The sequence below is a fragment of the Xanthobacter lutulentifluminis genome (assembly GCF_043194675.2).
Classification (GTDB): Bacteria; Pseudomonadota; Alphaproteobacteria; order Rhizobiales; family Xanthobacteraceae; genus Xanthobacter.
Genome location: NZ_CM195525.1, coordinates 3,070,361 through 3,291,900, shown reverse-complemented (window position 1 = coordinate 3,291,900; position 221,540 = coordinate 3,070,361). Strand labels below are relative to the sequence as shown.

Annotated in this window: 226 protein-coding genes, 2 tRNA genes and 3 pseudogenes (2 of these 231 running past the window's edge); 98 read left to right on the top strand and 133 right to left on the bottom strand. The window is 70.4% G+C overall.

From position 1 onward, the window contains the following. From V5F49_RS15215 to V5F49_RS15170, 10 genes are all read right to left on the bottom strand, one after another. Positions 1-651 carry the beginning of a GTPase gene (locus tag V5F49_RS15215; RefSeq protein WP_394117110.1) on the bottom strand. 987 nt of this gene lie to the left of the window's left edge, so only the first 651 of its 1,638 coding nucleotides appear in the window; it begins with the start codon at positions 649-651; its stop codon lies beyond the left edge, outside the window. Continuing rightward, positions 648-1,859 carry a GTPase gene (locus tag V5F49_RS15210; protein ID WP_394117109.1) on the bottom strand — a complete coding sequence of 404 codons (1,212 nt, stop codon included), beginning with the start codon at positions 1,857-1,859 and terminating at the stop codon, positions 648-650. The genes V5F49_RS15215 and V5F49_RS15210 overlap by 4 nt, the downstream gene beginning before the upstream one ends. Before the next feature lie 49 nt (positions 1,860-1,908). Next, positions 1,909-2,703: a 3-oxoadipate enol-lactonase gene (gene pcaD / locus V5F49_RS15205; protein WP_394117108.1), complete on the bottom strand. Its 795-nt coding sequence runs from the start codon at positions 2,701-2,703 to the stop codon at positions 1,909-1,911. 120 nt (positions 2,704-2,823) lie between these two features. Then, a complete protein-coding gene (catA, locus tag V5F49_RS15200) occupies positions 2,824-3,753 on the bottom strand; it encodes a catechol 1,2-dioxygenase (RefSeq protein WP_394117107.1) in 930 nt (309 codons plus the stop codon). 68 nt (positions 3,754-3,821) lie between these two features. Next, positions 3,822-4,112 carry a muconolactone Delta-isomerase gene (gene catC / locus V5F49_RS15195; protein WP_394117168.1) on the bottom strand — a complete coding sequence of 97 codons (291 nt, stop codon included), beginning with the start codon at positions 4,110-4,112 and terminating at the stop codon, positions 3,822-3,824. Positions 4,113-4,208: 96 nt separating this feature from the next. Continuing rightward, positions 4,209-5,543 (bottom strand): MFS transporter, encoded by a 1,335-nt coding sequence (locus V5F49_RS15190; protein WP_394117106.1) that lies wholly within the window; start codon positions 5,541-5,543, stop codon positions 4,209-4,211. A gap of 72 nt (positions 5,544-5,615) precedes the next feature. Next, positions 5,616-6,641, bottom strand: coding sequence for a benzoate 1,2-dioxygenase electron transfer component BenC (gene benC, locus V5F49_RS15185; protein WP_394117105.1), 1,026 nt, complete (start codon positions 6,639-6,641; stop codon positions 5,616-5,618). A gap of 32 nt (positions 6,642-6,673) precedes the next feature. Beyond that, positions 6,674-7,162 carry a benzoate 1,2-dioxygenase small subunit gene (gene benB, locus V5F49_RS15180; protein WP_394117104.1) on the bottom strand — a complete coding sequence of 163 codons (489 nt, stop codon included), beginning with the start codon at positions 7,160-7,162 and terminating at the stop codon, positions 6,674-6,676. Beyond that, positions 7,159-8,517, bottom strand: coding sequence for a Rieske 2Fe-2S domain-containing protein (locus tag V5F49_RS15175; protein ID WP_394117103.1), 1,359 nt, complete (start codon positions 8,515-8,517; stop codon positions 7,159-7,161). The genes benB and V5F49_RS15175 overlap by 4 nt, the downstream gene beginning before the upstream one ends. Before the next feature lie 105 nt (positions 8,518-8,622). After that, positions 8,623-9,807: a muconate/chloromuconate family cycloisomerase gene (locus V5F49_RS15170; RefSeq protein ID WP_394117102.1), complete on the bottom strand. Its 1,185-nt coding sequence runs from the start codon at positions 9,805-9,807 to the stop codon at positions 8,623-8,625. Between the two features lie 163 nt (positions 9,808-9,970). On the opposite strand from V5F49_RS15170, the gene V5F49_RS15165 reads away from it, so the two are divergent. After that, positions 9,971-10,912 carry a LysR family transcriptional regulator gene (locus V5F49_RS15165; RefSeq protein ID WP_394117101.1) on the top strand — a complete coding sequence of 314 codons (942 nt, stop codon included), beginning with the start codon at positions 9,971-9,973 and terminating at the stop codon, positions 10,910-10,912. A gap of 50 nt (positions 10,913-10,962) precedes the next feature. On the opposite strand, the gene benD is transcribed toward V5F49_RS15165, so the two are convergent. The 3 genes from benD to V5F49_RS15150 all read right to left on the bottom strand — a co-directional run bounded on the left by benD (position 10,963) and on the right by V5F49_RS15150 (position 14,518). Continuing rightward, on the bottom strand, positions 10,963-11,766 hold the full coding sequence (benD, locus tag V5F49_RS15160; protein ID WP_394117100.1) for a benzoate diol dehydrogenase BenD: 804 nt from the start codon (positions 11,764-11,766) through the stop codon (positions 10,963-10,965). 84 nt (positions 11,767-11,850) lie between these two features. Continuing rightward, positions 11,851-13,203 (bottom strand): MFS transporter, encoded by a 1,353-nt coding sequence (locus tag V5F49_RS15155; protein WP_394117099.1) that lies wholly within the window; start codon positions 13,201-13,203, stop codon positions 11,851-11,853. Positions 13,204-13,756: 553 nt separating this feature from the next. Then, positions 13,757-14,518, bottom strand: coding sequence for an IclR family transcriptional regulator domain-containing protein (locus tag V5F49_RS15150; RefSeq protein ID WP_394117098.1), 762 nt, complete (start codon positions 14,516-14,518; stop codon positions 13,757-13,759). A gap of 140 nt (positions 14,519-14,658) precedes the next feature. Between V5F49_RS15150 and V5F49_RS15145 the strand changes: the two genes are divergently transcribed. Genes V5F49_RS15145 through pcaF form a run of 3 tightly spaced genes read left to right on the top strand, consistent with a single transcriptional unit; the run spans position 14,659 to position 17,273 of the window. Then, positions 14,659-15,381, top strand: coding sequence for a 3-oxoacid CoA-transferase subunit A (locus tag V5F49_RS15145; protein ID WP_394117097.1), 723 nt, complete (start codon positions 14,659-14,661; stop codon positions 15,379-15,381). Then, positions 15,378-16,061, top strand: a complete 684-nt coding sequence (locus V5F49_RS15140) for a CoA transferase subunit B (RefSeq protein WP_394117096.1) — start codon at positions 15,378-15,380, stop codon at positions 16,059-16,061. Before V5F49_RS15145 ends, V5F49_RS15140 begins: the two co-directional genes overlap by 4 nt. 9 nt (positions 16,062-16,070) lie before the next feature. Then, the gene (gene pcaF / locus V5F49_RS15135) at positions 16,071-17,273 is read left to right on the top strand and encodes a 3-oxoadipyl-CoA thiolase (RefSeq protein WP_394117095.1); all 1,203 of its coding nucleotides are present in this window, start codon (positions 16,071-16,073) and stop codon (positions 17,271-17,273) included. Positions 17,274-17,347: 74 nt separating this feature from the next. Here the strand turns inward: pcaF and V5F49_RS15130 are convergent, their stop codons facing one another. The 12 genes and pseudogenes from V5F49_RS15130 to V5F49_RS15075 all read right to left on the bottom strand — a co-directional run. Then, positions 17,348-17,911, bottom strand: a complete 564-nt coding sequence (locus tag V5F49_RS15130) for an NADPH-dependent FMN reductase (protein ID WP_394117094.1) — start codon at positions 17,909-17,911, stop codon at positions 17,348-17,350. Between the two features lie 45 nt (positions 17,912-17,956). After that, positions 17,957-18,244 carry a YciI family protein gene (locus V5F49_RS15125; RefSeq protein ID WP_394117093.1) on the bottom strand — a complete coding sequence of 96 codons (288 nt, stop codon included), beginning with the start codon at positions 18,242-18,244 and terminating at the stop codon, positions 17,957-17,959. Positions 18,245-18,326: 82 nt separating this feature from the next. Then, positions 18,327-19,313 carry a sugar ABC transporter substrate-binding protein gene (locus V5F49_RS15120; protein ID WP_394117167.1) on the bottom strand — a complete coding sequence of 329 codons (987 nt, stop codon included), beginning with the start codon at positions 19,311-19,313 and terminating at the stop codon, positions 18,327-18,329. 66 nt (positions 19,314-19,379) lie between these two features. After that, the gene (locus tag V5F49_RS15115) at positions 19,380-20,360 is read right to left on the bottom strand and encodes an ABC transporter permease (RefSeq protein ID WP_394117092.1); all 981 of its coding nucleotides are present in this window, start codon (positions 20,358-20,360) and stop codon (positions 19,380-19,382) included. After that, positions 20,357-21,322 (bottom strand): ABC transporter permease, encoded by a 966-nt coding sequence (locus V5F49_RS15110; protein ID WP_394117091.1) that lies wholly within the window; start codon positions 21,320-21,322, stop codon positions 20,357-20,359. Before V5F49_RS15110 ends, V5F49_RS15115 begins: the two co-directional genes overlap by 4 nt. Beyond that, entirely contained in the window at positions 21,315-22,853 is a 1,539-nt protein-coding gene (locus V5F49_RS15105) for a sugar ABC transporter ATP-binding protein (protein ID WP_394117090.1), read from the bottom strand. The genes V5F49_RS15110 and V5F49_RS15105 overlap by 8 nt, the downstream gene beginning before the upstream one ends. Positions 22,854-22,861: 8 nt before the next feature. Continuing rightward, positions 22,862-24,265, bottom strand: coding sequence for an FAD-linked oxidase C-terminal domain-containing protein (locus tag V5F49_RS15100; protein ID WP_394117166.1), 1,404 nt, complete (start codon positions 24,263-24,265; stop codon positions 22,862-22,864). A gap of 78 nt (positions 24,266-24,343) precedes the next feature. Beyond that, a complete protein-coding gene (locus V5F49_RS15095; RefSeq protein WP_394117089.1) occupies positions 24,344-25,225 on the bottom strand; it encodes an intradiol ring-cleavage dioxygenase in 882 nt (293 codons plus the stop codon). Next, a complete protein-coding gene (locus V5F49_RS15090; RefSeq protein ID WP_394117088.1) occupies positions 25,222-26,139 on the bottom strand; it encodes an NAD(P)-dependent oxidoreductase in 918 nt (305 codons plus the stop codon). Before V5F49_RS15090 ends, V5F49_RS15095 begins: the two co-directional genes overlap by 4 nt. A 10-nt stretch (positions 26,140-26,149) precedes the next feature. Continuing rightward, on the bottom strand, positions 26,150-27,514 hold the full coding sequence (locus V5F49_RS15085; protein ID WP_394117087.1) for an amidohydrolase family protein: 1,365 nt from the start codon (positions 27,512-27,514) through the stop codon (positions 26,150-26,152). Further along, the gene (locus V5F49_RS15080) at positions 27,514-28,602 is read right to left on the bottom strand and encodes a maleylacetate reductase (RefSeq protein ID WP_394117086.1); all 1,089 of its coding nucleotides are present in this window, start codon (positions 28,600-28,602) and stop codon (positions 27,514-27,516) included. Before V5F49_RS15080 ends, V5F49_RS15085 begins: the two co-directional genes overlap by 1 nt. Positions 28,603-28,739: 137 nt before the next feature. Continuing rightward, positions 28,740-29,039, bottom strand: a pseudogene (locus V5F49_RS15075) (Dabb family protein); the annotation flags it as partial. A 120-nt stretch (positions 29,040-29,159) separates the two neighbouring features. Between V5F49_RS15075 and V5F49_RS15070 the strand changes: the two are divergent. Further along, positions 29,160-30,074, top strand: a complete 915-nt coding sequence (locus tag V5F49_RS15070; RefSeq protein ID WP_394117085.1) for a LysR family transcriptional regulator — start codon at positions 29,160-29,162, stop codon at positions 30,072-30,074. Between the two features lie 114 nt (positions 30,075-30,188). After that, a complete protein-coding gene (locus V5F49_RS15065) occupies positions 30,189-30,926 on the top strand; it encodes a haloacid dehalogenase type II (protein WP_394117084.1) in 738 nt (245 codons plus the stop codon). 15 nt (positions 30,927-30,941) lie between these two features. Here the strand turns inward: V5F49_RS15065 and V5F49_RS15060 are convergent, their stop codons facing one another. The 5 genes from V5F49_RS15060 to V5F49_RS15040 form a co-directional block, all read right to left on the bottom strand. Next, complete coding sequence (locus V5F49_RS15060) at positions 30,942-31,763, bottom strand: anti-sigma factor family protein (RefSeq protein WP_394117083.1); 822 nt, start codon at positions 31,761-31,763, stop codon at positions 30,942-30,944. Then, complete coding sequence (locus tag V5F49_RS15055; protein WP_394117082.1) at positions 31,760-32,602, bottom strand: sigma-70 family RNA polymerase sigma factor; 843 nt, start codon at positions 32,600-32,602, stop codon at positions 31,760-31,762. Before V5F49_RS15055 ends, V5F49_RS15060 begins: the two co-directional genes overlap by 4 nt. A gap of 38 nt (positions 32,603-32,640) precedes the next feature. Further along, positions 32,641-32,922 carry a plastocyanin/azurin family copper-binding protein gene (locus V5F49_RS15050; RefSeq protein WP_509210790.1) on the bottom strand — a complete coding sequence of 94 codons (282 nt, stop codon included), beginning with the start codon at positions 32,920-32,922 and terminating at the stop codon, positions 32,641-32,643. A gap of 137 nt (positions 32,923-33,059) precedes the next feature. After that, positions 33,060-34,028 (bottom strand): metallophosphoesterase family protein, encoded by a 969-nt coding sequence (locus V5F49_RS15045; protein ID WP_394117080.1) that lies wholly within the window; start codon positions 34,026-34,028, stop codon positions 33,060-33,062. Positions 34,029-34,193: 165 nt separating this feature from the next. Next, on the bottom strand, positions 34,194-34,820 hold the full coding sequence (locus V5F49_RS15040; RefSeq protein ID WP_394117079.1) for an FMN-dependent NADH-azoreductase: 627 nt from the start codon (positions 34,818-34,820) through the stop codon (positions 34,194-34,196). 129 nt (positions 34,821-34,949) lie between these two features. Here V5F49_RS15040 and V5F49_RS15035 point away from each other — a divergent pair, with 129 nt between their 5' ends. Further along, the gene (locus tag V5F49_RS15035) at positions 34,950-35,885 is read left to right on the top strand and encodes a LysR family transcriptional regulator (RefSeq protein ID WP_394117078.1); all 936 of its coding nucleotides are present in this window, start codon (positions 34,950-34,952) and stop codon (positions 35,883-35,885) included. A 30-nt stretch (positions 35,886-35,915) separates the two neighbouring features. Here V5F49_RS15035 and V5F49_RS15030 read toward each other — a convergent pair whose 3' ends face one another. Next, complete coding sequence (locus V5F49_RS15030; RefSeq protein ID WP_394117077.1) at positions 35,916-36,698, bottom strand: glutathione S-transferase family protein; 783 nt, start codon at positions 36,696-36,698, stop codon at positions 35,916-35,918. A gap of 195 nt (positions 36,699-36,893) precedes the next feature. Here V5F49_RS15030 and V5F49_RS15025 point away from each other — a divergent pair, with 195 nt between their 5' ends. From V5F49_RS15025 to arsB, 5 genes are all read left to right on the top strand, one after another. Next, positions 36,894-37,367: a J domain-containing protein gene (locus V5F49_RS15025; RefSeq protein ID WP_394117076.1), complete on the top strand. Its 474-nt coding sequence runs from the start codon at positions 36,894-36,896 to the stop codon at positions 37,365-37,367. Positions 37,368-37,488: 121 nt separating this feature from the next. Next, on the top strand, positions 37,489-37,848 hold the full coding sequence (locus tag V5F49_RS15020; RefSeq protein ID WP_394117075.1) for an ArsR/SmtB family transcription factor: 360 nt from the start codon (positions 37,489-37,491) through the stop codon (positions 37,846-37,848). After that, the gene (locus tag V5F49_RS15015; RefSeq protein ID WP_394117074.1) at positions 37,845-38,384 is read left to right on the top strand and encodes an arsenate reductase ArsC; all 540 of its coding nucleotides are present in this window, start codon (positions 37,845-37,847) and stop codon (positions 38,382-38,384) included. The genes V5F49_RS15020 and V5F49_RS15015 overlap by 4 nt, the downstream gene beginning before the upstream one ends. 9 nt (positions 38,385-38,393) lie before the next feature. Next, entirely contained in the window at positions 38,394-38,816 is a 423-nt protein-coding gene (arsC, locus tag V5F49_RS15010; RefSeq protein WP_394117073.1) for an arsenate reductase (glutaredoxin), read from the top strand. Between the two features lie 13 nt (positions 38,817-38,829). Further along, complete coding sequence (gene arsB / locus V5F49_RS15005; RefSeq protein WP_394117072.1) at positions 38,830-39,918, top strand: ACR3 family arsenite efflux transporter; 1,089 nt, start codon at positions 38,830-38,832, stop codon at positions 39,916-39,918. A gap of 186 nt (positions 39,919-40,104) precedes the next feature. Here the strand turns inward: arsB and V5F49_RS15000 are convergent, their stop codons facing one another. From V5F49_RS15000 to V5F49_RS14975, 6 genes are read right to left on the bottom strand one after another with little or no spacing between them, the layout of a single operon-like run. Beyond that, positions 40,105-41,901 carry a BatD family protein gene (locus tag V5F49_RS15000; protein ID WP_394117071.1) on the bottom strand — a complete coding sequence of 599 codons (1,797 nt, stop codon included), beginning with the start codon at positions 41,899-41,901 and terminating at the stop codon, positions 40,105-40,107. Next, positions 41,898-43,973 (bottom strand): VWA domain-containing protein, encoded by a 2,076-nt coding sequence (locus tag V5F49_RS14995; protein WP_394117070.1) that lies wholly within the window; start codon positions 43,971-43,973, stop codon positions 41,898-41,900. Before V5F49_RS14995 ends, V5F49_RS15000 begins: the two co-directional genes overlap by 4 nt. Next, complete coding sequence (locus tag V5F49_RS14990) at positions 43,973-45,022, bottom strand: VWA domain-containing protein (RefSeq protein WP_394117069.1); 1,050 nt, start codon at positions 45,020-45,022, stop codon at positions 43,973-43,975. The genes V5F49_RS14995 and V5F49_RS14990 overlap by 1 nt, the downstream gene beginning before the upstream one ends. Further along, entirely contained in the window at positions 45,019-45,582 is a 564-nt protein-coding gene (locus V5F49_RS14985) for a DUF4381 domain-containing protein (RefSeq protein ID WP_394117068.1), read from the bottom strand. The genes V5F49_RS14990 and V5F49_RS14985 overlap by 4 nt, the downstream gene beginning before the upstream one ends. Next, positions 45,579-46,538, bottom strand: a complete 960-nt coding sequence (locus tag V5F49_RS14980; RefSeq protein ID WP_394117067.1) for a DUF58 domain-containing protein — start codon at positions 46,536-46,538, stop codon at positions 45,579-45,581. The genes V5F49_RS14985 and V5F49_RS14980 overlap by 4 nt, the downstream gene beginning before the upstream one ends. A gap of 13 nt (positions 46,539-46,551) precedes the next feature. Next, positions 46,552-47,472, bottom strand: coding sequence for an AAA family ATPase (locus V5F49_RS14975; RefSeq protein ID WP_394117165.1), 921 nt, complete (start codon positions 47,470-47,472; stop codon positions 46,552-46,554). A 365-nt stretch (positions 47,473-47,837) separates the two neighbouring features. Here V5F49_RS14975 and V5F49_RS14970 point away from each other — a divergent pair, with 365 nt between their 5' ends. From V5F49_RS14970 to V5F49_RS14955, 4 genes are all read left to right on the top strand, one after another. Beyond that, positions 47,838-48,485, top strand: coding sequence for a DUF938 domain-containing protein (locus V5F49_RS14970; RefSeq protein ID WP_394117066.1), 648 nt, complete (start codon positions 47,838-47,840; stop codon positions 48,483-48,485). 132 nt (positions 48,486-48,617) lie between these two features. Continuing rightward, entirely contained in the window at positions 48,618-49,733 is a 1,116-nt protein-coding gene (locus V5F49_RS14965) for a flagellar motor protein MotA (protein WP_394117065.1), read from the top strand. 14 nt (positions 49,734-49,747) lie between these two features. Continuing rightward, complete coding sequence (locus tag V5F49_RS14960) at positions 49,748-50,770, top strand: peptidoglycan -binding protein (RefSeq protein ID WP_394117064.1); 1,023 nt, start codon at positions 49,748-49,750, stop codon at positions 50,768-50,770. A gap of 328 nt (positions 50,771-51,098) precedes the next feature. Further along, a complete protein-coding gene (locus V5F49_RS14955) occupies positions 51,099-51,545 on the top strand; it encodes a GNAT family N-acetyltransferase (protein ID WP_394117063.1) in 447 nt (148 codons plus the stop codon). A 380-nt stretch (positions 51,546-51,925) separates the two neighbouring features. On the opposite strand, the gene V5F49_RS14950 is transcribed toward V5F49_RS14955, so the two are convergent. Both V5F49_RS14950 and V5F49_RS14945 read right to left on the bottom strand, forming a co-directional pair. After that, positions 51,926-52,249 (bottom strand): hypothetical protein, encoded by a 324-nt coding sequence (locus tag V5F49_RS14950; RefSeq protein WP_394117062.1) that lies wholly within the window; start codon positions 52,247-52,249, stop codon positions 51,926-51,928. 92 nt (positions 52,250-52,341) lie between these two features. Next, positions 52,342-54,165 (bottom strand): ABC transporter transmembrane domain-containing protein, encoded by a 1,824-nt coding sequence (locus V5F49_RS14945; RefSeq protein WP_394117061.1) that lies wholly within the window; start codon positions 54,163-54,165, stop codon positions 52,342-52,344. Between the two features lie 89 nt (positions 54,166-54,254). On the opposite strand from V5F49_RS14945, the gene rpmE reads away from it, so the two are divergent. Further along, positions 54,255-54,479, top strand: coding sequence for a 50S ribosomal protein L31 (rpmE, locus tag V5F49_RS14940; protein ID WP_238119393.1), 225 nt, complete (start codon positions 54,255-54,257; stop codon positions 54,477-54,479). A gap of 154 nt (positions 54,480-54,633) precedes the next feature. Here the strand turns inward: rpmE and V5F49_RS14935 are convergent, their stop codons facing one another. Together V5F49_RS14935 and V5F49_RS14930 are read right to left on the bottom strand one after the other, a co-directional pair. Next, complete coding sequence (locus V5F49_RS14935) at positions 54,634-55,149, bottom strand: hypothetical protein (protein WP_394117060.1); 516 nt, start codon at positions 55,147-55,149, stop codon at positions 54,634-54,636. A 364-nt stretch (positions 55,150-55,513) separates the two neighbouring features. Continuing rightward, complete coding sequence (locus tag V5F49_RS14930; protein ID WP_394117059.1) at positions 55,514-55,702, bottom strand: DUF1192 family protein; 189 nt, start codon at positions 55,700-55,702, stop codon at positions 55,514-55,516. Between the two features lie 156 nt (positions 55,703-55,858). On the opposite strand from V5F49_RS14930, the gene V5F49_RS14925 reads away from it, so the two are divergent. Continuing rightward, positions 55,859-56,863 carry an NAD(P)H-quinone oxidoreductase gene (locus V5F49_RS14925; RefSeq protein ID WP_394117058.1) on the top strand — a complete coding sequence of 335 codons (1,005 nt, stop codon included), beginning with the start codon at positions 55,859-55,861 and terminating at the stop codon, positions 56,861-56,863. 123 nt (positions 56,864-56,986) lie between these two features. Here V5F49_RS14925 and V5F49_RS14920 read toward each other — a convergent pair whose 3' ends face one another. Next, positions 56,987-57,238: a hypothetical protein gene (locus V5F49_RS14920; protein WP_394117057.1), complete on the bottom strand. Its 252-nt coding sequence runs from the start codon at positions 57,236-57,238 to the stop codon at positions 56,987-56,989. Positions 57,239-57,403: 165 nt separating this feature from the next. Here V5F49_RS14920 and V5F49_RS14915 point away from each other — a divergent pair, with 165 nt between their 5' ends. After that, on the top strand, positions 57,404-58,840 hold the full coding sequence (locus tag V5F49_RS14915; RefSeq protein ID WP_394117056.1) for an MFS transporter: 1,437 nt from the start codon (positions 57,404-57,406) through the stop codon (positions 58,838-58,840). Positions 58,841-58,856: 16 nt separating this feature from the next. On the opposite strand, the gene V5F49_RS14910 is transcribed toward V5F49_RS14915, so the two are convergent. The 3 genes from V5F49_RS14910 to V5F49_RS14900 form a co-directional block, all read right to left on the bottom strand. Further along, positions 58,857-59,588 carry an RlmE family RNA methyltransferase gene (locus V5F49_RS14910; RefSeq protein WP_394117055.1) on the bottom strand — a complete coding sequence of 244 codons (732 nt, stop codon included), beginning with the start codon at positions 59,586-59,588 and terminating at the stop codon, positions 58,857-58,859. Further along, a complete protein-coding gene (locus V5F49_RS14905) occupies positions 59,585-60,895 on the bottom strand; it encodes a Ppx/GppA phosphatase family protein (RefSeq protein ID WP_394117054.1) in 1,311 nt (436 codons plus the stop codon). The genes V5F49_RS14910 and V5F49_RS14905 overlap by 4 nt, the downstream gene beginning before the upstream one ends. Positions 60,896-61,068: 173 nt before the next feature. Next, complete coding sequence (locus tag V5F49_RS14900; RefSeq protein ID WP_394117053.1) at positions 61,069-61,818, bottom strand: transaldolase family protein; 750 nt, start codon at positions 61,816-61,818, stop codon at positions 61,069-61,071. A 232-nt stretch (positions 61,819-62,050) separates the two neighbouring features. Between V5F49_RS14900 and V5F49_RS14895 the strand changes: the two genes are divergently transcribed. Then, positions 62,051-62,419: a hypothetical protein gene (locus V5F49_RS14895; protein ID WP_394117052.1), complete on the top strand. Its 369-nt coding sequence runs from the start codon at positions 62,051-62,053 to the stop codon at positions 62,417-62,419. A gap of 131 nt (positions 62,420-62,550) precedes the next feature. Here the strand turns inward: V5F49_RS14895 and V5F49_RS14890 are convergent, their stop codons facing one another. From V5F49_RS14890 to V5F49_RS14820, 15 genes are all read right to left on the bottom strand, one after another. Beyond that, a complete protein-coding gene (locus tag V5F49_RS14890; protein WP_394117051.1) occupies positions 62,551-63,012 on the bottom strand; it encodes a DUF2023 family protein in 462 nt (153 codons plus the stop codon). Next, positions 62,991-63,473, bottom strand: a complete 483-nt coding sequence (gene fldA, locus V5F49_RS14885; protein WP_394117050.1) for a flavodoxin FldA — start codon at positions 63,471-63,473, stop codon at positions 62,991-62,993. The genes V5F49_RS14890 and fldA overlap by 22 nt, the downstream gene beginning before the upstream one ends. A 251-nt stretch (positions 63,474-63,724) precedes the next feature. Further along, positions 63,725-64,933, bottom strand: coding sequence for a sodium/glutamate symporter (gene gltS / locus V5F49_RS14880; protein ID WP_394117049.1), 1,209 nt, complete (start codon positions 64,931-64,933; stop codon positions 63,725-63,727). A 111-nt stretch (positions 64,934-65,044) separates the two neighbouring features. Continuing rightward, on the bottom strand, positions 65,045-66,508 hold the full coding sequence (locus tag V5F49_RS14875; protein ID WP_394117048.1) for a GntP family permease: 1,464 nt from the start codon (positions 66,506-66,508) through the stop codon (positions 65,045-65,047). A gap of 3 nt (positions 66,509-66,511) precedes the next feature. Beyond that, positions 66,512-67,537 carry a patatin-like phospholipase family protein gene (locus V5F49_RS14870; RefSeq protein WP_394117047.1) on the bottom strand — a complete coding sequence of 342 codons (1,026 nt, stop codon included), beginning with the start codon at positions 67,535-67,537 and terminating at the stop codon, positions 66,512-66,514. Positions 67,538-67,761: 224 nt separating this feature from the next. Continuing rightward, positions 67,762-70,791: an efflux RND transporter permease subunit gene (locus V5F49_RS14865; RefSeq protein ID WP_509210789.1), complete on the bottom strand. Its 3,030-nt coding sequence runs from the start codon at positions 70,789-70,791 to the stop codon at positions 67,762-67,764. A gap of 56 nt (positions 70,792-70,847) precedes the next feature. Then, the gene (locus V5F49_RS14860; RefSeq protein ID WP_394117045.1) at positions 70,848-71,819 is read right to left on the bottom strand and encodes an efflux RND transporter periplasmic adaptor subunit; all 972 of its coding nucleotides are present in this window, start codon (positions 71,817-71,819) and stop codon (positions 70,848-70,850) included. 292 nt (positions 71,820-72,111) lie between these two features. Further along, positions 72,112-73,800 carry a complex I subunit 5 family protein gene (locus V5F49_RS14855; RefSeq protein WP_394117044.1) on the bottom strand — a complete coding sequence of 563 codons (1,689 nt, stop codon included), beginning with the start codon at positions 73,798-73,800 and terminating at the stop codon, positions 72,112-72,114. A 217-nt stretch (positions 73,801-74,017) separates the two neighbouring features. Further along, entirely contained in the window at positions 74,018-75,550 is a 1,533-nt protein-coding gene (locus V5F49_RS14850) for a complex I subunit 5 family protein (RefSeq protein WP_394117043.1), read from the bottom strand. 820 nt (positions 75,551-76,370) lie between these two features. Then, the gene (locus V5F49_RS14845) at positions 76,371-76,736 is read right to left on the bottom strand and encodes an NADH-quinone oxidoreductase subunit K (protein ID WP_394117042.1); all 366 of its coding nucleotides are present in this window, start codon (positions 76,734-76,736) and stop codon (positions 76,371-76,373) included. Beyond that, the gene (locus V5F49_RS14840; protein WP_394117041.1) at positions 76,733-77,674 is read right to left on the bottom strand and encodes a hydrogenase subunit MbhD domain-containing protein; all 942 of its coding nucleotides are present in this window, start codon (positions 77,672-77,674) and stop codon (positions 76,733-76,735) included. Before V5F49_RS14840 ends, V5F49_RS14845 begins: the two co-directional genes overlap by 4 nt. Next, positions 77,671-77,997 (bottom strand): cation:proton antiporter, encoded by a 327-nt coding sequence (locus V5F49_RS14835; protein ID WP_394117040.1) that lies wholly within the window; start codon positions 77,995-77,997, stop codon positions 77,671-77,673. Before V5F49_RS14835 ends, V5F49_RS14840 begins: the two co-directional genes overlap by 4 nt. Beyond that, positions 77,994-78,293 (bottom strand): monovalent cation/H+ antiporter complex subunit F, encoded by a 300-nt coding sequence (locus tag V5F49_RS14830; RefSeq protein WP_394117039.1) that lies wholly within the window; start codon positions 78,291-78,293, stop codon positions 77,994-77,996. The genes V5F49_RS14835 and V5F49_RS14830 overlap by 4 nt, the downstream gene beginning before the upstream one ends. Continuing rightward, entirely contained in the window at positions 78,290-78,745 is a 456-nt protein-coding gene (locus V5F49_RS14825) for a Na+/H+ antiporter subunit E (protein ID WP_394117038.1), read from the bottom strand. The genes V5F49_RS14830 and V5F49_RS14825 overlap by 4 nt, the downstream gene beginning before the upstream one ends. A 98-nt stretch (positions 78,746-78,843) precedes the next feature. Then, on the bottom strand, positions 78,844-80,184 hold the full coding sequence (locus V5F49_RS14820; protein ID WP_394117037.1) for a sugar porter family MFS transporter: 1,341 nt from the start codon (positions 80,182-80,184) through the stop codon (positions 78,844-78,846). A gap of 260 nt (positions 80,185-80,444) precedes the next feature. Here V5F49_RS14820 and V5F49_RS14815 point away from each other — a divergent pair, with 260 nt between their 5' ends. The 4 genes from V5F49_RS14815 to V5F49_RS14800 are packed head-to-tail and all read left to right on the top strand — an operon-like array spanning position 80,445 to position 85,178. Then, on the top strand, positions 80,445-81,767 hold the full coding sequence (locus tag V5F49_RS14815) for a DegT/DnrJ/EryC1/StrS family aminotransferase (protein ID WP_394117036.1): 1,323 nt from the start codon (positions 80,445-80,447) through the stop codon (positions 81,765-81,767). Between the two features lie 55 nt (positions 81,768-81,822). Beyond that, positions 81,823-83,193: a sugar porter family MFS transporter gene (locus V5F49_RS14810; RefSeq protein WP_394117035.1), complete on the top strand. Its 1,371-nt coding sequence runs from the start codon at positions 81,823-81,825 to the stop codon at positions 83,191-83,193. Positions 83,194-83,206: 13 nt separating this feature from the next. Continuing rightward, positions 83,207-83,539 (top strand): hypothetical protein, encoded by a 333-nt coding sequence (locus tag V5F49_RS14805; RefSeq protein WP_394117034.1) that lies wholly within the window; start codon positions 83,207-83,209, stop codon positions 83,537-83,539. Further along, complete coding sequence (locus V5F49_RS14800; protein WP_394117033.1) at positions 83,532-85,178, top strand: GMC oxidoreductase; 1,647 nt, start codon at positions 83,532-83,534, stop codon at positions 85,176-85,178. The genes V5F49_RS14805 and V5F49_RS14800 overlap by 8 nt, the downstream gene beginning before the upstream one ends. A gap of 167 nt (positions 85,179-85,345) precedes the next feature. Here the strand turns inward: V5F49_RS14800 and V5F49_RS14795 are convergent, their stop codons facing one another. Beyond that, complete coding sequence (locus V5F49_RS14795; protein ID WP_394117032.1) at positions 85,346-85,675, bottom strand: hypothetical protein; 330 nt, start codon at positions 85,673-85,675, stop codon at positions 85,346-85,348. A gap of 124 nt (positions 85,676-85,799) precedes the next feature. Beyond that, positions 85,800-86,303, bottom strand: coding sequence for a VOC family protein (locus V5F49_RS14790; protein ID WP_394117031.1), 504 nt, complete (start codon positions 86,301-86,303; stop codon positions 85,800-85,802). A gap of 253 nt (positions 86,304-86,556) precedes the next feature. Between V5F49_RS14790 and V5F49_RS14785 the strand changes: the two genes are divergently transcribed. Further along, the gene (locus V5F49_RS14785) at positions 86,557-87,678 is read left to right on the top strand and encodes an NAD(P)-dependent alcohol dehydrogenase (protein WP_394117030.1); all 1,122 of its coding nucleotides are present in this window, start codon (positions 86,557-86,559) and stop codon (positions 87,676-87,678) included. A gap of 119 nt (positions 87,679-87,797) precedes the next feature. Next, positions 87,798-89,447, top strand: a complete 1,650-nt coding sequence (locus V5F49_RS14780) for a bifunctional aminoglycoside phosphotransferase/ATP-binding protein (RefSeq protein ID WP_394117029.1) — start codon at positions 87,798-87,800, stop codon at positions 89,445-89,447. 10 nt (positions 89,448-89,457) lie between these two features. Here the strand turns inward: V5F49_RS14780 and V5F49_RS14775 are convergent, their stop codons facing one another. The 4 genes from V5F49_RS14775 to V5F49_RS14760 all read right to left on the bottom strand — a co-directional run bounded on the left by V5F49_RS14775 (position 89,458) and on the right by V5F49_RS14760 (position 92,827). Continuing rightward, complete coding sequence (locus tag V5F49_RS14775) at positions 89,458-89,865, bottom strand: hypothetical protein (protein WP_394117028.1); 408 nt, start codon at positions 89,863-89,865, stop codon at positions 89,458-89,460. An 83-nt stretch (positions 89,866-89,948) separates the two neighbouring features. Next, on the bottom strand, positions 89,949-91,001 hold the full coding sequence (selD, locus tag V5F49_RS14770; protein ID WP_394117027.1) for a selenide, water dikinase SelD: 1,053 nt from the start codon (positions 90,999-91,001) through the stop codon (positions 89,949-89,951). Between the two features lie 112 nt (positions 91,002-91,113). Next, complete coding sequence (locus V5F49_RS14765; RefSeq protein WP_394117026.1) at positions 91,114-92,238, bottom strand: transglutaminase-like domain-containing protein; 1,125 nt, start codon at positions 92,236-92,238, stop codon at positions 91,114-91,116. Positions 92,239-92,260: 22 nt separating this feature from the next. Beyond that, on the bottom strand, positions 92,261-92,827 hold the full coding sequence (locus tag V5F49_RS14760; RefSeq protein ID WP_394117025.1) for a TlpA family protein disulfide reductase: 567 nt from the start codon (positions 92,825-92,827) through the stop codon (positions 92,261-92,263). 533 nt (positions 92,828-93,360) lie between these two features. On the opposite strand from V5F49_RS14760, the gene fdnG reads away from it, so the two are divergent. The 10 genes and pseudogenes from fdnG to V5F49_RS14710 all read left to right on the top strand — a co-directional run bounded on the left by fdnG (position 93,361) and on the right by V5F49_RS14710 (position 105,025). Continuing rightward, the gene (gene fdnG / locus V5F49_RS14755) at positions 93,361-96,447 is read left to right on the top strand and encodes a formate dehydrogenase-N subunit alpha (RefSeq protein ID WP_394117024.1); all 3,087 of its coding nucleotides are present in this window, start codon (positions 93,361-93,363) and stop codon (positions 96,445-96,447) included. A gap of 18 nt (positions 96,448-96,465) precedes the next feature. Then, the gene (gene fdxH / locus V5F49_RS14750) at positions 96,466-97,422 is read left to right on the top strand and encodes a formate dehydrogenase subunit beta (RefSeq protein ID WP_394117023.1); all 957 of its coding nucleotides are present in this window, start codon (positions 96,466-96,468) and stop codon (positions 97,420-97,422) included. Continuing rightward, entirely contained in the window at positions 97,419-98,114 is a 696-nt protein-coding gene (locus V5F49_RS14745; protein WP_394117022.1) for a formate dehydrogenase subunit gamma, read from the top strand. Before fdxH ends, V5F49_RS14745 begins: the two co-directional genes overlap by 4 nt. Before the next feature lie 79 nt (positions 98,115-98,193). Beyond that, entirely contained in the window at positions 98,194-99,135 is a 942-nt protein-coding gene (gene fdhE, locus V5F49_RS14740) for a formate dehydrogenase accessory protein FdhE (RefSeq protein WP_394117021.1), read from the top strand. A gap of 10 nt (positions 99,136-99,145) precedes the next feature. Continuing rightward, positions 99,146-100,585 (top strand): L-seryl-tRNA(Sec) selenium transferase, encoded by a 1,440-nt coding sequence (gene selA, locus V5F49_RS14735; protein ID WP_394117020.1) that lies wholly within the window; start codon positions 99,146-99,148, stop codon positions 100,583-100,585. A 625-nt stretch (positions 100,586-101,210) separates the two neighbouring features. Continuing rightward, positions 101,211-101,939, top strand: a complete 729-nt coding sequence (locus V5F49_RS14730) for a tetratricopeptide repeat protein (RefSeq protein WP_394117164.1) — start codon at positions 101,211-101,213, stop codon at positions 101,937-101,939. A 1-nt stretch (position 101,940) separates the two neighbouring features. Beyond that, positions 101,941-103,776, top strand: a pseudogene (gene selB / locus V5F49_RS14725) (selenocysteine-specific translation elongation factor); the annotation flags it as partial. A 138-nt stretch (positions 103,777-103,914) separates the two neighbouring features. Next, positions 103,915-104,010: transfer RNA gene (locus tag V5F49_RS14720), tRNA-Sec, on the top strand. 17 nt (positions 104,011-104,027) lie between these two features. Further along, positions 104,028-104,540: a hypothetical protein gene (locus tag V5F49_RS14715; protein ID WP_394117019.1), complete on the top strand. Its 513-nt coding sequence runs from the start codon at positions 104,028-104,030 to the stop codon at positions 104,538-104,540. Between the two features lie 83 nt (positions 104,541-104,623). Further along, on the top strand, positions 104,624-105,025 hold the full coding sequence (locus V5F49_RS14710) for a hypothetical protein (RefSeq protein ID WP_394117018.1): 402 nt from the start codon (positions 104,624-104,626) through the stop codon (positions 105,023-105,025). Positions 105,026-105,037: 12 nt separating this feature from the next. Here the strand turns inward: V5F49_RS14710 and V5F49_RS14705 are convergent, their stop codons facing one another. The 5 genes from V5F49_RS14705 to trxB all read right to left on the bottom strand — a co-directional run bounded on the left by V5F49_RS14705 (position 105,038) and on the right by trxB (position 109,104). Next, complete coding sequence (locus V5F49_RS14705; RefSeq protein ID WP_394117017.1) at positions 105,038-105,739, bottom strand: M15 family metallopeptidase; 702 nt, start codon at positions 105,737-105,739, stop codon at positions 105,038-105,040. A 159-nt stretch (positions 105,740-105,898) separates the two neighbouring features. Further along, positions 105,899-106,192: a hypothetical protein gene (locus V5F49_RS14700; RefSeq protein ID WP_394117016.1), complete on the bottom strand. Its 294-nt coding sequence runs from the start codon at positions 106,190-106,192 to the stop codon at positions 105,899-105,901. An 89-nt stretch (positions 106,193-106,281) separates the two neighbouring features. Next, positions 106,282-106,800: a peptidoglycan-binding domain-containing protein gene (locus V5F49_RS14695; RefSeq protein ID WP_394117015.1), complete on the bottom strand. Its 519-nt coding sequence runs from the start codon at positions 106,798-106,800 to the stop codon at positions 106,282-106,284. Between the two features lie 312 nt (positions 106,801-107,112). After that, positions 107,113-108,003 carry a LysR family transcriptional regulator gene (locus V5F49_RS14690; RefSeq protein WP_394117014.1) on the bottom strand — a complete coding sequence of 297 codons (891 nt, stop codon included), beginning with the start codon at positions 108,001-108,003 and terminating at the stop codon, positions 107,113-107,115. A gap of 138 nt (positions 108,004-108,141) precedes the next feature. Then, entirely contained in the window at positions 108,142-109,104 is a 963-nt protein-coding gene (gene trxB / locus V5F49_RS14685) for a thioredoxin-disulfide reductase (protein WP_394117013.1), read from the bottom strand. A gap of 235 nt (positions 109,105-109,339) precedes the next feature. On the opposite strand from trxB, the gene V5F49_RS14680 reads away from it, so the two are divergent. Further along, positions 109,340-109,825 (top strand): Lrp/AsnC family transcriptional regulator, encoded by a 486-nt coding sequence (locus V5F49_RS14680; protein ID WP_394117012.1) that lies wholly within the window; start codon positions 109,340-109,342, stop codon positions 109,823-109,825. A gap of 325 nt (positions 109,826-110,150) precedes the next feature. Here the strand turns inward: V5F49_RS14680 and greA are convergent, their stop codons facing one another. Together greA and carB are read right to left on the bottom strand one after the other, a co-directional pair. Further along, positions 110,151-110,624, bottom strand: coding sequence for a transcription elongation factor GreA (gene greA, locus V5F49_RS14675; protein WP_394117011.1), 474 nt, complete (start codon positions 110,622-110,624; stop codon positions 110,151-110,153). A 361-nt stretch (positions 110,625-110,985) separates the two neighbouring features. Beyond that, positions 110,986-114,357, bottom strand: a complete 3,372-nt coding sequence (gene carB, locus V5F49_RS14670) for a carbamoyl-phosphate synthase large subunit (protein WP_394117010.1) — start codon at positions 114,355-114,357, stop codon at positions 110,986-110,988. Positions 114,358-114,663: 306 nt separating this feature from the next. Here carB and V5F49_RS14665 point away from each other — a divergent pair, with 306 nt between their 5' ends. After that, positions 114,664-115,131, top strand: a complete 468-nt coding sequence (locus tag V5F49_RS14665) for a GtrA family protein (RefSeq protein ID WP_394117009.1) — start codon at positions 114,664-114,666, stop codon at positions 115,129-115,131. Between the two features lie 4 nt (positions 115,132-115,135). Here V5F49_RS14665 and V5F49_RS14660 read toward each other — a convergent pair whose 3' ends face one another. Together V5F49_RS14660 and V5F49_RS14655 are read right to left on the bottom strand one after the other, a co-directional pair. Then, a complete protein-coding gene (locus tag V5F49_RS14660) occupies positions 115,136-115,831 on the bottom strand; it encodes a hypothetical protein (RefSeq protein ID WP_394117008.1) in 696 nt (231 codons plus the stop codon). Positions 115,832-115,957: 126 nt separating this feature from the next. After that, on the bottom strand, positions 115,958-116,542 hold the full coding sequence (locus V5F49_RS14655; RefSeq protein ID WP_394117007.1) for a DUF2478 domain-containing protein: 585 nt from the start codon (positions 116,540-116,542) through the stop codon (positions 115,958-115,960). Between the two features lie 311 nt (positions 116,543-116,853). Between V5F49_RS14655 and V5F49_RS14650 the strand changes: the two genes are divergently transcribed. Beyond that, entirely contained in the window at positions 116,854-117,324 is a 471-nt protein-coding gene (locus tag V5F49_RS14650) for a DUF930 domain-containing protein (RefSeq protein WP_394117006.1), read from the top strand. A 36-nt stretch (positions 117,325-117,360) separates the two neighbouring features. Here V5F49_RS14650 and V5F49_RS14645 read toward each other — a convergent pair whose 3' ends face one another. The 3 genes from V5F49_RS14645 to uvrB form a co-directional block, all read right to left on the bottom strand. Then, entirely contained in the window at positions 117,361-117,990 is a 630-nt protein-coding gene (locus V5F49_RS14645) for a trimeric intracellular cation channel family protein (RefSeq protein ID WP_394117005.1), read from the bottom strand. Between the two features lie 121 nt (positions 117,991-118,111). Continuing rightward, entirely contained in the window at positions 118,112-118,555 is a 444-nt protein-coding gene (locus tag V5F49_RS14640) for a hypothetical protein (RefSeq protein WP_394117004.1), read from the bottom strand. Between the two features lie 142 nt (positions 118,556-118,697). Then, the gene (uvrB, locus tag V5F49_RS14635) at positions 118,698-121,352 is read right to left on the bottom strand and encodes an excinuclease ABC subunit UvrB (protein ID WP_394117003.1); all 2,655 of its coding nucleotides are present in this window, start codon (positions 121,350-121,352) and stop codon (positions 118,698-118,700) included. 192 nt (positions 121,353-121,544) lie between these two features. Between uvrB and V5F49_RS14630 the strand changes: the two genes are divergently transcribed. Further along, entirely contained in the window at positions 121,545-122,333 is a 789-nt protein-coding gene (locus tag V5F49_RS14630) for a hypothetical protein (protein WP_394117002.1), read from the top strand. Between the two features lie 72 nt (positions 122,334-122,405). Next, entirely contained in the window at positions 122,406-122,753 is a 348-nt protein-coding gene (locus tag V5F49_RS14625) for a DMT family protein (protein WP_394117001.1), read from the top strand. Positions 122,754-122,762: 9 nt separating this feature from the next. Here the strand turns inward: V5F49_RS14625 and V5F49_RS14620 are convergent, their stop codons facing one another. From V5F49_RS14620 to V5F49_RS14600, 5 genes are all read right to left on the bottom strand, one after another. Next, a complete protein-coding gene (locus tag V5F49_RS14620) occupies positions 122,763-123,560 on the bottom strand; it encodes a hypothetical protein (RefSeq protein WP_394117000.1) in 798 nt (265 codons plus the stop codon). Positions 123,561-123,608: 48 nt separating this feature from the next. Then, positions 123,609-124,973 carry an 8-oxoguanine deaminase gene (locus V5F49_RS14615; protein ID WP_394116999.1) on the bottom strand — a complete coding sequence of 455 codons (1,365 nt, stop codon included), beginning with the start codon at positions 124,971-124,973 and terminating at the stop codon, positions 123,609-123,611. Between the two features lie 86 nt (positions 124,974-125,059). After that, a complete protein-coding gene (locus V5F49_RS14610; RefSeq protein ID WP_394117163.1) occupies positions 125,060-126,241 on the bottom strand; it encodes a PQQ-dependent sugar dehydrogenase in 1,182 nt (393 codons plus the stop codon). 5 nt (positions 126,242-126,246) lie between these two features. Then, entirely contained in the window at positions 126,247-126,600 is a 354-nt protein-coding gene (locus tag V5F49_RS14605) for a hypothetical protein (RefSeq protein ID WP_394116998.1), read from the bottom strand. Between the two features lie 166 nt (positions 126,601-126,766). Continuing rightward, complete coding sequence (locus V5F49_RS14600; protein ID WP_394116997.1) at positions 126,767-127,390, bottom strand: glutathione S-transferase family protein; 624 nt, start codon at positions 127,388-127,390, stop codon at positions 126,767-126,769. 263 nt (positions 127,391-127,653) lie between these two features. Between V5F49_RS14600 and V5F49_RS14595 the strand changes: the two genes are divergently transcribed. The 5 genes from V5F49_RS14595 (at position 127,654) to msrP (ending at position 131,916) form a co-directional block, all read left to right on the top strand. After that, positions 127,654-128,856 (top strand): pyridoxal phosphate-dependent aminotransferase, encoded by a 1,203-nt coding sequence (locus V5F49_RS14595; RefSeq protein ID WP_394116996.1) that lies wholly within the window; start codon positions 127,654-127,656, stop codon positions 128,854-128,856. A gap of 135 nt (positions 128,857-128,991) precedes the next feature. Then, positions 128,992-129,465, top strand: coding sequence for a DUF992 domain-containing protein (locus V5F49_RS14590; RefSeq protein WP_394116995.1), 474 nt, complete (start codon positions 128,992-128,994; stop codon positions 129,463-129,465). A 239-nt stretch (positions 129,466-129,704) separates the two neighbouring features. Continuing rightward, positions 129,705-130,217, top strand: coding sequence for a DUF992 domain-containing protein (locus tag V5F49_RS14585; RefSeq protein ID WP_394116994.1), 513 nt, complete (start codon positions 129,705-129,707; stop codon positions 130,215-130,217). A gap of 130 nt (positions 130,218-130,347) precedes the next feature. After that, positions 130,348-130,842 (top strand): DUF992 domain-containing protein, encoded by a 495-nt coding sequence (locus tag V5F49_RS14580; protein ID WP_394116993.1) that lies wholly within the window; start codon positions 130,348-130,350, stop codon positions 130,840-130,842. Between the two features lie 96 nt (positions 130,843-130,938). Next, positions 130,939-131,916, top strand: a complete 978-nt coding sequence (msrP, locus tag V5F49_RS14575; protein ID WP_394116992.1) for a protein-methionine-sulfoxide reductase catalytic subunit MsrP — start codon at positions 130,939-130,941, stop codon at positions 131,914-131,916. Between the two features lie 100 nt (positions 131,917-132,016). On the opposite strand, the gene V5F49_RS14570 is transcribed toward msrP, so the two are convergent. Further along, entirely contained in the window at positions 132,017-133,339 is a 1,323-nt protein-coding gene (locus V5F49_RS14570) for an alanine racemase (protein ID WP_394116991.1), read from the bottom strand. 252 nt (positions 133,340-133,591) lie between these two features. Here V5F49_RS14570 and V5F49_RS14565 point away from each other — a divergent pair, with 252 nt between their 5' ends. The 5 genes from V5F49_RS14565 (at position 133,592) to V5F49_RS14545 (ending at position 137,549) form a co-directional block, all read left to right on the top strand. Then, positions 133,592-134,056: a hypothetical protein gene (locus V5F49_RS14565; protein WP_394117162.1), complete on the top strand. Its 465-nt coding sequence runs from the start codon at positions 133,592-133,594 to the stop codon at positions 134,054-134,056. Between the two features lie 20 nt (positions 134,057-134,076). Next, entirely contained in the window at positions 134,077-134,793 is a 717-nt protein-coding gene (locus V5F49_RS14560; RefSeq protein WP_394116990.1) for a ribonuclease T2 family protein, read from the top strand. 63 nt (positions 134,794-134,856) lie between these two features. Continuing rightward, a complete protein-coding gene (locus tag V5F49_RS14555) occupies positions 134,857-135,705 on the top strand; it encodes a 23S rRNA (adenine(2030)-N(6))-methyltransferase RlmJ (RefSeq protein ID WP_394116989.1) in 849 nt (282 codons plus the stop codon). Between the two features lie 254 nt (positions 135,706-135,959). Continuing rightward, entirely contained in the window at positions 135,960-136,871 is a 912-nt protein-coding gene (locus tag V5F49_RS14550; protein ID WP_394116988.1) for a hypothetical protein, read from the top strand. 78 nt (positions 136,872-136,949) lie between these two features. Continuing rightward, a complete protein-coding gene (locus V5F49_RS14545; RefSeq protein ID WP_394116987.1) occupies positions 136,950-137,549 on the top strand; it encodes a glutathione S-transferase family protein in 600 nt (199 codons plus the stop codon). A gap of 89 nt (positions 137,550-137,638) precedes the next feature. On the opposite strand, the gene V5F49_RS14540 is transcribed toward V5F49_RS14545, so the two are convergent. Then, positions 137,639-138,028 (bottom strand): DUF1236 domain-containing protein, encoded by a 390-nt coding sequence (locus V5F49_RS14540; protein WP_394116986.1) that lies wholly within the window; start codon positions 138,026-138,028, stop codon positions 137,639-137,641. A 195-nt stretch (positions 138,029-138,223) separates the two neighbouring features. Continuing rightward, positions 138,224-139,660, bottom strand: coding sequence for an aspartate aminotransferase family protein (locus V5F49_RS14535; RefSeq protein WP_394116985.1), 1,437 nt, complete (start codon positions 139,658-139,660; stop codon positions 138,224-138,226). A 216-nt stretch (positions 139,661-139,876) separates the two neighbouring features. On the opposite strand from V5F49_RS14535, the gene tmpT reads away from it, so the two are divergent. After that, entirely contained in the window at positions 139,877-140,518 is a 642-nt protein-coding gene (gene tmpT / locus V5F49_RS14530) for a thiopurine S-methyltransferase (RefSeq protein ID WP_394116984.1), read from the top strand. Between the two features lie 24 nt (positions 140,519-140,542). On the opposite strand, the gene V5F49_RS14525 is transcribed toward tmpT, so the two are convergent. From V5F49_RS14525 to V5F49_RS14515, 3 genes are all read right to left on the bottom strand, one after another. Further along, a complete protein-coding gene (locus tag V5F49_RS14525) occupies positions 140,543-142,024 on the bottom strand; it encodes an aldehyde dehydrogenase (protein WP_394116983.1) in 1,482 nt (493 codons plus the stop codon). 98 nt (positions 142,025-142,122) lie between these two features. Beyond that, positions 142,123-142,260, bottom strand: a complete 138-nt coding sequence (locus tag V5F49_RS14520) for a DNA gyrase inhibitor YacG (protein ID WP_509210697.1) — start codon at positions 142,258-142,260, stop codon at positions 142,123-142,125. Positions 142,261-143,072: 812 nt separating this feature from the next. Beyond that, positions 143,073-143,693, bottom strand: a complete 621-nt coding sequence (locus V5F49_RS14515; RefSeq protein WP_394116981.1) for a Maf-like protein — start codon at positions 143,691-143,693, stop codon at positions 143,073-143,075. A gap of 218 nt (positions 143,694-143,911) precedes the next feature. On the opposite strand from V5F49_RS14515, the gene V5F49_RS14510 reads away from it, so the two are divergent. Beyond that, entirely contained in the window at positions 143,912-144,727 is an 816-nt protein-coding gene (locus V5F49_RS14510) for a WYL domain-containing protein (protein ID WP_394116980.1), read from the top strand. 439 nt (positions 144,728-145,166) lie between these two features. Further along, a complete protein-coding gene (locus V5F49_RS14505) occupies positions 145,167-145,460 on the top strand; it encodes a hypothetical protein (protein ID WP_394116979.1) in 294 nt (97 codons plus the stop codon). A 3-nt stretch (positions 145,461-145,463) separates the two neighbouring features. Here the strand turns inward: V5F49_RS14505 and V5F49_RS14500 are convergent, their stop codons facing one another. Continuing rightward, positions 145,464-145,796 carry a hypothetical protein gene (locus V5F49_RS14500; protein ID WP_394116978.1) on the bottom strand — a complete coding sequence of 111 codons (333 nt, stop codon included), beginning with the start codon at positions 145,794-145,796 and terminating at the stop codon, positions 145,464-145,466. Positions 145,797-145,923: 127 nt separating this feature from the next. On the opposite strand from V5F49_RS14500, the gene V5F49_RS14495 reads away from it, so the two are divergent. Further along, a complete protein-coding gene (locus V5F49_RS14495) occupies positions 145,924-146,082 on the top strand; it encodes a hypothetical protein (RefSeq protein ID WP_394116977.1) in 159 nt (52 codons plus the stop codon). On the opposite strand, the gene V5F49_RS14490 is transcribed toward V5F49_RS14495, so the two are convergent. From V5F49_RS14490 to V5F49_RS14480, 3 genes are all read right to left on the bottom strand, one after another. Beyond that, positions 146,069-147,664, bottom strand: a complete 1,596-nt coding sequence (locus tag V5F49_RS14490) for an AMP-binding protein (protein WP_394116976.1) — start codon at positions 147,662-147,664, stop codon at positions 146,069-146,071. The two genes, V5F49_RS14495 and V5F49_RS14490, sit on opposite strands and share 14 nt — an antisense overlap. Positions 147,665-147,744: 80 nt before the next feature. Then, complete coding sequence (locus V5F49_RS14485) at positions 147,745-148,200, bottom strand: MaoC family dehydratase (protein WP_394116975.1); 456 nt, start codon at positions 148,198-148,200, stop codon at positions 147,745-147,747. A 167-nt stretch (positions 148,201-148,367) separates the two neighbouring features. Then, on the bottom strand, positions 148,368-149,966 hold the full coding sequence (locus tag V5F49_RS14480) for an AMP-binding protein (protein ID WP_394116974.1): 1,599 nt from the start codon (positions 149,964-149,966) through the stop codon (positions 148,368-148,370). Between the two features lie 243 nt (positions 149,967-150,209). On the opposite strand from V5F49_RS14480, the gene V5F49_RS14475 reads away from it, so the two are divergent. The 8 genes from V5F49_RS14475 (at position 150,210) to V5F49_RS14440 (ending at position 155,945) form a co-directional block, all read left to right on the top strand. Beyond that, positions 150,210-151,358 carry an acyl-CoA dehydrogenase family protein gene (locus V5F49_RS14475; RefSeq protein ID WP_394116973.1) on the top strand — a complete coding sequence of 383 codons (1,149 nt, stop codon included), beginning with the start codon at positions 150,210-150,212 and terminating at the stop codon, positions 151,356-151,358. Position 151,359: 1 nt separating this feature from the next. Beyond that, positions 151,360-152,370 carry a thiamine pyrophosphate-dependent dehydrogenase E1 component subunit alpha gene (locus V5F49_RS14470; RefSeq protein ID WP_394116972.1) on the top strand — a complete coding sequence of 337 codons (1,011 nt, stop codon included), beginning with the start codon at positions 151,360-151,362 and terminating at the stop codon, positions 152,368-152,370. Between the two features lies 1 nt (position 152,371). After that, positions 152,372-153,355 (top strand): alpha-ketoacid dehydrogenase subunit beta, encoded by a 984-nt coding sequence (locus tag V5F49_RS14465; protein ID WP_394116971.1) that lies wholly within the window; start codon positions 152,372-152,374, stop codon positions 153,353-153,355. Continuing rightward, on the top strand, positions 153,352-154,137 hold the full coding sequence (locus tag V5F49_RS14460) for an enoyl-CoA hydratase/isomerase family protein (RefSeq protein ID WP_394116970.1): 786 nt from the start codon (positions 153,352-153,354) through the stop codon (positions 154,135-154,137). The genes V5F49_RS14465 and V5F49_RS14460 overlap by 4 nt, the downstream gene beginning before the upstream one ends. Positions 154,138-154,159: 22 nt before the next feature. Continuing rightward, positions 154,160-154,387: a biotin/lipoyl-containing protein gene (locus V5F49_RS14455; RefSeq protein ID WP_509210696.1), complete on the top strand. Its 228-nt coding sequence runs from the start codon at positions 154,160-154,162 to the stop codon at positions 154,385-154,387. Positions 154,388-154,389: 2 nt separating this feature from the next. Next, positions 154,390-154,854: a MaoC/PaaZ C-terminal domain-containing protein gene (locus tag V5F49_RS14450; protein ID WP_394116968.1), complete on the top strand. Its 465-nt coding sequence runs from the start codon at positions 154,390-154,392 to the stop codon at positions 154,852-154,854. A 12-nt stretch (positions 154,855-154,866) separates the two neighbouring features. Next, entirely contained in the window at positions 154,867-155,556 is a 690-nt protein-coding gene (locus tag V5F49_RS14445; RefSeq protein WP_394116967.1) for a nitroreductase, read from the top strand. Between the two features lie 68 nt (positions 155,557-155,624). Then, on the top strand, positions 155,625-155,945 hold the full coding sequence (locus tag V5F49_RS14440) for a YciI-like protein (RefSeq protein ID WP_394116966.1): 321 nt from the start codon (positions 155,625-155,627) through the stop codon (positions 155,943-155,945). A 31-nt stretch (positions 155,946-155,976) separates the two neighbouring features. Here the strand turns inward: V5F49_RS14440 and V5F49_RS14435 are convergent, their stop codons facing one another. Beyond that, entirely contained in the window at positions 155,977-156,975 is a 999-nt protein-coding gene (locus tag V5F49_RS14435) for an AraC family transcriptional regulator (RefSeq protein ID WP_394116965.1), read from the bottom strand. Between the two features lie 143 nt (positions 156,976-157,118). Between V5F49_RS14435 and V5F49_RS14430 the strand changes: the two genes are divergently transcribed. The 5 genes from V5F49_RS14430 to V5F49_RS14410 all read left to right on the top strand — a co-directional run bounded on the left by V5F49_RS14430 (position 157,119) and on the right by V5F49_RS14410 (position 163,083). Continuing rightward, positions 157,119-158,549: a DUF1254 domain-containing protein gene (locus V5F49_RS14430; protein ID WP_394116964.1), complete on the top strand. Its 1,431-nt coding sequence runs from the start codon at positions 157,119-157,121 to the stop codon at positions 158,547-158,549. A gap of 176 nt (positions 158,550-158,725) precedes the next feature. After that, positions 158,726-159,319, top strand: coding sequence for a hypothetical protein (locus tag V5F49_RS14425; RefSeq protein ID WP_394116963.1), 594 nt, complete (start codon positions 158,726-158,728; stop codon positions 159,317-159,319). A 444-nt stretch (positions 159,320-159,763) separates the two neighbouring features. Next, positions 159,764-160,603, top strand: coding sequence for a polyphosphate kinase 2 family protein (locus V5F49_RS14420; RefSeq protein ID WP_394116962.1), 840 nt, complete (start codon positions 159,764-159,766; stop codon positions 160,601-160,603). Positions 160,604-160,734: 131 nt separating this feature from the next. Next, complete coding sequence (locus tag V5F49_RS14415; RefSeq protein ID WP_394116961.1) at positions 160,735-162,015, top strand: ArsB/NhaD family transporter; 1,281 nt, start codon at positions 160,735-160,737, stop codon at positions 162,013-162,015. Between the two features lie 351 nt (positions 162,016-162,366). After that, complete coding sequence (locus V5F49_RS14410) at positions 162,367-163,083, top strand: MgtC/SapB family protein (protein ID WP_394116960.1); 717 nt, start codon at positions 162,367-162,369, stop codon at positions 163,081-163,083. An 8-nt stretch (positions 163,084-163,091) separates the two neighbouring features. Here the strand turns inward: V5F49_RS14410 and V5F49_RS14405 are convergent, their stop codons facing one another. From V5F49_RS14405 to V5F49_RS14380, 6 genes are all read right to left on the bottom strand, one after another. Continuing rightward, the gene (locus V5F49_RS14405; RefSeq protein ID WP_394116959.1) at positions 163,092-164,717 is read right to left on the bottom strand and encodes an MFS transporter; all 1,626 of its coding nucleotides are present in this window, start codon (positions 164,715-164,717) and stop codon (positions 163,092-163,094) included. Beyond that, complete coding sequence (locus tag V5F49_RS14400; protein ID WP_394116958.1) at positions 164,714-165,160, bottom strand: DoxX family protein; 447 nt, start codon at positions 165,158-165,160, stop codon at positions 164,714-164,716. Before V5F49_RS14400 ends, V5F49_RS14405 begins: the two co-directional genes overlap by 4 nt. A gap of 3 nt (positions 165,161-165,163) precedes the next feature. Continuing rightward, the gene (locus V5F49_RS14395) at positions 165,164-167,047 is read right to left on the bottom strand and encodes an amidohydrolase (RefSeq protein WP_394116957.1); all 1,884 of its coding nucleotides are present in this window, start codon (positions 167,045-167,047) and stop codon (positions 165,164-165,166) included. A 54-nt stretch (positions 167,048-167,101) separates the two neighbouring features. Further along, a complete protein-coding gene (locus V5F49_RS14390; protein WP_394116956.1) occupies positions 167,102-167,446 on the bottom strand; it encodes a XapX domain-containing protein in 345 nt (114 codons plus the stop codon). Positions 167,447-167,639: 193 nt separating this feature from the next. Next, entirely contained in the window at positions 167,640-168,476 is an 837-nt protein-coding gene (locus tag V5F49_RS14385; protein WP_394117161.1) for an alpha/beta fold hydrolase, read from the bottom strand. 182 nt (positions 168,477-168,658) lie between these two features. Further along, positions 168,659-169,282 carry a hydrolase gene (locus V5F49_RS14380; protein ID WP_394117160.1) on the bottom strand — a complete coding sequence of 208 codons (624 nt, stop codon included), beginning with the start codon at positions 169,280-169,282 and terminating at the stop codon, positions 168,659-168,661. 120 nt (positions 169,283-169,402) lie between these two features. Here V5F49_RS14380 and V5F49_RS14375 point away from each other — a divergent pair, with 120 nt between their 5' ends. Continuing rightward, complete coding sequence (locus V5F49_RS14375) at positions 169,403-169,744, top strand: winged helix-turn-helix transcriptional regulator (RefSeq protein ID WP_394116955.1); 342 nt, start codon at positions 169,403-169,405, stop codon at positions 169,742-169,744. Between the two features lie 206 nt (positions 169,745-169,950). Here V5F49_RS14375 and V5F49_RS14370 read toward each other — a convergent pair whose 3' ends face one another. Together V5F49_RS14370 and V5F49_RS14365 are read right to left on the bottom strand one after the other, a co-directional pair. Continuing rightward, positions 169,951-170,859, bottom strand: a complete 909-nt coding sequence (locus tag V5F49_RS14370; protein ID WP_394116954.1) for a helix-turn-helix transcriptional regulator — start codon at positions 170,857-170,859, stop codon at positions 169,951-169,953. 204 nt (positions 170,860-171,063) lie between these two features. After that, positions 171,064-171,774 (bottom strand): glutathione S-transferase family protein, encoded by a 711-nt coding sequence (locus V5F49_RS14365; protein WP_394116953.1) that lies wholly within the window; start codon positions 171,772-171,774, stop codon positions 171,064-171,066. A gap of 153 nt (positions 171,775-171,927) precedes the next feature. Here V5F49_RS14365 and V5F49_RS14360 point away from each other — a divergent pair, with 153 nt between their 5' ends. After that, on the top strand, positions 171,928-172,629 hold the full coding sequence (locus tag V5F49_RS14360; protein ID WP_394116952.1) for a glutathione S-transferase N-terminal domain-containing protein: 702 nt from the start codon (positions 171,928-171,930) through the stop codon (positions 172,627-172,629). A 91-nt stretch (positions 172,630-172,720) separates the two neighbouring features. After that, the gene (locus tag V5F49_RS14355; RefSeq protein WP_394116951.1) at positions 172,721-173,308 is read left to right on the top strand and encodes a TetR/AcrR family transcriptional regulator; all 588 of its coding nucleotides are present in this window, start codon (positions 172,721-172,723) and stop codon (positions 173,306-173,308) included. 1,177 nt (positions 173,309-174,485) lie between these two features. Here V5F49_RS14355 and V5F49_RS14350 read toward each other — a convergent pair. Then, positions 174,486-175,418 carry a LysR family transcriptional regulator gene (locus V5F49_RS14350; protein ID WP_394116950.1) on the bottom strand — a complete coding sequence of 311 codons (933 nt, stop codon included), beginning with the start codon at positions 175,416-175,418 and terminating at the stop codon, positions 174,486-174,488. Between the two features lie 132 nt (positions 175,419-175,550). On the opposite strand from V5F49_RS14350, the gene V5F49_RS14345 reads away from it, so the two are divergent. The 7 genes from V5F49_RS14345 (at position 175,551) to mtnK (ending at position 181,640) form a co-directional block, all read left to right on the top strand. After that, on the top strand, positions 175,551-176,102 hold the full coding sequence (locus tag V5F49_RS14345) for a carboxymuconolactone decarboxylase family protein (protein WP_394116949.1): 552 nt from the start codon (positions 175,551-175,553) through the stop codon (positions 176,100-176,102). Positions 176,103-176,158: 56 nt separating this feature from the next. Beyond that, entirely contained in the window at positions 176,159-176,794 is a 636-nt protein-coding gene (locus tag V5F49_RS14340; protein ID WP_394116948.1) for a pyridoxamine 5'-phosphate oxidase family protein, read from the top strand. A gap of 101 nt (positions 176,795-176,895) precedes the next feature. Continuing rightward, entirely contained in the window at positions 176,896-177,675 is a 780-nt protein-coding gene (locus V5F49_RS14335; protein WP_394116947.1) for a TIGR04282 family arsenosugar biosynthesis glycosyltransferase, read from the top strand. A 35-nt stretch (positions 177,676-177,710) separates the two neighbouring features. Next, positions 177,711-178,778 carry a radical SAM protein gene (locus V5F49_RS14330; RefSeq protein ID WP_394116946.1) on the top strand — a complete coding sequence of 356 codons (1,068 nt, stop codon included), beginning with the start codon at positions 177,711-177,713 and terminating at the stop codon, positions 178,776-178,778. Then, positions 178,778-179,494: a glycosyltransferase family 2 protein gene (locus V5F49_RS14325; RefSeq protein ID WP_394116945.1), complete on the top strand. Its 717-nt coding sequence runs from the start codon at positions 178,778-178,780 to the stop codon at positions 179,492-179,494. Before V5F49_RS14330 ends, V5F49_RS14325 begins: the two co-directional genes overlap by 1 nt. A 9-nt stretch (positions 179,495-179,503) precedes the next feature. Continuing rightward, the gene (locus V5F49_RS14320) at positions 179,504-180,370 is read left to right on the top strand and encodes a nucleoside phosphorylase (protein ID WP_394116944.1); all 867 of its coding nucleotides are present in this window, start codon (positions 179,504-179,506) and stop codon (positions 180,368-180,370) included. Between the two features lie 10 nt (positions 180,371-180,380). After that, positions 180,381-181,640: an S-methyl-5-thioribose kinase gene (gene mtnK, locus V5F49_RS14315; RefSeq protein ID WP_394116943.1), complete on the top strand. Its 1,260-nt coding sequence runs from the start codon at positions 180,381-180,383 to the stop codon at positions 181,638-181,640. Between the two features lie 14 nt (positions 181,641-181,654). Here mtnK and V5F49_RS14310 read toward each other — a convergent pair whose 3' ends face one another. Then, on the bottom strand, positions 181,655-182,116 hold the full coding sequence (locus V5F49_RS14310) for a PRC-barrel domain-containing protein (RefSeq protein WP_394116942.1): 462 nt from the start codon (positions 182,114-182,116) through the stop codon (positions 181,655-181,657). A 161-nt stretch (positions 182,117-182,277) separates the two neighbouring features. Here V5F49_RS14310 and V5F49_RS14305 point away from each other — a divergent pair, with 161 nt between their 5' ends. Genes V5F49_RS14305 through V5F49_RS14295 form a run of 3 tightly spaced genes read left to right on the top strand, consistent with a single transcriptional unit; the run spans position 182,278 to position 185,745 of the window. After that, on the top strand, positions 182,278-182,892 hold the full coding sequence (locus tag V5F49_RS14305) for a cytochrome b/b6 domain-containing protein (protein ID WP_509210695.1): 615 nt from the start codon (positions 182,278-182,280) through the stop codon (positions 182,890-182,892). A gap of 14 nt (positions 182,893-182,906) precedes the next feature. Then, the gene (locus tag V5F49_RS14300) at positions 182,907-183,707 is read left to right on the top strand and encodes a molybdopterin-dependent oxidoreductase (RefSeq protein ID WP_394116940.1); all 801 of its coding nucleotides are present in this window, start codon (positions 182,907-182,909) and stop codon (positions 183,705-183,707) included. A 31-nt stretch (positions 183,708-183,738) separates the two neighbouring features. After that, positions 183,739-185,745: a hypothetical protein gene (locus V5F49_RS14295; protein WP_394116939.1), complete on the top strand. Its 2,007-nt coding sequence runs from the start codon at positions 183,739-183,741 to the stop codon at positions 185,743-185,745. Positions 185,746-186,113: 368 nt separating this feature from the next. Here V5F49_RS14295 and V5F49_RS14290 read toward each other — a convergent pair whose 3' ends face one another. Next, positions 186,114-186,389: a hypothetical protein gene (locus tag V5F49_RS14290; RefSeq protein ID WP_394116938.1), complete on the bottom strand. Its 276-nt coding sequence runs from the start codon at positions 186,387-186,389 to the stop codon at positions 186,114-186,116. Between the two features lie 214 nt (positions 186,390-186,603). Here V5F49_RS14290 and V5F49_RS14285 point away from each other — a divergent pair, with 214 nt between their 5' ends. Continuing rightward, entirely contained in the window at positions 186,604-187,158 is a 555-nt protein-coding gene (locus V5F49_RS14285) for a sigma-70 family RNA polymerase sigma factor (protein WP_394116937.1), read from the top strand. Next, the gene (locus tag V5F49_RS14280) at positions 187,155-187,796 is read left to right on the top strand and encodes an NrsF family protein (protein ID WP_394116936.1); all 642 of its coding nucleotides are present in this window, start codon (positions 187,155-187,157) and stop codon (positions 187,794-187,796) included. Before V5F49_RS14285 ends, V5F49_RS14280 begins: the two co-directional genes overlap by 4 nt. A gap of 39 nt (positions 187,797-187,835) precedes the next feature. On the opposite strand, the gene V5F49_RS14275 is transcribed toward V5F49_RS14280, so the two are convergent. Further along, positions 187,836-188,735: an alpha/beta fold hydrolase gene (locus tag V5F49_RS14275; RefSeq protein WP_394116935.1), complete on the bottom strand. Its 900-nt coding sequence runs from the start codon at positions 188,733-188,735 to the stop codon at positions 187,836-187,838. A gap of 202 nt (positions 188,736-188,937) precedes the next feature. On the opposite strand from V5F49_RS14275, the gene V5F49_RS14270 reads away from it, so the two are divergent. The 3 genes from V5F49_RS14270 (at position 188,938) to V5F49_RS14260 (ending at position 190,949) form a co-directional block, all read left to right on the top strand. Continuing rightward, positions 188,938-189,537 (top strand): CGNR zinc finger domain-containing protein, encoded by a 600-nt coding sequence (locus V5F49_RS14270; RefSeq protein WP_394116934.1) that lies wholly within the window; start codon positions 188,938-188,940, stop codon positions 189,535-189,537. Positions 189,538-189,637: 100 nt separating this feature from the next. Next, a complete protein-coding gene (locus V5F49_RS14265) occupies positions 189,638-190,315 on the top strand; it encodes an NrsF family protein (RefSeq protein ID WP_394116933.1) in 678 nt (225 codons plus the stop codon). 103 nt (positions 190,316-190,418) lie between these two features. Continuing rightward, positions 190,419-190,949 (top strand): sigma-70 family RNA polymerase sigma factor, encoded by a 531-nt coding sequence (locus V5F49_RS14260; protein ID WP_394116932.1) that lies wholly within the window; start codon positions 190,419-190,421, stop codon positions 190,947-190,949. Between the two features lie 3 nt (positions 190,950-190,952). Here the strand turns inward: V5F49_RS14260 and V5F49_RS14255 are convergent, their stop codons facing one another. Further along, positions 190,953-191,954 carry a phosphotransferase enzyme family protein gene (locus V5F49_RS14255; protein ID WP_394116931.1) on the bottom strand — a complete coding sequence of 334 codons (1,002 nt, stop codon included), beginning with the start codon at positions 191,952-191,954 and terminating at the stop codon, positions 190,953-190,955. A gap of 192 nt (positions 191,955-192,146) precedes the next feature. Between V5F49_RS14255 and V5F49_RS14250 the strand changes: the two genes are divergently transcribed. Both V5F49_RS14250 and V5F49_RS14245 read left to right on the top strand, forming a co-directional pair. Beyond that, the gene (locus V5F49_RS14250) at positions 192,147-193,271 is read left to right on the top strand and encodes an NAD(P)/FAD-dependent oxidoreductase (RefSeq protein ID WP_394116930.1); all 1,125 of its coding nucleotides are present in this window, start codon (positions 192,147-192,149) and stop codon (positions 193,269-193,271) included. A gap of 965 nt (positions 193,272-194,236) precedes the next feature. Next, positions 194,237-194,608, top strand: a complete 372-nt coding sequence (locus tag V5F49_RS14245; protein ID WP_394116929.1) for a helix-turn-helix domain-containing protein — start codon at positions 194,237-194,239, stop codon at positions 194,606-194,608. A gap of 410 nt (positions 194,609-195,018) precedes the next feature. On the opposite strand, the gene V5F49_RS14240 is transcribed toward V5F49_RS14245, so the two are convergent. Then, a complete protein-coding gene (locus V5F49_RS14240; protein ID WP_394116928.1) occupies positions 195,019-195,237 on the bottom strand; it encodes a Rha family transcriptional regulator in 219 nt (72 codons plus the stop codon). A gap of 182 nt (positions 195,238-195,419) precedes the next feature. Here V5F49_RS14240 and V5F49_RS14235 point away from each other — a divergent pair, with 182 nt between their 5' ends. From V5F49_RS14235 to V5F49_RS14225, 3 genes are read left to right on the top strand one after another with little or no spacing between them, the layout of a single operon-like run. Then, positions 195,420-195,692 (top strand): BrnT family toxin, encoded by a 273-nt coding sequence (locus V5F49_RS14235; RefSeq protein WP_394116927.1) that lies wholly within the window; start codon positions 195,420-195,422, stop codon positions 195,690-195,692. Then, positions 195,679-196,020: a BrnA antitoxin family protein gene (locus V5F49_RS14230; RefSeq protein ID WP_394116926.1), complete on the top strand. Its 342-nt coding sequence runs from the start codon at positions 195,679-195,681 to the stop codon at positions 196,018-196,020. Before V5F49_RS14235 ends, V5F49_RS14230 begins: the two co-directional genes overlap by 14 nt. Before the next feature lie 24 nt (positions 196,021-196,044). After that, positions 196,045-196,338 carry a hypothetical protein gene (locus V5F49_RS14225; RefSeq protein ID WP_394116925.1) on the top strand — a complete coding sequence of 98 codons (294 nt, stop codon included), beginning with the start codon at positions 196,045-196,047 and terminating at the stop codon, positions 196,336-196,338. A 164-nt stretch (positions 196,339-196,502) separates the two neighbouring features. Here V5F49_RS14225 and V5F49_RS14220 read toward each other — a convergent pair whose 3' ends face one another. From V5F49_RS14220 to V5F49_RS14195, 6 genes and pseudogenes are all read right to left on the bottom strand, one after another. Beyond that, positions 196,503-196,763, bottom strand: a complete 261-nt coding sequence (locus V5F49_RS14220; RefSeq protein WP_394116924.1) for a hypothetical protein — start codon at positions 196,761-196,763, stop codon at positions 196,503-196,505. A gap of 26 nt (positions 196,764-196,789) precedes the next feature. Then, the gene (locus tag V5F49_RS14215; RefSeq protein ID WP_394116923.1) at positions 196,790-197,560 is read right to left on the bottom strand and encodes a KilA-N domain-containing protein; all 771 of its coding nucleotides are present in this window, start codon (positions 197,558-197,560) and stop codon (positions 196,790-196,792) included. A 65-nt stretch (positions 197,561-197,625) separates the two neighbouring features. Further along, the gene (locus tag V5F49_RS14210) at positions 197,626-198,384 is read right to left on the bottom strand and encodes a phage antirepressor KilAC domain-containing protein (protein ID WP_394116922.1); all 759 of its coding nucleotides are present in this window, start codon (positions 198,382-198,384) and stop codon (positions 197,626-197,628) included. A 569-nt stretch (positions 198,385-198,953) separates the two neighbouring features. After that, entirely contained in the window at positions 198,954-201,263 is a 2,310-nt protein-coding gene (locus V5F49_RS14205; protein WP_394116921.1) for a hypothetical protein, read from the bottom strand. Positions 201,264-201,280: 17 nt separating this feature from the next. Continuing rightward, positions 201,281-201,553: pseudogene (locus V5F49_RS14200) on the bottom strand (SOS response-associated peptidase family protein); the annotation flags it as partial. 86 nt (positions 201,554-201,639) lie between these two features. Further along, positions 201,640-201,954 (bottom strand): hypothetical protein, encoded by a 315-nt coding sequence (locus tag V5F49_RS14195; protein WP_509210694.1) that lies wholly within the window; start codon positions 201,952-201,954, stop codon positions 201,640-201,642. A gap of 348 nt (positions 201,955-202,302) precedes the next feature. On the opposite strand from V5F49_RS14195, the gene V5F49_RS14190 reads away from it, so the two are divergent. From V5F49_RS14190 to V5F49_RS14170, 5 genes are all read left to right on the top strand, one after another. Continuing rightward, the gene (locus V5F49_RS14190; protein WP_394116919.1) at positions 202,303-202,515 is read left to right on the top strand and encodes a hypothetical protein; all 213 of its coding nucleotides are present in this window, start codon (positions 202,303-202,305) and stop codon (positions 202,513-202,515) included. Continuing rightward, positions 202,512-202,739: a hypothetical protein gene (locus V5F49_RS14185; protein ID WP_394116918.1), complete on the top strand. Its 228-nt coding sequence runs from the start codon at positions 202,512-202,514 to the stop codon at positions 202,737-202,739. Before V5F49_RS14190 ends, V5F49_RS14185 begins: the two co-directional genes overlap by 4 nt. 166 nt (positions 202,740-202,905) lie before the next feature. Beyond that, positions 202,906-203,412, top strand: coding sequence for a hypothetical protein (locus V5F49_RS14180; RefSeq protein ID WP_394116917.1), 507 nt, complete (start codon positions 202,906-202,908; stop codon positions 203,410-203,412). Between the two features lie 54 nt (positions 203,413-203,466). Continuing rightward, a complete protein-coding gene (locus V5F49_RS14175; RefSeq protein WP_394116916.1) occupies positions 203,467-203,703 on the top strand; it encodes a hypothetical protein in 237 nt (78 codons plus the stop codon). Positions 203,704-203,733: 30 nt separating this feature from the next. Then, a complete protein-coding gene (locus tag V5F49_RS14170) occupies positions 203,734-204,183 on the top strand; it encodes a hypothetical protein (protein ID WP_394116915.1) in 450 nt (149 codons plus the stop codon). 87 nt (positions 204,184-204,270) lie between these two features. Here the strand turns inward: V5F49_RS14170 and V5F49_RS14165 are convergent, their stop codons facing one another. Then, a complete protein-coding gene (locus V5F49_RS14165) occupies positions 204,271-205,470 on the bottom strand; it encodes a phage tail tape measure protein (RefSeq protein ID WP_509210788.1) in 1,200 nt (399 codons plus the stop codon). Between the two features lie 137 nt (positions 205,471-205,607). On the opposite strand from V5F49_RS14165, the gene V5F49_RS14160 reads away from it, so the two are divergent. Further along, positions 205,608-206,374 (top strand): IS5 family transposase gene (locus V5F49_RS14160; RefSeq protein WP_394118573.1). Its coding sequence is split into 2 segments (ribosomal slippage): positions 205,608-205,917 and positions 205,917-206,374, totalling 768 coding nucleotides; the frame shifts between segments, so codons are not numbered across the junction. Here V5F49_RS14160 and V5F49_RS14155 read toward each other — a convergent pair. The 14 genes from V5F49_RS14155 to V5F49_RS14090 form a co-directional block, all read right to left on the bottom strand. Further along, on the bottom strand, positions 206,333-207,379 hold the full coding sequence (locus V5F49_RS14155; protein WP_509210693.1) for a phage tail tape measure protein: 1,047 nt from the start codon (positions 207,377-207,379) through the stop codon (positions 206,333-206,335). The two genes, V5F49_RS14160 and V5F49_RS14155, sit on opposite strands and share 42 nt — an antisense overlap. A gap of 16 nt (positions 207,380-207,395) precedes the next feature. Further along, positions 207,396-207,791, bottom strand: coding sequence for a hypothetical protein (locus V5F49_RS14150; protein ID WP_509210692.1), 396 nt, complete (start codon positions 207,789-207,791; stop codon positions 207,396-207,398). A gap of 17 nt (positions 207,792-207,808) precedes the next feature. Then, complete coding sequence (locus V5F49_RS14145; protein WP_394117172.1) at positions 207,809-208,024, bottom strand: hypothetical protein; 216 nt, start codon at positions 208,022-208,024, stop codon at positions 207,809-207,811. An 11-nt stretch (positions 208,025-208,035) separates the two neighbouring features. Continuing rightward, positions 208,036-208,350, bottom strand: a complete 315-nt coding sequence (locus V5F49_RS14140; RefSeq protein WP_394117173.1) for a hypothetical protein — start codon at positions 208,348-208,350, stop codon at positions 208,036-208,038. A gap of 26 nt (positions 208,351-208,376) precedes the next feature. Next, positions 208,377-209,279, bottom strand: a complete 903-nt coding sequence (locus V5F49_RS14135; protein WP_394117174.1) for a hypothetical protein — start codon at positions 209,277-209,279, stop codon at positions 208,377-208,379. 289 nt (positions 209,280-209,568) lie between these two features. After that, entirely contained in the window at positions 209,569-209,859 is a 291-nt protein-coding gene (locus V5F49_RS14130) for a hypothetical protein (protein ID WP_394117175.1), read from the bottom strand. Continuing rightward, complete coding sequence (locus V5F49_RS14125; RefSeq protein WP_394117176.1) at positions 209,859-210,599, bottom strand: hypothetical protein; 741 nt, start codon at positions 210,597-210,599, stop codon at positions 209,859-209,861. The genes V5F49_RS14130 and V5F49_RS14125 overlap by 1 nt, the downstream gene beginning before the upstream one ends. Then, positions 210,599-211,558, bottom strand: coding sequence for a helix-turn-helix domain-containing protein (locus V5F49_RS14120; protein WP_394117177.1), 960 nt, complete (start codon positions 211,556-211,558; stop codon positions 210,599-210,601). The genes V5F49_RS14125 and V5F49_RS14120 overlap by 1 nt, the downstream gene beginning before the upstream one ends. Positions 211,559-211,624: 66 nt before the next feature. After that, complete coding sequence (locus V5F49_RS14115; protein WP_394117178.1) at positions 211,625-211,831, bottom strand: helix-turn-helix domain-containing protein; 207 nt, start codon at positions 211,829-211,831, stop codon at positions 211,625-211,627. 109 nt (positions 211,832-211,940) lie between these two features. Beyond that, positions 211,941-212,879 (bottom strand): hypothetical protein, encoded by a 939-nt coding sequence (locus V5F49_RS14110; protein WP_394117179.1) that lies wholly within the window; start codon positions 212,877-212,879, stop codon positions 211,941-211,943. Then, positions 212,876-214,141, bottom strand: a complete 1,266-nt coding sequence (locus tag V5F49_RS14105; protein WP_394117180.1) for a tyrosine-type recombinase/integrase — start codon at positions 214,139-214,141, stop codon at positions 212,876-212,878. Before V5F49_RS14105 ends, V5F49_RS14110 begins: the two co-directional genes overlap by 4 nt. A 169-nt stretch (positions 214,142-214,310) precedes the next feature. Next, positions 214,311-214,400, bottom strand: a tRNA-Ser gene (locus V5F49_RS14100). A 362-nt stretch (positions 214,401-214,762) separates the two neighbouring features. After that, positions 214,763-215,620, bottom strand: coding sequence for a 2,3,4,5-tetrahydropyridine-2,6-dicarboxylate N-succinyltransferase (dapD, locus tag V5F49_RS14095; protein ID WP_394117181.1), 858 nt, complete (start codon positions 215,618-215,620; stop codon positions 214,763-214,765). A gap of 71 nt (positions 215,621-215,691) precedes the next feature. Next, positions 215,692-217,299 (bottom strand): peptide chain release factor 3, encoded by a 1,608-nt coding sequence (locus tag V5F49_RS14090; protein ID WP_394117182.1) that lies wholly within the window; start codon positions 217,297-217,299, stop codon positions 215,692-215,694. A 40-nt stretch (positions 217,300-217,339) separates the two neighbouring features. Between V5F49_RS14090 and V5F49_RS14085 the strand changes: the two genes are divergently transcribed. Continuing rightward, positions 217,340-217,753, top strand: a complete 414-nt coding sequence (locus V5F49_RS14085) for a hypothetical protein (RefSeq protein ID WP_394117183.1) — start codon at positions 217,340-217,342, stop codon at positions 217,751-217,753. Between the two features lie 12 nt (positions 217,754-217,765). Here V5F49_RS14085 and V5F49_RS14080 read toward each other — a convergent pair whose 3' ends face one another. The 4 genes from V5F49_RS14080 to V5F49_RS14065 form a co-directional block, all read right to left on the bottom strand. After that, complete coding sequence (locus V5F49_RS14080) at positions 217,766-218,335, bottom strand: hypothetical protein (RefSeq protein WP_394117184.1); 570 nt, start codon at positions 218,333-218,335, stop codon at positions 217,766-217,768. Positions 218,336-218,637: 302 nt separating this feature from the next. Beyond that, positions 218,638-218,973 carry a ferredoxin FdxA gene (gene fdxA, locus V5F49_RS14075; protein ID WP_394117185.1) on the bottom strand — a complete coding sequence of 112 codons (336 nt, stop codon included), beginning with the start codon at positions 218,971-218,973 and terminating at the stop codon, positions 218,638-218,640. 82 nt (positions 218,974-219,055) lie between these two features. Continuing rightward, a complete protein-coding gene (locus V5F49_RS14070; protein ID WP_394117186.1) occupies positions 219,056-219,331 on the bottom strand; it encodes an RNA-binding S4 domain-containing protein in 276 nt (91 codons plus the stop codon). 14 nt (positions 219,332-219,345) lie between these two features. Beyond that, positions 219,346-221,540 carry the 3' portion of a helicase-related protein gene (locus tag V5F49_RS14065; protein WP_394117187.1) on the bottom strand. The gene runs 1,072 nt beyond the window's last position, so 2,195 of the gene's 3,267 nt are visible here — the last part of the coding sequence; the start codon falls outside the window, past its right edge — the gene reads right to left on this strand; it ends in the stop codon at positions 219,346-219,348.

The following is a 221,540-nucleotide window of genomic DNA, read 5'->3' as shown; positions in this document are numbered from 1 at the left end:
CGGCGCGGCGGAGCTGGTCAGCCACAGCACGCCGTCGGCGCTGTCGGCGAAGCGGCGGGTGAGCGCGGCATTCCCGGCCGTCGCCGAATGCAGGCCGGGCGTATCGAGCAGCACCAGCCGGTCGCCGAGCCGCACCCCCTGAAGCCGCGCGGTGGTCTCGGTGGCGCCCTCGGCGAAGCGCCCTGAGCCCTCCGCCAGCTGCCCCGCCTCCACATGAAAGAAGCCCACCGTCCGGCCCCGCGCGGCGAAGCGGTCGGCTATCAGGTTGCACAGCGAGCTCTTGCCGGCGTTGAACTTGCCGAACACCAGCAGGATCGCCACCCCATCCAGCTGCCGCGCCAGCGCCAGCGCCGGCCCGAGCGCCTCCCTGTGCTGCGGCCAGGCCGCCACGCAGGCCCCGAGCGCCGCGGTGACGGCCGCGACCTGCCGGGCGAGCGCGCCGTCCTCGCACAGTCCCGCCGGGGCAAGGACCGCGCCGGCAAGGCCGTCGCGCAGGCTCGCAAGCCAGTCCTCGAGCCGGGAAAGCACGGCCCGCAGGTCGTCCCGCCCCGGCGCCGCGGCGTCGATCTCGGCCAGGAAGCGCTGCTCCTCGCCCGGCATCTCAGGGGCGGCCGGGACGTGGGGCGATGCGGACATGGCCGCAGGCTTCATGGGGCACCTTCCAGCTGATCGACGCCGGCGCGGGCACGCCCGGCCGCCTCCAGAGCCGATGCGGCATCGGCGATCCGCTGCCGCAGCTCAGTCCGGCGCTTCGACAGCTCGAAATAACGGGCGAACGCGGCGTGCAGGCGGGCCCGGCCGCCTGCCTCGCAGAACATGCGCCGCAGGTCCGCGCGGAACTTCACCGATACGCCCATGACCGCCACCATGACCGTGTTCAGGCTGCCGGCGGCGGTCTCCTGCTCCCGCGGCAGGCCCACGACCCCCTGCCCCGCCAGAAAGGCGTCGATGCGGATGCAGGCGCGCGAATAGGCCACCTGGACGCGGGCGCGTTCGAGCTTCGCGGCTGTGACGGCATAGCGATCCCGCCCCGTGTCGGCCACCAGCGCGAGGTCGGGGCCGGCCACGTCCACCACCGCCTCCATCTCGTGGCCGATGGCGCACAGCAGCGCATCGAGCCCCTGGTCGAACGCATTCCGCTGGCTCGCCTCCTCCTGCCGCAGGGCGGCCAGCGCCTGCGTGCGTGCGCCATGGAGCGCGTCGAGCTCGTCGCGGATCTCGCCCAGCAGCAGCGCGCCCTCATGGGCCCGCGCCCCCGGCACCCGCGCCAGCGCTTCGGCGAGAGCTGCCTCGAGACCGGGAATGCCGCTACGCGCAACCAGCAGCGCCTTGGCGCCCTCGATCCCCTGCCGGTGGCGGCTTGCGGAGACCACATGCAGCGCCGCGCCGTCAGCCTGGACGCAAAGGGCCTCCGCCACACGTCGCAGGGCCTGCTCGTCGGCCATCTGGTCCGCCTGCGTCAGCACCACGAGCGTCTGGCGGCCGGTGCGCCGGCCATCGGCCTGCAGCTCCCCGAGCAGCGCGCGTTCCGCCGCATCGAGCTCGCCCTCCCGCGCCGCATGCACGAACAGCCGGACGTCGGACTTCAGCCACACCGCCCGGAGCGCGTGGCGGTCGTCCTCCCCGCCCACGTCGGCGTCGAGCCCCGGCGCGTCGAGCCAGCGCGCGCCCGCGTGCGCGCATTCGGCGAGCGCCACCGTCTCCCGCCGGTCGGCCACGGCGAAGGCATCGCGCCGTATCAGCTCGTTGAGCAGCCGGCTCTTGCCGTGGTTGTACTTGCCGACGACGGTGACCACCGGCGCCCCGCCGGCGGCGAGCTCGCCGATGCGCTCCAGGTCGCGGGCACGGTGGGGCAGCACGCGGACGATCTCGTCCGGTCCATCCGTCGAGGCCGGCGCCGCGGGCGGCTCAGCCGGCCAGGAAGTCGAGCAGTTCCGCATTGAACGCCTGCGCGGATTCGATGTTGACGATATGGCGGCCGGGCAGCGAGACATGCCGGCCCCGCGCGACGTGATCGGCGATGAACTGCAGGTCGGCGGGCGGGCAGACCGGATCGTCGTCGCCCGAGATGGCGAGCACCGGATTGTCGATGCGGCCGATCTCGGCGCGCAGGTCCGCACCCGCGAGCGCGGCGCAGCAGCCTGCATACCCCTCCGGGTCCACCTGCGCGAAGGTGGCGAGGATGTCGTCCACCTGCGCAGGATGGGCGGCGCGAAAGGCAGGGGTGAACCAGCGCTCGGCGGTTGCGGCGGTGAGCGGGGCAAGCCCGCCCTCGCGGACGGCATCGATGCGCGCCTGCCAGCTTTCGGAAGTGCCGATCCGCGCCGCCGTCGCGCACACGACGATCCTGTCGAACCGCGCCCCGGCATGGATGCCCAGCCACTGCCCGGTCAGCCCGCCGATGGACAGGCCGCAGAAATGCGCGCGCGCGATCCCGAGCGCGTCCATCAGCGCCAGGAGGTCACCGCCGAGATCCGCCAGCGCATAGGGCGGCGGCGCGGTGGTGGACCGACCGTGGCCGCGGCAATCGACGCGCAGCACGCGGAACTGGCCCGCCAGCGCGCGTGCCTGTGGCTCCCACATGCCGAGGTCGGTGCCGAGGGAATTGCAGAAGAGCAGCCACGGCGCGTCCGCCGCGCCCGGAAGGGCGTCGATGCGGTAGCGCAGCCGGTGCGTGGGCCGCTGAAGGAAAGCGTCGGTCATGCTCGCGCTCCACCCGCCGAGACGGCGGACGGGCGGCCAGCGCTCCGGCCGGAGCGGCGACCACCCGTCGTTGAGACCACTTGGCGGCAGCGATCGCGCGCTGCCGCCATCCGGGACGGCTCAGGCCGCGGCGCGGGCGCGCTCGACGATCTGGTTGTCCTTGCCGGCGACCTTCGGGGTCAACTCGATGTTGAACTCGATGTCGCGGTAGGCATCTTCCTCGAAGCCCACGGCCTGTCCACCGGCGCGCTCCACCACGTGCGGGATCAGCCCCTCGCGGGTGGCGAAGGCGAAGTCGTCCCAGATCAGCGGGTCACCCTCGATGTTGAACTGCGTCGTCAGCTTGCGGAACGCGTCCGTGGTGACGAAGAAGTGCACATGCGCCGGGCGGTTGCCGTGGCGGTTGAGCTGGTTCAGCAGCGTCTGCGTCGCGCCGGAGGGCGGGCAGCCGTAGGAGGCGGGCATCCGGGTGAGCACCTCGTAGCGGCCGTCGGCGCCGGTGCGGATGGCGCCGCGCAGGTTGAACTCGCTTTGCCGGCCGGTGGGGTCGAAGTGCGAGTAGAAGCCCTTCGAATCCGAGTGCCACACCTCCACCAGGGCGTCGGCGACCGGCGCTCCGTCCGGACCGGTGACGATGCCGTGGATGCGCAGCGGTCCGGCATCCGGATCGGGGTTCTTGTCGAGCCGCGCCCTGCTCTTCTGCTCAGGGGCGCCGGCCACGTAGAGCGGGCCCTCGATGGTGCGCGGGGTGCCGCCGGTGATGCCCAGCGCCGCGTCCTCGGCATCGAGCCGCATGTCGATGTAGTGCTCGAGGCCGAGGCCGGCCGCCAGCAGCGCCGCCTCGTTCTCGGAGCCGAGCTTGTTGAGGTAGTTGATGCCGACCCACACCTCGTCCGGCGTCATGTCGAAATCTTCGATGGTCTTGAACAGGTCGGACATGATGCGATGCACGATCTTCTTCGCCCGCTCGCTGCCGCCCGCTCCGTCCAGATTGGCAACAACCCGCAGGAAGTCCTGCACATCCTTGCCACCGAAAATCTTCACGCTCATCCTTGTATCCTCCACTCGATTAGGTTTGGCGGGGGTCTTCAACACGCCCTTCACGCCAGTTGGGCAGATCAGGTGTCGTCGTCGCGGATCGACGAGGGATGCCGGCACAGCGGCGTCACCGAAATCTTCATGTAGGGAAACAGCGGAAGACCGACGAGAATGTCGTGCAGCTCGGTGTTGTCCTTCACGTCGAAGATGCTGTAGTTCGCGTATTCACCCGCGATCCGCCAGATGTGGCGCCATTTTCCGCTGCGCTGCAGATCCTGCGAGTAGGCTTTCTCGCGGGCCTTGATCTCATTCGCGACGTCCGCCGGAAGATCCATCGGCAGGTTTACGTCCATGCGCACATGAAAGAGCATTTCGCCCATGTCCTCTTGATGGGGTGACGGCCTGAGGCAGGCCATCCCGGAAAAACCCGCGGCGGACCATCCGGCGCCGCCGCGGGGTCGTGGCCTTCAGGCCGCGGCAACCGCCGCCACGGCGGCCGTGCGGCGTGCGTTGTTCACCGCGAACACCAGCATGGCGATGGCGGAGAGCGCGGCGGGAATGGCGAACATCAGGAAGTTCTGCTGCAGCGAGAGGTGCTGATCCAGCAGCACGCCGCCCAGCGTCGGCCCGACGATGGCGCCGATGCGGCCGACGCCCGAGGCCCAGCCGAGCCCGGTGGAGCGCACCGACAGATTGTAGAGCTGCGCCACGCTGGCATACAGCAGGATCTGCGTGCCGATGGTGGTGGCGCCGGCGATGAAGACCATCACGAACAGCACCGGAGCCGGCAGGCCGAAGCCGATGAGCGCGATGGAGACGGCGGCCGTGGTGAAGAAGGCGACCACCACCCGCGGCAGCCCGAAGCGATCCCCCAGCCGCCCGCCCAGGATCGCCCCCAGCATGCCGCCGAAGTTGAGCGAGAACAGGCTGAGGAGGCTCGCCTTTTCGGCGTAGCCGACTTCCTGGAGCACCTTCGGCAGCCAGGACGACAGCAGGTACACCAGCAGCAGGCAGCAGAAGAAGGACATCCACAGCATGACGGTGCTGACCGCGCGCTGATGGCGGAACAGCTCGAGCACCGAGGCCGACGCGCTCTTCACCTCATTGAACACGAGGCGGTCCTCGGCCCCCAGCCGGGCCCCGGGCGCAACCTTCGCCCAGATCGCCCTGGCCTCTTCCTGCTTGCCCTGGCGGACGAGGAAGCCGAGGGATTCCGGCAGCTTCCACAGCACCAGCGGCAGCAGCAGCAGCGGCACGGCGGCGATGAAGAACATGGGCTTCCAGCCGAACTGCGGAATGAGCCCGATGCCGAGGCCGGCCGCCACCATGCCGCCCACCGAATAGCCGGAGAACATCACGGCCACCATGGTGCTGCGCAGGCGCTTGGGCGCGTACTCGTTCATCAGCGCGACCGCATTGGGCATCAGTCCGCCGCAGCCGAGGCCGGCGATGAAGCGGAAGATGCCGAACTGGGTCGGCGAATTGGCGAAGCCGGCCAGCAAGGTGGAGGTGGTGAACAGGAGGAAGCAGATGGCGATGCCCTTCTTGCGGCCGATCTTGTCCGCGAGCGGGCCGAACACCAGGGCGCCGAACATCATGCCGAACAGCGCCCACGCCTGGAGGGCGCCGGCCTGCGGCTTGCTCAGGCCCCATTCCACCATCAGCGCCGGCAGGACGGTGCCGGCCACGAAGACGTCGTAGCCGTCGACAACCAGCAGCAGGCCGCACAGCGCCGCCACCATCCATTGGAACCGTCCGAATGGCGTGCTGTCGATCGCCTCGGCAATGTCGATGTTTCGCATGTCTGTTCCTCCCCGGGTGCTTTTGCACATTGATTGGGGGTGGCCCGTTCCGTCAGGCCACCGTATTCGCCGTCATGCGCTCTCCTTCAGCGGCGCATTCGGCGTGAATTTTTCGTAGTGGAAGCAGTTGGGCGTGATGCCCGTCTCGTCGAAATACCGGCGCACGGCATCGACCATCGGCGGCGGCCCGCACAGATACACGTCGGGCGCCGCGTCGCGCAGCATGTCCTGCGGCATGTACTGCGTCACCCAACCCTTGCGCGGGTGAGTGGATGCCGCGTCCGCCACCACCGTGGTGAAGCCGAAGCCGGGCAGGCGCGCGGTGTAGGCCTCCAGCGCCTCCACCAGCACGAGGTCGAGATCGCGCGTCACGCCATAGACCAGATGGATCCTCTGCTGCGAGCCGGCGCGGGCCAGCACCTCCAGCATGGACAGGAACGGCGCAAGGCCGGTGCCACCGGCGAGGAACAGCAGCGGCGCGCGGGTCTCGCGCAGGTAGAAGCTGCCCAGCGGACCGGTCAGGCTGAGCCGGTCGCCGGCCTTCGCGCGCGCCAGCCACCCGCTCATCAGGCCGCCGGGGATCATCTTGATCAGGAAGCTGATCCGCCCTTCGCCGGGGGCCGAGCTGAAGGAATAGGACCGGTTGAGGCCGCTGCCGGGCACGTCGATGTTGACGTACTGTCCGGGCAGGAACGCCGGCGCGGCGCCCTCCACGTCGAGGTCGAGCACCACCGCCGCATCGTTGTGCAAGCTCACCTGCGCCACCGTCGCGGCGAACTTCTGCTGGCCGGTCTTGCACGCGAGCGAGGTCACCGGAACGTTGATGACGCAGTCGCTCGACGGCACCATCTGGCAGGTGAGCACGAGACCCTGGGCGGCCTCGTCCGCGGTCAGCGCGTCGTCGATGTAGTCGCTGCCGAGATCGTATGCGCCGCTCTCGGCCCGGCACTTGCACGTTCCGCACACCCCATCGGAACAGTCCATGGGCAGGTTGATCTTGTTGCGGAACGCAGCATCGAGCAGCTTCTCGCCGTCCTTGCAATCGATGAAGCGGGTGACGCCGTCCTCGAAGTTCAGCGCGATGGTGTGGCTGGACATGGAACTCTCCCTAGGCCCGGAACCGATGCCTGTCAGACGTGATAGACATCGATGACCTGGCGGATGTAGTCGTTCTTCAGAACGATCTTCTTGCTCGCGATGAGGATCTGCCCGTCGGCTTCGCGCAGGGTGGCGAACACGGTGCCGAAGAACTGGTCGGTGACCTTGTAGCGATGGCTCAGGGTGTGGAAATTGTATCTGAGGTCCACCGCGTCGGGGCGCTCCGCCAGCACTTCCACATTGGTCACGTTGTGGCTGGTGCGCGGCTCTGGCGTGGAGGCGCCCGAGCGCTCCGTCTTGATGCGGAAGACGCGATCCTCGAGACCGTCGCGATCGGGATAGTAGATCAGCGAGATCTGCGACTGCGGGTCTTCCGTGATCCTGTCGTCATCGTCCCACGCCGGCATCCAGTAGGTGACGTCCGGCGCATAGCAGGTGAGCCACTCGTCCCACTGGCGATCGTCGAGCAGGCGCGCCTCGCGGTAGAGAAAGGCGCGGGCGGCTTCCAGGGAAATGCTCATGCGACGTCTCCGTTCGCGTTGGAGGAGACGGCAGCGCGCATCACCTTGGCCCAGTATTCGTGCTGGCGGACGAACAGACCCTCGTCCTCGCTGCGCTCGCCGGACAGCAGCGGGCGCAGGCCCATCCTGCGGGCATTGTCGTCGGGCCCCTCGATCCACAGCGGCGCGCCGCGCGAGAGGTCGTTCCACAGCGCGGAGATGCCGGCGTAGCCCTGCTGGCAGGCGCGGAACTCCTCGAGGTCATCGGACGTGCCCATGCCGGACACGTTGAAGAAATCCTCGTACTGGCGGATGCGGATGGCCCGGTCTTCCGCGCTCTCGCCCTTGGGCGCGAAGCAGAAGATGCTGATCTCGGTCTGGTCCACGCTGATGGGGCGCGCGACGCGGATCTGCGTGCTGAACTGGTCCATCAGGAACACGTTGGGATACAGGCAGAGATTGCGCGTCTGGTTGACGATGAAGTCCGCCTTCTCCGGACCCACGCGGGCCGCGATCTCCTCGCGGTGGCCGTACACGGGGCGCACCTCCGGGTTCATGGTGTTGGTCCACAGCAGGATGTGGCCGTTGTCGAAGCCGTAGACGCCGGCGACCGAGCGGCTCCAGCCGTTGGCATCGACCGCCTTGGTCCCCTCCACCTTGCGGCGCCCCATGGTGGCCGCATAGTTCCAGTGCACCGAGCTGACGTGGTAGCCGTCGCACCCGTTCTCCATCTGGAGCTTCCAGTTGCCGTCATAGATGTAGGACGAGTTCCCGCGCAGGACCTCGAGCCCGTTCGGCGACTGGTCGACGATCTGGTCGATGATGACCTTCGTCTCGCCCAGATAGTCCAGGAGCGGCGCCACGTCCGCCTTCAAGCTGCCGAACAGGAAGCCGCGGTAGTTCTCGAAGCGCGGCACACGCTTGAGATCATGGGATCCATTCTTGGCGAACTGGGGCGGATACTGGGTGGTCTTCTCGTCCTTCACCTTCAGGAGCTTGCCGGTGTTGGAGAAGGTCCAGCCGTGGAACGGGCAGGTGAAGCTGCCCTTGTTGCCGTGCTTGCGCCGGCACAGCGTGGCGCCGCGATGCGCGCAGGCATTGATGACGGCGTGAAGCTCGCCGGTCTTGTCGCGGGTCACCACCACCGGCTGACGGCCGATGTAGGTGGTGTAATAGTCGTTGTTCTCCGGGATCTGGCTTTCATGCGCCAGATAGACCCAGTTGCTCTCGAAGATGTGCTTCATCTCGAGCTCGAACAGGTCTTCATTGGTGAAGATGTCGCGTCGGCAGCGGAAGATGCCGGCGTCCTTGTCGTCCTGCACCGCGGTGGCGAGCAGGGCGTCGAGGTCCCTCTCTTTTTCGGCACTCGCTGACATCGTGGTCCTCCCTCGAGATGGTGCGCTCCGATCGGTGGCGGGCGGGCTGCCCGGATCGTCGCAGGCTGCGCGTTTGCGCTGTTGCTTGAGCCCGTGGCGCCGTCGCTAGACGGCGACGCTGGTGGTCTTGCGGGGGCGATCCCGCGTGAAGAACGCCACCCGGTCCTCATCGAGCGTGATGCCGAGGCCCGGCCCGGCCGGGACGGTCAGCTCGAAGTCGCTGTAGTCCAGCGGGGTGGCGAGGATTTCCTCGGTCAGCAGCAGCGGGCCGAACAGCTCGGTGCCCCACTGGAGGTTGACGAAGGTGGAAAACAGCTGGGCCGAGGCGATGGTGCCCACCGCGCCTTCCAGCATGGTGCCGCCGTAGAGCCCGATGCCGGCCGCGTCGGCGATCGCCGCGACGCGCTGGGCGCCGAACAGGCCGCCGCTCTGCTCGATCTTGATGGCGAACACGTCGGCGCCGGCGACCCGGGCGATCTCGAACGCGCTCTCGGGCCCCTGCAGGGATTCATCCGCCATGAGCGCTACCGGGAAGCGCCGCACGAGGCGCCCCAGCGCCGCGGCGGAGGCCACCGGCTGCTCGACCAGCTCGCAGCCGGCATCGGCGAGCGCGGCCATGCCGTAGGCCGCCTCGGTCTCGCTCCAGGCCATGTTCACGTCGACGCGCACCGCGCCGCGGTCGCCCAGCGCGCGCTTGATGGCCGCCACATGGGCCACGTCCGCCGCCGGGGCGCGGGAGCCGATCTTCAGCTTGAAGATGCGGTGGCGCCGCAGCTCCAGCATCTTCTCCGCCTCGGCGATGTCCTTGGCGGTGTCGCCCGAGGCCAGCGTCCAGGCCACCGGCAGGCGGGCCCGCAGGCGGCCGCCGAGCAGTTCGCTGACCGGCTGGCCGAGCCGCTTGCCGTGCGCGTCCAGCAGGGCGGTTTCCACCGCGCTCTTGGCGAAACGGTTGTCCTTCACCATCTTGCCGATGCGCAGCATCACCGCCCGCACCGCGGTGGCATCCTGCCCCACCATGAGCGGCGCGAAATAGGTATCGATCGCGAGCTTCATGCCCTCGGGGCTCTCGCCGCCATAGGCGAGGCCGCCGATGGTGGTGCCCTCGCCGATGCCCACCACGCCATCGCTGCAATGCACCCGCACCAGCATCAGCGTCTGGCCGTTCATGGTGGCCACCGACAGCTTGTGCGGCCGGATGGTCGGCAGATCGACCAGCGCCGTCTCGACCCGCTCGATCACGGGGTTCAGGGGCGAGGCCGTCGGGATGGCATGGGGGAAGGTCGCGTTCATGGCGCCACCTTGCGTCGAAGCGGGTGTTTACGTCCAAAACCTTTTGTGTTTGTAATCATGCATTCAGGGTATCATAGCCGAAAAAATGCAATGAAACGGCACCTTCCCGCGCCGCAACATACCAAGAATAGCGTCAATTTTTCGCGCGGATCGGAGCAACAGCATGGACCTTCGCCAGCTTCGCTACTTCGTCGCGGTTGCGCGCGAGCGCAACTTCACGCGCGCCGCCCAGATGCTGCACATCGCCCAGCCGCCCCTGAGCCGGCAGATCCAGGCGCTGGAGGACGAGCTGGGCGTGGCCTTGCTGATCCGCAACAGCCGCCCGGTCCGCCTCACCGAGGCCGGCCGCCTGTTCTACGAGCAGGCGATGCAGGTGCTCGGCCGGGTGGAGCAGATGCGCGCGGCGACGCGGCGGGTGGGGCTCAACCAGAACAGCGTGCTGTCCATCGGCTTCGTCGCCTCCACGCTCTATGGCGGCCTGCCCTCGCTGGTGCGCAAGCTGCGCCACCGCGCGCCGGACATCGAGATCCAGGTGCTGGAGATGGCTTCGGTGCAGCAGATCCCGGCCCTGAAGGAGGGGCGTATCGATGTCGGCTTCGGCCGGCTGCATCACACCGATGCCGGCGTGGTGGGGATCGTGCTGCGCGAGGAGCGGCTGGTGGTGGCGATCCCCAAGGGCACGCCGCTGGCGCAGGAGCGCGGCCCCCTGCCCGTCTCGGCCCTGACGGGGCAGAAGCTGATCGTCTATCCCAAGGAGCCGCGCCCGGGATATGCCGACCAGGTGCTGAACCTGCTGCACGGTCACGATGCGCGGCCGGCGGAGGTGCAGGAGGTGCGGGAGATCCAGACCGCGCTCGGCCTCGTCGCCGCGGAAAGCGGGCTGTGCGTCATCCCCTCGTCGGCGCGGCAGATGCGCAGCGACGTGCATTACCGCCTGCTGGAGGGCGAGCGGGCCACGTCTCCGGTCATTCTCTATCACCGGGTGGGCGACAACTCGCCCTACATCGATCTGGTGAAGGAGCTGATCAAGGAGATGTACGCGGAGAACCCGCCCTGGTTCAGCGCGGAGCACAACCTGCCCACCCGCCCGTCCTTCGCGGAATAGGGCGGGCGGGACCGTCGCCCAAGGGTGTCCCTAGCCCTGCAAGGGCGTCCCTAGCCCTGGTCGCCGCCGCCGGCCGGAATGACGGTGCCGGTGATGTAGGCGGCCTCGTCCGAGGCGAGGAACAGGATGGGGGCGGAAATCTCGCTGAGCTCGCCGTAGCGTCCGAGATGGGTGGCCCGGATGGTCTGCTCGACCACCTCCTGCCGCCAGACCTCGTCCCGCGCCGAGATCGGATCGGTGCCGCGCGGCACGCGGCGGGGCGGGGCCGTCACGCCGCCGGGCGCCACCGCATTCACCCGGATGCCGGTCCCCGACAGCTCGAAGGAGAGCGAGGCGGTCAGCGCGTTCACGCCGCCCTTGGCGGCCGAATAGGGGATGCGGTTGATGCCCTTGGTGGCGATGGACGAGACGTTGACGATGGCGCCGCGCCCGCGGGCCAGCATGTACGGCAGAACGGTGCGGCAGCCCCACAGGGTGGGGAACAGGGAACGGCTGATCTCGGCTGCGATCTGGCGCTCGTCGAACTCCTGGAACGGCTGCATCCAGATGGCGCCGCCGACGTTGGTCACCAGCACGTCGATCTTGCCGAAGGCGGCATCGGCGCGCTGCATGACGCGTTCGTTGCCGGCGTAGGTCTCCAGATCCTCCACCATGGCCACCGCGCGGCCGGGACCGTGCGCGGCCTCGATGGCGGCGGACACCTCCTCGACGATGGGCGAGCGATCGACCACCAGCACGCTGCCGCCCTCGGCGGCGGCATCCAGCGCAACCTGCTTGCCCACGCCCTGCGCCGCGCCGGTGACGATCAAGCTCTTGCCCTCGAAGCGTCGAGAGCGGACGCTCTGGTCTGACACGTGTTTCCCCTTCGCCTGACAATGTTCGTGAAGGGACCGGGCGCGCCCGCAGAGGCGCCCGGTCCGTCCGGCGGCGCCGGTGTGCTAGTGGGTCGCGGCCGGGACGGCGGCGTCCTCGCGGGCGGTGGTGCGCACCGTGAGCGTGGCCAGCGCCGCGAGCGCCAGCGGGATCGCCAGCGTCATGAAGTAGCCGGACGGTCCGGCCCCCGACAGCAGCTGCCCACCGATGGCCGAGCCGACGATGGCGCCGGAGCGGCCGATGCCGATGCCCCAGCCGGTGGCGGTGGCGCGCAGCTGGGTCGGATAGGCGTTGGCGATGAGATAGTTCAGCACCAGCTGCTGGCCGCCGATGCCGAAGCCCGCCAGCGCGATCAGCGTGAACACCACCGGCCAGCGGTCGCCGGCAAGGCCGAGGCCGATCGCCACCGCGATGCCCACCAGGAACATGAAGGACAGCAGCTTGCGCGGGTCCACCTTGGGCAGGAACGAGGACAAAGGAAGCGCCATGGCGATGAAGGCGGCATTGACCGTCACGGTGCCGTAGGCCGCCTGCGCCTTCTCGAGGCCGAGCGTGGTGAGCGCGGTCGGCAGCCACTGCAGCAGCAGGAACCAGGCGATCCAGTTGAACAGGTAGATGGCCGAGATCGCCAGCGTCACGGAGCGGTAGCGGGCCTCGAACAGGCCGGCGATGGAGGCGCCGTGCTCCACCTTGGCGGGGCTGACGAGTTCCACGTCGGCCGGGATGGTCTGGCCGGTCATCTGCTGCAGCAGGCGCCGCGCGGTGCCCTGATCGCCCGCCTTGTTGCGGGAGACGAGGAAGGCCGGCGATTCCGGCAGCAGGAAATGGATCACCACCAGCAGCGCGATGGGCAGCGCGCCGCCCAAGAGGAAGATGCCGCGCCAGCCGAGCACCGGCAGCCAGCTCGCCGCGATGAGGCCGCCGAGCATGGCGCCGGCGGGCAGGCCGAGCAGCACGGCGGTGATCATGATGCCGCGCTTGGGGGCGGTGCTGTACTCGCCGGCGAGGGCGAGCACGGAGGGCGTCGCCCCGCCCATGCCGAGGCCGATCAGGAAGCGCAGCACGATGATCTGCGTCGGCGAGGTGGCATAGGCGCCGGCGAGCGAGAAGACGCCGAACAGCGCCACCGCGATCATGATCGCCTTGCGACGCCCGAACCGGTCGCCGAAGCTGCCGAGGCCGATGGCGCCGATGGCCATGCCGATGATGCTCGCGGTGATGACCCAGGTCATGTCCGCCGGCTTCATCTGGAAGTCCTGCGCGATCGCCGGCCCGATGAAGGCGATCGACTGGGTATCGAAGCCGTCGAGCAGGGCGATGACGAAGCACAGGGCGACGACGGCCCAGCGACGGCCGGTCATGGACCCGGCGTCGATGATCTCCTTGACGTCCCGCGTCAGCGGAAGGCGGTTTGGCATGTGGTTTCCTCGATGGGTCTGTGTTCGTTGGTGATCGCCGGCGCGCAGTCCGGGGGCTGCCTTCGCCGGCGACGGGGACGCAGGATGCTCGCGACGCGCCACCGGGGTCCGCGCACTGCGGCGCAGGCATCCGGAAGCACTCCGGCCGCGTGGGGACCCGACCGGTGTGATGCAGGGGAAGCGGACCTGCCCGCGCGCATCTCGCGCCTCAGGCCCGGCCAGCGGGTCGATCGCCGGCAGTCTTCCTCCCGGCGCCGGCCGCTGTGTTCTGGGCCGGGAGGCATCACCGCCTTCGGCCGGGGTATCGTCCCCAGCGTGAAGCTATACGCCCAAAGCCGCATTCTCTAAGATCAAGTCGGTATATTTTTATACTTATTCAGTATCGAGGCAGCCCGTTCAACGCATGGTTGCCACAGTTCATTTATCAATATTGCATCGCAACATATAAATCTCTGTCCGCCCGCCTGTCCGGCCGGGGATGGACGGGCCAGCGGCGCGATGCCGGGTGGGCGCAGCAGTCGCGCCGCGGGCCCGCAGCCCGAACGGTGGGCGCCTAGCGCAGGATCTTGCGGATCTCCCCCTGCACGCGGGTGAGCGCGGGCAGATAGCGCGTCACCAGCGTCTGCGGATCGCCCGCATGGGCCGGCAGGCCGAGGTTCAGCGCCGCCACCGTCACGCCGCGCGCATTGAGCAGCGGCACGGCGATGGACCGCAGGCCGAGCTCCACCTCCTGGTCGATCACCGCATATCCCTGATCTCGGACGATACGCACCTGCGCCATCACCGCGTCCGGATCGGTCAGCGTCAGCGCGGTGCGCGCCGGCAGCGGCCGGGCGTGCAGGCGACGGAGCGCCTCCGTCTCCGGCAGCGCGCCGAGCAGCACCCGCCCCATGGAGGTGCAGTAGGCCGGCAGGCGCGAGCCGGGCATGAGAGCGATGGACATCACCTTGCGCTGCGCCGCGCGCGCCACATAGACGATCTCGTCCTCATCCAGGATCGACACCGACGAGCTTTCGTCCAGCTCTTCGGACAGGCGGTCCAGCCAGGGCTGCACCATGTGCGGCAGCGGCATCGCGGCAAGGCAGGCTGTGCCGAGCCGCAGCACCCGCGGGGTGAGGGTGAAGAACTTCCCGTCGTAATCGGCATAGCCCAGATGCGCGAGCGTGAGCAGGCAGCGCCGCGCCGTCGCCCGGTCGAGCCCGCTGGCCGCCGCCACCTCGGCGATGGACTGGCGCGGCCGCTCCACCGTGAAGGTCTCGATCACCTGAAGCCCCTTGGCGAGGCCGCCCATGGTGTCGCGCTGGCTGATGCTCATGGCCGGCGCCTCCCCGCGCCCTTTCGTGCGATATACGAACAAATATCCTATATCGCACAAATCCCGTTGCCGTCGAGCGGGCCGTTTCCTATTCCTCGATCATCGGAAACGAACGCCGGCACGGCGCAGCAGAGACATCCATGGACAAGACGATCGCCACACTTGAGGCGGCGGTGGCCGACATCGGCGACAACGCCACGGTCATGATCGGCGGTTTCGGCGGCTCCGGCGCGCCGATCGAGCTGATCCACGCCCTCATCGACCGCTTCGTGAAGACCGGCTCTCCGCGCAACCTCACGGTGGTCAACAACAACGCCGGCAACGGCCATGTGGGCCTCGCCGCGATGATCGAGGTGGGGATGGTGGGCAAGCTCATCTGCTCCTTCCCCCGCTCGGCCGACCCGCGCGTCTTCACCGAAAAGTATCTCGCGGGCGAGATCGAGCTGGAGCTGGTGCCGCAGGGCACGCTGGCCGAGCGCATCCGCGCGGGCGGGGCCGGCATCCCGGCCTTCTTCACCCCCACCTCGTTCGGCACCGACCTCGCCAACGGCAAGCCGACCGCCGAGTTCGAGGGCCGCTCCTACGTGCAGGAGCGCTGGCTGAAGGCGGATTTCGCGCTGGTGAAGGCGCACCTCGGCGACCGCCACGGCAACCTCACCTACAACAAGGCCGCCCGCAACTTTAACCCGCTGATGTGCATGGCGGCGCGCCAGGCCATCGTCCAGGTGTCGCAGGTGGTGCCCGCGGGCGACATCGACCCCGAGCACGTGGTCACCCCCGGCATCTTCGTCTCGCGGGTGGTCGAGGTGCCGAACCCCGCTCAGGAAGAGCTGCTGAACCGCGCCGGAGCAACCTATCCATGACCGCCAGCGACGACATCAAGCTCTCGAATGCCCAGATCGCCTGGCGCGCGGCGCAGGACATCGCCGATGGCGCCTATGTCAATCTCGGCATCGGCTTCCCCGAGATGGTGGCGCGCTATCAGCCGCCCGGCCGGGACGTGATCTACCACACCGAGAACGGCATCCTCGACTTCGGCGAGGCCCCGCCCCAGGGCGAGGAGGACTGGGACATCATCAACGCCGGCAAGAAGGCGGTGACGCTGAAGCCCGGCTCCGCCATCTTCCACCACGCCGACAGCTTCGCCATGGTGCGCGGCGGCCATCTCGACGTCGCCATCCTCGGCGCCTACCAGGTGGCGCAGAACGGCGACCTCGCCAACTGGAGCGTCGGCGCCAAGGGCGTGCCGGCGGTGGGCGGGGCCATGGACCTCGTGCACGGCGCCAGGCGCGTCGCGGTCATCACCGAGCACGTCACCAAGTCCGGCGAGCCCAAGCTGCTGGACCGCTGCACCCTCCCCCTCACCGGGGTGGGGTGCGTCACGCGGGTCTACACCAGCCTTGCGGTCATCGACATCGAGGACGGCCGCTTCGTGCTGCGCGAGAAGCTGCCCACCATCACGCTCGAGAAGCTCCAGTCCCTCACCGGGGCGGAACTCGTCATCGCCGGCCCCGTGGCCGACCTCATCGTCCCCCAGCTCTAGGAACACGCAATGAAGGACGTCTTCATCTGCGACTATGTCCGCACCCCCATCGGCCGCTTCGGCGGCACGCTGTCCTCGGTGCGGGCCGACGATCTCGGCGCGGTGCCGCTCAAGGCGCTCATGGCGCGCAATCCAGGCGTCGATTTCGGCGCCGTGGACGATGTGATCTTCGGCTGCGCCAACCAGGCGGGCGAGGACAATCGCAACGTCGCCCGCATGTCCCTGCTCCTCGCCGGCCTGCCGGTCACCGTGCCGGGCACCACCATGAACCGGCTGTGCGGCTCGGGCATGGATGCGGTCATCACCGCCGCCCGCGCCATCAAGGCGGGCGAGGCCTCGCTGATGATCGCCGGCGGCGTGGAATCCATGTCGCGCGCGCCGTTCGTCCTGCCCAAGGCGGAGAGCGCCTTCTCGCGCCATGCGGAGATCCACGACACCACCATCGGCTGGCGCTTCGTGAACCCGCTGATGAAGGCGCAGTACGGCGTGGATTCCATGCCGGAGACCGGCGAGAACGTGGCCGAGGACTTCGCGATCAACCGCGCCGATCAGGATGCCTTCGCCCTGCGCTCGCAGGCCAAGGCGGCGGCGGCGCAGGCGAACGGACGGCTGGCGCGGGAGATCGTCCCCGTCACCATCCCCCAGCGCAAGGGCGATCCCGTCGTCGTGGAGCGGGACGAGCACCCGCGCGCCACCACCATGGAGGCGCTGGCCAAGCTCCCCACCCCGTTCCGCAAGGGCGGCACGGTGACGGCGGGCAATGCCTCCGGCGTCAATGACGGCGCCGCCGCGCTGATCCTCGCCGACGCGGAGACCGCGGCGAAGTATGGCCTCACCCCCATCGCCCGCGTGCTGGGCGGGGCGGCTGCGGGCGTGCCGCCACGCATCATGGGCATCGGCCCCGCGCCGGCCTCCAAGAAGCTGATGGCGCGCCTCGGCCTCACCCCGGCCGACTTCGACGTGATCGAGCTGAACGAGGCGTTCGCCTCCCAGGGCCTCGCCACCCTGCGGGACCTCGGCATCGCCGACGACGATGCGCGGGTGAACCCGAACGGCGGCGCCATCGCCCTCGGCCATCCGCTCGGCATGTCGGGCGCCCGCATCACCGGCACCGCGGCGCTGGAACTCTCGCTCACCGGCGGCAAGCGCTCTTTGAGCACCATGTGCATCGGCGTCGGCCAGGGGATCGCCATCGCCCTCGAACGGGCCTGAGCCAGCCTTTCTTCGAGGCAGGAAACGCAGCGGCGAGGGGCCATGCCTCTCGCCGCTGCCGTTTTGGGGGAGTGTCAGCGCAGCCGCTCGGTCCACGCCGCGAGGGCGGTGAGCAACTGGCGGATGAAGTCAGCGGTGGCCTCGTCGGTCAGGGCGCCATTGGCGTCGAACTTGGTCTGGGCGGCGCCGATCATCACCTCCGGCTTGTTGACCGGGAAGGCGTTGAGGAACACCAGCATCTGTCGCAGCTGGTACTGCGCCCGCGCGGTGCCGAGAACGCCCATGCTGGCGCCCATGATGGCCACCGGCTTGTTGTCGAACGGCTGGTTCGGCGGGCGCGAGGCCCAGTCGATTGCGTTCTTGAGCACCCCGGGGATGGAGTAATTGTATTCCGGCGTCACGAACAGCACGGCGTCGGCCGCAGTCAGCTGGGCGCGGAAGCGCTCCACCTCGGCCGGATAGCCGGCGAGGCGCACGTCGTCATTGTAGTGCGGCAGGTCGCCGATCTCGGCGGTCTCGATGCTCATGCCCTCGGGGGCGAGCTCGATCGCCGCCCGGAGGGCCGCCGAATTGTACGAGCCCTTGCGCAGGCTGCCGGAAATACCCAGAACCCGGATCGGGCGGGCGTCGCTGGACATGTGTCGTCTCCGTTGATGGTCGGATGGTCGGGGCGGCCACGGCCCTCAGCCCTGGCGGCGCAGGAAGCCGGCGATGGTCACGCGCGCCCAGATGCCGGCCTTGTGGAACGGGTCGGCGGCGTTGAACGCCTCGGCCGCCGCGCGGTCGGGCGCCTCGATCAGGAACAGGCTGCCGATCATGGTCGCGCCGTCGTCCGCCACCAGCGGGCCGGACATGACGATCTTCACCCCGAGCGCCGAGGTATCCGACAGGAAGGCCTTGTGCGCGTCGTAGTTGGCGAGGCGGGCGTCGAGCGCCCCCTCCCGGTCGACGGCGTGGATGGCGAACAGCATCAGATGGGCTCCTTGCAGACGGGGCGGCATCTCTCCCGGATGCCGCCCCGTCGATGGTGAACAGTATCAGCCGAAGGCGACGTCAGTTGGTCTTGGTCGGCGTCTTGGTGGCCATGGCCGCCGCGTCGGTCCAGCTCGGGCAGGCGCGGGCCTCCAGCGGCACGTCGTAGGGCTGGTAGTTGGAGGCGTTCACCACGGTAGGCTTCAGCACCACCTCGCCCACGATCGGCTCGTTGCGCAGGGCGCGGATGGCCACCATGGTGCCGATGCAGCCCTGCACGAAGCCGTTGTAGTCGCCGGAGGCGAGCAGCTTGCCGGACTTGATGGCGTCCACCGCCTCCTTGGTGCCGTTGATGCCGATGGTCTTGGCCTTGCGGTTGGCGCCGTCCAGCGCCTCGATGGCGCCGATGGCCATGGCGTCGTTGGCGGCGAGCACGCCGTCGATCTGCGGGTGGGACTGCATCAGGTTCTCCATCACCTGCAGGCCCTGCAGGCGCTGGTAGTTCGCGGGCTGGCTCGCCAGCAGCTTCACGTCCTTGAACTCCTTGATGGCGTCGTTGAAGCCGCGCACCCGGTCGATGGAGGTGAGCGAGCCCTTCACGCCCTCCAGGATCACCACATTGCCCTTGCCGCCCATCTCCTTCAGCAGGTAGCGCGCGGTCTCAAGGCCGAGGGAGTAGTCGTCGGCGCCGACGAAGGCGAGGAACTTGCCGCCGGCCGAGCGGTCGGTGACGTTCACCACCGGGATCTTCGCCTCGTTGATGAGCTCGACGCCCGGCACCATGGCCTTGTAGTCCACCGGCACGAAGACGATGGCGCTCGGCTTCTTGACGATGACGTCCTCGATCTGGCTGAGCTGCTCGGGGATCGAGTCCGGCTTGGTGGGGATGTAGTGCACCACCTTCGCGCCCAGCGACTTGGCCGCCGCCTCGGCGCCGACGCGCACCGTCTGGAAATAGGGATTGGTCTGGTTCTTGGTGAAGACCGCGATGGTCTCGTCGGCGGCCAGCGCGCCGGTGGACAGCAGGGCCACCGGCAGGGCGGCGGCGAGCATCTTCAGCTTCGACATCTTGAGCTTCGACATGGGTGTTCCTCCAGTATTTGCGCTTTGCTTGTTTGGTATCGCAATTACGCGTCAGGCCCGGGAGCGCCTGCGGCCGACCATGTCGAGCCACACGGCGAAGATGACGATCACGCCCGTCACCAAAGGCTGCCAGCTGGCGTTGACCGCGAGCAGGTTCATGCCGTTCAGCACCAGCGTCAGGATCAGCGCGCCGACGAAGGTGCCGAACACGCTGCCCACGCCGCCGAACAGGGAGGCGCCGCCGATCAGCACCGCCGCGATGGCCGGCAGCGTCATGGCCTCGCCGATGTCGCCCTCGGCCGAGTTGAGCCGGGCGAGGAAGACGATGGAGGCCACGCCCGCCATGGCTCCGGAGAAGGCGTAGACCAGGATCAGGCGGCGATCGACCGGGATGCCGGTGAGCCGCGCCGCCACCGGATTGGCGCCGATGGCGTAGATCTGCTGCCCCCACACGGTGCGCTGCGCGAACACGGCGCCGGCGACGAGGAAGCCGACCATCAGGTAGACCGGGATCGGGATGCCGAGGAAATAGCCCGAGCCGATCTGCCGGAACCCGGCGGGGAAGCCGTGAATGGTCTCGCCGCCCATGTAGTAATAGGTCATTCCGTGCAGCACCCACAGCATCCCGTAGGTGGCGATGAAGGAGGGGATGCGCAGCTTCGCCACCATCAGCCCGTTGCAGATGCCGATGGCGCAGCCGGTGGCGAGCCCCGTCAGCGTGCCCAGCACCGGCGAGCCGGTGGCCTTGATGACGGTGGCCGCGAGGCAGGCGGACAGCCCGATGTTGGCGCCCACCGAGAGATCGAGTCCGCCGGTGAGGATCACCAGCGTCAGGCCCGAGGCGAGGAAGAACAGGAGGCTCGCCTGCCTGAGCACGTTGAGGATGTTGTTGGCGGTGAGGAAGGCTTCCGTCGCGACGCTCAGCGCCACGCACAGGAGGCCTGCCGCCAGCAGCCGGTACAACAGCTGCTGCATGTCCTTGGAGAGGTGGATGCGGGGCGTGCCCGCGGAGATGTCGCCGGCGAGGCTCATGACTTGTGGCTCCGCATGCCGTCGAGGAAGAGGGCGAAGATGACGAGGGCGCCGATGCAGGCCACCTGCACCGAGGAGGGCACGGCCATGAGGTTCAGCCCGTTGCGCAGCACGCCGACGGTGAGCACGCCCATGAGGGTGCCGAAGATCCAGCCGTTGCCCTTCTCGAACGAGGTGCCACCCAGCGCCACCGCGGCGATGGCGTCGAACTCCATGCCGATGGCGGCGGTGGGATGGCCGGCATTCATGCGCGCCGTCATCAGCAGCGCCGCGACGCCGGCCATGGTGCCGCCCAGCATGTAGACGGCGATGAGCATGCGCCGCCATTTCACCCCGGCCAGCGTCAGCGCATCGCGGTTGCCGCCGAGCGCGCAGATGTAGGTGCCGAAGCGGGTGTGGTAGAGCAGCACGTGGAACAGGGCATAGAAGCCTGCGCCGATGAGGATGGGCGTCGGGATGCCCGCCACCTCGCCGGAATAGACCTGCCGCACGAAGCGCGGGATGCCCACCACGCTCTGCCCGTCGGACACGATGAGCGCGAGGCCCTGCGCCGCGCCGAGCGTGCCCAGCGTGGCGACGAACGGCGGGATGCCGAGCACCGCCACCAGCCAGCCGTTGGCGAGGCCAAAGGCAAGGCCCACCCCCAGCGCGCCGGCAAGCCCGAGCACCAGCGATTGCGTCGCCACCACGATCAGCGCCAGCACCAGCGAGGCGAGGGTGAGCACCGCGCCCATGGAGAGGTCCAGCCCCTCCGTCATGATGATCAGCGTCATGGGCAGGGCGAGGAGCAGCAGGATCACCGACTGCACGAGCACGTTGGAGAGGTTGCCGGCGGTGAGGAAGCCGGGGCTCGCCACCGCGAACAGCACGCCGAGGCCGACGAGCGCCACCGCGACGCCGGGCACGGCCGGGATGCGTGCCCGCGCGGAGCCGGGGGCGGAGGAAAGGGCGTGGTCACTCATCGTGCATCCCCATTCGGACGATGTTTTCCTCGGAGAGATCGGCGCGCGACAGCTCGCCGACGATGCGCTTGCCGCGCATGACGTAGGCGCGGTCGCAGACATGGACGATCTCCGCCTGCTCGGAGGAGATCATGAGCACCGCCGCCCCTTCGGCCACGAGCTGGTCGATGAGGGCGAAGATCTCGGATTTGGCGCCGACATCGATGCCACGGGTGGGCTCGTCGAAGATGAACAGGCGGGTGCCGGCGGCGAGCCACTTGCCGATCACCACCTTCTGCTGGTTGCCGCCGGAGAGGACGGCGACGCTCTGGTTCGGCGAGGGGGTGGCGATGCGCAGGCGCTGGATCAGCTCCTCCGCCGAGCGCCGCGCCTTGCCGGGCGAGAACACCATGTTCGGGAACAGCTTGGGCAGGCCCGCCACGGCCAGGTTGTCGCTGACCGTGCGGATGAGGGCGAGACCCTCGGTCTTGCGGCTTTCGGGGATGAGGCCCACCCCGGCGAAAGCGGCCACATCGGGCCCGCCGCTCCTGGCCTTGCCGAAGATGCGGACCTCGCCGGCGGTCACCTCGTCCGCGCCGAAGATGGCGCGCGCCACCTCCGTGCGGCCGGAGCCGACGAGGCCGCACAGGCCCACGATCTCGCCGGCGCGGAGCTTCAGGTCGATGTCGCGGATGCCGTTGCTGGAAGAAAGCCCCTTCACCTCCAGCACCACCTCGCCCGGCTCGGTGGCGAAGCGGCGGGGGTAGGACATGTCGACGTTGCGGCCGACCATCATCCGCACCAGTTCGTCGGGCGATGTCTCGCCGGGCAGCGCGCGGCCCACCAGCTTGCCGTCGCGCAGCACCGTGATGCGGTCGCCGAGGGCGAACACCTCGGCCATGCGGTGGGAGATGTAGACGATGGCGACGCCCTTCGCCTGCAGCTGGCGCATCACCTCGAACAGGCGCTCGGTCTCGCGGTCGGAGAGCGCCGCGGTGGGCTCGTCCATGACGAGGATGCGCGCGTCCTGGGACAGCGCCTTGCCGATCTCCACCATCTGCTGCTGGGCGACGCCGAGAGCGTGCACCTTGGTGCGCGGGTCCACGTCGAGGCCGATAAGGTCCAGCACCTTCTGCGCCTCGCGATAGAGGCGGCGTCGGTCCATGAGGCCGGGGATGCGCGAGGGGAACTCGCGGCCGAGGAAGATGTTCTGCGCCACGTCGAGATACGGGACGAGGGAGAATTCCTGGAAGATCACGGCGATGCCGAAGCGCCGCGCGTCGGCCGGGTTGCGGATCTCCACCCTCTCGCCGTTGTGGAAGTATTCGCCGGCATCCGCCTGATAGGCGCCGCACAGAACCTTCATCAGCGAGGATTTTCCCGCGCCGTTCTCGCCGAGGAGCATGTGCACCTCGCCCGGCCAGACGGCGAACGACACGTCGTCCAGCGCCTTCACGCCGGGAAAGGTCTTGGAGATGCCCTTCAGCTCCAGAAGCGGGGTGCCGGGCACGGCCGGAGGGGCGGCCGGCTCGAGGCGAGGCGTTGTTGCCATGACCGCCCTCATGGTGCGTCTCCTTGGTTGGGCTTCGGCCGGAAGATCTTGCCGGGATTGAGGATGCCGTCGGGGTCGAGCGCGCCCTTCACGAGCCGCATCACGTCCACCGCATCGCCGAGCTCCAGGGTGAGGAAATCCATCTTGCCGATGCCGATGCCGTGCTCGCCGGTGCAGGTGCCCTCCAGCGCGATGGCGCGGCGGGCGAGGCGGTCGCAGAAGGCCTTGGCGCGGGCGAGCTCCTCGGCGCTTGCCGGATCAAGAAGCACGAGAAGGTGGAAGTTGCCGTCGCCCACATGGCCGACCACCGGGGCGATGAGGCCGCTCTGTTCGATATCGGCCGCGGTCTCCACCAGGCATTCGGCGAGGCGGGAGATGGGCACGCACACGTCGGTGATCATCGCTTTCGCGCCGGGACGCAGCGCCAGGCCGGCGTAAAGCGTGTTGTCACGCGCGTGCCAGAGGCGGCTTCTCTCCTCCGGGGTCGTCGCCCACTGGAAGCCCTCGCCGCCGAACTCCGCCGCCAGCGCCTGCGTCGTCTCCGCCTGCTCGGCCACATAGGCCTTGGAGCCGTGGAACTCGAAGAACAGGTGCGGCATCTCGGGCAGGCCGAGCTTGGCGTGCAAATTCATGCCGCGCATCATCACCGCGTCGAGCAGCTCCACCCGCGCCACCGGCACGCCGGACTGGATGACGGCGATGGCCGTGTCCACGGCGGCCTTCAGGTCCGGGAAGGCGCACACGGCGGAGGAGATGGCCTCCGGCTGCGGATGCAGCTTCAGGGTCACCTGCGTGATGATGCCGAGCGTGCCCTCCGCCCCCACGAACAGGCGGGTGAGGTCGTAGCCGGCTGCCGACTTGCGCGCCCTTTGCGCGGTGCGGATGACGCGGCCGTCGGCCAGCACCACCTCCAGCGCCAGCACGTTGTCCTTCATGGTGCCGTAGCGGACCGCCATGGTGCCGGAGGCCCGCGTGGAGGTCATGCCGCCGATGGAGGCGTCGGCCCCCGGATCGATGGGGAAGAACAGGCCGGTGTCGCGCAGCTGGGCGTTCAGCTGCTTGCGGGTGATGCCGGGCTGGACGGTGACGTCCATGTCCTCCGCATTCACCCGCAGCACGGCATTCATCCGCCCCATGTCGAGGCAGACGCCGCCGTGGAGCGCCGCCGCATTGCCCTCCAGCGAGGTGCCGGCGCCGAACGCCACCAGCGGCACCTTCATGTCGCGGCACAGGCGGACGATGGCCTGCACCTCCGCGGTGGTCTCGGGGAACACCACCACGTCCGGCGGCGGCACGGCGTGATAGGCTTCACTCCGGCCATGGTCGGCGAGCACGCCGGGGGCGCGGGTGGCCCGCTCGCCGACGATCTCGACGAGCCGTGCCAGGACGGCATCCATGGGCCGGCCGCCGATGGGCATATGGGCAGACATCTCTTCCTCCCTCCGCGCGCGTCCCGTTGGCCGGGCTTTCCTGCGCGAGACCTTTGTGCGTTACGCCGCCCGCGAGGCCGCCGCAGCGGCGGGGTTGAGGCGGAAATCATAGGTGAGCCGGCACCACGGCCGGTCCATCACCCGCCCGTCCGGCGCCGGTCCGGCCGGCTGCACGGTGAAGTCGCGGATGAGCGAATCCTTCACGCCGAACACGGAATCGCTGTCGAGATAGGGGTCGCCGGCGACGAACACATGGGTCACGAGCTTCTCGTGGCCGGGCGCCTCGATCATGAAGTGCACATGGGCCGGCCGCCACGGATGGCGCCCCTGCGCCTCCAGCATCTTGCCCACCGGCCCGTCGTGCGGAATGGGATAGGCGGCGGGCTTGATGGACCAGAAGGAGAACCGGCCCTCATCGTCGGTGCGCAGGCGGGCGCGGGCGACGAGGCCGTCCTCCTCGTGCTGCACGTCGTAATAGCCGTCCACGTCGGAATGCCAGACATCGACGATGGCATTGGCGAGCGGCGTGCCGTCCAGCGTCGCGACCGAGCCGGAGACATACATGGGCTCGCCTTCGAGGTGCCCGGAAATGTCGGTGCCGCAGGCCACCTCGGGCGGCCCCTCCACATAGAAGGGACCGAGCACGGTGCTTTCGGTCACCGCGCTCTGGTGATCGTGGGTGATGGCGTCCACCAGCATGGAGACGCCGAGCGTGTCCGAGAGGAGAATGAATTCCTGCCGCGTGCCGGTGCACATGTGGCCGGTGTCGGTGAGGAAGGCGATGCCCTTCTCCCACTCGGCCTGGGTGGGGCGCACCTCGCGGATAAAATCGTGCAGGTGGCGCACCAGCGCCTCGCTGATCTGGCGGGTGCGGGCATCCGGCGCGTTGGCGACGCGCTCCAGCACCGCCTGCGTGATGGAAAACTGATCGAAATTCCTCATGCGAGCCTCCCGTCGTTCTTGTCGAGATTGGGCTCGCTCAGGCCGGCGAGCCATTCCGCGAGGCGGACCGTGGCGATGAAGTCCGTCTCCCCATCGCCGCGCCCGATGAGCGCGCCGTAGATCTCCCGCGTGAGGGTGGCCAGCGGCATGGCCATCTCGGCGGCATGGCCGGCCCCGACGATGAGGTCGAGGTCCTTGGCCATCTGCCGGCAGGAGAAAGTGGAGTTGAAATCGCGCGTCTCAAGGCTCTTGGCCTTGTAGTGGACCATGGGCGAGCCCACCGCGCTGTTGGTGAGCACGTCGAGGATGTCCTGCCAGGCAAGGTTCCCCTTGCGGGCGAGCACGATGCTCTCGCCCATCATCGCGGCGGAGACGGCGATCATCAGGTTGACCGCCAGCTTGGCGTAGCGGGCCTCCTCGGCAGTGCCGAGATACTTCTGGGCGCGGGTGAAGTCCTGCGCCGCCGGCAGGAAGCTCTCGTACGCCTCGCGCGGGCCGGAGACGAAGCAGGTGAGGTTGCCGGTGTGGGCGATGGCGGCATTGCCGGAGACCGGCGCGCGCAGATAAAGGATGCCCCGCCCTTCCGCCGCCTGCGCCAGCTCCGCGGAGATGGTGGGGCTGACGGTGGACGTCTCCACCAGGATCGCGCCCTTGCGCATCACCGCGAGCAGCGGCCCGTCCAGCGCCACGGCCCGCAGCGCCTTGTCGTCGGGCAGCGAGGTGAGGACGATGTCGCGGCCGGCCGCCTCTTCCAGCGTTGCGGCCGGCGTCACGCCGCCGCCGGCGGCCTCGGCGATGCGCTGCTGGTCGCGGTCGAAGCCGGCGATGTCGCGGCCGGCGCCGGCGAGGCGGGTGGCGATGGGCAGGCCCATCTTGCCGAGCCCGATCCAGCCGAGGGTTTGTGTTTCAGCCATCATCCTCTCCTCACGCCGCTTGCCTGCCGAGGCCGAGCTCGTCGACGATCCGCGCGCCCGAGGCGGTGAGCCGGGCGATCTTCCCATCGATGCCGCTCGCGAGCAGCGTCCTGTTCTTCTTCATGAAACGACCGGCGATCATCACCGCTTCCACATCGCCGCGCCCGGCCTGCATCACCACGGTGGCGACCGGATCGTGCACGGGCTGGAGGTGAAGGGCGCGGGCATCGATCAGCACGAGATCCGCCTGCTTGCCGGCGGCGAGCGAGCCGATGCGATGGTCGAGCCCCAGCATCCGCGCGCCCTCGATGGTGATCCATTCCAGCGCCTGGCGCACCCGCACGGTGGAGGTGGGCGGAATGGCGCCGGTCTCGCGGCGGCTGTCCGTATTGTCCAGCACCCGCTGCATGCCGAGCGCGATGCGCGCGACGCCCATCATGTCCCCCGCCAGCACGCTTTCCAGATCCACCCCGAGGGAGGGCGCCGCCCCGCGCTTCAGCAGCCGGCCGGTGACGGGGAAGCCGTGGCCTTGAGTCATCTCGTTTTCCGGCGTCACCGAGAAGGAGGCGCCGAGGTCCACGAGGCGGGAGAACAGCTCGTCGGAGAGGTCGTTGCCGTGCACCACGTTGATGCCGGGGCCGACCAGCCCTTCGGCGATCAGCGTCTCCCAGCCGCCCGGCGTCTTCGCCGTGCCGCCGCCCTGATGCATGGAGGCGACGAGGCCGAGCTCGCGGGCAAGGCGGAAGTCGGCGCGGGCGACATCCATGGTCGAATAGTGCGGGCCGAGGATGGCGAGGCCGAGCGTCATCAGCCCGTCGTCGCTGGCGAACGGGCCGCGCCGCAACCGCTCGATTTCCGCGCGCGGGTGCGGCACCTCGGAGAAATGCGGCTCACCCGGCTTGGGATCGGGCTTGGGCGAGCCATGGAAGAAGGCGGCGCGGATGCCGCTCCCGGCGAGCGCGGCCACGGCGGCGTCCGTGTGGTCCGGCGTCGGGTTGTTGTGGCACCAGTCCACCAGCGTGGTGGTGCCGGCATCGATCTGCCCGAGCGCGCCAACCAGCGTGGCGATGCCGATGTCGTCTGGCCCGAAACGGGTGGCGAGGCCCGCATGGACCCAGCGGAAATATTCCAGCAGCGTCCAGTCGGCGGCGAGGCTGCGCAGCCCGGTCTGCCAGGTGTGCATGTGGGCGTTGACGAAGCCGGGCACGAGGATACGGCCCGCCGCGTCCACCCGCTCGACGTCCGGCGCGTCGATGTGCGGCGCGATAGCGGCGATGCGATCGCCCTCCACCAGAACATCGCCGCGCGGCAGGTCGCCGACGGACGGCTCCATGGACAGGATGGTGGCACCTTCGATGAGGATGCGCGCGCCCATCAGGCCGCCTCCTCTTCAGCCACCGCGGCCATCGGGCGCTCGCCGGCAAAGGCACGGGCGATGAGGGCGCGGATGCCCTCGCGCGTGACGGGGCGCGGGTTCCAGTAGGGGTTCTCCACCGCGAGGTCGGCGGCGGTCTCGATGCCATCCGCCGGCATGCCGATGTCCGCGAGGGCGCGGGGCACGCCGAGCACCCGCACCAGATCGAACAGGCCCTGCGCCGCATCCGGCGCGCCCAGCGCGCGGGTGATGGCCGCCATGGCCTCGGGCGCGGCGGGGGCGTTGTAGGCCACCGCGTGCGGCAGCACGATGGTGTGGGTCTCCGCGTGGGGCAGGTTGAAGGTGCCGCCGAGCGTGTGGCAGAGCTTGTGGTGCAGCGCCATGCCCACCGCGCCGAGGCAGCAGCCGCACAGCCACGCGCCATAGAGCGCCATGGTGCGCGCCTCCATGTTGGCCGGCTCGTGGATGAGGATGGGCAGCGCGGAGGAGAGCGTGCGGATGCCGTCCTCCGCCATCAGCGAGATCACCGGGTTGCGGTCGCGGGCGTAGAGCGCCTCCACCGCATGGGCGATGGCGTTGACACCGGACGTCGCCGAGAGGCTCGCGGGCAGGGTGAGCGTGAGGTCCACGTCGTAGATGACGGCTTCGGGCAGCACGTCGAGAGAGCGGATGGTGGTCTTCCGCCCGTCCTGCGTCTCGCCGAGGATGGGGGTCATCTCCGAGCCGGCATAGGTGGTGGGGATGACCAGCTGCGGCACCCCGGTGCGCAGGGCCAGCGCCTTGCCGAGCCCGGTGGTGGAGCCGCCGCCCAGCGCCACCACGCAATCGGCCTCCGCGGCCTTGAGCGCATCGAGCGCCTTTTCCGTCACCTCCACCGGCGTGTGCATCGTGGCGCCGGCAAAGACGCCCGCGGACGCCTCACCGATGAGCCGCGCCAGCCGCTCGCCCTCCTGCGCCTGCTGCGGCGTGGTGAGGACGAGGGCGCGCCGGGCGCCGAGCCGCGCCACCTCGGCACCGGCCTCGGCGATGGTGCCGCGGCCGAAGCGGACGCGTATCGGCAGGGCCTCGTAGGTGAAGGTCTCGATCATGGTGCAATCCCTTCCGGGGGGGCGCGCGGAACCGATCGCGCGCCGGTTGCTCACTCGCCGGCGATCAGCGCGCCGCGGGGGCGCAGGGCAGGTTCGGGATGGGCGTCCGGCACGCGCTCGGCCGCCGCGTCCGCCAGATAGTCCACCTGGAAGCGGGCGATGCGCAGGTCCGCCAGCTCCTGCCGCACGCGCAGATGCTCGGGATGGGAGGCATAGGCTTCGAGATCGGAGGCGGTGGCGAACTCGGACACGAGCACCACGTCGCACGCATAGTCCACGTCGGAGATGTCGAGCCCGACCTCCACGTGCGTCAGGCCCGCGATGCGGCCTCTCAGGCCCTCGAACGCGGCCTTCACCTTCAGGCGGGCGGCGGCGCGCTCCTCGCGCGTCTCTCCGCTCACCCGCCACATCACGATGTGCCGGACGGGTCCCATCATTGGCGTTTCCTCGACCTGTATTGGTCTTTCGTTGGAAGGGAGTTTTGACTTGCGCGCAGCGGAAATAAACCGGAATTTATGGAACGGTCTTTTGCGCCAAGTGGAAATGTGAGCGCCGGCATGGATCGCCTGACCCAGATCGAGGTGTTCGTGAAGACGGCCGAGCTGCGCAGCCTCTCACGCGCGGCCGAGGCGCTCGGCATGTCGAACGCGGCGGCGAGCCGGCATCTCGCCGCGCTGGAGGAACGCCTCGCCGCACGCCTTGTGGAGCGCAACACCCGCCGCCTCTGGCTGACCGAGGCGGGGCAGGAATTCTACCAGCGCAGCGGCACCCTGCTGGCGGAGCTCAACGAGGCCGAGGAGGCGGTGAACGAGCACACGCTGGCGCCGCAGGGCCTGCTGCGGGTCACGAGCTCGCTCTCCTTCGCCACCATCTATCTCGCGCCCATGCTGCCGGAATTCCGCCGGCTCTATCCCAAGCTGAACGTCCATATCGCGGTCGCCAACCGCTACCTCGACTTCATCGAGGCCGGCATCGACGTCGCGGTCCGCACCCGCCTGCACGAGCCCGACACGAACATCATCGTCCGCCGCCTCGGCCGGATGCGGCGGGTGCTGGCGGCGTCCCCCGCCTATCTGGAAGAGCACGGTCGCCCGCGCGAGCCGGCCGACCTCACGCGGCACGACATGCTGGTCTACAACCTCGCGCAGGACCCCTTCTCGCTACGGCTGACCAAGGGCGACGCGGAGCGCACCGTGCGCATCACCGCCGCGCTCGACTGCAACGACGGGCAGGTCATCCGGACCGCCGCGCTCGCCGGCCTCGGCATCCTCATCCAGCCGCTCTACATCGTGCAGGGCGACATCGCCGCCGGGCGCCTCGTGCCGGTGATGCAGGACTGGCAACTGCCCACGCTCACCATGAACATCGCCTACCAGAACCGCGAGCGCCTTCCGGCCAAGATCCGCGTGTTCACCGACTATCTGGTGAACTACGTGCGGCAGACCTCCTCCAGCGGCATCTGGTCGGCCTAGCGCGGGCGGGCGGCCTGCCGATCACGTTTGCGCGGGACAGGGCGGCCGGTCTGGCGCGATGCGGCCGGATGGCGGAGGCTGCGCCCCCTCCCCCAGGCATCCGCCGGAGTTCCCATGATCAAGGCCTATGTGTTCGACGCCTATGGCACGCTGTTCGACGTGCAGTCCGTCAGCGCCGTCACGGATGCCGCCTTCCCCGGCCACGGCGCGCTCATCACCCAGATCTGGCGGATGAAGCAGCTGGAATACAGCTGGCTGCGCTCGCTCATGGATGATTACCGGGACTTCTGGACCGTCACCCGCGAGGCGCTGACCTACACGCTCGGCCTGCTGGGCCTCAGCCCCTCCGCCCGGCTGTTCGACGACATCGCCGAGGCCTACAACCGCCTGACGCCCTATCCCGACGCAGCCCCCGCGCTTGCCGGTCTCGGCGGGGTGCGGCGGGCCATCCTCTCCAACGGCAGCCCCGCCATGCTCGGCGCGCTGGTGGGCGGCTCGCCGCTGCGGGACCTGATCGAGCAGACCATCAGCGTGGATGAGAAGCGCTGCTTCAAGCCCGACCCGCGGGCCTACGCCCTGGTCGAGGAGAAGCTGGCCGTGAAGCCGCACGAGGTGATGTTCGTCTCCTCCAACGGGTTCGACATCAGCGGCGCGAAGCGGTTCGGCTTCCGCGTGGCGCGCATCTCCCGCGTGCCCGCCGCCGCCCTGTCGCAGGAGCTGGCCGGCGGCGACGCGCTCTCACCGGCCAGCTTCTACAAGGCCCTGCGCACGCAGGAGGAGGCGCTCGGCCACGGACCGGACATCACCGTCTCCTCGCTGGCCGGGCTGCCCCGGCCGGGCACGTCCGGCTGAAGCCCGCTGCACCGTCTACTTCGGCAGGGCCTCGAGGAAGTCCTCCTGGAACTCCTTCAGCTCGACCGTATTGAGATCGGACACGGCCCAGTAGGTGAGCCCGTCCGCGGTCCAGTTGAGCAGGTTGTAGCCATCCCGCGCCTTCGCCATGTGGGCACCGGCCGTGTCGGGCCAGACGAACACGTTGATGGCATGGCCGTGACGCCGGTAGACGAGGGCCGCCACCACCCGACCGCCCACATAGTCGAGCCGCCCGCCCTCCAGCGGGAAGCCGCGCGCCGCGAGGTCCATGACCGGCGGGGAGAAGTCGATCCTGCCGCCGAACCACGGCTTCACCGTATGGCGATCGGAGGAGACCACGTCGGTCAGGTGATCGGCGAGGAGGGAGCGCACGTGGCCGGCGACCAGCTCGTTCTCCAGCGACGAGCCGCCACCGCCCGGCGGCAGCACCACCAGCAGCAGCGCCGCCGCCAGCACCGCGAGCGAGGGCAGCACGCCCCACCCGCCGGCTCCCGCCAGCAGCGCGCCGACACGGGCCCGCGCGAGCGCCCACCGGGAGCGGGCGGCCGGCGCCTCCTGCGCCGCCAGCGCGGCGAGGACGGAGCCGCGCAGGGCATCCGGCGCGCGCCAGCGCACCGCCTCCTGGGCGATCAGGCGATGGGTGCGCTGCAGCCGCGCCATCTCGGCCGCGCAGGCCGGACAGGTGGCGAGATGGCGCTCGACCGCCACCACATGGGCGGCGTCGAGCTCGCCGTCGACATGGGAATGGAGCAGTCCCTCCCAGTCCGCGCAGGGATCGGCGGCGGGCATGTCCGGTGTCTGCGGCCCCTCGGTCATGGCCGGATCTCCGCGCCGTCGCCGACGGCCGCGCCGCCCGGGCCGCTGTCCCACAGGGTCGCGAACGCGCGCCGCGCCCGCGACAGGCGCGACATGACCGTGCCCACCGGCGCGCCGATGACATCGGCGATCTCGCGATAGGACAGCTCCTCCAGCTCACGCAGCACCAGCACCTCGCGCAGCGCCTCGGGCAGCTGCTGCAAGAGCGCGCGCACCGCATCGGCCTCGGCGCGCTGGAGCAGCAGGCTCTCCGGGGTCGCGCCGTCGGCGAGGAGGTCCACCGCGGCCGGAGCAGGGGCGGCCTCGTCGTCGCCGGCATCCCCGGCGGAGGGTCCGGGCGCATGGCGCATGCGCTCGCGACGGATCTGGTCGCGCCAGGTCAGATGGCAGTTGCGCACGATGGCGAGCAGCCACGCCCGCGCGCTTGCGCCCTTGAAGCCGGGAAAGGCCCGATAGGCCCGCAGATAGGCATCCTGGACGACGTCCCCGGCAGCGTCCGCATCGCGGCACAGGTAGCGGGCAAGGGTGTAGGCGTCGTCGAGATGCGGCAGCATGATCTCGCGGAACCGCGCCGCCTCGGCCGCCGAGAGGGGCCTGCGCTCAGCGGCAGGCGCAGCGTCGGCCGCGGCCGGGTGGGAGGCGTGCGCGACGATGGCGCCCCCGCGCCACGCCTCCCCCGCCCATCGCGCCAGCCGGGCCAGCAGCCCGGAGGACGCGCGGCGGGAGACCGGAGCCCGCGCCGTGCCATTTCCCCCTGGCCATGGCCCTGCCCAGGGCCACGCGCCGGCACGGCCGGCAATGGCCGCCTCCGGGCGCCAGGGAAAGGGGGCGCCGAACATGGCTCCGGTCTCCTGTGCTTGCATCGGGACCGACCGCCTCAACCGGCCGGCTTCACGATGATCTTTCCGACCATGTGCGGGTGAAGGGAGCAGAAATAATTGTAGTCTCCCGCATTCGTGAAGGTGAACGAGTATTTTCCTTCCGTATCGAGAGCCTTCGAGCGGAACGCCTGCTTCTTGTCCACCACCGTGTGCGGAATGTCGTCGTTGTTGATCCAGGTCACGGTGTCACCGGGCGCGACGGTGACTTCCGCAGGGGAAAAGACGAAGTTGTCGATGGTCACCGTGACCTCCGCCGCCGCGGCGGGCCGCAGCGGCAGGCCGAGGCAGAGGGCGAAGGTCGCCGCCGCGAGAAGGGCGAGCGACGGGGCGCGGCGGACAACGCCGCCCGTACGAGCGAATTCGGGCTGGTGCACGATCTGGTTCTCCTTGCAGCCGGGGGCGGGGCGCGTGGCCCTCAGCCCTCCAGCGGCGCGTCGATGATGGCGAGGGGCGCGTTGCCGGCGATGAAGTTCACGGTGGCGATGCCGAGGTTCTTCCTCAGCTCGCCGGCGGGCAGCTTCAGCGGGCCGGGGGAGGAGGCGGTGCCGGGCGCCGGCTGGGGGAAGGCGGTGGAGCGCGCGGTGTGGAAGGAGACGGTGCCCTCCACCTTCTGCATCACCTGGTGGATGTGCCCGTTCAGCACCGTCACCGAGCCGAACCGCTTCAGGTAGGAGAGGGCCTGCAGCCCGTCCGCGGTGCCCCATCCCCATTCGGGGTAGACGGTCCACAGCGGGATATGGGCGAACACCACGATGGGCGTGGACGCCGGCAGGCCCGCCACGTCGCTCTCCAGCCACTCGAGCTGCTCGGGGCCGAGATTGCCGAGGCCGCCGGCCTTCAGGTTCACCACGTTCACCAGCGCGATGAAATGCACGCCGTTGTGGTCGTAGCTGTACCAGCCGGAGCCCTTGGAGCCCTTGCCGTAGCGATCCAGGTAGGCCTTGCCCTGCCCCTCGTCCAGGAGGTCGTGCTCCCCCGGCACGTAGAACACCGGCACCCCGGTTTCCTTGATGATCTGGTCGGCGTCGTCGAACTCCTTATCCTTGGACAGGTGGCTGATGTCGCCGGTGTGGATGATGAAGGCCGGCTTCTCCTTCAGCGCCCGGATGCGGGCGACCGCCTCGCGCAGAGTGCCGAGAGCGTCCGGGTTGGCAGCCTTGTCGAAGCCCACGTGGCTGTCGGAAATCTGCAGGAAGGTGAACGCCTTGGACGGCTCGGCGGCAAGCGCGGAGCCGAGACCCATGCCGCTCGGCAGGCCGCCGGACATGGCCCAAAGGATGCCGGTGCCCGCCCAGGTCATGCATTCGAGGAAGCCGCGGCGGTCGATGCCGTCCGCGTCCGGCGCGGGCGGGGCCTCGTGGCCCTTGCGGTGGGAAGTGCTCATGGATCTCTCCGGATGACGCCGGGCTGCGCCGGCGCGGCGCACCGGCCCCCGCAGGAGCCGGCCGCCTCGTTCAGGACGGTGGGACGCGCCCACACAGGCCAAGACCGGGGAGAGGTCCGGTTTATTCCCGCGCCGGCGGATTTTTTTGCCGCCGGCGCGGAAAGCTCACGCGGCGAGGGCCGGCAGGCGGGCGATGGCGGCCAGCGCGGCCTCCAGCTCGGCCGTCGCCAGCGGCTCGGCGCCGTTGGTGGCCTCCGCCGCGATAATCTCCACCTGCGTGAAGCCGATGAAGCGCAGCAGCTGGTCGAGATAGGGCTTGAGAAAGTCCAGCGGCGCCAGCTGCCCGCCCGGCTTGTAGCTGGCGGCCCCGTAGGCGATGGCGACGAACGCCGGCTTGCCGGTGACCAGCCCGCGGAAGGTCTGGCCGTCATACGCCACGGTGCGGTGGATGCGCACCACATGGTCGATCCAGGCCTTCAGCGCCGAGGGCGGGCCGAAATTGTACATGGGCGTCGTGATGAGCAGCGCGTCCGCCGCCTCCAGCTCGCTAATCAGGCGATCGGAGAGGGCGATGGCCTCGCGCATGGCGTCGGTGCGCTGGTCGGCCGGCGTGAAGAAGCCGCCGATGGTGGTGGGGTCGATGTGCGGGACGGGATCGGCGGCCAGATCGCGGCGCACCACGCCGGCACCGGGCGTGCGGGCGAGCCAGCGGGCCTCCAGGGCATCGCCCAGCTGGCGCGAGCGCGACCCCTCGGCGCGCGCGCTGGAATCGATGCGGAGCAGTGTCGTCATGGAAAGAACCTCCGGGGGGCGGCGCGGACGGCCGCTGATGGGCGGCACCATCACTTGTGCGGCAGGCGTCGAAAAAGCCTGGCGGCAGCAGGTCAATCATGTGATTTTCGCATCAATGGAGCGGACCGGATGAACCTTACCCACCTGCGCCTGTTCGCCCATGCCGCCCGGCGCGGCAGCTTCGCGGCGGCGGCGCGCGACCTCGATCTCGACGCCTCGGCCGTCTCCCGCGCCGTCGCCGCGCTGGAGGCGGAGCTGGGCGCGCGGCTGCTCCAGCGCACCACCCGCACCATGACCCTCACCGAGGCGGGGCAGGCCTATCTCGCCCGCGTGGAGCCGCTGCTGGACGAGCTCGACCGGGCGCGGGACGAGGCCGCCTCCGCCCGCGCCGAGCCGGTGGGCACGCTGCGCCTCACCGCCTCCGTCGCGTTCGGGGAAGCCTGCCTGATGCCGCTGGTGCCGGAGATGCGCGCGCGATTTCCCCGCCTGCGGCTGGAGCTGCGGCTGACCGACGCCACGCTGGACCTCACCGCCGAGCGCATCGACATCGCGCTGCGCCTTGCCCCCGAGCCGCGCGCCGAGCTGATCGGGGTGAAGCTGTTCGCGACCCGCTATCGCGTGGTTGCGAGCCCCGCCTATCTGGAACGTTCCGGGCGGCCGGCGACGCCGGGCGAGGTGGCGGGGCACCCTTCCATCGTCTTCGCGCTGCCGGACTTCCGCTCCCGCTGGCTGTTCCGGCGCGACGGGCGGCTGGAGGACGTGGCGGTGTCCGGCGAGCTCGCCATATCGAGCGGCCTCGCCATCCGCCAGGCGGCGCAAGACGGCCTCGGCCTCGCGCTGCTGCCGGACTGGCTGGTGGGGCGCGACCTTGTCGCCGGCACGCTGGTGGACGTGTTCCCTGCCCACGACGTCACCGCCACCTCGTTCGACACGGCCGCGTGGCTGCTCTACGCGAGCCGGCAATATGTGCCGAAGAAGGTGCGGCTGATGACGCAGTTCCTGCGCGAGCGCCTCACCGGCCCCGCCTCGGCCGTCAGGCCGCCGCGACGGCGGTCGCGCGCCTGATGCGGGGGCGGTGCGGCTGGCCGCACATTCTCAGTCCGGCCAGGAAAAGCGGATGTTGTCGTCGTGCAGGCCCGCCAGCACCACCTCGATGCCGCCAGAGCGGATCATCCAGTCCAGCCGGTGGTCGCGGTATTCGCGCCGACGCCCGCCGGTGCGGTAGAAATCGGGCGCATCGGCCATGCGCGCGGCCGCCGCGTCGAATTCGGCGAAGGTCTGCGCCACAGCCGGCCGCCCCTTCACCCGCGCATGCCAGCGCGCCAGCGGCGAGCCCGGCTGCGGCCCGAGCCCGTAATGCACCGAGCGGTTGACCATGGGCGCGGCTGCCGCATCCGCCCAGCCGAAGCGCGCGCCGCCCAGCCAGTCGGCTGTGCCGAGGCGCTCGGACAGCCAGGCCTGGAGAGTGCGGGTGTCGCGCTCCGCCGCGGCGGTGAGCCGCTCCGCGAGCGCCCCTTCGGCACGACGGAACCACAGGAGCTCGCCGAAGCCCCAGTTCACCGCCTCGTACTGGGTGTCGCACATCTCCTCGATCATCCGCGCCGCCGCCCGTGCCGCGGGGCCAGAAGGCAGCAGCGGCGGCTGCGGCCAGCGCTCCTCGATGTATTCGAGGATGACGGTGGACTCGAAGATCGGGCCGTCCTCCCCCGCCAGCAGCACCGGCACCTCGCCGCGCGGATTGGCGCGGGCGAAGGGCGTGTCGCGGCGGCCCTGCCCGAAATCCTCCGGCAGCGTGCAGGTGAAGGCGATGCCCTTCTCGCGCAGCGCGATCTTCACCTTCTGGCAGTAGGACGACAAAGGGTGGTCGTAGAGGATCACGGCGCGTCTCCCGGCCCGCGCGCCTTCCCCCGGGCGCGTCCGCGGCAGGATGCGCGGAACGCCGCCGCCCGGCCAGCGCTTTCCCGCCCCCGGCTGGCGCCGAAAATGCATGGCCCCGCTTATGCGGGACCCCAGCGCGCGCTTTGGGACAAAAACGGCGCGCGGCTGAGGGTTCCGGGCACGAAGGCGCGTCGGATGACGGACAACGAACAGTGGGTCATCTGGAACGGCTCGCTGGGCGTCCTCGACATGGTGAGCATCGGCCATGTGGAGGAGACGCCCGCGGGCCGGCTCGCCAGCCTTGCGCCGCCCTATGACGTGGTCGGCCCGTTCAGCCTGGACCAGCTGGAGGCGGAGGGGCGCATCGCCTTCGGCGCCTGCCTCGTCATGTCCCGCCGGCGCTGGCAGGAAGATCAGGTTGAGCTGCGCCAGGCCGGCATGAAGGCGCGCCGCGCGCTCATGATGGCGCCGGACGAGGACGACGGGCAGCTTCACCGCGCCGCGCTCGACCTGCCGGCGGAGGGCGCGCTGGAGCCGGCGCAGATCAACGCCGCGTTCCGGCGCATGGCCAAGAGCGCCCACCCCGACGCCGGCGGCAGCGCGGCCGACTACCGTCGCATTTCCGAGGCGCGGGATGCGCTGATGGACCTGTTCGCCGCCGTCTCCTGAAATGCACGGCCGCCGGGCGGGACGTGGAGCGCCCCGCCTGTCCGGGAGTCCGGCGTCGCGCCCGTGTTTGACAGGAAGCAATCCTTGACTCTATATCTCATGAACTATTGAGATATAGAGCATGAACGAGACCGAAGCCCTCTCCGCCTTCGCCGCCCTGTCGCAGGAAACGCGGCTGCGCATCGTGCGCCTGCTGGTGCGCGCCGGTCCGCAGGGGCTGGCTGCCGGCAGCATCGGCGAGGCCATGGACGGCGCCTCCTCCTCCCGCATGTCGTTCCACCTGAGCCAGCTGGAGCAGGCCGGGCTGGTGCGCTCCCGGCGCGAGGGACGCTCCATCGTCTACAGCGCCACGCTCTCCACCCTGTCCGCCCTGGTCGAGTTCCTGATGCGCGATTGCTGCAGCGGGCATCCGGAGGTGTGCGCCCCGGCGGTCGCCGCCCTCGCCTGCGCCTGCGGCCCGGAAAAGGAGGTTTCCCGATGACCGATACGTCGTCCGGCCACGTCTTCAACGTGCTGTTCCTGTGCACCGGCAATTCCGCCCGCTCCATCCTGGCGGAGAGCATCCTGGCCAAGGACGGCGCGGGCCGGTTCCGCGCCTTCTCGGCGGGCAGCACGCCCAAGGGCGAGGTGAACCCGCTCGCGCTGAAGACCCTCGCGGCCTACGGCTATCCGATCGAGGGCATGCGCTCCAAGAGCTGGCTGGACTTCGCCGAGCCCAGGGCGCCCGTGATGGATTTCGTCTTCACCGTCTGTGACAACGCCGCGGGCGAGGCCTGCCCCATCTGGCCCGGCCAGCCCATGACCGCCCATTGGGGCATCGAGGACCCCGCGGCCGTCGAGGGGACCGACATCCAGAAGGAGGCCGCGTTCAACGCCGCCTTCCGCTATCTGAAGAACCGCATCTCCGTGTTCACCGCCCTGCCCCTCGCCAGGCTCGACCGGCTGGCGCTCGGCACGAAGCTGCGCGAGATCGGCCGCCTCGACGGCGCCACCGCGCCCCGCCCCGACGTCGCCTGAAGGCTCCCCATGGACATCGTCATCTACCACAACCCCGATTGCGGCACCTCGCGCAACACGCTGGCCATGATCCGCAACGCGGGCATCGAGCCGCACGTGATCGAGTATCTCAAGACGCCGCCCTCGCGGGAGCTGCTCATCCAGCTCATCGCCCGCGCCGGGCTGACGCCGCGCGAACTGCTGCGGGAGAAGGGCACGCCCTATGCCGCGCTCGGTCTCAGCAACCCCGCGCTCACCGACGCGGCGCTGATCGAGGCCATGATGGAGCATCCGGTCCTCATCAACCGACCCATCGTCGTCTCGCCCCTCGGGGTGCGGCTGTGCCGCCCCTCCGAGCAGGTGCTGGACCTCCTGCCGCCGCAGCAGGGCGCCTTCACCAAGGAAGACGGCGAGCGCGTGGTGGATGACACCGGCCACCGCGTCGCCGGCTGAGCAGGAGAGACCCGTGTCCCTTTTTGAACGGTACCTGACCGTATGGGTCGGCCTGTGCATCGTCGCCGGCGTGCTGCTCGGGCATCTGGCGCCGTCGGTGTTCCAGGCCATCGGGGCGATGGAGATCGCGCAGGTCAATTTGCCGGTGGCGGCGCTGATCTGGCTGATGATCGTGCCCATGCTGCTGAAGATCGACTTCGCGGCGCTGGGCGAGGTGGGCCGGCACTGGCGCGGCATCGGCGTCACGCTGCTGGTCAACTGGGCGGTGAAGCCCTTCTCCATGGCCCTGCTCGGCTGGCTGTTCATCGGCTGGCTGTTCCGCCCGATGCTGCCGGCCGACCAGATCGACAGCTACATCGCCGGCCTCATCATCCTCGCGGCGGCGCCCTGCACCGCCATGGTGTTCGTGTGGTCCAACCTGACCCGCGGCGAGCCGCACTTCACCCTGTCGCAGGTGGCGCTGAACGACGCCATCATGGTGGTGGCCTTCGCCCCCGTCGTCGGGCTGCTGCTGGGCCTGTCCGCCATCACCGTTCCGTGGGGCACGCTGGTCCTGTCGGTGGCGCTCTACATCGTCGTGCCGGTCGTCGCCGCGCAGCTGCTGCGGCGGCGGGTGCTGGCGCAGGGTGGTCCGGCGGCGCTGGAGCGGCTGCTGGCGCGGCTCGGCCCGCTCTCGCTGGTGGCGCTGCTGGCGACGCTGGTGCTGCTGTTCGGCTTCCAGGGCGAGGCCATCATCGCCCAGCCCCTGGTGATCGCGCTGCTGGCGGTGCCGATCCTGATCCAGGTCTATTTCAACGCCGGCCTCGCCTATGTGCTGAACCGGATCGCCGGGGAGGCGCACTGCGTCGCCGGCCCCTCGGCCCTCATCGGCGCGTCCAACTTCTTCGAGCTGGCGGTGGCGGCGGCCATCTCCCTGTTCGGCTTCGCCTCCGGCGCGGCGCTCGCCACCGTGGTGGGCGTGCTGATCGAGGTGCCGGTGATGCTCTCCGTGGTCTGGATCGTGAACCGCTCCAAGGGCTGGTACGAAGCCGGCGCCAACCGGGCCGCCGCATCCGACCTGCCGGCCCGCCCGCGCGCCGCCGGCCCCGGCGAGGGCCACTGAGGCCGGCATCCCCCGCACCGCCTGACGGGGAAGCCCGGAGGAACGCCCCGAGGATCGCCCTCGCGTCGATGGCAGAGAAAGCGCCGGCCGCTCGGCCGGCCTGTCCGGCTGGGCCCGATCGCCTGCACGTGCTCATTTAGAAATCGGCATCCGGTCCGCACGCCCGCGCGCGGATCGGCCCGGACGCTAACGCCCGGCGGGGTAGAGCGGCTGGAGCTGGCGCCCGGCCTTCCGGGCCGGCTTGCGCAGGGCCCGGCGCTCGGCGGCGAACGCCTTGGCCAGCGCCCGGCCGTCCCACGCCGCGGCATCGGCTCCGTAGAGATGCTCCCGCAGGTCCAGCACCGCATCGGCCAGCGCCGGGGTGCGGACGTGCCCGCTCCCGTCCGGATCGACGGCGGAACGGCCGCCGGCCGGCGCCGCATGGCCGCTGGCGCGGCACCAGTCGAGCCATGCCCGGTGCGCGGCGGCGGCATCGCCTCTGGCGCAGGCGGCCTCAAGCGCCCGGGCGGCGGCCTCGGCGGCGGCCGGGGACGGCATCGACCGCCGCGGGCGCAGCGGCACGCGCCGCACCGCAGGCGCGCTCGCGGGCTGCAACGGAGCCGTCGGGCGGTCGCCCGCGCGGCGATGGCCAAGGATGAGCCACACCGCGGCCAGCAGCACAATCACGACGGCGACGGCGAGCAGGTCGCGCCACGGCAGCGCGGCCGAGGGCGCATCCTCCGCCGGCGCCGAGGCGACTGGGGCCGCCGGGCGCGCGGCCGACGCGGGCGGGGGAGCCGTATCGCCGTCGGCGCCGGGCGCCACCGTCAGGGTCACGGCGGGCAGGGTTGCGGCCTCGGCCCGGCTGGTCTGGGTGTTCCACCAGGGCACCTCGACCGGCGGCAACGTCACCGGCCCGGCGCGGGTGGGCACCACGGTGGCGCGCACTTCCAGGACGGCGCCGATTCCGCCCTCGACAGAGGTGGCCTCGGGCCGGCCCTCGTCCACATACTGGCGCACGCCCTCCACGTCCGGCACGGCGATGGCCGGCAGTTGGCCCGGCCCCGCGCCGCGCACCTCCAGCCGGATGGTGCGGGTGAGCGCGACGCCCACCTTGGCCTGCGACGGCGGGCGCGACCAGCTTTCGGTCAGCTTCACCGCGCGCGCCGGCAGGAACCAGCCCTTCACCTCCGCCGGGCGGGGCCGCACCTCCACCTCCACCGGGTTGGAGAGCACGGTGACCTTGCGCGGCGCGTTGAAGCCGCCGCCGAGCCATGGCATCGCGGGCCGGCCGAGGGCGCGGGCCTGCTCCTGCGCGCCGGGGGGCGAGGAGGGAATGGACGCCTTGAGCGCGACGGGTGTGATGGTGAGGGTGCCGCTGCGTTGCGGCCGCATGATGTAGCGCAGCTCCACCACCCGGTAGCGCTGGCGCCCGAACACACGGCTGTAGGTGCGCAGGCCGCCGTCCTGGGTGAAGGTGGCGCCTTCCGCGTCCGGCGCGCCGGCATTGGCCTCCATGGCGCCCACCCGGTCGAACATGCGCACGATCACGGGGATCTCGCTCTGCAGGAAGAAAGGCGGGCTCGCCTGCACCTCGACGGCGAGCGAGACCGGGCCGTCGTCCGGCGGCTCCATGGGCGCGCCGGGGGCGATGGTGAGCTCGATGGGGGCCGTGGCCTCGGTGCCGAGGGTGATCGGCGGGATGGTGAGGCGGCCGGGCCGGCGGGCGGTCAGGGTCAGCACCCATTCCGTCACCTCCACCGGGCGACCGCCGACGGTGTCGGTGCGGCCGCGCTTCACCCGGTCGATGATCTCGAAATCCTTCGTCAGCGGCGCGATGTTGGGCGGCTCCAGGCTGTCGCGCCCGGTAAGGCTCAGCACCAGGTCGAACGGCTCGCCCTGATCCAGCGGCATGCGGGCGATGCTGGCGCGGAACGCCGCCTCAGCGCTTGCCGGCACGAGCAGGGCGCACAGGAGCGCGATGCGCAGCAGAAGGCGGATCACTGCGGCTCCTCCTCGCCCACCCGGGGGGGCGCGCCGGAATAATGCGCCCGGATGCGCGCGCGCAACAGCCCGCCCGGATCATCCAGCACCTGCCGCAGCGCCTGCTCGCGGTTCTGGGCGTCGTCCGAGAGGGTCTCGGCGGCGGACGGCGGCGGCGGGCGGGTGGACAGCGGCGGCTGCGGTTGCTCCGTCTCGCCGCGCGCATCCGGCGGGGGGGAGAAGGCCACATTGGGATTGTCCGAGCCGCCGGGAGGCTGGCCCGGCAATCCCTGCGGCATGGGCGGGGGCATGGGCAGCCGCTGTGCCGGATCGCTCTCCGACGGCGCGCCCGCCTGCTGCTGCCGCGGCTGGGCGGGCGGGGACTGGTCCGGCTGCGGCTGTTGCTGGGATTGCTGCTGCGGCTGCGGCGCGGGAGGCTGGGGCTGCTGCTGCGGCGCGTTCGCCAGCTCCGGCGGCCGACGCGGCGGCAACGGAGCGGGTGGCTGGGCACCGGGAGACGGCGGCGCGCCCCCGCCGCCGGCCTGCTGGTCCGGCTTCGGCGCATCGGGCTTGGGCGCATCGGACTTGGGCGCATCGGACTTGGCGTTATCCGGCTTCGGATTGTCCGGCTTGGGTGGGGCGTCCTTCTTCTGGTCCGGCCCGCCGGAGCCGCCCTGCGGCTGCCCACCGCCGCCGCCACCTGCACCGCCGCCACCGCCAAAACCGGGATCGTCCTTCTTCTTCTCCTCGTCCTTCTTCTTGCGCGCGTCGATGATGCCCTGCACCAGATCACGGTTGAAGCGGGCGTCGGCGTCGTTGGGATCGGTCCTGAGGGCGGAGTCGTAGGCGGCCACGGCCTCCTCCAGCCTATCGGAGCGGGCGAGGGCGTTGCCGCGGTTGTAGTCGGCGCCCGGCAGGCCGGCGTAGGCGTCGGCCGCCGCCGCGTATTCGCCGGCGCGATAGAGGGAGGCGGAGCGCCAGGCCGGATCCTCGAAGGTCCGGGCCGCCGTCGCGTAGTCCTGCGCCGCGAAGGCGGCAGTTCCCTGCTGGTCGGGCCGCCACCACAGATCGTCCCAGCCCGCGGCGGCGGGGCGCGGCGCCATCACGCCCGAGACCGCCGCCAGCGCCAGGACCGCGATCCAGCCGCGGCGGAAGGCGAGTGGCGCCAGAAGCAGCGCCAGAATGAGCACGAGCGGCCCCGCGTCGGCCCAGACATCGGCGCGGAAGCCATCGGTCTCGATGACAGGCGCGGTGGTAGTGGCGCCGCCACCGCCGGCGGGCAGCGTACGCTCGAGGTCGCGGTCATCGGCGGTGAGGGGCGAGAAGGCGCCCTGCCCGGCCGCCGCCACCGCCCCGAGGGCGGCAGCGGGATTGCCGCCCGGCCCGGGCTCCGGCCGTCCGACGCCGATCACGCTGACCTGGTAGCCCTGGGCGGCAGCGGCCTTCGCCGCAGCGGCCGCTTTGCCGGAATCATCGCCGGGGCCATCCGTCACCAGGAGGATGCGACCGGACGTGGCACCTGCGCCCTTGAGCAGCTCCACTGCCTTGTCGATGGCGAGGTCCGGGCGGTTGCCGCCCCCGCGCATGAGGTCGGTGGCGAGGTCGGGCAGCATCAGCGCGATCACGCGGCCGTCGGCGGTCAGGGGCGAGGCCGTGAAGGGAATGTCGGCATAGACCACCAGCCCCACCTCGCCGCCGCGCATGCGGGAGAGCACGTCCGCCACCTTGTAGCGGGCGGCGGACAGGCGGCTCGGGCTCGCGTCCGCGGCATCCATGCTGGGGGAGAGGCTCAGGGCCACCACCACCGGGTCGGGCTGGCCGGCGGTGGGCTGCGGCAGCTTTTCCCAGGTGGGACCGGCCATGGCGACCACGGCGGCGAACCAGCCGGCGAGCAGCAGCGCCACCGGCCAGCGGGCCGGGGCCCGGCCCTGCCCTCCGCCCGCCACCAGATGGGCGAGCAGGTGCGGGTCCACCACGCGGACCCAGTCGGTCGCGCCCTGCTGCAGCGCGCGGACGAGCAGCGCCGCCAGCACCAGCGCCGGCACCAGCGCCAGCAGCCACTCGGGCCGCAGGAAGTGGAAGGACGCCGGCATCAGGCAGGCCTCCCCGAACGCGGCGCCTCGGCCGCCGGGATGGCGGGCCTCGCCGGGGCGCCCTGCCCGGCACGCAGCGCGGACGCGAGCAACACCGCCGCGAAGACGAAGCTGGTGAGCAGCGCCGCGCCGAGCGGCCAGAAGAACAGGGCGGAGGTGGGCCGCAGGTATTGCGGCTCTCCGGCCACCGGCTCCAGCCGGTCGATGTCGGCATAGATGGCGGCGAGGCCCCGGTCGTCGCGCGCGCGGAAATACTGGCCACCGGTAATGGAGGCGATCTGCGTCAGCGCGTTCTCATCGAGGTCGGCGGCCGGATTGATGGGTGCGCCGGGCAGGAACTCCGCCGCATCGCCGCCGACGCCGATGGTGTGGATGCGCACCTTCTCCTTGGCGGCGATGGCCGCCGCCTCCATGGGCTCCAGCACGCCGGTGGTGTTGGCGCCGTCGGTGAGCAGGATGAGCACGCGGTCTTCCGCCGGGCGGGCGCGCAGCGTCTTCACCGCGAGGCCGATGGCGTCGCCGATGGCGGTGTTGCGCCCGGTCATGCCGATGCTGGATTCAGCGAGCAGCCGGCGCACCACGTTGCGGTCGAGGGTGAGCGGCGCCTGCACATAGGCGCGGGAGCTGAACAGGATGAGGCCCACACGATCGCCTGTGCGGCGGGCGATGAAGTCGTCGGCCACCGCCTTCACCACCTGCAGGCGGTCCTGCGGCACGCCCGAGCGGGAGAGGTCGCGCGCCGACATGGAGGCGGAGAGGTCCACCGCCAGCATGATCTCGCGGCCTTCCACCGGGATCGCGACCGGGCGGCCCACATGCACCGGCCGGGCGGCGGCGATCACCAACAGGGTCCAGATGAACGACAGCACGGCCAGCCGCAGGATGCTCCGGCGGCGGCCCGCGGCGGCGGTCCCCGCCGGCGCCAGCGCGCGGAAGAATGGCACTTTCAGCGCCCCCGCGCCGGCATCCGGCGCCCGGGGCAGCAGCAGGCGCACGAGCAGCGGCAGCGGCAGCGCAAGCAGCACGAGGGGCCATTGCAGGGCGATCATGCGCGCCCCCGGATCCAGCGCCGAACGGCGGCCGTCAGCGCCGCCGGAGCGATATCGGAAGCCCCCGTGGCATCGGGCGGCACGGCGCCCGGGGGCAGATAGGGCGCGCGGGCGAGAAAGCGCGCCTGCGTCGCGCTGAAGCCGCGCCGACCGTCCATGAGCAGGGCGATCCATTGCGCCTCGGTGGGCGCTGCGCGATCTTCGCCGGACTGGGCCCGCACCAGCCGCCGCATCACGCCGGCAGCCGCCGCGGCGATCGCCTGGGCGTCCGCGCCGGGGGCGGCGATGGCGGCCTCGAACGCCCGCATGGCCTGGTAGGCCACAGTCTGGCGCCACAGCCATTCACGCACGGCGAGCACGAGCAGCACCAGCACCACCAGCCCCGCCAGCGCGAACCAGCCCGGCGCCGGCGGCCAGAACGGGACGTCGGGGGGCAGATGGATGTCGCGCAGGCCGGCAAGCGCGTCCGCTCCGCTCGGATCGGGAACCGGGGGCAGCGGCGCGAGCGAGGCGGGCGCGAGCGAGGCGGGGGGTGACGCGGGCGCGGCAGGCGTCGTCATGCGGGGCGCCGTCCGGTGAGGCGCGGCGGGCGCAGCCGCTCGGGATGCAGCACGTCGGCGGGGTCGGTGCCGGTCTCGAGATCGAGGAAGGTCATGCCGCGCTCGCGGAACATGCGCTCCACATGGTCGTGGTGGGCGGCGAAGCGGCGGGCATAGACGGCGCGGGCCGAGGCGTCGTCCGCCTCCAGCCGGGCGATCGCCGCGCCATCCGTGACCGGATAGCGGCCCGGGTCCGGCATGGCGGCTTCCAGCCGGTCATAGACGAACAGGCCGGTGACGTGGCTTTCCATCCCGAGCCGCTCCAGCTCGCGCGCGGCGTGGTCGTCGAAATCGGCGAAATCGGTGACGAGGAACACCAGCGTGCCCGGCCGTGCCAACGACCGCAGCCGCGCCAGCGCCTCGGCGAGGGAGGGCTCGCCCGCCGCCGCCGGCCCGGCCACCGGGCCGACCCGCTCGGCGGTGGCGTCGGCGATGGCGCGGACGAAATTGAGGATGCGGCGCCGGCTGCGTTCGGGCCGGTAGGCGCCGACCACGGAGGGGGCGAGCACCACCCCGCCCACCCGGTCGCCGCCGGCGATGCCGACCCAGGACAGCACCGCCGCCGCCTCGGCCGCCAGCACCGACTTGAAGCTGCCGCGCGTGCCGAAGCGCATGCGCGCCCGCGCGTCGGTGAGGATGAGCACCGGCCGCTCCCGCTCCTCCTGGAACAGCTTGGTGTGCGGCTTGCCGGTGCGGGCGGTGACGCGCCAGTCGATGGTGCGCACGTCGTCGCCGGGGTGATAGACGCGCACCTCGTCGAACTCCATGCCGCGCCCCCGGAAGGAGGAGCGGTGGCCGCCGAACTGGTGGGTGCGCACCTTGCCGCCGGGCGCGAATCCGCCGCCCGCGTGGGGCCGTGCCGCCACGAGGTCCGACAGGCGGGCGACGACGCCCTTGAGCGGATCCGACACGGACATGAAATACCGCGGCTCAGCCCACCGGAACCCGGGCGAGCAGCAGATCGATGAAATCGTCGCTCGACACGCCGTCGGCCTCGGCCTCGAACGTCATCAGCACACGGTGGCGGAGCACCGGGCGGACCACCGCCTGCACATCCTCCGGCACCACATAGTCGCGCTTGCGGCGCCAGGCGTGGGCGCGGGCGCAGCGGTCGAGCGCGATGGTGCCGCGTGGGCTGGCGCCGAAGCTCACCAGCCCCTCGAGGTCGGCACCGTAGAGCTCCGGCCGGCGGGTGGCCTGCACCAGCTGGAGCACATATTCCTCCACCGGCTCGGCCATGTGGACGGCGGCGACCTCGCGGCGGGCGGCGAACACCACCTCCTGCGGCAGGGGGGCGCCGAACTCGGGCGTCTCCCCGCGCAGCTCGCCGCGCACGAGGCGCAGGATCTCGCGCTCGGCGTCCACGTCCGGGAAATCGATGCGCACATGCAGCAGGAAACGGTCGAGCTGCGCTTCGGGCAGCGGATAGGTGCCTTCCTGCTCGATGGGATTCTGGGTGGCCATCACCAGGAACAGGTCGGGCAGGCGGTAGGTGACCCCGCCCACGGTCACCTGCCGCTCGGCCATGGCCTCCAGCAGCGCCGACTGCACCTTGGCGGGGGCGCGGTTGATCTCGTCAGCGAGGATGAAATTGTGGAACAGCGGCCCCTTCTGGAAGCGGAAGCTGCCATCCTCCGGGCGGTAGATGTCGGTGCCGGTCAGGTCGGAGGGCAGGAGGTCGGGCGTGAACTGGATGCGCTGGTCGCGCACGTCGATGGCGCGCGACAGGGCCTTGACCGCCTTGGTCTTGGCAAGGCCCGGCGCGCCTTCCACCAGAAGATGGCCATCCGCCAGCACCGCGATGAGCAGCAGCTCCACGAATGCCGGCTGGCCGAGGATGCAGGCATTCATGTAGGCGGCGAGATCGTCGAACGCCCGCGCCAGCCCCCCGCGATCGGCCACGGGCGGGCGCGGGCGGGCGAGAGCGCCTTCCAGGAATGCGGCATCACGGGTGGTGGTCATAGAGGGTCGGGTCCGGTCTCGCGCTGTCGGAAGGCTCCTTATATCCCCGGAAAACCCGCATGGAACAACATTCTGCACGCGATTGTGCGCACCGCGCCGGCTCGCGCAGGGGCAGCGGGCGCGCGCCGGGGCGCCCTGGGGACGGTTGAGCGCACGCCCCGGGCGGGCCAAGATGCGGCGCGCCGCCACACCGGCGCCGGGGCTGCCCCGGCCGTGCGCCCGCCCCCAATCTGACGCAGCGGAGACCTCTCGCCTTGTCCGATCCCCTCCCCGATGCCCGCCGCTCGGCGCCGGCTGTCGCGCGCAACCGCGAGCCCATCGCCGCCCTGCTGCTGCCCCTGCTGCCGCCACGCGGCGTGGTGCTGGAGGTGGCGAGCGGCACCGGCGAGCACATCATCCATTTCGCCCGGTCGGCGCCGCACCTCACCTGGCAACCCTCCGACCCGGCGGAGGACGCGCGCGCCTCGATCGCCGCCTGGGCACGGGCGGAGGGCCTCGCCAACGTCCGCCCGCCCGTCGCGCTCGATGCCGCGGCGGCGGACTGGCCGGTGGGCAAGGTGGACGCGGTGGTGTGCATCAACATGATCCACATCAGCCCGTGGGAGGCCACCGAGGGCCTGATGCGCGGCGCCGCCGCCCGGCTGCCCGCCGACGGCATCCTGTTCGCCTATGGCGCCTACCGGCAGGAGGGGGTGCCCACCGCCCCCAGCAACGAGGCGTTCGACGGTTACCTGAAGAACCTCGACCCCCGCTTCGGCCTGCGTGACCTCGGCGCCGTGGCCCGCTGCGCCGCCCGCCACGGGCTGGCGCTGGCGCGGGTGGAGGAGATGCCGTCCAACAACCTGTCGCTCATCTTCCGCAAGGTCATTGCGGTATCGCCGGGCGGGGCGGACGTGCCATAGTCGGCGCCGGCTGCCCGCGTCGCGGCGCCGTCCCCGGCCGCCCCCGCCGCCCCCCGGACCGGGATTGGGCGGGTGCGGTCCGCGGGAATCTGGTATCAGGGCAGGGTCGGATCTTCCGCACGAGGACCTTTCATGGCGCGCGTCGTCGATCCCTTCATCAAGGTGTCGTCCCCCAAGATCTTCCTGGTGCGGATGGTGGTGTTCCTGGCGCTGTGCGCGGCGCTGGCGGCGGTGCTGCACCGGCAGATCGTGGCCGCCTTCCTCAACAATCCCGGCTTGAACGGCGTCATCTTCGGCGTGCTGGCGGTGGGCATCGTCATGTCCATCCGGCAGGTGACGCGGCTGTTTCCCGAGGTGGAGTGGGTGAACTCCTTCCGCCTCGCCGACCCCGGCCTCGCGGTGGCGCGCCCGCCGACCCTGCTCGCGCCCATGGCGGCGCTCCTGGGCGACCGGGTGGGGCGCATGTCCATCTCCCAGGCCACCATGCGCTCGATCCTCGATTCCATCGGCACCCGGCTGGACGAAAGCCGCGACCTCGGCCGCTACCTCACCGGCCTGCTGGTGTTTCTCGGCCTGCTCGGCACCTTCTGGGGCCTTCTGGAGACGGTGTCCTCCATCGGCCAGGTCATCGGCGCGCTGCAGGTGGGGCCGGATGCCGCCTCCATCTTCGAGGACATGAAGAGCGGACTTGCCGCGCCGCTGGGCGGCATGGGCACGGCGTTCTCGTCCTCGCTGTTCGGCCTCGCCGGATCGCTGGTGCTGGGCTTCCTCGACCTGCAGGGCGGGCAGGCGCAGACCCGCTTCTATACCGATCTCGAGGACTGGCTCTCCACCACCGTGCGCGACCTCGACGAGGCCCCGCGCGAACGCGCCTTCCCGGACCGCTCCCTTGCCGATCGCACCCCTGCCGATCGCACCCCTGCCGAGCGCGAGCCCGCGCGGCTTGCGGCAAGCCCGTCCCAGCCGGTGCCGCCGCTCGCCTTGCCGCCGCCGCAGCCGGCCATCGACCTTGATCCCCTGATCTCCGCCATGGGACGGCTGGAGAAGACCATGGCGGAGGCGGGCTCCCAGCGCGTCACCACCGCCATGGCGCATCTGGCCGAAAGCCTGCAGGCGCTGGTGACGCACATGCGTTCCGAGCAGGCGCTGATGAAGCAGATGATCGAGACCCAGGGCGCCCAGCAGGAGGAGCTGCGGCGCCTTGTCCGGCGGCTGGAGGACGACGCCACGCGTCGCCCCGGCGCCTGAGCGGGGGCTGAGCCATGGCCCTCGGCAGGCGCGGCCGCGACCGCCACATCGACTACTGGCCCGGCTTCGTGGATGCCCTGTCCACCCTGCTGCTGGTGTTCATCTTCCTGTTGTCGGTGTTCATGCTGACGCAGTTCTTCCTGACGCAGGAGATGTCCGGCAAGGACAACGTGCTGCAGCGGCTTCAGGCGCAGATCCGCCAGCTCACCGAGCTGCTCTCGCTGGAGCGGGCCACCGGCCAGACCACCGAGGGCGAGCTCGCCGCCATGCGCGCCTCGCTGGAGGCGAGCGAGAGCGAGCGCGACCGCCTGCGCGGCCAGCTCGCCGCCGCGCCCTCCGCCGCGCCGGACACCGGGCGCGCCACGGCCCTCGCCCGCGAGGTGGACCTGCAGAAGGACGTGGCCGCCCGCGCCGCCGCCCAGATCGAGCTGCTCAACCAGCAGATCGCCGCCCTGCGCCGGCAGATGGCGGCGCTGGAGGAAGCGCTGAACGTGTCGGAGAAGCGTGACGCGGAAAGCCAGGCCAAGATCTCCGACCTCGGCCGCCGGCTGAACGTGGCGCTGGCCCAGCGGGTGCAGGAGCTCACCCGCTTCCGCTCGGAATTCTTCGGCCGCCTGCGCGAGATCCTCGGCAACCGGCCGGATGTGCGGGTGGTGGGCGACCGCTTCGTGTTCCAGTCGGAAGTGTTCTTCGATCCCGGCTCCGCCACCCCCCGGCCGGAGGCGAAGGCGGAGCTGGACAAGCTGGCCGGCGCCATCCTGGAGCTGGAGAAATCCATTCCGCCCGACATTTCGTGGGCCCTGCGCATCGACGGCCACACCGACAGCCGGCCCATCTCCAACGCCCAGTTTCCGTCGAACTGGGAGCTGTCGGCTGCCCGCGCCATCGCCGTGGTGCAGTATCTCATCTCCAAGGGCATCAGCCCGCAGCACCTGATCGCCGCCGGCTTCGGCGAGTATCAGCCCCTCGACACCGGCACCACCGACGAGGCCCGCGCCCGCAACCGCCGCATCGAGCTGAAGCTGACCGAGCGCTGACGGGGCCGGCCGGGTTGCGCCATGCGGCGACAGCCGCGATCGTCCCATGCGGCGACGGCCGCGATCGTTCCAAGCGGCGACGGCCGGCATCGTCCCACGCGGCGACAGCCGCGATCGTTCCAAGCGGCCGGCGGCTGCCATCGCGCGAAGCGGTGAATGCCGCGTCGCGCCGTGCGGCGACCGCCACCATCATCTCCTGTGCGACCGCAGCCTGCTTTCGCGCGCCGGACACAGGGCGGCTGCGCGTTAAGCCTCCGGCAAGCGGCCTGGCGTGAGGATGCGCACTGCCGGCGCCACCTGTGCGGCCGCCCCGCCAGAGAGCCGTCTCATGTCCTTCACCCTCGTCCCCGCCCTGCCCGCGCACCGCCCCGCCATGGGCGACCTGTGGGTGGAGAGCTGGGCGCGGACCCTGCCGGAGATCGATTTCGTGGCCCGCCGACCCTGGTTGGAGAGCCATCTGGACCAGCTCGCCGCCGGCGGGGCGCAGGTTCAGGTGGCGCTGGCGGAGGGCGCGGTGGCCGGCTTCGTGGTGATCCATCCGGGAACGGGATACCTGGACCAGCTGGCCGTCGCCCCGGCCTTCTGGGGCACGGGCGCGGCCGAGGCGCTGATGGCGGAGGCCCGCCGCCTCTCCCCGACCCTCGTCGCGCTGGACGTGAACCAGGACAATCCGCGCGCCGTGCGCTTCTACGAGAAGATGGGCCTTGCCATCGTCTCCGAAGGCGAGAACCCCATGTCCGGCCGCCGCACCTTTCGTATGGAATGGCGGCCATAGGGCCGCCCTGTCGCATGGAATGGCGGCCATAAGGCCACCCTGTCGCACGGAATTGGCGGCCATAAGGCCACCCTGTCGCACGGAATGGCGGCCATAAGGCCGCCCTGTCGCACGGAATTGGCGGCCATAAGGCCGCCCTGTCGCACGGAATTGGCGGCCATAGGGCCGCCCCGTCGCACGGAATTGGCGGCCATAGGGCCGCCCCGTCGCATGGAATGGCGGCCATAGGGCCGCCCTGTCGCACGGGCTGACGGCCATGGCGACGGTTCCGGCAGAGCGGAGCCGGTCCGACGCCATGCGCGAAAGCTGTCGGCGCGGCGTGCCTCGGCGCGGGCGGAATGCTCCGGCCGCGCCTCAGCGCAACCCGGCGGCGAGCCGCCTCACTGGCAGCCGCAGCGATAATCCTTGGCCGCCACTTCCTTGCCGCCATAGGGGATGAAGCAGGCCTTGCTCCAGCTCGGCTGAAGATTGTAGCCGGGCCGAAAGCCGTTGTAGTTGGCCGAGCAGATGTAGAACGCGTCCCGCGTCGGCTTGCCGCCCGGCGCGTGGACGCCGGAGGTCAGCGGCCTCAGCCCGAGGCCGGCGCAGACCTGATCGCATGGCCGGCCTTCCGCCGGCTGCCAGACCAGTTCCCCGGCGCCGGCGGAAGCCGGCAGAGCGGCCAGCAGCGCGGCCGTGACAAGGACAGCCTTCCAGATCTTCATATTCATCCCCCCCGGACAAGCGCGGCATTCCCCAACGCGCGTCGCATCTTGCCCGAGGCTTGGCCGTTGGCAAGCCGCGAATCCCGGCCGTGCTAGGCCGCCTGGCTGAACTGCAGCTGGGCGAGGCGGGCGTAGAGGCCGCCCTTGGCCACCAGCTCCGCATGGGTGCCCTCGTCCACGATCCGCCCGGCCTCCATGACCAGAATGCGGTCGGCGGAGAGCACGGTGGCGAGGCGGTGGGCGATGACGAGGGTGGTCCGGCCCTGCATGGAATGCTCCAGCGCGGTCTGCACCAGCGTCTCGCTTTCGGCGTCGAGGGCGCTCGTCGCCTCGTCCAGCAGCAGGATGGGCGCGGCGCGCAGGATGGCGCGGGCGATCACGATGCGCTGGCGCTGGCCGCCGGAAAGCGTGACGCCGCGCTCGCCCACGGGGGTCTCCCAGCCCTCGGGCAGGCGGGCGACGAACTCGTCCACCAGCGCAGCGCGGCCGGCGGCCTCCACCTCCGCGTCGGTGGCGTCGGGCCGGCCGAGGCGGATGTTGGCGCGCACCGTGTCGGCGAAGATGGCCACCTCCTGCGGCACCAGCGCCATGTGGCGACGCAGCTCGGGCGGGGCCACGGCGTGGATGTCCACCCCGTCGATCGAGATGCGGCCGGCCTGCGGGTCGTAGAACCGCTCCAAGAGCTGGAACACCGTGCTCTTGCCGGCGCCGGACGGCCCCACCAGCGCCACCCGCTCGCCGGGGCGGATGCTGAAGGAAACCGCGTGCAGCGCCGCCGTATCGGCGCGGGTGGGATAGGCGAAGGACACCTCGTCGAAGCGGATCGCGCCGGTGACGGTGGCCGGCAGCGCTTCCGGGCGCGCCGGGGTCGTCACCTGCGGCTCCACCCGCAGCAATTCGCCAATGCGCTCGGCGGCGCCGGCGGCGGCGGCCACCTCGCCCCACGTCTCGGACAGATTGCCGAGGGAGGCGGCGGCAAGCACCGCATACAGCACGAACTGGCTCAGCGCGCCGGAGGTCATGGTGCCGTTCAGCACCGACTGGGCACCCGCCCACAGCACCGCGACGATGCTGGCGAACACGAGGAAGATGGCGACGCCGGTCAGCCAGGCGCGGGCGCGGGTGGCGTCGCGGGCGGCAGCGAAGGCCTGCTCCACCGCGCCGTCGAAGCGGGCGCGGGCGGCGCCCTCGGCGGTGGAGGCCTGCAGCGCGCGCATGCCGTTGATGGCCTCGGCGGCATAGGCGGAGGCGTCCGCCAGCGTGTCCTGCGCGAGGCGGGTGCGCCGGCGCACCTTGCGGCCGGAGGCCACCAGCGGCAGCACGATCAGCGGGATGGCCACGAGCACGAGGCCCGACAGGCGCGGGCTCGTCACCACCATCATCACCACCGCGCCGAGGCACAGCACGAGATTGCGCAGGGCGGTGGAGGCCGAGGCGCCCACCGCGGACTTCAGCTGCGTGGTGTCGGCCGTCAGGCGGGAGGTGAGCTCGCCCGAGCGCACCGAATCATAGAACGCGCCGTCCAGCGTCACGAGGCGCGCGAACACGGCGGCCCTCAGGTCCGCCACGATGCGCTCGCCAAGAGTGGTAACAAGGTAGTAGCGCGCAGCCGAGGCCAGGGCGAGCACCGCCACCACCGCCACCAGCACCGCGAAATAGCGGTCCACGAGGGCGGCGTGGTCGGCGGCGAAGCCGAAATCGATCATCCGGCGCACCGCCACCGGCAGCGCCAGCGTGGCCAGAGCGGCCACCAGGATGGCCCCCAGCGCAGCCGACACCCGCCCGCGATAGCGCGCCAGATGGGGCGCGAGCGCGCCGAGAGGCTTCAGGTTGCGCCGTCCGCGGCCGGCCTCAGGCGAGGCGGGCGCGGTGGAGCTCGGGGCAGATGAGGTGTCGGCTTGTGTCAAAGCATGCACTCGGCTATAGACCCGCCACTTCCGTCAGGAACCGAAATTGGCGCTGCCCGCCCGGGAGCAGGGCGGCGTGGCGATAAAGGATTGAACCAATGAAGAGCGACATCCATCCCGATTACCACTTCATCAAGGTGGTGATGACGGACGGTTCCGAGTACACGACCCGGTCGACCTACGGCAAGGAGGGCGACACCCTTCAGCTCGACATCGACCCGCGCACCCATCCCGCGTGGACCGGCGGCACCCAGCAGCTGATGGACCGCGGCGGCCGCGTTTCCCGCTTCAAGAACAAGTTCGGCGCCCTTCTCAAGGGTTGATCGCGCTGCGGTCCCGGCCGCCGGCCCTGCGCGCCTCGGTCGCAGGGCGCTGGCGCCGCTGACCTTGCGGGTGACGCCCCGGCACACCGGTGCGTCACGATTGCTTGAGCAGGACGGTTGCCCCGACGGATGCCCCGGCCTCACGCCGGCGGGATCAGACGGCAGCCGGACCGGTGCCTTGCACCACACGAAGCCGCGGGCGGCCCTGCCGCCGACGCGGCTTTTCGTTTTGGCGGGGGGCAATCGCGGTCCCATCGCCGGTCTGCGCTTCGAGCTCGGCGCGCAGCCGGGCCAGGGTTCCCGCAAGCGAACCGGCCAGCGTCACCAGTTCCAGAACCCCGAGCCGGGCCGCGGCCGGCAGACGGTCGAGCGGCCCACCGGGCTGGAGCGGGCCCGCCTGCGTCGCGCCCGATGGCAAGGCCTGCGGATCGAGCGCGAGCCGCGCGCTCTCGCGCCGGAACAGATCGCCCGGGACGTCGCCCGCCGCCAGCGCGCGCAGCAGCAGCAGGGCGGACGACAGGTCCATCACCAGCCGGGCCAATGCGGCGGCGGTTTGGGCATCGAGCTGGCCCCGCGCGGCGCCGAGCAGCGCCTCGGCGGCGGCGAGCGTCGCCATGCCGGCGTGCAGCGCCCGCTCGGCCGATCCATCCGCGTCCTGAGGCAGCGCCACCCGTCTCTCCATCCGGTCCGTGCCGGGGCCGGCATCAAGCGGAGGAACGGGCACGGCGTAAAGGGGCTGGCGGGGCACGATGCTGGGGATATCGGGCACGCCGCCCGGCGCTCTCCCGCGATGGCGCCCAAAGAAGAGCCGCCTTGCGGCGGCTCGCAGTCCCACAGGGAGAGTTGCCAGATGTCCGGGAGGGAGGATCCCCGGACAGCAACACCTTGCCACACCTCCCGTTAACGCCGCCTTAACGGCCGGCGGACTACCCGCCGCACCCGGTTCCGGAGGCAGCTGACGCAGGAATGGCGCGGACGCCGGCCGGCCACCTGCCCACCGGTCGTCCGCGCGCCCGTCCCCTGCCCGCCAGCCCCTAGAACTTGAACGCGGCCGCCGCCGCCGCCCGCGAGGCGCGCTTGGCCTCCAGCGCGGCTTCCAGCCGGGCGATCTCGGCCTTCAGGGCCAGGACGCGCGCGGCGATCTCGTCCTCGGACAGGCGGGAGACGTCCACGGCGATGGCGGGATCGCGCGGCGGCGGCGGCGCTTCGTCTTCCATTGGCATTTGGCGGCCCTCTTCCTATTGTCTCGACGCGTGAACCCGCCGCCCCGGTCTCAGGCCGGAGCGGCCGGCGGACATTCTGCCCGTCCCCGTCCTGGATTGAAGCCCCCCGAGCGCAGCCGCCCGCAGGACGGCGCCATCACCTTTCCGGAGCCCTTCATGTCGTCTGTGTCGCTGCCCGAAACCATGACCGCCATCACCATCTCAGCCCCCGGCGGACCCGAGGTGCTGGTGCCGGGCGTCCGCCCCGTGCCCCGGCCGGTGCCGGGCGAGCTGCTGGTGAAGGTGGCCGCGGCCGGCATCAACCGACCGGACGTGATGCAGCGCAAGGGCCTCTATCCGCCGCCGCCCGGCGCCTCCGACATCCCCGGCCTGGAGATTTCCGGCACCGTGGTGGCGGTGGGTGAGGGCGTGACCCGCTTCAAGACCGGCGACCGTGTGTGCGCGCTCGTCACCGGCGGCGGCTATGCGGAATATTGCACCACCCACGAATCCACCGCCTTGCCCGTGCCTGAGGGCCTCTCCGACGCCGAGGCCGCGGCCATGCCGGAGACGGTCTTCACCGTGTGGAGCAACATCTTCGATCGCGGCCGCCTCGCCGCCGGCGAGACGCTGCTGCTGCATGGCGGCGCCAGCGGCATCGGCACCACGGCGATCCAGCTCGCCAAGGCGTTCGGCGCGCGCGTCATCGTCACCGCCGGTTCGGATGAAAAATGCGAGGCCTGCCTGAAGCTCGGCGCCGACGCCGCCGTGAACTACCGCACCAAGGATTTCGTCGCCGAGGTGAAGAGCTTCACCGCCGGCAAGGGCGCCGACGTGATCCTCGACATGGTGGGCGGCCCCTACATCCAGAAGAATTACGAGGCGGCGGCGCAGGACGGGCGCATCGTGCAGATCGCGTTCCAGCAGGGCTCCAAGGCCGAGGTGGACTTCATGCGCGTGATGCTGAAGCGCCTCACCCACACCGGCTCCACCCTGCGCTCGCGCCCGGTGGCCGAGAAGGCGGCCATCGCCGCGGCCATCGTGGAGAAGGTGTTCCCGCTCATCGCCAAGGGCGCCTACCGCCCGGTGATGGACGAGACCTTCCCGCTCGCCGAGGCTTCCAAGGCCCACGCCCGCATGGATGCGAGCGCCCACGTGGGCAAGATCGTCCTGGTGGCGTGACGCGCGCGGGCGCCGTCCCGCACATCAAGAAACGCCCCGGCGGAAAGGCCGGGGCGTCGATAAGCGATCGCACGAAAGAGCGCGCGTTTCAGGCAGCGCCCGGCCGGCCTCGGGCGCAATCCCTCAGGGCCGCCAGCCGGGCGGCGGGGCGCCAGTGCGCTGGATGGCGTCCAGCACCTCGCGCTGCCGGCGGTCGGTGCGCTTCATGTGCACGGCGATCACCGCGTGGGCGGACGGCACCAGGAACAGCAGCGGGAAAATCAGGCCGAGCAGGATGCACGGCACGATCATGATCAGGTTGGCGAGCGCCGAAATGGGCTGCCCGTTCACCAGAAGGCCGAGCGGCGGAAGCAGAGCGGCGAGAATGTAGATCATGATCGTCAAAGGCCCTCCTCGAGGCCCACGCATCCATATGGTGGACCTTCACGACATCGCAAGGATGCCGCTGCGGGCGGTTGATCGGCAGCCCCCAAGCCCCTATTGCGGACGGGAGACTTCGCGCCCCCTTCCGCCCCGCTGCGCGCCGCGATGGAAACGCCCATGCCGCTGAAGGCGCTGCCGCCCCAGGTCCTGATCCCGCTCATCGTCGCCTGCGCCCTGTTCATGGAACAGGTCGACGCGACGGTGATCGCCACTTCCCTGCCCGCCATCGCCGCCGACCTGAAGGAAGACCCGGTGGCGCTCAAGCTGGCGCTCACCTCCTATCTGCTGTCGCTGGCGGTGTTCATTCCGGCGAGCGGCTGGGCGGCGGATCGCTACGGCGCGCGCACGGTGTTCCGCTCCGCCATCGTCATCTTCACCATCGGCTCGGTTTTGTGCGGCCTGTCCACCTCGCTGGCGGATTTCGTGCTCTACCGCATCGTGCAGGGGCTGGGCGGGGCCATGATGGTGCCGGTGGGGCGGCTCGTCATCCTGCGCTCGGTGCCCAAGACGGAGCTTGTCTCCGCCCTCGCCTGGCTCACCATCCCAGCGCTGCTGGGGCCGGTGTTCGGCCCGCCGCTGGGCGGCTTCATCACCACCTATTTCGACTGGCGGCTGATCTTCTTCATCAACGTGCCCATCGGCGTGCTCGGCGTGTTCCTCGCCACCCGCTTCATCGAGAACGTGCGCGAGGAGGACGTGCCGCCCCTCGACCTGAAGGGCCTCGTGCTCTCCGGCATCGGCCTTGCCGGCCTCGTGTTCGGCTTCGCGGTGCTGGGCCAGCGCCTCGTGCCCGGATGGCTCGCAGGCAGCATCGCCGGCGTCGGCCTCGTCTCGCTGGTGCTCTATGTGCGGCACGCCCGGGCAACCCCGCACGCGGTGCTCGACCTCGGCCTGCTGCGGCAATCCTCGTTCCGCGCCGGCGTGGTGGGCGGCTCGCTGTTCCGGGTAGGCATCGGCGCCCTGCCCTTCCTGCTGCCGCTGATGCTGCAGCTCTCGTTCGGCCTGTCGCCGTTCGCCTCGGGCCTGCTCACCTTCGCGGCGGCGGCGGGCGCGCTGCTGATGAAGTTCACCGCCGCGCCCATCCTGCGCCGCTTCGGCTACAAGCCGGTGCTGGTGGCGAACGCGGTGGTGTGCGCCGGCTTCATCGCCCTCAATGCCGCCTTCACGCCGCTCACGCCGCACGGGCTCATCATCGCCGCCCTGCTGGTGGGCGGGTTCCTGCGCTCGCTCCAGTTCACCGCGCTGAACGCCCTGAGCTATGCCGAGGTGCGGCCCGAGCAGATGAGCCACGCCACCTCGTTCGCCAGCGTGGCGCAGCAGGTGTCGCTCTCGTTCGGCGTGGCGCTGGCGGGCCTCGTGCTGGAGACCATGCGCGCCCAGCGCGGCGAGGTGACGGTGACGCAGGCGGATTTCGCCGCCGCCTTCCTGGTGGTGGCGGGGGTGAGCGCGCTCAGCCTGTTCTTCTTCGTGCGCCTGCCGCGCAGCGCCGGCGCGGAACTGACCGGCCGCAAGCCGGAGGTTGCCGACCCGCGCGGCGAGGTTCCGCCGGACTGAGCAACGGCGCCCGTCCTCAGGCGGGGCCGTCCTCGTCCTGCGCGGGCGCGTCGATGTCGGCCTTGCCCCGGAAGCCGGTGGCCAGCACGTAGAGCTCGGCCGAATCGGCGCGGCTCGCCGCCGGCTTGATGTGCTTCACCACCGCGAAGTCGCGCTTCAGATCGGCCAGAAGGGTGCCTTCCGTTCCACCCTGCAGCACCTTGGCGAGGAAGGCGCCGCCGGGCGCCAGCACCTGCCGGGCGAAATCCACCGCCAGCTCCACCAGCCCGACGATCTTCAGATGGTCGGTCTTCTTGTGGCCGGTGGCGTTGGCCGCCATGTCGGACATGACGAAATCGGCCTGGCCGCCCAGCATCTCCATCAGCCGCTCCGGTGCGTCGGGGGCGAGGAAATCCATCTGGGCGAAGGCGACGCCGGGGATGGGCTCGATCTCCAGAAGATCGATGGCGACGATCTTGCCATGGCCCTCGTCGAGCCCGATCTTGCGCGCCGCCACCTGGCTCCAGCCGCCGGGGGCGGCGCCAAGGTCCACCACCCGCATGCCGCGCTTCAGAAGCCGCGTCTTCTCGTCGATCTCGATCAGCTTGAAGGCGGCGCGCGAACGCCAGCCCTCGCGCCGGGCGCGGGCGACATAGGGATCGTTCAGCTGGCGCTGCAGCCATTTCTGCGAGGAGGTGGTGCGGCCGCGCGCGGTCTTCACGCGCACCTTCAGCGGCCGGCCGTCCGGTCCGCGGGGGGGAGTGGTCACGCCGGCGCCCCTCCCGGAAGCGACGCGCCCTCGGCGCGGTCGCGGCGCCACGCGCCATCGGCTCGCATCAGCTGCACCAGCATGCCTTCCCTCAGCCCGCGGTCGGCCACCCTCAGCCGTTCCGCCGGAAACACGCGCCGCACCGCTTCCATGATGGCGCAGCCGGCCAGCACCAGATCCGCCCTCTGGGCGCCGATGCAGGGATTGGCCACGCGCTCCTCGAACGACATGCACATGAGGCGCTCCACCACCCGCTCGATATGGCTGGCGCCGAGCCAGGCCCCGTCCACCCGCGTGCGGTCGTAGCGGTCGAGGCCGAGATGGATGCCGGCCACCGTGGTGACCGTGCCGGAGGTGCCGAGCAGGTGCAGCCGGGTGGGCGCGCGCACGCCCCAGCTCTGGCGCACCCCGTCCAGCATGGCGCACACCTCGTCCACCATCTCGTGGAAGACGGCGGGGGAGACCACCACGCCGCCATGGCGCTCGGACAGGGAGACGACGCCTACCGGCAGGGACACCCAGGAGCGGATGCGCGCGCGGGGCGGGCCGTCGTCGCCGGCGGAGCGGCGGCCGAGCCAGACCACTTCCGTGGAGCCGCCGCCGATGTCGAACAGCACGGCGCCGTCGCAGCTCGGGTCCACCAGCGGCGCGCAGCCGGTGGCGGCGAGCCCGGCCTCGGTGCGACGGTCCACCACCTCCAGCCTCAGGCCGGTGCGCTCCTCCACCCGGGCGCAGAAGTCCTCGCCATTGGTGGCGGCGCGGCAGGCCTCGGTGGCGACGATGCGGGCGCGGGTGACGCCGCGCAGGTGCATCTTGGCGGCACAGACCTCCAGCGCGGCGACCGCCCGGTCCATGGCCTGGTCGCACAGCCGGCCGGAGGCGCCGAGCCCCTCGCCGAGGCGGACGATGCGCGAGAAGGCATCCACCACGCGGAAGCTGCGGGCGGTGGGGCGGGCCACCAGAAGGCGGCAATTGTTGGTGCCGAGATCGATGGCCGCATAGACCCCGCCGCAGCCGGAGGGCGCGGGATTGCGGGTCTCGCGCGCGGCGCGGCCGGCAGGCCCGGGGACGTGGGCCGGATAGGCCGAGGTGGGCTGGGCGCAGGCGGACAGGGGCGGCGCGGAGGCGGAGCGCGGCGGCGCCGCAGTGTCGGAGGCCGGAGAGTCGGGGTCCAGAGAACCGGAAGCCAGAGTGTCGGAGGCCGGACGGGCAGCGGGGCGGCGCGGATCGCAGGCGCCTTCCGCAGCGGCATGCTCGCTGCAAGACTGCCCCGGGCCTTGCACGGGCCCGTGCGTCTCGTCCCTCATGACCATCCCCTCGCCGCAAGGCGGAACACTGCGCTCAGGCTGCCTGCACGATCCGCAGGCGGCTGCGCCTTACCGGCCAGTCTAACAGCGCCCGCCGCGTGCGCAATGGCGCGGCAGGCCTGTCAGAAAGGCATGGGAGGGGAAAACCGCCTCGATTCAGGCTGCAAGCCGGCTTACTCCGCGGCAGCGCGGCCCTTCAGGTCCAGGGTGAGGCCGGCGGCGAGCGCGTCGGCGCGGAACGCCTTCACCGCGTCGAGCGACAATTCGGCAGCGGTGCGGCTGCCGAGCGCCGGCAGCTTCTTCAGCACGTCGGCCGGGGCGGTGATGATGTGGCAGCCCATCTGGTCGGCCTCGATCACGTTCCACACCTCGCGGGTGGAGGCCCAGATCACCTCCACGTTGCTGGTCTGGTTGGCGAGCTCCACCGCGCGCGAGATGGCGGGGCGGTAGTCGATGCCAAGGTCGGCGAGGCGGCCGGCGAAGACGGAGATGATGGACGGCGCGCCGCCGGCCAGCGCCTTCACGCCGTCCTCCACCTGCGCCACGTCGAAGATGGCGGTGAGGTTCACCTTCACGCCGTCGTCCACCAGCTCGCGCACGAGGCCGTAGAGCGTCTCGCCCTTGGTGGTGGAGACCGGCAGCTTCACATGCACGTTCTCGCCCCAGGTGGCGATGACGCGGGCCTGCGCGCGGATCTCCGGGATCTCGTCGGAGAACACCTCGAACGAGATGTGCCGGTCCGGCACGGCCGCCACCAGATCGCGGGCGTAGGCCTCGTAGTCGGTCACGCCCGCCTTGCGCAGGAGCGAGGGATTGGTGGTGAAGCCGGCGATGTGGGCGTGCTTGGCCATCTCCACGATCTGCGCCTTGTCGGCCCCGTCGGTGAACAGCTTCACCTTGAGGTCGCTGAGCTTCACGGACATGTCTTGCTCCTTGAGGTCCTTGTGCGGCGCATCCTAGTGCAGGCGCGGCGGCGCCCGCAATGCGAGGGCCGGGATAATCGCCGGCCCGTGCGGCAGGCCGATGACGCCGTTAACCCTTCATTTACCATGACGCGCCATCGGGTCGGCCGGCAACCTCCGGTAAAGAAGCCTGCGCCATCATCGAGCCATCCGGGGTCCCGGGCTCGATTGTGACGGCGTTGAAGAGGCGGGGATGGTCTCGACGGACATGGTGGAGCGCATGGCGCGCGCGATGCATGCCTACTCGCGGCAGCGCTATCCCCTGCTCGAGGGGTGGGAGGAGCTGTCCCCCGAGCGCCGCGCCTACCAGCGCCAGCTCGCCGCCCACGCCCTGCAGGCCCTCACCCCCCATGACGTGATCGAGATCACCTCCCGCGCCGCGCCGGAGATCGTCGCCATTCCGGTGGAGCCGACGCCGTGGGCGCTGGCCGAGCTTCAGGAAGCCGCCATCGGCGACAATGGCACCGCCATGGACGCGCGGCGCCGCTATCGCTCCTTCCTCGCCACCGCCGCGCTGCCGCTGGCCACCCGCCATGCCGGCGAGGGCGAGACCGCCTGCTGAGCCGGCGTCCGCCGCGTCCAGCGATCCGCACCTGTCGCTCCTGCGCGACTGTGGGCATGGCCCCCTTGCCCGGCGAGAGTGCCTGAGCCCTCCTCATCCGGTTCGGGTGCCAAGGCCTGTCCGGAAGCGATCTACTCGGCGGCAACCGCCTGCCGCCGGCCGCGGCCGGAGCGGTCGAGATAGCGCAGGCACTGCTGCTCCCGGTCGTAGCCCAGCAGCGTGCCTAGCATGAAATCCTCTTCCGCGGTGAGGGTGTTGAGCGGGCGCGTCACCACCGCCCGCGCCACCGCCACGCACGGGGCGCGGCCGAAGAACAGGTTCACCTTGGCCGCGCTCACCTGCTGCACGAAATGGGCGATGCCCTGGCGCTCCAGCCGGGCCAGCATGGGCGGCAGCTCCCGCGCCTCCAGCGTCATGAGGAACAGCGCCCGGACCCCGCGGCCAAACTCATAGAGATGGTGCAGGAACAGCCGCTGAACGGCGCTCGCCGGCTCGCCCCCAAGGGACGGCGGGGACACCGGATGCGCGGGCGGCCAGCCGGCCGCCCCGTCCGCCGGGCCGGCGAACGGGTCTAGAGGATCGTGCTGAGCCATGCCGTCACCCTCTTGTCTGTCAGGCCGGACTGGGTATCGAGATCAAGCGCGAGGCCGACGAACCGGCCGTCCCGCTCGGCGGTGGAGGCGATGTAGTCGTATCCGGCCGTCTCGGTGAAGCCGACAACCACCGCCTCCAGCGCCGTCACCTCGTCGTAGAGGATGCCCAGCGCGTCCACGAAGGAGGAGGGATAGGCCTCCTGGTCGCCGGTGCCGAACAGCGCCACCTTCCGGCCCTTCAGGCGGGCGGAACGCAGCTTGTCGATGTTCTCTTCCCAGTCGGTCTGGAGGGTTCCGTCGCCATAGGTGGGCGAGCCGAGGATGAGCAGATCGCTCGCCTCGAAATCGGCCGAGGTCGCGGTCTTGATGTCCACCGACCGGCCCTGGCACTTCTTGGAAATCTTTGAGGCAACGCCCTTTGTGGCCCCGCCATCGGAGCCGAAAATCACCGTGACAGTCATATCCCGTCTCTTTATCGAATGATTCAAAATCCGCCGACCGGAATACCCGCGAAAACTACGGGACACTCGGCCGACGCGTGCAAGTTCAGGCGATGAGTATGCATCGCCCGAGCATTGGACTACAGGGATCTTCGAAAGACAACGGGGCCGGCGAATATTGGAACGGGTCGATACTGGCGCGCAAAGACAGGCGTGGGCGACCTGTTCAGATTTGAATTCTTCTCATCTGCGAAAACTGCGCTCGCCTGGCCTCAGCGCAGCATGAAGCCGATGGCGAGCGCGTTGGCGATGTCGATGAAGAAGGCCGACACCAGCGGCAGGATGATGAAGGCGAGCGGCGCCGGCCCGTGGGTGCGCGTCACCGCCGTCATGTTGGCGATGGCGGTGGGAGTCGCGCCGAGGCTGATGCCGGTGAAGCCCGCCGCCAGCACCGCCGCCTGATAGTCCCGCCCCATGGCCGGGAACACGACGAACAGGATGTAGGCGACCGCCACCAGCGTCTGCAGCCCGAGCACCAGCGCCAGCGCCGGGCCGAGCCCGCCAAGCGTCCACAGCTGCATGCTCATGAGCGACATGGCGAGGAAGATCTTCAGCGACAGGTCGGAGATGAGCGCCAGCGCCGGCGTGCGGGCCGGCCACGCGACGCGGGTCAGCACCCGCGGCACCGTGTTGGTGATGACGATGGCCACCAGGAGGCACACCACGAACAGCGGCAGCTTGATGCCGGTCTTCTCCACCACCCCTTCCAGCGAGTAGGCGATGAGGATGACGATGTTGAGCACCAGGAGCGCGCTGAGGATGTTGCGGTAGGTGACCTTGCCCGCGTCAGGCCCCACGTCGTTGTCCGGCAGGCCCACCATGGGCGGCAGCAGTTCCTCGCTCTTCAGGCGGAAGCGGCTGATGAGGATGCCGGCGACCGGGCCGCCCACGAGGCTGGCGATGACGAGGCCGAGGGTGGCGCTGGCGATGCCCACCTCCAGCGCGTTCGGCAGGCCGAAACGCTCGGAGATCAGCGGCGCCCAGGCGATGGTGGTGCCGTGCCCGCCGATGAGCGACACCGAGCCGAGCAGCGGCGCGATGCCCTTGGGCAGGTCGAGCGCCGTGGCGCTCCCCACCGCCACCACGTTCTGCAGGATGAGATAGACCACGGTGAGGGCCAGCAGGATGGCGAGCGGCCGCCCGCCGGTGGCGAGGTCGGAGAGGCGCGCGTTGAGGCCGATGCCGGTGAAGAAATACAGCAGCAGCATGTCGCGCGCGGACAGGTCGAACGAGATGGCAAGCCCGAACACGCGGTAGGCGACGAGGGTGGCGATCGCGGCGATGAGGCCGCCCGTCACCGCCTCGGGGATGTTCCAGCGCCGCAGCGGCGCGATCACGCCGTTCAGTCCGGCGCCGAGGAAATAGACCAGGATGGCGATGGTGAAGGTGAGAAGGCCCTGGGCCTCGAACGTCGCCGGCATGCTTCCCCCTCACCTGCGCGGGTGCGCTCAAGTCCTCGCCGTTCAGTCCGCTCTAGCGGAATCCGGCCGGAAGCACAAAGCGCCCGGCCGGAGCTGCGCTGGCACGGCGCCTCAGAAGCTGCCCACCAGGGTGCCGAGCACGATCACCGCCGCGAGCGCGACCAGAGCGCCGACGACCGCGGCCATGACGATGTCGAGGTAGCCTTCCTTGTGGGTCACGCCGCACACGGAGAGCAGCGTCACCACCGCGCCGTTGTGGGGCAGGCTGTCCAGCGTGCCGGAACCGATCACCGCCACACGGTGCATCAGCGCCGGGTCCATGCCGATCTCATGGGCGATCTTCATGTAGGTGGGGCCGAGCGCATCGAGGGCGATGGTGAGGCCACCCGAGGCCGAGCCGGTGAGCGCGGCAAGGATGTTGGTGGCCACCGCCAGCGACACCAGCGGCCCGCCCTCGATGGAGAGCACCCAGTTGCGCACGTCGGCGAAGGCCGGCAGCGCGGCGACGATGGCGCCGAAGCCGACGAGGCTCGCCACCGAGAGGATCGGCAGCACCGAGGCGTTGGCGCCGGCCGTCATGGTGGCCCGCAGCTCCGGCACGCTGCGGAAGTTGATGGCGATCACCGTCACGATGGCCGCGGCAAGAGCCACGATCACCGACCACACGCCGCCCACCGCCGACAGCGTGACGCCGCCCCACTCGGGCCGGGCCAGGAAGGAGACATCCATCCGCGGCAGGACCACGAACGACATCAGGAGGTTGACCACGATCACCACGATGATCGGCAGGGCCGCGAGCAGGATCGGGGGGCCCTTGGCGTTGGCGTCGCTCGAATGGATCTCCGAGGGGTCGAACGCGCCGGCGGTGGTGGCGCGCTCACGCACGATGGGGTCCTCGGCGGCGATCTCCGCGGACTCGTCCGGCGCCGCGATCAGCGCGCCGAAGCCCTCGCCCCGCGCCCGGGCGGCGTTCTCACGCCGCTTCAGCCACCACATGCCGAACGCCAGCATGATCAGCGAGGCGATGATGCCGAGCCCCGGCGCCGCGAACGGCGTGGTGCCGAAGAACGGCATGGGGATGGCGTTCTGGATGGAGGGCGTGCCCGGCATGGCGGACATGGTGAAGGTGGAGGTGCCGAGCGCGATCGCCGCCGGCATCAGCCGCCGCGGCACCCCGGCCGAGCGGAACAGGGCGACGCCCATGGGCGCCAGCACGAAGAAGGCGACGAACAGCGAGACGCCGCCATAGGTGACGATGGCGCCGGCCAGCACCACGGCGAGGATGGCGCGGCTCGCCCCGAGCTTCACCGTCATGTAGTTGGCGATGGAGGTGACCGAGCCGGAATCCTCCATCAGCTTGCCGAACAGCGCGCCGAGCAGGAACAGCGGGAAGAACTGCGCCACGAAGTCCGCGGCGTTGCGCATGAAGGTCTGCGTCCAGCTCGCCAGCAGCGGCTCGCCGGAGAAGGCGGCCGCGATCAGCCCGGCGATGGGCGCGAGAATGAGAATGGAGGAGCCGCGGAAGGCGAGGAAGATGAGGACGGCAAGGCCGACCAGGATGCCGATCAGTCCCATGGGTCAGAGCTCCGACAACAGCTGGTCGAAATTGACGGTGGACGCCTTGCCGATGTCGTGGCCGTGGTCGGCCAGGAACAGGTCGGCGGCCTTGCGGCCCTCCTCCTTCAGCATGGTGAGGAACTCCCACTCCGCATTGAGCTTGGAGGAAAATCCCAGCGTCGCCATGATCGGGTTGCGCACGATGTGCACCCGCATGCGGGCCCAATTGCAGGCCTCGGTGTCGCCGGAAAGCTCGGCGGCGTGGCGCTGCAGCAGCGCCATCATGTAGAGCTCCTTCACCGCCACCGAATTGAACGACACCTCGTTCAGGCGGTTGAGGATTTCCGCCGGGGTCTTGGGCGTGCCCGGCCGCTCCAGCGGATTGATGGGAATGAGGATGGTGTCGTCGGACTTCAGCTCGCTCACCAGCGGCGCGAGGGTGGGATTGCCGGAATAGCCGCCGTCCCAATAAGCCTCGCCGTCGATCTCCACCGCCTGGAACAGGGTGGGCAGGCAGGCGGAGGCCATCAGTGCCTCGGGGGTGATGTCGGCGTTGCGGAACACCCGTGGCCGGCCGGTGCGCACGTTGGTGGCGGTGATGAACACCTTGACCGGAGAATTGCGCAGGCGCTCGAAATCGATCTGCTTGGCCAGGATGGGGGCCAGCGCGTTGGAGCCCATGGGGTTGTACTGATAGGGCGACATCAGCCGTGTCATGAAATCCATCATGAGATAGCCGGGCGCTGTATCGAGGCTCCAGCGGCCCATCATCTTGTCGAAGGGGGAGCGCTGGAACGGGCTGTAGCGCGCCGCCTCCGACACATGGCTCCAGTAGCTGGCGAGGGCCGAGCGGGCGCCTTCGCGGCCACCGGCGGCATAGCCGTCCGCCAGCACGGCGGCGTTCATGGCCCCGGCCGAGGTGCCGGAGACGCCCTCGATCTCGAGCCAGCTCTCCTCAAGCAGCCGATCCAGCACGCCCCAGGAGAAGGCCCCGTGGGAGCCCCCGCCTTGCAGTGCGAAATCGACGAGGACGGGCGCGCGTTCCATCAGCTTGGTCTCCGATTCATTGCCCGGCGATGACGCCGGAAAGCCTGCCTCGCCCCGCGTGACGCCCGCTCCCTCACTCGGTTTCGGGGGAAGGCCGGGACGAGGGTCTTCTGCGGACCCGCATGCCCCTCGCCGGCGTCAGGCGCCGCTGCCCGCTCCCGCCCCTCGCCCGCTTGCGGGAGAGGGCTCGGCCGCGACCAGAGGGCCGCGCCCGGTCCTGTTCCTCACGCCCTTGCGGCATTCCCGGCCGGAGCCTCCGCCCGCTCCGGCCCGGTGGTGGGGCCGAACCAGGCCACGTACAGCGCCGGCAGGAAGATGAGGGTGAGCAGCGTGCCCACCAGCAGGCCGCCCATGATGGCGAAGGCCATGGGCCCCCAGAACACCGTGGGCGCGATGGGGATCATGCCCAGCACCGTGGAGACGGCGGTGAGCATGATGGGCCGGAAGCGCAGGGAGGAGGCGTGCACCACCGCGTCCCACACGTTGCGGCCCGCGGCGCGGTCGGCCTCGATCTGGCCGATGAGGATCACCGCGTTCTTGGTGATCATGCCGATGAGGGCGAGCACGCCGAGAATGGCGACGAAGCCGAGCGGCCGGCCGGAGGCGAGCAGCGCTCCCACCACGCCGATGAGGCCGAGCGGCGCCACCGACAGCACGATGATCATGCGCTGGAAGCTCTTCAGCTCGAACATCAGCACGGTGAACATCAGCAGCAGCATCACCGGCACCACGGCGACCACCGAGGCGAGGGAGGCGGCGCTCTCCTCCACCGTGCCGCCCACCGCGATGGCATAGCCGGGGGGCAGGGTCTTGCGCAGGGCCTCGATCTTCGGCTCCAGCTTCTCCACGACGCTCTCGGGCAGGACGCCGCGCCGCACGTCGGCCTGCACGGTGAGGGTGGGCACCCGGTCGCGCCGCCAGATGGCGGGATAGTCCTGGTCGTACTCGAAGGTGGCGATCTGCGAGAGCGGCACGGTGCGCCCGCCCGGCAGCGGCACCTGCAGGGTGGCGAGCGAGGCGAGGGAGACGCGCTCCTCGTCGGTGGCGCGGGCCACCACGTTGACGAGATAGATGTCGTCGCGCACCTGCGTCACCGCCTGGCCGGACAGCACCGTGTTCAGCACGCCGGCGAGCTGGGCGGTGGAGAGGCCGAGGAGGCGCGCCTCGTCCTGGTCCACCTTGATGCGCACCTGCCGCGCCGGCTCGATCCAGTCGTAGTTGACCTTGTCCGACTGCGGGTTGGAGGCCACCACGGCGGCCAGCTGGAAGGCGATGGCGCGCACCTTCTCGATGTCCGGGCCGGACACGCGATACTGCACCGGCCAGCCCACGGGCGGGCCGAGCTCCAGCGGCGCGATGCGCGAGACGAGCTGTGGGAAGTCCTCCGCCAGCACCTTCTCCAGCTTCGTCCGCAGCCGGTCGCGCGCCGCCACGTCCTTCGCCACGATCACGGTCTGGGCGAAGAAGTCGTTGGGCAGCTGCACGTCGAGCGGCAGGTAGAAGCGGATGGCGCCGCGTCCCACGTAAGTGGACCAGCGCGCCACGTCCGGATCGCTGCCCAGCACCTTGTCGAACGTCTCCGCCACCTTCTCGCTGGCGTAGATGGAGGCGTTCTGCGGCGAGGCGAGGTCCACCAGCAGCTCCGGCCGGTCGGACGAGGGGAAGAACTGCCGCGGGATCAGCGGCAGCGCCAGCACCGACAGCACGAACAGGCCGAGCGTGACGGCGATGGTCACCCAGCGCAGGCGCAGGCACAGCACAAGGAAAGAATGGTAGAGCCCCATCACCCCGCGCGGCGGCGCGTCGGGATCGGGGATCTTGTCCTTGGCCGGGGGCCGCAGGATGAGCACCTGCAGCAGCGGGGCGAACAGCACCGCCACGATCCACGACACGAGCAGCGCGATCGCCACCACCGCGAACAGGGTGAAGGTGTATTCGCCCGCCGAGGAGGCGGCGAAGCCCACCGGCACGAAGCCGGCCACCGTCACCAGCGTGCCCGCCAGCATGGCGGCGGCATACGCCTTGAAGGCGTAGGACGCGGCTGTCACCTTGTCGTCGCCGGCGGCGAGCCGCGTCAGTGTCGCGTCGGTGGTGGTCATGGCGTCGTCCACCATGAGCGCCAAAGCGATGATGAGCGCGCCCAGCGAGATGCGCTGCATGTCGATGTGCGCGAGCTGCATCAGCGCGAACACGATGGCGAGCGTCAGCGGGATGGCGAGGGCGACGATGGCGCCCGCCCGCACGCCCAGCGCGATGAACGACACCACGAGGATGATGCCCACCGCCTGCCACAGGCTTTCCATGAACTCGGCGATGGCGCTGTTCACCGTCACCGCCTGGTCGGCGACGAGGTGCGCCTCGATGCCTACCGGCAGGTTGGCGATCAGCCGGTTCATGGTGGCGTCGATGTTCTTGCCCATGGCGAGGATGTCGCCGCCGTCGCGCATGGCGATGGCAAGCCCTATGGCCTCCTTGCCGTTCACGCGGAACATGGGCTGGGGCGGGTCGGAATAGGCGCGGCGGATGGTGGCGATGTCGGCGAGACGGATCAGCCGTCCGTTCACCACGAAGTTCACGTTGGCGACGTCCGCCTCGGAGGTGAAGGCGCCTGACACGCGGACCGAGATGTTCTCCGCCCCGGTGCGCACCTCGCCGGAGGGGCGCACGATGTTCTGGCTCTGCAGCGCGGCCAGAACGGCCGAGCGGTCGATGCCGAGGCTCGCCAGCTCGCGCATGGAGAATTCGATGAAGATGCGCTCGTCCTGCGCGCCGAGGATCTCGATCTTCGAGACGTCCTGCACGTGCAGCAGCTCGGAGCGCACGTCCTCCACATAGTCGCGCAGCTCGCGATGGGTGAAGCCGTCGGCGGTGAAGCCGTAGATGATGCCGAAGGTGTCGCCGAACTCGTCGTTGAAGAACGGGCCGATGATGCCCTGCGGCAGGGTGTGGCCGATGTCACCCACGCTCTTGCGCACGTGGTACCAGATGTCCGGCACCTCGTCGGCGGTGGCCGAGCCCTTGAGGTGGACGAAGATGGTGGTGGTTCCGGGCTTGGTGTAGCTCTCCAGATAGTCGAGCTTGGGCACCTCCTGGAGCTTGCGCTCCAGCCGCTCGGTGACCTGCTTGAAGGTCTCCTCCAGCGTGGCGCCGGGCCACGCCGCCTGCACCACCATGGTCTTGATGACGAAGGTGGGGTCCTCCGCGCGCCCGAGGCTGCGGAAGGCCATGATGCCGGCCACCACGGAGATGGCCATGAAATAGATGATGACGGAGCGGTGCCGGAGCGCCCAGGCGGAGAGGTTGAAGCCGCTCACAGCGCGTTCCCCAGGAGGCGCACCTTCTGGCCCGGATGCAGCGCCTGCACGCCGGCCGTCACCACGATCTCGGACGGCTTCACGCCCTCCGACAGGGTGACGGTGGCGGGAGTGAAGCGCAGCACCTCGACCGGCCGCAGCGCCACCGTCTGGGCCTTGGGATCGACCACCCAGACCGCCGGCTTGTCATTGAGGCGGGTCAGCGCGCTGGCGGGCAGCTCGATGACGGGGCCGGTGTCCACCACCACGCGGCCGACCACCGTGGTGCCGAGGCGAAGCGCCTCCGGCGGGTCGATCAGGCCGACGCGCACGCGGAAGGTCCGGGTCACCGGATCGGCCTGGGGCGAGACCTCGCGCACGCGGCCACTGGCGCGCACGGCGGGATCGCCGGCCAGCGTCACCTCCACCGCCGGATCGCCCGGCAGCGAGGACAGGAGCGCCGCCGGCACCTCGAACACCGCGTCGCGGCCGTCCTGCCGTGCCACTTCCACCACCGGCTGGCCGGCCTGCACCACCTCGCCCGGCTCGGCCCGGCGCTGGGTGACGACGCCGGCCGAATCGGCCTTCAGCTCGGTGAAGCCGAGGCGGTCCTCGGCCATGCGCAGGCGGGCCTCGGCGTCCTCCACCTGCGAGCGGGCGTTCAGGAAAGCCTGCTCGGCCTGCTCATATTGCGCGCGCGGGGTGAAGCCGCGGGCGAGCAACTGGCGCTGGCGCTCATACTGGTTGCGGGTCTGGCTCAGATTGGCGTTGGCGGCGGACAGCGCGGCCTGGGCGGAGCGCAGCGCGTTCTGCTCGTCCTGCGGGTCGAGGCGCGCGAGCACCTGGCCGGGCTTCACCCGGTCGCCCACGTTCACCAGCCGCTCGATGACGCGCCCGCCGATGCGGAAGCCGTAGGCCGCCTCGTTCTGGGCCTCCACCTGTCCGGTGAGGGTCACGGCATCGCTGGCCGCGCGGCTCGAGGCCGTCACGGTGCGCACCGGGCGTGGCTCGGGGGCCTTGGCCTCCGGCGCCTCGCCGCAGCCGGCGAGGGCCGCGAGCAGCGCAAGGGCGGCCGCGCCGCCGGCTCGCCGGAGCGCCGGGCGGCTCCGTTTTCCGGAAAGGCATGGCGCAGAGGCTTCGCAGCGCACCAGATGAGCCACCAGACCACTCCCGTTTTGCATCGCGTCAACGTCCCTTTAGCCGAGGTTGTCCGGCCCCGCCAGAGCCTCGCCTGCGTCCGAGAATTCAGGCCGGCCCTGAATTTTCTTCATATACTCACGCTCAAGGCGCGCTCTGGAGCCGCGTCATGAGCACAACCACCAGCAGCACCAGGGCCGTCGCGGCCACCGGCCAGCGGCGCAGGGCGGCATCGGTCGAAACCAGCAGCGCCATGGCGCGGGCGGCCAGCGGACGCGCCCGTTCGGCGACGAGAAGAATGTCGCCGGCGGGCACCTCCGGCACCGGCGGGCAGAAGCGATGGAGCAGCGCCGCAAGCGCCAGCCCCAGCGCCACCGGCCACATCCCCTTGGCGAGCGCGGCGGGCGCCAGCGCCACTTCCGGGCCGGAGCCGGTGACCGCCGCGAACACCACATAGGGCAGCACCAGCGCCGCCACCGCAAGCGTCCCCAGCGGCACCCACAGCCCTGGCCCCGCCGGCCCGCCGTCGCCGCGGGCGCGCGCCAGCAGCAGCACGTAGCGGGCCATGAGCAGCGTGGTGCCCGCCGCCGAAAGGGTGAGGAGGAAGGCGGCGACGCCCTCCCCCGCCAGCGGCTTCACCGCATATTTGGCGAGCGCGCCGCCAGTGGGCGGCAGGCCGGCGAGGGAAAGCCCCATCACCCCTGCCACCACCAGCACCGCCCGCCCCCGCGCGGGCCCCACGGCGGCGACGCCGACCGCGAGGAACATGACACCCTTCAAGAGCATGTGATTGGCGGCATAGAAGGCCGCGAGCAGACCGGTCGTGGCATCCCCGGCCGCGAGCCCCATCCCCAGCACCGCGGCCACCACCCCCATCTGGCTCACGGTGGAATAGGCGAGCGCGCGCTTGGGATGGGCCTGCGTCAGCCCCACCGCGACGCCGTAATAGGCGGTGACGAGGCCTGCGACCGTCAGCGCCGCGCCCCAGTCGGGCAGCGCCACCCCCTGCGGCAGGAAGCGGATCAGGCCGATGACGCCCGCCTTCACCACGATGCCCGACAGCGCGGCCGAGCCCGGCACCGGCGCCACCGCATGGGCGAGCGGCATCCACACATGCAGCGGGAACAGGCCCATCTTCATGCAGAAGCCGAGCAACAGCAGCGTCAGGATGGCGCCCTTCCACGGCGAGGCCGGCAGGGTCGCCACCGCGTCGCGGATGAGCGGGTTGGCATCGCTCGCGCCCGAGGCCAGCATCACGAAGGCGGCGATGAGGAAGGCTTCGCCCAGCACCGTGAGGGCGAGATAGATGTTGCCGGCCCGCCGCGCCTCCCGCGTGTCCTCGTGGGCGGCGAGGCCATAGGCGGAGAAGCTCGCCAGCGCATAGGCGAGGTAGAAGCTCACCACGTCCGCCACCAGGAACACCGCGAACGAGCCGGCCATGGTGAGGAACCACCACACCGCGAACGCCGCGCGGTTGGGGTCCTTGCGCATGTAGCTGGCGGCGAAGGCGCCGGCCGCCATCCACAGCAGCGCCGCCCCGCCCAGCAGCAGCGCGCCGGGACCGTCGAGGGCGAGGGTGAAGCGGAACGGGTCGGGGGCCACCAGCACCGCCATGCCGCGCGGCACCAGCAGCGCCGCCACCAGCGCCGGCAGGGGCGCGAGCACGAACAGGAGCCCGGGCGCCCGCCGCGCCGCCGGCTTCAGCGCCACCAGCGCCATCAGCACCGGCAGCGCCACCGCCGCCAGCAGCAGCGCATCCGGCAGCACGAACGGCCCGGCCGGATCGAGCGCGTGGAAGCCCTCCGGCAGGGCGGCGGCCATGGCTGCGCTCATGGCTGGAACCCTTCCCGGGAGAGGCGACGGCCGCCGCCGACGCGCCGCCGCGCTGCTGCAGCTGGAATGGATGATCGGACCCGCGCGAGGGCGCAAGCCGCCCGGCGCGGCCGCACGCAGACCATGGGCCGGGAGGTGCGCCGGGACACGGGCCGGGACACGGGCCGGGACATGGGCCGGGACATGGGCCGGGACATGGGCTCGAACACCGGCGCGCTCATGGCAGGAACCCTTCCCAGGAGAGCGGGCGGCCGATGGTCAGCAGCGACAGCGGCGTCAGCGGCAGGAAGCCGAGCAGCACCGCCCCGAACGCCAGGGCGAGGGCGATGCCGGCGCGCCAAGCGCATTCGCGCGCCGCCGGCGCCGCATTCGCGTCAGGCCGGCGCAGGGCGATCACGGTCACCTTCAGCACGTATCCGCCCGCCAAAAGCCCGCCGGCCAGGATGACGAGGGCGATCCACCAGGCGGATTGCTGGACCGCTGCGGTCAGCAGCATCACCTTCGCCACGAAGCCTCCGGAGGGCGGCAGGCCCATGAGCGAGAGCCCGCCCAGCGTGAAGGCCGCGACGCTCACCGGCGCCACCCGGCCGATGCCGGAGAGGCCGTCCAGCCGGTCGTGCCCCGCCGCCTCGGCGATGAGGCCCGCGGCCATGAACATGGCGGCCTTGGAGAAAGCGTGGGAGACGAGGTGCAGCGCGCCGCCGGTCCAGGCCACGGCGCTCCAGTAGGCGAGCGGCCCCTCCCCCGGCGCCGCCAGCGGGAACATCAGGAACAGGTAGCCGATCTGCGCCGCCGTGGAATAGGCGATCAGCAGCTTCAGCCGCCCCTGCGCCAGCGCCAGCACGCCGCAGAACACGATGGCCCCGGCGCCGAGCAGCGCCAGCACCGGCGCCACGGCGGCCGCAAGCGGGGCCGGCGACAGATCCGCCCACACCCGCACCATGAGGAACAGCGGCGCCTTGATGACCGCGGCGGAGAGCAGGGCGCTCGCGGCCGGCGCAGCGCCGGCGTGGGCCGGCGGCAACCACAGGTAGAGCGGGAACAGCGCCGCCTTGGCCGCGAGACCCGCCGTCATCAGCGCCAGCGCCGCGGCGGTGGCGATACCCGAGGCCGGCAGGCGCTGGGCGGCGAGCGTGATGTCGAGCGTGCCGGTGAGGCCATAGACCAGCACCACGCCCAAGAGATACAGCACCGACCCTGCCAGCGCGAACATCAGGTAGGTGAGCGCCGCCTCCATCTGCCCGGCCTTGCCGTCGAGGCACACCAGCGGCACGGCGGCGAAGGTGAGCAGCTCCAGCGCCACGTAGAGGGTGAAGAGGTCCTCCGCCAGGAAGGCGAGGTTCAGCGCCGATGCCGCGCTGAGCGCCAGCATCCAGAAGACGGGCGGCATGCGCGGCGTCGCCGCCCCACGCGGCGTGCGCGCGAAGGCGGCGGTGGCCAGCAGCACCACCGCGCCCATCACCAGCATCGCGCTGGAGAAGCCGCCGGCGCGAAGCGCGACGCCGAGCGGCGGCGCGAAGCCGCCGATGAAGGTGACGAGCGGGCGGCCCTGCGTCCACACGCTCGCCGCCACCAGAATCGTGAGCAGGACGCCGGTGGCGAGCAGGGCCAGCGCGACCCGCTCCGCAGCCCGGAAGCCGGCCAGCAGGAACACCGCCACCCCCACCAGCGGAAGCACCAGCACCAGCGCGAGAAGATCCCCCGGCACGGCAGCGAAAAACGGCAGGGCGGAGCTCAGCACCCCCTTCATGCCCCTCGCCTCCGAGGGCCCGGACGGAGCGCATGCCCGGCGCGCCTCGCCCGCATGTCGTGTCCGGGTCGAGCCGCCGGCGCGCCGCCCGCTGGGCCGGGTGACCGGCAGCCAAGGCGCGTTCCCGCGATCCGCATTGCATTCCATCGGGCGGGCAACAGGGCGTCTCCGTCCACAGGGCGGGAGGGACGACGCAGGGGGGACCACAGGCGGCGACCACCCGGACGCCGGCGAATGCCGGCCGCACCCGGCGCCGCGGTCTCTGCCCCGGCCACGGACGCAGAAGCCGGCACCGACCCTCTCGGCGTGATGGCCTTCGCAAGGGGCCTTGTTAAGCCATTGGTAAAGCGCGAGAAGCCCAGCTCTCGCGCGCGACCCAGAGGCGCGCCCCCGCCGACTGCATCCGCTACGGACCGGTCCCACCCATGCCCTCTGGCGGCAACGGCCTTGCCGCATGCAGACAGGTGGCGGGTGCCCCGGGCCGCCTTCATCAGGGCGATCCGGATGCCTCCTCTGCCGGCGGGTTGGCGGCCGGAAGGGATGCCCGAAGACGCACGCGCCGCGCCACCCGCGAGGATGCCAGGCCGGCCCGAGCCGCCGGCGGCCGGCGGCCAGGCGCAAGCCGCGCGGGCACGCAGGGTGACGATCCGGAGCGCGCCGGGCCGGCAAGCGGCGGCGGTTTCGCCGCCGGCGCGGCGGGAATGGTTGGAGGCTTGCGGAACCACGGGCCCGCGCTTGGGCCTCGATGCGCCGAAGGTACCCGTCTCGGCGGCCGCGAGGGAGCCGGGCTGCGATCCACGCACCGTCATCGTCGCGATCGTCATGGCGCGCCCTCCGCCCGCCCGGCAGCAGGGGCATCATTGCGGGAAGGGTCCTGCCGCGCAGCTTCGGCGGGCGCGGCCTCGGCCTGCACGGCAGCGAGGCGCATCACGAGGGCGACCGCAAGGGCGGTGGCGCAGAAGGCGACGACGATGCCGGTGATGACCAGCGCCTGCGGCACCGGATCGCCCTTCAGCCCGGCCGCCGCGCCGCGCCGGGCGATGGCGCCGAACAGCAGGAACACGCCGCCGCCGAGCACATTGAAGGCGAGGATGCGGCCGAGCGCGGCGCCGGCGGTCATCAGCCCGTAGAGGCCGAGCCCGACGAGACCGGCACCAGCCAGCGCGAGAAGATCGCCGCCGCTCATGGCGCCCCCCTTCCGTCCGCCGCCGGATCGGCCGGAGGCTCCAGCACCATCAGCGCGAGCGTGATGCCGATGGACAGGGTGATCGCCACCTCCACGGCCACGATCACCGGCTTTTCCCACCCCGCGGGATAGCCGAGGAACACGCCGGCCGTGGCCCAGCCGGTGGCGCCCACGAACAGGAAGCCGAACGGACCGGCGAGCAGCCCCGCCCGCAGCCAGCGACCGCCGGCCAGCGGCGGACGGGCGAGGCCAGCCGTCATCAGCAGCAGCCACATGGCGGCGAGCACCGCCCCGCCCTGGAAGGCGCCGCCCGGCACGTCCGCCCCGGCCCAGAACATGTAGATCGCCACCACCACGCCCAGCGGCGCCAGCACCCGCGCGATGAGATCCTGCGCCGGATGGGGCGCATCCGCCCACAGAGGCGGCGGGGCGCCCTGCCAGCCGCGATCCTTTGACAGCGCCCAAACGGCCAGCAGGCCCACCAGCAGCACCACCGTCTCCAGCAGGGTATCGAGCGCACGGAACACCAGCAGCACGCCGGTGACCGGATTACCGAGCCCCGTCGCGGGCATGTGCTCTGCCGCCAGCGGCGCCAGCGTCGGCGCCGGCTCGGGCAGCGCGAGCACGATGGCGGCGAGCGCCACGGCCACGGCGGCGGAAAGCAGCGCGGCGACCACGCGCAGCCCCGCCGGGGGCCGGGCGGGCGCGGCGGGTGATTGTCCGGCGGCGCGCAGCAGGACCATGCCGGTGATGCCGCCGCCCACCGCCGCCTCGGTCAGCGCCACATCCACGGCGGCGAGTCGGACCCAGGCGAGCGCGAGGGCAAGGCCATAGGCGATGAAGGCGATGGCCGCCGGCACCGGCGCGGGCGTCGCCACCACCCGCCAGCCGAGCCCGAGCACCAGCAGCGCCAGAACCGCATCGAACAGGAGGCTCACGCCGCGCCCTCCCCGTCCCGCGCGGAGGCCGGCGCAGCAGCGCCCGCTTCCGCGTCGGCCGCCGCGGCCATCAGCTGCGCGACCGCGCCGGAGGCGAGCTGCACCAGCAGCCACACCGCCACCATCTTCGCCGCCGCCAACAGGCTGCCCGCCTGCGGCAGGGCGCCCATCACGATGAAGGCGAGGCCGGGATTGTCCGCCTTGGAGAGGGCGTGGATGCGGGTGAAGGTGTCTGGCAGGCGCAACAGGCCGAGGGTGCCGGCCGCGAAGAAGGCGATGCCCACCGCAAGCAGGATGATGCTGGCGAGATCTGCGAGGCTCACCGGCGCCCCTCCCCGTCCGCGGCGGGACGCGCGGCCCGACCCGCCGCCTGCCGGACCACGGCGAGGGCGGCGCAGGCCGCCATGGCCGCCAGAAGGGCCAGGAGCAGGGCCACGTCGAGGATGGCGGGATCCCCGTCAGCGACCGCGAGCAGCACCAGCACGGCGATGCCGCCCGTGCCCACCAGTTGCACGCCGAGCATGCGGTCGGTAGCGGTGCGGCTGGCGCGCGGCGCCACGAGGCCGGCCGCCACCAGCACCACAAGCGCGGCGGCGCAGCCATACAGCACGGCGGTCATGCCCCCTGCCCTCCGGCGGCGCGAAAGGCGCGGGCGTCCTGCGCCAGCTGCGCCGCAGCGTCGCTTTCGGTATCGAGCACATGCACCGCCAGCCGGTCCGCCCCGCCGAGGGGAAGGGTTCCCGGCTGCAGGCTCGCGACGGCGCAGAAGGCGGCGCGGCCGAGGCCCGGCTCCAGCGGACACGCCACATGGGCGACGCCCGGGCGCACCCGCACCGGCGTCGCCACCACGCGCCGCGCCACGTCGATGCCGGCGGCGAGCGAGCCGGCGGCAAACCGCCCGGCGAGACGCATGAGCCCCGCGGGCGACAGGCGCACCGGCGGCAGCAGCGCCAGGCTGAGCGCCGCAGCGAGGGCGGCGGCGACGGCCCCCACCGCCAGGTCGGCCGGCCCCGTGCGCCCGAGGACGACCCAGGCCGCAAGGAAGACAAGCCAGCGAATCACACCCTTCATTCCGTTCCCCCGGCGGCCGCGTCCCTGAAGGGTACGACCGCTGCGGCGCAACTTACAGCCTTGCCGCGACGCTCCGGCAACATGGCACCGCTGCGCCGTCACGCCCCCGCGCCGAGACGCCGCAGGGGGCGGCCGGCGAGGACATCGGCCTCGATCTCCTCCAGCTCCACCTGCCGGGTTTCCGGCACGAAGGCGAGGGCGACGAACAGCGAGGCCACGCAGACGCAGAAGAAGATGCCGATGGTGGCGGCGAGGCCGATGCCCTGCACCACCGAGAGGAAGGTGGCGGCGACGATGGCGTTGAACAGCCAGCTGGTGGCGGACGCCACCGCGATGCCGCGCTCGCGGATGGCGGAGGGGAACAGCTCCGCCATCAGCACGTAGGGCAGCGGGCCGAGGCTGAGGGCGAAGGCGACGATATAGGTGCACAGCCCGGCGAGGGCGATCCACGGCCAGTCGGCCAGCGCCGCGGCGATGACCACGGCGAGGCTCGCCGCCATGGCCGCCGAGCCGGCGATGAGCAGCGGGCGCCGGCCCAGCCGGTCCACCAGCATCATGGCGGCGATGGTGGCGATGACGTTGAACAGGCCGAGGCCGAAGGTGGCAGCCAGCGCCGCGACGCCCTCCGGGAAGCCGAGCTCGGTGAAGATGTGCGGCGCGTAATACAGGATGCCGTCGATGCCGGAGAAGTTCTGCAGCACGAACAGCACGCTGCACAGCACCAGCACGCCCACCGTCGCGCCCCGGCCGAGCACGGCCCGCCAGTCGCCGGGAGCGGCGGCAGCCGCCGGCTCCGCGCCCAGCTCGTCGGCAATGCCGAGGGCGCGCGCGGCGGCCTCGGCGCGGGCGTGCTCGCCCCGCGTGCGCAACCAGCGCGGGCTTTCCGGCAGCACCAGCACCACCGCCCCGCAGAGCACGGCGATGAGCACGCCGCACCCCAGCATCGCCGGCCAGGAAGCCTTGCCCATGAGCGCCAGCGGCACCGCATAGCCGATGAGGATGCCGATGGTGATGGCGAGCTGGAACAGCGACACAACCGCGCCGCGGTGGCGGGCCGGCGTCACCTCGCCGGCATACATGGGCACCACCATGGAGGAGAGGCCGACTCCCAGCCCGATGAGGATACGCGCCGCCACCAGCATGCCCGGCCCCGGCGCCATCTCCTGCCCCACGGGCACGAGGATGTACCCGGCAACCGCCATCGCGGCCGCCAGCAGGCAGGACGGACGCCGACCGATTTGGGCGGAGACCGGCGCGGCGACCGCCGCTCCGACGAAACAGCCGGCAAGCAGCGACGTCACCACCATCTCGGTGGCGCGCGTGGATAGGGCGAATACTTGCGAAATCGTGCCGACGACGCCGGCTATGGAAGCTGTGCTGAACCCGAACAGGATGCCAAAAAGCAGCACCAGACCAGACGTTAGGAGCAGCGTCCGCATGGTTTCGCCTGTAGGGTTCGACGGGGCAGGAAAAATGGCTCGCGCCACAGCAGGAAAGGACTTGTAAGCCGCAGCTGGGCCGGAGCATAAGTAGAAAAAAATCGTCAGGATAGGCGTCCGCGTTCGCAAGCGGCCGGTTCGGCGCGGTTCGCGGGCAGATCGAAGTCTCGAAACATCCAAGTCTCGACACCTTCAAGTCTCGACACCTCCACCTCTCGATACCTCCACGCCTCGCAGGAAACCCTTTCGGAGAGCGCCACGTGACCGTTTCAGCCACGACGCACGAGCACGCCAACCGCCTCGCCATCGAGGGCGGCGCGCCGGTCCGCACCAAGCCGCTGCCGTGGGAGCTGCCCGGTGCGCACTGGATCGGCGACGAGGAGCTGGAGCTGGTCTCGCGCGTGGTGCGCGCCCGCAGCCCGTTCCGCTTCTACGGGCCCGACCTGCAGCACATGGTCGACACGCTGGAGAAGGAATGGTGCGCCGCCTTCGGGCACAAGCACGCCCTCGGCGTCTCCTCTGGCACCGCCGCCCTGTCCATCGCCATGTCGGCGCTCGAGATCGGGCCCGGCGACGAGGTTCTGGTCCCCGGCTATCTGTGGGTGAGCTGCGTGAGCGCGGTGGTCCGCGCCGGCGCCATCCCGCGGCTGGTGGACATCGACGACTGCTTCACCCTCGACCCGGCCGACGTGGAGCGCAAGATCGGCCCCAACACCCGCGCCGCGCTGATGGTGCACATGAGCGGCGCGCCCGGCCGGGTGGCCGAGGTCGCCCGCATCTGCCGCGAGCGCGGCATCGGCCTGATCGAGGACTGCGCCCAGACCGCCGGCGCCAGCCAGCACGGCAAGGCCGTCGGCACGTTCGGCGACGTGGGCATCTTCTCGTTCCAGCTCAACAAGAACATGACCTCCGGCGACGGCGGCATGGTGGTGACCGAGCGCGACGACCTCTACCGCCGCATCGTCGCCCTGCACGACCTCGGCTACCCGCGCAACGCGCAGGGCCGGCTCGACACCTCCGATGCCGAGTGCCAGCTGTGGGGCGTGGGCGCCCGCATGTCCGAATTGACCGGCGCCATGTGCCTCGCGCAGATGCGCAAGCTGCCGAAGATCACGCAGGCCATGCGCGACGCCAAGTGGGCCATCCGCGAGGGGCTGGCGGACGTCTCCGGCATCACCTTCCGCACCGTGCCGGACCCCAAGGGCGACACCGGCCCGTTCCTGCTCATGGCGCTGAAGGACGAGGCCACCGCCCGCCGCTTCGTGGACGCCCTGCGCGCCGAGGGCATCGCCGGCCCGCCCGGCTCGCTCGCCTGCCTCACCATGCGCGAGTGGGGCATGCACTGGTATTCCAACATCCCGAGCCTGGTGAACAAGCGCTCCAACAGCCGCGACGGCTTCCCCTGGAGCCACCCGGCCAACGCCTTCGGCGCGGACTACAGCTACGCCGCCGGCGCGCTGGCGAACTGCGACGACCTGAATGCGCGCGGCGCGCTGCTCACCATCGCCTCGACGCTGACGCAGGAGGACGTGGACGACATCATCGCGGCGATCCGCAAGGTCGCCCGCGTCGTGCTCGCCTGACGCACGAGGGATCCAGGGACCGCCGGCACACTGCAACGATAAACGGGGGGCGCACGTGATTTACCTCATCGCAGCCATTGCCGGCCTCGCCGGCGCGCTGTTCGGATTCGACGAGGGCGTGATCGCGGGCGCCCTCGGGCCGCTGCGCACCGACCTCGGCATCAATGCGGTGGCCGAGGGCATGATGACCGCGGCGGTGCCGTTCGGCGCCTTCATCGGCGCCATCGTCGCCGGGCGGCTCGCCCCCTCCGCAGGACGCCGCAAGCTGCTGCTCGCGGCCGCCGTGCTGTTCGTCGTGGGCGCGCTGCTGAGCGCGGCCGCGGCCGGACTGTGGACGCTCACCGCCGCCCGGCTCATCATCGGCCTCGGCGTCGGCGTCGCCGCCATGATGGCGCCGCTCTACATCTCCGAATGCGCGCCGGCGGCCCAGCGCGGCATGCTGGTGTCCATCTATCAGCTGGCCATCACCCTCGGCATCCTCGGCGCCTATGTGGTGGGCTACGCCTTCGGCGAATCCTGGCGCTGGATGTTCGCGGTGGGCGCGCTGCCGGCGATCGCGCTGTTCCTCGGCATCTACTTCCTCTCCGACACGCCCCGCTGGCTCGCCATGCGCGGCCGCTCCGACGAGGCCCGCGCCGCCCTCGCCGCCATGCGGGAGAAGCCCGCCACCGACCCGCAGGTGAACGCCGAGTTCGAGGAGATCCGCGGCGCCGCCGCCGAGGACCTCGGCCGCAAGGCCCGCCTCTCCGACCTCGTCACCCCGCGGGTGAAGCCGGCGCTGATCGTCGCCATGGGCCTGTTCCTGCTGCAGCAGCTCTCCGGCATCAATGCGGTGATCTATTACGCCCCGACCGTGTTCGAGCTGTCGGGCTTCAACTCCGCCGCCACCCAGATCCTCGCCACCGCCGGCATCGGCGTGGTCAACGTGCTGATGACGCTGGTGGGCATGGCGCTGATCGACCGGCTCGGCCGTCGCCTCCTGCTGCTGATCGGCTTCGCCGGCACGGCGGTGGCGCTGGGCGTGATCGCCATCGGCGCGGCCACGGGCAGCGAGATGATGGGCAAGCTCGCCCTCGGCGGGCTGGTGCTCTACATCGCCTCCTTCGCCATCGCGATCGGGCCGCTGCCCTGGGTGATGATGTCGGAAGTGTTTCCCCTGGACGTGCGGGCGCTGGGCATGAGCGTCGCCTCGCTGGTCAACTGGGGCTTCAACTTCCTGGTGGTGTTCAGCTTCCCGGTGCTGGTGGCCGAGTTTGGCCTTGCCGGCGTGTTCGGCCTCTATGCCGTGGTGTGCGTGGCGGGCCTCGCCTTCACCCAGTGGCTGGTGCCGGAGACGAGCGGCGTCAGCCTCGAGGAGATCGAGCGTCACCTCGGCAGCGGCCGCCCGCTGCGCGATCTCGGCCGGCTCGCGCCGCGCCATGCCTGAGAAGAGCCCCGCCATGGCCTCGACCACCGACACCGCACCGGCGGCGCCCGCAGCGCCGCTCGATTTCGAGGGGCTGGTGAATGCCCTTCTCCCGCTCGATCCCTACCGCCACGGCCTCGAGCCGCTGGTGGCAGACCTTGCCCGCATCGCCGCGCTGAACGTGCAGCTCAACGCCGCCTTCCGGCGCATCGCCGAGCGCTCCGGCTTCCCGCAGGGCGAGGTCGGCCGCGAGCACCTCGCCGAGGACGCCGAGGCGGTCCACACCTTCTTCGAATATGTCTACTTCGCCTCGCCGGGCTTCCTCGGCTCGGTGGGCGAATGGCCCCTGGGAGGCGCGCGTGGCTGAGGCGTCCCATTGCGACGTGATCGTCGTCGGTACCGGCGCGGGCGGCGGCATCCTCGCCTATGAGCTCGCCAAGGCGGGCCTGACCGTGGTCTCCCTGGAGCAGGGCGGCCAGCTGGTAGATGATTACTTCAAGCGCGTCGACCCGCCCGGCTCCGCGCTCGATTTCGGCATCCGCTCCAACACGGTGTGGCCGGCCGAGCCGCACGACAGCCTGTTCGTCCACCCGTTGTTCGAGAAGGGCGACGACGGCTCCACCGGCTGGCCGGAAGGCGGCTTCCGCCACTACCAGATCGTGGCGGTGAACGGCCTCCAGAACCTGTGGAACGGCGTGAGCGTGCGCTTTTCCGAGCGCGATTTCGCCGACTGGCCGTTCCGCTACGCCGAGCTCGCGCCGCATTATGACGCGGTGGAACAGCGCATCACCGTCTGCGGCACGGCGGAGAACCTGGACGAGCTTCCGGACGGCATCTACGTGCCGCCCAAGCCCCTGCGCCCGGCCGACCGCATGATCGTCGACGCGGTGAACGAGCTCGAGGAGCCGTTCTCCCACGCCATTCCCAACCGCAAGGCCATCGACACCCGGCCCGACAGCCCGCAGGCCTGCAAGTCCACCGGCATCTGCACCTCCGGCTGCCCCACCGGCGCGGTCTACAAGTTCACGGCCCGGCTCCTGCCGGAAATCGCGCACCTGCCGAACTACGAGCTGCGCACCGGCGCCAAGGTGACGCGCCTGCTGCGCGAGCCCGGCACGCGGCGGGTGCTCGGCGTCGAATATCGCGACATGGCCACCGGCGAGGCGCGCCTGCTCACCGCCGATCAGGTGGTGCTCGCCACCGGCGCGGTGGAAAGCCCGCGCATCCTCTTCAACTCGGCGGACGACCTCGCGCCCGAAGGCATGGGCAACGCCTTCGGCCAGCTCGGCCTGAGGCTGCAGGACAATCCCAAGTCGGTGCTCTCCACCTCGCTCTGGCGGCTGTGGGGCAAGCACCGGGACTATGACATCGGCTACGGCGACCTGCTGATCCTCCTGTCGCGCGGCCAGATGCCGGACGGCGCGGAGTTCCCCTTCATCGGCCACGCCATCCACGGCGTGCCGGACGTGCCCCACTATCTCGCCGGCATGAAGCGCTTCCCGCCCTTCATGAAGGAGCGCCTCGCGCGGTTCATGTTCCACAGCTACGTCACGCTCGGCCTGTTCTGCGCCGGCGATCCGAACCCGGCCAACCGGGTGCGCCCGGCCGCCACCACGGACCGCTTCGGCATGCGCCACGTGACGGTGGACTTCTCGTCCTCCGACAAGGCGGACGCCATGATGGACGCCATGGAGGCCTGGGGCCGCAAGGTGCTGCGCCACGCCGGCGCCACCTCCATCTACGCCTCGCGCGACAATTCGGGCACCGGCATCCATTATGCCGGCACCACCGCCATCTCGGCGGACCCGGGCAAGGGCGTGGTGGATGCGAACCTGCGCTGCCACGACCTCGACAACGTCTATGTCTGCGATGGCGGCGTGATCCCCGTCCTGCCGGACAAGCACCTCACCCTCACCATCATGGCCATGGCCCACCGGCTCGCCGGCCACCTGGTGGAGAAGACGCGCGCCGGCACCGCGACCGATCGCCAGCCGGCTCACGCCTGAACCGGCGCGGACGAGCGGGCACAGGTGAACGCGCAGAGGTGAATGCGCGCGGGTGGTCCAGCACAAACGAAGTGGCGCAGCTGAGCCGGCGCAGCTGAACCGGCGCAGCTGAACCGGCACAAGCGTTCGCGCCCCGGCGGCTGCAAGCCGGCCGGGACGGAAGCATGTCACGCCCCCTTGGGCGCGGCCGTTGCCATCACCGCGCCGATGAAGCCGGTGATGCGCGCGAACGCGGAGCGCGAGACCTCATTGGCCCGCATCAGCGCCTCGACGCAGCCGTCCATGTCCTGCTCGGTATGGGCGGAGAGCGCCACCACCAGCTCGTTCTGGCCGATGGCGAGATTGCGCAGGGCCAGCAGCAGGTTGTCGAGATCGCCGCGGGTGAGCGCAAGCGCGAGCGGCGCATCCTCCGGCAGGCTGGCCCAGCGCTCCAGCGCGGCGGGCGACAGATGCGGTGTCCCGGCGCCTTCCGGCACCGGCTGCGATGGTTCGGTCATGAAATCCCCGTCGGCCCGAGGGCCCTGAAATGTCCGCGCGAAGGCGGGCTGGATGAAACCGGCTGCAACAGCCGGCCCCATCCTACACCCGGACGGGGCTCTGCGGCATGCAGGCGGCGTCCCCTCAGCCAGCGGCGGCCCTCTCCAGAGCGGCGATATCCAGTTTGGTCATGGCGAGCATCGCCTCCATCACCCGCGCGGCGGTGGCGGGGTCGGCATCGGTGAGGAGGCCCGGCATGACAGCGGGCACGATCTGCCAGCACAGGCCCCAGCGGTCGCGCAGCCAGCCGCAACATTCCGCCACGCCGCCGTCCGCCAGAAGGCCGGCCCACAGGCGGTCCACCTCCGCCTGGTCGGCGCACTCGACGCTGAGGGAGACGGCGTGGGTGTATTCCATCGCCTGGCCGCCGTTGAGCGCGAGGAAGCGCTGGCCGGCAAGCGTGAACTCCACCAGCAGCACCGAGCCGGCGGGGCCGGAGCGGCTCTCCACCACGTTGGGATGCACGTGGACGATGGCGCTGTCGGGAAACAGCGACACGTAGAAGCGCGCGGCATCCTCCGCATCGCCGTCGAACCACAGGCAGGGCGAGATCCTCGCCGCGATGTTGGGCTGGGACAATCGGGCCATGGCCACCTCCATGCCCCAAGGACGCACCCGCGTGGCCCATGCCGACAGTCCGCCGCGAACTTCCTGCGTCCGCCGCAAAGCGACACGAAAGCGTCTCATGGCCGGGCAAGACTGTGCTGCGCCGAACGCCCCGGCGTCCGGGACGACGCGGCCCGGTTGAGCGGGGTCAATGCCGCCGCCCGGCACGAGGCCGAAAGATCGGTCCATGGCCGCCGCCCCGCCCGTGCGCCGGCCCACACAGGAAGGAAACGCCATGACGGATACTTTCGCCCCCGCCGCCGTCGAGCGCCATCGCCCCGGTCGGGCGAAGATGAAGGCGGCCATCTTCGTGGAGAACGGCCGGATCGTCCTCGACGAGAAGCCGATCCCGGATGTGGGCCCCCTCGACGCGCTCATCCGCGTCACCACCACCACCATCTGCGGCACGGATGTCCATATCCTCAAGGGCGAGTATCCGGTCGCGAAGGGCCTCACCATCGGCCACGAGCCGGTGGGCATCATCGAGAAGCTGGGCTCGGCGGTGGAGGGTTTCGCGGAAGGCCAGCGCGTCATCGCCGGCGCCATCACGCCCTCCGGCTATTCCAACGCCTGCCTGTGCGGCTGCAGCTCGCAGGACGGGCCGCGCATGAAGCATGGCTTCAAGCCCATGGGCGGCTGGCGCTTCGGCAACACCATCGATGGCGCGCAGGCGGAATATCTGGTGGTGCCGGACGCGATGACCAACCTCGCCCCTGTGCCGGACCTGCTCAGCGACGAGCAGGTGCTCATGTGCCCGGACATCATGTCCACCGGCTTCGCCGGTGCGGAGAGCGGGAAGGTGAAGATCGGCGACACGGTGGCGGTGTTCGCGCAGGGGCCCATCGGCCTGTGCGCCACCGCCGGCGCGAAGCTGATGGGCGCCACCCGCATCATCGCCGTGGACCGCGTGCCCGCACGCCTCGAGGTCGCCCGCGCCATGGGCGCCGACACGGTGGTGGATTTCTCCAGGGTCGATCCGGTGGAGGAGATCCTGCGCCTCACCGACGGGCGCGGCGTGGACGTGGCCATCGAGGCGCTCGGCCGGCAGGAGACGTTCGAGGCCGCCCTGCGGGTGCTGCGGCCCGGCGGCACACTCTCCTCCCTCGGGGTCTATTCCTCGGACCTGCGGATCCCGCTCGACGCCTTCTCGGCGGGGCTCGGCGACAACGCCATCGTCACGTCCCTGTGCCCCGGCGGCAAGGAGCGCATGCGCCGGCTCATGGATGTGGTGGCCTCCGGCCGGGTGGATGCGCGCGCCCTCGTCACCCACCGCTTCAGGCTGGACGACATCGAGGCCGCCTACGATCTGTTCGCCAACCAGCGCGACGGCGTGCTGAAGGTGGCCATCACGCCCTGACGTGGGGTCTCGCGGCACGAGCGGCGGTTCCCTTCGCCGGCCATCGCCCTAAGATCGTCCGGCCCCGGCACCCCGCCGGGGCTTCTTCCATGCTCGCGCCCGAGGACGTTTGGCCGGCGATGACCGCTCCCGATGATCGCGCCGTTTCCCCGGGAGCCTCCCCGGCGCCGGCCCCCCGACCGAACGGGGGCGACCATGTGGTGGCCGACCAGAGCGCCGTCTTCGCCTTCCTTGCCGATCCCGCCACCCACGGCCTCGTTGAGGAGGTGACGCGCATCGACACCCACGGCGCCGCCGTCTTCCTCGCCGGCCCCCTCGCCTACAAGGTGAAGCGCGCCGTCTTCTTCCCTTTCATGGACTTTTCCACGCTGGAGAAGCGCCGCACAGCCTGCGCCGCCGAGGTGGAGATCTCTGGCGCAGGGGCGCCGGGGCTCTATCTCGGCGTGGTGCCCATCGTGCGCACGCCGCAGGGCCTGGCGCTGGGCGGCGACGGCCCGGCGGTGGAGTATGCGGTGAAGATGCGCCGCTTCGATCCCGACCAGACCCTGGACCGGATCGCCGAGCGCGGCGGCTTCACGCCCGAGCTGACGAAAGCCGTCGCCGCGACGGTGGTGGCGGCCCACGCCGCCGCGCCGGTGCGGCGGGGCTTCGATGCGCCCGGCGCGCTCGGCGCCTATCTGGAAGACAACATCGCCGAATTCTCCGCCCGGCCGGACCTGTTCCCGGCCGAGGACGTCGAGCGGCTGGCGACCGTCTCCCGCGCGGCGCTGGCGCGCGTCCGCCCGCTGCTCGCCGCACGCTCCGAAGCCGGCTTCGTGCGGCGCTGCCATGGCGACATGCACCTGCGCAACATCGCGCTCATCGACGGCAGGCCGGTGCTGTTCGACGCCATCGAGTTCAACGACGAGATCGCCACCTGCGACGTGCTCTATGACCTCGCCTTTCTCCTCATGGATCTGTGGCAGAGAGACCTGACGACCGCGGCGAACGCCATCTTCAACCGCTATCTCTGGGCGCGCGAGGACGCCGAGCTGGACGGGCTCAAAGCGCTGCCGCTCTTCCTCAGCCTGCGCGCCGGTATCCGGGCGAAGGTGGAGGCGGCGGGACTGGCGCATCTCAAGGGAGAGCAGCGGGCGCAGGCGGAGCGACGGGTGCGCGATGAGTTCGCGCATGCGCTGCGCTTTGCCGACGTCGAGGCGCCTGCGACCAACACCGTGGCTTCGCTCTCAGGAACCACGGTATGGAAGACGGCTGGTCCGCCCCGCCCGGCGCTCTGCGCAGTGGGTGGTCTGTCCGGCAGCGGAAAGAGCACCTGGGCGGCAAAGATGGCGTCCGGGCTCGGGCTCGCCCCCGGAGCGGTGGTGCTGCGCTCGGATATCGAGCGCAAGCGCCTCTCCGGCGCAGCTGAAACCGAAAAGCTGCCGCCCGAGGCTTATACGGCGGAGGCAAGCGCGCGGGTCTATGACCGGCTCCGCGCCCTCGCGCGCCGCGTGCTCGCCACGGGACACAGCGTCATCGTCGATGCCGTCCATGCGCGGCCGGAGGAGCGCGACGCCATCGAGGCGGTGGCGCAGGCGGCAGATGCGCGGTTCTACGGTGTGTGGCTGGACGCGCCGGAGGGGGAGCTGATGCGCCGGGTGGAGGCGCGCACCGGCGATGCATCCGACGCCGATGCGCGCGTGGTGCGCCGGCAGCTCGCCTACGATCTCGGCGAGATAAGGTGGCGCAGGCCAGAGCCCGGCATCATCGCCGAGGCCGGGCGCCCCTAGCGGCGCGCCTTTAGCAGCGCGCCTGAGGCTCCGGCTTCGGGTCGGCGCCGGTCACGACCTCCGGCTGGCGGTCGGGCGAAGCCGGTGTGCCCGACTGGGGAGTGAGGCCGGTGTAGGAGCCGCCGGTGCCGCCGGTCCAGGCGGTGGAGCCCTCGCTGCCCGGCCGGGTTCCGGAATCCGCCCCCCGCGCCGGGGGCGTGGCCGGCTCGTGGGGCGGCTGGTCGCATGCGCCCGTCGTCGCCGGCGGGGACGCGCCCTGCGCGAAGGTGGGCGCGGGCACGGCGGAGGCCATCAGGAACATCAGCCCGCCGACGAGGGCGGATGCGCACAGATGCGTGGCGCCCGGAGAGGGCAGCACGAGAACACGCCGTGCGCGGGGCGCCGTCCCGTGAGCAGTCTCAGGCAGATTCGCAGGCATGGCCGTTCTCCTTTCACCGGGAGAACGACCCGCCGGGCGGCGCGGTTCCTCGATTCGTGAACGGCGCGGCCGCGGCGGCGGCCTCAGGCCTCGATCCGCACCCGCCCCGGGCCGGCTTCCGCGAAGCCGATCCGCGCGGCGGCCGGATAGCCGGCGGCGTGGATGGCGGCGAGCAGCCGGTCGGCCTCGGCGGGATCGCAGGCCACCAGCAGGCCGCCGGAGGTCTGCGGATCGGTGAGCAGGTGGCGCTGCCAGTCCTGAAGGCCCTCGGGCAGGTCCACCTCATGGCCGTAGCTCGCCCAGTTGCGGTGCGAGGCGCCGGTGACGAAGCCGGCCCGCGCCAGCGCCTCCGCCTCGGCCAGCACCGGCAGCGCGGAGAGGGACAGGCGCAGCGTGAGGCCGGAGCCGCGCGCCATCTCCAGCCCGTGGCCGAGGATGCCGAAGCCGGTCACGTCAGTCATGGCGTGCACCGCAGCCTCGCGGCCGAGATCCGCCCCCACCCGGTTGAGCCGCGTGACGGAGGCGATCATCTCGTCATAGGCGGCGGGCGAGAGCGCCTCCTTCTTGAAGGCGGCGGAATAGAGCCCCACGCCCAGCGCCTTGGTGAGGATGAGCGCATCGCCCGCCCGCGCCGTGGAATTGCGGCGGATACGCGCCTTCGGCGCGGAGCCGATGACGGCGAGGCCGTAGACCGGCTCGGGGCAATCGATGGAATGGCCGCCGGCCACGGGAATCCCCGCCTCCGTGCAGATGGCCTGCCCGCCGGCGAGGATGGCGCGGACGGTCTCGGTGTCGATCTTGCCGAGTGGCATGCCGAGGATGGCGAGCGCCATCAGCGGCGTGCCGCCCATGGCATAGACATCCGAGATGGCATTGGTGGCGGCGATGCGGCCGAAATGGTCCGGGTCGTCCACCATGGGCATGAAGAAATCGGTGGTGGCGATGATGGCCGTCTGCCCGTCCAGGTCCCACGCGGCGGCGTCGTCGCCGGTCTCGGTGCCCACCAGCAGGCGGGCGAAGGGTCCGGCCCCGGCCTGCCCGGCCAGCAGCTCCTGCAGCACGGAGGGCGCGAGCTTGCAGCCGCATCCCCCGCCGTGGGCGAGGCTGGTGAGGCGAACCTTCGGCACGTCGAGCATGGGTTTCATTCCATCCCTGTTTCGTTTCACACCACCGCCGGGGCGATGCCCCCGCCGTGCGCGCCACCCCGCAGCACGGCGGCGGGGGCCACCCGCCCCGACCGGCGAGGGGTCAGACCGCGATCTCGGAGGCCCGGATCACATACTTGAAATTGTCCGGGTCGAGGCAGTCGAGGAGGCCGCGCGCGGTGGCCGCCTGCGGATACATGAGGAAGCCGAGGTGCGGCCCGTCGAAGCCCGGCAATACCACGTCGTGCGCGGTATTGAAGGCGAACCAGTTGCCCTCCCACGAGCCGAACAGGGCCTTGCGCGCCGCCACCACCTTGGGGTCGTCGAGCGCGAGCTTGCCCGGCGGCTCCTCCAGAACCACCTTGCGCACGTCGGCCGGGTCCATGGGCACCCAGCCGAAATCGGAGAGGAACACCTCGGCCCGGCAGTGCTGGGCCTTGGTGACGATCTCCGCATTGGCGCCGAGGCTCTTGTAGCCGAAGCGCGAGGGCACCACGCGCAGCCCGTAGACATCGCGGGCGGGAATGCCCTGCGCCCGCACCAGGCCCACGAACAGGGCGTTGAGGTCGGCGCACTTGCCGCCAAGGTCGCCGCTCTTCAGCAGCGCCGCGATGTCGCCGATGCCGCAGCCGCGGGTGGCGGGATTGCGATAGGTGTTCTCGACGATCCACTGGAAGATCGCGCCCACCTTGTCGAGCTCGCCCGCCTTGCCGGCGACGATGCGGTCGGAGGTCTCCCGGACGATGCCGGTGGTGGGGATGAGGTCGGTGGCGGCGGTGTTGCGCTGGCGCTCCTCGGCGGACAGCGGCGCCGGCTTGCCGGGACGGGTGAGGTCCACCGCCCAGTCGCGGGTGGTGGCGCGGCTGGTCAGCTCGACCTTCGGCGCGGCCTCGCCCTCGGCGAACTCCAGATGCAGCATCTCGGCGCCGGACCTCTGGTCGCGCACGATCTTCGCGCTGCGGGCGTTGGTGGTCCAGGTGTTTTCGCCGGGCTTGAACCAGTCGGGATTGGTGAAGGAGGCCACCGGCAGCCAGGCCTGCACGCGGCCCTCCGGCTTCAGGATCTCCACCGTGGTGACGATCTGGAAGCTGCGCCACTGGCCCACCTGCGGCGCGAACACGGCCGGCGCGGCGGCGCCGGCGGCACCCTGCGCGAATGCCGCGCGGGGCAGCATCGCGGCGGTGGCGGCGAAGGCGCCGGCCTTCAGCAGGTCACGTCGGCTGGTCATGATCTCGTTCCTCCTCTTTTGGTTATCGGATGGCGACGGGAGCCGGGGTGCCGGCGGCGCCATGGGCGCGGCCGATGGCGTCGATGAGGGCGTCGTTCGCCCGGTCGTCCCACGCCACCTCGCCGTCCAGGGCAAGGCGGGCGCGGCCGTCGACGACGACGAAGGTGGCGGGCAGAAGGCTGACGTCGAAGGCGCGGGCCACCGCCCGGTCGGCGTCGAGCAGCACGACGCCCGGGGCCGGGGCGGACGCGAAGAAGCGCCGCACCCGATCCTCCGGCTCGGCCACGTCCACCAGCACCACCGGCATGCGCGGGCGGCGCGCGGCGAAACGGGCGAGGGCGGGCAGCTCCCGCTTGCAGGGGGCGCACCATGTGGCGAAGAAGTGCACGACCTCCACGCCCTCTCCGCCGACGGCGGCGCGGGGCGGCCCCTCCAGCGCGCGCAGGGGGGCGCGGGCCGCGGCCGGAAGGGCCGCCGGAGCGGAGGTGCCGACCGGGGCGAGCAGGCGCGGCGGCGCCAGCTCCTCCCCCGCCGCCGGCATGGCTGCGGCGAGGCCGGCGAGATGGCCGGCAAGCAGCATGGCCGCCATCGGGTGGCGCCGCCGCGGGCGGCGATCGGGCCGCCGCGCGTCCGCAGCCGCGAGTCGCACCGCGCTACCGCCTTTAAAACGAATAGAAAAAGCCGGCCACTGCGCGCCCCGGCCCGGCTCAAGCCGGCCGTGCCGCCCGCACTGTTCTTTCGGGAGGAAAGATGAAATGTGCTGTCCGCCCCGAACCTCGGGAGCCGTGCCGATTTTCACCCTCGCAGAGTGCGACGATGCGCAGGGCCGGTCAACGCTCAATTATGTGACGCCCAGCTGTTTTGCATCGCACAACAGGCGCTCGACGTGCGATTGCGAAAGACGGCCCGACGCCTCGGCGTCCGCACCTTCCCTCCACTGCATCGCAGCACGGCCAGCCCGCTGAAATTCTCGTGCAAACACGGCAAGTTGCTCCAACGTAAATTGACATCCTTCCAGTTCCAAAATACGGTCCACAGCATCCGGAAATCCGGCATCGGGTACCTGCGAACGGGGCCCGCAACAGTCCCCGGTCAGGGGCAAGCGATCGGAGGCTTCCTTCGATGAACATGGAGCTCACGCGCCGCCAGTTCCTGAGAACGGCGGGCGCGGGCGTGGCGGGAACGACGCTGGGAGCGATGGGCTTCGGTGCCATCGAGGAGGCCTACGCCTCCACCATCCGGCCATTCCGTCTCGTCAACACCACGGAAGTCCGCAACACCTGCACCTATTGCTCGGTGGCCTGCGGCATCCTGATCTTTGCCAAGGGCAACCTCGCCAAGGGCGAAAAGGCGGACATCACCCACATCGAGGGTGACACCGACCACCCGACCAACCGCGGGACGCTCTGCCCGAAGGGCGCGGCCCTGCTCGACATCGTGAAGTCCGAAACGCGCCTCAACTATCCGATGGTCCGGCGCGCGGGCTCCGACAAGTTCGAGAAGATTTCGTGGGACGAGGCGCTCGACAAGATCGCCCGGGCGATGAAGGACGACCGCGACGCCAATTTCATCGCCAAGAACAAGGACGGCGTGACCGTGAACCGGTGGACCACCACCGGCTTCCTCGCCGCCTCGGCGACCACCAACGAAACCGCATGGTGCACGTACAAGGCTGTACGCAGCACCGGCATGCTTGTGTTCGACAATCAGGCGCGGGTTTGACACGGCCCCACGGTGTCCAGTTTGGGCCCAACTTTTGGCCGTGGCGCGATGACCAATTCGTGGACCGACATCCGGAACACGGACCTGGTCGTCATCATGGGCGGCAACGCCGCTGAAGCGCATCCGTGCGGATTCAAATGGGTGACGGAGGCGAAAGCCACCCGTGGCGCCAAGCTCGTTGTCGTGGACCCGCGCTTCACGCGCTCGGCCGCGGTGGCGGACTATTACGCGCCCATCCGCCAGGGAAGCGACATCGCCTTCCTCAACGGCGTCATCAACTATTGCATCTCCAACGACAAGGTTCAGTGGGAGTATGTGAAGGCGTTCACCAACGCCGCCTACATCGTCAAGGAAGGCTTCGCCTACCAGGACGGGCTCTTCACCGGCTATGATGCTGAGAAGCGCGACTACAACCGCTCCACCTGGGACTATGAGATCGGTCCCGACGGCTATGCGGTGGTGGACGAGACGCTGCAGAATCCGCGCTGCGTGTGGAACCTCCTGAAGGCGCACGTCGCCCAGTACACGCCCGAACTGGTCGAGCGCATCACCGGCACGCCGAAGGACAAGTTCCTCAAGGTGGCGTCGATGATCGCGGAGTGCTCGTCTCCCACCAAGACGATGACCTCCATGTACGCGCTTGGCTGGACCCAGCATTCCAAGGGATCGCAGAACATCCGCACCATGGCGATGCTGCAGCTGATCCTTGGGAATATCGGCGTGCGCGGCGGCGGCATGAATGCGTTGCGCGGCCACTCCAACATCCAGGGGCTGACCGACGTCGGGCTCATGTCCAACATGATCCCCGGCTACCTCACCCTGCCGACGGAGCGCGAGCCGGACTTCAACGCCTACATGTCGACCCGCGGCTTCAAGCCGCTGCGTCCCAACCAGATGAGCTACTGGCAGAACTACCGGAAGTTCTTCGTCTCGTTCCAGAAGGCCATGTGGGGTGCCACGGCCACGGCGGAGAACAACTGGGCGTTCGACTTCCTGCCCAAGCTCGACGTGCCGGCCTACGACATCCTGCGCGCGTTCGAGCTGATGAAGCAGGGCAAGATGAACGTCTACATCTGCCAGGGCTTCAACCCGATGCAGGCGTTCCCCAACCGGGCCAAGCTCACCGAGGCGCTCTCCAAGCTGAAGCTCCTCGTGGTCATGGACCCGCTCCAGACCGAGACCGCCCGCTTCTGGGAGAACCACGGGGTCTACAATCCCGTGGACACGGCGAAGATCCAGACCGAGGTGATCCAGCTTCCCACCACCTGCTTCGCGGAGGACGAGGGCTCGCTGGTCAATTCGGGACGCTGGATCCAGTGGCACTGGCCGGCCGGCTCGCCTCCGGGCGAGGCGCGGACCGACGTCGCCATCATGTCGGGCATCCACCTGCGGCTGAAGGAGCTGTATCGCAAGGAAGGCGGCGCCTTCCCCGATCCGATCCTCAACCTGACCTGGAACTACAAGGACCCGCACGAGCCCACGCCGGTCGAGCTCACCAAGGAGCTCAACGGCTATGTGCTCGCCGACGTGACCGATCCCAACGACCCCACCAAGAAGATCCTCGAGGCCGGCAAGCAGGTGGCGACGTTCGGCGTCCTGCGCGACGACGGCACCACCGCCTGCGCCAACTGGATCTATGCCGGCTCCTACACCGAGGCCGGCAACATGATGGCCCGCCGGGACAATTCAGACCCCGACAGTACCGGCGCCTATCTGAAATGGTCGTTCGCCTGGCCGGCGAACCGCCGCATCCTCTACAACCGCGCCTCCTGCGACATCGACGGCAAGCCGTGGGACCCCACGCGCAAGCTGATCGAGTGGGACGGGTCGAAATGGACGGGCTACGACGTGCCCGACATCGCCCCCACCGCGAAGCCGCAGGACGTGGGCCCGTTCATCATGAACCCGGAAGGCGTCTCGCGCCTGTTCGCCCGGGGCATGATGCGGGAGGGCCCGTTCCCGGTGCACTACGAGCCGTTCGAGAGCCCGGTCGCCAACCTCATCGCCCCCAAGATCCGGGGCAATCCGGTGGCGCGCGTGTTCAAGGACGACTTCGCCCAGTTCGCCGAGACGGCCTCCAAGGAGTTCCCCTACGCGGCGACCTCCTACCGGCTCACCGAGCACTTCCACTACTGGACCAAGAACAACCACGTGAATGCGGTGCTCCAGCCCGAATTCTTCGTGGAGATCTCCGAGGAGCTGGCGAAGGAGAAGAACATCCAGAATGCCGGCTGGGTCCGGGTGTGGTCGAAGCGCGGGTCGGTGTTCGCCAAGGCCTACGTGACGAAACGCATCCGCCCGCTGATGGTGGACGGCAAGCCCACCCATATCGTGGGCATCCCCATCCACTGGGGCTTCGTCGGCGCGGCGAAGAAGGGCTTCCCAGCGAACGTGCTCACCCCGTTCGTGGGTGACGCGAACATCGAGACGCCCGAGTTCAAGGCGTTCCTCGTGAACATCGAGCCCTCCACCGGGCCGGTGGCGTGACGGAGAGGAGAAAGACCCATGTTTCCTCCGATCCCGAACCCCTCCACCGCCCCGGTCGCGCCGAAGTTCGGCGCGGCCGACCTCCACCGCCGTTCGGCTTCGACGCTCAAGGCGCCGGAGCCGCTCAAGGACGAGGTGGCCAAGCTCATCGACGTGTCCAAGTGCATCGGCTGCAAGGCCTGCCAGGCGGCGTGCCTCGAATGGAACGAGCTCCATGAGGAGATCGGCACCTTCAACGGCACCTACACCAACCCGCCGGACCTGACGCCGAACTCGCTCACGCTCATGCGCTTCACCGAGTGGGTGAACCCCGAGACCGACAATCTCGAATGGCTCATCCGCAAGGACGGCTGCATGCACTGCGCCGATCCGGGCTGCCTGAAGGCCTGCCCGGCGCCCGGCGCCATCGTGCAGTATTCCAACGGCATCGTGGACTTCGACCACGACAAGTGCATCGGCTGCGGCTACTGCGTGAAGGGGTGCCCCTTCAACATTCCCCGCATCTCCAAGGTCGACAACAAGGCCTACAAGTGCACCTTGTGCTCCGACCGCGTGGCCGTGGGCCAGGGTCCCGCCTGCCAGAAGGCGTGCCCCACCCAGGCCATCGTCTTCGGCACCAAGGCGCAGATGAAGGAGTGGGCGCAGGGCCGCATCACGGACCTGAAGTCCCGCGGCTTCAAGAACGCCGGCCTGTATGATCCGCCGGGCGTCGGCGGCACGCACGTGATGTACGTGCTGCCCCACGCCGACAAGCCCTCCATCTATGCGGGCCTGCCGGACAATCCGCGCATCAGCCCCATCGTGGAGGCCTGGAAGGGCGTCACCAAATATGTGGGCCTCGGCGTCATGGGCTTTGCCGCCCTCGCCGGCGCGCTGCACTATCTGGTGAACGGCGCCAACCGGGTGACCCCGGAGGATGAGGCCAACGCCGAGAAGCTCGCGGGCGACAGGCAGGCGAACGGAGGCCGGTCATGAGCAACGCGCCTTATGACGTGGAAGCCGGCGATGCCGTCCATCCCGGCAAGCCGGTGCATGTGGACCGCTACACGGTGGGCGCCCGGATCAACCACTGGATCACGGCCATCAGCCTGATCCTGCTGGCGATCTCGGGCCTCGCCCTGTTCCACCCCAGCCTGTTCTTCCTCACCGGCCTGTTCGGCGGGGGGCAGATGACGCGCACCATCCATCCGTGGATCGGCGTGGTGCTGTTCTTCTCCTTCACCGGCATGTTCCTGAGGTTCTGGAAGGCCAACCTGTGGAAGAGCGAGGACGGCACCTGGATGCGCCGCATCCGGGACGTGATCGCCGGCCATGAGGAGAAGCTTCCCGAGCTCGGCAAGTACAATGCCGGGCAGAAGATGGTCTTCTGGGGCATGTCCCTCCTCATCCTGGTGCTGATCGGCTCGGGGCTGGTGATCTGGAACGCCTATTTCTCCAGCTTCACCAGCATCGAGCAGCAGCGCGTGGCGCTGCTCGTCCATGCGATGGCGGCGGTGGCGATCATCTGCGTGTGGATCGTCCACGTCTATGCCGCCATCTGGGTGAAGGGCACCATCAGCGCCATGACCAACGGCCAGGTCACGGGCGGCTGGGCCTGGCGGCACCACCGGAAGTGGCTCCGCGAGCTCGTGTCCTCACGGGGCTCGCGCGGGACTCCCGCCGAGTAACCCACTATGATGTCGTCCCGGCCGCGCCCTCCCGCGGCCGGGCATTTTCCACGTGACCCGTGAGGTTCGTGAGGTTCCCATGTCGCGTACCGCCGGCCCGTCCGGACCTGTCCTGCCCGATCCTTCCGTGCTCGAGGGCGTCGTCGCCCCGGCCTTCGTGCATCTGCCGGATCCGTCCGCCCTGTTCGCGCGGCGCGCGGCTCGGTTCGATCATCTGGCGAAGGGCCACCCGCTCGGCCCCTACCTCACCTTTCTCGGCGCCCTCGCCCGCGCGCAGCAGGTCGCGGCGGACGCCGCTGCCGCGCCCGAGCCGCCGGATGCGGAGGCTCTGGAGCGCGCCCGCGCCCATGCCATGCCGCCCCTCGACCGCGGCCATTTCACCGCCGACGCGGCGTTCGACGCCACATTCGACCGGCTGCTCGTGGAAGCCGCCGCCATCCCGAAGCCGGCGGCCGCGCATGAGGCGCTCGCCCGCCTGACCGCCGCCTCCGCGGTGGCGCGCGACGAGATGGTGCGGAACGTGCTGGCCGATTCCATTCCGGTGGAGAGCCTTGCCGCGCATTTGTATGTGGCGGCGGCGCTGCAGGTTCAGTTCGCCCGCCTCGCGGCCCGGCTCGACCCTGAACGCCTCGTGCCGGTGGGCGATGGCGTCTGCCCCTGCTGCGGCGGACCGCCGGTGGCGAGCCTGATCGTGGATTGGCCGGCCGCCCATGGCGCGCGCTATTGCGTGTGCTCGCTCTGCTCTACCTTGTGGAATTTCGTGCGGGTGCGCTGCACCGCCTGCGGCTCCACCGGCGGCATCGCCTATCAGGAATTGGAGGGCGAGGGCGCTGGCGTTCCCGGCGCCATCAAGGCCGAGACCTGCGACAGCTGCCATTCCTACGCCAAGGTGATGTATCTGGCGAAGGACGAGGGGATCGATCCGGTGGCGGACGACGTGGCGAGCCTCGGTCTCGACCTGAAGCAGAAGGACGGGCCCTACCGGCGCTCCGCCTTCAACCCCGTCCTGCTCGGCTTCTGAGGGGGCGGCCATGTCGTCCCTTCCCCGCGACGCCGGGAGCGAAGCCCCGTCGGGCGCGCTGCGCCTTCTGCCTTCGGTGGATGCGGTTCTGAAGACCGAGGCCGCCCGCGCCGCGCTGGAGCGCCACGGCCGCCAGTCCGCCACGGATGCAGTGCGCGAGGCGCTGGAGGAGCGCCGCGCCGCCCTGCGCGCCGGTGCCCGCGCGGCCGCGTCCGCGGAGGAGATCGCCGCCGCCGCCCTCGCCCGGCTCGATGCGGCGGCGACGCCCAGCCTGCGGCCGGTCTTCAACCTCACCGGCACGGTGCTGCACACCAACCTCGGCCGCGCCGTGTTCGCGGAGGAGGCGGTGGAGGCGGCGGTCAAGGCCATGCGCAGCGCGGTGGCGCTGGAATACGACCTCGGCGGCGGGCGACGGGGCGAGCGCGACGACCATGTGCGCGGCCTGATCTGCGAGCTGACGGGGGCGGAGGATGCCACCCTCGTCAACAACAACGCCGCCGCCGTCCTCATCGTCCTGAACACGCTGGCCCAGGGCCGGCCGGCCATCGTCTCGCGCGGCGAACTGATCGAGATCGGCGGCGCCTTCCGCATGCCGGAGATCATGCGCCGCGCCGGCGCGCTGCTGCATGAGGTGGGCACCACCAACCGCACCCACCCGCGCGATTATGCGGAAGCCATCACCCCCGAGACCGGGGTGATCCTGAAGGTGCATACCTCCAACTACCGCATCGAGGGCTTCACCAAGGAGGTGGGCGCGCGCGAGCTTGCCGCCATCGCCGCGGCGGGCGGCGTGCCGCTGGTGAACGACCTCGGCTCCGGCACCCTCGCCGATCTCTCCCGCTACGGCCTCGTCCATGAGCCGACCGTGCGCGAGGCGGTGGCGGAGGGGGCGGATATCGTCACCTTCTCCGGCGACAAGCTCCTGGGCGGGCCGCAGGCCGGCTTCATCGTCGGCCGGCGCGAGCTGATCGCCCGCATCAACAAGAATCCTATGAAGCGCGCGCTGCGCGTGGACAAGGTGCGGCTCGCCGCCGTGGAGGCGACGCTTCGCCTCTACCGCGACCCGGACCGCCTGGCCGAACGCCTGCCCACCCTGCGCTTCCTCACCCGCACGCCGGAGGATCTTTCCGCGCAGGCGGCCCGGCTGATGCCGGAACTCGCCGCGCGGATCGGGCGTTCCTACACCGTGGGCATTGTCGCCTGCGCCAGCCAGATCGGCTCCGGCGCCCTGCCGCTGGAGACGCTCACGGGCGTCGGCCTCGCCATCCGGGCGAGCGATGGCGGGGGCGGCGCGCTGCTCCGGCTGGCGGATGCGCTGCGCAGATTGCCGATTCCCGTGATCGGCCGCATTGACGGCAACGCTCTTGTGCTCGATCTGAGATGCCTTGAGGACGAAGCGGCGTTTCTTGCGTCCGTGACCGCTTTGGAGGGGGCTCATGAGCTGGCTTGACCGACTGAAGGGCAAGGGGGGAGCGGCCGAGGACGGCCCGCAGGCCGAAGGCGAGGGCGCCGAGGCGCGGCCCGTCGGCCAGTCCCCTGCCGCGCGCGGCCCGGAAGCGGATGCCGGCCCGGACCTCGACGCGCTCCTGAACGACATCGCCAACGGGCTCGCTGTCGGCCAGCCCCTGGCTGAGCCGGACCCCGCTCCGCGCCGCCCGCGCACGGAGGAGCGGCCCCGGCTGGAGGAGCGGCCCCGCCTGGAGGAGCGCCCGCGTATCGAGGAGCGCCCGCGGCTGGAGGAGCGTCCCCGGCTGGATGACCGTCCCCGCCTCGACGAGCGCCCGCGCCTGCGCGCGGAGCCGGCGCCGCGGCAGGAGCCGGAACCCGCCGGCTTCGAGCTGGAAGATCCGTTCGATCCCCTGCCGGAGGCCGAGCCGGACGTCCCCGTCCGCGCCGAGCCGGTGTTCGAGGAGATCGCCTTCCCCCGTGCCCCCCGCGACGCGGTGATCGCGGAGGCCGGCTTCGTGGAACGCGTGTTCGAGGCCGCGCCCGCCGCCCCGGAACCCGAGCCGGAGGAGCCGGAGCCGGAACCGGAGCCTGAGCCGCCGGTCGACACCCGCTCCCCCGACCAGCAGATGGCGGCCGCCCTCGCCGCTGCCGTCGCCGGCGACTATGAGACCGCGCTCTCCCTGTGGGAGCCGCTGGCGCGCACCGGCAATGCACGGGCGCAGAACAACATCGGCGCCTGCTTCGTGGACGGGCTCGGGGTCGATCGCGACTTCGACCTCGCCCGCCGCTGGCTGGAGCTGTCCGCCGAGAACGGCGATCCGGTGGGCCGGCGCAACCTCGCCACGCTCTATTTCAAGGGCGACGGCGTGGCGCAGGACTACGCCCGTGCCGCCGAGCTCTACCGCGCCGCCGCGGAGGACGGCGACGCCCCGGCGCAGGACATGCTGAGCTGGATGCTCCTCGAGGGCGAGGTGATCGCCGCCGATCCCGCCGAGGCGCGCCGCTGGGCGCTGGCGGCTGCCGACCAGGGGGTCGCCTCCTCCATGACGCGGCTGGGCATGATCGCCCACAATGCCCTCGGCACGGAGCGCGATCCGGTCGAGGCCGCCCGCTGGTGGCGCAAGGGCGCCGAGGCAGGGGATGCCGACGGGCAGGCCATGCTGGGCGCCGCCTACCACATGGGCGCCGGCGTCCCGCGCGACCGCATCGCCGCCTTCGCCTGGCTGCTGCGCGCCCGCGCCGGACGCAGCGCCCTCGCCGACCGCTTCTTCGACGCCGTGCGGGCCACCCTGACGCCCGAGGAGGAATCGGCCGCGCAGCGCCGCGCCGCGATCCCGCTGGGGGAGCTGCCCTGACGTGATCATCGGCACGGCCGGACATATCGACCATGGCAAGACCACGCTGGTGCGTGCGCTCACCGGTGTCGATACCGACCGCCTGAAGGAAGAGAAGGCCCGCGGCATCTCCATCGATCTCGGCTTCGCCTACCTGCCGGTGGGCGAGGCCGAAGCCGGCGAGGTGCTGGGCTTCGTGGACGTACCGGGCCACGAGAAGTTCGTCCACACCATGCTGTCCGGCGCGGGCGGCATCGATTACGCGCTGCTGGTGGTGGCGGCCGACGACGGCGTGATGCCGCAGACGCGCGAGCATCTCGCCATCCTCGATCTCCTGGGCATCGCCGAGGGCTGCGTCGCCCTCACCAAGGCCGATCTGGCCGATCCCGAGCGCCTCGCCGCCGTGGAAGCGGAGATTGCCGGGCTGCTCGCTCCCACCGCGCTCGCCGGCGCGCGCGTGCATCGGGTGTCGGCCCCCACGGGCGCCGGCATGGACGCGCTGCGGGCCACGCTGGTGGCGGCCGCCGGCGAGATCGGCCGGCGGGCGGCGGACGGGCGGTTCCGGCTGGCGGTGGACCGCAGCTTCACCCTCGCCGGCGCCGGCACGGTGGTCACCGGCACCGTGCTGTCGGGCCGGGTCGAGGTGGGCGACCGGGTGGTGGTGAGCCCCTCGGGCCTTGCCGCCCGCGTGCGCTCCATCCGCGCGCAGGACCGGGTGGCGCAGGCCGGCGTCGCGGGGGATCGCTGCGGCCTCAACCTCGCCGGCGACGGCATCAGCAAGACCGCCATCGCCCGCGGCGACGTGGTGCTGGACCCGGCGCTGCATGCCCCCGCCGACCTGATCGACTGCGAGCTCAGGGTCCTGGCCTCGGAGCCGCGGCCGGTGGAGCAGTGGCAGCCGGTGCGGCTCCACCATGCGGCGCGCGAGGTGGGGGCGCGGGTGGTGCTGCTCGGCGATCCCATCGCGCCCGGCACCTCCGGCCGGGTGCAGCTGGTGCTGGAGGCGCCCATCGCCGCGGCGGCGCTGGACCGCTTCGTCCTCCGCGACACCTCGGCCCAAAGGACCATCGGCGGCGGACGCTTCCTCGACCTGCGCGGGCCGCGGCGCAAGCGGCGCACGCCGGAGCGGCTGGCCCAGCTCGACGCCCTCGCCCTGCGCGATCCGGCAGCCGCCTTCACCGCCCTGCTGGAGGTTCCGCCCTATCACGCCGATCTCGCCGGCTTCTGCCGCGACCGCGTCCTGTCGGCGGCGCAGGGGGAGGCGCTGGCCGACGCGCTCGGCCTGGTGCGTCTTCCCACTCCGAGCGCCACGGTGGCGGTGGCGCCGGACCGCTTCGCCGCCTTCACCACGCAGTTGCTGGAGGCGCTCGACGCCTTCCACGCCGCCAATCCCGACCTCCCCGGCATGGGGCGTGAGCGGCTGCGCCTGCAGCTGGAGCCGCGCCTGCCGGCCGCCGCCTTCCTCTCGGCGCTGGAGAGCCTGCCGGCGGGCACCGTGCGACTCGAAGGCGCCTGGGTGCGTCGCGCCGGCTTCGAGGTGCGCCTGACGCCGGCCGACGAGGCCCTGTGGGCGCGCGTCGCGCCGCTCCTCGGCGGGGAGGAGCGCTTCCGCCCGCCGCGCGTGCGCGACATCGCGGGTATGCTGGGCGTCGCCGAGCCGGAGGTGCGGCGCCTCATGAAGCTCGCCGGCCGCGTCGGCCGCGTGGACGAGGTGGCGCACGACCACTTCTTCCTGCGCCCCGTGGTGGCGCAGATGGTGGAGATCCTGCGCGATCTGGGCGGCCCCGGGCTGAAGGCCGAGTTCACCGCGGCGCTATTCCGCGACCGGGTGCTGAACGGCCGCAAGGTGGCGATCCAGATCCTCGAATTCTTCGACCGCCACGGCGTGACCCTGCGCCGTGGCGACCTGCGCCGCATCAATCCGTTTCGGCTGGACCTGTTCGCCGGCTCGGGGAATGATGCGGCGCGCACCGATGCGGCGGCAACGCCCGACGGAGGAAGAGAAGCGTCCCTGGTGGGGCGTCCGGACTTCAAATCCGGGAGGGGCCGCGAGCCGGTCCTTGGTGGGTTCGACTCCCACTCTCTTCCGCCACTTTCCGGGAAGGCACCATGACGCAGGCGCACCAGGCCCCTCCTGAAACTCCCGCGACGGCGGCGGACCCGTCCAGCCCCCTCGCCGCTCCCGCGGCGGCGCGGCTGGCCTTCCTCTCGGCGCTCGATGCCGCCAAGCGCGTCGCGGACGTGGCCGAGACCGATTTCCGCCGCGAGGCCGCCGCCCGGACCGAGGCGCTGGCCGTCGCGCGCGCCCACGCCTATCGCCGCGCCGACCTGATGACCTCGCTTGCCGCCATGGTGGCCGATGCCGCCGACGCGGAGATGGCGGGAGCCGCCGGCCAGGCGCTGCTGCGGGCCCGGCTCGGCTGGAGCGACGACAGCGAGGCCCGCGCCGAGGTGCTGGCGAAGTTCGCCCCGGTGGCGGCGGCGCTGTTCGCGGCCGATGCCGATCCCGCCCCCGCGGCGGCCCTCGCCGCGTTCGAGGACTGGTACCTTGCCACACGGCAGACGCCGTTCTGGTACCTGTTCGAGCACTACATCCCCGACACGCCGCTGGTGGATTTCTAGAGCGTCTGCCGGTCATCCTGGCTCACGCAGAAGGTCATGCCGACCGGTATCCGCGTCGCTCGAAAATGCTCCGAAGGCACGCCATGCCCCTCGCTTCCGCCCCGCCCCGCATTCCCGACACCGATTTCGACCTCTGGCTCGGCCGGACGTTTGCGGACAACGGCGCCTTCACCGCGCTGGTGGTGCTGATGCGCATTTCCGAGCCGGCGCTGACGCCGCTCGCCTCCACCTTCCTCAATGTCATCGGCGACGAGGTGCGCTGGGAGGAGATGGCCGCCCTGTTCACCGGCTCGGGCAAGCAATGGGACGGCGCGGCCTTCTTCGCCCAGACCGACGCCGACGGGCCGCTCGACAATGGCGAGGCCCGCGCCCGCCTCAGGGCGCTGGAGGCGCGCATCCGCGCCGACCGGCTGGTCATCAACGAGGGGGATTTCTTCGACACCCGCGGCCGCCGGCTGGAGGTAGAGGAAATCTCCCCCAACTGAGGCGGCCGCCGCCTATTCGATGGGGAAATCGAAATAGGTGTCCGGGAACGGCTCGTCCTTCAGCGTGAAGTGCCACCATTCCTTGTCGAACGGCTTGAAGCCGGCGCCGCTCATCAGCTCGGCGAGCAGCGCCCGGTTGGCCTTCTGCGCCTTGGTCACCGCATCCGAGCCCGGCCACGAGCGCGGGCTGAACAGGTCGAACGGAGTGCCCATGTCGAGGTCGCGGCCGGTGGCGCGCTCGAACAGGGTAAGGTCCAGCGTGGAGCCGCGCGAATGGCCGGAGCGGGCGGCGATGTAGCCCTCCGCGAACAGGTCCTTCTTGTCCACGTCCGGATAATAGGCGGGCTTGGTGCGGGTGTCGGCGAGGTCGCTCGCCCAGCGCGCGAAATGGGCCACCGCGCGTGCGGGCCGATAGCAGTCGAAGATGCGCAGGCCGAGCCCGCGCTCGCGCGCCGCCGCATCCACCCGCGCCAGCGCTTCCGCCGCCGGACGGGTGAGGAAGCAGCGCGCCGCGCCATAGCCGTCCACCCGGGCGCCGACGAAATTCTCGGTGCCGAAATAGCGCATGTCGAACACGGCGTCCGGCACCAGCGTCGCCACGTCCACGAACAGCGCGGGGCGGTCCGTGCGGGCATCGGCCGCCAGCGGCAGGCCGGCGATGCTGAGGGCGAGGGCTGCGGGCTTCACCAGTCGGTCCATCAGGAAGGAGGGCATGGGGCGTTCGCGGGGGGGGGGGAGCTGATCCCGTGATCCTACGGCCGCGCTGCCGCCATGGCCAGCGGATCGGCGGCGCGTCACGCGAGCCGGTCGGGACGGCGCCGGCGCGGCCCTCTCTGCGGCCCTCTCTCTTGCACGCGCGTATCCGGCCGGCGCTCAGCCCTCCGCCCGGGCGAGCGCGCGGGGCGGATTCTCGGGAAGGTCCGGCGGTGGCTGAACCGGCACCGGATCGGGAAACGGCGGGCGGCGGGGAACCCGGCTCGGGTCATCCTCCGGCAGCACCGGCAGGTCGGGGCCGGGATCGGGCACGCCCGGCGGCTCCTCGAACGGACGCGGCGGCAGGATGGGCGGCTCCGGCGGGCGGACCGGATCGTCGGGCACGATGCCGCTGCGCGCGGCAAGGCCGGCAGCGCGGGACACGGCGGAGGGGGCATTGGCGGACAGGATCATCGGCTCTCCTTTGCCGATGCAACGCCCGCCGGCGCGGCGCCGTTCCGGGCGGGGATGGCCCCGCCCGGCAGCGTCTCAGCGCGGTCGCGTCAGGAGAAGAACTCGGTGATGGACTGCCAGATGCTCTTCTTCGGCGCCGCGGAGGCCGAAGCCTCGGCCGGCTTGGCGTCGGCGGCGATGGTGCCGGGCGCAGCCTGCGAGCGGGCCACCGCTTCGGCCGAGAACACGCCGGCGAAGGCATCGATCTTGGCCAGGGTGACCGGACCGGCCATGCCGTCCGCCTCGAGGCCGTTCTTTTCCTGGAAGTCCTTCACCGCCTTGGCGGTGCCGGGGCCGTAGGCGCCGTCGGCGGTGATGCCGAGGGCGGTCTGCAGCTTCTTCACGGTCTCGCCCTTGCTGCCGTTGGTGAGCAGGATCAGCTCCGGCAGGCCGAGGGCGGCGAAGGTGTCGGGGCCGGCGATGCCGTCCGCGGAAAGGCCATGCTTGGTCTGGTAGGCCTTGAGCGCCTCCTCGGTGCCGGGGCCGAACTTGCCGTCGGCGGCGATGCCGAGCTTGGCCTGGAGAATCTTCACCGGCTCGCCGGACAGACCACGCTTGAGAAGTGCCATGTCAAAAACCCCCGTGCCGAAGGGAAAGGGAAAGCCCGGCAAACATAGGGAGGCTGCACGACAAAGGCACGGCCGGAATGGCGGCCCTGAAAAGAAAAATGCCGGGCCCGATGAAGGACCCGGCAAGTATCGCCGCAGTGCGGCGAACCTTCCAGAGGGGAACAGCTGACACACCAGTCCGGTGCGATCAGCGCTTGGGCACAATGCCCGTCCGATAGGCAGTTTGCAATGCAGACTGACTGCATATCAGTCATGTCCCCAGCGCGCGGCTCGCGAAGGAGGAGGTTGGTGGAAACCTCCGCCAGTCGCGCCTCAGTAATTCCAGCGCTGCGCCTTGGAGATGAGAAAGTCACGGAACACTTGAATCCGCGCCACCGAGCGCATCTCCTGCGCATAGGTGAAGTATGCCTCAAGCTTGGGCGTTTCGCGGTCGGTGAACAGCTGCACCAGCGAGGAGGCATCGTCGGAGAGGTAGTCCGGCAGGGTGCCGATGCCCACTCCGCGCTCCACGGCCCGCTTCAGGCCTAGCACGCTGTTGACCTCGAACGCGGGAACGCGCGGCGTCGAGCCCTCGCGGCCCGCGTGCTCCAGCCAGTTCAGGCCCTGGAAATAGGGCGGGATCGGCCCGCCCAGCAGCAGGATGCGGTGCTTGTCCAGCTCGTCCAGCGTGCGCGGATGGCCGTGGCGCTTGAGATAGTCGGCCGAGGCATAGGCGTGGAAATGCACCGTGAACAGCTTGCGCTGGACCAGATCCGGCTGCACCGGCTGGCGCATGCGGATGGCCACGTCCGCCTCGCGCATGGCGAGATCCAGCTCCTCGTCGGTCAGGATCAGCTGGATGCGGATGTCCGGGAACAGCTCCACGAACTCGCCCACCCGCGCGGTGAGCCAGTGGGTGCCGAGGCCGATAGTGGTGGTCACGCGCAGGTCGCCGTTGGGCTTCTCGCGGCTGTCGGTGAGCTGGGCGCGGGCCGATTCCAGCTTCAGGAACACCTCATGGGCGGTGCGGTAGAGCAGCTCGCCCTGCTCGGTCAGGATCAGGCCGCGCGCGTGGCGGTGGAACAGCGGCACCTTCAGTTCCGCCTCCAGCGCCGAAACCTGCCGGCTCACCGCCGATTGGGAGAGGCCCAGCGTCTCGCCCGCATGGGTGAACGACCCGGCCTCGGCCGCGACGTGGAAGACCTTCAGCTTGTCCCAATCCATGAGGTCCGTGCCCCTCGGGCGTCACCGGCCGCCATCCGGCCGGTCATGCGCCGCCAATCCATCGGTACGTCCGGAACAGCCGGCGCAGCCCCGCGCCCGGCCCTTCCTCAAGCGAAGCGGCGCTGCGGCGCCCGCCGGCTATTCCGCCGCGTGCGCCACGCTCTGGTGGGCGAGGAAGCGCTCCGCCTCCAGCGCCGCCATGCACCCGCGCCCGGCGGCCGTGACCGCCTGGCGGTAGATGTCGTCCGCCACGTCGCCCGCCGCGAACACGCCGGGAACCGACGTCGCCGTCGAATCGGGCGCGGTCCAGACGTAGCCGCTCTCCTTGAGCTTCAGCTGGTCTTTCACCAGCTCTGTGGCAGGCGCATGGCCGATGGCGATAAATATGCCGTCAGCGGGTAGCTCGGTGATGGCGCCGGTACGCACGTCGCGCAGGCGGGCTGTGGTCACCTTGGTCACGGGGTCGTCGATGCCCGTCACCTCCGCCAGCTCGGAGTGCCACACCACATTCACCTTGGGATTGGCGAACAGGCGCTCCTGCAGGATCTTCTCGGCGCGGAAGCTGTCGCGGCGGTGCACCACCGTCACCTTGGAGGCGAAGTTGGTGAGGAACAGCGCCTCCTCCACCGCGGTATTGCCGCCGCCCACCACGATCACCTCCCGGCCGCGATAGAAGAAGCCGTCGCAGGTGGCGCAGGCCGAGACGCCGAAGCCGCGGAAGGCGGCCTCCGACTCGATGCCGAGCCAGCGCGCCTGCGCGCCGGTGGCGAGGATCACCACGTCGGCCACGAACACCGCGCCGGACTCGGTCTCCATCCGGAACGGCCGGTGGGAGAGATCGAGCCGGGAAACGTGGTCGGAGATGATCTTCGTGCCCATGTGCTCGGCCTGGGCGCGCATCTGCTCCATCAGCCAGGGGCCCTGGATCGGGTCGGCGAAGCCCGGGTAGTTCTCCACATCCGTGGTGATGGTCAGCTGGCCGCCCGGCTGGATGCCCTCGAGCAGGATCGGCTCGAGCATTGCGCGCGCCGCATAGATGGCGGCGGTGTAGCCGGCCGGCCCCGAGCCGATGATGGCGACCTTGACGGGTTGGGCAGTCATGAGTGTCCTCGAAAGCAGGCGGGTCTGCGGCCGGCGCGCCCCGCGACGGGGATGACACGCGGGCGTCGCAGCGTGAGCTATGCTCGAATGTAGGGGCTCGACCATGTGGTCACAAGGCACCACGCGCGCCTATCCGGCGGCTTCGCGGGGTGCGACCGTGGCGCAAGATTATTTCGTTGCGTTGCTGCAGGTGCGCACTAAGGTGCGGTACCGCTGTCCCGAGGGAGTCCCCGCCTTGACCGTTCGCCTTGATGCTGTCGACTGGAAGATCCTCGACGAGCTGCAGCGGGATGGGCGCATGACCAATGTGGAGCTCTCGCGCCGCGTGGGCATCTCCGCCCCGCCCTGCCTGCGCCGGGTGCGGGCGCTGGAGGAGGCCGGCATCATCGAGGGCTACCGCGCCCTGCTGGACGAGAAGCGGCTCGGCTACGACCTCATGGCCTTCGCCATGGTCCACCTGATCAGCCAGGCCGAGGCGGATCTCGCCGCCTTCCAGGAGCGGATCGCCGGCTGGCCGCTGGTGCGCAGCGCCTGGATGCTCTCCGGCGACGTGGACTTCATGATGCTGTGCGTCACCCCGGACCTGCGGACCTTCCAGACCTTCGTGCTGGACATCACCGCCGCGCCCAACGTGCGCAACGTCAAGACCGCCCTGACCCTCAAGCAGGCCAAGAACGCGCCCGTGGTGCCGCTGGAAGCCGGCCTGCCGAAGGGCAACTGAGCAGCGCGACACCCCCGGCATCCGCCGCATCGACGCGGGACCGGCCGCAGCTGCGCCCGCAAGAGCTGGCGCCCGCGCACTCTCCAACCTCGCGCCCGACGGCCGGAACGGCCTGAGACGGCACGCCTCCGGCCGGAGGGCGGGACTGCGGGAAAGCAGGGCTTGGGGAAGGCAAGGCTTGGGGAAGGCAGGGCTCCGGCCGGCGCCCCCGTGCCGGGACATCCCGACCATCCACACCCACACGTCCGGCGCGGCGAAGCCGCATCCGGACAAGCCAAAGGCGCCCCCGTTGCCGAGGGCGCCCCGGAAACTGCCGCGCCGGCCGTCAGGCCCAGCGGACGTCCGCGATCTCGAACGAGCGCGGGCCCTTGGGGGTGACCACCTCCACCGAGGCGCCCTTCTTCTTGCCGATGAGCGCGCGGGCCACCGGCGAGGAGATGGAGATGCGCCCGGCCTTGGCGTCGGCCTCGCTGTCGCCGACGATCTGCCAGACCTTCTCCTCCTCCGTGTCCTCGTCCACGAGGGTCACGGTGGCGCCGAACTTGACGATGTCGCCCGACAGCTTGGAGACGTCGATCACCTCGGCGCGGGAGATCTTGTCCTCCAGCTCGGCGATGCGGCCCTCGTTCAGGGACTGCTGCTCCTTGGCCGCGTGATATTCGGCGTTCTCGGACAGGTCGCCGTGGGCGCGGGCCTCGGAGATGGCGCTGATGATGCGCGGGCGCTCCACCTGCTGGCGCTGCTTCAGCTCTCGCTCCAGGGCGGCAAAGCCGCCCGCCGTCATCGGAATCTTGTCCATGGGTCCTTCTTCAGACCTCCCGAAACTGTCCGGCGCGCCGGCCCCGCATGCATCGGGCCATCCGGCGTGCCTGAAAGAAAAAGCCGCGCAGCGGAGCGCTCTCCGCGGCGGCGGCGCCTGACTCTCGACCAGGAGGCGCACTGTGCGCCTCCGGCACCTCATCGGGCCGGCCGGAACCTCCGGTGCACCAGCCTCGAAAACACCGGCGCATGCCATGCGGGTCCGGCCGGGTCTTCACGGGGCTGGACCGCACCTGCTCCGGCGCGCTGCGCCCGCCCTGCGCGGGATTGCGCTGGGCCGGCATGACGAAATCATCCGCGCCGGACGCATCCGCGCGCGGCACAACCCCGGACCGGGGGAATCAGGCGACCGAGGCTGCGCCCCGCGTCCCGCTTTCCGCCCCCTCTCCGGCCCCGAAATAGGCCTGCAGCGGCCGCACCTTGAGATCGCCGCCCACATAGGCCTTGATCCCCTGCGCCGCAGCGATGGCTCCGGACAGCGTGGTGTAATACGGCACTTTCTGCAAGAGGGCGGCCCGGCGGAGCGAGCGGCTGTCCGCAAGCGCCTGCGCGCCCTCGGTGGTATTGAACACCAGCTGGACCTCGCCGTTCTTGATGGCATCCACGATGTGCGGACGGCCTTCCAGCACCTTGTTGATCTTGGAGGCCGGCACGCCGTGCTCCTCCAGGAAGCGCTGGGTGCCGGAGGTGGCGATGATCCTGAAGCCGAGCTCCACCAGCATCTTCATAGAAGGCAGGATGCGCAGCTTGTCGCTCTCCTTCAGCGAGACGAACACCGTGCCGGACTTGGGCACCTTGGTGCCGCCGCCCAGCTGGCTCTTGGCGAAGGCGACGCCGAAATCGGTGTCGAGGCCCATCACCTCGCCGGTGGAGCGCATCTCCGGGCCCAGCACCGTGTCGACGCCCGGGAAGCGGGCGAAGGGGAACACCGCCTCCTTGATGGCGATGTGCCCGATCTGCGGCTGCTCCAGCTGGAAGCCGGCGAGCTTCTCCCCCGCCATCACCCGCGCCGCGATCTTGGCGATGGGCAGGCCGATGACCTTGGCGACGAACGGCACGGTGCGCGAGGCCCGCGGGTTCACCTCCAGCACGTAGATGTCGTCGCCCTTGATGGCGTACTGCACGTTCATCAGCCCGCCGACGCCGAGCGCCAGCGCCATGGCGGCGGTCTGCTTCTCCAGCTGGGCGAGGATCTCGGGGGTGAGCGAATAAGACGGCAGCGAGCAGGCGCTGTCACCCGAATGGATGCCCGCCTCCTCGATGTGCTCCATGATGCCGGCGATGAACACGTCCTTGCCGTCGCACAGCGCGTCGACATCCACCTCGATGGCGTCGGACAGATAGCGGTCGAACAGCAGCGGGTTCTTGCCCAGAACGGTGTTGATCTGGCCGGTCTTGTCGTTGGGATAGCGGGCCTTGACCTCCTGCGGCACGAGGCCGGGCAGCGTCTCCAGCAGGTAGTCGCCGAGCTGGCTTTCCTCGCGGATGATCTGCATGGCCCGGCCGCCCAGCACGTAGGAGGGGCGCACCACCATGGGATAGCCGAGCTCGCCCGCCACCAGGCGCGCCTGCTCCACGCTGTAGGCGATGCCGTTGGCCGGCTGGCGGATCTTCAGGCGATCCAGCAGGGTCTTGAAGCGGTCGCGGTCCTCGGCGAGGTCGATGGCGTCCGGCGAGGTGCCTAGGATCGGCACTTCCGCGTCTTCCAGCGCCTTGGCAAGCTTCAGCGGGGTCTGGCCGCCGAACTGGACGATGACGCCCTTCAGCGTGCCCTTGGTCTTCTCCCGGGCGATCAGCTCCAGCACGTCCTCGGCGGTCAGGGGCTCGAAATAGAGGCGGTCCGAGGTGTCGTAGTCGGTAGAGACGGTCTCCGGGTTGCAGTTGACCATGATGGCTTCATAGCCGGCATCCTTCAGGGCGAAGGCGGCGTGGCAGCAGCAATAGTCGAACTCGATGCCCTGGCCGATGCGGTTCGGCCCGCCGCCCAGGATGATCACCTTCTCCCGGTCCGAGGGCTGCGCCTCGTCGGCGAGGGCGCCGGCGAACGGCGTCTCGTAGGTGGAATACATGTAGGCGGTGGGCGAGGCGAACTCGGCCGCACAGGTGTCGATGCGCTTGTAGGCCGGGCGCACGTCCAGCGCGTGGCGCCGCGCGCGCACCTCGCCCTCGTGGAGGCCGGCGAGGGTGGCGAGGCGGGCGTCGGAGAAGCCCATGCTCTTCAGCGTGCGGAACGCGCCCGCCGTGGTGGGCAGGCCGAGCCGGCGCACCTTCTGCTCCGTCTCGACGATGCCGCGGATCTCGGCGAGGAACCAGGGGTCGATCTTGCAGGCGGCGTGGATCTGCTCGTCGGTCAGGCCGAGGCGCATGGCCTGCGCCACGAACAGCAGCCGGTCCGGCGTGGGAGTGCCGAGCGCGGCGCGGATGGCGTTCTTGTCGTCGCCCTGGCCGAGGCCCTCGATCTCGATGTCGTCGAGGCCGGTCAGACCGGTCTCCAGCGAGCGCAGGGCCTTCTGGAGCGATTCCTGGAAGGTGCGGCCGATGGCCATGGCCTCGCCCACCGACTTCATGGCGGTGGTGAGCACCGGCTCGGCGCCCGGGAACTTCTCGAAGGCGAAGCGCGGGATCTTCGTCACCACGTAGTCGATGGTGGGCTCGAACGAGGCCGGGGTCGCGCCGCCGGTGATGTCGTTCTCGATCTCGTCCAGCGTGTAGCCGACCGCAAGGCGGGCCGCGACCTTGGCGATGGGAAAGCCCGTCGCCTTCGAGGCCAGCGCCGAGGAGCGCGACACGCGCGGGTTCATCTCGATGACGATGAGCCGGCCATCCTCCGGGTTCACCGCGAACTGCACGTTGGAGCCGCCGGTCTCCACTCCGATCTCGCGCAGCACCGCCAGCGAGGCGTCGCGCATGATCTGGTATTCCTTGTCGGTCAGCGTCAGCGCCGGAGCGACCGTGATGGAATCGCCGGTGTGCACGCCCATCGGATCGATGTTCTCGATGGAGCAGATGATGATGCAGTTGTCCGCCTTGTCGCGGACGACCTCCATCTCATACTCCTTCCAGCCGAGCACGCTCTCCTCCACCAGCACCTCGTTGGTGGGGGAGGCATCGATGCCGCGCTCGATGATCTCGATGAACTCGGCCTTGTTGTAGGCGATGCCGCCGCCGGTGCCGCCCATGGTGAAGGACGGGCGGATGATGGCGGGCAGGCCCACCTCCTCCAGCGCCTCGAGCGCCTGAGGCAGGGTCTTGATCTGGCGCGACTTGGGCGTGGAGAGGCCGATCTTGGTCATGGCCTCGCGGAACAATTCGCGGTCCTCGGCCTTGTCGATGGCCTCCGCGGTCGCGCCGATCATCTCCACGTCGAACTTCTCGAGCGTGCCCATCTTTTTCAGCGACAGCGCGCAGTTCAGCGCGGTCTGGCCGCCCATGGTGGGCAGCAGGGCGAAGCCCTTGGAGCGGTCGCCGCGCTCCTTCTCGATGATCTTGGTGACGATCTCGGCGGTGATCGGCTCGATATAGGTGGCGTCCGCCATGTCCGGGTCGGTCATGATGGTCGCGGGATTGGAGTTGACGAGGACGACCCGGTATCCCTCCTCCTTGAGCGCCTTGACCGCCTGCGTGCCGGAATAGTCGAACTCGCAGGCCTGCCCGATCACGATGGGACCGGCGCCGATGATGAGGATGGTTTCGATATCGGTGCGTTTCGGCATATCCGTCTTAAGCCCTCGACCGACGCTGCCGTGCCGCCGCTGAGCGGGGCCCGGAAGCGGGATCCGGTTTCGTCCATGCTTCCGATACGGAACCGGGGACGCTCGCGCCTTTTCCTATCGCGCTCCGGGCGCAAAAAAAGGGCCGCGGGTCACGCGCCCCCGAAAGGATCGAGCATCGCCCCGGGCCGGCCCGGAAGCGTGCGCGCATGGGGGCAGAGGACGTGCCGCGAAGTCACACCTCGGGAATTCTCTTTACCCTGCGCGCTGATGGGCTTCCTTAGACCATAATTGGCGGCGACGGAAGACGTGTCGCCCAACCTTCCGCCGGAGACCCTGACGGTGCCGCCTTCCCTCGCCCGACTGGCAGAAGACTACCGTGATCTGATCCGCCAGATCTCGTCTTTCGTCGGGGTGGGGCTCACCGCCACCGCGGCGCACTTCGCCACGCTCGCGCTGCTGGTGGAGGCGGATTTGTTCGGGCCGGTGGTGTCCTCGGGCTGCGGCTTCGTGGTGGGCGGGATCGTCTCCTACCTGCTGAACCGCCGCTACACCTTCGAATCGAGCCGCTCCCACGCCGGCGCGGTGCCGCGGTTCGCGGTGGTGGCCGGGGTGGCGTTCATCCTCAACGGCGTGCTGATGAATTTCTTCGTGCACGACCTCGGCCTGTTCTACCTTCTGGCCCAGGCCGTCACCACTGGCATCACCATGCTGTGGACCTTCACCGGATACCGCGTGTGGGCCTTCGCCCACCGCCCCGGCGCGCGCGGAGCCTGAATCGTCAGCGGTAGGTCACCCAGAACACGCCCACCGTCGGAGAGGCCGCGCGGACCGCGGCGTCGCCCGACGAGAAGAACTTCTGCCCGGCCAGCCGGCCGGCCGAGGCGGTGGCCGGCAGCGCCAGCTGCACGCCGAGCTCGCAGCCGCCGCCGATGTTGGCAAGCTTGCCGCCGCGCCAGTCCGCCACCACGCCGCCGGCGCTGCCGCTGAAGCCCTGGATGCGGAACGGCTTGCCGTTCGCCCGCTCCAGATCGGCCAGGGTGGAGCCGATGGCGATGCCGTTCACGCTCCAGGCGGAGGATTCGGTGAAGGCGACGCGGCGCGGGTTCGCCATGTCGATGGCGTCCTTCCACGCGATCTCCAGGCTCAGCGCCGGATCGTTGGGCAGAAGCACCAGCCCGGGCGAGGTCGAGCCGTCCGGGGAGATGACATTGCCCGTCACCACACTGGCCTGGCCGAAATCGGCGGCGATGTTCACCGCGGTGGTATTGGGGGCGAACGGCCCGGCGCACTGGAACTGGCGCGGTCCGGCGGTGGGCTTGGGAATGGAGACCACCGTCTCGGAATAGTCGCCGAACGCGTCCGTCTGCTTCACCACGCCGGTGCCCCAGCTGTCGGGGTTGCCCTGGCAGGCGGCGGCGAGCAGGCAGGCGGCTGCCGCCACGAGGAGACGTGCGGAGGGGCGACGCGAAACCATGGCGGCCTTCCTGAGCGAGAGGCGAGAGACGGGAGCCGAGCGACCTCAGGGCGGCTGCCGCGTCGGGCGGGAACGATCTTCTTAGCGTCTCGCCCCGGCCCCCGCCAGATGGCCGGAACGGCGCCTTCAGGGCGCCTCGGCCGCTGCCGGAGCGTACCAGTCCTCCAGCAGCGCCGGCTCGGGCGGGGCGACGACGGCGAGGTCGCCCGCAAAGCCATCCCACTCCGCACGGACGGTGGGGGAGACCGAGGTGAGCACCCGGAGCTCGGCGGCCACCGCCGCATGGAACGCGCTGGTGAGGCCGCGCCCCTCCGCCTCCTGCCGGCCGAACTTGGAGAGCACCACCACCGTGTCGGAGAGGTCGCCGCCCTCGGCGAGACGCGAGGCCACCGCCCGCTCCACGCCCGCCGACGCTGCGGCGAGCCCGGCGGGATCGAGGCTGCACCCGGAGGCACCGGGCCCGAGATCCTGATGCAGGCGATGGGTCTCGCCCGACACGAGATCAAGCAGCAGCACATCCTCGTGCGCGCCGCCGGGGGGCAAATGCTCCACCACGCCGATCACCCGAAGGCCGATCCCGCGCATGCGCTGCGCGCTCGCGGCCAGCAGCGCCTGGATTGTCTCCCGGTCGCCGCCCTGCACCGCGAGGATCATCGATCGAGAAAGGGACCACCCGCCCGCCATCGCCTGATCCACCCTGCCCTGGTCCATCGTGCCCCGGTCCGCCGTGCCCCGGTCCGCCGTGCCCCGGTCCGCCGTGCCTTCGTCCGCCCCGCCTCGACCGCTTCGCCTCAGCCCACCCGCCTCTGCCTCGACCGCCCTCGACCCGGCGGACCTCGCCGGACCACGAGCGCCCAGCGCGGTCGTCGTGCCCGGCCGTCCTGCACCGGCGACCGGAACAGGTATTCCGCAACGCAGCGTTCGGCGCGGCGCGCCACCGAGAGGCTGGCCTGCCCCGGACCTGCCACACCGATCCATTATGCGCGCCTGATCGCGCCTGTCAGCCTTGGAACCGGATCGCCTTGACCCAGCCCTGCCCCGATGCCCGTGGCCGCCTGCTCCGCCGCGCCCTTGCCGGCGCCCTCGCGCTCGCCCTCGCGGCGGGCCCGACCGGTGCCGAGGCCGCGCGCAAGCATCGGCACGAGCACGCTCCGGCGCAGCAGGACGGATCGAAGCCCGACGCCGCCATGCTGCACGTGGACCTGCCGACCCGCATCGAGCAGCGCTGCAATGCCCGGGTGATGGGCGATATCGGCCGCGCCAACAAGGACATGCGGCCCGACGAGACGGTCGCCTACGCCTTCGCCGACCCGAAGCTCGGCGACGCCTCCATCGAGGCGCCCGGGGCCGCCGTGCGCAGCCGCGGACATTGGTACCACCTGTCGTACAGCTGCCGCACCAGCGCCGACGGCATGGACGTCCTGTCCCTCACCTTCACGCTGGGCGACGAAGTGCCGCGCGAGGACTGGTCCGCCCACAGCCTCGTGCCCTGAGGTCATGCGGCATCTGGGCACCGGCGCGGTCCGGGCTCAGTGCAGCGCCTCGGTGTAGACGAACTTGGGCATGCGCCAGCCGAAGCGCAGCGCCAGCAGCCGCAGGCCCAGCCCCAGCGCCATGACGCCGAGGGTGAGCGCATCGTGCGGCAGCTCCAGCACCTTGCCCGCCACATAGAGCCCGCCGGTGACGATGGAGACGGTGCCGTAGAGCTCGGCCCGGAACAGCAGCGGGACATCCGCGCACAGCACGTCGCGCAGCACCCCGCCGACGCAGCCGGTGATCATGCCGGCGGCGATCACCACCACCACCGGCATGTCGAGGCTCATGGCCACGTTGCAGCCGATGACGGTGAACACCACCAGCCCCACCGCATCGAGAAACAGGAACACGTGCCGCAGGTGGCGCATGAACCGGGCGACGGCGATGGTCGCCAGCGCCGCGCCGCAGGTGATGAGCAGGTATTCGGGATGCTCGACCCATGACAGCGGATGCCGCCCCAGCAGCACGTCGCGCACCGATCCGCCCCCGAGCGCCGTGACCGAGCCGAGCAGGCACACGCCCACCCAGTCCATCTCCCGCCGCCCGGCCGCCAGCGCGGCGGTCATCGCCTCCGCGACGATGGCGACGATGTAGAGAACCTTGAGAAGATCCGCCGTCTCCATGCCCCGCCTCCCGGCCCGCTTCGCTCCGCAGGGCGTAGCACGGGGGCGGCGGGGAGGGCGAGCGCGGGCGGCCGGCGGCGCACCGGAGCGTTTCCTTCGCGCGAAGGGGCATCGCCCCGCCCTAGTCGTCCACGCTGTTGACGATGGCGTCCTTGATCTCGGTGATGGCGCCGTTGACCCCGATGGCGGACAGGATGCTCGAGAGCAGGTCGTCGATGGCCTTGATGAGCTTGCGCAGGAAGGGGAAGCCGAACTCCAGGTAGCGCCCGTGCAGGACGCGCACCACCGACAGCTTGAAGCGCAGGGGCGCGCCCGTCAGCCCATGCTCGGCCAGCGCCTGCAGGGACGCCTCGCCCGCACGCTCGGCCGCGATGGAAAACCGCTGCCGCTCGATGGACCAGGCGGCGGACATGTCCTGCACCAGCTCGGGCAGGAACAGCCGCTCGCCCTTCGGGCCGACCCGCGTCGTCACCAGCTCGTCCAGGAAGTCGTGCACCGAGAGGATGAAGCCGCGCAGGGCCCTGCGCGGCTGCTCGGGGTTCAGATCCGCGAAGTTCGCCGGCATGTGGCGCCTCCCGCACTGGAAGATCCAGAACGCAGGCTGCCACCCCGGCACGGGGGGCAGAAATCAAAAGTGCATGACCACGCATCGGCGCGCATAGATTGCAGCAGCAAATCCGGCGCGCCGCCGCGCGGATGGCGGCGGCCTATCCCTTCCGCCGCCCGCCCTTGCGATACCCCTTCGTGCCGGGATCCGGCCGCGGGCCGGGGCGGAAGCCGTCTTCCGGGAGCGGCACCGCGCGGTCGGTGCCCGGCCCCATGTCGTCCAGGGACGGCTTGTGGGCACGGGGGGCATAGAGCGGCATCTCCGACGCGCCGCGCCGCGTTCTGGGGGCCGGAGCCGCCGGGGCTTCGTAGGGCGCCTGCGCCTCCCCCATGCCGCTGTCGTCCTGCGCCCCGCGTCCGGCTCCCGCCTTGCCCGCCCGCCCGCGCGGCGCCTTGTCGGGCGCCGCCTTCTCCGGCGGTGGCAGGTTGGCGGCGCGGCCGTATTTGCGGGCGCCCTTGAAGCCGCCGGCCTTGTCCTCCACCGCCTCCTGCCGGGCGAGCGGATCATCGGAAATGGCGAGCTCGGTGGCCTCCAGCCGGCGGATCTCGTCGCGCAGCCGGGCGGCGGTCTCGAAGTCGAGGTCGGCGGCGGCGGCGCGCATGCGCTTCTCCAGATCGGCGATGACCGTCTTGAGATTGTGCCCGAAGGCCGCGCCCTCCTCCGCAAGGCCGGTGTCCACCTGCACGTGATCGCGCTCGTAGACGGAGTTGAGGATGTCGCCGATGGCCTTCTTCACGCTCTCGGGCGTGATGCCGTGCTCGGTGTTGTAGGCCATCTGCTTCTCGCGGCGGCGGGTAGTCTCCGCCATGGCCCGCTCCATGGAGCCGGTGACGTGATCGGCATAGAGGATCACCCGGCCGTCCACGTTGCGCGCCGCGCGGCCGATGGTCTGCACCAGCGAGGTCTCGGAGCGCAGGAAGCCTTCCTTGTCCGCGTCGAGGATGGCGACGAGGCCGCACTCGGGAATGTCGAGGCCCTCGCGCAGCAGGTTGATGCCGATGAGCACGTCGAATGCCCCGAGCCGGAGGTCGCGGATGATCTCGATGCGCTCGATGGTGTCGATGTCCGAATGCATGTAGCGCACGCGGATGCCGTTCTCGTGCAGGTATTCGGTGAGGTCCTCGGCCATGCGCTTGGTGAGCACGGTGACGAGGCTGCGATAGCCCTTCGCCGCCACCGCGCGCACCTCGCCGAGCAGGTCGTCCACCTGCGTGCGGGCGGGACGCACCTCCACCGGCGGATCGATCAGGCCGGTGGGGCGGATCACCTGCTCCACGAACACGCCGCCGGTCTGGTTCATCTCCCACGGGCCGGGGGTGGCCGAGACATGGACGGTCTGCGGCCGCATGGCCTCCCATTCCTCGAAGCGGAGCGGGCGGTTGTCCATGCAGCTGGGCAGGCGGAAGCCATATTCCGCCAGCGTCGCCTTGCGGCGGAAGTCGCCGCGGTACATGGCGCCGATCTGCGGCACGGTCACATGGCTCTCGTCGATGAAGACGAGGGCGTTGTCCGGCACGTACTCGAACAGGGTGGGCGGCGGCTCGCCGGGCTTGCGGCCAGTGAGCCAGCGCGAATAATTCTCGATGCCGGCGCAGGAGCCCGTCGCCTCCATCATCTCCAGATCGTAGCGGGTGCGCTGCTCCAGCCGCTGCGCCTCCAGGAGGCGGCCCATCTTGTAGAGCTCGTCGAGCCGCATCTTCAGCTCGGCCTTGATGCCGGAGATGGCCTGGATCAGCGTCGGTCGAGGCGTCACATAATGCGAGGCGGCGTAGACGCGCACGCTCTTCATGTCGCCGCTCTTGTGGCCGGTGAGCGGATCGAACTCGGCGATGCTCTCCACCTCGTCGCCGAACAGGGAGACGCGCCACGCGCGGTCTTCATAGTGCGCCGGGAAGATCTCCACGCTGTCGCCGCGCACGCGGAAGGTGCCGCGGGCGAAATCCGACTGGATGCGCTTGTATTGCAAGGCCACCAGATCGGCGATGAGGCCGCGCTGGTCGATGCGCTCGCCCACCTTGATGTCGAAGGTCATGGCCGAATAGGTTTCGACCGAACCGATGCCGTAGATGCACGACACCGAGGCGACGATGATCACGTCGTCCCGCTCCAAGAGCGCGCGGGTCGCCGCATGGCGCATGCGGTCGATCTGCTCGTTGATGGAGGATTCCTTCTCGATGTACGTATCCGTCCGGGGCACGTATGCTTCCGGCTGGTAGTAGTCGTAGTAGGAGACGAAATATTCCACCGCATTGTCGGGGAAGAAGCTCTTGAACTCGCCATAGAGCTGCGCAGCCAGCGTCTTGTTGGGTGCCAGCACGATGGCCGGGCGCTGGAGCTGCTCGATCACCTTGGCCATGGTGAAGGTCTTGCCCGAGCCGGTGACGCCGAGCAGCACCTGGTCGCGCTCCCCCGCCTGCGCCTGCGCGCACAGTTCCGCAATAGCCTGCGGCTGGTCGCCGGAGGGCTTGAAATCGCTCTTCATGATGAAGGAGACGCCGCCCTCGGACTTCTCCGGGCGCGGCGGGCGGTGGGGCACCCAGGTCTGACCGGTGATCTCCGGCCGCCCGTTCTCGATCAGGCTCGCCAGCGCCTGCACCGTGGCGGAGGCGCCGGACGAGGAGAAATCGAGCGCAAGATCCCCCGGGTCCAGCCCGAGGGATTTTGCGAGCGCGGGGTCGAGCGCCTGCTGGGGCGCGGGCTCGAAGTGACGCTGCGAACGCTCACCGAGCTTTCCGGGACGGGATGCCTTGGCCATGCGCCGAATATGGGTGCGATCGGCGGCGGTGAAAAGGCGGGGACGCTTCTTCCCTGCTCTTCCCCTGTGCGCGGGAGGGAGCCGCTGCCGGGTGATGCCGAAAGGACACGCTATGGTTAATTATATATGAATAATCTACTTTAGATTGCATATCGCCAGAGCCCTTCCATCATGGGTTGGGGGGAGGGGCTGATGATGACCATGCGATTCCGGCGCGCCTGCGCCACCTTGATGCTGCTTCTGGCGGGAGGCGCTCTCGCCGGGTGCGAAACGCTGCCACCCTCGTTGCGGGCGCCCATGCGGCCGCCGCAGCTGGCGGACTACAACCTGCGCCTGTCCTATGTGGACCAGCAGACCGGGCGCACCGTCACCGCCACCGGCGCAGCGGCGGCCGCGGAAACGGTCGGCCCGCAGCCCTCCGCGTTTTCCGGTCGCTATGTGCCGCTGATCGACTGGGACATCCTGGAGTTCGCCCAGCGCAGCGCCGCCAATCGCGACTTCGTGCAGGATGCCCTGATGCAGCGTTCCGACGTGCTGTGCGAGGCCTTCATCGACGACCTTTATGTCCGCGTTTCCCACCGCAAGTTCTTCCTGAACGAGATCGCCGGCGTGGCATCCGCCGTGGGCGCCTTCACCGGCGGCGAGGCGGCGCAGGCGCTCGCCCTTGTCTCGGCCATCGCCCAGGGCACCGACACCCTTGCCGACAGCACGCTGATGCAGAACCAGCTGGTGACGCTCATCGCCAACCAGATCCAGGCCAACCGCACCCGCATCCGCGACCAGATCATCACTAACCGCCGCAACGGCCTTCCCGCATATCCGGTGGCGCTGGCGCTGCGAGATGCGCAGTCCTACCACCAGGCGTGCTCGTTCATGTCGGGGGTGACCAGCCTCGCGGTGACGTCCAACAAGCCGGATGCGCAGGCCGCCAACGCCGCCTCCGTCACGCCCACGGCGAAGGAGCAGGAAAAGTCGAAGTAGGCGAGCGGTCATGGGGCGGGGGATTTCGTGCTAGAGGGCGGGCCGGTCGACACCCAGCCGGATGCCCTGCCCATGACGATCCCGCCCCAGATCGCCCCCATCGTGATGCTCGTCGCCTCGAACGTGTTCATGACGTTCGCGTGGTACGGGCACCTCAAGCACAAGTCGGCGCCGCTGGTGCTGGCGATCCTCGCCAGCTGGGGCATCGCCTTCTTCGAATATTGCCTCGCCGTCCCGGCCAACCGCATCGGCTCGGCGGTCTATTCCACGGCGGAACTGAAGACCATGCAGGAGGTCATCACCCTCCTCGTCTTCGCCGGCTTCTCGGTGCTCTACCTGAAGGAGCCGCTGGGCTGGAACCACCTCGTGGGGTTCGCCTTCATCTCCGCCGGCGCCTTCTTCATCTTCCACAAGTTCTGAGCGGGCGCCTCAGCCGAGGGCGCGCCGCACCAGGTCCTCCACCTGCCGCACGGGGGCGCGCAGCCACTCGTAGGCGGGCGGGATGTCGGCCTCGGCCAGTTGGTCGGCGAAGCGCTCCACGTGCCGGCGCGGGTCGGCGCGAAACTCCGGCTGGGCCATGAAGAACTGCACCGACACCGTCGAGCAGGGGTGCTTGGAGGCGGCCGAGAGATAGAGCGGCACGTTGCGCGCCGGCCACCAGAATTTCCGGAAGCGCCGGTCCGCGTGATAGTGCTCGAACAGCCGGCCGTAGCCGTGCCAGTTCAGCGCCCGGCCGGTGATGGCGTAATTGTTGGTGTAGATCACTCGCTGCATGGGCCGCAGCTCGATGATCGGGCTGGTCTGCGACGCCTCGTAGGAGGTGAACGGCGGGCCCACCAGGATCGAGCCCCACCAGATGCCGTTGAACGGGCGCGGGCAGACGGCCTCCAGCTCGTCGAACAGGCCGGGCGCGAGCCAGTCGTCATCGTCCACGAACACGATCAGGTCGTCCGGCGCGCGCCTGGTCTCGCGCAGCGTCTCGTGGGGGATCACCTCCGCCCCGCGCACGGCGGCGAAGCTGGCGCGGGAGAGCTTGGCGATCTCGTCGCGGAAGGTGCGGTAGTCCACCTTCATCTGCCCGTCCCACAGGGCCATGAAGTCCACCAGCAGGTTCTCGTCGATGCGGTGGCGGCGCAGGAACCGGCGGGTGTCGTCGTCGGTCAGGCCCAGCCAGTCGGGACTGTAGCGCACCGCCACGATGCGTTTGCCCTTGCGGCCGTTGCTCATGTCCTGCTCCCGAAACCCCTGCCCTCGCGCGGGCGGGCCGACCTCATATCAAGCCGGGGCGCCGCGCGCCAGTTGCGCCGCCAAGGCGTTGTGGCGGCTGGCGGTGGCGGCGACGTCGATGGTGCGCAGCCGGCCGTCCGCCACCACCACCCGTCCGTTGATGACGCTGAGCGCCACGTCGCGCGGCTGGCAGAAGACCAGCGCCGCCACCGGATCATGCAGCGCGCCGGCATAGCCGAGGGCGGACATGTCGAAGGCGATGAAATCCGCCGCCATGTCGGGAGCGAGCGCGCCGATGTCGTCGCGGCCCAGCACCCGCGCGCCGCCCAGCGTCGCCAGCTCCAGCGCCGTGCGCGCGCTCATGGCGTCCGGCCCGAACGCGACGCGCTGCAGCAGCATGGCCTGCCGTGCCTCCCCCAGGAGGTGGCCGCCGTCGTTGGAGGCGGAGCCGTCCACGCCGAGGCCCACGGGGATGCCCTCCGCCCGGAACCTTTTCACCGGCGCGATGCCGGAGGCGAGGCGCATGTTGGAGCACGGGCAGTGGGCGATGCCGGTGCCGGTCTGCGCAAACAGGGAGATGCCGGCGTCATCCAGCTTCACGCAGTGGGCGTGCCACACGTCCCGCCCCACCCAGCCGAGCTCGCGGACGTATTCCGTCGGCCCCATGCCGAACGTCTTGTACGAGAAGGCGATATCGGAATCGTTCTCGGCGAGGTGGGTGTGCAGCGTCAGGCCGCGGGCGCGGGCGAGGAGCGCCGTCTCGCGCATCAGGTCGTGGCTGACCGTGAAGGGCGAGCACGGCGCCAGCACCACGCGCAGCATGGAGAAGCGGGCGGGGTCGTGATAGGCGTCGATGAGGCGCTCGGCATCGCGCATCACGAAGCCCTCGTCCTCCACCACCCGGTCCGGCGGCAGGCCGCCCTTGCTCTGGCCGACGCTCATGGCGCCGCGCGCCGCATGGAAACGCATGCCGATGCGCCGCGCCGCCCGGATGGAATCGTCGAGCCGCACCCCGTTGGGGTAGATGTAGAGATGGTCCGAGGTGGTGGTGCAGCCGGAGAGGATCAGCTCCGCCATGGCGGTGAGCGTGGCGGTTTCCACCATCTCCGGCGTCAGCCCCGCCCACAGCGGGTAGAGCGTGGACAGCCACTCGAACAGCTCGCCGTCCTGCGCGGCGGGCACCGCGCGGGTCAGGCTCTGCACCATGTGGTGGTGGGTGTTGACGAGGCCCGGCAGCACCACGTGGCCGGCAAGGTCGATGATCTCGTCCGCCGAGGCCGGCAGATCCTCCGCCCGCCCCACGGCGACGATCCGCCCGTCCTCCGCATAAAGCCCGCCGCCCGGGATCTCCCGCCGCTCCCCGTCCATGGTGACGAGAACGAGCGCGTTGCGGGCAAGCAGGGTCGAGGCCATGGGGTCTCCGCGGGCAGGTGCGACGGCAGGTGCGACGCGGGGATGTTAAGGCCCAACGTGGCGGGAGGGAATCGCGCCGGGCGGGATCAGCGCGCCGCGGCGGGCACCACCCGCAGGATCTCGCCGGTATCGTCGGTGAGCAGCCACAGCGCCCCGTCCGGCCCCATGCGCACGTCGCGGATGCGCTTGCCGAGCGGCAGGCGCTCCTCGCCGGTGACGGCGCCATCGCGCACCTTCACCTCCACCAGCGCCTGCCCGGCCAGCGCGCCGACAAAGAGCTGGCCGCGGAAGGCCGGCAGCAGGTCGCCGGAATAGAAGGCCGCGCCGGACGGGGCGATGGAGGGATCCCAGTAGAACAGGGGCTGCTCCATGCCCGCCTTGCGTGTGCCTTCGCCGATCTTGGCGCCGGAGTAATGGCGGCCGTAGCTGATGACCGGCCAGCCGTAATTCTTGCCGGACTCCGGCCGGTTCACCTCGTCGCCGCCGCGCGGGCCGTGCTCCACGGTCCACAGCCGGCCGGTGGCGGGCTCGATGGCGGCGGCCTGCACGTTGCGATGGCCGTAGCTGAAGATCTCCGGCCGGGCGCCGGCCTGCTGGCGGAACGGATTGTCGGCGGGGATGGAGCCGTCCGGCGCGATGCGCACCACCTTGCCGAGGGTGGTGGAGAGGTCCTGCGCCTTGTCCATCAGGTCGAAGCGCTCGCCGAGGGTGATGAACAGCATGCCATCCGGCGCGAACACGAGGCGCGAGCCGAAATGGTTGCCGCCGGAATGGGCCGGCTGCTGGCGGAAGATGACCCGCAGGCCGTCGAGGCGAGCGCCGTCATCGGACAGACGCGCCCGCGCCACCGCGGTCGCGGCGCCGTCCGCGCGCGGCTCGGCATAGCTGAGATAGATCAGGCGGTTGCTGGCGAAGGCGGGATCGAGCGCCACGTCGAGCAGGCCGCCCTGCCCCCGCGCGGCGACCTGAGGCACGCCCTCGACCGGCGCGCCGATGCGCCCTGACCGGTCCACGGGACGCAGCCGCCCGTCGCGCTCGGTGACGAGCAGGGTGCCGTCGGGCAGGAAGGCCATGCTCCAGGGATGATCGAGGCCGGAAGCGAAGGGGACGACCCGCACCTCCTCGCCGGCGAAGCGGGTCGGCGCAGTGTCCTGCGCAAGGGAAAGAGCGGGAAGAAGGACAAGGACGAGCAGCGCGGCGGCTGCCAGCAGGCGGGCGGGCCCTGTGGCCCGCCAGGCGGAGAGAATGTGCGGCGCCGCGGCCCGCACCGCGTTCAACGCCGCTGGCGCTGGGCGCGCACGCGCGCCAGCCGCAGCGCGGCCCGGCGGGCGACGAGCAGGCCGATGCCCGCAAGCGCGATGCCCGCCACCACGGCGGAATTGTCGATCATGCTATGGACGATGAGGCTCGCGGCGGCCGCATGGTCGGCGCTCAGCACGAAGGCGACCGCGCCGATGGCGAGCATGAGGGCGAAGGTGAGCGCGGCCTGCGCCAGGGCGTCGCCGATCTTGTGGGCGCGCACCGCACGGGCGAGCACCTCCGGATCCGCATGCGACGCCGTTACGGCCGGCATGTCGAGCCGGCCGAGGGTCAGGTGCCGAATTTCCATGTCACCGTGATTGGACATGATGATCTCGCTCAAGAAGAACGTGCCCCCGCAACGTCTGGGAAAACGAATCAGTTCCGTCTTCCGCAAAGCAGAGTGGAAAGAAATCATGGCCACACGGCGGCTTGGCCTTCGGCAATAATGGCAAAATGATGGCCGATCCTCACGGGATCGCGATTCATCCCCGCTATGCTGGCGCGACCGAGGGACGCCACCCGATGTCCACATGCCCCGGCTCCCCCGCCACCCGGTCCAGCCAGCCGCGGATGGCCGGGAAGGTGGCGAGCGAGAAGTCCCCCTCCTCCGCCACATGGGTGTGGGCATAGAGCGCGAGGTCGGCGATGGTGAGCGCATCGCCGACAAAGTAGCGCCGGCCGGCGAGGTGACGCTCCATCACCTTCAGGGCGGCGTAGCCCTCCTCCATCCAGCGGTCCACGTCATGGGCGCGCAGCTCGCGCCCGCCGCGCACCTGCTTCAGCCAGAAGCGGGCGGCGGCGATGCCGGGCTCGTGGCTGTGCTGCTCGAAGAACATCCAGCGCAGGGTCTCGGCCCGGTCCAGCGGATCGGCCGGCAGGAAGCGCGAGCCCTCGGCGAGGTAGAACAGGATGGCGTTGGATTCGGCCAGCAGCCGCCCGTCCACGTCGAGCAGCGGCACCCTGCCCTCCGGGTTCATGGCGAGGAATTCCGGCGTGCGGTTCTCGCCGGCGAAGATGTCCACCTCCACCAGGCGGAACGGCCGGTCCAGCATGGCCAGCATCAGCCGCACCTTGTAGGAATTGCCGGAGGTCTGCGTCGAATAGAGCGTCAGCACCTCATTCCTCCCTCGGCGCCGGTTGCGCCCCGCATGTGGCGCGCCTCGACCTTGGCCGCAAGGGCCGCTGCCCGACAAGCCGCCGCGGGCTGCGTCCATTACCGCACGCAAGGGCTGGCATTCATGATCGTTGCTTGTTTGCAGGCTGCGGCTGAACTAGTGTCCGCGCGCGCCGGCGGCCGCCGGCACTCGATCATGCCATTCGCCTAAAGCCCGCGTCGCCCGGCCCCCGTGCGGCGGGGCATGTCCGGAGCCTCAAGGCCATGAGCCTCATCTCGTCCGCGCTGAAGCGCATCAACCCCTCGCCCACGATCGCCATCTCCAACAAGGCGCGTGAGCTGAAGGCGGCGGGCCGGGACATCATCGCGCTCTCGGCCGGCGAGCCCGACTTCGACACCCCCGAGAACATCAAGGAAGCGGCCATCGCCGCCATCCGCCGCGGCGAGACCAAGTACACCGCCGTCGACGGCATTCCCGAGCTGAAGGCCGCCATCTGCCGCAAGTTCAAGCGGGAGAACGGGCTGGACTACAAGCCCTCGCAGGTGTCCGTGGGCACCGGCGGCAAGCAGGTGCTGTTCAACGCGCTTGTGGCGACGCTCGACGCCGGCGACGAGGTCATCATCCCCGCGCCCTACTGGGTGAGCTATCCGGACATCGTGGAATTCTGCGGCGGCAAGCCGGTGCCGGCCATGACCACCATCGAGGACAATTTCAAGCTGCGTCCCGAGGTGCTGGAAGCCGCCATCACCCCCAAGACCAAGTGGCTCATCTTCAACTCGCCGTCCAACCCGTCCGGCGCGGCCTACAGCTTCGACGAGCTGAAGGCGCTCACCGACGTGCTGGTGAAGCATCCCCACGTGTGGATCCTCACCGACGACATGTACGAGCACCTCGTCTACGACGACTTCAAGTTCGTCACCCCGGCGCAGGTGGAGCCCGCCCTCTACGACCGCACGCTGACCATGAACGGCGTGTCCAAGGCCTATTGCATGACCGGCTGGCGCATCGGCTACGCCGCCGGTCCCGAGCCGCTCATCAAGGCCATGGGGACGCTGCAGTCGCAGTCCACCTCCAACCCCTCCTCCATCGCCCAGTGGGCGGCGGTCGAGGCTCTGGACGGGCCGCAGGACTTCATCGCCGAGAACAACAAGGTGTTCAAGGAGCGGCGCGACCTCGTGGTCTCCATGCTCAACCAGGCGAAGGGCCTCACCTGCCCCAAGCCCGAGGGCGCGTTCTACGTGTTCCCCTCCTGCGCCGGCACCATCGGCAAGACCACTCCGTCGGGCGCCAGGATCGCCACCGACGAGGACTTCGCCACCCAGCTGCTGGAGGCGGAGGGCGTCGCGGTTGTCCACGGCACGGCGTTCGGCCTCGGCCCGGCGTTCCGTATCTCGTACGCCACCGCCACCACGGACCTTGAGGAAGCCTGCCGCCGCATCCAGCGTTTCTGCGGCTCGCTCACCTGAAACGCGGCGTCAACGCGAAAAAAGGAACCCGTGGCCTTTAGAAGCGTTGGCGCTGCATTGAAGTCTGGGCTAAGGCTTCGCAGTCGTCGGGCGGAGGGAATCATCCCGCCCGCTTCCCACAGGAGGAACGACATCATGAAGACTGTTCTCAAGGCCGGCCTCGCTGCCGCCGCCGTGCTCGTTGCTGGCGCGATGCCTGCTTCCGCCCAGTCGCGCGTCCAGGTGGGCACCCTCGTGTGCTCGCTCGCGCCCAACATCAGCTTCGTGCTCGGCTCCGTGCGCGAGATGAGCTGCGCCTTCCGTCCGTCGGTGCGCGGCGCCAAGCCCTCCACCTACACCGGCGTGACCCGTCGCTTCGGCCTCGACGTCGGCTTCTCCGGCTCCGGCGAGCTGGTGTGGGGCGTGTTCGCTCCGACCGCCGTCGTCGGCAAGGGCGCGCTGCGCGGCACCTATGTTGGCGCCTCCAGCAACGCCTCGATCGGCGTGGGCCTCGGCGCCAACGTGCTGGTGGGCGGTTCGCAGAACACCATCGCGCTGCAGCCCCTCTCGGTGCAGGGCCAGACCGGCCTCAACATCGCCCTCGGCGTCTCCGACCTCACCCTGCGCTGATTCGGCCCCTGCCGCTGCGGCGTCCGCGCGCCTCCGGCGCGTGCCGCAGCGATATGGCCCTGGAAGCACAGTCGTGCAAAGCGCCCCCGGCCTGCCGGGGGCGTTTTCGTTTTCAAGGGCCTGGACCTGTTTCCCGACAGGCCTTGCCTCACCGCGCCACAATGCGGCAGCGACGGCGTTGCCACCGGCGGCGGCTTGGTCATACCTCTCGCGCAGTGCCGCCTTTCCGGGAAAGATCCATGCGCTTCCTGATCGCCACCGCCCTTGTCCTCGCCACGGCCGCCGCCGCGACCGCCCAGCCCCTGCCGCCGCCGATGCCGGTGACCCCGCAGGCGCCCAAGGTCCAGTCGGGCCTGCTGGTGTGCAAGGTGGCGCCGTCCATCGGCTTCGTGCTCGGCTCCATGCGTGAGATGGGCTGCGAGCTGCGCGACACCACGGTGCAGCCCTATCTGGTGAAATCCCGCTACAAGGGCACCATCGCCCGCTTCGGCATCGACATCGGCGCCCTGGCGGCCGACACCCTGGCCTGGGCCGTGTTCGCCCCCAGCGTCGACGTGAGCCCCAGCGACATCGCCGGCAGCTACATCGGCGTTTCCGCCGACGCCGCATGGACCATCGGCGGCGGCGCGAACGTGCTGCTCGGCGGCTCCAACAACCAGATCGCGCTGCAGACCGTCTCGGTGGAGGGCATGGTCGGCGCGGACGTGGCCGCCGGCATCGCCGATCTCACCCTCACCTTGCTGCCCAACTAAGGCCGCAACCGCGCATTTTTCCGCCTTGCGCCCGGTCCGTTCTTGAAAATGTCGGATCTCGCGCGCCAGATGGGAGGCGCCGGCCACGGTTTCGGGCCGGCGCGCCACCCTGTTGCGGAGGGGTCGTCCAATGTCTCGTCTCGCCCGGCTCATCGCCGGTGCCATCATGTGCCTGCCGGTGACCATTCCCGCCAGCGGCGCGAACATGCCGCAGGTCTCGGCCGGCCTGCTGGAATGCCGGGGCGAGTTTGCCACCGCCTACGGCTTCGGCTCCACCCGCAAGGTCCGCTGCGAGTTCCGCCCCTCCATGGGCATGAATCACTATTACGCCGGCACCCTCGACCGCGTGGGCCTGGACTTCGGCATCTCCGACCAGGCCAGCATGCTGTGGGCGGTGCTCGCCACCGCGCCTCAGGTGGAGCCGGGGGCGCTGGCCGGGACCTATTCCGGCATCTCCACCGGCTTCGCGCTGGGGCCGGGCTTCTCCGCCAACATGCTGGCCTCGCAGGATGCGGCCCGGCAAGTGACGCTCCAGCCCCTCAGCGTTTCGTCCGACAGCGGGCTCAGCCTGTCCATCGCCGGCGCCACGCTGAAGCTCGAGCCGGCCGCGGTCAATCCACACTGAATTGTCAGACGGCTCCGTTCGATCACACGGCCGTTTGAATTGCCCGCCCGAGCCCGCCGCCGCAATCCTGCGCCCCGCAACGCAGGAGAGCACGGCATGTATGTGAAACGCAGGCGGGGCTGGGAAATTCCCGAGTCACAGGCGACGCCGGAACACGTCTACCTGTCCCGCCGCGAGGTGCTGGGGGCCGGGGCGATGCTGCTGGCCGGGGCAGGCGCCGCGGGCCTTGCCACGCCGGCGGCGGCGCAGCGGGTGAGCGACCTGCCGGACCCCTCCTCCGGCCTCTATCCCGCCCCCCGCAACGAGCGCTACACCCTGGACCGGCCGGTCACGCCCGAGGCCAAGTCCAGCACCGTCAACAATTATTACGAGTTCAGCTACGGCAAGAACGTCGCTCCCTCCATGAGCCGGTTCGAGCGCCGGCCCTGGGTGGTGAAGATCGACGGCATGGTGGACAAGCCGCTGGAGCTGGGCATCGACGACCTCCTCGCCAAGGTGAAGCTGGAGGAGCGGCTGTACCGGCACCGGTGCGTGGAGGCGTGGTCCATGGCGGTGCCTTGGACCGGCTTTCCCATGCGCGACCTGGTGGCGCTGGCGGCCCCCTCATCCGGCGCGCGATTCGTGCGGATGGAGACCTTCCTGAACCCGAAAGTCGCGCCGAATCAAAGGGATTTCCGCTACCCTTGGCCCTATGTGGAGGGCCTGACCCTGGCGGAGGCGACCAATGATCTCGCCTTCCTCGTCACCGGGGTCTACGGCAAGCCCGCACCCGGCCAGTACGGTGCGCCGCTTCGCCTCGTAACGCCTTGGAAATACGGCTTCAAATCCATCAAGGCCATCACCCGCTTCACCTTCACCGACACCCAGCCGCTGAGCTTCTGGGAGGAGGTGCAGGGGTCGGAATACGGCTTCTGGGCCAATGTGAATCCCAAGGTCGCCCATCCCCGCTGGAGCCAGGCGACGGAGGAGGACATCACCACCGGCAGCCGCCGCCCGACCCTGCTGTTCAACGGCTACGGCGAGTTCGTGGCCGATCTCTACAAGGGCCGCGAGGGCGAGCGCATCTGGTTCTGAGCCTTCACGAGGTTCGGCACCTTCGGCGGGTTCGGGTTCGGCAACACCCGGCCCGCCGGGGCGGTGGTCCGGGCGCCCGCCTGCCCCTTCCCGGCGCGTCTCACCCCTCCGCCGCCGCCTCGGGCCCGGCCCCGCCCCCGGCGCCGATCGTCGGGTGGGTGCCGCCCCGGCGCTCCGGCTCGGCGAAGCCGGCGGGGGCGTCGCCCGCCTCGAACGGGGTGTCCACCTCCACGAAGGTATCCGGGTAGAAGCCATTGAAGCGGGTGCGCAGGGAGAGGGAGTAGGCCCCCATGTGGCCGATCTCGATCCAGTCGCCCGTGTCCACGCTTCCCGGCAGGTAGAAGGGGCGCGAGAGCACGTCCACGCTGTCGCAGGTGGCGCCGTAGATGCGGAACGGCTCGATGCGGTCTGCCCGGCCGGAGCGGCGGCGGCGCGCCGGGTCCTCGATATGGCGCACCGGCAGGAGGATCTTGCCGGTCCACGAATCGGACAGCGAGGCCCACACCCCGTCGTTGATGTAGAGCCGCTGCCCCTTCTTCAGCAGCACCCGCACGATGACCGAGAACGCCCGCGCCACGATCACCCGGCCCGGCTCGGCCACCAGCGGGGTATCGGCGAAGCCGTGCTCGGCCACGGCCGTGCGGATGCCGGCGATGATGCCCGGCAGGTCCGGCACCGGAGGCGCGGGGCGGCGCGGATCCTGCGCGTAGGTGGCCGGGAAGCCGCCGCCCACGTCGAGGGTCTCGACGGGCACGCCGGCGGCGGCGCGCACCTCGGCGGCCAGCGCGACGGCGCGGGTGTAGGTCTCCTTCTCCTCCACCTGGCTGCCCACGTGGAAGCACAGGCCGCAGCGCATCCCCACCCCATGGATGCGCTGGAGCAGCTCCGCCGCATGACCGGGCGCGGCGCCGAACTTGCGGGACAGCTCATAGGCCGCCTCCCCCCGGGTGGCGATGCGCACGAACAGGGTGAGGTCGGCGGGATCGAGATCGAGCGCGCGGACGATGCGCAGGATCTTCGCCACCTCGTCCTCATGGTCGAGGGCGGTGGCGCGGATGCGGTAGCGCTCCAGCGCGAGGCGGATGTCCGACTGCGCCTTCACCGGGTGCATGTAGAGCAACTCGGCCCCCGGCGCGGCGGCGCGGGCGGCGGCGAACTCGGCCGGGCTCGCCACATCGAAGGCGTTGATGCCCGCCCGCGCCAGCACGTCCAGCACCATGGGCTCGCCATTGGTCTTCACCGCATAGGCGGTCTTGCCGGGGAAGGCATCCACGAAGGCGCGGGCGTCGGCGGCCAGCACCTCGGGGCGGAAGCAGTAGACCGGATGGTCGGGCCGCAGCTCCAGCGCCGCCTCCCGCCCGGAGGCGAAACGCAGGCGCGGCGCCGATGCGGAGGGGGTGGCGGCGAAGCTCGGCTGGTGCAATTCGTCCTCCCGCGCGACAGTCCCGTCAGCATGCCGGCAGTTTCCGGCAGGCGCGCGGCGGCGGACAGCGTTAATTTTCTGCAAAGGTGTGGCCGCCGTGTCATTGACCGGGCGGAAACGGCGCCGCATCGTCCCCCGGATATGCGCCCCGAGGGGGCGGGGGGCCCTGACAGGGAGTGGACCATGCGGGATCGCGCGCGAGGGACGGCGACGGGGACAATCGGCGCCAACCCGCACACGACGGCGCGCGGCATGCGCGGCCTCGCCCGGCTCGCCGCCGCGGCGGTGGTGGCCGGCTGCGGCCTGCTGGCGACCGGCGCCACCGGCGCGAAGGCCGCCAACTGGCTGGAAATGAACTTCTGGCTCTCCGGCCCCAATTATTCCGGCGTGGTGCCCGCCTGCGACAGCCAGGCGGCGCTCGACCTCATCGCCACCCGCTTCGCCGAGACCGAGCGCCGGTTCTGGGCCTCCACCCTCTCCATCACCGATTTCGAGAAGGTGCACGAGATCGCCTTCCGCCCCTGGGGGCCGGAGTATCAGCCGCGCCGCTACTGCAAGGGCACGGTCTTCACCAACGACGCCAAGAAGCGCGCCATCTATTATTCCATCATCGAGGATGGCGGCTTCATCGGCGCCAGCTGGGGCGTGGAATGGTGCGTGGTCGGGCTCGACCGCTCCTACGCCTACGCCCCCTCCTGCAAGATGGCGGGTCCCTGAGGCCCCGGATGCAGCCCCCGGTGCGGCTCCCGCTCCGCGCGCCGGCGCGCCGCGCCGGCCTCATCGCCGCCGGCCCCTTCGCCGCGCTCGCGGCCCTGGCGCTCGCTTGCGTCGTGCTGCTGGGCCTCGCCGGCCCGGCCGCGGCGCAGCACGAGCCGGGGCGATTCGATTTCTACGTCCTCTCCCTCTCCTGGTCCCCCACCTATTGCGAGGACAAGGGCGAGGCCGCCTCCGGCGAGCCCCAGTGCCGCCGGGACCGGCCCTATGCCTTCGTGGTGCACGGCCTGTGGCCACAGTATGATCGCGGCTTTCCCGAGAGTTGCCAGCGCCCGCCGCCCTATGTGCCGAACGGCCTCGTCAATTCCATGCTGGACGTGATGCCGAGCCGCCGGCTCGTCATCTATGAATGGAAGAAGCACGGCACCTGCTCCGGCCTCTCCCCGCAGGGCTATTTCGACCTCGTGCGCGCCGCCCGCGCCAAGGTGGCGATCCCGCCCGAGTTCGTCCGCCTCGGCGACTACCGCATGATCTCCCCCGGCGAGGCCGAGGGCGCCTTCCTCGCCGCCAATCCCGGCCTTGCGCCGGACATGATGTCGGTGGAATGCGACCGGCGGCGGCTGAAGGAGGTGCGCATCTGCATGGGTCGCGACCTCGCCTTCCGCTCCTGCCCCGACGTGGACCGGCGCGCCTGCCGGCTGCCGCGCATGGTGATGCCGCCGGTGCGCGGCGGCAACTGAGGCGCCGGCTTCGGCCTCGCCCATCCGCCGCGACGCCCGCGCCCGGCGTGCTATAGACGCGCCATGAACTACCGCCACGCCTTCCATGCGGGCAATCCCGCCGACGTGATGAAGCACGCCGCGCTCGCCCGCGTCCTCGCCTATCTCTGCCGCAAGGAAGCGCCCTTCCGCGTGCTCGACACCCATGCCGGGGCCGGGCTCTACGATCTCGACGGCGCCAGCGCCCAGCGCACCGGCGAGGCGGAGGCCGGCATCGAGGCGGTGCTCGCCGCGCCGCTGCCGGAGCCGGCGGCCAGCCTGCTTGCGCCCTATCTCGACGCGGTGCGGCACCTGCGCGAAGGCGGCCGGCGGCTTTATCCCGGCTCGCCGGCGCTGGCGCTCGCCCTTTCCCGCCCGCAGGACCGCCTGCTCTTCTGCGAACTCCACAAGGAGGAGCGCGCCAAGCTGGAGAAGCGCGTCGGCGCCGATGCGCGCGCCAAGATCCTGCCCCAGGACGGCTGGCAGGCGCTGGCCGCCCACCTGCCGCCGCGCGAGCGGCGCGGGCTGGTGCTGGTGGACCCGCCGTTCGAGGAGCCGGGCGAGTTCCCGCGGCTGGTGGCGGGGCTGGAAGCGGCCTGCCGGCGCTTCGCCACCGGCATCTTCATGCTGTGGTACCCCATCAAGGACCTGCGCGCGGTGGACGCCTTCCGCCGCGACGTGGCGCGCCTCGGCCTGCCCAAGACGCTGCGGGTGGAGCTCGATTTCGCCACCGTGCGCAGCGTCGATGCCCTCTCGGGCTCCGGCCTCATCATCGTCAACCCGCCCTTCACGCTGGCCGACGAATTGCGCACCGTCCTCACCGCCATCGCCCCGCTGGTGGCCCGTGACGGCTCCGGACGCGTGCGTGTATCCTGGCTTACCGCCGGGGGTTGAGCCCGGCTCGCGGGGGACGGGGCATGGTTGGGCAGGGGCAACTGCCGCAAGGCGAGGGACCGCAAGCCAACACGCAGACAGGAAGCGCGGGCAGAGGGGCGCAGGCCGGGCCGGTCCCGGCGCGGGCGCCCCTGCCGGATCGGGGGTGGCCGGGCCGCGCGGCGGCCCTGTCCGTCTGCGTGACGATCCTAATTGGATCGCCCGGCGCTGCCCGGGCTGCGCCCCAAGAGGATTCGAAGCCGGCGCCGCAGGCCGTGCCGGCGGTCGCCCCGGCGGCCGCGCCGTGGGCCCAGCCCTTCGCCCCGGCGGTGGGCCGCCGATGGCGGATCGTCTCCGAAATCCGCTCAACCACAAAGACGAACGACGCTGAGGAGCAGTATTCGATTACTGCTAGCTATGATCTCGTCTACACCGCGCGCGAGGGCACCGGATATCGCGTCAGGATGGTGCTGCGCGAGGTGACAGTGGACAGCCTCCTCCCCGCCGCCCAAGCCGTCATGATCGCCTTTGAGGTGGTACGCGATGTCCCTGTCCTTGGAATCACCGACGCTGCCGGCCTGCCCCTGACGGTGGTGAACGCGACAGAGGTGCGCACCGCCTCCGCCGCCATGAGCGGGCGCGTGTTAGCCCAATACGCCGACAAGCCGCATCTCCTTCCCATCATGCGGCAGACGCTGGCCGGCGTGCAGGCGATCAGCGACACGCAAGCAGCGACCACCTGGCTCGCTCCGCTGACGCTGCTGGCCTCGGCCCAGAACACGCCCCTGAGGCCGGGGGAAGACACGCGCAGGGTCGACAGCCTGCCAAACCCCTTCGGCGGCCGATTGCGGGGCGAATCCGTGACACGGCTCGCCCCGGGTTCGCGGCCCGAGCACGTGACCGTTCTGTCGAGCAATACGCCTGACCCCGCCGCCCTGGGCGAAATGGCCCTCGGCATTCTCCGCCGGGTTGCCGCCGCTCAGCCGGGGGGTGGCGGCCTCAACGAGCAGAAGGCCAAACTGATGCTCAGCCAGATCCGGATAGACGTGAGCACCAACATGGAGATCGAAGTCGAGGGCGGCATGGCGCGCCACGCGCGTGCCACCTCCGCCTCCCGCATCGCCTTCTCCGGCCTGACCATGGACGTCGCCGCGATCCAAGTCCTCACCGTCAAGCCCGCGCCGTGACGTGGCGGCGCCAATTCCTGATTCCCCTGCCGCCGGAAACGATTTAGGGAAGGGCGTCCTCAAGCGGATGCCCCTCCCATGCTGCTGCGTCATTCCCCCACGTCCCCGTTCGTGCGCAAGGTGCGCGTCGCTGCCGGCCTGCTCGGCCTGAAGCTGGAGCTGGAGCCGGCCGACACGCTGGACCCCAACGATTCGCTTCGCCGCCAGAACCCGCTGGGCAAGATCCCGGCGCTGCTGGTGCCGGACGGCGAGGTGCTGTTCGATTCGCGCGTCATCCTCGCCTATTTCGATCACCTCGCCGGCGGCGACCGCATCCTCCCCACCGAGCCCAAGGCGCGCTTCCGGGCGCTGCGCCGCGAGGCGCTCGCCGACGGCATGATGGATGCCGGCATCCTGCTGCTCTACGAAGGGCGCTTCCGCCCGGCCGAGCGGCACGAGCCCAAGTGGCTGGAGCATCAGGCGCAGAAGCGCATGCGCGCGCTGGACGCGTTCGAGGCCGAAACCGGCGCCTTCGCCGGCCCCATCACCGTGGGCGACATCGCCCTCGCCTGCGCCCTCGCTTGGTTCGATTTCCGCTTCGGCGGCGACTGGCGGGAAGGCCGTCCCAACCTTGTGGCCTGGCTCGACGGCTTCATCGCCGCCTATCCCGCGTTCGGCGAGACGGCGCCGGTGGGCTGACCCGCCCGGCAAACCCGGACCCACATCGACGCGACACGCGCGGGGCGCCCCTTGGGCGCCCCGTTCCATGTCCGGCCGCGGCGGGTCCGCTACTCGACGATGTACACCACCCGGCGCGTGCCCGGCTCGACGATCACCCGGCGGTCGTTGACCACCGTGTACTCGTACTCATTGCTGTCGGGGATCTCGTAGAGCGCCACGCCGGCGGGCAGCGGGCGGCCCACCACCACCTCCTCGCGCACCCGCACGGAAGGCCGGCGCTCCTTCATCACATAGGTGCGGACCTCCATGGGCGGCTCGGCCGCCGCGCCGACGGTCGCCCCCACCGCGCCGCCGACGACGGCGCCCACCGGTCCGCCAACCACCGCGCCCACGGCCGCGCCGCCGACCGCACCGGTGGCGGTGGAGGCCTGGGCGAAGGCCGTGGCGGGCGCCATCAGGCCGAGAAGCACGGTGCCGATCACGATCTTGCTGCGCATGTTCCGTCTCCTGCTGCAATCACTTCGCAGCAGAAACCCTTGTCCATGCGCATTCGTTCCCACGGGCGAGGCCAATGGCGGCCACGCTCAGGTCATGCCACCTGCAAGATGACCCCGGAACGACCACTCATCTTCGGCTTTGCCTGAGCCGCGGGGCAGAACTACTTCCGCCCCGCTCACGCCGCAGGGGAATGCTCAGGCGACGCGGGCCGGCACGCGCGGCACCGGCACCATCAGCCCACGCTTGATCAGCTCCGCATGGGTCAGGTCCAGCACCCGCCAGGCGATGGCGACCAGTTCGTCCGCCTCCTCGTGGGAGAGGGTGAAGGGCGGGGCGAGGATCATGCCGTCGCGCACCGCGCGCATCACCAGCCCCTGCTTGAAGGAGAAATCGCGGCAGATGAGGCCCACCGTCCCCTCCTCCGCGGCGAAGGCGGCGCGGGTGGCCTTGTCCGGCGCCAGCTCCAGCGCGCCGATGAGGCCCACCATGCGCGCCTCGCCCACCAGCGGATGCTCGGCGAGCTTGAGCCAGCGTTCCTGCAGGTAGGGGCCGATGTCGGTCCGCACCCGGTCCACCAGCTTTTCCTCGTGCATGATCCTGAGGTTGGCCAGAGCCGCCGCGCAGCCGCCGGGATGGCCGGAATAGGTGTAGCCGTGATTGAAGTCGCCGCCGTGCTCGATGAAGCCTTCGGCGAAGCGGTCGCCGACGATCACGCCGCCGAGCGGGAAGTATCCGGAGGTCACGCCCTTGGCGAAGGTGATGAGATCCGGCTTCACGCCCATGAACTCGGCGCCGAACCACCGGCCCGTCCGGCCAAAGCCGCAGATCACCTCGTCGCAGATCAGCAGCACGTCGCGCTCGCGGCAGATCTTCTCCACCTCCGGCCAGTAGTTGGCGGGCGGGATGATGACGCCGCCGGCGCCCTGGATCGGCTCGCCGATGAAGGCGGCCACGTTCTCCGGCCCCGCCTCGTCGATGGCGCGGGCCACCTCGCGGGCGCAGTGAAGGCCGAAATCCTCGCGGCTCATCTCCCCGCCCTCGGCCCACCAATAGGGCTGGGCCACGTGGATGATGCCGGGAATGGGCAGGCCGCCCTGCGCGTGCATGGGCTTCATGCCGCCCAGCGAGGCGCCGCCCATGGTGGAGCCGTGGTAGCCGTTGCGGCGCGAGATGAAGATGTGCTTCTCCGGCTTGCCCATGGAGGCCCAGTAGTGGCGCACCATGCGCAGCACCGTGTCCACCGCCTCCGAGCCGCCGGAGGTGAAGAACACGTGGTTCATGTGCGCGGGCGCCACCTCGGAGATGGCGGCGGCAAGCTCCGCCGCGCCGGGGTGGGTGGTCTTGAAGAAGGTGTTGTAATAGTCGAGCTGGTGCAGCTGCTGGGCGATGGCGTCGACGATGGCGCTGCGCCCATGCCCCACCTGCGAGCACCACAGGCCGGACATGCCGTCGAGGATGCGGTTGCCCTCGCTGTCGATGACATAGACCCCCTCGGCCCGCGTGATGACCCGCACCCCTTCCGCGTTCAGCGCCTTCGTGTCGGAGAAGGGGTGGAGGTGATGGGCCGCGTCGAGCGCGCGCCAGTGGGCGGTGGAATTGGAGACGGGGGCCGGGTTGGACGGCGAGGTCACGATTGCGATGCTCCTTCAGGGCCGGGAGGCCAGCTTAGCCCCGGCGGCGCGCGTTTGAAATGTAACAAGTTGTCGGCGCATGGCTTTTCGCCGGCTCACGGTCTCGGTCCCGCCGGCCGCCGCGGCCCTGCGCCCATCGGCCGGATGCCGGCGGGAGGCGCGATCTGCTACGACGCCCCCATTCGCGCCGGCGCGCGGCACAGGAGGAGGCGGCGGATGGAACCCGATTTCTGGCACAAGCGGTGGGAAGCCAACCAGATCGGCTTCCATGAGGGCAGGCCCAACGCCTTCCTGGTCCGGCATGCGGCCAGCCTCGGCCTTGCTCCCGGCGCCCGCGTGTTCGTGCCCCTCTGCGGCAAGACGCGCGACATCTTCTGGCTGCTGGCGCAGGGCTTCCGGGTTGCCGGCGCCGAGCTGAGCCGGATCGCGGTGGAGCAGCTCTTCGCCGAGCTGGGGGTGGAACCGCAGGTGAGCGCGGCGGGCCCGCTGGAGCGCTTCGCCGCGCCGGGCATCGACATCTTCGTCGGCGACATCTTCGCGCTCGACGCCGGGACGCTGGGGAAGGTGGACGCGGTCTACGACCGGGCGGCGCTGGTGGCGCTGCCGCCGGACCTGCGGCCGCGCTATGCCGACCATCTGGTCGCGCTCACCGCCCGCGCGCCACAGCTGCTGATCTGCTTCACCTACGACCAGTCCGTCATGGCCGGCCCGCCCTTCTCGGTGCCGCCGGCGGAGACCCACGCGCTCTACGATGCGGACTTCCGCGTCACCGAGCTCGCCAGCGCCGAAGTGCCGGGCGGCCTCAGGGGCGCCTGCCCGGCGGTCGAGCATGTGTGGCTGCTGACGCCGGCGAGCTAGCGCGGCCACGGCCGGCCCTGCCTGTCAGAGCCGGGTCCAGACGGTCTTGAGATCGCAATATTTGTCGAGCGCGTGCAGGGACTTGTCGCGCCCGAAGCCGGACTGCTTCACGCCGCCGAACGGGGTGGTGATGTCGTCGGCGTCGAAGCAGTTCACATAGACCACGCCCGCCCGGAACCGCCGCGCCACCTTGTGGGCGGCGGCAAGGTCGGCGCTCCACACCGCCGCGCCGAGGCCGTAGACCGTCCCGTTGGCGATGGCGACCGCCTCGTCCAGCCCGTCGAAGCCGATCACCGACAGCACCGGGCCGAAGATCTCCTTCTGCGCCAGCGAGGACGCGGGCGCCACGTCGTCGAACACGGTGGGCGCCACGAAGGCGCCGCCGGTCTCCGCGCGCACCGCGCCACCGCCGGTGACGAGCCGCGCGCCCTCGGACAGGCCGGCCTCGATGGCGGAGAGAATGCGGCCCTGATGCTCGCGGCTCACCACCGCGCCGGCGCGGGCGGCGGGGTCCAGCGGATCGCCCGGCATCCAGCGCGGGGCGATGGCGGCGATGCGCTCCACCAGTTCGGCGCGGATGCGGTTGTCCACCAGCAGGCGCGAGGCGGCGGTGCACATCTCGCCCTGGTTGAAGAAGATGCCGGCAGCCACCTCTTCCGCCACCTTGTCGAGGTCCGGCACGTCGTGGGCCACCACGAAGGCGGTCTTGCCGCCGAGCTCCAGATAGACCCGCTTCAGGTTGCTCTCGGCCGAGTAGCGCATGAAGTAGCGCCCCACCTCGGTGGAGCCGGTGAAGGCGATGGCGTCCACGTCCGGGTGCAGGCCCAGCGCCCGCCCGGCTTCCACGCCGAGGCCGGGCACCACGTTGAACACGCCGGCGGGAATGCCCGCCTCCAGCGCCAGCTCGCCCAGCCGCAGCGCGGTGAGCGGGCTTTCCTCGGCCGGCTTCAGCACCACCGAATTGCCCATGGCGAGGGCCGGGGCCACCTTCCAGGCGGCCATGATCATGGGGAAGTTCCACGGGGTGACGCAGCCCACCACGCCGAGCGGCTCGCGCATGATGAGGGCGAGGTTGTCCGCCGTGGTGGGAGCGATCTCGCCATACACCTTGTCGCAGCACTCGCCGTAATAGGCGAAGCAGTCGGCGGTGGCGCGCACGTCCACGGCGCGGGCGTCCGAGATGGGCTTGCCCATGTTGAGCGTCTCGGTGAGCGCCAGCTCGTCGCGATGGGCGCGGATCAGCTCGGCGAAGCGCTGCAGGGCGCGCTTGCGCTCCAGCGGCCGCTGGCCGGCCCAGCGCCGGTCCTCGAAGGCGGCGCGCGCGGCCTTCACGGCGCGGTCCACGTCGGCGGCGTCGCAGGCGGCCACCTGCGCCAGGACGGTGCCGGTGGCGGGATTGACGGCGGCAAACGTGCGCCCGGAGGCGGCCGGCGCGAACGCCCCGTCCACCAGCGCCTCAGTCCGGAAGGTGGGGTGAGTGTCCGCCGTCCGTTCCGTCACCGCCATGATGTGCTCCTCGTGCGCCTCAGCTCCAGCAACCTCGCGCGCCGCTCATGGCGCCGTCAAGATGGCCGGGAGCGGCGGCGGAACGCGGGGCGCGGCGCTCAGCCCTCGCCGCCCGCCGGGGAGCCGCCGTCCTCGTCCTCCTCGTCGCGGCCGGCGATGGTGTAGCTGCCGGACAGCCACCGGTTCAGGTCCACGTCGGCGCAGCGCTTGGAGCAGAACGGCCGGTAGCGTTCCACCGGCGGCCGACCGCAGATGGGGCACGGACGCGGCGCGGGGGTGTCGCCGGAGGCGGAAGCCGGCGGCGCAGCGGGCTTCGCGGAAGGAGGGGCGGAGGGCTTAGGGGCGGCGGGCTTGGGGGCGGAGGGCTTGGGTGCGGCCGATTTGGGTGCGGCCGATTTGGGTCCACCCGACTTGCCTCCCGACGATTTGGGCCCCGTGGGCTTGGCATCCGTGGACTTGCCATCCGCGGACTTGCCATCCTTGGACTTGGCATCCTTGGATTTGGCATCCCTGGACTTGGCATCCTTGGATTTGGCATCCCTGGACTTGGCATCCCTGGACTTGGCATCCTTGGATCTGCCATCCGCCGATTTCGCTGCGCTCGCCTTGCCCGCGAGAGGCGCGGCCGCAGGGGATCTGGTCGCGGATTTCGACCCGGCGGATTCGGTCGCAGCGGGTTTGGCCCCAGCCGGCTTGGTGCCTTGCGTGTCGGCCGCTGCAGGGGCCTTTTCGGTCGCAGCAGGGCTCCTGCCGACAGCCGTCTTGCCGGCAGTGTTCCCGCCAGCCGGGGCCTCGTCCGCCGTGGCTTTGGCGGCAGGGGTTTTGGCGGCAGGGGTTTTGGCGGCAGGAGCTTTGGCGGCAGGAGCTTTGGCCGCACGGGCTTTGGCCGCAAGCGTTTTGGCGGCAGGAGCCTTGGTCGCTGAGGCCTTGCCAGCAGGAGTCGTGCCAACAGGGCCCTTGCCAGCAGAAGTCCTGGCCGGAGCCTTCCGTGCGTCCGTCTCTCCGGCGGTGTTCGCCGGCCCGTTGGCCGCGGGCGTCCTGCGCCCGCTCACGCGGCGCGCTCCACCCAGCCGGCGCGCACGTTGTAGCCCTGGCCGGAGATGAGGCCCACGGCCTCGGACAAAGGCAGGCCCACCACATTGGTGTAGGAGCCCACCAGCTTCACCACGAACGCCCCGGCGATGCCCTGGATGGCATAGCCGCCGGCCTTGCCGCGCCATTCGCCGCAGGCGAGGTAATCGTTGATCTCGTCGCGCGAGAGGCGCTTGAAGCGCACCCGGCTCTCCACCAGGCGGGTGGAGGCGCGGCCGCGCGGATCCACCAGGCACACGCCGGTATAGACGCGGTGGGTGCGGCCGGAGAGCAGCCGCAGGCAGGCTTCCGCCTCCTCCACCAGATCGGGCTTGGGCAGGATGCGCCGGCCCACCGCCACCACCGTGTCGGCGGAAAGGACGAGCGCGGTCATGCCCGCCTCCTTGGCGCGCTGGGCCACCAGCTTGCCCTTCTCCTCGGCGAGGCGCTGGGCGAGGCGGCGCGGCAGCTCGCCCCGCTCGGGGGTCTCGTCCACGTCGGCCGGCATCAGGAGGTCGGGCTCGATGCCGGCCTGATTGAGCAGCGCCAGCCGGCGGGGCGAGCCGGAGGCAAGGACGAGCTTGACCTGGTCGTTCACGGAAAACACCTTTCGGACCGCAGCGGGCGGGCCCTGTTCCTCTAGCCGAAAGGCGCCCGCCTGTGAACGCCCGCGCCGCCCGGCGCCGCCTTTGCCGGCGTGGCGTCCGGCCGGCGCGCGATGAGGCTGGATCGATCATCGTCCGCCGGCTATCAAGGAAGGAACCGGCCGGATCGGGGATCGGCCTTGGACTGGACCAGCCGCAGCGGGCGCCGACAATGAACGCCATCACCTCGCTCAAGTCGTTCCTGCTCGATCGGGTCGAGCTTCTCGGCTCGCCCTTCTACGCCCAGGCGGAACGCCTCTCCGTGCCGGCCGACGACCCGCACGACGAGCTTTCCGCCGAGCCGGCCGATGACCGCGACCCGGCCGAAGGCCAGTCCTTCGCCATCGACTACGTGGACCATGCCGGCAATCCCAGCCACCGGCGCATCTCGGTATGGGCGCTCCAGCGCAACGTGGAGGGCGTGCCGATCCTGATCGCCAAGTGCCACGAGCGGCAGGCCACCCGCGCCTTCCGGGTGGACCGCATCACCGGCGTCACCGATCTCGACGGCGTGCGGCGCGAGCCGCTCTCGCGCTTCTTCTTCGACACCTTCGGCTTCGTCTGGCCGAAGGACGCCATCGTGCTGCCGCCGCAGGAGGATGCGGACGTGCGCTGGGACCGCGTGCGCGGCATCATCCGCCGCGCCGGCGTGGTGCTGCTGGTCGCCCTCGCCCGCTCCGACCGGGAGATGCGCGCCGCCGAGGTGGAGGAGATCACCTTCTTCTGCGAGCGCGCGTGCACGGCGCAGGACATCGACCTCACCGGCGCCGAGCGCGAGCGGCTCGCCGCCCACATCGCCCGCCTGCGCCCCACCGCCGAGGCGGTGGAAAGCGCGCTCGACACGCTGCTGGCCAGCGGCAACGACGCCATCGCCGACCTGCTGCGCGCCGGCATGCGCGTCATCAGCGCCGACGGCGTGCTGCGGGAGGAAGAGGCGGTGATGCTGGACACCTTCTGCTTCGCCCTCACCGGCCGCCGCGTGCGCTGACCCCACGCCGGCCGCGCTGACCGGCCGGGTGACGGGGGAGCCGATCCCGCGCGGGGCGGGGAACCTGCGGCGCCCCTGAACCGGCACGGCGGGACCGGCAAGACATCGCGTCGTCCCTGCGGCATTGCGGGCCTCCGCGCATTGCGTGCCTCCGCGCATTGCGTGCTTCCGCGCCGCCTCCCGGGCGGGCATGCGCTCCGGGAGGCCGCGCTGGCGCGTCCTCCGCGCGCTGACGCCACCACCGCGCACGCGCCGGCGGACGCATGGAGCTTCCGGGCCAGCTCGGGCGCCGGCGGACGTCGGCCGCATCTGCGCGCCCCCTCCCCCCGCACCTCCCGCGCCGCGATCCATGCCCCGCCGCGCGGCCCGCGCAACCTGAGCGGCGCTGCGGCGTTCTCCTCCCGACGCGGGCCGGCCGCGTCGCAGGGGAGGACCGCACATGAACACCGCCAATCTCCAGATGGAGGGCCTGCTGCTCGCCCTCTCGCGGCTGATCGAGACGCTGCGCCTCAAGGGGCTGCTGACCCAGCAGGAGATCGAGGCCGCCCTGCGCGAGGCGGACGAGGCCGCCCGCACCGACTGCGCGGGCCGCAACATCTCCCCGGCGCAGGCGGAGGGGGTGCGCTTTCCCATCCGCTTCCTGCTCGCGGGCACCCACGCCGGCAGCGGGCCGGTGGCCACCTTCTCCAGCCTCGCCACGCTGATCGGCACCGGGCGCGACCGGCAGGGCTGAGCTTCAGCCCGCCACGACCGCCACCAGAACCGCCAGCAGCACGAGACCGAGGGCGATGAGGCCCCAGGTGCGCCAGTCCGGCGGGGCGCTGGCGGGGGCCCGGTTGTCCTCCTCGCTCAGCGGCTCGTAGAGCGCGCCCACGGAGGGATCGCCGTCGATGATGCGGTCGCCCTCCTGCGGCGGCCGCCAGCCGTCCCCGGGCAGGGCGCGGGTGGGCGTCATGCCCGCCGCCTCGTCGTCGGCGCCGAGGGGAGCGGCAGCGAGATCGGGGGCGCGCACCTTGTCGCCGGTGCGGCAGCTGTCGATGGCGTGGCGGAGCTTCTCGGCCTCGGCCATGGGCTTCTCCTCACATCCGCGAGCCGTGTCCGGCCCTGAGGAGGGAATGCCCAAGCGCCTGATGCGTTCCGCGAGGCAAGGGGCTGCCCGCGTCGGGTGCAAACAAGCCGGGCGCCTCGGCTTCCGCGTGAAGTGGCGCGCGATCGTGACCCGCGATGCGGCGTGCTCCGCCTCCGATGCCCGGCACGACACGGTGCCCGCCATGCCGGAGACCCGCCTGTCGGTTCAGGTGGAGGTTTCCGGCGTGGAGGCGATCCCGGCGCGCCGGCGGCTCAGCGCCGGGTGATGGCGCCGCTCTTCCAGTCGCGCGCGAACAGGCGGGCGCCCTCGCCCGGCTCCTTCAGCAGGAACTTCTGGACCTTCTGGTTCGCCGTCTTCGGCAGCGCCTCGCGCATCTCGATGAAGCTCGGCACCCAGAAGCGCGGCATGGTGGCCTCGCAGAAGGCCCACAGCTCCGCCGCATCCAGCTCGACGCCGGGGCGCGGCACCACCACCACCTTCACCTCGTCCTCGCCGAGATCGGAGGTGACGGCGACCGCGGCGCATTCCATCACGCCGGGATGCTGGTTCACCGCGAACTCCAGCTCGTAGGAGGAGATGTTCTCGCCGCGCCGGCGGATCGCATCCTTCTTGCGGTCCACGAAGTAGAGATAGCCGTCCTCGTCCAGCCGGCCGTTGTCGCCGGTGTGGAACCACAGGTTCCGGAAGGTTTCGAGCGTGGCGTCGGGGCGGCCGTAATATTCCTTCACCATGGAGAAGGGGCGGCGCGGCCGCACCGCGATCTCGCCCACGGTGCCGGCGGGCACGGGCTGGTCACGGTCGTCCAGCACCGCCACCTCGAACGTCTCCGCATTGGGCCGGCCGCATGACTGCGGACGCCGCACCTCGTCGAAATCGTGGGCGGAGACGATGCCGGTCTCGGTGGCGCCGTACACCTCGACGATGCGGCACCCGAACCGTTCCTCGAACGCGGGGTTGCGGTTGCCGATGTAATAGGCGCGGGCCGGCTGGGTGGCGTCGTCGGCCCGCTCCGGCTGCTTCAGCAGGATCGGCACCATGGAGAAGATGCCGTGCACCACGTCCGCCTTCGCGCGGCGCACGTCGTCCCAGTAGGTGGAGGCCGAGAAGCGCGGCGAGACGGTGATGCGCGCCCCGCTCAGCAGCGCCGGCATCACCCCCAGCCACGCGCCGATGGCGTGGAACAGGGGCAGCGGCGTGTAGATCGCCTCATGGGGCCGGAACGCGAGGAAGCGGATCCAGTCGAGCGCGAAGGTGGTCACGTGCGCGTTGAGGCACAGCACGCCCTTCGACGGCCCGGTGGTGCCGGAGGTGAAGCTGATGGCGTGGGGATGGTCATAGCCGACCTCGACGCCGGGATCGCGGTCGGACGCGGTATGGAAATCGGGCAGCAGATTCACCGCCGCGTGCTGGAGGATGGCGTCCGGCACCGTCGCCGGCTGCGTCAGGATGACGTGCCGCAGCTGCGGAATGCCGGCCACCACCTCGGCCAGGACGCCGAGGAACTCGGGGTCGATGACGATGTGCGTGACGTCGGCGTGATGCAGCTGGTAGCGCAGGATCTCGCCCTTGTATTCGGTGTTGATGGGCACGTAGATCGCGCCGATCTTGGCCGCGCCGAACCAGGCTTCGAGAAAGCCGGGAGAATTGCGCGCGAAGATCGCCAGCTTCGCGAAGCCGGCGAGCCCGCACTCCGCAAGCGCGTTGGCGACGCGGTTGGTGCGCAGGTGAAAGGCGCCGTAGCTGGCGACCTCCTCGCCGAACTGCAGGAACGGCGCCTCCGGCGTCCGCTCGGCCGCCGCGCGCAGCCGCGCCGTGACGACCCGCTCCTCAAGCGTCAGGTCCAGCACTCGTTCCTCCCGTGTTGGCGGCCTGCATCGACGGCGGCCGCAGGCATGTGCGATGCGCGCGGGGCGGCGCCCCGGCGCGGTCAGGCGGCCGACGGTTCGCCGTGCGGACGGCGCGGCACGAAGATGAGCACCTCGCCCTCCACCACCGTCTCTGCGTTCACGAGGCAGGCGGTCGTGAGGGTGATGCGCGACTTTTCCCGATCGATGGCGGCCAGGGTGGCGCGCACCAGCACCGCGTCGCCGATGAACACCGGGCGGCGGAAGCGCAGGCTCTGGCTCATGTAGATGCCGTTGCGGCCCGGCAGGTCCATGCCGATGATGCCGGTGATGAAGGACGCCGTGAGCAGCCCGTGCGCGAGCCGCCGGCCGAAGCGCGAGCGCCGGGCGAAATCGTCGTCCACGTGCAGCGGGCTGTAGTCGCCGGTGAGGCCGGCGAACGCCAGGATGTCCGCATCGGTGATGACGTGCCGGCGCTCGGCGGTCTGGCCGGGGACGAAATCGTCGAGATAGAGGTCGGTGGCGGTCGGATAGGCCATGGCGATGTCCTCGGTCCGGGGAGCGCGGCGGCGCGGGAGCGCGCAGGCGGCAGGCGGCAGGCCGCCGCCGGCGCACACCGGCGGCACGCCCGTTCAGGTCCGGCCGGTGGCCGCGGGGACCTAAGGTCGCGTCCCGCGCCCTGCCGCCGGCGCCGGGGGCGACGCGCTCAGCCGGGCGCGCGCGCCGGCCGGCTCGCGGCGGCAGCGGCGGCGCGGCTGATCTTCAGGCCCACCTTCTCGCAGTCCCACGTGGCGTCCGAATTGCCGAGCGCCCGCAGCTCCGTCTTGCGGATCTTCATGGTGGGCGTGCGCGGCAGCTCGCTGCGGAACTCGATGAAGCGCGGCACCATGAAGTAGGGCATGTTGGCCATGGCGTAGTGGAAGATCTCCTCGGCGGTGGCGCTGCCCGGCTCCTTCAGCACGATGATGGCCTTCACCTCCTCCTCGCCCACTTCCGAGGGCATGGGGATGACCGCGCATTCGGAGATGGCGGGGAAGGCGTTCAGCACCCGCTCCACCTCGAACGAGGAGATGTTCTCGCCCCGCCGGCGGATGGCGTCCTTCAGCCGGTCGAGGAAATAGAGATAGCCCTCGGCGTCCATGTAGCCGCGATCGCCGGTGTGGAACCAGCAGTCGGTGAGCACTTCCAGCGTCTTGTCCGGCATGCCGAAGTATCCGGACATCATGGTCGCCGGCCGGCGCGGCCGCACGCAGATCTCGCCTGCCTCGCCCGGCTGCGCGCGATTGCCGAAGGGATCCTGGATCTCGATCTCGAAATGCGGGCTGGCCCGTCCGGCGGCGCCGCGCGGGGTGGGGTCCGTCAGGCGCGAGTAGGCGACGAGGTTGGATTCGGTCGCGCCATAGCCCTCGATGAAGCGGATGCCGAAGCGCGCCTCGAACTGCGCCTTGAACTCCCACGGCACCGGCACCGCATAGATGAGCCGCAGCGGATTGTCGGCATCGTCCGGGCGCGGCGTCTGGGAGTTCAGCATGTGGCACAGCCCGCCCACCGCCGCCGACACCGTGACCTGGTGCGCGCGCACGTCGCTCCAGAAGTTGGAGACGCTGAACACGGAGCGCAGCAGCATGCGCCCGCCCGCCAGCAGGGTGCCGAGCGCGACGAACTTCGCCGCCACGTGGAAGAACGGCAGGAAATTGTAGGTGGTGTCCGCCTCGGTGAGGCCGGCGATCTCGCGGAACGACTGACCGTAGCAGACCTGGTGGCGATGGCTCATCACCACCCCCTTGGAGCGCCCGGTGGTGCCCGAGGTGAAGACGATGCACGAGGGCTGGCGGGGATCGGCCTCGCCGGCCGGCGGCACGAACGGAGCATCGCTCTCGAGCACCTCCGGCAGCACGATGCGGTCGGCGGCGACCAGCCCCTCGGCGGCGGCGCGGAAGGCGTCGATGAAGTCTGCCGCGACGACGCACAAGGACGGCTCGGCGGTCTCGATCAGCTGGCGCAGCAGCAGGCCCCTGTAGGCCGGGTTCACCGGCGTCTCCACCGCGCCCACCCGCGAGATGGCGAACCACAGGCCGAGATGCAGCCGGCCCGCCGGCAGCATCACCATCACCCGCTCGCCGGCGCCGACGCCGGCCTGCTGGAGCGCCGACGCCACGCGCAGCGAGAGGCCGGCGATGTCCGCATAGGACCACGCCGCGCCATCCATCATCGCATAGGTGCGCGCGCCGAGCCGGCCCGCCTGTTCGTCCAGCAGCCGGTGCAGCGTGTCGGGCAATGCATCGAACGCGTAGGTGTCGTGCATCGTTCCTCCCCAATCAATGTCTTGTTTGAATGATGCCATGAGCGGATCACTTACGCCAGCTCGCAAATCCGCGCAACAGAAACAGTGCATCTGCATGGATTTGCGCCGGGATGGCCGCCTTGACATTTGAACGGTCGTTTGATCTTGTGATGGTCGACGGGCGGGCCTGACGGGCCATCGGACGGGCCCGCCGCAGGGCGACGCCGGTGCGCGGCGCGCCGCAATTCTCCAGGGAGGCAGGCAATGGAATTCGCTCTCAGCGAAGAGCAGCGGGAGCTCCGCTCGATGGTGCGGGACTTCGCGGAAACGCAGGTGGCGCGGGCCCAGGAGCAGATGGACGCCGACCACGAGTTTCCCTACGACGTCTGGGCCCGCTGGAGCGATCTCGGCATGGCCGGCATCCTCATCCCCGAGGAGTTCGGCGGCAGCGGCCTCGATTCCCTCACCTACATCCTGGCCATGGAGGAGGTGGGCCGCGTCAGCCAGACCTTCGCGCTGATCTGGCAGGTGCATGTGCTGGTGGCCAACATGTACGTGCAGCTCGGCTCGGCCGAGCAGAAGGCCAAGTGGCTCCCGCACTTCGCCCGCGGCGAGAAGCTCGGCGCCATCGCGCTGACGGAATCCGGCGCCGGCTCCGACACCGCCGGCATGCGCACCCGCGCGGTGCGCGATTCCAACGCGGGCTGGCTCCTCAACGGCGACAAGATCTTCATCTCCAACGCCGGCACCAGGATCAGCGACGGCACCGTGGTGATGGCGGTGACCGGCGAGCGCGCCAACGGGCGCAAGGCCATCTCCTCCTTCATCCTGCCCGCGGGCACGCCGGGCTACGAGCTCGGCCAGTCGTTCGACAAGATGGCCTGGCACGGCATGGACAACCGCGAGCTCGTGTTCAACGACGTCCGCCTGCCCAACGAGTGCCTGCTCGGCATCGAGGGCGAGGGGCTGAAGCAGGCGCTGGGCGGGCTCAATCTCGGGCGCATCGTGTTCGGCACGCTGGGCGGCGCGCTGATCCAGGCCTGCCTCGACGAGGCGCTGGCCTACGCCAAGGAGCGCAAGCAGTTCGGCAAGCCGCTCAGCACCTTCCAGCTCACCCAGGCCAAGCTCGCCGACATGGCCGCCCACGCCGAGGCGGTGCGCAGCTTCGCCCGCCGCGTCGCCTGGATGCACGCCGAGCGGCAGGACTGCCACACCGAGGCCGCCATGCTGAAGCTGGTGGGCACGCGCCTCGCCATCGAGGCCGCGGCCGAGGCCTACCAGATCCACGGGGGCTACGGCTTCATGCACGAATATCGCGTCAACCGCCTCTACCGGGAGGCGCAGATCCTCGCCATCGGCGAGGGCACCAACGAGATCCAGCAGATCCTCGTCGCCCGCGCGCTCGGGTGCTGACATGAAGTCCCGCGCGCTCACCGCTTCCGTGCCCGGCGCCCAGGACGCCGGCATCCCCGCCGAGGTCGCCCGGCGCCTGTACCGCACCATGTGCGAGATCCGGCGCTTCGAGGAGGTCGCCAGCGAACGCTACAAGCAGGGCGAACTGCCCGGCTTCATCCATCTCTCGCTGGGCCAGGAGGCGTGCGCCGCCGGCGCCTGCGCCACGCTGGAGCCGGGCGACTACATCACCAGCACCCATCGCGGGCACGGCCATTGCCTCGCCAAGGGCGCGGACCCTGCGCGCATGATGGCGGAGCTGTTCGCCAAGGCGCAGGGCTACGGCAAGGGGCGCGGCGGCTCCATGCACATCGCCGACGTGTCGGCCGGCGTGCTGGGCGCCAACGGCATCGTCGGCCAGTCCATGGGCCTCGGCATCGGCGCGGCGCTGTCGGCGCAGGTGAAGGGCCGCGACACCGTGGTCATCGCCTTCTTCGGCGAGGGCGCCTCCGGTGCCGGCATCGCCCACGAGGCGATGAACATGGCGGCCATCTGGAAGCTGCCCATCATCTTCTTCTGCGAGGCCAACATGTTCGCCGAGCTCTCGCCGTTCGGCACCCATGTGAGCGTGCCCGACGTGGCCGAGCGCGCGGCCGCCTACGGCTTTCCCGGCATCACCGTGGACGGGGAGGACGTGTTCGCCGTCTACGCCGCGGTGAAGCAGGCGGTGGACCGCGCCCGGCGCGGCGGCGGGCCGGCGCTGGTGGAGGCCAAGACCTTCCGCTGGCACGGCCACTACGAGGGCGACCCGCAGGCCTACAAGTCGGACACCGACCGTGCCCGCGCCGAGACCTTCGACCCCATCCGCCGCGCGCGGCAGCAGGCGGGCGAGGCGCTCGGCCTGAAGGCGCGGGAGCTCGACGACATCGAGAGCCGGGCGCGCGCGCGCATCGACGACGCTGCCGCCTGGGCGGCGGGGCTGCAGAGCCCGCCCGCCTCGGCCCTCACCGAAGACGTCTACGCGGAGGCTTGAGGTGGCCAAGACCAAGTATTACCAGGCGCTCACCCGCGCCCTGCGCGAGGAGATGGAGCGCGACGAGCGCGTCATCCTCATGGGCGAGGACGTGGGCGAGAGCGGCGGCATCTTCGCCCAGACGCGCGGCCTTCACGCCGCCTTCGGCGCCAGCCGCGTGCGCGACACGCCCATCGCCGAGAACGGCTTCGTCTCGGCCGCCGTCGGCGCCGCCATGACCGGCCTGCGGCCGGTGGTGGAGATCGGCTTCGAGGACTTCGTGACCGCCTGCATGGACCCGCTGGTGAACCAGGCGGCCAAGCTGCGCTACATGCTCGGCGGGCAGGTTTCCATCCCGCTCCTGCTCTACACCTTCGGCGGCGGCGGCGTGAACGCCGGGCCGCAGCACTCCCAGAGCCTCGCCGCGTGGTTCGCCCACGTGCCCGGCCTGAAGGTGGTGCAGCCCGCCACGCCGGCGGACGTGCTCGGCCTCATCAAGTCGGGCATCCGCGACGACAATCCGGTGATCTGCCTGCTCTCCAAGAAGCTCATCGGCACCACCGGCGAGGTGCCGGATGCGGGCAGCGAGCATCTGGTCCCGCTCGGCGTCGCGGAGGTGAAGCGCTCAGGCCGCGACGTGACGCTGCTCTGCGTCGGGCAGATGGTGCAGGCGGGGCTGAAGGCCGCCGCCCTGCTCGCCGCGGAGGGGATCGAGGCGGAGGTGATCGATCCGCGCTCCGTCAGCCCGCTGGACATGGCCACGGTGATCACCTCGGTGCGACGCACCGGGCGCCTGTGCGTGGTGCACGAGGCGCACGGCTTCTTCGGCCTCGGGGCGGAGGTGATCGCCGCGGTGAGCGAGGCGGGCGTGCCGCTCAAGGCGCCGCCGCGCCGCGTCACGCCGCCATTCGCGCCGAGCCCGTTCACCCCGGCGCTGGAAGCGCTCTACCTGCCCTCGCCCGAGCGCATCGCGCAGGCGGTGGCGGCCATGCTGGAGCCGGCATGATGGCGTTCGAGACCATCACCGTCGAGGATCGCGGCGCCGCCCGCTGGATCACCCTCAACCGCCCGCGGGTGCTGAACGCCATGAACCGCCAGTGCATCCGCGAATGCATCGCGGCGGTGGTGGAGGCAGGCGACGCGCCGCAGGTGCGCACCCTCGTGTTCACCGGGTCCGGCGAGCGCGCCTTCACCGCCGGCGCCGACATCAGCGAGCTGCGCGGCTTCGGCCCCAACGAGGTGCTGGGCTACAACCGCGACTGGCTGGACCTATTCCGCCGCATCGAGGCGTGCCGCAAGCCGGTGATCGCCGCCGTGCGGGGCTGGGCCACCGGCGGCGGCACCGAGCTGTCGCTGGCCTGCGACTTCGTCGTCTGCACCCCCTCGGCGCGGTTCGGCCTCAGCGAGATCAGGATCGGCGTGATCCCCGGCGCGGGGGCCGGCGTGCGGCTCACCCGCTGGGTCGGGCGGCTGCGCGCCAAGGAGCTGCTGATGCTCGGCCGCCTGCTGCCCGGCCCGGAAGCCGTGGAGTGGCAGCTGGCCAACCGCTGCGTCGCCGAGGACCGGCTGGAGGCCGAGACCGCCGCCCTGTGCGAGGAGCTGTCGCAGATGGCGCCGCTCGCGCTCGGCGCCGCGAAGGCCACCGTCAACACCGGCGCCGAGGCGAGCTTCGACGTGGCGCTCGAATACGAGCTGCAGGAATTCGTGCGCCTGTTCGCCAGCGCCGACCAGAAGGAGGGGATGAGCGCCTTTCTCGAGAAGCGCCCGCCCCGCTACACCGGAAACTAGGGAACGAGAGATGAAGATCCGGGTGAAGGTTCCGAAGGTGGGGCTGACCGTCGAGGAGGTGACCCTCTCGACCTGGGAGAAGCAGGAGGGCGACGCTGTCGCCGCCGAGGAGACGATCGCCACCGTGGAGGGCGACAAGGCCACCTTCGAGGTGACCTCGCCCGCCGCGGGAAAACTGTTGAAAAAGCTGGCCGTTGAAGGTGACGTTGTACCCGTGGGCGGGGAGATCGCCCTCGTGGAGATCGGCTAGCGATGCAGTGTGGGCTTTATTTCGACGAGCTTCGGCAGGGCGCGCAGTACAAGACTGCGCGCTTCACCGTCACCGAGGACGCGATCATCCGCTTCGCGATGGAGTGGGACGCCCAGCCGTTCCATGTGGATTCCATCGCCGCGCAGGAGAGCGTGTTCGGCGCGCTGGTGGGCAGCGGCCTGCATACGCTGATGCTCAGCTACCGGCTCTACTTCGACCACGGGCTGCTCAAGGGCACGGCCCTCGCCGGCCTCGGCATCGACCGCATCCGCTTCCACCGCCCGCTCATGCCGGGCGCGACGATCCAGGTGGAATACGCGTTCGGCGAGGTGCGGGCCTCCACCAAGCCCGGCCGCGGCATCGTGCGGATCGACCTGACCACCCGCGACCAGGACGGGGAGATCATCCTGACCTTCTCGCTCAGCGCCCTCGTGGCCACCCGCCCCGCAACCGATGCGGCGACATAGGAGACGCGTTCCATGACCGACGCCGGCACGACGCCCCGCCTCGGCGTCGCCGAGGCCATCGAGGGGCGCCGCAGCATCCGCGCCTTCCGGCCGGACCCGGTGCCGCGCCCGCTGGTCGAGCAGGTGCTCGCCACCGCCGGGCGCGCGCCCAGCGGCTCCAACATCCAGCCCTGGCGTGTCCACGTCGTCACCGGCGCGCGCAAGGCGCAGATCGAGGGCGAGATGCTCGCCGCCTTCGATGCCGGCGACTTCGGCGCGGACGAGTACCAGTATTATCCCGCGCCCTGGCGCGAGCCGTTCCTCGCCCGCCGCCGCAAGACCGGATGGGGGCTCTACTCCCTGCTCGGCATCACCCGCGACGACAAGGCCGGCATGGCGCGCCAGCTGCGCCGGAACTACCTGTTCTTCGATGCCCCGGTGGGGCTGATCTTCACCATCGACCGGGACCTGCCGGTGGGCAGCTGGCTCGACTACGGCATGTTCCTCCAGTCGGTGATGCTGGCGGCGCGGGGGGTGGGGCTGGAGACCTGCCCGCAGCAGGCGTTCGCGGCCTATCACGCAATCTTGCGGCCGGCGCTCGGCATTGCGCCGGAGCAGCTGGTGGTGTGCGGCATGTCGCTCGGCTACGCCGACTGGTCGGCGCCGGTGAACGGCTTCGTCACCGAGCGCGAGCCGCTGGACAGCTTCGTCACCTTCGCCTGACGCGGACCGCCCCGCAGCCCCGCCCGTCCGCCCCCCGCTAACCGGCCCCGCCCGCCGCGCGAGACCCCATGCGCCACTATCTCCTGTTCTATGACCTCGCGCCGGATTTCGCGGCGCGCCGCGCGCCGCTGCGGCAGGTGCACCTCGACCATGCGTGGGCGGCCAGCGACCGGGGCGATCTGGTCCTCGCCGGCGCGCTCGCCGGGCCGGCGGACGGCGGCATCCTGCTGTTCCGCGCGCCCGGACCCGAGGTGGCGGAGGCGTTCGCCCGCGCCGACCCCTATGTGACCGGCGGGCTCGTCTCGCGCTGGCGGGTGCAGGAATGGGTAACGGCGGTGGGGGCGGATGCGTGCGCGCCCACCAGCCGTCAGCCGCCGGCGACCGCCTGAGACCGCGCCGGCCCGCGCCTTCGCGCGCCCCTCAGTCGGGCCTGCCGGCGGCCGCGACCCGCCAGGCGCTCGGCGTCGTGCCGATCCAGCGCCGGAATGCCCGCACGAAATTGCTGTGGGCGGAGAAGGACAGCGCGGCGGCGATCTCGCCCACCGGCAGGTCGGTGAGGGCGAGCAGCTCCTGGGCGGCCCGCGCCCGCACCTCGTCGCGGATGGCGACGAATGAGGTGCCGGCCTCCAGCAGCCTGCGGTTCAGCATGCGCGGATGCATCTCCAGCCGCTGCGCCACCGCCGCGAGGGAATAGGCGTCCTGCATCAGGAGCGGCTTCAGGCGGTGCATCAATACTGCGACCGGATCGGCCGGATCGACCCGCATCATCGCCGCGACCTGCCGTGACAGCGCCTCATGCCGGGCCGCGTCGGCGTGCGGGTTAGCGAGCTTCAGGTCGGACCGGGGCAGCACCACGCAGGACTGGTACTGATCGAACCGCACCGGCGCCTTCAGAATGGCCTCGAACGCGGCGGGATCGGCCGGCGCGCGGTGGCACAACAGCACCTCCGACACGCTGGCGCGCCCGCCCGTCAGCGTCCGCACGAGATTGACCGCCACCGCCATGGTCAGGCCATAGGCATGGCGCGCGCCGGGATGGTGCCGCGCATAGATGCCGAAGCCGAGGGTGACCGCCTCCCCCACCGGATAGGCATAGACGGTCGCCCCGCGCGACAGCCCGATCTGCAGCGGGACATAGGCGCGGACCGCCTCGCCCAGGGTTGGGCTCGCGTGCATCAGCGCGCCCACCGGCCCCAGCGAGCGGTGATCGTAGCGCGCGCCCAGCAGCAGGCCGAAGTGCGGATGCCCGCTCAGCCGCGCGCAATTGGCCAGCAATTGCAGGGCCTCGCTGAACGGAATGCGGGAATCCGGCTCCAGGGTCTCGGGGGTGAACGACAGGCCTGCGCAGGCCGCGCCCGGATCGCCGCCCAGCTCCCGCAGCAGGGCCGGCGCCCCGGCGAGCCCCGCTGCCCGTTGCAAAGGAACGCTCTCCGGCTGCATCGTGCCCCACATGATGTCGCGCAAAGATAAACGCTGAACGGGCGACTTCTATAGCATCCCGCCGCGCTGCACGACCGACGATTCGGGGCTCCCGGGGGATGTCGTCAGGGGAGGAAATGATGATGAAGATTTCCAGGCGCTCGGTCTCGGCCGGGCTCGGCCTTCTCGGCGCCGGCACGGCGCTCGGAAGCGCCTCTGCGGAAGGCCTCATCCATGAGCTGGCTTCCGATGTGGAGGACCTGCGCGCGGCCTCCGAGGCCTACATCTACGGCTATGCCCTGGTGACCATGGAGATGACCCGGCGGGTGATGACCAATGTCGCATCCGCGGAAGGCTCCCGCGCCCCCATGGGGCAGTTCGTGCGCATGCGCAGCTACCCCGATGCCAGCTTCCGCGACGTGACCGCCCCAAACGCCGACACGCTCTACACCACCGCGTGGGTCGACGTGGGCAAGGAGCCGTGGATCGTCGGCCTGCCGGACATGAAGGGGCGCTACTTCCTGTTCCCCATGCTCGACGGCTGGACCAACGTGTTCCAGGTGCCCGGCACCCGCACCACCGGCACCGGCGCCCAGACCTATGCCATCACCGGCCCCGGCTGGAAGGGCACGCTGCCCGCCGGCGTGGTGGAATACAAGTCCCCCACCGCCATGGTCTGGCTGCTCGGCCGCATCTACTGCACCGGCACGCCCGAGGACTATGCCGCGGTGCATGCCCTGCAGGATGCCTGCAAGCTCTATCCCCTCAGCGCCTGGGGCAAGGACTACACCGCCCCCGCCGGCCAGGTGAGCCCAGCCATCGACATGAAGACGGCGGTGCGCGACCAGGTGAACGCGCTGAGCGGCGTCGAATACTTCACCCTGCTCGCGCAGCTGCTGAAGACCAACCCGCCCGCCGCGGCGGATGCGCCCATCCTGCCCAGGCTGGCGCAGATCGGCGTCGTGCCCGGCAAGGACTTCGACCCGAAGGCCGCCGACCCGGCGATCCTCAACAAGGTGCCGAAATTCAGCTTCGACCGCATCATGCTGCATTTCGTCACCGGGCCGGAAATCAAGAACGTGAACGGCTGGCGCTTCACCACGAAGACCGGCCTCTACGGCACCGACTACATCCAGCGCGCGCTGATCGCGGCCATCGGCCTCGGCGCCAACCGGCCCGAGGACGCGGTCTATCCCACCTCGCCGAAGTCCGGCGGCGGCGTGCTCGCCCGCAAGTACGACGGCGCCAACACGTATGTGATGCACTTCCCCAAGGGCCAGCTGCCGCCGGTCAAGGGGTTCTGGTCTGTGACCATGTACGACGAGAACTATTTCTTCGTCGCCAATCCCATCAACCGCTATTCCATCAGCGCGCGACAGGATCTGAAGAAGAACCCCGACGGCTCGGTGGATCTCTACATCCAGCACGCGTCGCCCGGCGCGGACAAGGAATCCAACTGGCTGCCGGCGCCCGCCGGCACGTTCGTGCTCATGATGCGCCTGTACTGGCCGAACCCGAAGAAGCCGTCGATCCTCGACGGCAGCTGGACCATTCCGTCCGTCACCGCGGTCTGACCGCCGCGCCGGCCCGGCGCCCGGCCTCACGAACCCGCGCCCGTCCCGGCGGACGGCGCCGCAACAGGATGCCCTGAGGGCGACGGCCTCCGCCGCCGCCCCGGCGACAGCCCGCTCCTGCACACCTCCCGAAAACCGTCCGGCAATCCGCCGGCTTTCCCGGAAAGATGAAGATCATGACCAAGCGCATGCTCCAGCTGGCGGCCGTCGCGGCCTGCCTTGCCGCCGCCGCCCCCGCATCGGCCCAGCCGAAGCCGGCCGCCGTGGACGTGGTGACGCTGCCCGGCGTCGGCACCGCGTCGATCCTCTCCTACAAGGTCCGGTTCGTCTCGGCCGATCCCGCCACCCGCCGCGTGGTGCTGGAGACCCCCTCGGGCGAGCGCTGGGCCGTGATCGCCCCGCCGCTGGTGGGCGACCTCTCCTATTTCCGCGTCGGCCAGAACCTGCTGATCCGCAAGCTGCCGGGCGTGGTGACCGCCGTCGCCAAGCCCGACAAGGGCAAGTCCGGCGACGTGCTCAACGAGGTGGTGGTGGACGCCGGCCTGCCCGGCCTGCCCGAGGGCTTCGGCGTGCGCGAGATCACCCTCGCCGCGCCGGTGGTGTCGGTGGATGCCGCTGCCGGCACCGTCAGCTTCCCCGGCCCGGACGGCTACCTGCGCACCCTGAAGGCCGGCAACGGCGAGGTGCTCGCCAGCCTCCAGAAGCTGCAGCCCGGCGCCGTCGCCAAGCTGACCTACGTGGAAGGCCTCGCCATCAACGCGGTGCAGTGAGCGGCCGGGCGCGCCTTCCGGCCGCCCGCCCCTTCCCGTCGCCCGCGGGGGACGCTTCCTGCCCGGCGCGCGCCGCGGCAGGCTCCGGTGGCCGCGCGCGGCGGGGGATGCGCGCGGCCACCGGCACTCGCGCGCGCCGCCGCGCGGCGCCCGTCCCCGCCCGGCGCCCTGCCGCCCGGTGCCCTTCCCACCCGGCGCTCCTCCCAGCCAGCGCTCCTCGCCGCGCTTCCCCTGCGCCATTGGTCACGCCGCCGCTTCCGCCGGCGCCCGCCCGGCCCTCCGCTTCCGAACCAGCCCGGCCGGGGCGCGGGCAATTTTCTCCCCGGCGCCCCTCGCCGCGCTTCCCTGCCCGCGCTCCCGCTTATGTCAACGCAGCCGGCCGCGCTCCGGGGCAAGATGGCGGCCCCGCCATCCGGCGGCGGCACCGGCGGGAGGGAGGGTGCGATGGACCTGCGCAGGAAGCTCGTGGTCGAGCCCGGCAGCCGCGTGAAGCTGAAGGACGTGGACGCCGCCTTTCACGGCGACTACGCCTCCGGCGACCATGCCAAAGAGGATCTGGCGCGGAACGCCGCCCGCCTCGCCGAGCTGCAGCAGCGCATGTACGGCGAGAAGAAGCACGCCCTCCTGGTGGTGCTGCAGGGCATCGACGCCGCCGGCAAGGACGGCACCTGCTGGCATGTGGTGGCGGCGATGAACCCGCAGGGCACCTCCGTCACCGGCTTCAGGCAGCCCACCGAGGAGGAGCGCCTGCACGATTTCCTCTGGCGCGTGCACCCCCACGCCCCCGGCCTCGGGCAGGTGGCGGTGTTCAACCGCTCGCACTACGAGGACGTGCTGGTGGTGCGGGTGCACGACCTGGTGCCGCGGGAGGTCTGGTCGAAGCGCTACGACCGCATCAACGAGTTCGAGAAGCTGCTGACGGAAAGCGGCGTCACCATCCTCAAGTTCTTCCTCTACATCACGCCGCAGGAGCAGCTCGCCCGCTTCCGCCAGCGGCTGGACGACCCCGCCCGGCAATGGAAGATCAGCGCCGCCGACTACAGGGAGCGCGCCTGCTGGAACCAGTATGCGGAGGCCTACGAGGACATGCTGGAGAAATGCTCCACGCATCACGCCCCGTGGTATGTCATTCCCTCCAACCACAAGTGGTTCCGCAATCTCGCGGTCTCGAGCATCATCGGAAGGACGCTGGAGGACATGGACCTGAAGCTGCCCGCCCCCACCGTCGACCTCGACGAGATCCGCCGCGAGTACCACGCCGCCGCCGCAGGTCCCGCCGCCTGAACCGCGCCTGAGGAGACCTTGCCCGGCCGGGGCGCCGCAGGTGCAGCAGCGGCGGCGCGCGCCACCGGCTGCACGCTCCACCCGCCGCCCCCCGCGCAACCGCCCGCCCCGCAACCGGACGACAAAGCCCCATGGACATCACCCTCCTCATCTTCGTGCTGGTCTACGTGGCCATGGGCGCCGGCAAGCTGCCGGGCACCATGGTGGACCGCACCGGCGCGGCGGTGATCGGCGCCCTGGCGGTGATGGCGGCGGGCGGCATCAGCGCGCAGGGCGCGTGGGACGCCATCGACTACCGCACCATCGGCATGCTGTTCGGGCTGATGGTGGTGTCGGCTGCGTTCGTGGTGTCGAACTTCTATGCCTGGACCGCGCAGCGCGTCGCCACCCTCGAGGTGGGCCCGCCGGCGCTGCTGGGCGTGCTGGTGGCGGTGGGCGGCCTGCTCTCAGCGCTGCTCACCAATGACGTGGTGGTGGTGGCCATGACGCCGCTGCTGGTGTCGCTGACGCTGGCGCGCGGGCTCAATCCGGTGCCGTTCCTGCTGGCCTTCTGCTTCGCTGCCAACACCGGCTCCTCCGGCACCCTCATCGGCAGCCCGCAGAACATGATCGCGGCGCAGGGGCTGGGGCTGTCCTTCAACGGCTTCCTCGGCGCCGCCGGGCTGCCGGCGCTCGCCTCCCTGCCGATCGTGTGGGGCATCGTGTGCCTGATGTACCGCGGGCGCTGGACCCTCGCGCCCTCACCCGCGCAGCCCGCCGGCGGCCGGGCGACGGCCGCGCAAGGAACGGCCGCGCAAGGAACAGCCGCGCGGGAGACGCCCGCGCTCGACCTGTGGGAGACGGCCAAGGCCGGCATCGTCACCCTCGCCGTGGTGGCCGCCTTCATCGCCAGTCCGTGGCCGCGCGAGCTGGTGGCCCTGACGGCGGCGGCCTTCCTGCTCATCAACCGCACCATCGCCTCGTCGGACATGCTGAAGCACGTGGACGGCAACCTGCTCCTGCTCATCATGGGCCTGTTCGTGGTGAACGCGGCCATGGCGGCCACCGGCCTGCCGGAACATCTCCTGGCGGGGCTGCGGGGCGCCGGCATCGACCTGACGCAGCCCCTGTCCCTGTTCCTGGTCTCCGGCGTGCTCAGCAACGCCGTGGGCAACAACCCGGCCGTGATGCTGCTGGTGCCGCTGCTGAAGCCGGGCCCCGAGGCCGATGCGCTCGGCGCGGCGCTGGCGCTGGGCACCGGCTTTTCCAGCAACCTCATCGTGTTCGGCAGCCTTGCCGGCATCATCGTGGTGGAGCAGGCGGCGGCGAGCGGGGTGAAGATCTCGTTCGGCGAATTCGCCCGCGCCGGCGTGCCCGTCACCCTCGCCTGCATGGCGCTCGCCGCCGCGTGGATCGCGCTGATGACTGCCTGAGGGCTCGGCCGCCGTCGCTCTCCCGTCCCGCGCGGCCGGCGGCGGGTCGGCACGCGGTGGAAGGGCGCGAGGGCGCGGGTGGAGCCATGGGCATCGGGCGGCAGGGCGGCGAGCACGGCGCGGCGGCGAAGCCCCATTGCGCCCCTGCCGCCGCAGCGGTGGCGTTGCCCGCGGGCATGGCGGGGCGCTCACGGTCGGGACGCCCTCCGGTTAGGCCGCTCCCGGCGGACCACCGCAGGCCGCGAGACACGCGCCACGGGGCGGCGGCCTTGGCCCCGGCGCGGCGGCCGGGCTTGAAACGCGGGCGCGGCTGGTGTTCCTGAGGTCCGCCCCTCAGCAGGAGACCCGCACGTGCCACTGTCCGCGCCCATCGGTTCCGGCGCCCTGTCCATCGCGCCCAACCTCGCGGTGGCGCTGGTGCTGGGCATGCTCATCGGCATCGAGCGGCAGTGGCGCCAGCGGCACACCGGGCTCAACACCCACGCGCTGGTGGCGCTGGGGGCGGCGGCCTTCACCTCGCTGGCGGTGCTGATCGAGGAGGCCGCCGACGTGCGCATGGGCGGGCAGGTGGTGACGGGCATCGGCTTCCTCGGCGCCGGCCTCATCATGCGCGACGGGCTGAACGTGCGCGGCCTCGCCGGGGCGGCGACCGTGTGGGCCACCGGCGCGGTGGGCACCCTCGCCGGCTATGGCTTCCTGCTGGAGGCGGTGGAGGCGAGCGTATTCGTGCTGCTCATCAACGCCGCGGCGCCGCGCCTCAGCCAGCTGGTGGAGCGCTACGCGCCCGCCGACGACCTCTCGGAGCGGTTCTACATCGTCGAACTCACCTGCGCCGCGCGCGACGAGGCCGCCTTCCGCGCCCGGCTGCTGGAGGCCATGAGCGTGCACAAGCTGCGCCTGCACAGCCTGGAAAGCCACGCCCTGAAGGAGAGCGGCAAGGTGGAGGTGGAGGCCATGGTCTATTCGGCGCGGCAGGAAGACACGCTGGTGGAGCATCTGGTGGGCGAGCTCAGCCTCGACCCCGGCATCTTCTCCACCAGCTGGACCTCGACCGCCCCGCCCGAATAGCCCCGCCCTCAGGGCAGCGCGGAGAGGCCGATGCAGTGGCGCACCCGGGGCGGACCCTCGCCGCGATGCCATTTCAGCGCCTCGGCCTGCACATCCGCATCGGCGTGGGACACGCGGCGGTGCTGGCGCAGGTGCTCGGCCCAGGATTCCACCAGGAACCATTCCACCAGCAGCCCGGGATCGGCGGCATCCTCGGTCACGCCCCAGCCATAGGCGCCGTCGCGGCGGCGGGCGGCCGAGAGGCGGCAGAGCGCATCGAGGAAGGCGGGCCGGTCCTCCTGCGCCACGCGGTATTCCACCAGGATCAGCACCGGCCCGCGATCCTGCGCCACGTCCTGCGCGAGCAGCGGCTCGGGCCAGTGGAGCGAGGGGGTCAGGTCCGCCTCCCCCTGCGGCAGGCGGATGCGGTGCAGCGCCAGCCCCGCCAGCGCCAGCCCCGCCCCGGCCGTCACCAGCGCGGCGGACAGGCCGATCTGCTGGGCGACGATGCCCCAGGTGATGCTGCCCGCCGCCATGGCGCCGTTGAACACCGTGAGATAGACCGCCAGCGCCCGCCCCCGCACCCAGTTGGGCAGGATCGACTGCGCGGTGGCGTTCAGCGTCGTCAGCGCGATGATCCACGCCCCGCCCATGGCCAGCAGGATCGGCACCGCCGCCCAACGCGGCGGGGCAAGGGCAAGGCTCGCCGTGGCCGCCGCCGTCACCAGCGCCGCCACAAGCACCATCCCGTCCGCATCGAGCCGGCCGCGCAGGCGCGGCATCAGCAGCGCGCCGAGGATGGCGCCCGCCCCCACCGAGCCGAGCAAGAGGCCGTAATAGGCCGCGTCGCCCTTCAGAAGCTCGCGCGCCACCAGCGGCAGCAGCGCCCAGACCGCGCTGGCGAAGGCGAAGAAGCAGGCAGCGCGCAGCAGCACCACATGCAGCTCGCGGCTGGAGCGGGCATAACGCAGGCCGGCGCGGAAGGCGCCGGCGAAGCTCTCGGAGAGCGCATCCTCGGCGCCGGGGGCGCGCCGCCACCACCACAGGGCGGCGATGACGAGGAGATAGCTCGCCACATCCGCGCCATAGGTCACCGCCGCGCCGAACGCCGCCAGCAGCACACCGCCCGCCGCCGGCCCGATGGCGCGGGCGATGTTGACGCCCAGCGAGTTGAGCGCCACCGCGCTCTTCATCTCGGCGCGGGGCACCAGCTCCGGCACGATGGACTGCCAGGTGGGCGCCACCAGCGCCGCCCCCACGCCGCCGAGGAAGGTGAGCGCCACCAGCGACGCCACCGTCATGGCGCCGGCAGAGGACAGCAGCAGCAGCGACAGGCTCACCAGCGCCAGTCCGGCCTGGATGACGATGAGAAAGCGCCGCCGGTCGAGGATGTCGGAGAGCACGCCGGCGGGGATGGCGAGCAGGAACACCGGCAGCATGGCCGCCGCCTGCACCATGGCCACCGCCGCAGGTGAGGCGGAGAGGTCCGTCACCAGCCACGCGCTCGCCACGTCGCGCATGAAGCTGCCGGTGTTGCCGAGCACGGTGGCGGCCCACAGCACGGCGAAGGTGGTGCGGCGCAGAGGGGCGAAGGCGCCGGCGGGGGCGGCGGGCGCGGGCGCGCCGGCGGGGGATGGGCTGTGGGTGTGGCTCACGGGGCCTCCTCGTCCGGTCGGTGGGCAGGAACACGGCCGGCAAGATCATGCCACGCCACGAGCACGAAGGCGCCGGCGAGGCCGAGATGCTCGAAGAAGGCGTTGGTGGCGGCGAAGCGCTCCGCCCCCGCCATCTCCCAGAAGCGGTTGGCGAGCAGCATGGCCAGCACCGTGAAGCCGGCGAGCGCGAGCGCCCCCAGCCACCGCAGCCGGCCCGACAGCACCAGCACCGGCGCGCCCAGCTCCAGCACGATCACCGCCAGCGCGAAGGCGGTGGCGGGCTTGAGCCCGAAATGGGCCATCTCGGCGGCGGCGCCCGGCAGGTCGAGCGCCTTGGCGAGGCCGCCGGCGATGTAGGCGGAGGTCAGCGCCAGCAGCGCCGCCCCGCGCACGAACGCGGGGGCGAGGAGGCGCCGGGCGAGCGCCGTCAGGGCCGCTCCCATGCCTCAGAACGCCCAGCAGGCGCAGCCCAGCGCCCCGAAGAAGGCGCCTGCGTCCGTCACCGGCAGGCCGGAGGCCCACGCCTGCGCATGGGCGTGGCCGTGGACGGTGCAGGCGCTGGCGCAGCCGCAGCCGGAGAAGGCGAGCCGGCGGGCGCCCTCCCCCTCGGCCCGGCGCGGCTGATAGCCGCCGAAGGTGCGCACGGGCGACCAGTCCGGCATGGCCGGAGGCAGGTCCGGCGCCAGGGTGCGGAACTCGCCGGCGCCATGCACCACCTTGCCGCCCAGCAGGGTGAGCACCGAGGTGATGTCGGCGATGCGGTCCTCGGGCGCGGAGAAGTAATCGTCCGAGAGCACCACAAGGTCGGCGAGCTGGCCGGCCTTCACCTGCCCCTTCTTCTCCGGCTCGGAGGAGAACCAGGTGTTGGCCCGCGTCCACAGGCCGAGCGCGTCCTCGCGGTCCAGCCGGTTGGCGGGCGGATAGAGCGCGAGCCCGCCCACGGTGCGCCCGGTGACCAGCCAGGAGAGGCAGACCCACGGATTGTAGGAGGCGACGCGGGTCGCATCCGTGCCCGCGCCCACCGGCACGCCGGCCTCCAGCATGCGGCGGATGGGCGGGGTGCGCTCGGCCGCGCGGGAGCCGTAGCGCTCGGCGAAGTATTCGCCCTGATAGGCCATGCGGTGCTGCACGGCGATGCCGCCGCCGAGCGCGGCGATGCGGTCGATGTTGCGCTCGGAGATGGTCTCCGCATGGTCGAAGAACCAGTTCAGCCCGTCGAACGGCACGTCCTTGTTCACCTTCTCGTACACGTCCAGGGCGCGCGAGATGGTCTCGTCATAGGTGGCGTGCAGGCGCCAGGGCCAGCGGTTTTCGGCCAAAAGCCGGATCACCGGCTCGAGGTCGCCTTCCATGTTGGGCGGCATGTCCGGGCGGGCCACCTGGAAGTCCTCGAAATCGGCGGCGGAATAGACCAGCATCTCGCCAGCGCCGTTGTGGCGGTAGAGGTCGTCCCCCTGCCCCGGCTTCACCTGCTTGGACCAGGCGGAGAAATCCGCCAGCTCCGCCTTGGGCTTCTGGGTGAAGAGATTGTAGGCGATGCGCACGGTGAGCTGCCCGTCGCGGTGCAGCTCCTCGATGATGGCATAGTCGTCCGGATAGTTCTGGAAGCCGCCGCCCGCGTCGATGACGGAGGTGACGCCCAGCCGGTTCACCTCGCGCATGAAGTGGCGGGTGGAATTCTTCTGGTATTCGGGCGGCAGCTTCGGGCCGCGCGCAAGCGTGGCGTAGAGGATGGTCGCGTTCGGCTTGGCCACCAGGAGGCCGGTGGGGTTGCCGGCGGCATCGCGCACGATCTCGCCGCCGGGCGGGTCCGGCGTCTCGCGGGTATAGCCCACGGCGCGCAGGGCGGCGGCGTTCAGGAGCGCCCGGTCATAGAGGTGGAGGATGAACACCGGCGTGTCGGGCGCGGCGGCGTTGATCTCCTCGAGGGTCGGCAGGCGCTTCTCGGCGAACTGGTGCTCGGTGAAGCCGCCCACCACGCGCACCCACTGCGGCGCCGGCGTCGCCGCCACCTGCCGGCGCAGCATGTCCATGGCGTCGGCGAGGCTGGTCACGCCGTCCCAGCGCAGCTCCATGTTGTAGTTCAGCCCGCCGCGGATGATGTGCATGTGGCTGTCGATGAGGCCGGGAATGACCCTGCGCCCGCCCACGTCGATGATGGCGCTCTTCGGCCCGGCGAGGCGCATCGCCTCGCGCGTCTCGCCGGCCAGCACCACCCGCCCCTCGCGCACCGCAACGGCCTCGGCCTGCGGGTTCTGGCGGTCGAGGGTGGCGACCTTGCCGTTGAAGAGGATGAGGTCGGCGGTTTCGGGGAGTGCGGTCTCGGTCACGGCTGGCCTCCTGAGGTCGGGGCGGGCTCAAGGCGGAAGGGAGCGACGGGCGTGTCAGGCGCGCGGGGGCGAGCCGGGCGACGATCCGTTTGGCGGCTCGGGCGGGGTCACCGCGCAGACACCTGTCGCGTCCGGGGCCGCCGGCGCGGCGTCGGCGCTGTCGCGGCGGCCGGGCAGCTGGCCGAGGATGTGGCCGGAGCAGTCGGCAAGCCCGATGGCGGCGCGGATGCCGTCGCCGTTCCAGAGATGCCGCGCCACCGGCACGACCTGCTCGCCCACGAGGATGCCGAACAGCCCCACCAGCGCCACCACCGGCGGCGCCGGCGAGCGGACGTGGACGAGGCTGTAGACGATGCCGACCAGCAGGCCGGCGGCAAGCGAGGCGAGGTAGAGCTTCATGCGTCCTCCGCCGGAAACGGGGTGCGGCGCCGGCCGGGCGGTCGGCGCGGGGAACACGGCGCGGCGCCGGCCGGGCGGTCGGCGCCGAAGAGACCCGGAACGATGGCGGCGCAGCGCGCCCCCGCGCGCATCGGCCTGCCATGGTGCGGGGGGCGGCCGGGAAACGTCCGGCCGGCGCATGGCCCGCGGCCGGTCAGCTCTTGATGAAGGCCAGCAGGTCGGCGTTCAGCACGTCGTGGTTGAGGGTGAGCATGCCGTGGGAGAAGCCCGGGTAGGTCTTCAGCGTGCCGTTCTTCAGCAGCTTGACGGACTTCAGCGCGGAATCGGCGATGGGCACGATCTGGTCGTCCTCGCCGTGCAGCACCAGGGTGGGCACGGTGATGGCCTTCAGGTCGTCGGTCTGGTCGGTTTCCGAGAAGGCCTTGATGCCGTCGTAGTGGGCCTTGGCGCCGCCCATCATGCCCTGCCGCCACCAGTTGTCGACGACGCCCGGGAAGACCTTCGCGCCGGGGCGGTTGAAGCCGTAGAACGGGCCGGCCGGCACATCGACGAAGAACTGCGCGCGATTGGCGGCGAGCGCGGCGCGGAAACCGTCGAACACCTCGATGGGCAGGCCCTCGGGATTGACGGGCGTCTTCACCATCAGCGGCGGCACGGCGGAGACCAGCACCGCCTTGGCGGTGCGGCCGGACGGCTGGCCGTGCCTGGCCACATAGCGCGCGACCTCGCCGCCGCCGGTGGAATGACCGATGTGCACGGCGTTCTTCAGGTCCAGATGCTCGACGACGGCGAAGGCGTCGGCGGCATAGTGGTCCATGTCGTGGCCGTCCCACACCTGGGTGGAGCGGCCGTGGCCGCGCCGGTCATGGGCGATGACGCGATAGCCGTTGGCGAGGAAGAACAGCATCTGCGCGTCCCAGTCGTCCGACGACAGGGGCCAGCCGTGGTGGAACATGATGGGCTGGGCGGTCTTCGGCCCCCAGTCCTTGTAGAAGATCTCGACGCCGTCCTTGGTGGTGACGCTGGGCATGGCAGTCATTCCATGGGCTTGAGGGGCAGACGGGGTCGCGGCGAGCGCGCGCGGCCCGAATGGGAGAAAGAGGCCGGCGGCAAGCGCCGCGCCGGCGCCGAGGGCGAGCACCTCGCGCCGCGTCTGGCCGGCGGCGGGCACGGAACCCGCCGCGGGGAGGTCGTCGGGCTCCGGCATGGCCCTCAATGGCCTTCGGAGGCGCCGAACATGGTCTTGGCGTAGATGATGCCGAGGCCATAGGCGCCGCCGAACTTCTTGGCGATGCCGGTGGTCATGTCGTAGGTGCCGGTGCGGGCCCAGTCGCGCTGCAGCTCCAGCAGGTATTGCAGCGAGGTCATGGGCCGGGCGCCAGCCTGCACCATGCGGTCCATGGCGCGCTCGTGCGCCTCTTCCGACACGTCGCCGCAGGCATCGGCGATCACGTAGACCTCGAAGCCCTGGTCGATGGCCGAGAGCGCCGGGCCGACGATGCACACGCTGGTCCACAGGCCGGAGAGCACGATGCGGCTCTTGCCGATCTCGTTCACGCGGGCGATGACGGCGGCATCCTCCCAGGTGTTCATGGACGTGCGATCCAGCAGCGCCTGGCCCGGGAAGGCCTCGGTGATCTCGGAGAACATGGGGCCGGAGAAGCTCTTCTCGGCCACCGTGGTGAGGATGGTGGAGACGCCGAAGCCGGCGGCGGCATGGGCCACGAGGGCTGCGTTGTTGCGCAGGTTCACGGCATCGATGGACTTGGTCGCGAACGACATCTGCGACTGGAAGTCGATCATGATGAGGGTATGATCGGCAGGAGCGAGAAGCATCCCGCCGGGGGCAGCGACGGCGTTGGTCAAGGCTGTGTCTCCAGCTGTGCGAATGGGCGCGACGCTAGCGCCGCCTCGAGTTGATAGCCATTAGTTACTTGCGGGATACCGGTCACCTCCATGTCCGACACTGTGGAAGCCAAGAATAGTTATCCGGGTAACTGTGAAGCCGAGCCGTTCCTGAAGCTTCTCGCGCAGGAATGGATGAGCCACATCGTCGCGGCGCTGTCGCGCGGCGGGCCGCTGCGGTTCGGCCAGCTGCGGCGCGCGCTGCCGGGGCCGATCTCGGCGCGGGTGCTGTCGGCGCGGCTGAAGGAGCTGGAGGCCGGCGGCTACGTCAGCCGGCACGAGCTCCCCGGCAAGGTGCGGCATGTGGAATATGCGCTGACGGCGCGCGGCCGTTCCATCGACAGCGCGCTGAGCGGGCTGGAGGCAGCCATTCCGCACACCATCGCGAGCTGACCGCCCCGGGCGTGCGGCAGAGGCGGCAGGCGGGCGTCCCGGCAGGCTCCCCGACATGGCGCATCTCCCTCAAGCCGCTGGCGATGCGCGCACTATCCGTGTGTGCTGCAGCGCCGTCTTGCCGGAAAGCCGCGCCTCTTGAACAATGGTGCGGCACCCGGATCAGCGGCGCGCAATCGCCCCCGGCACAACCCGTTCGCGCCGGCTCAGCCGCGCCGCCACGCCCCCGGCGCCGCGCCGGTGAGGCGGGTGAAGGTGCGCGTCATGTGGCTCTGGTCGGAGAAGCCGCAGCAGGCGGCCACGTCCGCCAGCGGCAGGCTGGAATTCAGCAGCAGGTCGCGGGCCCGCTCCACCCGCCGGCCCAGCAGCCACTGGTAGGGCGTGGCGCCGGTGGCGGTCTTGAACCCGCGGATGAAGGCGCTGCGCGACAGGCCGCACGCCGCCGCCACGTCGCCGATCAGCACCTGGCCGTCGAGATGGCTGTCGAGCAGCTCCTTGGCGCGCATCAATACCCGGCGTGGCAGCCCGCCGCCGCCCCCGCCGGAGCGCGGGGGGCCGCCGTGGTAGCGCGCGGCAAGATGGCTCTGCATGGCGCACGCCACCTGATCGAGGAACAGGGGCGTCACCCGCTGCGGCGCGGCGAGGGCCGGCACGAGCGCGCCGGCGAGATGGGCCAGCACCGGGTCGGCCGCGCCGGGGGCAAAGCTCAGCCCCTCCGCATCGGCGAGGCCCAGCTCGTCGAAGGCGTGGCGCAGCGCCGGGCGGGAGATCTCCAGCAGGAAGAAGTCGAATTCCGTCTCCGCGTCCGCGCGGTAGGCCTCGGAGAAGGAGCGCACGTAGCAGCTGCCCGCCGCGAACTCATGCAGGGCGGAGCGGTTGCCCTCGAAGATCCGGCGCCGGTGCCCGCCCGCGAGCGCCACCCCCACCAGCAGGCCGCGCCCGCTGGGCGGGGTCTCCAGCCGGCTCATCTGCGGGCCGCCGTAGGTCTTGCGGTAGATGCTGAAGCCCGAGCCGGCCAGCTCCTGCTGGCACGACAGGGCGGCGAGCGCGCAGCCGAGGCCGTCGCGCGGCGGCGTTGGCGTGCCCCCGTTGAGGGCACCCTGTGAGAACCGCATGTCCGCCTCGCCTTGCTCGGTGGGGCAACCCGACCAGACGCTGGGGCCGGCTTTGGCGCACCCCAGGGAAGGCGGAGACTAGCACGCCCGCGCCGGTGCGGCGAGCAATCCCCCCGTGCATGGCGGGGCCGCGCCCGGCGCGCGGCCGCCGGAGCGCCCCCGCCTGCCGCAGCGGGGCGGGGGCGAAAGCGGAGGCGGGGCGGCCTACTCCGCGGCGGCGGCCGGGTAGTTGGAGGGATAGAGCGCGCGGCGCGAGGCCTCGTCGCCCGCCGCCTTGAAGGCGTGCCCGGTGCCCACCGCCCGCGCCCGCACCGCCGCCGGCCGGGCGTCGATGCCCGCGTACCAGCGCCTGATGTTGGGATAGGCGGCGAGCGGCTCCTCCGCCCCCTTCAGGATGCGCGGGGCGCGATCGAGCCAGCCCCAGGCGGACATGTCGGCGATGGAATAGGCATCGCCCACCAGGAAGCTGCGCCCTTCGAGATGGGCATCCAGCACCGCGAAATGGCGCTCCGCCTCGCGCCGGTAGCGGTTCACGGCATAGTCCAGCCCCGCCGGGGCCACATGCTGGAAATGCACCGCCTGCCCGGCGAACGGGCCGAGCCCGGAGGCGATGAACATGAGCCAGGAGAGCAGCTCCGGGCGATGCTGCGGCGTGGCGCCGAACAGGCCGGTCTTTTCCTGCAGATACATGAGGATGGCGGTGGAATCGAACACCCGCGCCGCTGCCCCGCCGGGGCCTTCGGTATCGACGATGGCCGGCAGCTTGCCATTGGGGTTGATGGCCCGGAACTCCGGCAGGTGCTGCTCGCCCTTGGCGGTGTCCACGGGCACGACCTCATAGGCCAGCCCGGCTTCCTCCAGGAACAGGGCGACCTTGGCGGGATTGGGCGTGGGATGAAAATAGAAGCGGATCAAAGGGGACCTCCGCACGGGTGCCGCGACCCGTTGATTTTTAGAGCGATCGATTTAGAATGGAGAGGACAGTCGGGCTTCGCAAGCTCTTTTCGGCGGCGGCTCCGGCATTCGCCCGCCGGCCTCGCGGCGCCGCACAGCGTGGAATGTATTGACATGATCGATCTGTACTACTGGCCCACCCCGAACGGCCACAAGATCACGATGTTCCTGGAGGAGACCGGGCTCCCCTACAAGATCATCCCGGTGGACATCAGCGCCGGCGACCAGTTCAAGCCCGACTTTCTCGCCATCGCGCCGAACAACCGGATGCCGGCCATCGTCGATCACGCCCCGACGGACGGCGGCGCGCCGCTGTCGCTGTTCGAATCCGGGGCCATCCTGCTCTATCTCGCGGAGAAGACCGGCCGATTCCTGCCGGCCGACCTGCGCGGGCGCAAGAGCGTGCTGGAATGGCTGTTCTGGCAGGTGGCGGGGCTTGGTCCCATGGCCGGGCAGAACCACCATTTCAGCCTCTACGCGCCCGAGCGCATTCCCTATGCCACCGAGCGCTACGTGAAGGAGACGAACCGCCTGTACGGCGTGCTCGACCGCCGGCTGGCGCAGAGCCCGTTCGTGGCGGGGGCGGAGTATTCCATCGCCGACATGGCGATCTATCCCTGGATCGTGCCCTACAAGCGCCAGCAGCAGGACATCGACCAGTTTCCCAGCCTGCGCCGCTGGTTCGAGGCGGTGGCGGCGCGCCCCGGCACGGTCGCGGCCTATGCGCGGGGCGAGCCCTTCTCCGGCCGGCCCACGGTGACCGAGGCCGGCAAGAAGATCCTGTTCGGACAGACCGCGGTGCGCAGCGCGGGCTGAGGCGTGGACGGGCCGCGCGTGACGGCGGCGCAACTTGTGGCTAGGCTCGGCGCGCACGCCGGGCCTGAGCCGGCTCAGGGACTGGCGGACCATGGCACGGCCGAGGGCATTCGACGAGGGAGAGGTGCTGGACGCGGCGCTGCGCTGCTTCTGGGAGCGCGGCTACGAGGCCACCTCGGTGCGCGATCTCGCGGCCAGCATGGGCCTCACCGGCGCCAGCCTCTACAACGCCTTCGGCGACAAGCACGCGCTCTATGAGCGCGCCCTCGCGCGCTATGTCAGCGGCAGCGTGGGCGAGCGCATCCAGCGGCTGGAGACGGCCGGGCTGCCGCCGCGCGCCGCCATCGCCGGCTTCTTCGGCGAGGTGGTGGAACGCTCCCTCGACGATCCGCAGATGAAGGGCTGCATGGTGGTCAACGCCGCCGTGGAGCTGGGCCCGCACGATCCGGAAATCCGCGAGGCCGCGGCCGCCACGCTGGGCGAGATCGAGGCCTTCCTGCGCCGCCAGGTGGCCACGGGGCAGGCCGACGGTTCCCTCTCCGCGCGCCAGTCGCCGGACGATGCCGCCCGGATGCTGCTGGGCGTGCTGCTGGGCCTCCGGGTGCTCGCCCGCATCCGCCCGGACCGCGCCCTGCTGGAAGGCGCCTTCCGCACCGCGCTCGCCGCGCTGGACGCCTAGGCGGCCGCATCGAGGCCGCGCTCCCTCCCAAGGATGCGCATTCGCGGTGTTGATCACGGCTGGCACCCGCACAGGAGGTCGGCGTGGCGAGGTCCCGCAGTTCTCGCGAGCGCCGGCGGCCATGACGCTGCCCGAACTGCGCTCGCCGCCTCGACGGCCGCATCGGGGCCGCGCTCCCTCTCAAGGGTGCGCACTCGCGGTGTCGATCACGGCCGGCACCCGCGCCGACCGTCGGTGTGGCGAGGTCCCGCAGTTCTCGCGAGCGCCGGCGGCCATGACGCTGCCCGTACCGCGCTGGACGCCTCGACGGCCGCATCGGGGCCGCGCTCCCTCCCAAGGATGCGCACCCGCGGTGTCGATCACAGCCGGCACCCGTACGGGAGGTCGGCGTGGCCGGGTCCCGCATCCTGCGAGCACCGGCGGCCATGCGCTGCCCGTACCGCGCTGGACGCCTCGACGGCCGCATCGGGGCCGCGCTCCCTCTCAAGGGTACGCACTCGCGGTGTCGATCACGGCCGGCGCCCGCGCCGGCCGTCGGTGTGGCGAGGTCCCGCAGTTCTCGCGAGCGCCGGCGACCATGCTCTCCGCCCGCCAGAAGACCTGCGGGCGCGGCGGGGCTCGCCTGCCGCTGCCGATCCGTCCCGTCTGTCCGTGGCCTGAACGAGGTCACGCCCCCGTTCTCGGCCTGCCGCCCCAGAGCGCGGCGCCCACGCATGACCGTCCCACGGTGACGGCCTCTCAGGACGCGGCTCCTGACCGGTCGGCCGTCGACAGGGCCGCCATTTCCGCCCACGCCGGCCGCCGGCGTGGCGGGGCCCTGCAAATCTCGCGAGCACCGGCGGACAGGCAGCGCGCTCGCCGCGCGATACGCCCAGGCGGCCGCATCGGGGCCTTGATCCCAAGGATGCCCGTCGACGGCGTCGATCACAGCCGGCACCCGCGCGGGAAGTCGGTGTTGGGGGGGGGGCCCGCAGATCTCGCGAGCACCGGCGTCTCTCTCCCTCTCCCGGCCAGACGGCCTCCGGGCGAGGCGTGCCTTGTGTGCCGCTGCCGATCCGGTCCGTCTGTCCGTCGCGCGACCGAGGTCACGGCCGCCCCCTTTACCCGGCCTGCGGCCCCAGAGCGCGGCGCCCACGCATCACCAGCCACGCATGACTGCCCGCGCGGGGACAGCCCCTCAGGACGCTTCCCGGTCGGCCGTGGACAGGGCCGCCAGCCGCGCCCTCAGGCGGGGCACGGCCACATCCACGAACGCCCGCAGCCGCGCCACCGGAAGCCGCGCCGCCGGATAGACCACGTGCACCGGCAGGGGCGCGCCCTCGTACGCCTCCAGCAGCAGCACGAGGCGGCCGGCCGCCAGATCCTCCTCCACCTGATAGGACAGCACCCGCGTGATGCCCCGGCCCCGCACCGCCGCCGCGATGGCGGCCTCGGCGCCGTTGACCCGGAAGCGCGGCGCCACCTGCACCGTCCGCCGCGCCCCGCCGGACGGGCCGGCGGCAAAGGCCCAGCCGTCGGTCTCGGTGATCTGCGAGAAGGAGATCACCCCGTGTCCCGCCAGCTCCGCCGGCGTGGCGGGCCGGCCGCGGGCGGCGAGATAGGCGGGGCTCGCGCACACCACCCGCCGCACCGCGCCGACGCGCACCGCGACCAGGCTGGAATCCGGCAGGGGGCCGATGCGCACCGCCGCGTCGAGCCCCTCGTCCACCAGGCTCGCGACCCGGTCGAGCAGCAGCAGGCGCACCGCGAGGTCGGGATGCACGTCCAGCAGATCCTCCATCACCGGCGCCACATGCAGCCGGCCGAACACCGCCGGCGCGGTCACCGAGAGCACCCCGCGCGGGGCGGTGCGCTCCCCGGCGGCGAGCAGGTCCGCCTCCGCCAGCTCGGCGAGGATGGCACGGCAGGAGGCGAGATAGCGCTCCCCCGCCTCGGTGAGGCGCAGGGCGCGGGTGGAGCGATGCAGCAGCCGGGTGCCCAGGTGCGTCTCCAGCTGCGCCACCGCGCGGGTGACCGCCGCCGGCGAGCGGCCGAGCCGCCGCGCCGCCCGGGCGAGGCTCCCCTCCTCCATGGCGCGCACGAACGCCGTCATGGCGTCGAACCGATCCATGCGGAACCCTCCGAAGCTTGTTTCACATTTCGCAATGATAGCTTTCAAACTCTCATCATTCCGCGAAATTCGTACCGGGCCTAGCCTTCCCCCATCGCGCTCCGTTCCAGCGCGCAGCGAAGGACAGTCCCCATGACCCGCATTTCCCCCGTCGATACCGCGACCGCCACCGGCAAGGCCGGCGAGCTGCTGGCCGCCGTCGCCGCCCGTTTCGGCAGCACCCCCAACCTGTTCCGCGTGGCCGCGCAGTCCCCGGCAGCGCTGGAGGCCCTGATCGGCGTGTCCGGCGCGCTCGGCGGCGGCGCCCTGCCGGCCCGCACCCGGGAGAGCCTCGCCCTCACCGTGGCCGAGGTAAACGGTTGCGACTACTGCCTTTCCGCCCATTCGCTGATCGGCCGTGGCGCCGGCCTGTCGGACGCGGACATCGCCCTCGCCCGCTCCGGCCGCGCCGCTGATTCCCGCACCGAGGCCACCCTCGCCTTCGCCCGCACCGTGGTCGCCACGCGCGGCAATGTGAGCGATGCCGACCTCGCCGCCGCCCGCGCCGCCGGGCTCGACGACGGCGCGCTGGTGGAGACCGTGGCGCAGGTCGCCATGAACATTTTCACCAACTATCTCAACAATGTGGCGGAGACGGAGATCGATTTCCCCGTGGTCCGCACGGCTGCCTCGCAGGCGGCCTGAGCGTGCGGAGGCCGGCCGCTCGCGCCGGCCTCCGTCCCATTCCGGAGGGCTCCGCCATGACCCAGACACCGTCCGCATCCCCGTCCAGCGACATCGCCTTCACGCCCGCCGTCAAGGCCGCGCAGGAGCAGCGCTCGGACCGTCCCGTCCATACGCGCATCGCGGCGGCCGGCGGCTTCCGCACCGGTGTCACGGCCGATCTCGTCGCCTTCCTCGGCACCGTGGACACGGCCTTCCTCGCCACCGCCAGCGCCGATGGCCAGCCCTATGTGCAGCATCGCGGCGGCCCGCCCGGCTTCATCCGCGCGGTGGACGGCAGCACGCTGGGCATCGCCGACTACAGCGGCAACCGGCAATACGTCACCATCGGCAATCTCAGCGAGAACGCCCGCGCTTTCCTGTTCCTGATCGACTATGCCGCGCGGCGGCGGGTCAAGATCTGGGGCACCGCGCAGGTGGTCGAGGGCGATCCGGATCTCGTCGCCCGCCTGATGCCCGAGGGCTATGGCGCCCGGCCGGAACGGGCGCTGCTCTTCCACGTCTCCGCCTGGGACGTGAACTGCCCCCAGCACATTCCGCAGAAGCTGGACGCCGCCCTGGTCCGGCAGGCGCTGGAGACGCGCGAGATCCGCATCTCCGAGCTGGAGGCCGAGGTGAAGCTCCTGCGCGCGCAGCTGGCCGTGCACCGCTGAGCCGGCGCTCACGCGGTCGATCACTCGTTCGTGAGGTGTGTAACGCCGGCGGCACCTGCCGCGAATACCTGATCAGACCCCCACATGCGGAGCCGCCAGACATGAGCGCGTCCCAAAGCGTCCCTGCGTGCGCCATCGCCGTGATGGCCAAGGCCTCGGCGCCGGGCCGCACCAAGACGCGGCTGTGTCCGCCGCTGGAGCCGGTCGAGGCCGCCGCCTTCAACACCGCCTTCATCGCCGACATCGTCGCCAACATCCTCGCGGCCGGCCCCACGCTCGCGCCTTATGTCGCCTACGGGCCTGCGGGCGCGGGGCATTTCTTCGATGCCCTGCTGCCGCCCGGCGTCGGACGCATCGAGGCGGCACAGCCGGGCTTCGGCGCCTGCCTCAGGGCGACGCTCGGCCACCTCCTGGCGCTCGGCCATCCCGCGGCCGCGGTGCTGAACGCCGACAGCCCGACCCTGCCCCCCGCCCTGCTCGCCGAGATGGCCGAGGTGCTGGCGCGACCCGGCGACCGCGCCGTGCTCGGCCCCTCCACCGACGGCGGATATTACGTGCTCGGCCTGAAGACCCCGCACCGCCGGCTGTTCGAGGACATCGACTGGAGCACCGAGCGCGTGGCTGCGCAGACCCTCGAGCGCGCCGCCGAGATCGGGCTCGAGATGCACCTCCTGCCGCCCTGGTACGACGTGGATGACGCGGCCGCGCTGCGCCTGCTCCACGGCGAGCTGGTCGCCGGCGTCCCGTTCGGCACCGGAGACCATGCGCGCGGCCGCGCCCGCGACGCGGAGCGCCTTTTGCGCCGGCTGCTCGACACCCGCGACCTCGGTGCCCGCCTCGGCCTGCCGGACGAACCGCCGGCCCGGCTGCGCGCCTCCTGATCCGGACCTTCCCAGATGCCACGGAACCGAATGCCATGAACGCCATCATCCCGGGTCGCCAGAGCGATGCCCGACGCTATTTCGAGCGGGCCGAGGCCGCGCGCGGCGCCGTGCCGGTGCGCAAGCCGGTGTGCCTCTATCTGGAGACCACCAATCGCTGCAACCTGCTCTGCACCACCTGTCCGCGCACCTATGAGGAGCTGGAGCCCCCCGCCGACATGAGCTGGGAGCTGTTCACCTCCATCGTGGACCAGATCCCCGACCTGGAGCGGTGCGTGCTGCACGGCGTGGGCGAGCCGATGCTCGTCCCCCACCTCGACCGCATGGTGCGCTACCTGAAGGATCGCGGCACCTACGTGCTGTTCAACACCAACGGCACGGTGCTGAACGAGAAGAACGGCCGGGCGATGATCGACGCCGGCCTCGACGAGCTACGCGTCTCCCTCGACGCCTCCAACGCGCATTCCTACAAGGCGGTGCGCGGCAAGAACTATTTCGACCGCATCCTGAAGAACGTGCGCGCCTTCCGCGAGCTGCAGGAGCGCGAGGGCCACACCAATCCCCGCGTCTCCGCCTGGCTCACCGGCCTCAAGGAGACCATCGCCGAGCTGCCGGACTTTGTCCGCGTCGCCGCGCAGCTCGGCGTGCGGGAGGTCTATCTCCAGCGCCTCGTCTTCTTCGAGCAGGAGAGCATCGGCCTCGCCCGGCCGGATCAGGCGCTCTACGAGCAGTTCGACGGCGCCGAGGCGCGCCTGATCGAGGAGGCGTCCGAGATCGCGCGCTCGCTCGGCATGATATTCTCCGCCTCCGGCGCCGCCGCCGAGCCGGGCATGAGCCTGAAGCGGGCGGACGACCCCAACCCCTGGTCCATGTGCCGCCGGCCGTGGACGGTCATGTACTTCACCGCCAACGGGCGCGCCCTGCCCTGCTGCATCGCGCCCTTCTCCCAGCGCGGCTACGAGAACTACACGCTGGGCGACGCCACCCGGCAGAGCCTCGCCGACATCTGGGAAGGGCAGGAATACCGCACCTTCCGCGAGCAGCTCCTGTCCGACTGCCCGCCCGGCGCCTGCGCCAATTGCGGCCTGCGGTGGAGCCTGTGATGCGCCCGCGCGTCGCCCTCGTCATCCCGACCCTCCAGGAGGCGGAGACCATCGCCGCGACCCTCGCCGAGATCCCGGCGGGCGTCGTGGACGAGGTGATCGTCGCCGACGGCGGGTCCACGGACGGCACGCGCGATATCGCCGCCGCCGCCGGGGCGAGCGTGGTCGCCGCCGGGCGCGGGTTCGGCCGGGCCTGCCTCGCCGGGGCGAGCGCGGCGCGCGACGCGGACATCCTCGCCTTCATGGACGCCGACGGCGCCGACGACCCCGCCTTCCTGCCGGCGCTCATCGAGCCGGTGCGGACGGGCCGGGCCGACCTCGTGCTCGCCTCCCGCACCCGTGGCGTGCGCGAGGCCGGAAGCATGGCCTGGCACCAGGTTCTCGCTGGCCACGCGCTGGGGTTCGGCATCCGCGCGCTCTACGGGGTCGCCCTCTCGGACATGTGCACGTTCCGCGTCATCCGCCGCGATGCGCTGGTGGGCCTCGGCATGCGCGAGCTCACCTACGGCTGGAACATCGAGATGCAGATGCGCGCCGCCCGCGACGGCCTGCCCATGCTGGAGCTGCCGGTGGCCTACCGCTGCCGCCGCGGCGGCGCCTCCAAGGTCGCGGGCACCGTGCGCGGCACGTTCACGGCCGGCACGCGCATCGTCTCCACCTTCCTGCGGGTCGCGTCCCAGCCCTCCCGGCCGGCCGCCACCGGCGCCAAGACGTGAGTGCCTTCCATGCTGCTGCAGCCGTTCAAGGACCCCGATGACCCCGCCGGCCGCGAGGCGACGCCCCTGCCCGCCGGCCTGCTGCCGCTGATCGACCGGGCCGATCATCGCGCCCCGTCCGTGTTCCTGCCCGAGAACATGATGCGCGAGGCGCGCCGCCAGAAAGGCCTGTCCGCCGGGCCGGTGCCCCGTGTGGTGCTGCTCGACCCGGACGGGGACATGGTGGACTTCGTGCGCGCCCATCGCGCGGCGCGACGTTCCCCGGTGTGGGCCTGCTACCACACCGACATGTGGGAGTGGGAGGAGGATGGCCTCCCCTTCGGCATCGTCGGCTATGCGGTGGGCGCCTCCTTCGCCGTGCTGGTGGCGGAGCAGGCGTTCGTGTGCGGCTGCGAGCTGCTGGTGTCGGTGGCCTCCGCCGGCCAGATCGCCGAGCAGGCGCCGCCCTCCTTCCACATCCTCATCGACCGGGCGCTGCGGGACGAGGGCACGAGCTACCACTACCTGCCCGCCGCGCCGTTCGCCGCTGCCGACCCCGAGCTGGTGCGGCTGGCGCATGCCGCCTTCATCGATAGCGACGGCCCGGTGCTGACCGGCGCCACCTGGACCACCGACGCCCCCTTCCGCGAGACGGAGGCAGCCATCGCCCGGCGCAAGGCGGAAGGCCTGCTCGCCGTGGAGATGGAGGCCGCGGCCCTCTACGCCTTCGCCCGCGCGCGGCGCCGGCCGGTGCTGTGCCTCGCCCATGTCACCAACCAGCTCGGCTGCGTGGATGGCGATTTCGAGAAGGGCGACCACAACGGCGCGAGCCGTTCCATCGCGCTCGCCTCGGCCTTCGCCCGCGCCTGGGCTGGCGCCGAGGCCCCCGCGACCTGAGGAGGCATTCATGCTGGACCGCACCGCCTACCGCCCCCTCGACTGCGCCAGCCTGCCGGTCCGCCTCGGCGGGCGCGAGGCGCTCACCGACCGCCTCGGCCCGCCGCAAGACTGGCACGTGCGCGAGGTGGGCGACGGCAACCTCAACCTCGTCTTCATCGTTGAGGGCCCGCACGGCTCGGTGGTGGTGAAGCAGGCGCTGCCCTATGCCCGCGTCGTGGGCGAGAGCTGGCCCATGTCGCTCGACCGCGCCTTCTTCGAGCACGAGGCGCTGCGGCGCCTCGGCGCGCGCGACCCGGGCCGCGTGCCGCAGCTGATCTTCTTCGATCCGGCGCAGGCCATGATCGCCATGGAGCACCTGACGCCCCACGTGGTGGTGCGCCGCGCGATCCTGGACGGCCGGTCGCTGCCGCATCTCGGGACCCACCTCGGCCTCTATCTCGCGCGAACTTTGTTCCGCGGGTCGGACTTCGCCATGCCCACCGCCGCCCGCAAGGCAGACCTCGCGCTGTTCGCCGGCAATGTTGAGCTGTGCGGCATCACCGAGGAGCTGGTGTTCTCCGACCCGTTCAAGATCGCCCCCCTCAACCGCCACACGCCGGGCCTTGAGGCCGTGGCCGCCGCCGTGCGCGGCGACCGGGACCTGAAGCGCGTGGCGCTGGAGATGAAGGCCCGCTTCGCCACCGCCGCCGAGACCCTGCTGCACGGCGACCTGCACACCGGCTCGATCATGGCGACCGAGGCCGACACCCGCGTCATCGACGCCGAGTTCGCGCTCTATGGCCCGTTCGGCTTCGACGTGGGCGTGCTGCTCGCCCATCTGTGGATGGGCTTCCTCGCTCGCTCCGGCCACCACGCCGATGCCGCCGGCGCCGCCCGGCAGGGGGAGGAGCTGCTCGCCGCGGCGGCAACGGTGTGGACCGTGTTCCGCGCCGAATTCACCCGCCTGTGGCGCACCGAGCGCGCGGGCATTCTCGGCGGGCGCGACCTGTTCGAGGACCAGGGCGACATGGCGGGCGCGGAAGCGGCGCTGGCCGGTCTCCTCGTGTCCATCTGGCGCGACGCGCTGGGCTTTGCCGGCATCGAGATCCACCGCCGCATCCTGGGCCTGGCCCATGTGGCGGACTTCGAGGCCATCGCCGACGAAAACCTGCGGGCGGCGCTGGAATCGCGGGCGCTGGCGTTCGGCCGGCAGCTCGCCCTCGGCAGGGACGAGATCGGCACGGTGGAGGCGGCGAACCGCCTCGCCCGCGATGCGGAGGGGCGCTGATGCCCCTCCCTCCCTCAGCGGCGGGTGATGGCGATGCGGATGGTCTCGTCCGCCGGCACCATCGCGCCCGATCCGGCGGTCCAGGTGGCCTGCTCCGGCAGGTCCTCCCGGTCGATATCGAGCAGGGCGATCTGCCGGCCGAGGATGGCCACCGCCTCGATCGGCACCGCCACCGGCCGCCCGCCATGGCCGAACCATCCGCCCACCGGCACCACCAGCACGATGCCGCCCTCCGCAGTGCGCGCCACGGCGGTGACGCGACCCAGCGTCCGGTCGTCGAAATCGAGCAGCGGCAGGCCCACCAGATCGCCCACGCGCACCTTCTGGGGGAAGCGCTTCTCCATGCGCTCGGCGGGGGTGAGGCCGTCATCCTCGGCGGGCGCCGTCTGCGTGTGCGCGCCGCCCGCGGCGAACGCCGGACCGGCCAGCGGCAGCACCAGCGCGACCGCTATCGCAAGAGATCTGAAACGGGACATGAAACTCTCCTCAAGATCCATTTGCGTCAAATATTAATTCAGCTACTCCCAATTTCAATACTTCATTCTCAATATTCTTTTCAATCAGAAACCGGAGGGAGGCGGACATGAACGGCAAGCCAATACACGCTCGACGCATGCATCCACTGCCGATCCGGATCATGCACTGGACCAACGCCGCGGCGATGGTGGTGATGATCGGCAGCGGCTGGAAGATCTACAATGACGAGGCGATCTTCGGCTTCCTGCACTTCCCGCAGGAGATCGTGCTCGGCATCTGGGCCCAGCATGGCCTGCAGTGGCATTTCTTCGGCATGTGGGTGCTGGTGCTGAACGGCCTGGCCTATCTCGGCTACGGCCTCGTCACCGGCCGCTTCGCGCGGCTGTTCCTGCCCATCCGCCCGCGCGAGGTGATCGCCGAGATCAGGTCCGCCCTCACCTTCCGCCTGCGCCACGACGACCTCACCCACTACAACGCGGTGCAGAAGCTGCTTTACGTGGGCGTCATCGCCATCATCGCGGTGCAGGTGGCATCGGGCCTTGCCATCTGGAAGCCGGTGCAGTTCTCCGGCCTCGTCAACCTGTTCGGCGGGTTCCAGGGGGCGCGGCTGGCGCATTTCATCGGCATGGCGGCCATCGTCGGCTTCATGGTGGTGCATGTCGCGCTTGCGCTGCTGGTGCCGCGCACCATCGGCGCCATGCTCACCGGCGGACCGGTGGTCGATCCGCCCGAGCCCGCGGTGGAGCCTCAATCCGCGCCCACCGCCAGCCACTGACCGGAGGAGAGAACATGTTCTTCCGCAATCCCTTCGCCCCCGGACCGGCGGCCCGCCCCTCCGTCACCACGCCCGACCGCGGCATCCTCACCGAGCACCGCAAGCTGGTGCAGGCCATCGACCGCCGCAAGGTGCTGAAAGGCTCGCTGAGCCTCGGCGCGCTGTCGCTGCTCACCGGCTGCACGGTCTCCGACGAGCCCTCCGTGCAGAGCGTGCTCAAGGCCTTCTCCGACTTCAACGACGGGGTGCAGGCGAAGCTGTTCGATCCGACCCGGCTCGCCCCCACCTACTCGCGCGATCTGGTGGTGAAGCCGCCCCGCTTCAACGCCTATTACGAGATCGACGAGGTGAAGCCGGTGGACGTGTCCACCTGGAAGCTGGAGCTCACCGGCCTCGTCAAGGACCGGCGGCCCTGGACCCTCGAGCAGATCAACGCGCTGCCGCAGCAGGAAGTCATCATCCGCCACATCTGCGTGGAGGGATGGGACTATATCGGCCAGTGGTCGGGACCGAACCTCCGGGCGTTCCTCGAGCGCGTGGGCGCGGACCTCACGGCCAAGTATATCGCCTTCTACGGCAACGACGATTACATGGAGAGCATCGACATGGCATCCGCGCTCCATCCCCAGACCATCCTCGCGACCGCCTATGCCGGCGAGCCGCTGACGGCGCCGTTCGGCGCGCCCATGCGGCTGCGCACGGCGGTGAAGCTCGGCTTCAAGAACCCCAAGTGGATCCGCGCCATCGAGGTGACCAACACCTATCCCGGCGGCTTCTGGGAGAAGCAGGGCTTCAACTGGTTCGCCGGACTGTGAGGCCGGCGGCCCGCCCGCGCCGGGAACGCTGATGATGGCCGCGCCCGGCCCGATCGCGGCCTGCGTGCTGGTCGCGCTTGTCCTGTGGGGGGTGCCGGGCTTCGTGCTGGCGCGCGCCTTCGGACGACAGCCGGGCCTGCGCCTGCTGGTGGCGCCCGCGCTCGGCTGGGCCGGCCAGACCACGCTGGCCCATGCGCTCGCCGTGGGGCTCGGCCTGTCGGGCGGCGTCGCGCTCGCGGCGGCCGCGCTCCTGTGCCTGCCGGCGGTGTGGCCTGCGGTCCGGCCGGCGATGGGACGCACGGACCCATCGGCGGGCCGGCGCGCGGCGGGCTTCCCCTCGCGATGGCGCGTCGCGCTTGCCGCCCTCGCCTGCGCCGCCGCGCTGGCGCTGATTCCGACCGTGGCGCTGCTGCCCAAGCCGGCGGCCGACGGCGCGGTCCACCTCGCCACGCCCATCTACGACCACGCCAAGATCGCGCTGGTGGACGAGATGGTGCGCGCGCCGCAGATCCCGCCGGCCAATCCGTTCTACGGCGCGGAGGGCTCCACCGGGCGCGTATCCTACTATTACCTCTGGCATTTCGGCACCGCCCAGCTGGCGCGGCTGACGGGCGCGAGCGGGTGGGAGGCGGATGCGGCCGCCACCTTCTTCACCGCCTTCGCAGCCCTCGCGCTGGTGGCGGGCCTCGCGCTGCGGCTGTCGCCGGGCACGGCGGCGCCGCTGCTGGCGCTCGCCGCGGCCGCGACCGGCAGCGTGCGGCCGGTGATGGCGGCGCTGATCGGGCCCGCCCGGCTCGACAGGATGCTGGAGCAGGCCTCGGGCCTCGGCCCGCTGCTGTTCCAGGCCAGCTGGAGCCCGCACCATGTGGCCTCGGCGGCCAGCGTCGTGCTCGCCATCCTGCTGCTCGCGCGCATGCGCTGCCGCGCGGGCCCGGGATCGGCCGCGCTTCTGGCGCTGCTGGTGGCATCCGCCTTCGGCAGCTCGCTGTGGGTAGGTGGCGTCACGCTCGCGGTGGCGGCGGGACCGGTGGCGGCGGTGCTCATCGCCGGAGGACCGGCGCAGGGGCGCTGGCGCTTCCTGCTCGCCGCGACCGGCGCCGGGCTCGCCGCGGCGGTCCTCTCCCTCCCCATCCTGGCCGCGCAGGCGGCCACCGCCATGGCGCGGGGCGGCGGGGTGCCGATCCGCCTCATGCCGGTGTCCGTTCTGGGGCAGGCCGTGCCGGATACGCTGCGCGCGCTGCTGGATCCGGCGGCCTACTGGCTGGTGCTGCTGCCGGTGGAATTCCCCCTCGCGCTCACCGCCGGCCTTGCGGGCCTCGCCGCCCTGCTGCGCGCGCGGGGTGCCAACGCCATGGTCGGGGCGCTCGCCATGCTGGCGGCCGTGTCGCTCGGCGTCGGCGCCCTGCTGGTCAGCACGGCGGGCGACAACAACGATCTCGGCTGGCGCGCGGTGTTGCCGGCGGTGCTGGTGCTGTCCGCCTGCGCCGGCGGCGCGCTGGCGCAGGCGCTCGGCCGCAGGCATCCCGCTGCGGCCGTGGCGCTGATGCTGGCGTTCGCGGCGGGCGTGCCCGACACGGCCGCCCTCGCCACCCGCAATATCGGCGGGCTGGCCGGGCCCGATGGCGCCGCCTTCCGCAATGATCCGCAGATGTGGGCGCGGGTGCGCGGCGCGCTGCCGCCGGAGACCCGGCTTGCCGCCAACCCGGACCGGCTGGCGCATCTCGCGTCCTGGCCCATCAACCTGTCGTGGGCGCTTCTGGCGCGCGGACGCTCATGCTTTGCCGGACGCGAGCTGGCGCTCGCCTTCGCTCCGCTGACGCCGGAGGCGCGCAACGACGTGGCGGACCTGTTCGAGCGGGTGTTCGCGGGCAGGCCGGCGGCGGGCGACCTCGAACGGATGCACGGCCCGCTGGGCTGCGGCGCGGTGCTGGTGACGGCCGAGGATGGCGCCTTCGCCGCCGATCCCTTCGCGCAGAGCCCGCTCTACCGTCTCCGCGACGAGGTCCCCGGACGCTGGCGGCTCTACCGGGCGCGCTAGAGTTTTTCTGCTCATCAAGGCTCACGGGAGAATATTCTACGGCTTGTCGTCTCGCCTCTTCTTCACACGCGCCGGAAACGACTTCACCCGGAGACACTCCGGCGTGCTCCCGACAGGCAGATCCGATGCGATCAGCGACGCCTGACTGCGCGATCGGGAAAGCGTGTGAGGGGAGCGCTACCGCCTGCCTTGCCATGCAGGGGGAATCAAGACGTGCCGCAGCCGCGGCCGGGAGGGGCGCGCGGCAACGGCTGACAGGACTGCGGGCGTATGCGGCCCCTTTTCAACAGGCCGGAGCGGCGCGGACGCCGCCGTCGGCGCCCGGGCCGGGGGGTAGGGCGCCCCCCGCGACCCGGGCTGCGGCCGGCTCAGTTGTTGCCGAGGCCGCGATCCCCGAGAGCGAACAGCGCAGCGTCCGCTTCCGACACGCCTTCCGGACGGCCCGCGCCCTGGAAATGGCCCGCGCCATGGCCCGCATTCGCATAGCCGATGGCGGCCGGCGCATGCAGGGGCGCGGAAATCTCGCCGCGGGCGACACGCTGGGTTTCGCGGTTCACCGCGGTCTCGGTCTCGTCGGCGAGGCTGATGCCCGGCAGGGTCAGGACAGCGCTGGCGAGGGCGATGAAGAACACAGTCTTACGCATGATGTAATCTCCGATATCGAACCTTCGATACCTGGTATTTCGCAGTCGCAGCACGATTGGTTACAGTTCGACATCATTCGTCAATCAACAGATTTTGAACCGCGCACGAAGGACTTCATCCGCACCGCGGGGAGCCAACCTCGCGTCCTCGTGATCCGACAGCCCGTAACACCCCCCGCGCGCGATCCGAACCTGCGGCGACAGGGGGAGTTCGATGCCAGAACCCGAAGCCGATCTTGAACATCTCATGAGCCGCGGGCAGGCGGGCGATGCCGAGGCGCATCGCGCGCTGCTGCGGCACCTCGCGGTGCGGCTGCGCCGCTATTTCCACGGCCAGCTGCGCCGCACCGGCGCGCCCGCCGCCGACGCGGAGGACCTGGTGCAGGACACGCTGCTCGCGATCCACACGCGCCGGCACACCTACGACGGCAGCGCCCCGGTGCTGGCGTGGACCTTCGGCATCGCCCGCTACAAGCTCATCGACCACCTGCGGGCGAGCGCGCGCACCCGGCGCGAGATCCATATCGACGAGGTGGACGACCTCGCCGCCGACGATCCGTTCCAGCCGGTGGACACGGCGCGCGAGCTGCACCGCGCGCTGGAGACGCTGCCCAGCCGGTTCCGGCTGCCCATCGAATACGTGAAGCTCGAAGGCCTCAGCATCGCCGAAGCCGCCGCCCGCATCGGCATCAGCGACTCGGCCGTGAAGATCGGCATCCATCGCGGCATGAAGCGGCTCGCCGTGGCCCTTTCGGAGGCGCGCCCATGAACACCGACGACCTCATCGATTTCCTCTCCACCCGCGTGGAGGCGGTGGACCCGGCGCGGCAGGATCGCCTCGTCGCCCGCGCGGCGCTCGGCGCGCTCGTCCTCGCCATGCTGCTGGTGCTGCTTCTGCTGGGGCCGCGCACGGACATGCCGGGCGCCCTCGCCACCCCCGCGTTCCTGATGAAGGCGATGTTCCTGCTCGCGGTGGTCGCCACCGGGCTCAGGGGCCTGCTGCGGGCGGCCCGCGCCGGGGAGGAGAAGCGCCACGCGCTGCGGCTCGTCCTGCTGCCTCTGGCGCTGGTGTGGATCGCGGCGGCGGCGCAGCTCGCCGGCATGCCGCGCGGCGCGTGGGGGCAGGTGATCCTGTTCCATGAATGGCGGCTGTGCGTGGTGGCGATCCCGCTGCTGTCGCTGCTGCCGCTCGCGCTCATCACCATCGCGCTGCGCGAGGCCGTGCCCACCGAGCTGCCCTATTGCGGGGCGCTGCTCGGTCTGGTGTCCGGCGGCATCGGCGCGCTCGGCTACGCCGCCTACTGCATGAACGACACGCCCGCCTATCTGGGCGTCTGGTACGCCGCCGGCATCGGCATCGCCACCTTCGCGGGGTGGCTGGCGGGGCCGCGCCTGCTGCGCTGGTGAGGGATGGCGCCGCGCCGGTCAGGGCGCGGCGCCGCCGGCTCAGGCCGGGAGGCGGGAGAGGAACGCCGCCACCGCCGCGCCGATCTCGCCGGCGTGGGTCTCCAGCGCGAAGTGGCCGGCGTCATAGCCATGCACCTCGGCGGAGGGGACGAGCGTGCGGAACAGGTCGCGGCCGGCCAGGGTGAAGAACGGGTCGTTGTCGCCCCACACCACCAGTACCGGCGGCTGCTGCGCCTTCAGGTAGTCCTGCCAGGCGGGGTAGGCGCCGACATTGTCCTGGTAGCGGTAGAGCAGCTCCAGCTGAATGGCGTCGTTGCCGGGGCGGTCGAGCCCGGACTGGTCGTGGCGCCAGGTGTCGGGGCTCACCCGGCCGAGGCGGTCGCCGGCGCCGTGCTCATACTGGAAGCGCGTGGTCTCGGCGGCGAGGAAGCCACGCACCGGCGTCTCCGTCTCGGCATTGCGCGCGGTCCAGAACGGGGCGAACGCCGCCGGCGGGCCGGGCTGCCAGCCCTCGAGGTTGACGACCGCGTTCTGCACCACGAGGCCGGTGACCCGCTCGGGATGGCGCAGCGCCAGGCGGAAGCCCACCGGGCCGCCGTAATCCTGCATGTACAGCGCATAGCGGCGCACGCCCAGCTGATCCAGCAGGCCTTCCACCACGTCGGCGAGGGCGTCGAAGCTGTAGGCGAACGCGTCCGGCGCCGGCGCGCTGGAGAAGCCGAAGCCCGGATAGTCCGGCGCGATCACACGGAACCGGCCGGCGAGCATCGGAATGAGATTCCGGAACATGTGGGACGAGGAGGGAAAGCCGTGCAGCAGCACGATCGCGGGGGCGTCGGCGGGGCCCGCGTCACGGAAGAAGATGTCGAGGCCGCGGACAGTGGCGGTGCGATAGGCGATGGCGCCGGAGCGATCGTCGGTACGGGAAAGCGTGGACATGGAGACCTCTGTAACCTGTTTGGAATGAAATATCGGTTACATCGTCGCCCGGAACCGTTCAAGTGATTTTTTATCGGTTATTCTCACCCCTGTTGCGCCTCGCCGCTGAAAGCCTATGTTTCCGGTTACGGAAGGCACCGCCTTCGACGCGTGGCGGCAGCAGCGGGCGGGTCCCGGACCGGACCGGGAAAGCGAGGCAGAGGTGACCACCCAGGACAGCGAGGGCCAGACCGATTTCCGCGATGGCATGCCCTTTCTGGGCGGCCGGCTCTGGATCGACCTCGTGAACTCCGTCTCGGCCGCGCTCGGCGACCAGATCGGCACCGATGCGCTGTGGAGCCGTTGGCTGGCTGCGGCCGACCTGCCGGCGCCGGCCGGCGTGGCCGCCGCGCGCGAGGCGCTGCGGGGCGAGGCGGTGGCGCTGCGCGAGGCGCTGCGCGCGCTGTTCGAGGCGCTGCGCACCGGCGCGCCGCCCGATCAACGCGACATCAACCGGGTGAATGCCTATCTCGCCCGCGCGGCGGCCCATCCGCGGCTCGCCGTGGCGCAGGACGGGCGGCTGGTGGTGGAGACGGCGCAGCTGCGCGCGAGCGATCCGCTGGTGACCATCGCCACCGATTTCGCCGCGTTCGCCGAGCGCTACGATCCGGCCCGGCTGCGCCACTGCGACAATCCCGAGTGCACCCTCGTGTTCTACGACACCGCCCGCAACGGCACCCGCCGCTGGTGCTCCATGGCCGCCTGCGGCAACCGCCACAAGGTGCGCAGCCATCGCCAGCGCGCCGCGCTCAAGTGCTCGTGAGGGCCGGCGCTTTCCTTGCGTTCGGCGGATTGCGGAGGAATGATCGCGCCAAGCACCCCGAAGCGGGCGAGAGAACGGCAGCAGAGGAGACGGACGCGCGATGCGTGACGGTGCGCGGCTCGCGGCTCGCCAGGGCCAATCCACGGATGCCCTGATCGACAGCCTGGTGGACGGACTGCCCGCGGCGCCGCCCGCGGCACCCCTGCGCGCCCTGCTCGCCGCCACCGGCATCGGTGCCGCATGCTCCGCCGCGCTCATGCTTGTGCTGCTCGGCGTGCGGCCGGACATGGCGCATGCGCTCCAAGGCTATTCCTTCTGGGTGAAGCTCGCCTTCCCGCTGGCGCTGGCGCTGGCGGGGCTGATGGCCGCGGACCGGCTCGGCCGCCCGGCGGCGCCGGTGGGCCGCGGGCCGCTGCTGGGCGCGCTGGCCCTCGCTGTCATGGCCCTGCTCGCCGCCGCCGAGCTCCTCACCGCCCGCGGGAGCGAGCTGCGCGCGCTGCTGCTGGGCCACACGCTTGATCACTGCACGGCGCTGGTGGTGCTGTTCTCCCTGCCGGTCATGGCCGGCGGCTTCATGGCCATGCGGCGCATGGCCCCCACCCGCCTGCGCCTGGCTGGCGCGGCTGTCGGCATCCTTGCCGGCGGCGTCTCGGCGGCCATTTACGCGATCGCCTGCAATGAGACGGCACTGCCCTTCGTCGTCCTGTGGTACGGGGCGGGAATCGCCCTCGCCGGTCTCATCGGCGCGCTTTTGGGGCCGCGCGCGCTCAGGTGGTGAGGCCGCCTCTTGAGTTTTGTGTCAATCGTTCTAGAATCCATTTCCGTCCCGGCCGACGCGCATCGCCCGGTTTCGGGGCGCTGGCCTCACCCGGAGCAGGGCCGTGCCGGAAGCGAACCGCGAGCTCGACACCCTGATGATCGCCGCGCAGGCCGGCGACACGGGGGCCTATCACGCCCTCCTGCGGGCGCTTGCCGTGCTGTTGCGCGCGTATTTCGCCCGCCGGATGGGGCGCGATGCCGCCGTGGAAGATCTGGTGCAGGACACGCTCATCGCCATTCACGAGCGCCGCGCCACCTATGATCCGGCCCGCCCCTTCGCCCCCTGGCTCTACGCCATCGCCCGCTACCGGCTCATCGATCACCTGCGCGCCAGCAAGACCCGCGCCGCCCTCTCCCTGACGGATGCGGAGGCGGTGGCCGGCGACGCCGCGGAGGACGCCACCGAGGCCCGGCTCGATATCGAGCGCCTGCTCGCCCATTTGCCCGAGCGCTCGCGCGAGATCGTCCGCCGGGTGAAGATCGAGGGGCGCTCGGTGGCGGAGGCGTCGGCCGATTCCGGTGTCTCGGCGACCGCCATCCGGGTGCTGCTGCACCGGGCCATCCGCACCATGGCGGCCCGCGCCAACCGCTGAGCGCTATCCGTGGCGCAGGAGGAAGCGCTCCGCCAGCGCCAGCGTGCCCTGCGTGTACGGCACGCCCATGGCCTGCGCCGTCGGCGTCTCGGCATGGGAGGCCACCCAGGCGGTGAGCAGGATGCGCCTCAGCATCACCAGCAGCTCCAGCTGCGCCTCGGCATCCGGCGGCAGGGCGGCAATTCCGTCCGCCCGCGCCTGCGCGGCATAGCCTCCCAGCCATGCGGCCTGCAGCTCCGGCACATAGGGCTCGTGCTCCAGGAACGAGACGGCGGCGGCGAAATCGTAGAGGAACCAGGAGAAGCCGCAGTCGTCGAAATCGATCAGCGCAAGCTGCTCGCCCTCCACCAGCAGGTTGGCGAGGCGCAGGTCCGCATGGATCAGCCCGAAGCTGTCCGGCTGCTGGAGCGGCGCGAGCCGTTGCTCCAGCAGCCCCGCCGCCCGCTCCAGCAGTCCTCGCCCGGCCGCATCCAGCCCGAGGCTGGCGCGGAAATCGCCCCACAGCGGCGCGGCGCCGAGGGTCGTCTTGAAATTCCATACCTTGCGGGTGAAGCCCTCCGGCCGCCGCCACCGCCGCGCATGCTCGTGCAGGCGCGCATGGGTGGCGCCCAGCGCGCGGAACCAGCGGGGGAGATCTGCGCCCGCCACCGGCTCCTCGCCCGGCATGAAGGCGAACGCCGCCACATGGCGCGGCGCGCCGCCATCGTCGAGCACCGCGAATGCGCTGCCGTCGCGCAGCGGCACCGGCCGGGGGGTGGTGACTACCTGCCCGGCCCGCAGGGCGGCGATCCATGCCAGCTCGGAGGCGATCTCCTGCCGCGTGTGGTAGCCCGGCCGGTAGAGGCGGAACACGAGGTCGCCGGCGTCGCCCCAGCGCACCCGGAACGTCGCGTTCTCCGAGATGGCGAGGAGGCTCACCTGCGCATCGGGCGCCACGCCCCAGCGCGGCAGCGCCGCGCGCACCAGCGCCTCGTGGCGGCCGAGGAATGCGTCGTCGTACAGCACCTGTTCTCCCTCGCCATCGGCCACGGCCTCCGTGCCGCCCCCGGCGCACGGCGCGCATCTTGGCAAATGACACGGGCGCCGCGCCAGACCCCGCGGACGGGCTCGACAGGCGCGGCAGTGGATGACGACAATGGGCCACGGCCCGCCGCCCCGCCGGCGCGGAAACGGCAGGGCCGCAGCCGCGGGCAGTCTATGGAAGAGGTGGAGTGCATCGTCGCGGGCGCCGGCGTCGTGGGGCTCGCCATCGCCCGCGCGCTCGCCCGGTCGGGGCGCGAGGTTCTGGTGCTGGAGGCGGCAGGCGCCATCGGCACCGGCATCTCGTCGCGCAGCTCGGAGGTGATCCACGCCGGCATCTATTACGAGCCGGGCAGCCTGAAGGCCGGGCTGTGCGTGCGCGGACGCCGTGCGCTCTACGCCTTCTGCGCCAGCCACGGCGTCGGCCACGCGCGGCCGGGCAAGCTCATCGTCGCCGCCACGCCGGACGAGGTGGCGCATCTGGAAATGCTGAAGGCCCGCGGCGCGGCCAATGGCGTCGACGACCTGCGGCTGCTCAACGCCGCCGAGACGCGGGCGCTGGAGCCGGAACTGGTGGCCCACGCCGCCCTGCTCTCGCCCTCCACGGGCATCGTCGATTCCCACGGCCTCATGCGCGCGCTGCTGGGGGAGATGGAGGATGCCGGCGGCATGCTGGCGCTTCATGCGCCCGTGCTTCGCGCCGCGCCGGAGGTGGGCGGCCTGCGGGTGGAGGCGGGCGGGGAGGCGCCGCTCGCGCTCCGCTGCCGGCTGCTGGTGAACGCCGCCGGGCTCGATGCGCCGGCCCTTGCGCGCTCGGTGGCGGGCATGCCGGCCGACCGCGTGCCGCAGGAGCGCCTCGCCAAGGGCAACTACTTCAGCTGCGCGCGGCGCGTGCCGTTCCGCCACCTCATCTACCCGGTGCCGGAGCCGGGCGGGCTCGGCACTCACCTCACTCTCGATCTCGGCGGGCAGGCCCGTTTCGGGCCGGACGTGGAATGGGTGGAGGCGCGCGATTATGCGGTCGACCCGGCGCGCAAGGCGGCCATGCTCGGCTCGATCCGGCGCTACTGGCCGCAGGTGGACGCGGAGGATCTCGCCCCCGCCTATGCGGGCATCCGGCCCAAGATCGACTGGACGGCCGGCTGGCCCGGTGGCGGCGGCCCGGATTTCGTGATCGAGGGGCCGGCGGCGCATGGCGTCGCGGGGCTGATCAACCTGTTCGGCATCGAATCCCCCGGCCTGACCAGCGCCCTCGCCATCGGTGAGCGGATGGCGCAGATGGCAGCGGAGGCAGCGGCCTGAGCGGTGGCCGGGGCCAGCGCATCGGAGCATATCGCGCTCCCGGCGGCTTCGGCCGCCCGGGATTGCAGGACCGGCGGCATCCGGTGACGCGAGAGGAGCGGTGCGGCCGGGGTGCGCCGGCCCGCCCGCAGCCGCTTGCCCGAGAGAGGGATGCGGGCGCGACGCCCATCACCGGCCCGTACGGGCACTGCCTGGGGGCACTGCCTGCGCCTTCGCCCGCACGGCGCACGCGCGCCACCCGGAAGAAGCCGTCCTACGGCTTCACCGACCCCATCCTCATTGATGCCGGCGGGCGCGTGCTCACGGGCCACGGGCAGCAGTGGGGCACGGACAGCGGGGCACCAGCAGCGGCGGCACAAACCTCCTTGAAGGGCGCACCACGAGGCATGGACGGCCACCGACGCGAACCTTGGGAAATATCGCGTGGTACACGGCATCCCGCTGAAAGGCTTCGACTACGCTCGGCCGAGATTCAAGGCCGAACCCCAGCCCGCGGCGCGGCGGCTCCTCTATGTGACCACGCCGGACGCGCCGCGAGACGATGGGGTGCATCTCCAGGCGATCACGGTTCGTGAGAGCAAGGCATCCCCTCTCATGACGTCGGCGCTGGGAAAGGCGCACGGCCATGCTCTACGGCTGCCCATCGGGGCTGACAGAGCTCCTCCAAGGGCAAGAAACTGATCGAGGTGGGGGCAAGGGCGGGATTGTCCGCCTACAAGAAAGCGCTTCCAGATCAATATGTTGCGTTGAGAGCTGGCGGAGAGAGAGGGTGTATAATTTTTCGCCCAAACAATTGATATTTAATGTTGAAAATCAGATTTGTGCCATGTGACCCCAACAATCACCCTAACTCGATCGGGCGCGTTGGGGTGGCGGGTTCCGGGCCGCCGCGGAGCGCCCCCATGATGGCAGTCCGGCTCACAATTTGGTAGGGGGGCGGGTCCGTGCGCGAAGAGGACGAAGCCATGCCCGCCCAGATCATCGTGACGCCCAAGGGCGAGCGCCTCGTGGTCATCCCGGAGGATGAGTTCAAGGCCATCCTGGAGGCGGCCGAGGACGCCGCTGACGTCGAGGCCATCCGCCGCTTCCGCGAGAAGTTCGCGGCCGGCGAGGAGGAGTTCCTCCCCGCCACCATGGTGGGCCGCATCATCGACGGCGAGAATAAGGTGCGGGTCTGGCGCGAGCACCGCGGCCTGACCGGCAAGCAGTTGGCCGAGGCCGCCGGGACCGCGCCCGCGACCCTCTCGCAGATCGAGAAGGGCGTGCGCACCGGCAGCGTCGAGATGCTGCGCAAGATCGCCACCGCCCTGCGGGTGGACCTCGATGACGTCGTTTGAGGTCATTCCCGGAAGCGAACGGCGCGGTATGGCGCCGCGCCGTTCTAAATCCCTCGATCTCCACGAGGTTGATGGTGAATTCCGGTGAGAGCTGGGCCACGACGATCAGCGACGAGCGCTTGTCGAGGAGGAACACCTGGACATCGTGCTTTCGGCCGTGGGAGGTCTCGATTTGATGTTCCACCATCGGTGGGACATCAAAAACGCCTTTATACGCAAGGCGTTCAATGGTGCGCTTGACGCTGTCATGGCGCGGGTTTGCCGGATTGAGAAGCTCCGCGATCTCTCGGCTCGACATGGTCAGGGGCTCGCTCAGGCCCCAACCCCGTGCATCGTCGTCTCAGCGCTGCCTTGCGCGCCACCGTGGCGCGCCTATCGCCCGGCGGGCTCGCGCGGTAGGCTTCTTGACGTCAGCGTAGGTAGCTCTCTTGGGCTCTGTAGCCGGCGACGAGGATCATCGTCTGGCGCTTGGGGAGGTTGAAGACGAAACGGGGTAGGCTGTAGCTGTCCGGGACATTCCCCGAAAATTCGGGAGATGTTTTTTCAAGTTCAACCAACATCTTACGGATGTCAGCGAGAACGTGGTCATGCTGCCTCCCCGTCAGCTCGGCAATCTCCAGGCAGCTCATGGCGAGGCTCATTCGATTTGAGCCAGGAATTTCCGGGTTCCAAAACGTCTCCGATCCCGGTGGGTTCGATGCGCCCCATCGGGGCGCATCCAGGTCTATCAGATAAATTTGTAGCTACACATTTCTTGACGCCGATGAAATCTGTAGCTACAAATTTCATATGGGCGACCAAGGAAGTGGGAATGCGTGGCTTCTACGAGTGGAACCCCACCAAGGCGGCGCGCAACCTCTCCCTCCACAAGGTCCCGATGACCGCCTCCCGCCGTTTCGAATGGGACACGGCAATTGAGCGCATCGACGCCCGCCACCCCTACGGGGAGGTGAGGTGCACCGCGCTCGGGTTCATTGGATCACGCATGCACGTCATGGTGTTCACCCGCCGCGGCGTGAAGATCAGGGTCATCAGCTTGCGCAAGGCCAACATCCGAGAGGTGACTTTCTATGAGCGTTTCTGACCCCCGCGCGAAGGCGCGCGCCAGAGCCCGCGCCTCACGGGCCCTCATCTCGGCCGAGGAGGATGCCGCCATCACGGAGGCCGCGGGACGTGATCCCGATAACCCGCCGCTCAATGAGGCCGACATGGCGGCCTTCAAGGCGATGTCGGAGACTGCCGCGGCGCTGGCCGGCTCCCCCAGGAAGCGCGGACCGAAAACCATCGCGGCCGGGGCCAAGCGGCTCACCAGCCTGCGCCTCGATCCTGATGTGCTGGAGCATTACAGGTCCGCAGGACCAGGGTGGCAGGCGCGCATCAACTCCACGCTGCGCAAGGCCGCGGGGCTGTAGCGCAGGAGCCGCAAGGAGGCGCCAATGGCCAAGCGGACGAAGTTCGGCACCGCCCTCCTGGAAAGCCTCCGGGAGGCTCTGGCCTGGAAGCGGGGAGACGCGACGTTGGACACCGCCGCTCCAAGCCTGCCCCTCGGCCCGTATCGCGGCTTCCATGGAGTGGCCGTCTTCAGCGCGGAAGACGAGGCCCTTGTGGGGCACCTCACGGACATCTCGGACATCGTGGGATTCCATGGCGCGACCGTGGAGACTGTCGAGGCCGCCTTCCGGGCGTCGGTCGATGACTACATCCACGCCATCCGGGACGCCGGCAGGTAGAGCCGCCAAAAGGTGCCCTTGCCCAAGGGGCCGTCCAATCCGCCCACGGCGCACGCCCCCTTGAGGGTGACACGTGCGGTCGTTCGGCGGCATCCGCCCAGGACTGAGGCGGGCCGGGTAGCGGGGCCCCGGTCTCCCGGGGCCCCTCTTGGATTGCTGACCCGCTATCCCTGGCGGACCACGTAGATCGGGCTGCTCGGCGCGAAGGCATAGAACCCGTGGCCGAGCCACCCGAACCCGAAGGCCCGGCGCACGAAGCGCGGCTCCTCGTAGTCCCCCAACTGCTCGAACTCGCCCGCCGGATTGCAGGAGATCAGCTTCCAGCCGATGAACGGCAGGAGCGTCCCGAACAGCGGCAGCGCGCGGTCGTGGCCCATGCGGATCAGGACCTCCCGCGTCGCGGGGTCTCGCTTGAAAACCTGCATCACGAATCCTCGCCGGGCCGGTGCCGCTATCGCTTCTTGAAGGGCAGCACGCCCTGCCCGGCCTGCGCGGCGACGTGCGCGGCGATCAGCGCGTTGCCCTCATGCGCCAGCCAGTCCCGGATCGTGTCCACGTGGAACAGGTAGCGGTTGGTCTCGCGGCTCAGGCGCGGGGGCTTGTCGGTCTCCAGGGCGAACCGCCGCAGGCGGGCCGACACCTTCTGGGAGAATGCCCGCCGCTTGCGCGCCGGCACCTTCTTGTCGATGAGCACCTGCAAGGCCGGCTTGTAGTCCGTCGAGACCACGTGCCCGCCCTCCAGCATCGCGCCCTCGACCATGGCCGGGATCACGCTGGTGAGCTGGGCGTGGAGCACGGACTTCACGATGCCGCCGATGACCGTGCGGGCCTCCTCGTCCAGGACGAGGCGCTGCGGCCCGATGTGCCCTTCCATGTATTGGCGCACCACGGTGTTGCACCAAATATGGAACTCGGGCGAGAGGTACTTCGCGTAAGCTAGGCCAATCTGCCAGTGAGCGTAAGTGCCTCCATTCTTTCCCTTTTTCGTCATAACATGGGAAATTCCCATGTTATGGGCTTCAGCCAAGACCTCGATGAATCTCTTGGCATCAGCGGATCGGAGCCACTCCGCCACATTCCGCGCTGGATCGGAGCCCTGCGCCTTCCACATATCGGTCAGGCACAGCATCTCGCCGCGGTCGTGGATTTCGACCCCGTCGTAGACCAGGGGCGCGCGGCCGCCCCGCGCGCCGCCGGGCGGCAACACGTCGTTCAGCATCATCAGACCTCAGGGGTAGGGGTTCGTCCTGCAAGGTGCCGCGGCGCGGCGGGCGGCCGCCTGTCACATCAGAGCAGGCTGCCCTGGGTCGGCTTGCCCAAGAGGCGCGCGAGCACCGTGAGCCCGCGCGGCGTCACCCGCACCTGCTCGAATGTGTGCTCATCCCCGTCCTTGCCCGGGATCACCTCGACCTTGTGCTCCAGGTAGCCGGCATTGATCCGGGGCTGATGGGCCACATAGCGCCCATTTCCGCCGCGCCGGAAAATCCACCCGTGGTTGCGCATGTAGGTGAACAGCTCGCTGGGCTTCATCTGGAGCGTCTTGGCCGACGTCGAGATGCACGTGCTGCCGTTCGCGGTGGCGATGCGGTCCAGGGCCGCGACCTTGACGCTTTGCTCCTTGACCTTGGCCTCCAGCGCGGCCGCGCGCTGCCGCGCGATCGTCTTGGCCTCGACCTCATCCGCCCAGGCCCGGGCCGCCATCACGGGGTCGGTGAAGTCCGGGAGGACCGGACGGCCAGCGGCCACCTCGGCCTCAAGCTGCTGCCAGCGGTCCACCACCTGGGCGGTGAACTCCGGGGAGAGCTGGGCGACGACGATGAGCGAAGAGCGCTTGTCGAGGTGGTAAATCTCGACGGTCTGGCCCAGGTGGTTTTTAACTTCCGTCGATGGCGGAAGTTCGAAAACGCAACGCTTTGCGAGCCGTTCAATGGACAGCTTGACCGTGTCATGACGGCTCTTGAGAATTCTGGCAATCTCATGAGATGACATGGTCAGGGGTTCGCCCGGGCGCCGGCCGGCGCCGAACGTCAAAACGTCGTTTGACATCTCCATACCTCAGGGTGGGGGTTCGTCCTGCAAGGAGTGCCGAAGGGCGGCAACGGCCGGGCGCGGCGGGCGCGCTACCTCGGGAAATCTGGGGGGCGGGGCGGCTGGTGTGCCGCCGATGGGTTTCGACGCTTCGCCCAGGGCGGGACGTCTCCCGGCCTGGAGCACCGGCTTTGCAACGTTGCCACCATCCGCTTTCGCTGGTGGGCGTAGCCGGCCCTTACTGGAGGCTTTCGCCGTGGGGCAGGTGACGTTCTCGACCCCGCTTTCGCGTCGAACTCGGGCGCGCCGAGGCGCGAAAAACGAAGGGGCGGCCCCTGTTGCGAGGGACCGCCCCTGTACGCTCGACGCCGGGACGAATCGGCGGAGCGAAGATGGTTGCGGGGGCCAGGATTGAACTGGCGCCCTTCCGGTTATGAGCCGGACGCGCTACCGCTGCGCCATGGAACCGGGATCGGCATACGGCGTCGCGCGAAGAATTGACCAATTTCGGGATTGGTCAGCCCGTCCATTGTGTCTCTCAGTGTGTGCCGGCGATCGCTTCGAATTCGTCGTCCGTAAACGACGGCTTAGTCATGATGGCCCTCAACGTTTCCTTCGCGAGGCTGTCGACGAATGTTCTGGAAGAAGACGCGATCCGTCACCCGAGCCATGTCGTCGAAAGATACGGCTATCTGCTCGATATCGAATTCTTGAGCTGTACGCTCGTAGAGGAAGTAGGGCTCAAGTTCGCGTGCGGTGAGCATGATGGCGCGCAGCCTATGCCCATTATTTACGGTCCGGATGAGGTCCACTTCCTCATCTTCAAACGGCGTCAGCCGCGAAAATGCAATGTAGAGGTCGAAAGTGTCAGTAGAAAAAGCCTCAGCGACTGCTGTGAGATTGCGCACGTCGTCGGCGGTGATGGGGTGACGAGTTTTCGTTTCGCCAATGACGATTTGAATTCGGCGAGTCCGACTTCGGCGAGCGACCACTACAAAGTCCGTTTCACAAGGACGAATGGCGGCGCCCGCTGGACGCAACGTCATGCCGGTGGCGTATATGGGATGCCCAAAGCTGTTGAGCTTGACAAGCTGCTGTAGGGTCAGCGCAACTGGGATGCCTCCTGCCTGATGGTCGTTCCGACCAAACAGGCCAGACCGGCGAAATGCCCAATTCTTGTCGCGCAACTGGCTGGAGGCGCCGAAGCGGTGGCCGCAATATTGGCATTCTAACGAACTTTTTGCGTCGTCTAAAGATATCCAGAATGAAAGTCTACAATTAGGGCAGTCAAACTCCAGTCCAGGCCGGAAGACGCCCTTCTCAAGCAGTTGTTTGAGTACCGCGTCATTTGTTAGCGGCGCGCCCAAGCGGCGCGGCTCAATGTAGAGCTGTTGATATTCAGAAAGCAGGCGGCAAGTCCCTTGGCCAAAAATCGTTTGCATCGCTGCGCTGCGGCTAAAGGACTGGTCGGGCCGATGGTTTTCGATGAGTCGGCGAACCCCTTCGATCTTGAAGGCCCGACAGTCGTCGAGCCCACCCATCTGCCGGATAAGAGCCGATACGACCTTGCCCGCATCGCTCGGTTTGGCCTCAATTCCCGCGGTCGCGAAGATCTCGGCGATCAGCTGAGACACCTCGACCGCGCGCAATGACAAGTCACTGTCCCCTGCCTTCGCAACGAGGCCTAGGCTCTCTGGTTCGGCACGGGCAGAGCGCCGGTCGAAATGACAATTCCGCCCGTAGAACTCATTGAGCGCCGGTAGGAATGGTAGATGGAAGGTAGCCTGTTCGTTCCCAAACAAACCGATGCCGGGATCTAGAGAAAGAACGTAGTGCTGCTGGTCTAGTGAGAAGTGCTTCGAGAAAGGCCTGTCCATGATTGCGAACGACACGGTCGTTTTCCCCGACGACTCTCCGAGGGATGCAAGGGAGGAGCTTTCGCCGAAGTACATCATTGGGGCCTGAATGTTGAGCCCGTTCCATAGATGCTCGTCGATCGCGCACACCGCTAGGTTCTCTCCAAACCGCGTGCGATCTTCCAGAGGAAGATCGCGGCGGTGCCACAAGGTGGGGTGCACTTCGTTGGGACCTGCTTTAGGCATCCGGCGACACTCGCCGTCCCAAAACTGGCGGAACTTTTCAAACCTTGGTGCGTGTCTCTCGTCGTAGAAAAATAATTGGATATCGCACGCTCTAAGGTTCCAAAATGTCAGAATGTCATCGAAATTATCGGTGCGCCCAACGTAGAATCCGGGATTGTCCCAAGTGTTTCGCACCACATAGTGCTGCTCGATGTAGGCTCGGTTCAGTGATGCTAGCGTCATCGCGGCCGGGTCGAATATTGGCAACTCCCCTTCTAGAGGGATGATATTCCGTTGCCCCAGAAGATACGTTCTCGCTAACCCGAGATAGTCGGCGCCTGTCACATCGGGCGACGGGACACCCCCATAAGTTGCCAGGAAAACGTCAGCAAGCGGGTCTGCCGAATCCCACTCAAAAAGGTGAAGAGGCGTAGCGAGGTCTGGGTTGCGATTAGTCGTCTCGTCGTAGAGCTTCGCTATCGGATGATGCAGATCGACGACTTGGCAACATACGTCCTCGCCGCGAGGAGTAAACAAGTCATCATGAAACAGCGGCCAGGGCAAATGTGCCTGCTTAGCTACAAAATCGCGAACGGCTGCAGAATCCGACAAGGCGTGAAGGGCATCCACTCGATACAGTCGCATGATGGTCTCGGCATGGGCCTTGTCGCCGATGGGGACGATGGGATTGTAACGCCCCCCCCATTGAACAAATGACATGCGCATCGCCTGTCGCAGAGCACCAAAGTCGCCAACCTCGACGCACCAGCCGATGCGCAGAGGTCGATATCGGAGTTTGATGCTCAGTGTGTTCACAGGCTCTCCTGAGGACTGTCCGGGCCAAGCCAGTGCGGCGATGAGGTGTTGCGGATGTTGGTGACGCCCGGGTCGACAGTGCGCCCCTTCAGCGCAAAGGCGGGGGACCGCATGCCCCAACGCGCCATGACCAGCTCGCGCACCCCGTCCTCGCCCGTGTGCACGATCGGGGCCGCATAGTCGGGGAAGATGCTGGGGAGCGGCGGCAGGTTGCCCGTCCGGTCCCGCATGGCGCGGGACAGCTCCAGGATCGCCGCTTGGCCCTTGGTCATGGAATAGAGGTTGCTCATGGGCCAAGGCTACGGCCTGGCCTCCTCGCGCACCAGTGGCATGCGCATGACTTCCGCGGCGCCAAAGCCGGCGCCGCGGGTCTGCTTCAGGCGTTCACGCTGGAGAGCGGCACGAGCCGAATGGCAGCTCCGCCTCCCTTGGGCGGATCATGGTCCGGTCCTGCCGTCCTCACCCGCCGCCACGGTACCAGAGCGGGCCGCTGCCTTCGCGATGCTGCGGCCCAGCCCTTGTTCGCGTCGGCCTGCGCCTCCTTGGCGGGAATCGCCGCGAGGGCTGCCAGCACGTCCGCCACGGGAACGATGGCGCCGCTGTCGAGACGGCGCAGCGTCGGCGCATTCTCGACGGCGCGGCGGTCGGACGCCCAGGAAGAGAGGAGCGCCCGCTTCTCGTCGTCCATCATGGTCGGGTGGTGAAGGACCTGCTCGGGATGAACCAGGACCGAAGCAGGTTCCAGGGACAGCGGCGCGCCACGGCGCCCGTCATGTGTGGTTCTCATAGCCACATCCTCCATAGAGCAACATGGGTACAAGCACCTCGCACCTGTCGTGCGATGCCAGATTGCCGGGCGATCAGTCCCGGCAAGTGATCGATTTGGGATCGATCTTGCCGCCGTCAAGGGGGCGACCGCAGCGGGCCCGGCGCAGGCTCACGGCCGTCCGCCAAGTCCCATGAGATGCCACAACATCTAGCGGCTTGTTCTCCGTTCGTTCCCGTGGAATCCATAGGGGATCACCGCGGGAGAACGACCATGCCGAGCGAGCCCGCGCCCGCCGAACGCTCCCCTTTTGATGTGAGCGAAGCCGAGATCGATGAGGCCCTCGCGGCTTGTGATGGCGACCCGCGCGCCACGATCCGCGCGCTGCTGATCGGGCAGGCCTTCATGGAGCACCAGATGTCCCGGCTCCTGGCCGATGCGTCGGCGGGCTTCCGCCGCCGCCGTCCCGCGGGGGCGCGGCGATGATCCAGCGGACCAAGAGGAGCTGGCACGAGGCCGACACCGAGCGGTTCGTTGCGGCCGTCATGGAAGCCAAGGGGGAGGTTGTCCAGATGCTCGCCCGGGCGCCGATCGGGTCGCCGGAATACAGGGCGCTCTCGGCCTTCCTGGCCGCGATCCACGAGGCCGCGATTTTCCTGGGGTGCGATTGGGTTGGGCCCACGCCGGCCAAGCAAGATCGGAAGCAGTGATGATGTAATAATCGAAGTATTAACGCGCTCTGAATGCTCTGTGTGGTGCGAATACCAAAAAATATCGCGCACATTCGTTTTTCATCTGGATGATGATCGGGGGCCACTCTAGGAAGATCACGTCGGGACCGGAACCGCCGGGCCCGCTAGACAGGAAAGCCTGATCATGAACAACGTGACCCGCCTCAAGACCAACGCCCCGCGCCCCGCCCGCCCTGCCGCCAAGCAGGCCAAGGACGCGGCGCCGCGCCCCAACATCCGCCTCCGCCGGCAGCGGGTGGCGGCTGGGGCCACCGGCTTCGTGACCCTGGTTCTGATCGCCCTCAGCCTCTCCCATCTTGCCCACGGCATCGGCCTCCTGACCGGCGCCGACTGGCTGGAACGCGGGGCCATGGCGGTCGGCATCGACCTCGGGTTCGTCGCTCTCGAAATGAGCCAGCTCTGCGCGGCCACCGAGGCGGTCCGCCGGAGCGTCGCCCGGTACGCCCTGCCGGCGATCGTCGGAACCCTGGCGGTGAGCGCGGGCCTGAACGCGCTGGCCTTCGCCTCCCAGGCGCCGCTCTGGACCTTCCAGATGTATGCGGCGGCCGCGCTCGGGGTGGCGGTCCCGGCCATGATCTACGCGCTCAGCCGTATCACCTTCGCCCTGGCGACCCAGGGCGCCCGCGCCTAGCGTGATCTCAAGGGGCGCCCTCCCGGGGGCGCCCCTCCCTACGTGGAGGAAACAATGTCTGATCGCCTCATCGCTCGCGTGGGACGGGCGCTCTTCGGGGAGACCTGGATGGGGCCGCTCTCGCGGGAGGCCGACATCCGCAAGCGCACCGTTGACGACTGGGACAAAGGCCGGGCCGAGCCTGGGGTCGGCGTCTACGAGGACCTCCTGGAGATGGCCGAGGCGCGGCTCGTCCTCCTGGAGCAGGTGGTGGTGGACCTGCGCGAGACGATCGCGCGGCGCCGCACGTGAGCATTCGATTTTGTTGAAGAGGAGAAGCAGATGAAGGACGTCACTTTGGATATTCGCGAGTATGAGGTCATCCACACTCAGGAGCTTGAGAGCGGCGAGAAGGTCGAGTACTTCGCCTCGCCGCTGGACGACGTCAACGACACCGCGTGGATTTCAAGCTACGATCTCATGAGGGTCGCCTTCGGCCTGGAAATCACGGGATTCGAAACGAACCGCAGGGGCGACCCCTACGTGTTTCGCGTGATCAAGTCGGACGTCGAGAAGGTTCAGATTATCAGGCAGTCCGCTGCGATCAAGATTCTCCGGACGGCCGCGGACATGGGGCTGATCGATGATTTCTCCATTCGCGGGATCATGCTTGGCTTCTGCCACGCGACGATCGCGGCAAACCATGAGCGGGACCGCTACGACGTGTTCAGGATCATGATGGAGAGTTCGGCCCATTGGGCACGCCGCCCGCGTGTCGGCGCGAGCGCCTGACTTCAGCACTGATGATGCCATGCAAAAAGGGGCCGGTGGGTTGACCACCGGCCCCTTTCTCTTTGCGCCGCCGGAATGGCGGTGTGCTCAGGCGTATGCGGTGTCGTCGAAGGCGCCGCGGTGCGAGCCGCCAACGAAGCGCCCGAGCCGGCGCGATACTTCGCGGGCGATCGCCTCCGGGTCCCCGGTCTGGGCGTGGATCGTGATCGGGGCGTTCACCGTGACGGTGCGGCCGCCGATCTTGTGGTTCGGCGTGATCCCGCCCGAGCGGCCGGGCGTGAAAATCTCAGGCCCGCGCTCACCCACGAGGTAGGTCCGGCCGCCGATCACCGGGCCGCCGGACGCGCGCGCCCCGTCGACCGCCGGGGCCCCGTAATGGGCGCCCTTCGGCTTCCCCCGCCCGCTCGCCGCCGGCCCGCCGCCGACATCACCACCGCCACCGAAGGGGTTGAGGCTGGCCAGCGCGCTGCCGATCTTGAGGATCGCGTCATAGGCGGCCTTCGCGTTGCCGATGATGCTCTGGATGCCATCGGCGACGGTTTTCACGCCGCCGGCCACATATTTCCCGATGGTCTCGCCCCAGGAGCGCCAGTCTTCCTGGCTGGCTTTGAGGGGACCGAGCATGCCAGCGATTGCGTCGTAGAGGCGCTTCGCCGCGTTCGCGATCGGCTCGATGATGGCCCGCGCCGGGCCGAGCCCTTTCATGAAACCTTCGCCGACCCCGACGAACAGCTCCTTGATGCCCTTCCAGTTGTTGTAAATCCACAGGCCCGCCATCGCGAGGCCCACTGCCACGGCGCCGATGCCGGTACTGATGAGCGCGACCCGGATGGCGACGAGCGCCACCCGGACCAGCCGCAGCGGGTTCAGCAGACCGAGCATGGATGCGGCGAGCATCCGAAGGGCTGCCCCGTTTCCGGCAACCGCGGACGCAGCCGCGAAACCGATCAGGGCGGTTCGTACGCCGCCAATCGCCGCCGCCACGGTCCTCATGGCCGGCGCGATCAGAAGGGCCTTGGTGATAGCCCCCAGGCCGCGGGCGGCCCCAATGGCGAGCCCGGCGACCGAGAGGAGGCCGCCCTTCATGAAGAGGAAGGCGTAACCGGCCGCGATCGCGGCGACGCGGGTCGCGATGAGGCCGGACGCCACCATGACGATCGTGCGGGCCAGCTTGGGGTTCTTGTCCGCGAACTGCTCCACGTAGCCGAACATCCGGCCGAGGACGTCCATGAGGTCCACGAACCCCGGCAGTAGGGACGAGCCGATCGTGATGTTGAGGTTCTCCAGCGCGGCCTTGAAGCGCGCCGTCGCGCTCGCGGCCGTCTTGGTCCGTCGCTCAAAGGCCTCCTCGACTAGGTTCTGAACCCATAAAGGTTGCGGAATGCTGGCGTCGCTGATTCAAGGTTCCCGGGAGGAGCCTTTGGATGGCGCGTTACGATTTGAGCGAAGGGGAATGGCGGTTGGTCGCGCCGCTGTTGCCGAACAAGCCGCGCGGGGTCGCCCGCGTGGACGATCGACGGGTGATCAACGGGATCTTCTACGTGCTGCGGACCGGCTCGCCCTGGCGCGACCTGCCCGCGCGCTACGGCCCGCACACCACGGTCTACAACCGCTACAACCGTTGGGCGAAGGCGGGCGTGTGGCTGAAGGTCTTCGAGGCGCTGGCGGCCGCCTCGCCCCAATCCCTGCACCTGATCGACAGCTCCATCATCCGCGCCCACCAGCACGCTGCCGGCGGAAAAAAGGGGGCCCGGATCACGCCATCGGCCGGTCTCGTGGAGGACTGAGCACCAAGATCAACGCCCTGGTGAACCAGGACGGCCTGCCGCTGAGGATCGTGCTCTCCGCCGGCCAGGCCTCCGACAAGGCGGCGGTCGCCGCGCTGCTGGAAGGTGTTCCGCCGGCCCCGGCGCTCGTCGCCGACCGCGGCTATGACGCCAAAGCCATCGTCGACCTGGTCGCCGACCACGGCGGGTGCGCCCACATCCCGACCCAGAAGGACCGCAAGGTCCAGCGCTCCGTCGACCCGGCGATCTACCGCCAGCGCAACCAGATCGAGCGCTTCTTCTGCAAGCTCAAACACTTCCGACGCATCGCCACGCGCTTCGACAAGCTCGCGCGAAACTTCCTCGCAGCCGTCCTCATCGCCTCAACCCGCATATGGCTCAGAGCTTATGAGTCCACGCCCTAGACCGGACGCCTTGAGGGCGTCGGCGCGCAGGCGCCGGTATTCCTCCATATCGTTCAGGATGGCGATGATGCCGAGCTGGGCCTGCCGGTCCTCGAAGAGGTCGCTGATCTTGGCGCCCTTCTTCATGGCCTTCTGGGTCGCGAGCGCCAGGGTCTCAATGGGTGAGACCCCCTTCTTCAATCCCTCGTCCACCGACTTCGAGATGTCGATCCCGAACTTCTTGAAGTTCTTGCGGGTCGTGGGGCTCTGGATTTTCTGGAGGACGTTCAGGAGGTTGTTGGCCGCCTCCGCGGCGTCACCAGCGCCCTTGCGCGCGACCTGGAGGGCCGCCGCGAGGTCCGCCATGCCTTCGCGCCCGGCCATCCCGAGCGCGTGCGCCATGGAGGTGAGCGACGGGAAATGCTGGGCCATGTCGCGAAATTCGAAGCCTCCGGCCGCAGCAGTCGAGGCCAGGGCGTCGAACGTCCGCATCATCTCGCTGAGCGGCACTTTCATGTTCTGGAAGGCCGCATGAGCGGTCTTGGCCATGTCCTCCGTGGAGGAGCGGTAAGCCACCGCGGCTTTGGCGGCCACGGGCGCGAGCGCGGCCGCGGCCTTGATGTTCTCCGCATCCGTCTCCCCGCCCAGGCCCATGCCCAGGAGGAAGTCCATGCCCTTCCCCATTTCCATGGTGGAGACGTTGGTATCACGCGCGAGCTTGCGGATGGTCTTGCCCAGATCGCCCAGGGCGGAGCCGGAGAGGCTGGTCTTCTGCCCGATGTCCTCCATCAACGTCTCGAACTCGACCGCCGCCTCAATGGGCGCTGACAGCGCCTTCTTGAGCGCGTAGCCGCCCGCCACTGCGTCGACGAGCTGGCCACGCATCCCCGCCAGCGCGGCCTTGTTGGCCTCCGTGGCCGCGTTGATGCGGCCCTGGAGCTGGCGCATCGAGTTGCCGACCGCGCGCGAGGGCGCGGTCACTTGGTCGACGAGGCGGACGATGAGGCTGGAAACGTGGTCTGCCATTTGAGTGTCTCCCGCTTCACCGAGCCGTCCGGGCAGCCTGCTTCTCGGCCAGGGCCTTCAGCGAGTTGTGCTTGGGCTCTTTCGGTCCAGCCTCCATCCTGGGGGCCGGCGCCGCAGTCGAGACCGCGGTGGCGTCATCGCGCTCCGCAGCGGTGTTGAGCACGGCCGCGCGCAGCGCCTCCGGGGAGGTGCCGCGCTCGATGGCCTGTGCTGCGTCGACAGTGACGCCCATGCGCTTCGCCATCGCCGCGATGGCGGTGATCTCGGCGGCGCGCGCACGCTCGGCCGCGGCGTCCGCCTGGGAGGCCTTCCCCGCGGCAACGAGGTCGGCGATGGTCTGCACCGGGGCGTCGCTCTCTTCAATGTCGTCGGCGTCGGACCCGTGGGCGTTGGAAATGTGGTTGGACGTCATGATGATCTCCAATTGGTTCAGTGAAGGAAGCCGCCCCGCGCCTCGGCGCCAGACATGTGGTCCTGGAGCGCAGCGAGGCGCTCAAGTGCAATTTTCATCAGGTCGGGCATCGGAAGCGCCGCCTCGTCGGCGGTGATCCGCACCCCGCGCTGGGCGACGAAATCGATGAGCTGGTTGCGGTCCAGCGGCCGGCGATCATCGGTGGCCGCATCGTCGATGTGGTTCTGGCTCATGATGGGCTCTTTCAGGCCAGCTCGAAAGCGAGCCGCGTGCCGCGCGGGGCGACGATGTGATGGGTTTGGTTGGCGCGCAGATAGCGGCGGGGCCCGCTCTCGATGTTGGGCTCCTTGGCGATGACGACCCAGGCCGCGTGGGCGAAGCAGTGGACGGTGAAGACCGACGACAACCTAGGAACATCATTTTCAAACGGCGAAGAGTTCGTCGTGATGCCAGTGTCGTCATCGAAGACCTCCGACCAGAACAACTGCTCGTGAATGTGCGTAGAATAGGAACTCTGCGCTCTGTCCGCGAACATGCCGCACTCAATGACGAGGTTCATCTTGATTGCTCCTTGTCAGATTGCGCTCACTCGGCCGCCTCGGCGGGCGGCTCGATCACCAGCTCATGCTCGACCTCGATCTCCGGCGGCTCAGGAGGCGCGGCGCGGTAAGCGCGCCGCATCGCTTCGTGCTCCTTGATATTTTTGAGGATGGTGTCGGCGGTGTTCCAGGGCGCGGCGGTCCAGTAATTCGGCTCGCCTCCGACGAGGCCAGGGAGGTCAATCGCGGCCAGCTTCTCGCCCCACTCGGTGAAGCGCTCCCTCTCCCACTTGCGCTCGATGAAAGTGTGCCGATCAAAGTGACGGCCGGAGTGTCGACTGATGCCCTCGCCGTTGCCGTGGTCGACGATGTTGTCCTGAGCGGCAGGAATCTTGGTGCCGCGATGGCACCACAGGCGGACCGTCTTTTCCGAGAGCAGCCGGCGCGGCGTCCCGGGCATGGAACGGGCCAGCCGCTCGGCCTGGACCAAGGGCTCCGCGCCGGCCGGCAGGTCGGCGTTCACCGCCTCGATGGCGAGGTCGGCCTCTGCCGACGCGCGGATGAGGTCGACGAAGCCGCCAGCGAGCTGAGGGTACTTTTCCAAGATCAGAGCGACGGTGGCGTCGCGCTTGGCGATGGCGGCATCATAGGCGGCGACACGGCCAGCTTCCGCCGCCGCTTCGCGCTCCTGAGCGAGGCGGGACTGGATGGCGAGGAGCGCCGCCTGGGCGTCCTCCAGGTCGTCGCGCGCCGTCTGGAGCGCGGCCCGGTGAGCGGTCCGAGCGTCATCGCCGCTGATCACGGCCTCGACGCGGCTGGCCTCCAGGCCGACGAGCTTCGCTTTCGCGGCATCGAGCGCCGTCAGGGCGTCGACCTCGGCTTTTTCGAGCGCCGTGACCCCCGGCGCGGGCTTCTTCAGGAGGCGAGAGAGGTTATCAAAAATTGACATTGGGTGGTCTCCGATTGGTTTCAGTTCGTGTTGCCGTTGATGGTGTCAGTTAGGAGCCAGAAACTCCTGTGCGTTTCTGTATATTTCGATCTAAACCAAACAAAACGCGGAAATCATGCGAGCAGAAACGCTCAAAAAGCACGCTGCCGCCGCAGCGCGGTAGCCCGTACGCCAGGGAAGTACCTTGAGGCCCCGGGGGGTGTTGGTGTTGCGATCCCCTTTTCTTTCCGCTCGTGAGGGCGCGTGGTCGCGGGATGGATGTGGTGGGGGGAGGAGAGGGAGGGTGAGGTCATCCCGCACCTCCCCCGATCGTCCAGGTGGTGGGCGCAGTGCTGGGTCTGAACCTCGACACGCACAGGCGGTGAGGATGGTGGGGCAGCCCCGCCAGCGGCGCGGGGTCGATGCCCCGCGCCAGCGCCGCGGCGCGGATACCATCGGCGTGGACCGAGCGGACCTCGGTGCGCCATGGATGGCTTCCGGATGGGTCTGCCTTCTGGAGGCAGTAGAGCTGACCTCGCGCCTCGACGACGCGGTAGCCGCGATCCAGCATGATCGGCTTCAGCCCGCGCCGTTGGCTCATCACACGCGCTCCTTGGTGTTCTGCGGAAGGTGGACGGGGTCACCGGCCGGGCGGGCCAAGGCGTTCGTGGCCGAGAAGTCGATCCGGTCGTTGAACCCGTCCGTGCCATTGGGGACTTCCAACTCGCCACGGTCTTCCAGCAGGCGCCGCGCCATGCGCGCTGCGTGATCGAGGCGATCGAGGAGCCCGAGCACCCTCTTCATCTCCTGCTCACGCAGCTTCGCGATGCGCAGGAACTCTGCCGCCTCCGGCAAGAAGCGGGCGTCCTCCAGCAGTTCCTGTGCGGCCGCCGCGAGTGCGGCGGCACACACCGGACGAACGTCGGCCGCGTTGATCAGGGCGCCTGCCACCGCCTCGACGAAATCGGCCGACCGCACCCTGTCGATGTTCACGCGGCCAGACGCGAACGCAGCCACGATGAGCAACACATCCTCGGGACGCGCGAACTGCTCCACCGCAGCCGACAGCGCATCACGCGCCTCGTCGATCACGCTGGACGGCGGTGCCCGCCGGTAGATTTCGCTGGCGAGATGCGCACGGGTGGCCCGCCACTCGGCGGCCTTCGGATGATCCTCGTCGTAGACGAACTCCACGATCAGCGGGTTCGTGGTGATGGGGCCGAACTTCGCGGCCCACTTGGCGCCGCGCAGCATGGGGCGGAGGGTCGTGACCGGAACCCGGACCTCACAGTGCTCGCGCGTCAGCTCCTGGCCATCGGAGAGGTGGACAAGATCAGCCATCAGAAGGCCCCCGCCGGCATCTGGTAGCCGCCGAACCGGGCCTGCTCGGCCTCGCGCTCGGCGCGCGCCTCCTGGGCCATGCGGACGACGACCTCGGCCACCGCCTGCCCGCGGCCGCTCCACCTGTCGCTCGGTGGGGCCATCGGGCGCGCGGCGTTCGAGGCGTTCATCCAGGCGCCAGCATCGAGCCAGCGCGCCGCCGTCTTCGTGAAGCGCGCCTGATCCGGCCGCTCGCGGATGATCGCATCGCGCTCGGCCGCGTACTTGATGCAGTTTGCGAGGATGTCCGCCGCCGACGCGCCCTCCCGGCGAGCGCGCCCGTAGGCGCGCCGCGCAGCCTTGGGATCGTCACCTCGCGGATACTGCTTCCAGAACGCGGCGAACTCGTCGTCGACCTCATCAACCTCGATCTGGGGCCGGGAAGACCGAACGGGCTCAGGGACCGGATGGTGAGAATCCTCGACGGCGCCGGAGGCGGCCGCGAGAGGGGAGGGGGAGAGAATCTCTCTCTTGTTCCTCTTCTCGGTTTCTTCTTCTCTTGTTTGGGTGACGAATTCGTCATACCCTCCCATGACGTTTTCATCACCCCTCCCCATGACGACTTCATCATGGGGGATGTCGACTTCGACATGGGCGGCCGATGCTTTCTTGAAGTCGATCGAGAAGGCGTTCCTCCCACCACACGTCGGGGAGGTCCGCACCCAGCCTGCCGCCTCCAGCTCACGGAGCGCCGCCACGGCGCGGCGCCGCGAGAGGCCGATGCACTCGGCCAATCGCGCCATGGAAGGGTCGCACTGAGCAGTCTTGAGATTGTGGTGGTCAAGCAGAGCGAAAAGGAGATTCTTCGAGGACGCGGACAGATGGCGATCAGCCATTGCTGCTTTGCTGACCATCCACTTGTCCAAGAGGGTCAGCGTGTGCTTTTTCGCTTGCGTGTCATTCTGAGTGCTGTTAGACATGTGTTATTCCATTGGTGTTCTGAAGTGAAGAGAAGCCCGCCCCCTCCAGAGGGCGGGCTTTTCATTTCATGCGTTGGGTGGGGCGATCCGCGCCGCCGGAGCGGCTTTGATGAAGCGCTCGATCTCGCCGGTCTCGACGAGGGTGCGGCGCCCGATTTTCTTGGCGCGCAGGCTCCCGGTGCTCAGCAGCCTGTACAGCGACGCTCGCGACAGGCCGAGCATGACCTGCGCATCAGGGAGCGAGACGAGACGGACCGCAGGGGCAGTATTCATTGTGGCCTCCAAATGAAAGTACTTGGAGACCCTCCAATGTTCGGCGGGATCGGTCCATTTCAAAAACCCCTGTTTTTTCAACTCGGGTTCAGAAATGCCGGTTTTTTCCCTATTTCTGGGTGCGGTTCCCGAAAGCCTCGGCAACAAGGCGCGTCAACGTAGCGGAGGAGCCGATCCGCAAGCTGCCCCGTCCGCCGGACTGCATCTCCGCCGCTTCGCCCGGCACCAGTTCGTTGTAGATGCCTTCCAGGCCCACCACGAGGTCGCGGAATGCGGAGTGTTCCTTGGTCGACCAACCCTCGGGCGGTTGGTCGGGGTGCCCCTGGAGCCCAGCCAATATGCGCAGGATTTCAATCACCGTGAGATCGCGCACAAGCTCGCGTGGGCGCCCTGGCGCGCCCGCGCGTTCGATTGCACCAGGGATCAACGGTGAGATGTCCGCTGCGTAGGGGACCGGAAACGGCAGGTCGGGCAACGTGGGCACGCGGGCGAATTCGAGGAAGCCGCCGGCTTGCGACATAAGCAGCGCTTCGGCGGCCTGCGGGAGTTCGCCCCAAGCCTTTATCCACCGGTAGCTGTCGCCTGTGGCAGCGGCGTCTCCCAGACGACGCAACGACACGACCGTCGAGCGGCTCTGCGGGCTCCATTCTCGCTTGAGGCCAGATGGTGTGCGGCGGACCGCGAATCCTCCCACGCGGCGGCTTTCAACGAGGCGGACCATCAGCCGGTGGATCGAAAACCCGGCGATGTCGATGTTCTGATCGCTAGCACCCGGCTCGAAATCGCAGAGCAAATCCCCCACATGATAGGGTCGATCGTCAGGGGCCAGCAGCGGCTCGGCCTCGATGGCGGCCATCTCCTCCGTTGCCGTGGGCCTATACCCAAGCGCGATAGGGTCGACGCCGAGGGCCCGGCAACGCGCCAGAAATTTCTCGTGGTCGAAATGGCGGTCGATCCCCTCACCCGAGGTCGCTTCCTCAGAGGCTCGCGCTACCTTCCTCGCGAGACGAACGATGGATGATTCGCTCTGGCGCGGGCGGCGCGTCATGCGAGCTGCTCCGCTGGCTCCACCGTCTCGTCCGTGGCACCGGCCAGGAACTCGCCCCATGCGTCCATGAGCTTCCGGCGCTTCTCCAACGCATCCGAGCGGCGGTAAGCCGCCTCCGTGGCATCGCCCACCGCGTGCGCGAGCGCGGCCTCAGCGACCTCCCTTGGGAAGGCGGTCGCATCGCCGGCCCAATCTCGGAATGAGGACCGGAAGCCGTGAACCGTCACATCCAGCTTCAGGCGCCGCAGGAGGGCGGTGAGGCTCATGTCGGAGAGCGGCGCGCCGCGTTTCTGCCCCGGGAAAATCAGGGCATCTGGCGCATGATCGAGCTGGGCCACGACCTGGAGAACCTCCAGGGAGCGGGCGCAGAGCGGGACGCGGTGCGGCCGGCCCGCTTTCATGCGGGCCGCCGGCACGGTCCAGACCTGAGCCTTCAGGTCAATTTCCGACCAGCGCGCGCCGCGGACCTCGCCAGATCGAGCGGCCGTCAGGATCAGGAACTCCAAAGCGAAGGCGGACATCCCACGGACGAGCCGGAGCCGCTTCAAGAACGCCGGCACTTCCTCGTAGGGCAAAGCCTCGTGGTGCCCGCGCTGGAGCTTTTGTCTCTTGGGGAGGGTGAGAGCGAGATGCCCCTTCCATCGCGCCGGGTTCTCGCCAGTGCGCAGGCCCTTGGCCCTCGCCGCGTCCAGAACCGCCTCGATCCGCCCTCGCAGGCGTGATGCCGTCTCGTTCTTCCCCGCCCAGATAGGGGTCAGGATCGCGAGGACGTCCTCGGTGGTGATATCCGCCACGGCCTTGTCACGGAGCCCGGCGCAGTAGCCCGAATCGACGTAGCCGCCATCATCCCCCCGCTGGAGGCTGAGAGTCGTTCGCCACTGGTCGATGTGTTTCGGGTTCCGCCACCCCGGCGCCATGGTGGCGATATGCGCCTCGGCGACCTCCCCAAAGGTGGGGGCGTTCCCCTTCTCGCGGACCTTCTTCCGAGCGGCAATCGGATCAACGCCGGCAGCGACCTGCTCGCGGGCCGCCGCGGCGAGTTCACGAGCCCGGGCGAGTGAGACGGATTGCAGTGGCCCAAGGCCCAGCTCGCGCAGCCGGCCTGGGCCCGGCGCACTGGGGTCGTCTTTCCACCTGAACAGGAATGCCCACGTCTTGGCGCCCGAGGGGTTCACGACGAGGTATAGGTTGCCTCCATCGGCATGCCGGCCGGGCTTCGTGATGGTTGCGACTGTCTTGGCGTTGAGGCGATTGAGTTGCATGGCCTGCGTTAGGGTCAGTTCCGCGAGGCCGATTTGCCCCTAACATCTACCCTAACAGCAGCTTGAGATTGTGGGAAATTGACTGAGGCGAGGAGAGCCGCAAATGCATAGAAAATGGCTATTTTCTAGCAGTTTATGAGACTTCCGGAGATTGTCTGAAACAGGGTGCTGGCGGAGAGAGAGGGATTCGAACCCTCGATACGGTTTCCCGTATACACGCGTTCCAGGCGTGCGCCTTCAACCACTCGGCCACCTCTCCAGCCGCGCATGCAGACGCATGCGCCGGAACGGGATGACAGGCCTGTAGCGGGCTGGTCGGGGCCCGCAAACCTGTCGCCCCGGTTTTCCGGCCGCGCCGCGGGGGCGGGGCCGGGGTCTCGCCGGTCGTCTCCAAGATGGCTCGGGGAAGGGAGCGCGCCACGAGGGCATCACATCCAGGCGAGGCGGCGGACTATAGCGGCTCGGCCTTGGTTGGCAAGCCGGAATCTCTCTGTTTCCAACAGCCCCGAGCGGATGCCCCACCCCCGTGCCGAAGCAGGCGGAGCGCCGGAACAGGGGTCACCGATCCGAGGGCCCCCGGCCGCGACGGAAGCCGCGGCCGCAGGCCCGGAAGGGCAAGCCTCAGTCGCGCAGCAGGTCGTTGATGGAGGTCTTCGAGCGGGTCTGCTCGTCCACCCGCTTCACGATCACCGCGCAATAGAGCGAGGGGCCGGGGGTGCCGTCGGGCAGCGGCTTGCCGGGCAGAGCGCCGGGCACCACCACCGAATAGGCCGGCACCTCGCCGATGAACACCTCGCCGGTCTGCCGGTCGATGATCTTGGTGGAGGCGGAGATGAACACGCCCATGGAGAGCACGGAGCCGCGGCGCACCACCACGCCCTCCACCACCTCGGAGCGGGCGCCGATGAAGCAGTCGTCCTCGATGATGACCGGGCCGGCCTGCAGCGGCTCCAGTACGCCGCCGATGCCCACGCCGCCGGACAGGTGCACGTTCTTGCCGATCTGCGCACACGAGCCCACCGTGGCCCAGGTGTCCACCATGGTGCCCTCGCCCACATGGGCGCCGAGGTTCACGAAGGAGGGCATCAGCACCACATTGGGGGCGATGAAGGCGGAGCGGCGCACCACGGCGCCCGGCACGGCGCGGAAGCCGGCGGCGCGGAACTCCGTTTCACCCCAGGTGGCGAACTTGGAGGGCACCTTGTCCCACCAATGGGCGCCGCCGGGGCCGCCGGGAATGGCTTCCATGTCGTTGAGGCGGAAGGAGAGCAGCACCGCCTTCTTGAGCCACTGGTTCACCGTCCACGCGCCGTTGGCGCCCTGCTCGGCCACGCGGGCGGCGCCGCTGTCGAGCAGGGTGAGGGCCTCGTTCACCGCATCGCGCACGGCGCCGGTGGTCGAAAAGCCGATCTCGGCGCGCTTCTCGAAGGCGTCGTCGATGATGGCGGAAAGGGCGGCAAGGCGGGCGGCGTCGGCCATCGAGTCCTCCGGTCAGGGGCATCGGGGCGGCGTACGACGCGCCCCGCTTCATGCAGGATGGGAAAGGGGAATCAGCCGCGTTCCTTCACGGCCACGAACTTCAGCTTGGGCCACTCCTCGATGGCGCGGTCCAGCACCCACTGGCTGCGGGCGAGGTAGACCGGCGCATCGTCGCGGTCCCGCGCGGTGGAGGAGCGGCTGGTCTCGAGGAAACGGTCCACCTCGGCCCGATCGCCGACGATCCAGCGGGCGGTGACGAAGGAGGTGGTCTCGTAGCGGATCGGCACGCCGTATTCCTTCTCCAGCCGCGCGGCGAGCACGTCGAGCTGGAGGGTGCCAACCACGCCGACGATGGGGGCGGGGTCGTTCACCGGGCGCAGCACCTGCACCACGCCCTCCTCCGCCATGTCCTGCAGCGCCTTCTGCAGCTGCTTGGCCTTCATGGGGTCGGACAGCAGCACCCGGCGCAGGATTTCGGGGGCGAAATCGGGCAGGCCCTCGAACTTGATGCTCTCGCCCTCGGACAGGGTGTCGCCCACGCGAAGCATGCCGTGGTTGGGGATGCCGATGATGTCGCCGGCCACCGCCTCGTCCACCGTCTCGCGCTCCTGGGCGAAGAAGAAGATGGGGTTGGCGATGGCCATGTTGCGCTTCTCGCGCGGGTTGAACAGCTTCATGCCGCGCTTGAAGCGGCCGGAGCACAGGCGCACGAAGGCCACGCGGTCCCGGTGGTTGGGGTCCATGTTGGCCTGCACCTTGAAGACGAAGCCGGAGACGAGATCCTCCGCCGGCTCCACGGTGCGCGCGCCGGCGGCCGAGCGCGGCAGCGGGCTCGGGCCCACCGAGCCGAGGCCGAACAGCAGCTCCGCCACCCCGGCCTCCTTCAGCGCCGAGCCGAAATAGACCGGGGACAGGTGCCCCTCGCGGAACGAGGCGAGATCGAACGGCGGCAGCACGCCCAGCGCCAGCGTAAGGCTCTCAACCGCCTCGTTGAGGATGCGCTCCTCCACGCCGTCGAGGCCGATCAGGTCCTCCGGCGCCTCGAACGGCACCTCGCGCACCAGAGGCCCGCCGCGCTCGGTGGCGAGCAGCGCACGCTTGTTGGCGATGTCGATGAGGCCGCGGAAGTCCACGCCCATGCCGATGGGCCAGGTGAGCGGGGTGAGGTCCAGCGCCAGGGTGGAGGACACCTCGTCCATCAGCGCGATGGGGTCGAGGCTCTCGCGGTCCACCTTGTTGACGAAGGTGAAGATGGGGATGTCGCGCAGGCGGCAGACCTCGAACAGCTTGCGGGTCTGGCTCTCGATGCCCTTGGCGGCGTCGATCACCATCACCGCCGCGTCGACGGCCGAGAGGGTGCGGTAGGTGTCTTCCGAGAAATCCGAGTGGCCGGGCGTGTCGAGCAGGTTGAAGACGATGCCGTCGCGCTCGAACGTCATCACCGATGAGGTGACGGAAATGCCGCGCTGCTGCTCGATCTCCATCCAGTCGGAGCGGGTGCGGCGGCGCTCGCCGCGCGCCTTCACGTGGCCGGCCATGCGGATGGCGCCGGAGGCAAGCAGCAGCTTTTCCGTGAGCGTCGTCTTGCCGGCGTCCGGGTGGGAGATGATGGCGAAGGTGCGCCGGCGGACGAAGTCGGGCAGAGTGGCCGCGGCCGGGGAAGAGGACTGGTCGAGCATGCCGCTATATAAGGGCAAACGCGCGGGGAATGAACCGGCGATGATGACTGTCCGAGCAGCTGGCGACATCGCCGGGACCGGCACCGACCGGACGCGACGCCGTCTCGCGGCCCTCGCGCTGATGGCGCCGCAATATTACGAGCAGGCGCGGCGCGAGGCCCCGAACGTCATCGTCATCGAGGTGACGAGGGTGGAGGGGCCGGGGCCGGAAGGCTATGGCAGCTGCAGTGTGCGCGGGGTGGTGGCGCAGGTGGAGCGCGGCGCCGCCTACACGCCGGGACAGACTGTCGCCATCGGCGTGCCCTGCGCCCGCGCCGGCGTGCAGCCGCCCATCGGCGGCACCATCTGGCAGGGCCTCGATGCGCTGAAGGCCGCGCCCTACGGCCGGGCCTGGCTGGACGGCGCGGGAAAGGTGGTGCTCTCACAATATGAGCGGCTGGACGCCGCGCCGTAGGCTGGGCGCCGCTCAATATTCGTCAAACCTGAAGAAATGGCCCCAGATGCGATGGACCGAGCGGGGAATGCCGTCTGATTCAGAAGAATCGCGCGGCACCATAGGACAACGCCCCTTGCCCTCCGCCGCGCACGGATCCTCCAAGGCGCCGTCGCTCTCGTCGTAGATGATTTTTTCGAAGTGGTTGGCCGTCACGAACAAGGACAGATCGCGGTCTTCCAGAACCAGCCGGACAGGCATGGTGTTCGGGTTGCGGGCGCGCCATTCGGCGATGCGCGCTTCATATGTGGGAAGGTAGAACTTGAACCTGAAATCGCGCGACGCCTCTGCAAGCGTCGGGACGCTGAGGACAGCCAGCACCAGCATGCCGGCGGCGAGAAGATGCGACACCGCCCTCCGCCACCGCCCGGTCACCAGGAACACGAGCGCCGCAATGCTGCCGTAGGCGAAGCGGCACACCCCCAGAAGGAGAAGCAGGGGAAAAGCGAGCCCAAGAACCACGACAGCGCGCTCGGAAAATTCGCCGAAAAACACCGTCAGCGCCAAGAGAAGACAAAGAGCCGCGCTCGGAGCCAGCGCCATCCACGCCCATCGGTCGCGACGATGTGAGGGTTGTCCCGCCGCAGGAGCCTGTTCCATGCCGGCTCAACCTCTCCGCCCAATTGCATCCGGAGCGTGTATAGCTGGGGCTCGACAGTGCGACCAGAGCCTGACGCCCACAACCAGGCGCCCTCGGACCCGGATGGCTCCTCTGGCGAACATCGGAGCGCAGGCGGGGGTCCGCCCGCATCCCTGTCGGAACCGGCGCGACGGGAGCGCACACGGGCGGCAAGCGCAGACCTTCGGGCCCGCCGCTCAGTCGCCCTGGCCGGACCGCTTCCCGTTCAGTCGCCCTGGCCGGGCTCCGGAGAGAACAGCTCGCCCTTGCCGGGCTTGCCGTCCCACTCCTTGGCGTCGGCCGGGGGATCGCGCTTGAGCGTGATGTTGGGCCACACCTTGGCGTATTCGGCGTTGAGCGCGAGCCACTTCTCGAGCCCGGGCTCGGCATCGGGCTTGATGGCCTCGGCCGGGCACTCGGGCTCGCAGACGCCGCAGTCGATGCACTCGTCCGGGTGGATGACGAGCATGTTCTCGCCCTCGTAGAAACAGTCCACCGGGCACACGGACACGCAATCCATGTACTTGCAGCGGATGCAGTTCTCGGTGACGACGTAGGTCATGGACAATCCCTTTCGGAGGGCTCCGGTAGCGCAGAGGCGCGCGCCGTGCAAGCGCGCGCGAGGTCGCGGCCCCGCAATCCCGTCACGCTTCTGTTATTTCATCGAAAAGCGCGCTGGCGGATGTAGCATCTCCCCGCCGCTCCGAAAAGCCGACAACGCGCAGAATGCGCACCTGCCGGTCGAGGGCGATGGTCAGCACCTGCCCCGGCCGGACGGCGTGCGCGGGGCTGGTCACCCGCGCACCGTCGAGCCGCACATGGCCGGCGCGCACCAGATCGGCCGCGGCCTCCCGGGTGCGCACCACGCGCGCATGCCAGATCCAGCGGTCGAGCCTCTGCCGCTCCGCCGGATCGGACATGGTGCCCCCCTGGCTCAGCCGCCCTTCTTCTCCGCCTCCAGCCGCGCCTTCAGCGCGGCGAGGGCGGCGAACGGGCTATCGGGGTCCGCCGGCTTGTCGCGCCGGCGATCCTGATGAGCGGGCCGATGCTCGGCGCCGCGCTGCGGGCGGTTGCCCTCCCCTTCCCGCTGGGGACGGGGCGGACGCTCGCCACGGGGCGGACGCGGGGGGCGCTCGCCCTCGGCCCCCGCCTCGGCGGACGGCTGCTCGGGACGGCGATGGGGCGGACGGCCCTCGCGACGCTCGCCGCCGCGCTCGCCTTCCTTGCCGCCTTCCCGGCCACCTTCGCGCCGCTCGCCGCCCGGGCGCCCGCCGAACCGGCGGCCCTCGCCCTGCGGACGCTCACGACGCGGCGCGCCCGGCGGACGGCCGGGACGCCACACCTCGATCATCTCCGGCTCGGCCGGCGCGCCTTCAACCACTTCCGGACCACCGGGAACGGCGGCCACACCCACCTCGGCCGCGCTCTCGGCGGCGGTGGGATCGCCGGTCGCCTCGACGACGGCAACGGCCGACTCGGCTTCCGCGGCGTCGGCCATGGCGGCCTCGGCCGGCTCGCCTTCGGGAGCGGCATCCACCGGCGCATCCGCCTCAACCTCGGGCGGCACGTCGCCCGGGCCCTCGGCCTCGGCGATGAGGGCCTCCGTCTCCGGCAGCGGCTCGGCGGCGACATCAGCCGGCGCATCGAACAGGAGGTCCGCCTCGATGGCGCCCTCGGGCAGCGGGGCGAGCTCCACCGGCGCCGCGGCGGCCGGGGCCTCCGGCTCGGGCGGCGGGGGCAGGCGGCGCTCCATGCGATAGCCCAGCGACTTCAGGATGGAGGCGAAATCCTCCCCCGAGCAGCCGGCGAGCGAGGTCATGCCCACGGTCACGGTGAAGCCGCGCCCGTCCACGGCGCCGGCCGGCTTGGGCCCGGCGGAGCCGGGACGCCAGGCGAGCGCCGGGCGGATCAGGTCGGCGAGACGCTCGAGGATGTCCACGCGCACCGCCCGCTCGCCGCACACGCGGAAGCCGACGGCCCGGTAGAGGCCCTTCTGGATCTCGTGATCCACCGGAATGGAGGTGCGCCCGGAGGCCGCGAGGTGCGGCAGCTCGTCGAGCCCCTTCTGGGCGAGGCCGCCATGCTTGAGCGCATAGAGCTCCGCCGCCAGCGAACGCGGGGCGGGCTTCAGCAGCGCCGGCAGATAGATGTGATGGGCGCCGAAGCGCACGCCATAGCCGCGCAGGGTGGCGCGGGCGGCCTGGTCGAGCCCCTTCACCTCCTCCGACACGCGGGCGCGCTCCAGCACGCCGAGACTCTCGACGATCTGGAAGGCGATGCCGCGGGCGATGCCGGTGACATCCTCGGCCGTGCCGAGCTTGATGAGCGGGCCGAGCAGCTTGTCCACATGGGCGGTCACCCACAGGGCGAGGCGCGCCTCCACCTGGTCGCGGGCGGGCCCCGTGAGGTGCTCGTCGGCGATGATCTTGAAGCGCGGCTTCAGGACCTCGTCGCCGGGGATGAGCTTGGCCACGGCCTCGCCGGTCCAGCGGATGGTGCCGTCGAAGGTGAGGACGAAGGCCTCGTCCACCGCCTGCGACAGGCGCTGGGCGCGCTGCTCGATCTCGCCGGCCAGAGCCTTCTGGGCGGCGGCGCGCAGGGCCTTGGCCTCCTCCCCGCCGGCGGCGGGGTCGGCGGCGAACTGGAAGCCGTGGAGGTGGCCGATGACGTGTCCCTCGACGGTGACGTCGCCGGTCTTGCTGATTTCAGTTTCGAGCATCGTGTTCTCTCGCAGGCGCCGCATGAGCACGCTGGTTCTGCGGTCCACGAAACGCTGGGCCAGCCTTTCGTGCAGCGCGTCGGACAGCTTGTCCTCGACCCCTCTCGTGACGCCTTGCCAGTGCTCCGGATCCTTGAGCCAGTCGGGCCGGTTGGCCACGAAGGTGAGTGTCCTCACCTGCGCGATCCGGTTCGACAACGTGTCGATGTCGCCTTCTGCGCGATCGGTCAAGGCGATTTGACGCGCGAACCAGTCGTCGGGGATGCGTCCTCCCCCCTTTATGTGCCCGAAAAGGGTGCCGACCAGCTCCGCATGGGCGCCCGGGGAGACCTTGCGATAGTCCGGAACCTGGCAGGCATCCCACAGCCGTTCCACGTCGGCCGGGCCGCCGAGACGGCCGGTCACCTCCA

Excerpts from the sequence above, each read along its gene's own strand:
- fdxA (WP_394117185.1), bottom strand. The coding sequence starts at position 218,973 with ATGACCTACGTCGTCACCGAGAACTGCATCCGCTGCAAGTACATGGAT.
- V5F49_RS14830 (WP_394117039.1), bottom strand. The coding sequence starts at position 78,293 with ATGACCGCCGTGCTGTATGGCTGCGCCGCCGCGCTTGTGGTGCTGGTG.
- V5F49_RS14485 (WP_394116975.1), bottom strand. The coding sequence starts at position 148,200 with ATGGCCTATCCGACCGCCACCGACCTCTATCTCGACGATTTCGTCCCC.
- greA (WP_394117011.1), bottom strand. The coding sequence starts at position 110,624 with ATGGACAAGATTCCGATGACGGCGGGCGGCTTTGCCGCCCTGGAGCGA.
- V5F49_RS14085 (WP_394117183.1), top strand. The coding sequence starts at position 217,340 with ATGATGACTGTCCGAGCAGCTGGCGACATCGCCGGGACCGGCACCGAC.
- V5F49_RS14240 (WP_394116928.1), bottom strand. The coding sequence starts at position 195,237 with ATGAGCTGCCTGGAGATTGCCGAGCTGACGGGGAGGCAGCATGACCAC.
- V5F49_RS14250 (WP_394116930.1), top strand. The coding sequence starts at position 192,147 with ATGGAAGAGGTGGAGTGCATCGTCGCGGGCGCCGGCGTCGTGGGGCTC.
- V5F49_RS15155 (WP_394117099.1), bottom strand. The coding sequence starts at position 13,203 with ATGCCAAACCGCCTTCCGCTGACGCGGGACGTCAAGGAGATCATCGAC.
- V5F49_RS14120 (WP_394117177.1), bottom strand. The coding sequence starts at position 211,558 with ATGTCTAACAGCACTCAGAATGACACGCAAGCGAAAAAGCACACGCTG.
- V5F49_RS14480 (WP_394116974.1), bottom strand. The coding sequence starts at position 149,966 with ATGCACGACACCTACGCGTTCGATGCATTGCCCGACACGCTGCACCGG.
- V5F49_RS15115 (WP_394117092.1), bottom strand. The coding sequence starts at position 20,360 with ATGAGCCTCGCCGGCGACATCTCCGCGGGCACGCCCCGCATCCACCTC.
- V5F49_RS14370 (WP_394116954.1), bottom strand. The coding sequence starts at position 170,859 with ATGCGGTTCTCACAGGGTGCCCTCAACGGGGGCACGCCAACGCCGCCG.
- V5F49_RS14925 (WP_394117058.1), top strand. The coding sequence starts at position 55,859 with ATGTCGTCTGTGTCGCTGCCCGAAACCATGACCGCCATCACCATCTCA.
- V5F49_RS15040 (WP_394117079.1), bottom strand. The coding sequence starts at position 34,820 with ATGACGACACTGCTCCGCATCGATTCCAGCGCGCGCGCCGAGGGGTCG.
- V5F49_RS14825 (WP_394117038.1), bottom strand. The coding sequence starts at position 78,745 with ATGAAGGGTGTGATTCGCTGGCTTGTCTTCCTTGCGGCCTGGGTCGTC.
- V5F49_RS15070 (WP_394117085.1), top strand. The coding sequence starts at position 29,160 with ATGGATCGCCTGACCCAGATCGAGGTGTTCGTGAAGACGGCCGAGCTG.
- V5F49_RS14345 (WP_394116949.1), top strand. The coding sequence starts at position 175,551 with ATGACCCGCATTTCCCCCGTCGATACCGCGACCGCCACCGGCAAGGCC.
- V5F49_RS15125 (WP_394117093.1), bottom strand. The coding sequence starts at position 18,244 with ATGCTGTTCGCCATCCACGCCGTCGACCGGGAGGGGGCGCTCGACGCC.
- V5F49_RS14915 (WP_394117056.1), top strand. The coding sequence starts at position 57,404 with ATGCCGCTGAAGGCGCTGCCGCCCCAGGTCCTGATCCCGCTCATCGTC.
- V5F49_RS14375 (WP_394116955.1), top strand. The coding sequence starts at position 169,403 with ATGTCCGACACTGTGGAAGCCAAGAATAGTTATCCGGGTAACTGTGAA.
- V5F49_RS14230 (WP_394116926.1), top strand. The coding sequence starts at position 195,679 with ATGAGCGTTTCTGACCCCCGCGCGAAGGCGCGCGCCAGAGCCCGCGCC.
- V5F49_RS14080 (WP_394117184.1), bottom strand. The coding sequence starts at position 218,335 with ATGGCGCTGGCTCCGAGCGCGGCTCTTTGTCTTCTCTTGGCGCTGACG.
- V5F49_RS14155 (WP_509210693.1), bottom strand. The coding sequence starts at position 207,379 with ATGGCAGACCACGTTTCCAGCCTCATCGTCCGCCTCGTCGACCAAGTG.
- V5F49_RS14355 (WP_394116951.1), top strand. The coding sequence starts at position 172,721 with ATGGCACGGCCGAGGGCATTCGACGAGGGAGAGGTGCTGGACGCGGCG.
- V5F49_RS14300 (WP_394116940.1), top strand. The coding sequence starts at position 182,907 with ATGTTCTTCCGCAATCCCTTCGCCCCCGGACCGGCGGCCCGCCCCTCC.
- V5F49_RS14950 (WP_394117062.1), bottom strand. The coding sequence starts at position 52,249 with ATGAAGATCTGGAAGGCTGTCCTTGTCACGGCCGCGCTGCTGGCCGCT.
- V5F49_RS14905 (WP_394117054.1), bottom strand. The coding sequence starts at position 60,895 with ATGAGGGACGAGACGCACGGGCCCGTGCAAGGCCCGGGGCAGTCTTGC.
- V5F49_RS14645 (WP_394117005.1), bottom strand. The coding sequence starts at position 117,990 with ATGGAGACGGCGGATCTTCTCAAGGTTCTCTACATCGTCGCCATCGTC.
- V5F49_RS14445 (WP_394116967.1), top strand. The coding sequence starts at position 154,867 with ATGACCGACGCCGGCACGACGCCCCGCCTCGGCGTCGCCGAGGCCATC.
- pcaD (WP_394117108.1), bottom strand. The coding sequence starts at position 2,703 with ATGACCGACGCTTTCCTTCAGCGGCCCACGCACCGGCTGCGCTACCGC.
- V5F49_RS14710 (WP_394117018.1), top strand. The coding sequence starts at position 104,624 with ATGCCCCTCGCTTCCGCCCCGCCCCGCATTCCCGACACCGATTTCGAC.
- V5F49_RS14605 (WP_394116998.1), bottom strand. The coding sequence starts at position 126,600 with ATGTCCAATCACGGTGACATGGAAATTCGGCACCTGACCCTCGGCCGG.
- V5F49_RS14805 (WP_394117034.1), top strand. The coding sequence starts at position 83,207 with ATGGCCTCGACCACCGACACCGCACCGGCGGCGCCCGCAGCGCCGCTC.
- V5F49_RS14630 (WP_394117002.1), top strand. The coding sequence starts at position 121,545 with ATGATGACCATGCGATTCCGGCGCGCCTGCGCCACCTTGATGCTGCTT.
- V5F49_RS14150 (WP_509210692.1), bottom strand. The coding sequence starts at position 207,791 with ATGACGTCCAACCACATTTCCAACGCCCACGGGTCCGACGCCGACGAC.
- V5F49_RS14525 (WP_394116983.1), bottom strand. The coding sequence starts at position 142,024 with ATGGCGGTGACGGAACGGACGGCGGACACTCACCCCACCTTCCGGACT.
- V5F49_RS14500 (WP_394116978.1), bottom strand. The coding sequence starts at position 145,796 with ATGGCCGAGGCCGAGAAGCTCCGCCACGCCATCGACAGCTGCCGCACC.
- V5F49_RS14790 (WP_394117031.1), bottom strand. The coding sequence starts at position 86,303 with ATGGCCCGATTGTCCCAGCCCAACATCGCGGCGAGGATCTCGCCCTGC.
- benC (WP_394117105.1), bottom strand. The coding sequence starts at position 6,641 with ATGTCCAGCCACACCATCGCGCTGAACTTCGAGGACGGCGTCACCCGC.
- V5F49_RS14615 (WP_394116999.1), bottom strand. The coding sequence starts at position 124,973 with ATGGCCTCGACCCTGCTTGCCCGCAACGCGCTCGTTCTCGTCACCATG.
- V5F49_RS15025 (WP_394117076.1), top strand. The coding sequence starts at position 36,894 with ATGACGGACAACGAACAGTGGGTCATCTGGAACGGCTCGCTGGGCGTC.
- V5F49_RS14385 (WP_394117161.1), bottom strand. The coding sequence starts at position 168,476 with ATGCCCAGCGTCACCACCAAGGACGGCGTCGAGATCTTCTACAAGGAC.
- V5F49_RS14920 (WP_394117057.1), bottom strand. The coding sequence starts at position 57,238 with ATGATCTACATTCTCGCCGCTCTGCTTCCGCCGCTCGGCCTTCTGGTG.
- fdxH (WP_394117023.1), top strand. The coding sequence starts at position 96,466 with ATGTTTCCTCCGATCCCGAACCCCTCCACCGCCCCGGTCGCGCCGAAG.
- V5F49_RS14965 (WP_394117065.1), top strand. The coding sequence starts at position 48,618 with ATGGCGCGCGTCGTCGATCCCTTCATCAAGGTGTCGTCCCCCAAGATC.
- V5F49_RS14140 (WP_394117173.1), bottom strand. The coding sequence starts at position 208,350 with ATGAACCTCGTCATTGAGTGCGGCATGTTCGCGGACAGAGCGCAGAGT.
- V5F49_RS15110 (WP_394117091.1), bottom strand. The coding sequence starts at position 21,322 with ATGAGTGACCACGCCCTTTCCTCCGCCCCCGGCTCCGCGCGGGCACGC.
- V5F49_RS14700 (WP_394117016.1), bottom strand. The coding sequence starts at position 106,192 with ATGATCCTGTCCGCCAATGCCCCCTCCGCCGTGTCCCGCGCTGCCGGC.
- V5F49_RS15190 (WP_394117106.1), bottom strand. The coding sequence starts at position 5,543 with ATGCGAAACATCGACATTGCCGAGGCGATCGACAGCACGCCATTCGGA.
- V5F49_RS14235 (WP_394116927.1), top strand. The coding sequence starts at position 195,420 with ATGCGTGGCTTCTACGAGTGGAACCCCACCAAGGCGGCGCGCAACCTC.
- V5F49_RS14430 (WP_394116964.1), top strand. The coding sequence starts at position 157,119 with ATGAAGATTTCCAGGCGCTCGGTCTCGGCCGGGCTCGGCCTTCTCGGC.
- V5F49_RS14130 (WP_394117175.1), bottom strand. The coding sequence starts at position 209,859 with ATGAGCCAACGGCGCGGGCTGAAGCCGATCATGCTGGATCGCGGCTAC.
- V5F49_RS14380 (WP_394117160.1), bottom strand. The coding sequence starts at position 169,282 with ATGCTTCTCGCTCCTGCCGATCATACCCTCATCATGATCGACTTCCAG.
- V5F49_RS15120 (WP_394117167.1), bottom strand. The coding sequence starts at position 19,313 with ATGTCGAAGCTGAAGATGCTCGCCGCCGCCCTGCCGGTGGCCCTGCTG.
- V5F49_RS14995 (WP_394117070.1), bottom strand. The coding sequence starts at position 43,973 with ATGCCGGCGTCCTTCCACTTCCTGCGGCCCGAGTGGCTGCTGGCGCTG.
- V5F49_RS14775 (WP_394117028.1), bottom strand. The coding sequence starts at position 89,865 with ATGCCTGCGAATCTGCCTGAGACTGCTCACGGGACGGCGCCCCGCGCA.
- catC (WP_394117168.1), bottom strand. The coding sequence starts at position 4,112 with ATGCTCTTTCATGTGCGCATGGACGTAAACCTGCCGATGGATCTTCCG.
- V5F49_RS14390 (WP_394116956.1), bottom strand. The coding sequence starts at position 167,446 with ATGAAGCTCTACCTCGCCTCGCTTGCCGCCGGCCTGCTGGTCGGCATC.
- selD (WP_394117027.1), bottom strand. The coding sequence starts at position 91,001 with ATGCTCGACGTGCCGAAGGTTCGCCTCACCAGCCTCGCCCACGGCGGG.
- V5F49_RS14715 (WP_394117019.1), top strand. The coding sequence starts at position 104,028 with ATGACGCAGGCGCACCAGGCCCCTCCTGAAACTCCCGCGACGGCGGCG.
- V5F49_RS14090 (WP_394117182.1), bottom strand. The coding sequence starts at position 217,299 with ATGCTCGACCAGTCCTCTTCCCCGGCCGCGGCCACTCTGCCCGACTTC.
- V5F49_RS14625 (WP_394117001.1), top strand. The coding sequence starts at position 122,406 with ATGACGATCCCGCCCCAGATCGCCCCCATCGTGATGCTCGTCGCCTCG.
- V5F49_RS14785 (WP_394117030.1), top strand. The coding sequence starts at position 86,557 with ATGACGGATACTTTCGCCCCCGCCGCCGTCGAGCGCCATCGCCCCGGT.
- arsC (WP_394117073.1), top strand. The coding sequence starts at position 38,394 with ATGGACATCGTCATCTACCACAACCCCGATTGCGGCACCTCGCGCAAC.
- V5F49_RS14310 (WP_394116942.1), bottom strand. The coding sequence starts at position 182,116 with ATGTCCCGTTTCAGATCTCTTGCGATAGCGGTCGCGCTGGTGCTGCCG.
- V5F49_RS14855 (WP_394117044.1), bottom strand. The coding sequence starts at position 73,800 with ATGAGCGCAGCCATGGCCGCCGCCCTGCCGGAGGGCTTCCACGCGCTC.
- V5F49_RS15090 (WP_394117088.1), bottom strand. The coding sequence starts at position 26,139 with ATGGCTGAAACACAAACCCTCGGCTGGATCGGGCTCGGCAAGATGGGC.
- V5F49_RS14595 (WP_394116996.1), top strand. The coding sequence starts at position 127,654 with ATGAGCCTCATCTCGTCCGCGCTGAAGCGCATCAACCCCTCGCCCACG.
- V5F49_RS14450 (WP_394116968.1), top strand. The coding sequence starts at position 154,390 with ATGCAGTGTGGGCTTTATTTCGACGAGCTTCGGCAGGGCGCGCAGTAC.
- V5F49_RS15085 (WP_394117087.1), bottom strand. The coding sequence starts at position 27,514 with ATGGGCGCGCGCATCCTCATCGAAGGTGCCACCATCCTGTCCATGGAG.
- V5F49_RS14220 (WP_394116924.1), bottom strand. The coding sequence starts at position 196,763 with ATGCAGGTTTTCAAGCGAGACCCCGCGACGCGGGAGGTCCTGATCCGC.
- gltS (WP_394117049.1), bottom strand. The coding sequence starts at position 64,933 with ATGCCGGCGACGTTCGAGGCCCAGGGCCTTCTCACCTTCACCATCGCC.
- V5F49_RS14110 (WP_394117179.1), bottom strand. The coding sequence starts at position 212,879 with ATGACGCGCCGCCCGCGCCAGAGCGAATCATCCATCGTTCGTCTCGCG.
- V5F49_RS14585 (WP_394116994.1), top strand. The coding sequence starts at position 129,705 with ATGCGCTTCCTGATCGCCACCGCCCTTGTCCTCGCCACGGCCGCCGCC.
- V5F49_RS14105 (WP_394117180.1), bottom strand. The coding sequence starts at position 214,141 with ATGCAACTCAATCGCCTCAACGCCAAGACAGTCGCAACCATCACGAAG.
- V5F49_RS14545 (WP_394116987.1), top strand. The coding sequence starts at position 136,950 with ATGCTGCTGCGTCATTCCCCCACGTCCCCGTTCGTGCGCAAGGTGCGC.
- V5F49_RS14175 (WP_394116916.1), top strand. The coding sequence starts at position 203,467 with ATGTCTGATCGCCTCATCGCTCGCGTGGGACGGGCGCTCTTCGGGGAG.
- V5F49_RS14400 (WP_394116958.1), bottom strand. The coding sequence starts at position 165,160 with ATGGGAGCGGCCCTGACGGCGCTCGCCCGGCGCCTCCTCGCCCCCGCG.
- V5F49_RS15060 (WP_394117083.1), bottom strand. The coding sequence starts at position 31,763 with ATGACCGAGGGGCCGCAGACACCGGACATGCCCGCCGCCGATCCCTGC.
- V5F49_RS14960 (WP_394117064.1), top strand. The coding sequence starts at position 49,748 with ATGGCCCTCGGCAGGCGCGGCCGCGACCGCCACATCGACTACTGGCCC.
- V5F49_RS14980 (WP_394117067.1), bottom strand. The coding sequence starts at position 46,538 with ATGTCCGTGTCGGATCCGCTCAAGGGCGTCGTCGCCCGCCTGTCGGAC.
- V5F49_RS14820 (WP_394117037.1), bottom strand. The coding sequence starts at position 80,184 with ATGCGGACGCTGCTCCTAACGTCTGGTCTGGTGCTGCTTTTTGGCATC.
- V5F49_RS14660 (WP_394117008.1), bottom strand. The coding sequence starts at position 115,831 with ATGGTTTCGCGTCGCCCCTCCGCACGTCTCCTCGTGGCGGCAGCCGCC.
- V5F49_RS14795 (WP_394117032.1), bottom strand. The coding sequence starts at position 85,675 with ATGACCGAACCATCGCAGCCGGTGCCGGAAGGCGCCGGGACACCGCAT.
- V5F49_RS14360 (WP_394116952.1), top strand. The coding sequence starts at position 171,928 with ATGATCGATCTGTACTACTGGCCCACCCCGAACGGCCACAAGATCACG.
- V5F49_RS14745 (WP_394117022.1), top strand. The coding sequence starts at position 97,419 with ATGAGCAACGCGCCTTATGACGTGGAAGCCGGCGATGCCGTCCATCCC.
- V5F49_RS14305 (WP_509210695.1), top strand. The coding sequence starts at position 182,278 with ATGCACTGGACCAACGCCGCGGCGATGGTGGTGATGATCGGCAGCGGC.
- V5F49_RS14425 (WP_394116963.1), top strand. The coding sequence starts at position 158,726 with ATGACCAAGCGCATGCTCCAGCTGGCGGCCGTCGCGGCCTGCCTTGCC.
- V5F49_RS14580 (WP_394116993.1), top strand. The coding sequence starts at position 130,348 with ATGTCTCGTCTCGCCCGGCTCATCGCCGGTGCCATCATGTGCCTGCCG.
- catA (WP_394117107.1), bottom strand. The coding sequence starts at position 3,753 with ATGAGCGTGAAGATTTTCGGTGGCAAGGATGTGCAGGACTTCCTGCGG.
- V5F49_RS14195 (WP_509210694.1), bottom strand. The coding sequence starts at position 201,954 with ATGATGGACGACGAGAAGCGGGCGCTCCTCTCTTCCTGGGCGTCCGAC.
- V5F49_RS14280 (WP_394116936.1), top strand. The coding sequence starts at position 187,155 with ATGAACACCGACGACCTCATCGATTTCCTCTCCACCCGCGTGGAGGCG.
- V5F49_RS14990 (WP_394117069.1), bottom strand. The coding sequence starts at position 45,022 with ATGATCGCCCTGCAATGGCCCCTCGTGCTGCTTGCGCTGCCGCTGCCG.
- V5F49_RS14475 (WP_394116973.1), top strand. The coding sequence starts at position 150,210 with ATGGAATTCGCTCTCAGCGAAGAGCAGCGGGAGCTCCGCTCGATGGTG.
- V5F49_RS14695 (WP_394117015.1), bottom strand. The coding sequence starts at position 106,800 with ATGGCACTTCTCAAGCGTGGTCTGTCCGGCGAGCCGGTGAAGATTCTC.
- V5F49_RS15175 (WP_394117103.1), bottom strand. The coding sequence starts at position 8,517 with ATGTCAGCGAGTGCCGAAAAAGAGAGGGACCTCGACGCCCTGCTCGCC.
- V5F49_RS14190 (WP_394116919.1), top strand. The coding sequence starts at position 202,303 with ATGCCGAGCGAGCCCGCGCCCGCCGAACGCTCCCCTTTTGATGTGAGC.
- V5F49_RS14295 (WP_394116939.1), top strand. The coding sequence starts at position 183,739 with ATGATGGCCGCGCCCGGCCCGATCGCGGCCTGCGTGCTGGTCGCGCTT.
- V5F49_RS14900 (WP_394117053.1), bottom strand. The coding sequence starts at position 61,818 with ATGTCCGTGAAGCTCAGCGACCTCAAGGTGAAGCTGTTCACCGACGGG.
- V5F49_RS14145 (WP_394117172.1), bottom strand. The coding sequence starts at position 208,024 with ATGAGCCAGAACCACATCGACGATGCGGCCACCGATGATCGCCGGCCG.
- V5F49_RS15045 (WP_394117080.1), bottom strand. The coding sequence starts at position 34,028 with ATGAGCACTTCCCACCGCAAGGGCCACGAGGCCCCGCCCGCGCCGGAC.
- V5F49_RS14845 (WP_394117042.1), bottom strand. The coding sequence starts at position 76,736 with ATGAGCGGCGGCGATCTTCTCGCGCTGGCTGGTGCCGGTCTCGTCGGG.
- V5F49_RS14415 (WP_394116961.1), top strand. The coding sequence starts at position 160,735 with ATGGACATCACCCTCCTCATCTTCGTGCTGGTCTACGTGGCCATGGGC.
- V5F49_RS15130 (WP_394117094.1), bottom strand. The coding sequence starts at position 17,911 with ATGTCCAGCGACGCCCGCCCGATCCGGGTTCTGGGTATTTCCGGCAGC.
- fdhE (WP_394117021.1), top strand. The coding sequence starts at position 98,194 with ATGTCGCGTACCGCCGGCCCGTCCGGACCTGTCCTGCCCGATCCTTCC.
- V5F49_RS14070 (WP_394117186.1), bottom strand. The coding sequence starts at position 219,331 with ATGTCCGATCCGGCGGAGCGGCAGAGGCTCGACCGCTGGATCTGGCAT.
- V5F49_RS14975 (WP_394117165.1), bottom strand. The coding sequence starts at position 47,472 with ATGAATGCCTGCATCCTCGGCCAGCCGGCATTCGTGGAGCTGCTGCTC.
- V5F49_RS14730 (WP_394117164.1), top strand. The coding sequence starts at position 101,211 with ATGGCGGCCGCCCTCGCCGCTGCCGTCGCCGGCGACTATGAGACCGCG.
- V5F49_RS15080 (WP_394117086.1), bottom strand. The coding sequence starts at position 28,602 with ATGATCGAGACCTTCACCTACGAGGCCCTGCCGATACGCGTCCGCTTC.
- V5F49_RS14350 (WP_394116950.1), bottom strand. The coding sequence starts at position 175,418 with ATGGATCGGTTCGACGCCATGACGGCGTTCGTGCGCGCCATGGAGGAG.
- V5F49_RS15095 (WP_394117089.1), bottom strand. The coding sequence starts at position 25,225 with ATGAGGAATTTCGATCAGTTTTCCATCACGCAGGCGGTGCTGGAGCGC.
- V5F49_RS14335 (WP_394116947.1), top strand. The coding sequence starts at position 176,896 with ATGAGCGCGTCCCAAAGCGTCCCTGCGTGCGCCATCGCCGTGATGGCC.
- V5F49_RS14180 (WP_394116917.1), top strand. The coding sequence starts at position 202,906 with ATGAACAACGTGACCCGCCTCAAGACCAACGCCCCGCGCCCCGCCCGC.
- V5F49_RS15165 (WP_394117101.1), top strand. The coding sequence starts at position 9,971 with ATGGACCTTCGCCAGCTTCGCTACTTCGTCGCGGTTGCGCGCGAGCGC.
- V5F49_RS15140 (WP_394117096.1), top strand. The coding sequence starts at position 15,378 with ATGACCGCCAGCGACGACATCAAGCTCTCGAATGCCCAGATCGCCTGG.
- V5F49_RS14690 (WP_394117014.1), bottom strand. The coding sequence starts at position 108,003 with ATGGATTGGGACAAGCTGAAGGTCTTCCACGTCGCGGCCGAGGCCGGG.
- V5F49_RS14265 (WP_394116933.1), top strand. The coding sequence starts at position 189,638 with ATGCGTGACGGTGCGCGGCTCGCGGCTCGCCAGGGCCAATCCACGGAT.
- V5F49_RS15065 (WP_394117084.1), top strand. The coding sequence starts at position 30,189 with ATGATCAAGGCCTATGTGTTCGACGCCTATGGCACGCTGTTCGACGTG.
- V5F49_RS15015 (WP_394117074.1), top strand. The coding sequence starts at position 37,845 with ATGACCGATACGTCGTCCGGCCACGTCTTCAACGTGCTGTTCCTGTGC.
- V5F49_RS14420 (WP_394116962.1), top strand. The coding sequence starts at position 159,764 with ATGGACCTGCGCAGGAAGCTCGTGGTCGAGCCCGGCAGCCGCGTGAAG.
- V5F49_RS14440 (WP_394116966.1), top strand. The coding sequence starts at position 155,625 with ATGCGCCACTATCTCCTGTTCTATGACCTCGCGCCGGATTTCGCGGCG.
- V5F49_RS14705 (WP_394117017.1), bottom strand. The coding sequence starts at position 105,739 with ATGCCCTCCTTCCTGATGGACCGACTGGTGAAGCCCGCAGCCCTCGCC.
- V5F49_RS15170 (WP_394117102.1), bottom strand. The coding sequence starts at position 9,807 with ATGAACGCGACCTTCCCCCATGCCATCCCGACGGCCTCGCCCCTGAAC.
- V5F49_RS14135 (WP_394117174.1), bottom strand. The coding sequence starts at position 209,279 with ATGTCAATTTTTGATAACCTCTCTCGCCTCCTGAAGAAGCCCGCGCCG.
- trxB (WP_394117013.1), bottom strand. The coding sequence starts at position 109,104 with ATGACTGCCCAACCCGTCAAGGTCGCCATCATCGGCTCGGGGCCGGCC.
- V5F49_RS14640 (WP_394117004.1), bottom strand. The coding sequence starts at position 118,555 with ATGCCGGCGAACTTCGCGGATCTGAACCCCGAGCAGCCGCGCAGGGCC.
- carB (WP_394117010.1), bottom strand. The coding sequence starts at position 114,357 with ATGCCGAAACGCACCGATATCGAAACCATCCTCATCATCGGCGCCGGT.
- V5F49_RS14290 (WP_394116938.1), bottom strand. The coding sequence starts at position 186,389 with ATGCGTAAGACTGTGTTCTTCATCGCCCTCGCCAGCGCTGTCCTGACC.
- V5F49_RS14275 (WP_394116935.1), bottom strand. The coding sequence starts at position 188,735 with ATGTCCACGCTTTCCCGTACCGACGATCGCTCCGGCGCCATCGCCTAT.
- V5F49_RS14780 (WP_394117029.1), top strand. The coding sequence starts at position 87,798 with ATGACCGCTCCCGATGATCGCGCCGTTTCCCCGGGAGCCTCCCCGGCG.
- V5F49_RS14245 (WP_394116929.1), top strand. The coding sequence starts at position 194,237 with ATGCCCGCCCAGATCATCGTGACGCCCAAGGGCGAGCGCCTCGTGGTC.
- V5F49_RS14325 (WP_394116945.1), top strand. The coding sequence starts at position 178,778 with ATGCGCCCGCGCGTCGCCCTCGTCATCCCGACCCTCCAGGAGGCGGAG.
- V5F49_RS14565 (WP_394117162.1), top strand. The coding sequence starts at position 133,592 with ATGCGCGGCCTCGCCCGGCTCGCCGCCGCGGCGGTGGTGGCCGGCTGC.
- tmpT (WP_394116984.1), top strand. The coding sequence starts at position 139,877 with ATGGAACCCGATTTCTGGCACAAGCGGTGGGAAGCCAACCAGATCGGC.
- V5F49_RS14340 (WP_394116948.1), top strand. The coding sequence starts at position 176,159 with ATGACCCAGACACCGTCCGCATCCCCGTCCAGCGACATCGCCTTCACG.
- V5F49_RS14890 (WP_394117051.1), bottom strand. The coding sequence starts at position 63,012 with ATGGCTCAGCACGATCCTCTAGACCCGTTCGCCGGCCCGGCGGACGGG.
- V5F49_RS14870 (WP_394117047.1), bottom strand. The coding sequence starts at position 67,537 with ATGGAACGCGCGCCCGTCCTCGTCGATTTCGCACTGCAAGGCGGGGGC.
- V5F49_RS14285 (WP_394116937.1), top strand. The coding sequence starts at position 186,604 with ATGCCAGAACCCGAAGCCGATCTTGAACATCTCATGAGCCGCGGGCAG.
- V5F49_RS15055 (WP_394117082.1), bottom strand. The coding sequence starts at position 32,602 with ATGTTCGGCGCCCCCTTTCCCTGGCGCCCGGAGGCGGCCATTGCCGGC.
- V5F49_RS14930 (WP_394117059.1), bottom strand. The coding sequence starts at position 55,702 with ATGCCAATGGAAGACGAAGCGCCGCCGCCGCCGCGCGATCCCGCCATC.
- V5F49_RS15145 (WP_394117097.1), top strand. The coding sequence starts at position 14,659 with ATGGACAAGACGATCGCCACACTTGAGGCGGCGGTGGCCGACATCGGC.
- V5F49_RS15150 (WP_394117098.1), bottom strand. The coding sequence starts at position 14,518 with ATGAGCATCAGCCAGCGCGACACCATGGGCGGCCTCGCCAAGGGGCTT.
- V5F49_RS15035 (WP_394117078.1), top strand. The coding sequence starts at position 34,950 with ATGAACCTTACCCACCTGCGCCTGTTCGCCCATGCCGCCCGGCGCGGC.
- fldA (WP_394117050.1), bottom strand. The coding sequence starts at position 63,473 with ATGACTGTCACGGTGATTTTCGGCTCCGATGGCGGGGCCACAAAGGGC.
- V5F49_RS14170 (WP_394116915.1), top strand. The coding sequence starts at position 203,734 with ATGAAGGACGTCACTTTGGATATTCGCGAGTATGAGGTCATCCACACT.
- V5F49_RS14760 (WP_394117025.1), bottom strand. The coding sequence starts at position 92,827 with ATGGCGGCCATGCTGCTTGCCGGCCATCTCGCCGGCCTCGCCGCAGCC.
- V5F49_RS14125 (WP_394117176.1), bottom strand. The coding sequence starts at position 210,599 with ATGGCTGATCTTGTCCACCTCTCCGATGGCCAGGAGCTGACGCGCGAG.
- V5F49_RS14865 (WP_509210789.1), bottom strand. The coding sequence starts at position 70,791 with ATGGCCATCTCCGTGGTGGCCGGCATCATGGCCTTCCGCAGCCTCGGG.
- V5F49_RS14875 (WP_394117048.1), bottom strand. The coding sequence starts at position 66,508 with ATGGGACTGATCGGCATCCTGGTCGGCCTTGCCGTCCTCATCTTCCTC.
- dapD (WP_394117181.1), bottom strand. The coding sequence starts at position 215,620 with ATGGCCGACGCCGCCCGCCTTGCCGCCCTTTCCGCCATCATCGACGAC.
- benB (WP_394117104.1), bottom strand. The coding sequence starts at position 7,162 with ATGAGCATTTCCCTGGAAGCCGCCCGCGCCTTTCTCTACCGCGAGGCG.
- V5F49_RS14555 (WP_394116989.1), top strand. The coding sequence starts at position 134,857 with ATGAACTACCGCCACGCCTTCCATGCGGGCAATCCCGCCGACGTGATG.
- selA (WP_394117020.1), top strand. The coding sequence starts at position 99,146 with ATGTCGTCCCTTCCCCGCGACGCCGGGAGCGAAGCCCCGTCGGGCGCG.
- V5F49_RS14985 (WP_394117068.1), bottom strand. The coding sequence starts at position 45,582 with ATGACGACGCCTGCCGCGCCCGCGTCACCCCCCGCCTCGCTCGCGCCC.
- V5F49_RS14765 (WP_394117026.1), bottom strand. The coding sequence starts at position 92,238 with ATGACCAGCCGACGTGACCTGCTGAAGGCCGGCGCCTTCGCCGCCACC.
- V5F49_RS14470 (WP_394116972.1), top strand. The coding sequence starts at position 151,360 with ATGAAGTCCCGCGCGCTCACCGCTTCCGTGCCCGGCGCCCAGGACGCC.
- V5F49_RS14620 (WP_394117000.1), bottom strand. The coding sequence starts at position 123,560 with ATGAGCAACGGCCGCAAGGGCAAACGCATCGTGGCGGTGCGCTACAGT.
- V5F49_RS14850 (WP_394117043.1), bottom strand. The coding sequence starts at position 75,550 with ATGAAGGGGGTGCTGAGCTCCGCCCTGCCGTTTTTCGCTGCCGTGCCG.
- V5F49_RS14590 (WP_394116995.1), top strand. The coding sequence starts at position 128,992 with ATGAAGACTGTTCTCAAGGCCGGCCTCGCTGCCGCCGCCGTGCTCGTT.
- rpmE (WP_238119393.1), top strand. The coding sequence starts at position 54,255 with ATGAAGAGCGACATCCATCCCGATTACCACTTCATCAAGGTGGTGATG.
- V5F49_RS14215 (WP_394116923.1), bottom strand. The coding sequence starts at position 197,560 with ATGATGCTGAACGACGTGTTGCCGCCCGGCGGCGCGCGGGGCGGCCGC.
- V5F49_RS14210 (WP_394116922.1), bottom strand. The coding sequence starts at position 198,384 with ATGTCAAACGACGTTTTGACGTTCGGCGCCGGCCGGCGCCCGGGCGAA.
- V5F49_RS14895 (WP_394117052.1), top strand. The coding sequence starts at position 62,051 with ATGGTCTCGACGGACATGGTGGAGCGCATGGCGCGCGCGATGCATGCC.
- V5F49_RS14655 (WP_394117007.1), bottom strand. The coding sequence starts at position 116,542 with ATGGACCAGGGCAGGGTGGATCAGGCGATGGCGGGCGGGTGGTCCCTT.
- V5F49_RS14510 (WP_394116980.1), top strand. The coding sequence starts at position 143,912 with ATGAACGCCATCACCTCGCTCAAGTCGTTCCTGCTCGATCGGGTCGAG.
- pcaF (WP_394117095.1), top strand. The coding sequence starts at position 16,071 with ATGAAGGACGTCTTCATCTGCGACTATGTCCGCACCCCCATCGGCCGC.
- V5F49_RS14225 (WP_394116925.1), top strand. The coding sequence starts at position 196,045 with ATGGCCAAGCGGACGAAGTTCGGCACCGCCCTCCTGGAAAGCCTCCGG.
- V5F49_RS14540 (WP_394116986.1), bottom strand. The coding sequence starts at position 138,028 with ATGCGCAGCAAGATCGTGATCGGCACCGTGCTTCTCGGCCTGATGGCG.
- V5F49_RS14505 (WP_394116979.1), top strand. The coding sequence starts at position 145,167 with ATGAACACCGCCAATCTCCAGATGGAGGGCCTGCTGCTCGCCCTCTCG.
- mtnK (WP_394116943.1), top strand. The coding sequence starts at position 180,381 with ATGCTGGACCGCACCGCCTACCGCCCCCTCGACTGCGCCAGCCTGCCG.
- V5F49_RS14115 (WP_394117178.1), bottom strand. The coding sequence starts at position 211,831 with ATGAATACTGCCCCTGCGGTCCGTCTCGTCTCGCTCCCTGATGCGCAG.
- V5F49_RS14320 (WP_394116944.1), top strand. The coding sequence starts at position 179,504 with ATGCTGCTGCAGCCGTTCAAGGACCCCGATGACCCCGCCGGCCGCGAG.
- V5F49_RS14955 (WP_394117063.1), top strand. The coding sequence starts at position 51,099 with ATGTCCTTCACCCTCGTCCCCGCCCTGCCCGCGCACCGCCCCGCCATG.
- V5F49_RS14460 (WP_394116970.1), top strand. The coding sequence starts at position 153,352 with ATGATGGCGTTCGAGACCATCACCGTCGAGGATCGCGGCGCCGCCCGC.
- uvrB (WP_394117003.1), bottom strand. The coding sequence starts at position 121,352 with ATGGCCAAGGCATCCCGTCCCGGAAAGCTCGGTGAGCGTTCGCAGCGT.
- msrP (WP_394116992.1), top strand. The coding sequence starts at position 130,939 with ATGTATGTGAAACGCAGGCGGGGCTGGGAAATTCCCGAGTCACAGGCG.
- V5F49_RS14330 (WP_394116946.1), top strand. The coding sequence starts at position 177,711 with ATGAACGCCATCATCCCGGGTCGCCAGAGCGATGCCCGACGCTATTTC.
- V5F49_RS15020 (WP_394117075.1), top strand. The coding sequence starts at position 37,489 with ATGAACGAGACCGAAGCCCTCTCCGCCTTCGCCGCCCTGTCGCAGGAA.
- V5F49_RS15105 (WP_394117090.1), bottom strand. The coding sequence starts at position 22,853 with ATGGCAACAACGCCTCGCCTCGAGCCGGCCGCCCCTCCGGCCGTGCCC.
- V5F49_RS14185 (WP_394116918.1), top strand. The coding sequence starts at position 202,512 with ATGATCCAGCGGACCAAGAGGAGCTGGCACGAGGCCGACACCGAGCGG.